This window comes from Roseateles amylovorans (assembly GCF_025398155.2).
Lineage (GTDB): Bacteria > Pseudomonadota > Gammaproteobacteria > Burkholderiales > Burkholderiaceae_C > Roseateles > Roseateles amylovorans.
Genome location: NZ_CP104562.2, coordinates 5,401,836 through 5,631,926, shown reverse-complemented (window position 1 = coordinate 5,631,926; position 230,091 = coordinate 5,401,836). Strand labels below are relative to the sequence as shown.

General features: G+C 67.6%; 186 protein-coding genes, 2 tRNA genes, 1 pseudogene and 1 riboswitch (2 of these 190 running past the window's edge). Of the genes and pseudogenes, 87 read left to right on the top strand and 102 right to left on the bottom strand.

Going from position 1 to position 230,091, the window contains the following annotated elements:
- The 6 genes from N4261_RS23345 to N4261_RS23320 all read right to left on the bottom strand — a co-directional run.
- Window positions 1-704, bottom strand: partial view of a nucleotidyltransferase domain-containing protein gene (locus tag N4261_RS23345; RefSeq protein WP_261757635.1) — the 5' portion only. Its footprint begins 88 nt before the window's first position; only the first 704 of its 792 coding nucleotides appear in the window; it begins with the start codon at window positions 702-704; its stop codon lies beyond the left edge, outside the window.
- A 165-nt stretch (window positions 705-869) separates the two neighbouring features.
- Window positions 870-2,225, bottom strand: coding sequence for an ATP-dependent protease ATPase subunit HslU (gene hslU / locus N4261_RS23340; RefSeq protein WP_261757634.1), 1,356 nt, complete (start codon window positions 2,223-2,225; stop codon window positions 870-872).
- A complete protein-coding gene (hslV, locus tag N4261_RS23335) occupies window positions 2,222-2,794 on the bottom strand; it encodes an ATP-dependent protease subunit HslV (RefSeq protein ID WP_261760832.1) in 573 nt (190 codons plus the stop codon). Before hslV ends, hslU begins: the two co-directional genes overlap by 4 nt.
- Window positions 2,795-2,968: 174 nt before the next feature.
- Entirely contained in the window at window positions 2,969-4,723 is a 1,755-nt protein-coding gene (locus N4261_RS23330; protein ID WP_261757633.1) for a hypothetical protein, read from the bottom strand.
- A 52-nt stretch (window positions 4,724-4,775) separates the two neighbouring features.
- Complete coding sequence (dksA, locus tag N4261_RS23325) at window positions 4,776-5,411, bottom strand: RNA polymerase-binding protein DksA (RefSeq protein WP_261757632.1); 636 nt, start codon at window positions 5,409-5,411, stop codon at window positions 4,776-4,778.
- Window positions 5,412-5,536: 125 nt separating this feature from the next.
- Window positions 5,537-6,643 (bottom strand): CobW family GTP-binding protein, encoded by a 1,107-nt coding sequence (locus N4261_RS23320; RefSeq protein ID WP_261757631.1) that lies wholly within the window; start codon window positions 6,641-6,643, stop codon window positions 5,537-5,539.
- 206 nt (window positions 6,644-6,849) lie between these two features.
- Here N4261_RS23320 and N4261_RS23315 point away from each other — a divergent pair, with 206 nt between their 5' ends.
- From N4261_RS23315 to N4261_RS23285, 7 genes are all read left to right on the top strand, one after another.
- Window positions 6,850-7,740 carry a CorC family transporter gene (locus N4261_RS23315; protein ID WP_261757630.1) on the top strand — a complete coding sequence of 297 codons (891 nt, stop codon included), beginning with the start codon at window positions 6,850-6,852 and terminating at the stop codon, window positions 7,738-7,740.
- Window positions 7,740-9,272, top strand: coding sequence for an apolipoprotein N-acyltransferase (gene lnt / locus N4261_RS23310; protein ID WP_261757629.1), 1,533 nt, complete (start codon window positions 7,740-7,742; stop codon window positions 9,270-9,272). The genes N4261_RS23315 and lnt overlap by 1 nt, the downstream gene beginning before the upstream one ends.
- A gap of 129 nt (window positions 9,273-9,401) precedes the next feature.
- A complete protein-coding gene (gene glyQ, locus N4261_RS23305; protein WP_261757628.1) occupies window positions 9,402-10,343 on the top strand; it encodes a glycine--tRNA ligase subunit alpha in 942 nt (313 codons plus the stop codon).
- Window positions 10,344-10,352: 9 nt separating this feature from the next.
- Window positions 10,353-12,494 (top strand): glycine--tRNA ligase subunit beta, encoded by a 2,142-nt coding sequence (gene glyS, locus N4261_RS23300; protein WP_261757627.1) that lies wholly within the window; start codon window positions 10,353-10,355, stop codon window positions 12,492-12,494.
- 39 nt (window positions 12,495-12,533) lie between these two features.
- Window positions 12,534-13,184 (top strand): D-glycero-beta-D-manno-heptose 1,7-bisphosphate 7-phosphatase, encoded by a 651-nt coding sequence (gene gmhB, locus N4261_RS23295; RefSeq protein ID WP_261757626.1) that lies wholly within the window; start codon window positions 12,534-12,536, stop codon window positions 13,182-13,184.
- Window positions 13,184-13,999, top strand: a complete 816-nt coding sequence (locus N4261_RS23290; RefSeq protein WP_261757625.1) for a lysophospholipid acyltransferase family protein — start codon at window positions 13,184-13,186, stop codon at window positions 13,997-13,999. Before gmhB ends, N4261_RS23290 begins: the two co-directional genes overlap by 1 nt.
- A 15-nt stretch (window positions 14,000-14,014) precedes the next feature.
- Entirely contained in the window at window positions 14,015-14,950 is a 936-nt protein-coding gene (locus tag N4261_RS23285) for a M48 family metallopeptidase (RefSeq protein WP_261757624.1), read from the top strand.
- Window positions 14,951-15,509: 559 nt separating this feature from the next.
- Here N4261_RS23285 and N4261_RS23280 read toward each other — a convergent pair.
- Entirely contained in the window at window positions 15,510-16,565 is a 1,056-nt protein-coding gene (locus tag N4261_RS23280; protein WP_261757622.1) for an MBL fold metallo-hydrolase, read from the bottom strand.
- A gap of 45 nt (window positions 16,566-16,610) precedes the next feature.
- Between N4261_RS23280 and N4261_RS23275 the strand changes: the two genes are divergently transcribed.
- Complete coding sequence (locus N4261_RS23275; RefSeq protein ID WP_261757621.1) at window positions 16,611-17,072, top strand: MerR family transcriptional regulator; 462 nt, start codon at window positions 16,611-16,613, stop codon at window positions 17,070-17,072.
- Window positions 17,073-17,193: 121 nt separating this feature from the next.
- Window positions 17,194-17,673, top strand: coding sequence for an S-adenosylmethionine decarboxylase family protein (locus N4261_RS23270; protein WP_261757620.1), 480 nt, complete (start codon window positions 17,194-17,196; stop codon window positions 17,671-17,673).
- Window positions 17,674-17,715: 42 nt separating this feature from the next.
- Here N4261_RS23270 and N4261_RS23265 read toward each other — a convergent pair whose 3' ends face one another.
- A complete protein-coding gene (locus N4261_RS23265) occupies window positions 17,716-21,144 on the bottom strand; it encodes a S9 family peptidase (RefSeq protein ID WP_261757619.1) in 3,429 nt (1,142 codons plus the stop codon).
- Window positions 21,145-21,343: 199 nt separating this feature from the next.
- Window positions 21,344-22,030: an alpha/beta hydrolase gene (locus N4261_RS23260; RefSeq protein WP_261757617.1), complete on the bottom strand. Its 687-nt coding sequence runs from the start codon at window positions 22,028-22,030 to the stop codon at window positions 21,344-21,346.
- Between the two features lie 223 nt (window positions 22,031-22,253).
- On the opposite strand from N4261_RS23260, the gene N4261_RS23255 reads away from it, so the two are divergent.
- The gene (locus tag N4261_RS23255) at window positions 22,254-22,673 is read left to right on the top strand and encodes a PspC domain-containing protein (protein WP_261757616.1); all 420 of its coding nucleotides are present in this window, start codon (window positions 22,254-22,256) and stop codon (window positions 22,671-22,673) included.
- A gap of 39 nt (window positions 22,674-22,712) precedes the next feature.
- Here the strand turns inward: N4261_RS23255 and N4261_RS23250 are convergent, their stop codons facing one another.
- A complete protein-coding gene (locus N4261_RS23250) occupies window positions 22,713-23,357 on the bottom strand; it encodes a class I SAM-dependent methyltransferase (RefSeq protein WP_261757615.1) in 645 nt (214 codons plus the stop codon).
- A 558-nt stretch (window positions 23,358-23,915) separates the two neighbouring features.
- Between N4261_RS23250 and N4261_RS23245 the strand changes: the two genes are divergently transcribed.
- Window positions 23,916-24,473 carry a hypothetical protein gene (locus N4261_RS23245; protein WP_261757614.1) on the top strand — a complete coding sequence of 186 codons (558 nt, stop codon included), beginning with the start codon at window positions 23,916-23,918 and terminating at the stop codon, window positions 24,471-24,473.
- A gap of 76 nt (window positions 24,474-24,549) precedes the next feature.
- Window positions 24,550-26,598 carry an alkaline phosphatase gene (locus N4261_RS23240; protein ID WP_261757613.1) on the top strand — a complete coding sequence of 683 codons (2,049 nt, stop codon included), beginning with the start codon at window positions 24,550-24,552 and terminating at the stop codon, window positions 26,596-26,598.
- 305 nt (window positions 26,599-26,903) lie between these two features.
- Here N4261_RS23240 and N4261_RS23235 read toward each other — a convergent pair whose 3' ends face one another.
- The 5 genes from N4261_RS23235 to thiC all read right to left on the bottom strand — a co-directional run bounded on the left by N4261_RS23235 (window position 26,904) and on the right by thiC (window position 33,183).
- On the bottom strand, window positions 26,904-28,532 hold the full coding sequence (locus N4261_RS23235; RefSeq protein ID WP_261757612.1) for a bifunctional hydroxymethylpyrimidine kinase/phosphomethylpyrimidine kinase: 1,629 nt from the start codon (window positions 28,530-28,532) through the stop codon (window positions 26,904-26,906).
- Between the two features lie 266 nt (window positions 28,533-28,798).
- Complete coding sequence (locus N4261_RS23230; RefSeq protein WP_261757611.1) at window positions 28,799-29,650, bottom strand: thiazole synthase; 852 nt, start codon at window positions 29,648-29,650, stop codon at window positions 28,799-28,801.
- Window position 29,651: 1 nt separating this feature from the next.
- Window positions 29,652-29,879 carry a sulfur carrier protein ThiS gene (thiS, locus tag N4261_RS23225; RefSeq protein ID WP_261757610.1) on the bottom strand — a complete coding sequence of 76 codons (228 nt, stop codon included), beginning with the start codon at window positions 29,877-29,879 and terminating at the stop codon, window positions 29,652-29,654.
- 218 nt (window positions 29,880-30,097) lie between these two features.
- On the bottom strand, window positions 30,098-31,144 hold the full coding sequence (locus N4261_RS23220) for an FAD-dependent oxidoreductase (protein ID WP_261757609.1): 1,047 nt from the start codon (window positions 31,142-31,144) through the stop codon (window positions 30,098-30,100).
- A gap of 5 nt (window positions 31,145-31,149) precedes the next feature.
- Entirely contained in the window at window positions 31,150-33,183 is a 2,034-nt protein-coding gene (gene thiC / locus N4261_RS23215) for a phosphomethylpyrimidine synthase ThiC (RefSeq protein ID WP_261757608.1), read from the bottom strand.
- A 167-nt stretch (window positions 33,184-33,350) separates the two neighbouring features.
- Window positions 33,351-33,485: riboswitch (TPP riboswitch) on the bottom strand.
- 388 nt (window positions 33,486-33,873) lie between these two features.
- Between thiC and N4261_RS23210 the strand changes: the two genes are divergently transcribed.
- Both N4261_RS23210 and N4261_RS23205 read left to right on the top strand, forming a co-directional pair.
- Window positions 33,874-34,800, top strand: coding sequence for an energy transducer TonB (locus tag N4261_RS23210; RefSeq protein WP_261757607.1), 927 nt, complete (start codon window positions 33,874-33,876; stop codon window positions 34,798-34,800).
- Window positions 34,801-34,919: 119 nt separating this feature from the next.
- Complete coding sequence (locus N4261_RS23205; RefSeq protein WP_261757606.1) at window positions 34,920-36,299, top strand: hypothetical protein; 1,380 nt, start codon at window positions 34,920-34,922, stop codon at window positions 36,297-36,299.
- A 28-nt stretch (window positions 36,300-36,327) separates the two neighbouring features.
- Here the strand turns inward: N4261_RS23205 and N4261_RS23200 are convergent, their stop codons facing one another.
- Window positions 36,328-37,269 (bottom strand): LysR family transcriptional regulator, encoded by a 942-nt coding sequence (locus N4261_RS23200; RefSeq protein WP_261757605.1) that lies wholly within the window; start codon window positions 37,267-37,269, stop codon window positions 36,328-36,330.
- Between the two features lie 195 nt (window positions 37,270-37,464).
- On the opposite strand from N4261_RS23200, the gene N4261_RS23195 reads away from it, so the two are divergent.
- The 3 genes from N4261_RS23195 (at window position 37,465) to N4261_RS23185 (ending at window position 42,542) form a co-directional block, all read left to right on the top strand.
- Window positions 37,465-38,091 (top strand): FMN-dependent NADH-azoreductase, encoded by a 627-nt coding sequence (locus tag N4261_RS23195; RefSeq protein ID WP_261757604.1) that lies wholly within the window; start codon window positions 37,465-37,467, stop codon window positions 38,089-38,091.
- 94 nt (window positions 38,092-38,185) lie between these two features.
- Window positions 38,186-39,058: a pirin family protein gene (locus N4261_RS23190; RefSeq protein ID WP_261757603.1), complete on the top strand. Its 873-nt coding sequence runs from the start codon at window positions 38,186-38,188 to the stop codon at window positions 39,056-39,058.
- Between the two features lie 187 nt (window positions 39,059-39,245).
- Window positions 39,246-42,542 (top strand): hypothetical protein, encoded by a 3,297-nt coding sequence (locus tag N4261_RS23185; protein WP_261757602.1) that lies wholly within the window; start codon window positions 39,246-39,248, stop codon window positions 42,540-42,542.
- A gap of 61 nt (window positions 42,543-42,603) precedes the next feature.
- On the opposite strand, the gene N4261_RS23180 is transcribed toward N4261_RS23185, so the two are convergent.
- From N4261_RS23180 to N4261_RS23170, 3 genes are all read right to left on the bottom strand, one after another.
- The gene (locus tag N4261_RS23180; protein WP_261757601.1) at window positions 42,604-43,530 is read right to left on the bottom strand and encodes a pirin family protein; all 927 of its coding nucleotides are present in this window, start codon (window positions 43,528-43,530) and stop codon (window positions 42,604-42,606) included.
- Window positions 43,520-43,951, bottom strand: a complete 432-nt coding sequence (gene cueR / locus N4261_RS23175) for a Cu(I)-responsive transcriptional regulator (protein WP_261757600.1) — start codon at window positions 43,949-43,951, stop codon at window positions 43,520-43,522. Before cueR ends, N4261_RS23180 begins: the two co-directional genes overlap by 11 nt.
- A gap of 215 nt (window positions 43,952-44,166) precedes the next feature.
- Window positions 44,167-46,692 (bottom strand): heavy metal translocating P-type ATPase, encoded by a 2,526-nt coding sequence (locus N4261_RS23170; RefSeq protein ID WP_261757599.1) that lies wholly within the window; start codon window positions 46,690-46,692, stop codon window positions 44,167-44,169.
- Window positions 46,693-46,870: 178 nt separating this feature from the next.
- Between N4261_RS23170 and N4261_RS23165 the strand changes: the two genes are divergently transcribed.
- Window positions 46,871-47,062 carry a heavy-metal-associated domain-containing protein gene (locus N4261_RS23165; RefSeq protein ID WP_261757598.1) on the top strand — a complete coding sequence of 64 codons (192 nt, stop codon included), beginning with the start codon at window positions 46,871-46,873 and terminating at the stop codon, window positions 47,060-47,062.
- 216 nt (window positions 47,063-47,278) lie between these two features.
- On the opposite strand, the gene N4261_RS23160 is transcribed toward N4261_RS23165, so the two are convergent.
- From N4261_RS23160 to N4261_RS23150, 3 genes are all read right to left on the bottom strand, one after another.
- On the bottom strand, window positions 47,279-49,498 hold the full coding sequence (locus N4261_RS23160; RefSeq protein WP_261757597.1) for a xanthine dehydrogenase family protein molybdopterin-binding subunit: 2,220 nt from the start codon (window positions 49,496-49,498) through the stop codon (window positions 47,279-47,281).
- Between the two features lie 2 nt (window positions 49,499-49,500).
- Complete coding sequence (locus N4261_RS23155; RefSeq protein ID WP_261757596.1) at window positions 49,501-49,971, bottom strand: (2Fe-2S)-binding protein; 471 nt, start codon at window positions 49,969-49,971, stop codon at window positions 49,501-49,503.
- Between the two features lie 393 nt (window positions 49,972-50,364).
- Window positions 50,365-51,195 carry a TetR/AcrR family transcriptional regulator gene (locus tag N4261_RS23150; protein ID WP_261757595.1) on the bottom strand — a complete coding sequence of 277 codons (831 nt, stop codon included), beginning with the start codon at window positions 51,193-51,195 and terminating at the stop codon, window positions 50,365-50,367.
- A 268-nt stretch (window positions 51,196-51,463) separates the two neighbouring features.
- On the opposite strand from N4261_RS23150, the gene N4261_RS23145 reads away from it, so the two are divergent.
- The 10 genes from N4261_RS23145 (at window position 51,464) to N4261_RS23100 (ending at window position 63,578) form a co-directional block, all read left to right on the top strand.
- Window positions 51,464-53,071 (top strand): carboxyl transferase domain-containing protein, encoded by a 1,608-nt coding sequence (locus tag N4261_RS23145; RefSeq protein ID WP_261757594.1) that lies wholly within the window; start codon window positions 51,464-51,466, stop codon window positions 53,069-53,071.
- Between the two features lie 50 nt (window positions 53,072-53,121).
- A complete protein-coding gene (locus N4261_RS23140) occupies window positions 53,122-53,661 on the top strand; it encodes a GNAT family N-acetyltransferase (protein WP_261757593.1) in 540 nt (179 codons plus the stop codon).
- A gap of 14 nt (window positions 53,662-53,675) precedes the next feature.
- Window positions 53,676-55,139: an alpha/beta hydrolase family protein gene (locus N4261_RS23135; protein ID WP_261757592.1), complete on the top strand. Its 1,464-nt coding sequence runs from the start codon at window positions 53,676-53,678 to the stop codon at window positions 55,137-55,139.
- 41 nt (window positions 55,140-55,180) lie between these two features.
- Window positions 55,181-55,969: an enoyl-CoA hydratase/isomerase family protein gene (locus N4261_RS23130; protein ID WP_261760831.1), complete on the top strand. Its 789-nt coding sequence runs from the start codon at window positions 55,181-55,183 to the stop codon at window positions 55,967-55,969.
- Window positions 55,970-56,100: 131 nt separating this feature from the next.
- Window positions 56,101-57,420 (top strand): adenosylmethionine--8-amino-7-oxononanoate transaminase, encoded by a 1,320-nt coding sequence (gene bioA, locus N4261_RS23125; protein WP_261757591.1) that lies wholly within the window; start codon window positions 56,101-56,103, stop codon window positions 57,418-57,420.
- Window positions 57,410-58,615 carry an 8-amino-7-oxononanoate synthase gene (gene bioF, locus N4261_RS23120; protein WP_261757590.1) on the top strand — a complete coding sequence of 402 codons (1,206 nt, stop codon included), beginning with the start codon at window positions 57,410-57,412 and terminating at the stop codon, window positions 58,613-58,615. The genes bioA and bioF overlap by 11 nt, the downstream gene beginning before the upstream one ends.
- 14 nt (window positions 58,616-58,629) lie before the next feature.
- A complete protein-coding gene (gene bioD, locus N4261_RS23115) occupies window positions 58,630-59,364 on the top strand; it encodes a dethiobiotin synthase (RefSeq protein WP_261757589.1) in 735 nt (244 codons plus the stop codon).
- The gene (bioB, locus tag N4261_RS23110; RefSeq protein WP_435531973.1) at window positions 59,361-60,425 is read left to right on the top strand and encodes a biotin synthase BioB; all 1,065 of its coding nucleotides are present in this window, start codon (window positions 59,361-59,363) and stop codon (window positions 60,423-60,425) included. Before bioD ends, bioB begins: the two co-directional genes overlap by 4 nt.
- Window positions 60,426-60,668: 243 nt before the next feature.
- A complete protein-coding gene (locus tag N4261_RS23105; protein WP_261757588.1) occupies window positions 60,669-62,648 on the top strand; it encodes an acetyl/propionyl/methylcrotonyl-CoA carboxylase subunit alpha in 1,980 nt (659 codons plus the stop codon).
- Window positions 62,649-62,666: 18 nt separating this feature from the next.
- Window positions 62,667-63,578 carry a hydroxymethylglutaryl-CoA lyase gene (locus tag N4261_RS23100; protein ID WP_261757587.1) on the top strand — a complete coding sequence of 304 codons (912 nt, stop codon included), beginning with the start codon at window positions 62,667-62,669 and terminating at the stop codon, window positions 63,576-63,578.
- A gap of 6 nt (window positions 63,579-63,584) precedes the next feature.
- On the opposite strand, the gene N4261_RS23095 is transcribed toward N4261_RS23100, so the two are convergent.
- Together N4261_RS23095 and N4261_RS23090 are read right to left on the bottom strand one after the other, a co-directional pair.
- Window positions 63,585-64,028, bottom strand: a complete 444-nt coding sequence (locus N4261_RS23095) for a VOC family protein (protein WP_261757586.1) — start codon at window positions 64,026-64,028, stop codon at window positions 63,585-63,587.
- Window positions 64,029-64,230: 202 nt separating this feature from the next.
- Window positions 64,231-64,725 carry a hypothetical protein gene (locus N4261_RS23090; RefSeq protein ID WP_261757585.1) on the bottom strand — a complete coding sequence of 165 codons (495 nt, stop codon included), beginning with the start codon at window positions 64,723-64,725 and terminating at the stop codon, window positions 64,231-64,233.
- A 164-nt stretch (window positions 64,726-64,889) separates the two neighbouring features.
- Here N4261_RS23090 and N4261_RS23085 point away from each other — a divergent pair, with 164 nt between their 5' ends.
- From N4261_RS23085 to N4261_RS23075, 3 genes are all read left to right on the top strand, one after another.
- Window positions 64,890-66,380, top strand: coding sequence for a C25 family cysteine peptidase (locus N4261_RS23085; protein ID WP_261757584.1), 1,491 nt, complete (start codon window positions 64,890-64,892; stop codon window positions 66,378-66,380).
- Window positions 66,370-66,738 (top strand): hypothetical protein, encoded by a 369-nt coding sequence (locus N4261_RS23080; protein WP_261757583.1) that lies wholly within the window; start codon window positions 66,370-66,372, stop codon window positions 66,736-66,738. Before N4261_RS23085 ends, N4261_RS23080 begins: the two co-directional genes overlap by 11 nt.
- A gap of 126 nt (window positions 66,739-66,864) precedes the next feature.
- Window positions 66,865-67,173 carry an ElaB/YgaM/YqjD family protein gene (locus tag N4261_RS23075; protein ID WP_261757582.1) on the top strand — a complete coding sequence of 103 codons (309 nt, stop codon included), beginning with the start codon at window positions 66,865-66,867 and terminating at the stop codon, window positions 67,171-67,173.
- A 33-nt stretch (window positions 67,174-67,206) separates the two neighbouring features.
- On the opposite strand, the gene N4261_RS23070 is transcribed toward N4261_RS23075, so the two are convergent.
- Complete coding sequence (locus N4261_RS23070; RefSeq protein ID WP_261757581.1) at window positions 67,207-69,678, bottom strand: putative bifunctional diguanylate cyclase/phosphodiesterase; 2,472 nt, start codon at window positions 69,676-69,678, stop codon at window positions 67,207-67,209.
- 159 nt (window positions 69,679-69,837) lie between these two features.
- Between N4261_RS23070 and N4261_RS23065 the strand changes: the two genes are divergently transcribed.
- The gene (locus N4261_RS23065) at window positions 69,838-70,224 is read left to right on the top strand and encodes a phage holin family protein (RefSeq protein WP_261757580.1); all 387 of its coding nucleotides are present in this window, start codon (window positions 69,838-69,840) and stop codon (window positions 70,222-70,224) included.
- Window positions 70,224-70,586, top strand: a complete 363-nt coding sequence (locus N4261_RS23060) for a hypothetical protein (RefSeq protein ID WP_261757579.1) — start codon at window positions 70,224-70,226, stop codon at window positions 70,584-70,586. Before N4261_RS23065 ends, N4261_RS23060 begins: the two co-directional genes overlap by 1 nt.
- A gap of 141 nt (window positions 70,587-70,727) precedes the next feature.
- Here N4261_RS23060 and N4261_RS23055 read toward each other — a convergent pair whose 3' ends face one another.
- Together N4261_RS23055 and N4261_RS23050 are read right to left on the bottom strand one after the other, a co-directional pair.
- Window positions 70,728-73,121, bottom strand: a complete 2,394-nt coding sequence (locus N4261_RS23055) for a YgiQ family radical SAM protein (RefSeq protein ID WP_261760829.1) — start codon at window positions 73,119-73,121, stop codon at window positions 70,728-70,730.
- A gap of 226 nt (window positions 73,122-73,347) precedes the next feature.
- A complete protein-coding gene (locus N4261_RS23050) occupies window positions 73,348-74,103 on the bottom strand; it encodes a TetR family transcriptional regulator (protein WP_261757578.1) in 756 nt (251 codons plus the stop codon).
- Window positions 74,104-74,351: 248 nt separating this feature from the next.
- Here N4261_RS23050 and N4261_RS23045 point away from each other — a divergent pair, with 248 nt between their 5' ends.
- The 4 genes from N4261_RS23045 to N4261_RS23030 all read left to right on the top strand — a co-directional run bounded on the left by N4261_RS23045 (window position 74,352) and on the right by N4261_RS23030 (window position 81,719).
- Entirely contained in the window at window positions 74,352-75,596 is a 1,245-nt protein-coding gene (locus tag N4261_RS23045) for an efflux RND transporter periplasmic adaptor subunit (RefSeq protein ID WP_261760828.1), read from the top strand.
- 29 nt (window positions 75,597-75,625) lie between these two features.
- Entirely contained in the window at window positions 75,626-78,790 is a 3,165-nt protein-coding gene (locus N4261_RS23040; protein ID WP_261757577.1) for an efflux RND transporter permease subunit, read from the top strand.
- A gap of 14 nt (window positions 78,791-78,804) precedes the next feature.
- Complete coding sequence (locus N4261_RS23035) at window positions 78,805-80,217, top strand: efflux transporter outer membrane subunit (RefSeq protein WP_261757576.1); 1,413 nt, start codon at window positions 78,805-78,807, stop codon at window positions 80,215-80,217.
- 482 nt (window positions 80,218-80,699) lie between these two features.
- Window positions 80,700-81,719, top strand: a complete 1,020-nt coding sequence (locus tag N4261_RS23030; protein WP_261757575.1) for a hypothetical protein — start codon at window positions 80,700-80,702, stop codon at window positions 81,717-81,719.
- Here the strand turns inward: N4261_RS23030 and N4261_RS23025 are convergent.
- From N4261_RS23025 to N4261_RS23010, 4 genes are all read right to left on the bottom strand, one after another.
- Window positions 81,708-84,194 (bottom strand): molybdopterin-dependent oxidoreductase, encoded by a 2,487-nt coding sequence (locus tag N4261_RS23025; RefSeq protein ID WP_261757574.1) that lies wholly within the window; start codon window positions 84,192-84,194, stop codon window positions 81,708-81,710. The two genes, N4261_RS23030 and N4261_RS23025, sit on opposite strands and share 12 nt — an antisense overlap.
- 79 nt (window positions 84,195-84,273) lie before the next feature.
- Window positions 84,274-85,086 carry a LytR/AlgR family response regulator transcription factor gene (locus tag N4261_RS23020; protein WP_261757573.1) on the bottom strand — a complete coding sequence of 271 codons (813 nt, stop codon included), beginning with the start codon at window positions 85,084-85,086 and terminating at the stop codon, window positions 84,274-84,276.
- The gene (locus N4261_RS23015) at window positions 85,083-86,213 is read right to left on the bottom strand and encodes a histidine kinase (protein ID WP_261757572.1); all 1,131 of its coding nucleotides are present in this window, start codon (window positions 86,211-86,213) and stop codon (window positions 85,083-85,085) included. The genes N4261_RS23020 and N4261_RS23015 overlap by 4 nt, the downstream gene beginning before the upstream one ends.
- Window positions 86,210-87,454 carry a sensor histidine kinase gene (locus N4261_RS23010; RefSeq protein ID WP_261757571.1) on the bottom strand — a complete coding sequence of 415 codons (1,245 nt, stop codon included), beginning with the start codon at window positions 87,452-87,454 and terminating at the stop codon, window positions 86,210-86,212. The genes N4261_RS23015 and N4261_RS23010 overlap by 4 nt, the downstream gene beginning before the upstream one ends.
- A gap of 118 nt (window positions 87,455-87,572) precedes the next feature.
- Between N4261_RS23010 and N4261_RS23005 the strand changes: the two genes are divergently transcribed.
- A complete protein-coding gene (locus tag N4261_RS23005; protein ID WP_261757570.1) occupies window positions 87,573-88,421 on the top strand; it encodes an alpha/beta fold hydrolase in 849 nt (282 codons plus the stop codon).
- 68 nt (window positions 88,422-88,489) lie between these two features.
- On the opposite strand, the gene N4261_RS23000 is transcribed toward N4261_RS23005, so the two are convergent.
- Window positions 88,490-88,870, bottom strand: a complete 381-nt coding sequence (locus tag N4261_RS23000; protein WP_261757569.1) for a PilZ domain-containing protein — start codon at window positions 88,868-88,870, stop codon at window positions 88,490-88,492.
- Between the two features lie 329 nt (window positions 88,871-89,199).
- Window positions 89,200-89,625 (bottom strand): hypothetical protein, encoded by a 426-nt coding sequence (locus N4261_RS22995; RefSeq protein ID WP_261757568.1) that lies wholly within the window; start codon window positions 89,623-89,625, stop codon window positions 89,200-89,202.
- A 253-nt stretch (window positions 89,626-89,878) separates the two neighbouring features.
- Between N4261_RS22995 and N4261_RS22990 the strand changes: the two genes are divergently transcribed.
- Window positions 89,879-90,601, top strand: a complete 723-nt coding sequence (locus N4261_RS22990) for a DUF1134 domain-containing protein (protein WP_261757567.1) — start codon at window positions 89,879-89,881, stop codon at window positions 90,599-90,601.
- A gap of 245 nt (window positions 90,602-90,846) precedes the next feature.
- On the opposite strand, the gene N4261_RS22985 is transcribed toward N4261_RS22990, so the two are convergent.
- From N4261_RS22985 to N4261_RS22970, 4 genes are all read right to left on the bottom strand, one after another.
- On the bottom strand, window positions 90,847-91,047 hold the full coding sequence (locus tag N4261_RS22985; RefSeq protein WP_261757566.1) for a hypothetical protein: 201 nt from the start codon (window positions 91,045-91,047) through the stop codon (window positions 90,847-90,849).
- 2 nt (window positions 91,048-91,049) lie between these two features.
- The gene (locus tag N4261_RS22980; protein WP_261757565.1) at window positions 91,050-91,703 is read right to left on the bottom strand and encodes a hypothetical protein; all 654 of its coding nucleotides are present in this window, start codon (window positions 91,701-91,703) and stop codon (window positions 91,050-91,052) included.
- A gap of 76 nt (window positions 91,704-91,779) precedes the next feature.
- Window positions 91,780-92,622 carry an SIR2 family NAD-dependent protein deacylase gene (locus N4261_RS22975; protein ID WP_261757564.1) on the bottom strand — a complete coding sequence of 281 codons (843 nt, stop codon included), beginning with the start codon at window positions 92,620-92,622 and terminating at the stop codon, window positions 91,780-91,782.
- 144 nt (window positions 92,623-92,766) lie between these two features.
- Entirely contained in the window at window positions 92,767-93,426 is a 660-nt protein-coding gene (locus tag N4261_RS22970; RefSeq protein ID WP_261757563.1) for a GGDEF domain-containing protein, read from the bottom strand.
- 217 nt (window positions 93,427-93,643) lie between these two features.
- Between N4261_RS22970 and N4261_RS22965 the strand changes: the two genes are divergently transcribed.
- The 4 genes from N4261_RS22965 to truD all read left to right on the top strand — a co-directional run bounded on the left by N4261_RS22965 (window position 93,644) and on the right by truD (window position 99,556).
- A complete protein-coding gene (locus N4261_RS22965) occupies window positions 93,644-96,622 on the top strand; it encodes an adenosylcobalamin-dependent ribonucleoside-diphosphate reductase (protein ID WP_261757562.1) in 2,979 nt (992 codons plus the stop codon).
- Window positions 96,623-96,855: 233 nt separating this feature from the next.
- Window positions 96,856-97,881 (top strand): hypothetical protein, encoded by a 1,026-nt coding sequence (locus N4261_RS22960; RefSeq protein WP_261757561.1) that lies wholly within the window; start codon window positions 96,856-96,858, stop codon window positions 97,879-97,881.
- Window positions 97,882-97,942: 61 nt separating this feature from the next.
- A complete protein-coding gene (locus N4261_RS22955) occupies window positions 97,943-98,401 on the top strand; it encodes a hypothetical protein (protein ID WP_261757560.1) in 459 nt (152 codons plus the stop codon).
- Window positions 98,402-98,542: 141 nt separating this feature from the next.
- Window positions 98,543-99,556, top strand: a complete 1,014-nt coding sequence (gene truD / locus N4261_RS22950) for a tRNA pseudouridine(13) synthase TruD (protein WP_261757559.1) — start codon at window positions 98,543-98,545, stop codon at window positions 99,554-99,556.
- 247 nt (window positions 99,557-99,803) lie between these two features.
- Here truD and N4261_RS22945 read toward each other — a convergent pair whose 3' ends face one another.
- The 9 genes from N4261_RS22945 to N4261_RS22905 form a co-directional block, all read right to left on the bottom strand.
- On the bottom strand, window positions 99,804-100,310 hold the full coding sequence (locus N4261_RS22945) for a hypothetical protein (protein WP_261757558.1): 507 nt from the start codon (window positions 100,308-100,310) through the stop codon (window positions 99,804-99,806).
- 147 nt (window positions 100,311-100,457) lie between these two features.
- The gene (locus N4261_RS22940; RefSeq protein WP_261757557.1) at window positions 100,458-100,955 is read right to left on the bottom strand and encodes a GyrI-like domain-containing protein; all 498 of its coding nucleotides are present in this window, start codon (window positions 100,953-100,955) and stop codon (window positions 100,458-100,460) included.
- 301 nt (window positions 100,956-101,256) lie between these two features.
- On the bottom strand, window positions 101,257-102,297 hold the full coding sequence (locus N4261_RS22935) for a Rieske 2Fe-2S domain-containing protein (protein WP_261757556.1): 1,041 nt from the start codon (window positions 102,295-102,297) through the stop codon (window positions 101,257-101,259).
- Window positions 102,294-103,397 carry a GNAT family N-acetyltransferase gene (locus N4261_RS22930; RefSeq protein ID WP_261757555.1) on the bottom strand — a complete coding sequence of 368 codons (1,104 nt, stop codon included), beginning with the start codon at window positions 103,395-103,397 and terminating at the stop codon, window positions 102,294-102,296. Before N4261_RS22930 ends, N4261_RS22935 begins: the two co-directional genes overlap by 4 nt.
- Complete coding sequence (locus N4261_RS22925; protein ID WP_261757554.1) at window positions 103,394-104,557, bottom strand: ATP-grasp domain-containing protein; 1,164 nt, start codon at window positions 104,555-104,557, stop codon at window positions 103,394-103,396. Before N4261_RS22925 ends, N4261_RS22930 begins: the two co-directional genes overlap by 4 nt.
- Window positions 104,550-105,926: a F390 synthetase-related protein gene (locus N4261_RS22920; protein ID WP_261757553.1), complete on the bottom strand. Its 1,377-nt coding sequence runs from the start codon at window positions 105,924-105,926 to the stop codon at window positions 104,550-104,552. Before N4261_RS22920 ends, N4261_RS22925 begins: the two co-directional genes overlap by 8 nt.
- The gene (locus N4261_RS22915; RefSeq protein ID WP_261757552.1) at window positions 105,913-106,767 is read right to left on the bottom strand and encodes an MBL fold metallo-hydrolase; all 855 of its coding nucleotides are present in this window, start codon (window positions 106,765-106,767) and stop codon (window positions 105,913-105,915) included. The genes N4261_RS22920 and N4261_RS22915 overlap by 14 nt, the downstream gene beginning before the upstream one ends.
- Window positions 106,764-107,792 (bottom strand): NAD-dependent epimerase/dehydratase family protein, encoded by a 1,029-nt coding sequence (locus tag N4261_RS22910; protein ID WP_261757551.1) that lies wholly within the window; start codon window positions 107,790-107,792, stop codon window positions 106,764-106,766. The genes N4261_RS22915 and N4261_RS22910 overlap by 4 nt, the downstream gene beginning before the upstream one ends.
- A 13-nt stretch (window positions 107,793-107,805) precedes the next feature.
- Window positions 107,806-108,732, bottom strand: coding sequence for a 3-oxoacyl-[acyl-carrier-protein] synthase III C-terminal domain-containing protein (locus N4261_RS22905; RefSeq protein ID WP_261757550.1), 927 nt, complete (start codon window positions 108,730-108,732; stop codon window positions 107,806-107,808).
- Between the two features lie 407 nt (window positions 108,733-109,139).
- Here N4261_RS22905 and N4261_RS22900 point away from each other — a divergent pair, with 407 nt between their 5' ends.
- Together N4261_RS22900 and N4261_RS26110 are read left to right on the top strand one after the other, a co-directional pair.
- Window positions 109,140-110,168 carry a PEP-CTERM sorting domain-containing protein gene (locus tag N4261_RS22900; RefSeq protein ID WP_261757549.1) on the top strand — a complete coding sequence of 343 codons (1,029 nt, stop codon included), beginning with the start codon at window positions 109,140-109,142 and terminating at the stop codon, window positions 110,166-110,168.
- Between the two features lie 438 nt (window positions 110,169-110,606).
- Window positions 110,607-112,463, top strand: a complete 1,857-nt coding sequence (locus N4261_RS26110) for a methyl-accepting chemotaxis protein (RefSeq protein ID WP_290428839.1) — start codon at window positions 110,607-110,609, stop codon at window positions 112,461-112,463.
- An 89-nt stretch (window positions 112,464-112,552) separates the two neighbouring features.
- On the opposite strand, the gene N4261_RS22885 is transcribed toward N4261_RS26110, so the two are convergent.
- Complete coding sequence (locus N4261_RS22885) at window positions 112,553-113,014, bottom strand: GNAT family N-acetyltransferase (RefSeq protein WP_261757548.1); 462 nt, start codon at window positions 113,012-113,014, stop codon at window positions 112,553-112,555.
- 79 nt (window positions 113,015-113,093) lie between these two features.
- Here N4261_RS22885 and N4261_RS22880 point away from each other — a divergent pair, with 79 nt between their 5' ends.
- Window positions 113,094-113,756: a class I SAM-dependent methyltransferase gene (locus N4261_RS22880; protein ID WP_261757547.1), complete on the top strand. Its 663-nt coding sequence runs from the start codon at window positions 113,094-113,096 to the stop codon at window positions 113,754-113,756.
- 42 nt (window positions 113,757-113,798) lie between these two features.
- Here N4261_RS22880 and N4261_RS22875 read toward each other — a convergent pair whose 3' ends face one another.
- Both N4261_RS22875 and N4261_RS22870 read right to left on the bottom strand, forming a co-directional pair.
- Window positions 113,799-114,203, bottom strand: coding sequence for a hypothetical protein (locus tag N4261_RS22875; RefSeq protein WP_261757546.1), 405 nt, complete (start codon window positions 114,201-114,203; stop codon window positions 113,799-113,801).
- A 115-nt stretch (window positions 114,204-114,318) separates the two neighbouring features.
- A complete protein-coding gene (locus tag N4261_RS22870) occupies window positions 114,319-115,257 on the bottom strand; it encodes a hypothetical protein (RefSeq protein ID WP_261757545.1) in 939 nt (312 codons plus the stop codon).
- Between the two features lie 348 nt (window positions 115,258-115,605).
- Between N4261_RS22870 and N4261_RS22865 the strand changes: the two genes are divergently transcribed.
- Together N4261_RS22865 and N4261_RS22860 are read left to right on the top strand one after the other, a co-directional pair.
- Entirely contained in the window at window positions 115,606-116,571 is a 966-nt protein-coding gene (locus tag N4261_RS22865; RefSeq protein ID WP_261757544.1) for a VTT domain-containing protein, read from the top strand.
- Between the two features lie 300 nt (window positions 116,572-116,871).
- Window positions 116,872-117,369, top strand: a complete 498-nt coding sequence (locus N4261_RS22860) for a 3'-5' exonuclease family protein (RefSeq protein WP_261757543.1) — start codon at window positions 116,872-116,874, stop codon at window positions 117,367-117,369.
- Here N4261_RS22860 and N4261_RS22855 read toward each other — a convergent pair.
- The 5 genes from N4261_RS22855 to N4261_RS22835 all read right to left on the bottom strand — a co-directional run bounded on the left by N4261_RS22855 (window position 117,338) and on the right by N4261_RS22835 (window position 124,570).
- A complete protein-coding gene (locus tag N4261_RS22855; protein ID WP_261757542.1) occupies window positions 117,338-120,007 on the bottom strand; it encodes a diguanylate cyclase domain-containing protein in 2,670 nt (889 codons plus the stop codon). The genes N4261_RS22860 and N4261_RS22855 overlap by 32 nt on opposite strands.
- Before the next feature lie 194 nt (window positions 120,008-120,201).
- On the bottom strand, window positions 120,202-120,441 hold the full coding sequence (locus tag N4261_RS22850) for a cysteine-rich CWC family protein (RefSeq protein WP_261757541.1): 240 nt from the start codon (window positions 120,439-120,441) through the stop codon (window positions 120,202-120,204).
- A gap of 15 nt (window positions 120,442-120,456) precedes the next feature.
- Window positions 120,457-122,031 carry a malonate--CoA ligase gene (locus N4261_RS22845; RefSeq protein WP_261760827.1) on the bottom strand — a complete coding sequence of 525 codons (1,575 nt, stop codon included), beginning with the start codon at window positions 122,029-122,031 and terminating at the stop codon, window positions 120,457-120,459.
- A 31-nt stretch (window positions 122,032-122,062) separates the two neighbouring features.
- Window positions 122,063-123,067, bottom strand: a complete 1,005-nt coding sequence (locus N4261_RS22840) for a Bug family tripartite tricarboxylate transporter substrate binding protein (RefSeq protein WP_261757540.1) — start codon at window positions 123,065-123,067, stop codon at window positions 122,063-122,065.
- A gap of 228 nt (window positions 123,068-123,295) precedes the next feature.
- Window positions 123,296-124,570: a malonyl-CoA decarboxylase gene (locus N4261_RS22835; RefSeq protein ID WP_261757539.1), complete on the bottom strand. Its 1,275-nt coding sequence runs from the start codon at window positions 124,568-124,570 to the stop codon at window positions 123,296-123,298.
- Between the two features lie 354 nt (window positions 124,571-124,924).
- Here N4261_RS22835 and N4261_RS22830 point away from each other — a divergent pair, with 354 nt between their 5' ends.
- The gene (locus tag N4261_RS22830; RefSeq protein ID WP_261757538.1) at window positions 124,925-125,155 is read left to right on the top strand and encodes a hypothetical protein; all 231 of its coding nucleotides are present in this window, start codon (window positions 124,925-124,927) and stop codon (window positions 125,153-125,155) included.
- Between the two features lie 105 nt (window positions 125,156-125,260).
- Here N4261_RS22830 and N4261_RS22825 read toward each other — a convergent pair whose 3' ends face one another.
- Window positions 125,261-125,782: a response regulator gene (locus tag N4261_RS22825; RefSeq protein ID WP_261757537.1), complete on the bottom strand. Its 522-nt coding sequence runs from the start codon at window positions 125,780-125,782 to the stop codon at window positions 125,261-125,263.
- A gap of 488 nt (window positions 125,783-126,270) precedes the next feature.
- Between N4261_RS22825 and uvrA the strand changes: the two genes are divergently transcribed.
- A complete protein-coding gene (gene uvrA, locus N4261_RS22820) occupies window positions 126,271-131,910 on the top strand; it encodes an excinuclease ABC subunit UvrA (protein ID WP_261757536.1) in 5,640 nt (1,879 codons plus the stop codon).
- A 200-nt stretch (window positions 131,911-132,110) separates the two neighbouring features.
- Here uvrA and N4261_RS22815 read toward each other — a convergent pair whose 3' ends face one another.
- Entirely contained in the window at window positions 132,111-132,434 is a 324-nt protein-coding gene (locus tag N4261_RS22815) for a hypothetical protein (protein WP_261757535.1), read from the bottom strand.
- Between the two features lie 94 nt (window positions 132,435-132,528).
- Entirely contained in the window at window positions 132,529-133,119 is a 591-nt protein-coding gene (locus N4261_RS22810; RefSeq protein ID WP_261757534.1) for a hypothetical protein, read from the bottom strand.
- Window positions 133,120-133,293: 174 nt separating this feature from the next.
- Between N4261_RS22810 and N4261_RS22805 the strand changes: the two genes are divergently transcribed.
- Window positions 133,294-135,969 carry a prolyl oligopeptidase family serine peptidase gene (locus tag N4261_RS22805; RefSeq protein WP_261757533.1) on the top strand — a complete coding sequence of 892 codons (2,676 nt, stop codon included), beginning with the start codon at window positions 133,294-133,296 and terminating at the stop codon, window positions 135,967-135,969.
- Between the two features lie 260 nt (window positions 135,970-136,229).
- Here N4261_RS22805 and N4261_RS22800 read toward each other — a convergent pair whose 3' ends face one another.
- Window positions 136,230-137,090 (bottom strand): MurR/RpiR family transcriptional regulator, encoded by an 861-nt coding sequence (locus N4261_RS22800; protein WP_261760826.1) that lies wholly within the window; start codon window positions 137,088-137,090, stop codon window positions 136,230-136,232.
- Window positions 137,091-137,505: 415 nt separating this feature from the next.
- The gene (gene zwf / locus N4261_RS22795) at window positions 137,506-138,951 is read right to left on the bottom strand and encodes a glucose-6-phosphate dehydrogenase (protein ID WP_261757532.1); all 1,446 of its coding nucleotides are present in this window, start codon (window positions 138,949-138,951) and stop codon (window positions 137,506-137,508) included.
- Window positions 138,952-139,313: 362 nt separating this feature from the next.
- On the opposite strand from zwf, the gene tal reads away from it, so the two are divergent.
- The 3 genes from tal (at window position 139,314) to N4261_RS22780 (ending at window position 142,579) form a co-directional block, all read left to right on the top strand.
- The gene (gene tal / locus N4261_RS22790; protein ID WP_290428838.1) at window positions 139,314-140,264 is read left to right on the top strand and encodes a transaldolase; all 951 of its coding nucleotides are present in this window, start codon (window positions 139,314-139,316) and stop codon (window positions 140,262-140,264) included.
- Window positions 140,261-141,889, top strand: coding sequence for a glucose-6-phosphate isomerase (gene pgi, locus N4261_RS22785; RefSeq protein WP_261757531.1), 1,629 nt, complete (start codon window positions 140,261-140,263; stop codon window positions 141,887-141,889). Before tal ends, pgi begins: the two co-directional genes overlap by 4 nt.
- 69 nt (window positions 141,890-141,958) lie before the next feature.
- Window positions 141,959-142,579, top strand: coding sequence for an HAD family hydrolase (locus N4261_RS22780; RefSeq protein ID WP_261757530.1), 621 nt, complete (start codon window positions 141,959-141,961; stop codon window positions 142,577-142,579).
- A gap of 98 nt (window positions 142,580-142,677) precedes the next feature.
- Here N4261_RS22780 and N4261_RS22775 read toward each other — a convergent pair whose 3' ends face one another.
- From N4261_RS22775 to N4261_RS22740, 8 genes are all read right to left on the bottom strand, one after another.
- Window positions 142,678-142,902, bottom strand: a complete 225-nt coding sequence (locus N4261_RS22775) for a DNA gyrase inhibitor YacG (RefSeq protein ID WP_261757529.1) — start codon at window positions 142,900-142,902, stop codon at window positions 142,678-142,680.
- Between the two features lie 53 nt (window positions 142,903-142,955).
- Window positions 142,956-143,711, bottom strand: a complete 756-nt coding sequence (gene zapD, locus N4261_RS22770) for a cell division protein ZapD (protein WP_261760824.1) — start codon at window positions 143,709-143,711, stop codon at window positions 142,956-142,958.
- A gap of 99 nt (window positions 143,712-143,810) precedes the next feature.
- Window positions 143,811-144,410 carry a dephospho-CoA kinase gene (coaE, locus tag N4261_RS22765; protein WP_261757528.1) on the bottom strand — a complete coding sequence of 200 codons (600 nt, stop codon included), beginning with the start codon at window positions 144,408-144,410 and terminating at the stop codon, window positions 143,811-143,813.
- A gap of 174 nt (window positions 144,411-144,584) precedes the next feature.
- Entirely contained in the window at window positions 144,585-145,526 is a 942-nt protein-coding gene (locus N4261_RS22760) for a prepilin peptidase (RefSeq protein ID WP_435532092.1), read from the bottom strand.
- A 3-nt stretch (window positions 145,527-145,529) separates the two neighbouring features.
- On the bottom strand, window positions 145,530-146,765 hold the full coding sequence (locus N4261_RS22755) for a type II secretion system F family protein (RefSeq protein WP_261757526.1): 1,236 nt from the start codon (window positions 146,763-146,765) through the stop codon (window positions 145,530-145,532).
- A gap of 151 nt (window positions 146,766-146,916) precedes the next feature.
- Complete coding sequence (pilB, locus tag N4261_RS22750) at window positions 146,917-148,692, bottom strand: type IV-A pilus assembly ATPase PilB (protein ID WP_261757525.1); 1,776 nt, start codon at window positions 148,690-148,692, stop codon at window positions 146,917-146,919.
- Window positions 148,693-149,241: 549 nt separating this feature from the next.
- A tRNA-Pro gene (locus N4261_RS22745) sits at window positions 149,242-149,318 on the bottom strand.
- Window positions 149,319-149,349: 31 nt separating this feature from the next.
- Window positions 149,350-150,279, bottom strand: coding sequence for a polyprenyl synthetase family protein (locus N4261_RS22740; RefSeq protein ID WP_261760823.1), 930 nt, complete (start codon window positions 150,277-150,279; stop codon window positions 149,350-149,352).
- A 574-nt stretch (window positions 150,280-150,853) separates the two neighbouring features.
- Between N4261_RS22740 and rplU the strand changes: the two genes are divergently transcribed.
- The 4 genes and pseudogenes from rplU (at window position 150,854) to proB (ending at window position 154,199) form a co-directional block, all read left to right on the top strand.
- Entirely contained in the window at window positions 150,854-151,165 is a 312-nt protein-coding gene (gene rplU / locus N4261_RS22735) for a 50S ribosomal protein L21 (protein WP_261757524.1), read from the top strand.
- Window positions 151,166-151,201: 36 nt separating this feature from the next.
- The gene (gene rpmA, locus N4261_RS22730) at window positions 151,202-151,459 is read left to right on the top strand and encodes a 50S ribosomal protein L27 (protein WP_261757523.1); all 258 of its coding nucleotides are present in this window, start codon (window positions 151,202-151,204) and stop codon (window positions 151,457-151,459) included.
- Between the two features lie 219 nt (window positions 151,460-151,678).
- Window positions 151,679-152,740 (top strand): annotated as a pseudogene (gene cgtA, locus N4261_RS22725) (Obg family GTPase CgtA); the annotation flags it as partial.
- A 325-nt stretch (window positions 152,741-153,065) separates the two neighbouring features.
- Entirely contained in the window at window positions 153,066-154,199 is a 1,134-nt protein-coding gene (gene proB, locus N4261_RS22720) for a glutamate 5-kinase (RefSeq protein ID WP_261757521.1), read from the top strand.
- Window positions 154,200-154,336: 137 nt separating this feature from the next.
- Here proB and N4261_RS22715 read toward each other — a convergent pair whose 3' ends face one another.
- Window positions 154,337-155,068: an RNA pyrophosphohydrolase gene (locus tag N4261_RS22715; RefSeq protein ID WP_261760822.1), complete on the bottom strand. Its 732-nt coding sequence runs from the start codon at window positions 155,066-155,068 to the stop codon at window positions 154,337-154,339.
- Between the two features lie 222 nt (window positions 155,069-155,290).
- Here N4261_RS22715 and N4261_RS22710 point away from each other — a divergent pair, with 222 nt between their 5' ends.
- The 3 genes from N4261_RS22710 (at window position 155,291) to N4261_RS22700 (ending at window position 158,842) form a co-directional block, all read left to right on the top strand.
- Window positions 155,291-157,033, top strand: a complete 1,743-nt coding sequence (locus N4261_RS22710; RefSeq protein ID WP_261757520.1) for a proline--tRNA ligase — start codon at window positions 155,291-155,293, stop codon at window positions 157,031-157,033.
- Window positions 157,030-158,136: a DUF418 domain-containing protein gene (locus tag N4261_RS22705; protein ID WP_261757519.1), complete on the top strand. Its 1,107-nt coding sequence runs from the start codon at window positions 157,030-157,032 to the stop codon at window positions 158,134-158,136. The genes N4261_RS22710 and N4261_RS22705 overlap by 4 nt, the downstream gene beginning before the upstream one ends.
- Window positions 158,137-158,212: 76 nt before the next feature.
- The gene (locus N4261_RS22700; protein WP_435532091.1) at window positions 158,213-158,842 is read left to right on the top strand and encodes a lytic transglycosylase domain-containing protein; all 630 of its coding nucleotides are present in this window, start codon (window positions 158,213-158,215) and stop codon (window positions 158,840-158,842) included.
- Between the two features lie 56 nt (window positions 158,843-158,898).
- Here the strand turns inward: N4261_RS22700 and N4261_RS22695 are convergent, their stop codons facing one another.
- The 6 genes from N4261_RS22695 to hemA all read right to left on the bottom strand — a co-directional run bounded on the left by N4261_RS22695 (window position 158,899) and on the right by hemA (window position 164,487).
- Window positions 158,899-159,492: a UbiX family flavin prenyltransferase gene (locus N4261_RS22695; RefSeq protein ID WP_261757518.1), complete on the bottom strand. Its 594-nt coding sequence runs from the start codon at window positions 159,490-159,492 to the stop codon at window positions 158,899-158,901.
- Window positions 159,492-159,806 (bottom strand): Grx4 family monothiol glutaredoxin, encoded by a 315-nt coding sequence (gene grxD, locus N4261_RS22690; protein ID WP_261757517.1) that lies wholly within the window; start codon window positions 159,804-159,806, stop codon window positions 159,492-159,494. Before grxD ends, N4261_RS22695 begins: the two co-directional genes overlap by 1 nt.
- 356 nt (window positions 159,807-160,162) lie before the next feature.
- Entirely contained in the window at window positions 160,163-160,774 is a 612-nt protein-coding gene (locus N4261_RS22685; protein WP_261757516.1) for a hypothetical protein, read from the bottom strand.
- 172 nt (window positions 160,775-160,946) lie between these two features.
- Window positions 160,947-161,783: a peptide chain release factor N(5)-glutamine methyltransferase gene (gene prmC / locus N4261_RS22680; protein ID WP_261757515.1), complete on the bottom strand. Its 837-nt coding sequence runs from the start codon at window positions 161,781-161,783 to the stop codon at window positions 160,947-160,949.
- Complete coding sequence (gene prfA / locus N4261_RS22675; protein WP_261757514.1) at window positions 161,780-162,868, bottom strand: peptide chain release factor 1; 1,089 nt, start codon at window positions 162,866-162,868, stop codon at window positions 161,780-161,782. Before prfA ends, prmC begins: the two co-directional genes overlap by 4 nt.
- 263 nt (window positions 162,869-163,131) lie before the next feature.
- On the bottom strand, window positions 163,132-164,487 hold the full coding sequence (hemA, locus tag N4261_RS22670) for a glutamyl-tRNA reductase (RefSeq protein WP_261757513.1): 1,356 nt from the start codon (window positions 164,485-164,487) through the stop codon (window positions 163,132-163,134).
- A 168-nt stretch (window positions 164,488-164,655) separates the two neighbouring features.
- On the opposite strand from hemA, the gene N4261_RS22665 reads away from it, so the two are divergent.
- Window positions 164,656-164,928 carry a hypothetical protein gene (locus tag N4261_RS22665; RefSeq protein WP_261757512.1) on the top strand — a complete coding sequence of 91 codons (273 nt, stop codon included), beginning with the start codon at window positions 164,656-164,658 and terminating at the stop codon, window positions 164,926-164,928.
- Between the two features lie 120 nt (window positions 164,929-165,048).
- On the opposite strand, the gene miaB is transcribed toward N4261_RS22665, so the two are convergent.
- From miaB to N4261_RS22650, 3 genes are all read right to left on the bottom strand, one after another.
- Entirely contained in the window at window positions 165,049-166,353 is a 1,305-nt protein-coding gene (miaB, locus tag N4261_RS22660) for a tRNA (N6-isopentenyl adenosine(37)-C2)-methylthiotransferase MiaB (RefSeq protein ID WP_435532090.1), read from the bottom strand.
- A 368-nt stretch (window positions 166,354-166,721) separates the two neighbouring features.
- Complete coding sequence (locus N4261_RS22655) at window positions 166,722-167,201, bottom strand: hypothetical protein (protein WP_261757510.1); 480 nt, start codon at window positions 167,199-167,201, stop codon at window positions 166,722-166,724.
- 67 nt (window positions 167,202-167,268) lie between these two features.
- Complete coding sequence (locus N4261_RS22650; RefSeq protein WP_261757509.1) at window positions 167,269-168,129, bottom strand: hypothetical protein; 861 nt, start codon at window positions 168,127-168,129, stop codon at window positions 167,269-167,271.
- 790 nt (window positions 168,130-168,919) lie between these two features.
- Here N4261_RS22650 and N4261_RS22645 point away from each other — a divergent pair.
- The 4 genes from N4261_RS22645 (at window position 168,920) to N4261_RS22630 (ending at window position 173,833) form a co-directional block, all read left to right on the top strand.
- A complete protein-coding gene (locus N4261_RS22645; protein WP_261757508.1) occupies window positions 168,920-170,347 on the top strand; it encodes a pectate lyase family protein in 1,428 nt (475 codons plus the stop codon).
- Between the two features lie 306 nt (window positions 170,348-170,653).
- The gene (locus N4261_RS22640; protein ID WP_261757507.1) at window positions 170,654-171,301 is read left to right on the top strand and encodes an antibiotic biosynthesis monooxygenase; all 648 of its coding nucleotides are present in this window, start codon (window positions 170,654-170,656) and stop codon (window positions 171,299-171,301) included.
- Between the two features lie 195 nt (window positions 171,302-171,496).
- Window positions 171,497-171,922 (top strand): response regulator, encoded by a 426-nt coding sequence (locus tag N4261_RS22635; RefSeq protein ID WP_261757506.1) that lies wholly within the window; start codon window positions 171,497-171,499, stop codon window positions 171,920-171,922.
- Window positions 171,923-171,961: 39 nt separating this feature from the next.
- Window positions 171,962-173,833: a diguanylate cyclase domain-containing protein gene (locus tag N4261_RS22630; protein WP_261757505.1), complete on the top strand. Its 1,872-nt coding sequence runs from the start codon at window positions 171,962-171,964 to the stop codon at window positions 173,831-173,833.
- Window positions 173,834-173,845: 12 nt separating this feature from the next.
- Here the strand turns inward: N4261_RS22630 and N4261_RS22625 are convergent, their stop codons facing one another.
- The gene (locus N4261_RS22625; protein WP_261757504.1) at window positions 173,846-174,244 is read right to left on the bottom strand and encodes a DUF779 domain-containing protein; all 399 of its coding nucleotides are present in this window, start codon (window positions 174,242-174,244) and stop codon (window positions 173,846-173,848) included.
- 96 nt (window positions 174,245-174,340) lie between these two features.
- Window positions 174,341-175,861, bottom strand: a complete 1,521-nt coding sequence (adh, locus tag N4261_RS22620) for an aldehyde dehydrogenase (RefSeq protein WP_261757503.1) — start codon at window positions 175,859-175,861, stop codon at window positions 174,341-174,343.
- A 274-nt stretch (window positions 175,862-176,135) separates the two neighbouring features.
- Between adh and N4261_RS22615 the strand changes: the two genes are divergently transcribed.
- Window positions 176,136-178,097, top strand: a complete 1,962-nt coding sequence (locus N4261_RS22615) for a sigma-54-dependent Fis family transcriptional regulator (protein WP_261757502.1) — start codon at window positions 176,136-176,138, stop codon at window positions 178,095-178,097.
- 227 nt (window positions 178,098-178,324) lie between these two features.
- Here N4261_RS22615 and N4261_RS22610 read toward each other — a convergent pair.
- Window positions 178,325-178,401, bottom strand: a tRNA-Met gene (locus tag N4261_RS22610).
- A gap of 90 nt (window positions 178,402-178,491) precedes the next feature.
- Here N4261_RS22610 and ftsY point away from each other — a divergent pair.
- Entirely contained in the window at window positions 178,492-179,790 is a 1,299-nt protein-coding gene (gene ftsY, locus N4261_RS22605; protein WP_261757501.1) for a signal recognition particle-docking protein FtsY, read from the top strand.
- A 107-nt stretch (window positions 179,791-179,897) separates the two neighbouring features.
- Here the strand turns inward: ftsY and ffh are convergent, their stop codons facing one another.
- The gene (gene ffh, locus N4261_RS22600; RefSeq protein ID WP_261757500.1) at window positions 179,898-181,274 is read right to left on the bottom strand and encodes a signal recognition particle protein; all 1,377 of its coding nucleotides are present in this window, start codon (window positions 181,272-181,274) and stop codon (window positions 179,898-179,900) included.
- Between the two features lie 82 nt (window positions 181,275-181,356).
- On the opposite strand from ffh, the gene N4261_RS22595 reads away from it, so the two are divergent.
- From N4261_RS22595 to N4261_RS22560, 8 genes are all read left to right on the top strand, one after another.
- The gene (locus tag N4261_RS22595) at window positions 181,357-182,151 is read left to right on the top strand and encodes a cytochrome C assembly family protein (protein ID WP_261757499.1); all 795 of its coding nucleotides are present in this window, start codon (window positions 181,357-181,359) and stop codon (window positions 182,149-182,151) included.
- A gap of 222 nt (window positions 182,152-182,373) precedes the next feature.
- Window positions 182,374-182,652: a PP0621 family protein gene (locus tag N4261_RS22590; protein ID WP_261757498.1), complete on the top strand. Its 279-nt coding sequence runs from the start codon at window positions 182,374-182,376 to the stop codon at window positions 182,650-182,652.
- A gap of 4 nt (window positions 182,653-182,656) precedes the next feature.
- Window positions 182,657-184,357 (top strand): sensor histidine kinase, encoded by a 1,701-nt coding sequence (locus N4261_RS22585; RefSeq protein WP_261757497.1) that lies wholly within the window; start codon window positions 182,657-182,659, stop codon window positions 184,355-184,357.
- Window positions 184,347-186,053, top strand: coding sequence for a sigma-54-dependent transcriptional regulator (locus N4261_RS22580; protein WP_261757496.1), 1,707 nt, complete (start codon window positions 184,347-184,349; stop codon window positions 186,051-186,053). Before N4261_RS22585 ends, N4261_RS22580 begins: the two co-directional genes overlap by 11 nt.
- Before the next feature lie 581 nt (window positions 186,054-186,634).
- Complete coding sequence (locus N4261_RS22575; RefSeq protein WP_261757495.1) at window positions 186,635-189,550, top strand: ribonucleoside-diphosphate reductase subunit alpha; 2,916 nt, start codon at window positions 186,635-186,637, stop codon at window positions 189,548-189,550.
- Window positions 189,551-189,870: 320 nt separating this feature from the next.
- A complete protein-coding gene (locus tag N4261_RS22570; RefSeq protein ID WP_261757494.1) occupies window positions 189,871-191,043 on the top strand; it encodes a ribonucleotide-diphosphate reductase subunit beta in 1,173 nt (390 codons plus the stop codon).
- Window positions 191,044-191,097: 54 nt separating this feature from the next.
- The gene (locus tag N4261_RS22565) at window positions 191,098-191,256 is read left to right on the top strand and encodes a hypothetical protein (RefSeq protein ID WP_261757493.1); all 159 of its coding nucleotides are present in this window, start codon (window positions 191,098-191,100) and stop codon (window positions 191,254-191,256) included.
- A 1-nt stretch (window position 191,257) separates the two neighbouring features.
- Entirely contained in the window at window positions 191,258-191,890 is a 633-nt protein-coding gene (locus N4261_RS22560; RefSeq protein ID WP_261757492.1) for a histone, read from the top strand.
- Window positions 191,891-192,145: 255 nt separating this feature from the next.
- Here N4261_RS22560 and N4261_RS22555 read toward each other — a convergent pair whose 3' ends face one another.
- The 11 genes from N4261_RS22555 to N4261_RS22505 form a co-directional block, all read right to left on the bottom strand.
- Window positions 192,146-193,615: a zinc-ribbon and DUF3426 domain-containing protein gene (locus N4261_RS22555; protein ID WP_261757491.1), complete on the bottom strand. Its 1,470-nt coding sequence runs from the start codon at window positions 193,613-193,615 to the stop codon at window positions 192,146-192,148.
- A 193-nt stretch (window positions 193,616-193,808) separates the two neighbouring features.
- The gene (prmA, locus tag N4261_RS22550) at window positions 193,809-194,717 is read right to left on the bottom strand and encodes a 50S ribosomal protein L11 methyltransferase (RefSeq protein WP_261757490.1); all 909 of its coding nucleotides are present in this window, start codon (window positions 194,715-194,717) and stop codon (window positions 193,809-193,811) included.
- 137 nt (window positions 194,718-194,854) lie between these two features.
- The gene (gene accC / locus N4261_RS22545; RefSeq protein WP_261757489.1) at window positions 194,855-196,204 is read right to left on the bottom strand and encodes an acetyl-CoA carboxylase biotin carboxylase subunit; all 1,350 of its coding nucleotides are present in this window, start codon (window positions 196,202-196,204) and stop codon (window positions 194,855-194,857) included.
- 110 nt (window positions 196,205-196,314) lie between these two features.
- Window positions 196,315-196,779: an acetyl-CoA carboxylase biotin carboxyl carrier protein gene (gene accB, locus N4261_RS22540; RefSeq protein WP_261757488.1), complete on the bottom strand. Its 465-nt coding sequence runs from the start codon at window positions 196,777-196,779 to the stop codon at window positions 196,315-196,317.
- Between the two features lie 91 nt (window positions 196,780-196,870).
- Complete coding sequence (gene aroQ, locus N4261_RS22535) at window positions 196,871-197,311, bottom strand: type II 3-dehydroquinate dehydratase (RefSeq protein ID WP_435531968.1); 441 nt, start codon at window positions 197,309-197,311, stop codon at window positions 196,871-196,873.
- 325 nt (window positions 197,312-197,636) lie between these two features.
- On the bottom strand, window positions 197,637-198,212 hold the full coding sequence (locus N4261_RS22530) for a TlpA family protein disulfide reductase (protein ID WP_261757487.1): 576 nt from the start codon (window positions 198,210-198,212) through the stop codon (window positions 197,637-197,639).
- Window positions 198,212-198,802: a hypothetical protein gene (locus N4261_RS22525; RefSeq protein WP_261757485.1), complete on the bottom strand. Its 591-nt coding sequence runs from the start codon at window positions 198,800-198,802 to the stop codon at window positions 198,212-198,214. Before N4261_RS22525 ends, N4261_RS22530 begins: the two co-directional genes overlap by 1 nt.
- Window positions 198,799-199,575 carry a transglycosylase domain-containing protein gene (locus N4261_RS22520; protein ID WP_261757484.1) on the bottom strand — a complete coding sequence of 259 codons (777 nt, stop codon included), beginning with the start codon at window positions 199,573-199,575 and terminating at the stop codon, window positions 198,799-198,801. Before N4261_RS22520 ends, N4261_RS22525 begins: the two co-directional genes overlap by 4 nt.
- Complete coding sequence (gene aroE, locus N4261_RS22515) at window positions 199,572-200,450, bottom strand: shikimate dehydrogenase (RefSeq protein ID WP_261757483.1); 879 nt, start codon at window positions 200,448-200,450, stop codon at window positions 199,572-199,574. Before aroE ends, N4261_RS22520 begins: the two co-directional genes overlap by 4 nt.
- Window positions 200,451-200,501: 51 nt before the next feature.
- Window positions 200,502-201,368 carry an energy transducer TonB gene (locus N4261_RS22510; protein ID WP_261757482.1) on the bottom strand — a complete coding sequence of 289 codons (867 nt, stop codon included), beginning with the start codon at window positions 201,366-201,368 and terminating at the stop codon, window positions 200,502-200,504.
- Between the two features lie 10 nt (window positions 201,369-201,378).
- Entirely contained in the window at window positions 201,379-203,427 is a 2,049-nt protein-coding gene (locus tag N4261_RS22505; protein WP_261757481.1) for a ribonuclease catalytic domain-containing protein, read from the bottom strand.
- 411 nt (window positions 203,428-203,838) lie between these two features.
- Between N4261_RS22505 and lplT the strand changes: the two genes are divergently transcribed.
- Window positions 203,839-205,074, top strand: a complete 1,236-nt coding sequence (gene lplT / locus N4261_RS22500) for a lysophospholipid transporter LplT (protein WP_261757480.1) — start codon at window positions 203,839-203,841, stop codon at window positions 205,072-205,074.
- Here lplT and N4261_RS22495 read toward each other — a convergent pair.
- Window positions 205,048-206,289 (bottom strand): glycosyltransferase family 4 protein, encoded by a 1,242-nt coding sequence (locus N4261_RS22495; RefSeq protein ID WP_261757479.1) that lies wholly within the window; start codon window positions 206,287-206,289, stop codon window positions 205,048-205,050. The genes lplT and N4261_RS22495 overlap by 27 nt on opposite strands.
- Window positions 206,290-206,575: 286 nt before the next feature.
- Here N4261_RS22495 and N4261_RS22490 point away from each other — a divergent pair, with 286 nt between their 5' ends.
- Complete coding sequence (locus N4261_RS22490) at window positions 206,576-207,217, top strand: hypothetical protein (RefSeq protein WP_261757478.1); 642 nt, start codon at window positions 206,576-206,578, stop codon at window positions 207,215-207,217.
- 179 nt (window positions 207,218-207,396) lie between these two features.
- A complete protein-coding gene (locus N4261_RS22485; protein WP_261757477.1) occupies window positions 207,397-208,473 on the top strand; it encodes an alpha/beta fold hydrolase in 1,077 nt (358 codons plus the stop codon).
- Here the strand turns inward: N4261_RS22485 and N4261_RS22480 are convergent, their stop codons facing one another.
- The gene (locus tag N4261_RS22480) at window positions 208,474-210,159 is read right to left on the bottom strand and encodes an aminotransferase class III-fold pyridoxal phosphate-dependent enzyme (RefSeq protein ID WP_261757476.1); all 1,686 of its coding nucleotides are present in this window, start codon (window positions 210,157-210,159) and stop codon (window positions 208,474-208,476) included.
- 67 nt (window positions 210,160-210,226) lie between these two features.
- On the opposite strand from N4261_RS22480, the gene asd reads away from it, so the two are divergent.
- Both asd and N4261_RS22470 read left to right on the top strand, forming a co-directional pair.
- A complete protein-coding gene (asd, locus tag N4261_RS22475; RefSeq protein WP_261757475.1) occupies window positions 210,227-211,120 on the top strand; it encodes an archaetidylserine decarboxylase in 894 nt (297 codons plus the stop codon).
- A gap of 28 nt (window positions 211,121-211,148) precedes the next feature.
- Complete coding sequence (locus N4261_RS22470; RefSeq protein ID WP_261757474.1) at window positions 211,149-212,165, top strand: transporter; 1,017 nt, start codon at window positions 211,149-211,151, stop codon at window positions 212,163-212,165.
- 163 nt (window positions 212,166-212,328) lie between these two features.
- On the opposite strand, the gene N4261_RS22465 is transcribed toward N4261_RS22470, so the two are convergent.
- Together N4261_RS22465 and N4261_RS22460 are read right to left on the bottom strand one after the other, a co-directional pair.
- Window positions 212,329-215,931: an ABC transporter permease/M1 family aminopeptidase gene (locus N4261_RS22465; RefSeq protein ID WP_261757473.1), complete on the bottom strand. Its 3,603-nt coding sequence runs from the start codon at window positions 215,929-215,931 to the stop codon at window positions 212,329-212,331.
- Window position 215,932: 1 nt separating this feature from the next.
- A complete protein-coding gene (locus N4261_RS22460; protein WP_261757472.1) occupies window positions 215,933-216,844 on the bottom strand; it encodes an ABC transporter ATP-binding protein in 912 nt (303 codons plus the stop codon).
- Between the two features lie 686 nt (window positions 216,845-217,530).
- On the opposite strand from N4261_RS22460, the gene N4261_RS22455 reads away from it, so the two are divergent.
- Both N4261_RS22455 and N4261_RS22450 read left to right on the top strand, forming a co-directional pair.
- Window positions 217,531-218,601: an ABC transporter substrate-binding protein gene (locus tag N4261_RS22455; protein WP_261757471.1), complete on the top strand. Its 1,071-nt coding sequence runs from the start codon at window positions 217,531-217,533 to the stop codon at window positions 218,599-218,601.
- A gap of 174 nt (window positions 218,602-218,775) precedes the next feature.
- Window positions 218,776-219,204 carry a CBS domain-containing protein gene (locus N4261_RS22450; RefSeq protein ID WP_261757470.1) on the top strand — a complete coding sequence of 143 codons (429 nt, stop codon included), beginning with the start codon at window positions 218,776-218,778 and terminating at the stop codon, window positions 219,202-219,204.
- Between the two features lie 43 nt (window positions 219,205-219,247).
- Here N4261_RS22450 and N4261_RS22445 read toward each other — a convergent pair whose 3' ends face one another.
- A complete protein-coding gene (locus N4261_RS22445) occupies window positions 219,248-219,910 on the bottom strand; it encodes a YqiA/YcfP family alpha/beta fold hydrolase (RefSeq protein WP_261757469.1) in 663 nt (220 codons plus the stop codon).
- 233 nt (window positions 219,911-220,143) lie between these two features.
- Here N4261_RS22445 and N4261_RS22440 point away from each other — a divergent pair, with 233 nt between their 5' ends.
- The gene (locus N4261_RS22440) at window positions 220,144-222,882 is read left to right on the top strand and encodes a zinc-dependent metalloprotease (protein WP_261757468.1); all 2,739 of its coding nucleotides are present in this window, start codon (window positions 220,144-220,146) and stop codon (window positions 222,880-222,882) included.
- A gap of 63 nt (window positions 222,883-222,945) precedes the next feature.
- On the opposite strand, the gene N4261_RS22435 is transcribed toward N4261_RS22440, so the two are convergent.
- The 5 genes from N4261_RS22435 to thiD form a co-directional block, all read right to left on the bottom strand.
- Window positions 222,946-224,025: an AI-2E family transporter gene (locus tag N4261_RS22435; RefSeq protein WP_261757467.1), complete on the bottom strand. Its 1,080-nt coding sequence runs from the start codon at window positions 224,023-224,025 to the stop codon at window positions 222,946-222,948.
- 387 nt (window positions 224,026-224,412) lie between these two features.
- Window positions 224,413-225,777: a UDP-N-acetylmuramate:L-alanyl-gamma-D-glutamyl-meso-diaminopimelate ligase gene (mpl, locus tag N4261_RS22430; protein WP_261757466.1), complete on the bottom strand. Its 1,365-nt coding sequence runs from the start codon at window positions 225,775-225,777 to the stop codon at window positions 224,413-224,415.
- Window positions 225,778-225,826: 49 nt separating this feature from the next.
- Window positions 225,827-226,564 (bottom strand): HAD family hydrolase, encoded by a 738-nt coding sequence (locus tag N4261_RS22425; RefSeq protein WP_261757465.1) that lies wholly within the window; start codon window positions 226,562-226,564, stop codon window positions 225,827-225,829.
- Between the two features lie 17 nt (window positions 226,565-226,581).
- Window positions 226,582-227,868 (bottom strand): glutamate-1-semialdehyde 2,1-aminomutase, encoded by a 1,287-nt coding sequence (hemL, locus tag N4261_RS22420; RefSeq protein ID WP_261757464.1) that lies wholly within the window; start codon window positions 227,866-227,868, stop codon window positions 226,582-226,584.
- Window positions 227,869-228,024: 156 nt separating this feature from the next.
- Window positions 228,025-228,996 (bottom strand): bifunctional hydroxymethylpyrimidine kinase/phosphomethylpyrimidine kinase, encoded by a 972-nt coding sequence (gene thiD / locus N4261_RS22415; RefSeq protein ID WP_354005382.1) that lies wholly within the window; start codon window positions 228,994-228,996, stop codon window positions 228,025-228,027.
- A 133-nt stretch (window positions 228,997-229,129) separates the two neighbouring features.
- Here thiD and N4261_RS22410 point away from each other — a divergent pair, with 133 nt between their 5' ends.
- The 3 genes from N4261_RS22410 to N4261_RS22400 all read left to right on the top strand — a co-directional run.
- Window positions 229,130-229,321, top strand: a complete 192-nt coding sequence (locus N4261_RS22410; RefSeq protein WP_084452486.1) for a rubredoxin — start codon at window positions 229,130-229,132, stop codon at window positions 229,319-229,321.
- A gap of 140 nt (window positions 229,322-229,461) precedes the next feature.
- On the top strand, window positions 229,462-229,845 hold the full coding sequence (locus N4261_RS22405; protein WP_261757463.1) for a response regulator: 384 nt from the start codon (window positions 229,462-229,464) through the stop codon (window positions 229,843-229,845).
- A gap of 124 nt (window positions 229,846-229,969) precedes the next feature.
- Window positions 229,970-230,091, top strand: the beginning of a protein-coding gene (locus tag N4261_RS22400) for a response regulator (RefSeq protein WP_261757462.1). The gene runs 244 nt beyond the window's last position; 122 of the gene's 366 nt are visible here — the first part of the coding sequence; its start codon is at window positions 229,970-229,972; its stop codon lies off the right edge, out of view.

The following is a 230,091-nucleotide window of genomic DNA, read 5'->3' as shown; positions in this document are numbered from 1 at the left end:
ACCAGTTCCAGGCGGTCCAGCTCCCGCTCGATGAAGGCCTGGATCGGCGCGATCTGGGGCGACAGGCCCAGCTCCGGCGTCGCCTGTTTCAGCCCGATCAGGTCGTTGATGGCCGAGCGCAGGCCGGGTTCCTTGTCGATCGTCTCCAGCAACCGCTGGAACTCGATCGGCGCCGGACGCTGGTAGCGCTCCAGCCACCGGACCGACAGCAGCGGGCGCAGCACGTAGAAATACTTCTTCAGCGGCACCTGGTCGGCCTGCAGATAGCCGCGGAAGTTGGTCTTGGCCATGCTGCGGTAGTGGTACATGCCGCGTTCCACCGAGTACACGGTGGGCAGCAAGGCCAGCGCCCGCCGATGGAAGCTGCTGTTCTTCTCGTAGACGATGGGCGATTGCACCCACTCGACGAAGCCGGGATTGGAGCGCCAGAACAGCCGCAGCGCCTTGCGCAGGTCCCAGCCGTTGATGTCCATCTCGTCGACGATCGGATATTCGATGACGTCGCGTTTCTCCTCCAGCCCCACCGACAAATACCAGTCGGGCGGATTCACATAGATGAAACGGGCGTCGTAATCGCTGTTGGGCGAGGCAAATCCCCAGGCACGGCTGCCGGACTCGACTGCCAGCAGAACCTTCACTTGATGCTCGGTTTCAGCCCGGCGCAGGCGGGCATGGACTTCTCGGCGGGTGGCGTCGTCAATCATGGGGACTCGGAGTCAGACAGACAGGGGAGCGGGACGTGAGCGGCGCCACTGTATGCATTTCCCAAGAAACGCCCATAGAAAAAACGCCGGGGTGAACCCCCGGCGTTGCGGTTTTAGCGACGAAATACGCGCTCCGGGTGCGCTTCAGGCGCACCCCGAATGCGCTCAGAGGATGAAACGGCTCAGGTCTTCGTTCTGCGCCAGCGCCCCCAGCTTGTCATCCACCGCCTGGCCGTCCAGGGTGATGGTCTGGCCTGCGTGCTTGTGAGCATCGAAACTGATCTCGTCCAGCAGCCGTTCCAGCACCGTCGACAGGCGCCGGGCGCCGATGTTCTCGGTGCGTTCGTTCACCTCGAAGGCGATCTGGGCCAGTCGACGAATGCCGTCGGTGCTCAGTTCCAACGTCAGCCCCTCGGTGGCCAGCAGGGCCTGGTATTGCTTGACCAGGCTGGCATGGGTGCTGGAGAGAATCGCCTCGAAATCCGCCACCGACAGCGACTTCAGCTCCACCCGGATCGGGAAGCGGCCCTGCAGCTCCGGGATCAGGTCGCTGGGCTTGCTGAGGTGGAAGGCGCCGGAGGCGATGAACAGGATGTGATCGGTCTTCACCATGCCGTACTTGGTGTTGACCGTGGTGCCTTCGACCAGCGGCAGCAGGTCGCGCTGCACGCCCTGACGCGACACATCGGCGCCGCCGTGCTCGGCGCGGCTGGCGACCTTGTCGATCTCGTCGATGAAGACGATGCCGTTCTCCTGCGCATGGGCGAGGGCGGAGGTCTTGATCTCGTCCTCATTGACCAGCTTGGCGGCTTCCTCGTCGACCAGCAGCTTCATCGCCTCGCCGATCTTGATCTTGCGCGCCTTGCGCCGGGTCTGGCCCATTTGCGAGAACAGGCCCTTGAGCTGCTCGGCCATCTCCTCCATGCCCTGCGGGCCGAGGATCTCCATCGACGGCTTGGGCTCGGCGAGTTCGAGCTCGATCTCCTTGTCGTCCATCACGCCTTCGCGCAGCCGCTTGCGCATCACCTGGCGTGCGGTGTTGTCACCGCTGGCGGCGCCCGCACTCGTGCCGGTGCTGTCGGCGGGCGTGAAGCCGGTGGTGCGCGGCGGCGGGACCAGGGCATCGAGGATGCGTTCCTCGGCGGCGTCCTCGGCGCGGGTGCGCTGCAGCCGCATCTGACGCTCGCGTTCCTGCTTCACCGCGATGTCGACCAGGTCGCGCACGATGCTGTCCACATCCTTGCCCACATAACCGACCTCGGTGAACTTGGTCGCTTCCACCTTGATGAAAGGCGCATCGGCCAGCTTGGCCAGCCGGCGGGCGATCTCGGTCTTGCCCACGCCGGTCGGGCCGATCATGAGGATGTTCTTGGGCGTGATCTCGCCGCGCAGCTTCTCATCCACCTGCTGACGGCGCCAGCGATTGCGCAGCGCAATCGCGACCGCGCGCTTGGCATCGGCCTGGCCGACGATGTGGCGGTCCAGTTCAGAGACGATTTCCTGAGGGGTCATGCTGCTCATGCGGAGGCTCCGAGGGCCGGCAGTTCCGGCTGTTCTTCCAGCGTTTCGATGGTGTGGTTGCCGTTGGTGTAGATGCAGATCTCGCCGGCAATGACCAGCGACTGCTTGACGATGTCGACGGCGCTCAGCGCACTGTGATTGAGCAGTGCCTTGGCGGCCGCCTGCGCATACGCGCCGCCGGATCCGATCGCCACGATGCCCTGTTCCGGCTCCAGCACATCGCCGTTGCCGGTGATGATCAGCGAGGCGCTGTGGTCGGCGACCGCCAGCATCGCTTCCAGCCGGCGCAGCACCCGATCGGTCCGCCAGTCACGCGTCAGCTCGACGGCCGCGCGCACCAGATGCCCCTGGTGCTTTTCCAGCTTGGACTCGAAGCGCTCGAACAGGGTGAAGGCATCGGCGGTGGCGCCGGCAAAGCCCGCCAGCACCTGGTTCTTGTAGAGCTTGCGCACCTTGCGGGCCGTCGATTTGACGACGATGGTGCCCAGCGTCACCTGACCGTCGCCCCCGATGGCGACCTGGTTGCCGCGGCGCACGCTGACGATGGTGGTGCCGTGGTACGGCGGCAAGGGGGAGGATTCGTGAGACATGGTCGTCCTGATCGTCATGAAGTCAGCACGTGGGCCCTGTGAGGCAAATCACAAGGTTTCCCAGATGCGGAAAAGTCTGAGGGTTGCACACGCCAATGCAAACGGGGCCATGCGAATGGCCCCGTTCTTCGGTAGGTCTTGATCGTCGGCGACTCAGACGTGCCGCACCTTCACCCGGGCATGCTCGTTGATGCCCATCGCGCCGAAGAACAGCGCGACCAGCCGATGCGCATCGGTGAATTGCACCGCACGGTTCTCGCTGCGACGTGCCAGCACCCAGTTCAGCAGATCGCCTGCGGCCATGAAGTCCAGCCGGATCAGCTTCGGACAGGCGATGCTCACCAAGGTCGCCGCTTCCAGCTGCTCGGTCATCAGGTTGAGTGTCTCGCTGATGTCGCCGCTCAACTGGCCGGAGAGCTCCATCTGCGCCGCGGTGCTCAGTGCGTCGGTGATGGTGGACTCGAGGAAGGCGATGCCGGTGTCCATCGCCGCCGGTTGAACCGTCGGCGTGGGGGAGCTGGTCGACAGGCCGTTGCCGCTGACGCGGACATGGCATTCGGCCTTTTCCCAGGACGGCGGTGAGACCTCGTAGGTCACGCAGTAGTCGATGGCCACCTCGTCGAACTGGTCCGGGCGATTGGCCAGACGCAGCGCTTCCAGGCGCAGCATCCAGTTCACAGGGTCGGCGTCACGGGCTCCCACGGGGGCCTGGTCGCGCAGCACCTGGAAGAAGTGGTCGCCGGCCAGCCAGCGCAGGTCCAGCGCCTGCGGTGCCCAGGCGCGGAACACCTCGCGCAGTCGTGCACAGGCTTCCGGATCGATCTGGCGCAGGTTCTGCCAGTCCATCACCCAGGGCAGCGGCTGGTTCTCGCAGCGGCTGCGCATCTGCAGCACCGCGTCGACATCCAGGTAGTCCGGGCTGCTCCAGCTCACCGTGTTGGCCTTGCCTCGCGGGGCGCGCTCCTGCTGCACGGCCTCGGCCACCAGCTTGGGCAGCGAGAACCATTGCGGCGAGGACAGGCCGAACTGCTGGGCATAGTCGTTGGCCAGGTGCTCGAACTTGCCTTGCTGGCCGGTGGCACGGTAGAGGTCGAACAGCACCAGCCAGGTTTCGGCATGCTCATGGCGCGAGCCACCCGCACGGGTCAGGTCGGCCAGGCTCCGCTCGCAGTGCTCGTAGTCGCCGTTGGCGAACGCGATGACCGCCTCGTCCAGCTCGGCGTCATGCACCACCTCGTTGACTTCCACCTGGTTCGGATCCTCGACCCGGAAGTTCAGCGTGGGAATGGCCTGCTTGAGCTCGGGAATCGCCGCGGACGGGGCCAGCGGCGCCGACGGGGCGGAGGACAGCGGGGACAGCCCGCCGCGAACCGACGCGCGAGCGGGCGCGAGATCGATGCGGTCCAGCGGCGCGGGCGAGGTGTAGTCGGTGACACGTCCGCCAACGCCGTCGGTCGGCGAAAAGTTCACCGGGCGGGTGCTGGTCTCGAAGAACGCGGGCGGATGCTGGCCCTGCACCTGGGTCGGAACGAAGCCTTCGCCGACCATCTGCTGCTCGATCTGGTCGATCTTGGCCTTGACCACGCCGCTGGCCTCGGCCCGATTGGTGCCGCTGATCTCGCTGATGCGGCCCAGCTCGTCAATGCCGGAGGTGGCGTGGCCGCCGAGCGCCGCCAGTTGCTCGGGCGTCAGGCCTTCGCGTCGGATGCGGCGCAGCATGTCGAGCTCGCGCTTGCGCACGAAGTCGTTGCGGCGCTTGCGCTCCACCATGGCGCGCAGTTCCGCCTTGGCGGCATCCGCCTCGGGATCGTCCTGGCGGGAGTTGATCTCCGCCCAGTCGGTCGTCGGGTTGGCGACGAAGCGCGCCACCTTGCGGAAGAAGCTCTCGCCGTCTTTGGGGTCGGTCATGCTGTCGATGGCGGTTCTCGCTGGCGGTTGAGGGTTGCGGGGCCGGTCGAGCTCAGTCGCCGAACATCTTCTGCTTCAACTCACGGCGCTGTTGCGCTTCGAGCGACAGCGTGGCGGTCGGACGGGCGATCAGTCGGCCCAGGCCGATCGGTTCGCCGGTTTCGTCGCAGTAGCCGTATTCGCCGGAATCCAGCCGGCCCAGCGACTGCATGATCTTCTTGAGCAGCTTGCGCTCTCGGTCGCGGGTGCGCAGCTCCAGGGCATGCTCTTCCTCGATGGTGGCGCGGTCGGCCGGATCGGGAACGATGGAGGTGTCCTCGCGCAGGTGCTCGGTGGTCTCACCGGCGTTGGACAGGATGTCTTCCTTGAGCTGCGTGAGCTTGGCGCGGAAGAACTCCACCTGCTTGTCATTCATGTACTCGGTGTCCGGCATCGCCATGACTTCGGCGTCTGTCAGTTCGGCACCGGACTTGTTTTTCCAGGCGGAGGCTAGTTTGGGATCGGGCTTCACGGCGGGGTTCGAGTTGGTTGAAGTGGGGGTGGCACGGCGGACGGGAGCGTCCAGCGTGGCGACCGTGGTGTCGGGGTGGTCCGCCGCGAGGGTTGCCTCGGGATCTGCGGCCGCGGGCTTGGCGGCTTTGCCACTCGCCTTGGGCGCAGCGGACTTGGAGGCCGGGGTCTTGCTCACGTTCACTCTCCTAGCGGCTCTTTATACCTGCTTGCGGTGCGGGACGGTGCGGCGCCCGGCGGGGTTCGAGCGCGGCGGATTGTAGCCACCTCCGTCGCGCACCGATTCGGTCAGCGAGTGTGTCACTAAGCCAGGCAGCCTTCCAGCCCCTGCATCAGGATGTCTTTGGGCAGATCGATGCCGATGAACACCATCTTGCTGATCTTCTCTTCACCGGGCATCCATTTCGGGCCCAGATCCGAGCCCATCAGCTGGTGCACACCCTGGAAGATGACCTTCTTGTCAGTGCCGTTCATGTTCAGCACGCCCTTGTAACGAAGCATCTTGGGGCCGTAGACCTGCACGATAGCGCCCAGGAAGTCTTCCAGCTTGGCCGGGTTGAACGGACGATCCGAGCGAAAGACGAAGGATTTCACATCATCGTCATGGTGATGATGATGCGGATGGTCGCAATGCTCGCCATGTTCATGGTCGTGGTCATGGCTGTGCGCGTGACCGTGGTCATGCCCATGATCGTGCCCGTGGTCGTGGCTGTGATTGTCGGCGGTCAGGAAATCGGGGTCGATTTCGAGCTTGGCGTTCAGGTTGAAGCCGCGCAGGTCGAACACGTCCTTGATCGGCACCTCACCGAAGTGCACCCGCTGCTGGGGCGCCCGCGGGTTCATGTGCTTGAGGCGGTGGGTCAGGGCCTGGACCGTGGCGTCGTCGACCAGATCGGTCTTGCTGAGGAAGATCTGATCCGCGAAACCGACCTGCCGGCGCGCTTCCTGGCGGGTGTTGAGCTGCTCGTCGGCATGCTTGACGTCCACCAGGGTGAGGATGGAATCCAGCAGGAAGGTCTCGGCGATCTCGTCGTCCATGAAGAAGGTCTGGGCGACCGGGCCCGGATCGGCCAGGCCGGTGGTTTCGATCACGACCCGCTCGAAATCCAGTTCGCCCTTGCGGCGGCGGGCTGCCAGGTCGGCCAGCGTGGTGCGCAGGTCTTCGCGGATGGTGCAGCACACACAGCCGTTGCTCAGCTGGATGATCTGTTCCTGGGTCTCGCTGACCAGGATGTCGTTGTCGATGTTCTCTTCGCCGAACTCGTTCTCGATCACCGCGATCTTCTGGCCATGGGTCTCAGTGAGCACGCGCTTGAGCAACGTGGTCTTGCCCGAGCCCAGGAAGCCGGTGAGGATGGTGGCGGGAATCAGGGTCGGGGCGCCCGGGGCGCCGGTGGAAGCGGTGGACATGTTGAAAAGCCGTTCTGTGGCGTCTGGCGTCGCACCGGGCCTGGCGGGCCGTCCGCGACATGAAAGGAAAGTGAAAACCGGGCGGGACAGTCCGCAGCCCGCGTCAAGCCGAGGGCCTGGCAGATGGGGGCGAAACACTGTGGTTCAAGCGAATTTCAATGTCAATCGGTTATTCTGGCGCCTCATCAACGACGGCACACACTGCAGTGTCTGAACCTCAGCCTAGTCGGCCCGCCAAACATGGCGGGCGTGGCCATGATCATCGCGGTCTCCTGGACCGCGTCCTGGAATTTCTACATCCCGGCCCGGATTCCACCAGCGAGCTGATCGAAACCCTGGCCGAAGCGGAAGAGCGCGAACTCATCGCGCCCGAATCGCGCCAGATGCTCGAGGGCGTCCTGCGGATGGCCGAACTCAGCGCCGGCGATGTGATGGTCGCCGCGCCGCGCATGGACCTGCTGGACATCCACGCCAGCGTCGACGAATTGCTGGCCAATGTCATCGACACCGGCCATTCGCGCTTTCCCGTCCATGACGGTCAGCGCGACAACATCATCGGCATTTTGCTGGCCAAGGACCTGCTCAAGCTCCAGCGCGCCCCGGAACTGAATGTGCGCGCCCTGTTGCGCCCGGCAGTTTTCGTGCCTGAGAGCAAGGGCCTGAACGAGTTGCTGCGGGATTTCCGCTCCAACCGCAACCATCTGGCCATCGTGATCGACGAATTCGGCAACACCGCGGGGCTGATCACCATCGAGGATGTGCTGGAGGAGATCGTCGGCGAGATCGAGGACGAATTCGACGCCGATGTCGGTGCGGGCGATGCCGGCATCTACACCCTGGCCGACGGCAGCTACCGCGTGGCCGGCGATGCGGACATCGCCGCGGTCAACGAGGTGTTCGGCATTGCGCTGTCCCAGGAGGATTTCGACACCATCGGCGGCATGGTCGCGCATGAGCATGGTCGTGTGCCCCGGCGGGGCGAGACGGTGGAGATCGGCGGCCTGCGCTTCGCGGTGATGATCAATCGCGGCGGCGCGGTGCGCTGGTTCAAGGTCACCCGGGCGCCGGCGTCCGAGGCCGACGACAGCACCGGCTGATGCGGGGGTTCAGGCGCGGTACGTCCGCAACCCCGGCGGCGGCGTCCCGGTTCGAGGGGTCGATCCTGGCGCGTGCGCTGCGGCACCCGCTGCTCGCGCTGCTCGCCGGCGTGCTGCACACCGCGGCGTTTTCGCCCAGTCCGGCCTGGTGGCTGCAGCCGTTGGCCCTGGCGTGGCTGATGGCCGCTGCCATGGCGGTGCGGCCTCGTCGCGCGGCGTTGCTGGGGGCGATGTTCGGCATCGGCTGGCTGGCGTCCGGCCTGTGGTGGCTCTACATCAGCATGCACGACTTCGGCCACCTGCCTGCGGCCGTGTCGGCGCTGGCCGTGCTGCTGCTGGCGGCCTTCCTTTCCCTGTATTACGCCCTGGGTCTCGGTCTGGCGGCGCGCCTGCAGGGGCCGCGCTGGACCCGCGCGCTGGCCTTCGCCGCCCTCTGGCTCGCGGCCGAGCTGGCGCGCGCCACCCTGCTCACCGGCTTTCCCTGGATCGCGAGCGGCTATGCGCATGCGCAAGGCCCGCTGGCCGTGTTCGCGCCCTGGATCGGCGTGTACGGCATTGCCGCGCTGGCGGCGCTGCTGGCGGCCGCGCTGGCGGCGCGCTGCTGGCCGCTCCTGGGCGGAACCGTCGCGCTGGTGCTGCTGGGGCAGTTCCTGCCGCAGGACTTCACCCGCGACGCCGGCGAGCTGAAGGTGTCGCTGGTCCAGCCCAACATCGCCCAGGACCAGAAGTTCGACCGCGACCGCTTCAATGACAACCTGGCGCAACTGACGTCGCTGATCGAGGCGTCACGCGGGCAACTGGTGATCACGCCCGAGTCGGTCCTCCCGTTGCCGCTGGCCTGGTTGGACGAGGACCATGTCGCACGGCTGCAGCGCGATGCCGAGCAGCGCCCGCTGCTGCTGGGCACCTTCCTTGGCAGTGAGTCGCAGGGATTCGTCAATTCCCTGGTGGCGCTGGGCACGGCACAACCCTATGACTACGGCAAGCGGCATCTGCTGCCCTTCGGCGAGTTCATCCCGCCGGGCTTTCACTGGTTCGTCCGGGCGATGAACATCCCGATGGACGACCAGGCCCGTGGCGCGCACCAGCGGTCGCTGGTGCTGGGCGGTCAGCGTCTGCGCCCGCTGATCTGCTATGAGGATCTGTTCGGTGAGGATGTGGTGGCCAGCGCGCTGGATGACGGCGAGGCCGCGGCGACCGTGTTCGTCAATGTCAGCAATCTGGCCTGGTTCGGGCCGCGCATGGTGCAGGACCAGCATCTGCAGTTCTCCCAGATGCGGGCGCTGGAGTTCCAGCGTCCGATCGTCCGGGCGACCAACACCGGCGCCACCGCCCATGTCGACCACCGCGGCCAGGTGCTGGCGCGTCTGCCGGCGGAACAGGCGGGCGTGCTGGAGGTGACCGTGCAGGGCCGTCGCGGCGTCACACCGTATGCCCGCTGGCTGGCTGCGGCCGGCCTGTGGCCGCTCTGGGCGCTGGTGCTGTTGGGCGTGGCACCGGCGCTGGTGGCGCGGCGCCGGCTGCGGGGCTGAGGCATCGCCCGGCCCCACGCCCCGTCGGCCCCTGTCCCGTTCATCCCGTTCGAAGGCCCCGTCAGAACGCCTTTGCCCTCTTAGAATCGGGCGTTTTCCCCCAACGCCTGACCCACGGACCGACGCCCCATGCTGACTTTCCAGCAATTGATTCTTCGCCTGCAGGACTACTGGTCTCGTCAGGGCTGCGCCTTGCTGCAGCCCTATGACATGGAGGTCGGCGCCGGCACCAGCCACACCGCCACCTTCCTGCGCGCGCTCGGTCCCGAGCCGTGGAAGGCGGCCTATGTGCAGCCCAGCCGCCGTCCCAAGGACGGCCGCTATGGCGAGAATCCCAACCGGCTGCAGCACTACTACCAGTTCCAGGTCGTGCTCAAGCCCGCGCCGGCCAACATCCTGGAGCTGTACCTGGGGTCGCTGGAGGCACTCGGCTTCGATCTGAAGAAGAACGATGTCCGCTTTGTCGAGGACGATTGGGAGAATCCCACCCTCGGCTGCTGGGGCCTGGGCTGGGAGGTCTGGCTCAACGGCATGGAGGTGACCCAGTTCACCTACTTCCAGCAGGTGGGCGGCATCGACTGCAAGCCGATCACCGGCGAGATCACCTACGGCCTGGAACGGCTGGCGATGTATCTGCAGGGCAAGGAGTCGGTGTATGACCTGGTCTATGCGGACGGCCTGACCTATGGCGATGTCTTCCATCAGAACGAGGTGGAGCAGTCGACCTACAACTTCGAGTTCAGCGACGTCGACTTCCTGCTGCAGGCCTTCGGCGCCTATGAAAAGCAGTCCAAGCTGCTGATGGAGCAGCAGCTCGCCTTGCCCGCTTATGAGCAACTGCTCAAGGCCGGTCACACCTTCAACCTGCTGGATGCCCGCGGCGCGATCAGCGTGACCGAACGGGCCGCCTACATCGGCCGCATCCGCAACCTGGCGCGCGCCGTGGCGCAGAGCTATGTCGACAGCCGTGCGCGGCTCGGCTTCCCGATGGCGCCGAAGGATTGGGCAGATGAAGTGATCGCGCAGATCGACAAGAAGAACGCCGACAAGGGCGACAAGAAGGCGGCCTGAGACATGAGCATGAGCAACCACAACCTTCTCGTTGAACTGTTTGTCGAGGAACTGCCGCCCAAGGCGCTGAAGAAGCTCGGCGAAGCCTTCGCCACCGTGTTGAGCGACAGCCTGAAGTCCCAAGGCCTGGTCGCTGCGGACGCCGCCGTGACCGCCTTCGCCACGCCGCGCCGCCTGGCGGTGCATGTGGCCGATGTGGCCGCCAAGGCCGCCGATCGCGCGGTCCAGCAAAAGCTGATGCCGGTGGCCGTGGCGCTGGACGCTGCCGGCCAGCCGACCCCCGCGCTGCTGAAGAAGCTGGCGTCGGTGGGCGCGGATGCCTCGGTCGTGCCGCAGCTCAAGCGCGCACCGGACGGCAAGGCCGAAGCGCTGTTCCTGGACACCGTCGTGGCCGGCGCCTCGCTGGCCGAAGGCCTGCAGAAGGCGTTGGACGACGCCCTGGGCAAGCTGCCGATCCCCAAGGTGATGACCTATCAACTGGCCGACGGCTGGAGCGACGTCAAGTTCGTCCGTCCCGCCCACGGTCTGGTGGCCCTGCACGGCGAGGCGGTGGTGAACCTGTCCGCCCTGGGCCTGACCGCGGGCCGCACCACCCGTGGCCATCGCTTCGAGAGCAAGGTCGACACCATCACCCTGCGGCATGCCGACACCTACGAGCAGCAGCTCCGTGAGGAAGGCGCCGTGATCGCCTCCTTCGAGCGCCGCCGCGCGGAGATCGTCCGCCAGTTGCAGGCCCAGGCCGAACCGCTGGGCCTGACGCCGATCGATGCGCCCGAGCTGCTGGACGAGGTCTGCGCGCTGGTCGAGCTGCCGAATGTGCTGTCCTGCCAATTCGAGCCCGAATTCCTGGCGGTGCCGCAGGAATGCCTGATCCTGACGATGAAGGCCAACCAGAAGTACTTCCCGCTCCTGGATGGTCACGGCAAGCTGACCCATCGCTTCCTGCTGGTCAGCAACATCCATCCGGACGATGCCGGCAAAGTGGTCGAAGGCAATGAGCGCGTGGTGCGCCCGCGCCTGGCCGACGCCAAGTTCTTCTTCGACCAGGATCGCAAGAAGCCGCTGGCCGACCGTGTCGCCGGTCTGGGCAAGGTGGTCTATCACGGCAAGCTCGGCAGCCAGGGCGAGCGCAGCGAACGGGTCCGGGCGATTGCGCACGGCATCGTCAATCAGCTGCGCATGGCCACGCTGCCCTACACCGTCGAGGCCAAGGACGAGTTCGATGTGCTGGACAGCAAGGTCAAGGAAGCGTCCACGCTGGCCAAGGCCGACCTGCTGACCGACATGGTGGGCGAGTTCCCCGAGCTGCAGGGCATCATGGGGGGCTACTACGCCCGCCATGAAGGCCTGCGCGACGGCGTGGCCATCGCCATCGAAGACCACTACAAGCCGCGCTTTGCTGGCGATGCGCTGCCGCGCAACCACACCGGCACGGTGGTCGCCCTGGCGGACAAGCTGGAAACCCTGATCGGCCTGTTCGGCATCGGCCAATTGCCCACCGGCGACAAGGACCCCTTCGCGCTGCGCCGCCACGCGCTGGGCGTGATCCGCATCCTGGTCGAGAAGCACCTGCCGCTGGACCTGCCGGCGCTGATCGAGGCCGCGCTGCCTGCCTTCGGTGAGCTGATCCAGAACCCGACGGCGGCGCTGCTGAGCTTCTTCGCCGACCGCCTGGCGGTCAGCCTGCGGGACCAGGGCTACAGCGCCCAGGAGGTCGATGCGGTGCTGGCCCTGTCGCCGACGCGGCTGGGCGATGTGCCGCGCCGTCTGGAGGCGGTGCGGGCCTTCGCCGCGCTGCCGGAGTCGGCCTCGCTGGCGGCGGCGAACAAGCGGGTCGGCAACATCCTCAAGAAGATCGAGGGCGCGCTGCCGACCGAGGTCAAGACCGAGCTGCTGGTCGAGCCCGCCGAACAGGCGCTGGCGCAGGCCCTGAAGGCGGCGAAGCCGCAGGCCGACGCCCTGTTCGAGCGGCACGACTACGCCGGTTCGCTGAAGACGCTGGCCGCGCTGAAGGCACCGGTGGATGCCTTCTTCGACGATGTGATGGTCAATGCCGACGACGCCGCGTTGCGCGCCAATCGCCAGGCGCTGCTCAAGCAGCTTCACGAGGCGATGAACCGCGTGGCCGACCTGTCCCGGCTGGCGGTTTGACCGCCACGCCCCCGATCGCTTGACCCTGGAGTCGACGACATGCCCAACCGGTCCGACCATTCGCATGGCATGAAGCTGGTGATCCTCGGCCGCGACGGCACCATCAACCGCTACCGCGACGATCACGTCAAGGCGCCCGAGGAACTCGAGCCGCTGCCCGGCGCGCTCGAAGCGGTGGCGCGTCTGAACCATGCGGGCTGGCACACGGTCATGGCGACCAACCAGCCCGGCATCGGGCGAGGCTTGTTAGACATGGCCTCGCTCAATGCGGTGCATGTCCGGCTCAACCAGTTGCTGGCGGAGAAGGGCGGTCGACTCGATGCCGCCTTCTTCTGCCCGCATGTACCCGAAGAGAACTGCAACTGCCGCAAGCCGCTGCCCGGGCTGATCGAGCAGATCGGCGAGCGCTTCGGCGTGGATCTCTCGCAGGTCCACATGGTCGGCGCCAGCGTGCGCGACCTGCAGACGGCGCGTGCCGCCGGATGCATCCCTCATCTGCTGCGTGGCGACCGGCTGGCCGGCGTGGATGAACAGCAGTTGCAGGAGCAGATTGCCCTGGTGCCCGGCTCCCGGGTGCACAACGATCTGACCGCTTTCGCCGAGGCGCTGATCCAGCAGGAGCGCCGCGCCCGCGCGGATGCCCGCGGTGAATCCCTCAAACCCGACACCGGCCCCGGAGACCTGAGCTGATGCTCATCGCCTTGCGTTCCTTCCTCTTCGTCCTCTATCTCATCATCACCGTCGTGCCCTGGGGTTCCGCCGTGGTGCTGGTTTCTCCCTTCCTGAGCAGCACCCGGCTCTACTGGATGTGTGCCGGCTGGCTGCGCATCGCGATCTGGGGCGCGCGGGTGATCTGCGGCGTCACCTGGCGGGTCCGCGGCATGGCGCATCTGCCGACCGGCGAGCACGAGTCGGTGATCCTGCTGTCCAAGCACCAGTCCACCTGGGAGACCTTCGCCTATCCGATGCTGATGCCGCGACCGCTGGGCTATGTCTTCAAGCGCGAGCTGATCTACATCCCGTTCTTCGGCTGGGCGATGGCCCGGCTGGACATGATCCACATCGACCGCAGCAAGCGCAGCGAGGCCTGGGCCAAGGTGGCCGCACAGGGCCGCCGGCTGGCCGCGCAGGGCACCTGGGTGATCATGTTCCCCGAGGGCACCCGTGTGGCGCGCGGACAGGTGGGTGAGTACAAGAGCGGCGGCACCCGCCTGGCGGTGGAAACCGGCCAGCCGGTGGTGCCGATCGCGATGAACTCGGCCCGCTGCTGGCCGCGCAAGAGCTTCCTGCTGCGCCCGGGCGTGATCGATGTGTCGATCGGACCGCAGATCCCCAGCCAGGGTCGCACGCCGACCGAGCTGATGCAGGAGGTGCGGCAATGGATCGAAGGGGAAATGCATCGCATCGACCCCGAGGCCTATCCATCGGCCGCCCCGTCGTCGCCCTCGACCCTGCCGCCGGCCCCGCCTTCGCCCCCTGCGCCGCCCGCACCGGCCTCGGTCTGATTACACTCGCAGCCCATGCTGCCATCCAAGCTGCGGAGCCTGGCCGAACTGTTGAAATTCAGCCAGCTGTCGTTGTTCGACAGCGATCCCCCGCCTGCGCCGGCACCCGCCGTGCTCCGGCCGGTGCCGTCTGCGCCCCCCGCCCCTGATTCCACGCCCCCCGCCCCGGCGCTTGAGCGTCCGGAGTCGAGCGCGGGCGGCCGTCATGTGCTGCTGCAGGGGCGCTCGATTCCCTACGACCTCAAGCGTGCGCGGCGGCGAAGCATCGGCTTCACCGTCAGCGAGGAGGGCCTGCGGGTGTCGGCCCCGAAGTGGGTGCCGGTGGCGGAGATCGAGAAGGCGCTGCAGCAAAAGGGCGAGTGGATCCTGCGCAAGCTGGTGGAGCAGCGTGAGCGCGCTCGTCGCACCCAGGCGGCCCGGGTGGACTGGGCCGACGGCTGCAGCCTGCCGTATCTGGGCGAACCGCTGATCGTCGTGCTCGACCCGGGCTTGACCGGCGCGCGGCTGGATGCCGGCACCGCGGATCCGCAGGGCACGCTCTCCGCCGTGCCCCGGCGCCTGCTCTACCTGGGTCTGCCGCAGCGCGCAGAGCCCGAACAGATTCGGGACGCGGTGCAATCCTGGCTGCAGCGACAGGCCCGGCAGTTGTTCGAGCAGCGCTGCCGCCACTTCGCCGCTCAGTTGGACGTCACCATGACCGGGCTGCGGCTGTCGTCGGCTCAGACCCGGTGGGGCAGCGCCAATGCGGATGGGGTGATCCGGCTGAACTGGCGCCTGATTCACTTCTCACCCGCGCTGATCGACTATGTCGTGGCCCATGAGTTGGCTCATCTGCGCGAAATGAACCACAGCCCGCGCTTCTGGGCCGTGGTGCGATCGGTGATGCCGGACTATGAGCATGCCCGCGACCGACTGAAACAGGCCGTCCTGCCCCTGATGGATGCGCCTTGACCGGCAAGCGCTGAGGCGGGCGATGCGCGTCGGCGCCTCCGCTTGTCGTGCAGCGTCCGCCATCAGCGAGATGTCGGTTTTCGGAAATTCAGTCCCCCCTTAGGGGGGGCTTGTAACAACTATGTGTGGCAGTGACACTGAACCTTGCTGTCATCGCCGCATCTGAGTCGGAATCGCTGTCGATTCCACTTACGGTAGCGCCAGGGTCCCATCAGCGTGTGCTGACACCGGTAGACCCGCGCTCACGACCGAAAAGTTGATGCATACAAGGCTCGGCGCCGCCGCTCCGCAAGGGGCGGCGGTGACTGAATTGGCTGAATAAGCTGAACGGGCGGTCCGCCCCGCTTCTCCCCTCGCTCACCACGACGAACCCGATCGACCCAGACCTGCTCGGGTTTGATCGTGCCGCATTCGATGCGCCGGGGGGCGTGTTCGTCTCATCGTGCGTGACCGAGCTCGTGTGCTGCCGGTGCCCGCTCTCGCCACGCGCGGGTAACCCCCACGTCTCAATTCGCTCGATCGCGACAGCTCGCGCCCGACCACCCGAGCGCGCGCCCGCTCAGGCCGTGAATCGATAGATGCCGTCGTCATCCAACTGCCGACGCAACTGCCCGCCCAGCCACAGCCGGTTCAAGTGGGCCACCGCCTCGCCCATGGCGAAGGTGGTCTGGTGCAGGTCCAGCTTGCGGCGGAACATCATCGGCAGCAGTTCAGCGGCGTGGCACGGCTTGGCGGTGCAGGCTTCCAGCACTTCCGCCAGGCGCTCCCGGTGGTGTTCCTGAAGCTGATCGATGCGGGCATGCAGCCCGCGGAACGGCTTGCCGTGGGCCGGCAGCACCAGGGTGTCCGCCGGCAAGGGCAGCAGGCGTTCCAGCGAATCCAGGTACAGCGTCAGCGGGTCCGCCTCCGGTTCCACATCCACCACCGAGACATTCGTCGAGATGCGCGGCAGCACCATGTCGCCGGCGATCATCACGCCCAGGCGCTCGCTGAACAGGCTGATGTGCTCCGGCGCATGGCCGTAGCCGACGAGGCAGCGCCAATCGTGATCGCCGATGCGCAGCACCATGCCGTCCATCAGGCGGCGGAAGGCTGTGGGAATGGCCGGCACCATGCTCGGGTAATAGCTGGCCCGGCCGCGGATCTTCTCGATCGATTCCGGATCGGTCAGCCCGTGGCTGCCGAAGAAGGCCGCTGCCGCTTCGCCACCCATGCCGACGGTGGACGACGACGCGACCTTGGCCAGTTGGTAATCGGTGGCGCTGATCCACAGGCGGCATTGCCATCGTGTGGTCAGCCAGTCGGCCAGGCCCATGTGGTCGGGATGGAAATGGGTGACGATGACCCGCAGCACCGGCAGCCCGTCGAGGTGGCGGTCGAAGACCTGCTGCCACTGGGCCTGGGTGGCCTCGTTGTGGATGCCGCAGTCGACGATGCTCCAGCCGGCGCGGCCATCGATCTCGTCCCGCAGCAGCCACAGATTGATGTGGTCCAGCGCAAAGGGCAGGCCCATCCGCACCCAGCGCACGCCGGGCAGAACGTCCAGCGCTTCGCCCGCTGCGGGCAGGGCATCGCCCAGAGGGTAGGAGAGTTCGGATTCGCGGGGATTGGCCATGGCGATAGACTTACGTTTACGTCAACGTCATCCTTCAGTGTATCCATGAGCATCGCTTCCCGCCCGAGCCCGGCCGACGACCTGTCCGAGGACGCGCTGCCGGACGCCAGCGACACCGCGGGCCCGCTGTTCACCATCACCGAACTCGCCGCCGAGTTCGACATCACCCCGCGTGCGATCCGCTTCTATGAGGACATGGGCCTGCTCACGCCCGCGCGCGCCGGCCGCAACCGTGTCTACACCCAGCGCGACCGCACCCGGCTCAAGCTCACCCTGCGCGGCAAGCGGCTGGGTCTGTCGCTGCAGGATGTGAAGCAACTCGTCGACATGTACGACAGCCAGGCCGACACCGTGCCGCAGCTGCGCGCCTTCCTCGGCGTGCTGGAGCAGCATCGCAGCCAATTGCGGCAGCAGCTCAGCGACATCGAAGTCACCTTGGCCGAGATCGCCCAGCACGAGGAGCGCTGCCATGCGTTGCTGGCCGAGGCCGGCCAGCCGGTCGGCTGAGCTGGGCTGACCTCGGGCATGCAGGGGGCCGCGACGCGTTCGGTCCGAAGCGGTTCAATCTGACGCGCTCCCTCTTCGGACGGAACCCTGTGCGGTCGTCTCACGCCTACACTTCGCGGCCATGAACGGCCTGCACATCACCGCCGACCTCTCCGGCTGCGCCCCTGCGGCCCTGATGATCGACATCACCGCGCTGGCGCAGGCCAGCCGCGCCGCGACCGAGGCCGCCGGGCTGACCGTGGTCGGCGACCACTGGCATCGGTTCCCGGATGCCGCCGACGGTCAACCGGGCGGCGTCACCGGGATGCTGCTGCTGGCCGAATCGCATGTGGCGCTGCACACCTGGCCGGAGCTCGGTGCGGTGACGCTGGATGTCTATGTCTGCAATTACGGCGGCGACAACGCACCCAAGGCCGAAGCGTTGATGGCCCATCTCACGGCACTGTTCCAGCCCACCGAGACACTGGCGCAACGGCTGGTGCGCGGACGGCTCGGTGCGACCGGAACGACCAACGCGCACGCGGCGCACACCGTCGACGCCGCAGAGCTGGCGCCGGCCGGCGACGCGCTTGCGCGCATCGAGGCGCGCGACCGCGCTTGAGCGCGACACCAGCGCCGCTCAGCGCGGCGCTGGCGGGCTCACTTACTTCGCCCCACCGCTGCCCGTGCTGGCGGCCGGTTGCCCCTTGGCCACGGCGGTTTCAGGCGAGGGGCTCACCGGCTTGAACAGGCCCATCACATCGCGCTTGCCGCGGTCCAGGTACGGAACCGGCTGATCCATCCACGCCGGGCGTGGGCTGCCCAGCAGGTAGTGGTCGAAGAACTCGGCCATGTGGACGGTGTAGTGCTTGGTGTTGTCGCGATCCCGGAGCCCGTGCTTCTCGCCGTTGTAGTTGAACCAGTAGGCCTCCTTGCCCAGCCGGCGCAAGGCGGTGAAGAACTCGATGCCCTGGTACCAGGGCACCGCATCGTCGTCATCGTTGTGGATGGTCAGGTAGGGCGTGGTGACCTTGTTGACCTGGAAGATGGGCGAGTTCTCCAGGTAGAGATCCGGCCGCTCCCAGGGCGCCGCACCGATCCGGCTTTGGCCGTGTTCGTACTGGAAGGCCCGACTGATGCCAGCCCCCCAGCGGATGCCGCCGTAGCCGCTGACCATGTTGGCCATCGAGGCGCCGGCCTCGGCCGCGCGGAACATCGAGGTGCGGGTGATCAGGTAATTGATTTGGTAGGCGCCCCAGCTGTGACCCTGGATGCCGACCCGCTTGGGATCGATGTAGCCCTTGGCGATCTGCTGCCGGACCGCCGGCAGCACCGTGTTCATCGCACTGCGACCCGGATGGCCGGTCGTATAGACGATGTCGGGCCGCAGCACGACATAGCCGTTGCTCACATAGCGGGCGACGTTGATGTTCTGGCTCGGAGCGGGCGGAATGTAGCGGTACCGGTTGTCCGTCATCTTCTCGTAGATGTAGACCATCATCGGGTACTGCTTCTTCGGATCGAAGTCCGCCGGCTTGGCCAGCAGCGCGCGCAGCTTCTTGCCGTCCGCCGTGGTGTAGTCGATCAGCTCCTGCGTGCCCCAGGCATAGCGCGCCTGCTGCGGATTGGCCTCGCTGATCTTCTGCGGCGACTGCAGCGTCAGGGTGGACGTCCACAGGTTCGGGAATTCGCTGAAGGTCTGCTGGGTGAAGACGATGCGGTCGGCGTCCTTGGCCTTGATCAGGCCGCCGATCATCTTGTCGTCCTGGATCAGCACCTGCGGTGTGCCGCCCGCCGCGTCGACGCGGTAGTAGCCGCTCGCCCGGGTGATGTCATGCGTGCCCGCCAGCATCAGGGTGTCGATGGGCAAGGGCTTCTGGTCGGCATCTTCCGGATCCAGCGGCACCACCCGCAGTTCCCGTTGCTGCTTCGCGCCCCAGCCTTGCGTCAGGTTGCGGCTCTTGCCGGTGGCCGGTTGCACCGACCAGAGATCGAACTTGTCGTAAAGCACCACGCTGTCATCGTCGCGGGTCCAGCCGGCGGCGCCGTAAGGCGAGGGCAGGTCGGGCACGTCGCGGTCGTCGTTGTCGAAACGCGCCTTGATGCGGCCGGTCAGATTGATCACCTCGCCGGTGTCGGTGCGCCAGGCCAGCCAGCGCACCGCCGGCGCATCGAAGCCCAGCACGTACTTGCCGGTCGGCGACAGGGTCGGCGGATGGCGCAGCTTGCGGCCCAGCGCCTTCGCGGCGCCGGTCTGCAGATCGACCGCATAGGCATCCATGTAGCGGCCTTCCCAGGACATCAGCGGACGGTAGGGCAGGTCGCTCAGCCCCAGCGCCACCGTGGCGTTCTCATTGACCTGGATGACGGGCAGCGACTTGTTGGCCAACTGCACGAACCGTGGTGCCGGTCCAGACGATCCCGATGCATCCGACGATGCGGCCGGCGCCTGCCCGAGGCTGCCGAGATGAACCACGGCGCGATAGCTTCGCACCCGTTCCCTCTCCGCCTTCACCTTCTGCGCCGACTGCAGCTCCGGATCCTTCCAGTGCCAGAGGTCGACCTTCATCGGCTCCGGTGCGTCCTTGGCTTCGGGCGCCGGCAGCTCGGTGGTGCTGAGGAACAGCCGCTGGCCGTCCTTGCTGAAGTTCAGCGGCGCATGCTCGCTGGGGGTCCAACCGGCGGGCATGCCCGCGGTGTCGCCGCTGACGAGCACCGAGGCCGTCTCCGCCCTGGCCCGCCACAGGAACAGCTTGAACGGCGTGGGATCGGGCTTGGCGTCCTTGCTGTCCTTGGCCGCGTCTTTCGATTCCGATCGGGCTTCGGACCTGGTTTCAGCCTTGGCTTCCAACTCGGCCTCGGCTGCCTTGTCCGGCCTCGCTGCAGCCGCGGCAGCCGACTTGCCCTTGGAGGCCGCCTGAAGCGCCAGATGGTCGCGGTTGCTGACAAACGCCAACTGCCGGCCCTGCTCGTCGAAGCGCAGCTGCTTGTAGCTGCCGGCGCCGGCCAGCAGCACCCGCGGCTTGCCCGGCTCGGCCGGATCGATCAGGTAGACGCCTTCTCTCAAGCTGTCGTCGGTGGTCGGCTTCGCGTCGGCAGTAGGTGTTGATGCGGCACCGGACGTGCTGGCCACGGTGGCGCTGGCACCTGAGGCCGCTGCGGTCGCCGGTGCTGCGCTCTTGCCCTTGGGCGCCTCCTTGACCGAGACGCTGTAGGCCAATTGATCGCCCTTGAGCGACCAGGCGAAATCGGCGACGTCCTTGATCGAATGGCGCTGCCCCGTGGCCGCGTCGATGAGGATCAACTCGGTCCCCGGGGCCTTCTTCGGTGAGGGGCCGGTCAAGCCATCGAACGCCGCTTCCTGGTCGCTGCCAACGCCGGCGATGCCGGGCAGCGTGTCGTCGGCCTCGCGGTACGCCGACAGGTCGGGCGCCTCATCGGCTTTCGCGGCGGACTCGGCCTTGGCGTCGCCCTTGGCGCCATCCTTCTTGATCGGCGGCTCCAACAACATCGCCAGGTGGACGCCGCCGTCCTTGCCCCAGGCAAAGCGCTTCACCCGTTCCACCACCTCGACCTTGCCGGTCGACAGATCCATCCAGGCGGCGCCGGCCTTGGGCGCGTCGTCGCCTTTCTTCTTGTCCGTCTTCGCCTTGTCGAGCTCGGCGCGTGTGGGTTGCACGGCGAAGGCCACGAAGCGACCGTCCGCGCTGAACACCGGCGCGGTGCCGCGTTCGGCCCGCCATTCATGGCCGTCGGCGAATCGACGCAGCACGAGTTCGCCGTCGGCCTCCTGGGCCACCAGCGCATAGGCCAACCATTGGCCGTTCCGGCTCAACTGCGTGCCCTGGATGCTGCGCCAGGTGGCGTAGACATCGTGGGTGATCGGCAGCTTGGCACTGACCGGCGCGGTGGCTGCTGCGGCTGCTGCGGCGACCGGCTTGAGCGCGGTCGCGGGGGCGGCGTTCAGCCCCTGGATCGGCATCAGGCCGATCGCCAGCGCCGACAGCGCGGGTAGGGACTTGGTGATGACGCGAGCGGCGCGACCGGCGCGACCGGCGCGAGTGGCGGGGGTAGCAGTGAGGGCGAAGGGCATGGACCGTGTGTCAAGCGTGCCCAGTCGGGCGACGATGGCGCCGGTTATAGCAAGCGCGCTGCAGTCCGGAACGAAGACATTCCCGCAATCCGGGCCTGAATCCGGCCGGCGCGGCGGTCAACCCCGATCAGGTGTGCGTTTGTCGCCAATTCCACAACCCAGGGTTGGCGGTCCCCAACCAGCGGTATCGATCGGCCATTCAGCCCGCGGCCGCCGTCAGGGTGCGGATCAGCCACGTCTGCAGATCCTGGATCTCCGCCATGCTCACCTCGTGGCCCATCGGATAGGTCTGCCACTGCACGTCGTAGCCCAACCGCTGCAGCTCCGCCAGGCTGGCCTGGGCGCGGGCCGGCGCGACCACGGCGTCACCCGTGCCGTGCGCCAGGAAGATCGGCGTCCGGGCATTGGCCTCATGCCGTTCGGCCTCGGTCTGCGGCAACAGCGGCAGATAACCGGAGAGCCCGACCAGCCCGGCCAGCCGCTTCGGAAAACGCAGGCCGGTCATCAGCGTCATCGCGCAGCCTTGCGAGAAGCCCGCCAGCACGATGCGCTCCGGCGGGATCTGATGCTCGCTTTCCTCCCGCGCGATGAGTGCCTCGATCAGCGCCTGGGACTGGCGCAGCCCGACCGCATCTTCGCGTTGGCTCAGGTCGCCGTGGCGGATGTCGTACCAGGCGGGCATGCGCATGCCGTTGTTGATCGTGACCGGAATCTCCGGCGCGTTGGGCAGCACGAAGCGCAGACCGCCGTGGGCCAGCACCGGGCTCAGGTCCAAGGTCTGGCAGACCGGCACGAAGTCGTTGCCGTCCGCGCCCAGACCGTGCAGCACGATGATGGTGAAGCGCGGGGTCTCGCGGGTCTGCAGTTCGATGGATTCAAGCGTCATGACGAGCCTTGGCAAGGATTGCGCGAAGAAGGGAAGGGCCCGATGCTAGCGGCAGCAGGATCGGCCGCGGGAACGATGAGGCCGCCAGCGGTCCAGCCCGCCTCCGTGGCCTTGCGTCGGGCGACGCTGCAGCTGATCGCAAAGCCCTCGTCACCGTGGTGGCGGTCGCTACGCTGTGAACCATCGATCCCCTCAGGATCTTTGAATCGACAAGGAGCCCATCATGTCTGACAGCGAAGAACTCCAACGCCTGGCCGAGCTGCATCAACGCGGACTGCTGAGCGACGACGAGTTCATGCGGGCCAAGGCCCGTGTGCTCGGCGGCGCGCAGGGTGCGCAGGGTGCGGGGACGTCGTCGGCATCCGGCGGCACGACATCAGGCGCCTCGACGTATGCCTTCCACGGCGCGGGCGCTCAGGCGGGGTCGGCCAGTGCACCGCGGGCGCCGGCGGTCGAGGCGATCAATCGCCTTCGGCGTGCGCGCATGGACCGCTGGATCGGCGGTGTCTGCGGCGGCATCGCGCAGCTCACCGGCATCACGTCCTGGTTCTGGCGCATCGTGTTCCTGCTGCTGGTCACCTGCGCGGGCAGCGGTCTGATGCTGTATTTGCTGCTGTGGATCTTCGTGCCGCAGGAGGACTGAGCGGCGAGGCCGGCGCCGACCGATTCGGCGCCGACCTGTTCAGCGCCGGCCGGTCAGCACATAGGCCGATTCCAGCCAGCGCCGTTCCACCTCCCAGGCGGACAAGCGCGGCGTGAGGTCGTGCCAGGGGCAATCGAGCCGCTCCGCGCAGACGATGGAATGCATCGCCGCCCCGAGCACGAAGAGATTGCTCATCGGCCACCACGGCGAGGCCCACACCAGTCCGGCGGCCACCACGCGGGCGCCCGGTTTCAAGGCACGCATGGCCTGGGCCAGGGCCTGCGGCTGCTGCAGCACATCGTGGGTGAAGAAGAACAGCGCGGCGTCTGCGCTGGCGGGCGGCAGCCAGGTGTCCAGGCTCGCGGATTCGGCGGGCGTCTCGATCCAGTGCATGCGGGGCGCGTGCTGCAGTTCGGCCACCCGTCGACGTGCGCGCGCCATCATGGCGTCACAGGGCTCGATCGCCACGATGCGACCCTGTGGGCCCACGCCCTGCGCCAGGTCCGGCAGGCTCAATCCGGTGCCGCAGCCCACATCCAGCACCGTTTGCCCCGGTTCCAACGCGAGCGCGGCAATCGCCTCGCGCCGCAGCGGCGCCACGGGCAGCAGCTCCAGGTCGTAGATCGGCGCGCGGCGCGCATAGAGCGCGCTGAGCGCCTGAAGGCGTTCGCTGGGGTGGGTCATGCGGATCGGCAGGTTGGGGGCGATGGTGGGCTGGCTCTCGGTCTGGGGTTCGAGCCCTCACGGACTCTGCGAGGCTGCGAGTCTGTGGGGCTGGGGACCTTGCAGCTTCGCGGTGCTGTCACCTGAATGTCAAGCGGCTTCGAGCGTGGTTCCCCATTCGGAAATGATGGCGTACAGCGGTTCGCTACTGCTACCGCTCCCATCGCCATCGCCATCGCCATCGCCATCGCCAACGCCAACGCCAACGCCAACGCCAACGGCAACGGCAACGGCAACGGCAACGCTGCCGAGACCGATCGAGACCGAGACAGCCCCGGGCCAGTCACTAGGCAACGACGAGACCCACAGACCGCCAACGCCCCCTCGCCGTGGCTCCAACGGGCCAGGTGGCCGCCACGTCACACGGAGGCGATGAAGACCAGCCTAGCGGCGTGAAGGCGGCGGCGGGTGGCGACCGCTGGTGCGGAGGGGCCGCTTGGATGGGCCTTCGCACACGCCGGACGCGCATCGATGCGGGTGTCACGCAATCGTCATCAGCGATCGAAAGAATCGCCGCCCATGGTCCACCCTCGAAACCCTGGCATGTCGATGGCCAAACTGCGCCGCGCCGCCTTGGCTGTGGCGGCTTCCCTGCTGAGCGCCACCGCATTCGGTCAATCGATCGCCCCGCCGGCGTCGGCCGCGCCGCAAGACCTCAAGTTCGCCCAGTTCTTCCGCCAGCCGGTGGGCGACCGCGGGCTGCAGCTGTCCGAGACGCTGCTGTCGGCGCAGGGACAGCAGGTTCGCTTGGTGGGCTACATGGTGGCGCAGGAACAGCCTCAGCCCGGCCGCTTCTGGCTGACGCCCCGACCGGTGCGGATGAGCGAGCACGCCGATGGCGAGGCCGATGACCTGCCCGCCTCCACCGTCACCGTGCTGCTCGATCCGGCGCAGCGGGAGCGCCTGATCGCGCACCGCAACGGCCTGGTGGTGTTGACCGGCCAATTGCAGGTGGGACGGCAGGAGGATGGCTCGGGACGGGTGTCCTGGGTCCGTCTGCAACTGCCCCCTCAGGCGCTGGAAGACGCGCCCTCTGCCGGCGGCGCTGCGGGTGCCGCCGGCGCCCATGCGCACTGAGTTCGTCGACCCCGCGGCCGCCAGCCGGCGGCGCGGTGAGACCGTGTCCCTTCCGATCCTCCCAAGCGCCTTCGTCATGAAAAAACTGTCCCCGATGCTGGTCACCGCCGGCGCCCTGATGGGCCTGGCCGCCACCGCGCAGGCCGCGCCCACGGTCACTCGCCTGACGCCGCCCAGCGAGATGTTCGCCAGCGGCCGCCCCGACCCGGTGATCGCCCGCTTCCTGCCCGGTCAACGCTTCGACCTGCAGGCCACGATCAAGCCTGACGCCGGGCAGCGCATCAGCGCCGCGCGCTTCTTCATCGACGGCCAGGCGGTGGACGCCGCAGTGGCCCTGCGCGACTGCGCCAGCGGCTGCGTCAAGGGCGTGAGCGCCGAGACCGCGATCGCCACCGTCCGCGCGGTGAGCCTGGAGAAGGCCGGTCGCCACGAGTTCAGCATCGAGGCCACCCAGGCCGACGGCCAAAAGGTCACCGCCCGCGGCAACCTGGAGGTGGTGCCGTTCACCGCCGCCATGGGCCCCAAGGTCAAGAACATCATCATCTTGCTGGGTGATGGCATGGGCGCGGCCCAGCGCACGGCGGCACGGATCGTCAAGGGCGGCTATGCGCAGGGCAAGGTGATTGCGCCGCTGGCGATGGACACCTTCCCCGCCACCGCGCTGGTGAAGACCGCGTCGCTGAACTCGGTGGTGACCGACTCGTCGCCCGGCATGACCGCCTATGTCTCCGGCAACAAGAACAACAACAATGAAGAGGGCGTGTTCCCCGACGACACCGTCGACGCCTTCGACAATCCACGCATCGAATACCTGTCCGAGTATCTGCACCGCACCCAGGGCAAGGCGCTGGGCATCGTGACCACGGCGGACGTCTTCGACGCCACCCCGGCCGGCAATGCGGTGCACACCAGCAACCGGGGCGCGGGCACCGGCATCGTCGATCAGTTCTTCGACGATCGCAGCCGCACCGGCCTGACCGTGCTGCTGGGCGGCGGCCGCAAGTGGTTCCTGCCTGCGGGCACGCCCGGCTCCGAGCGGGCCGAGGGCAACGACTATGCGTTCTCCGCCACCGATCCCCATACCGCTGAGATCGTGAAGCGCTGGGGCGCCGCGCCCGGCGCGAAGGACAAGGACCGCGACCTGATCCAGGCCTTCCAGTCCGCCGGCTACCGCTATGCGCCAACCCGCACCGCACTGCAGGCCGCCACCGATGGCGCGGGCGCGGACAAGCTGCTGGGCCTGTTCGCCTTCTCCAACATGAACGTCGCGCTGGACAAGATCGACGGCCGTCGAGGCGCAGCCAAGGGCATCACCGGCACGGTGGTGGACGACTACGGTTTCCCCGACCAGCCAATGCTCGACGAGATGGCCCGTGCGGCGCTGTCCACGCTGAAGAAGCAGCCCAAGGGCTTCGTGCTGATGATCGAAGGCGCGTCGATCGACAAGCAGGCCCACAACATGGACACCGAACGCTGGATGCTCGACACCCTCGAGTTCGATCGGGCGGTGCAGGTGGCGCAGGAATTCGCCCGCGAGAACGGCGACACGCTGGTGATCGTCACTGCGGACCATGAATGCTCGGGCGCGGCGCTGATCGGCGGCTCGATGCTGACCGACCAGGCCCTGCAGGAGGCCGCCCAGAAGAAGGGCGTGGCCCATCTGCGCGACAAGGTGGTGGGCGTCTACGAGAAGGCCGGTTTCCCGCGTTATCGCATCGCCGCTGACGGCTACCCCGAAGCCACCGACATCGACTATCGCCTGTTGGTGGGATACGGCGCCAACGCCGATCGCTATGAAGACTGGCGCACCAACACCACACCGCTGCGTGATTCGCAACAGCCGCTGGCCAAGAGCGAGCCGCTGAAGTGGTATCCCCCGGTGCCGATGGAGCGCGACGATGCGTTTGGTGAGTACCTGGTCACCGGCCAGGTGCCCGGCGAATCGGCGGTGCACACCGCGACGGACATTCCGCTGTCGGCCTTCGGCCCGGGCGCGCTGGCCTTCACCGGCGTGATCGACAACACGGACGTGTTCTTCAAGCTGGCGCAGGCCGCCGTCAAGGGCACCACCGCACCGGCGGATGCCACGGGCGCGAAGCGACCGGCAAAGGCGACCGCGCGCTGAACGTCCTGTACGGTGAGATGCGGCGTGGTGCCCGACCGGCCGCGCGCCTTTGCTGATCAATGCGGCCGGGGCGGTCGACGCGGCGGCAGCTCCTCCGGATCGGAGCGATCGGTCTCCTCATCCGGACGTCGACGTGAGTACGGGGTGGGGGACGGTCTGCGCAGCGGACGCGGGTCGGGGATCGGGAGCGGGAGCATGGGACCTCGTCGGGGAAAAGGGGAAGCGCGAAGGGAACGCCGAAGGCGCTGGACCCAGTGCGGGTCAAGGCTGCGAATTCTTCCCAGGCCCGGCGGCGAGGTAAATCGTCAAGAGGTGGGTGGCTCCGATGGGGGAGCGATCCACTGCTCGGCGGCGCGCACGAGGCAGACGGCCGCCACCCCCGTTCCGCGGGCATCCGCCACCTGCCGGTCGGACAGGATCCCCCCGATGGCGACCACCGGATAGCCGGCCATGCGTGCCCACCAGCGCAATTGCGCCAGGCCTTGCGGCAACCAGGGCATGCGCTTGGTGGTCGTCGGCCAGACGGGGCCGCAGGCGATGTAGCTGGGCGTCAGGCCGCGCGCCCGACACAGCTCCCACAGGCTGTGGCTGGACAGGCCCAGGCCCAGCCGCCGGTGTCGACGCAGCTGGAGCAGTTCCTCGCGCTCCTGGGCCGTCAGCGCGCCCCAGTCCTCCTGGCCCAGATGCAGCGCCTGCGCACCCGCATCGACCGCCAGCCGCCAGTGGTCATTGATCCACAGGGTGGTGCCGCGGCCGACGTCGCCCGCCGTGGCGGTGACCGTCTCGCGGATCGCGGCGGTCAGGTCGGCATCGCTGGTGTCCTCGGCCCGCTTGATGCGCAGTTGCACATGCGCGAATCGACCGCTGGCGGCCAGCGCCGCCACCCGCGACGGTTGGTCGGCAATCGCATAGAGGCCGGGTTCGAATCGACGTCGATCCGGTTGGGTCAGCGCGCGCTCCCAGCGGGCCAGGGTGGTGGCGTCGGGCGATGTCTCGTCCTCAAAGCCCATCACCGGCATGGCGGTGGGATCGTCCACGAACCCGGCCGAGGGCCGCAGCGGCCCGGCGCCGGCGCCGGCCGCGTGACCGTCGCGCAGCGCGGCCCAGGTGAGCATCTTGGCCAGCACCACCGCATCCGGCACCGCGAAGCCGCGCGCCAGCGCCGCAGCAGCAGCCGTGGCGAAGGTGCAGCCGCTGCCGTGGTGGTGCAGCGGACGGTCTGGCGTCGCGGTCAAACGCGGCAGCGCCAGCCAGCCGCTCGCCAGCGGGCTGTCCAGCCAGTCCAGCGCCAGCGCCGCGTCGGTCGACGGCTCATCTCCACCGGTGATGCAGACCGCCTGGGCGCCCAGTTGCCGCAGGCCCCGCGCCAGCTCGGGGACCGATTGCTGTCCCGCCGCCACGCCCAGCAGTCGCTCGGCCTCGCGGCGATTCGGCGTGAGCAGCGCGGCCTGGGGGATCAGTTGATGTCGATAGGCCGAGAGGAGCGCATCGTCGCAAAAGGCGGCGCCGCCGGCCGTGGCCCCCAGCACCGGGTCGACCACGAGCGCGGCGTCCCCCCGCTGGGCCAGCAGCGCGTCGATCGCCGGGGCGCTGGCCAGCAGGCCGGTCTTGATGACGCGCGCGGGCATGTCCTGCCGCAGCGCCGTCAGTTGGGCGCGCAATTGATCCGCCGGCAGCGGGAAGACCGCCTGGACGCCTTGCGAATGTTGGGCCGTCACGGCGGCCACCACGGGGCACAGATGCACGCCCATCGCTGCGGCCGCCCGGGTGTCGGCACTCAGGCCGGCGCCGCCACCGCTGTCGGTGCCCGCCACGCTCCAGATGACCGGGGGCACCGGATCCTCGGTCCAGGCCATCAGCAGGGCCAGGTCCGGGTCGACCTCCGGCGCCCAGGGCGAGGCCAGGCTGGGGTGGGGATAAATCAGACCTTCCATCGGTCACTCCTCGATGTCCTGCGGGTTCGGCGCCGCCGCACGGCGCCGCCTCGCGATTCGTTGTTGTGGCCCACCGCCGACCTGCGGCGCGTCATGGATGGACTGTGCCCCCTCCACACGCGCCCGGTCGGCACCGGGGCAATTGACCCGCCCGGTGGCGGATCCTCCCCCCATCATGGTCGATTGAGCGCTGGACCGCCTGATCGCACGTCTCGTGCCATGCCATGCCGGACCGTCCTGCGCCGCTCAGCCCCGCATGGTGCCACTCACGGCGATCCCAGCAGGAAGGCATGGCCGCTGACCGGCGTGCTGGCCACCGCCACCTCCTGCGGGGCCATCAAACCGGCGCGGAACGCCGTGCGGCCGGCGGTGACCGCATCGCGGAAGGCGCCCGCCATCGCCACCGGGTCGCGGGCCTGGGCCACGGCGCTGTTGAGCAGCACCGCATCGAAGCCCAGCTCCATCGCCCGTGCGGCCTGGGAGGGGGCGCCCAGGCCCGCATCGATGACCAGCACGGTGTCGGGTAGCCGCTCGCGCAGGGTGCGCAGGCCGTGCAGGTTCAGCAGGCCCTGGCCAGAGCCGATCGGCGCGCCCCAGGGCATCAGCAGCGGGCAGCCGGCGTCGAGCAGGCGGCGGCAGAGGATCAGGTCCTCGGTGCAGTAGGGGAAGACGGTGAAGCCGTCGCGCGCCAGTTCCGCCGCAGCGCTCAGCAGTTCGAAGGGGTCGGGCTGCAGCGTGTGGTCGTCGCCAATGACCTCCAGCTTGATCCAGGCGGTGCGGTAGAGCTCGCGCGCCATCTGCGCGATCTGCACCGCTTCGCGCGCGCTGCGGCAGCCGGCGGTGTTGGGCAGCAGGTGGGCGCCCTGGGCGCGGGCGGTGGCCAGGGCCTGTGCGATCGCACCGTTGTCCCCGGCGAGCAGGGTGCGCTTGAGGCCGACGGTCAGCACCTGGGTGCCGGATGCGCGAATCGCCTCGTCCAGCCGTTGCGGGCTGGGATAGCCGGCACTGCCGAGGAAGAAGCGGCTGACCAGCGTCCGGCCGTCGATCTGCAGGGCGTCGGCCTTTGGCGGTGCCTCGCGGGGGGCGCCCGTTGGCGTTGCAGCGGGGGTGGTCGTCATTTCAGCCTCCGACGATGGGTTGGAAGAACAGCACCTGGTCGCCCTCCTGCAGCCGTGTCGCGGCGCGGCGGTCACGGGCCACGAAGCGTCCATTGACCGCGGTGGCCACTGAGTCGGGCGCGCGCTGCGCGTGGGTCAACAGGTCCGACAGGGAGCTGCCTGCGCGCAGCACGATGTCGCGGTCATCAAGCCGCACGGTGATCGACGTGGGCGTGGGGTCCGAGTCCATGGGCGAGGAAGGGCCTGCACGGCTGTCCCAATGGGCAGGCGCCATGTGGCCTGGACCGGCGGCCGACCTGACCGGCGGATCGGCCACCGGATCGGGAACCGAATGAGACAAGGATCGGGGCGTCGAATGCGACAACGGATCCGGGCTGACGGAGGGGGGGGACGCACCGGTCGCCTTGTCGGTGTGGGTCGACAGCGATTGGGAAGAAGCGGGAGAAGTCATGTGGAGGAGTCCATGTCGTCGCCAAGGTGGGCCAGGCCGCTGTCGCGCAGCAGGCGGTACACCAGGGCGGGTGCGAGCAGCCAGCCGTGGCGGTACAGGCCGTTGAGTCGGAGCAGGCCGGGTTCGAATGTGGCCGAGGGCAGGTTGTCGGGCAGGGCAGGGCGCAGATGCCGATCCAGTCGGACGATGCGGGCTTCGCTCAGGGCGGGCAGCACGCTGTGGGCGGCCGCCATCAGCTCCACGGCGGACCGCAATGACACCGGACTGCGGTCCTCGCTCTCGATCTCGCTGGCGCCAACCACCACCTCGTTCGTCGACCGTGGCACCAGGTACACCCGATGACGCGGATGCAGCAGCCGCAGCGGCCGGGTCAGGCCATGGCCCGGCAGGTCCAGGGTGACGATCTCGCCCCGCACCCCGCGCAGCGGCAAGGGCGGGCGTGCGCCGAGACCGCGCGCATCGATGGCCCAGTCGCTGTCCCAGCGCTCGCCGTCGGCCAGGTGAAGCGCATGCGGCAGCACCTGGTCCACCGCGCGGCCCCAATGCCAGTGCGCACCGGTGGCACCGGCCATCAGCGCCGCCATGGCGGGTACCGGCGCGATCAGGCCTTCGCCGGGCAGGCGCCAGCCGCGCAGCCCGGCGGCCAGGGCGGGCTCCAATGCGCGCAGCGTCGGACCGTCCAGGGCCTCGGCGCCCGGCATGTGGTTCAGCGCGCGCTGGGCGGCGCCCAGGTCGCTGCCGTGCGCCAGCAGCAGGCTGTCGCGCTGTTCCAGCGGCACCGGCAGCGGCAGCGCCGCGACGATGCGCGGCCACAGCGCCAACGACCGCCATCCCAGCGCCGCCACTGCGGCACCGCCCTGTTCCTGCTCGGCCAGCGGACTCAGCATGCCGGCCGCACTGAAGGCGGCCGCCCCGGTGGCGTCGAACGACGGCAGCGGACCCGGCGCGGCCTCCGCGATCGACACCCGATGGCCGGCGGACGTCAGCGCCCAGGCGAAGAGCCGGCCCGCCAGTCCGGCGCCGGCAATGGCAATGGAGGCCATCGCGCTCAGGCCTGGCGGATCGGGATGTAGAGCTCGCCGCCCTGGGCGCGGAACTCCGCACTCTTCTCGCGCATGCCGGCCAGGGCCTGCGCATCCGCGCTGCCGCCCAGGGCCTGCGCATCCGCGCTGCCGCCGGAGGCCTCCGCGCCGTCGAGCGGGGGCTGACCGCCTTGCGCCTCGAGGTTCGCGCTGTACTCCCGCACGTCCTGGGTGATCTTCATCGAGCAGAACTTGGGGCCGCACATCGAGCAGAAGTGGGCCACCTTGGCGCTGTCCTTGGGCAGGGTCTCGTCGTGGAATTCGCGGGCCGTCTCCGGATCCAGCCCGAGGTTGAACTGGTCCTCCCAGCGGAACTCGAAGCGCGCCTTGGACAGGGCATCGTCCCGCGACCGCGCGGCCGGATGGCCCTTGGCGATGTCGGCCGCATGGGCGGCAATCTTGTAGGCCATCAACCCCTGCTTGACGTCCTCGCGGTCCGGCAGGCCCAGATGCTCCTTCGGCGTCACATAGCAGAGCATGGCGCATCCGAACCAGCCGATCATCGCGGCGCCGATGCCGCTGGTGATGTGGTCGTAGCCCGGGGCGATGTCGGTGGTCAGCGGCCCCAGCGTGTAGAACGGCGCTTCGTCGCAATGCTTGAGCTGCTCGGTCATGTTGGCCTGGATCATGTGCATCGGCACATGGCCGGGGCCTTCGATCATGGTCTGCACGTCGTGCTTCCAGGCGATCTTGGTCAGCTCGCCCAGCGTGCGCAGTTCGGCGAACTGCGCTTCGTCATTGGCATCGGCGAGCGAGCCTGGACGCAGGCCGTCGCCCAGCGAGAAGCTCACGTCATACGCCTTCATGATTTCGCAGATCTCTTCGAAGTGGGTGTAGAGGAAGTTCTCGCGGTGATGCGCAATGCACCACTTGGCGAGGATGGATCCACCCCGGGAGACGATGCCGGTGCGACGCTTGACCGTCATCGGCACGAAGGGCAGACGCACGCCGGCATGGATGGTGAAGTAGTCGACGCCCTGTTCCGCCTGCTCGATGAGGGTGTCGCGGAACAGCGGCCAGCTCAGTTCCTCTGCGACGCCGCCGACCTTCTCCAGCGCCTGGTAGATCGGCACGGTGCCGATGGGCACGGGGCTGTTGCGGAGGATCCAGTCGCGCGTGGTGTGGATGTTGCGGCCGGTGGAGAGATCCATCACCGTGTCTGCGCCCCATCGGGTCGCCCAGACCAGCTTCTCGACCTCTTCCTCGATGCCGGAGCTGACGGCCGAGTTGCCGATGTTGGCATTGACCTTCACCAGGAAGTTGCGGCCGATGGCCATCGGCTCGACCTCCGGATGGTTGATGTTGGCCGGGATGATGGCGCGGCCGCGGGCCACTTCGTCGCGCACGAACTCCGGCGTGATGAAGCCCGGGATGCGGGCGCCCAGGCCCTGTCCGGCCAGGCGCTGCTCGCGTTCGGTATCTGCCATGTACTCATGCATCCAGGCCCGACGGCCGTTTTCGCGGATGGCGACGTACTCCATTTCTGCGGTGACGATGCCCCGCCGCGCATAGTGCATCTGCGACACATTGGCGCCGGCCCGTGCCCGACGCGGCGTGCGCGACAGCGACTCGCTCTGGGCCCGCAGCGCCTGTTGCTGCGCCGCTTCCCGCAGGCCGTCGTCATGCAGCTGGATCGGCCGTCCGGTGTAGGTCTCGGTGTCGCCGCGCGCGGCGATCCAGTCGGCGCGCGGCGTGGGCAGCCCGTGGCGCACATCGGTGGCCACGGCCGGATCGGTGTAGGGACCGGAGGTGTCGTAGACGGCAATGCGCTCGCCGTTGGTGAGCGCGATCTCGCGCAGCGGCACCCGCAGCGTCGGATGCAGCACGCCCGGTTCGTGCACCTTCACCGAGGCGGGCAGGGGCGCGCGGCTGGCGGCCAGGCGTTGGTGGAAATCGGTGGCGGCCTGCTCGGCCGCGCGGGCTGAGAGGGCCGTGTCGGCCGTGTCGGCAGACGATGCGCGGTGGAAAGAGGCGGGCGTGGGGGTCAGGTCGTGTGTCATCAGGCGTCTCCGGGGTGGGGCACCGGAGGCTTGGCCTGAGCGGGACGGAACGACGATCGGAACAGGGCCCGGGTCGGGAGACCGGTGCGCCCGGCCCTGTGGACCGCGCTGACGCTGCGGTCTGTGCCGACTGCGCCAGGTAGACGCAGGGCTGCAGGGAGGAGGCGCCCCAAAGGGCTGGCTCTTCTTACGCCGGTACGAACCGGATCAAGTTCAGCGGGTCCGCGGCTTCATCGCCGTGTCTCAGCCCGTGTCGCGCCAGCCGTCGGCTGTCGTGACCCAGGGCACCCCGGAGCAGGCGGCCAGTATAGGGCGCGACACGGGGGCGGCGCCGAGGGTCGCCTTGAGGCCTGCTCCAGGCGGTTTGAACACCGCATGAGCGCGACCCGGTCATGGTCCCAATCGGTGCATGTCGCCCGATCGCGGTGCGCCGCGCACCGGCGGTCGGCATGGGCCGCGGCAAGGCCTGGCCAGGGGCCGGACGATTTGTGAAATCTGCGACAACGTGAACGGCGTTACGCGTCGCTGCGGGCAAACCCCGAGGGGGAGTCGCCCCCGTGACTTCTTACACTTTGTCGCTCTTGCCGTGGCGTTGCTTACAAACAGAAACCGGCGTTTGCCTCAGAGGGTGGATTCATGAACAGCCGTCGTCCCCGGTCCCGTTGGTCCCTTGGCTCCTCGTTGTCGTCGTTGTCTTCCTTGACCTCGATGCCGTCCTGGCCGCGTGGCCTGACCTTGTGTCTGGCGCTGGCCGGCGGCGCAGCGCATGCGCAGTCAGCCAGTGCGCCGTCTGCGCCGTCGTCGGGATCGGCGGCCAGTGGCAGTGCCACCGCAGGCGCGGGCGGCAATGCCGCGACCGCTGCGGCTGCCAACGCCAATGCGGCCGCTGCCGCTGCGGCGCTCAGCGACGCTGAACGTGCGCGTCGGGATGCCGACAAGGTCTTCCAGTGGATCAAGTTCCACGCGGAAAAGGCCGAGCCGAAGAAGCCGGAAAAGCATGAGGCCCGCGCTGAATCGAAGCCTGAGCCCAAGGCGGTGGCCAAGGCAACGCCGACAGCGGTGACGGCCTCCAGAAAGCCCGATGCGGATGTGGATGGCCGCAGCGTGGCGGCTGCATCGGCGACACCGCCCGCGTCCGTCGGCGGCACCTCCTCGATGGCCGCTGCTGTGCCGGGACCTGCCAACGTGGGCGTCACCGCGTCCTCGGGATCGGTCCCGTCGTTGGCCTCGGGTGCGTCCAACGCCGTGCCCTCGCTGGCCGCCGAGAATCGCGGGCAGGACCTGGCCCCCATGGGCGCGGCCGGCGCCACGCCGGCTGCCGCGCTGGCCTCGCCGGCGCCCGCCGCCGCAGCCGTGCAGGATGACGATGCGCCGCTGAAGCTGCTCAAGAAGGTGGAACCGGAATATCCACGCGCCCTGCTCGCGCAGCAGCGCAACGGGGCGGTCGTAGTGCGCTTCATGGTGCAGCCGGACGGCACGGTGGAATATGTCGAGGCGCTGCGGTCGCCGGACCGCAAGCTCAGCACGGCAGCGGTGACGGCCGTCAAGCAGTGGCGCTTCGCGCCGATCCCGAAGGCCCGCCAGGTGAGCGTGGAGATCGGCTTCCAGGTCGAGTGATCGACTGAGCGGCGCAGGCGCCGTCGGCGCCCGTGGGTGAGCGTCGGAGGGGTGGCTGGAACAAGTGGTCAGAGCGAAGGACTCATCACGAGTGCTTCGCTTCGGAAACGCTTGTCGCCATGATTCCTTCCCTCGCCGCCACCTCGTCCGGTGCCCTTCCTCCCATCGACGAAGAGGGTGCGCCGTCATCGGTCTCGATCGACGCCACCCGGGGCGTCGGCATCGCGCGCCATCCGGATGCGCTCACGCCTTCCCATTCCTACACCGGCCTGACCGACGCCGGCGAGCATCAAAGCTTTGACGCGTTTTGTCGCAGTGACGCATTCCTGCTCGCACAGGCGGAGCTCCGGCAGGCGTGGGCGGAGCTGACCGAATGGGCCGTACGCCGCCACGAGCCTGGCTTGGCCCGCCTCGCGCAGTGGCGCCGTGACCTGGTAGACGCGCCACCCGATCGGAGGGATACGCCCGAGCGCGGCTATCTCTTCGGCTTCGGCAAGCGCTGGCTGGAGGACTTGCTGGCGGCGTTGCGCCATCCGGGCCTGGATGTTTCCACGAAAGCGCGGTGTCTGGACCGACTGTTTCCGGATGTGGCGTCGAGGGAGAGTGCCTCGGCATGTTTCACTCGGGCCCTGACCTACCTGCACTATGCACATCTCGGCCCGCCGGAGCGTGCGGCCAGCGAGGTGCGGGGGGAACTGCAGTCGACGGCTGTGTATGCCTTCATGCGTCAATTGCACTCGCATGACCGTGCGCCCGCTGCGATTCGCCATCGCCACACCGTGACCGATGCCGACCAGATGCTGCAGCTGTTGGGTGTGATCCAGTCTGACGACCCCGCGCGTCTGCCCGCGAGTTTCGACAGCAGCCCGGAAACGGTCAATCGATGCGAGAGCGCCATGCGTGCCGCAGCGTCGCCGGCCGCCGTGGCCGCCGCCTTGGCACGAGGGGCCCTGGTTGAAGCGAAGGCCCGATTGAACCAGGCCCCTCAAGGCTTGACCTGGCAGACCTACGACGGTCAGCGCAAGGGGGATGTCGAAGCCCTCGAGGCGGCACTCGCGCCGTTGCGAGCGCGCCTGGGCCCGCTCAGTGCACTGGATGTGGTCGCGACACGTTCTCCCTCGGCCGGCCGACGTCTGCTCGATGACTCGAACCGCCTGGCCATGCGGATCCTGGAGCACATGGCTGAAGGGGGGATGGTGGCGCCTCCCCAGCCGCAGCGCATCGGCGCCTGTGGGAATGCCCACCAGCGTCTGTCGCTGTATCACGTCGGTGAGCAGATCGTGTTTGTGCAGGAGGACGGCGCGCCGAGGCCTGGGATGCGCCATGCCGTTCAGATCGATGACCTGGCGCATCTGGATCGTCCGGCAGGCTTCGACGAAGCGCACCGACCGGATTCGTCGATGTCGTCACGATGGAGGCCACTGCTGGCGGAGGCGGCCTTGCGCAATGAGCCGGAAGACTCCGACCGGCGCCTGCCGACAGGGTGGACCGAGTGGTGAGGCATGGCCGACGGCGGGAGGCCCGTCGTCAGCGGCCGAACATCTCCGACTGGTCGAGCGGCGCCAGGGCCGTGGCCATCGCCTCCAGAAACAGGCGCGTGCGCAGCGGCATCAGACGCCGCTGCGGAAACACCGCCCAGCAGGTCGAGGGCTCGGCGCACCACTGCGGCAGCACCCGGACCAACTCCTGACGCTCGACGAAGGCCTGCGCATAGTGGTTGCCGACCCAGGTGATGCCTAGTCCGGCGCGAGCAAACTGCAGCAGCATGTCCGGCGCGTTGGCCAGGGTGCGGCGCTCGGGTACGCCGACCCATTCGCGTTGTTCATCGGCGCGCCCGTCGTGAATGCCGAACAGCCGCCACGGCAGGGCGTCGCCACTGCGGCCGAGGATCATCAGGCCATGCATGCTGGTCAGCGCTTCCGGCAACTGCGGTTCGCCATGGCGCCGCAGATAGTCCGGTGAGGCATACAGGCCGCTGCCGAACATGGCCAGGCGCCGTGCGGCGAGTTGGCTGTCCGCCGGCAGTTCACCCATGCGGACCGCGATGTCAAAGCCTTCGGCAATCAGGTCCACCCGCCGCGGCGACAGGTCCAGCTCCAGTTGAACCTCGGGATAGAGGCCGACGAATTCGCTCAAGGTGGCGGTGAGCATCTGGTGAGCGAAGTCGGCGGGCATGGACACTCGCAGCCGGCCGGTCGGCCGCTGCTGACGGTGCAGCGCCAGGGCCAGCGCACCATCGACCTCGCCCGCCAAGGCGCGCGCATGCTCCAGCACCCCTTGGCCGAACTCGGTCAGGGTGAGGCGCCTGGTGGAGCGCTGCAGCAGTTTCTCGCCCAGGCGCTCTTCCAGCGCCGCAATGCGCCGCGAGACGGTGGACTTCGGCAGTTGCATCCGCTCCGCGGCGCGGCTGAAGCTGCCGGATTCCATCACGCGGGCGAACACCAGCAGGTCATCGGCATCCAGGCTCATGAGATCGCTTTCATTCGAGGGCGGGCCGCCGGCGTCTGTACCAACTCCCCACCGGTGTGGGTCGACACAGGCAGGCGGTGAAGAAGATTGTTCGTGTAATGGAACAATCTTATCCAGTCTGAGGGCTTCTGGTGCGTAGGGTGGATGAATACAGTGAGCTCCATTCCCTCACACCACCGTTCCACGGAGATCGCCATGAACATTCTGCAAATCAACTCCAGCGCCCGCCGCCTGCAAGACGGCCAAGGTTCGGTCTCGACCCTGCTGGCCAATGAAGTCGTGCAGGCACTGACCGCCCGCAATGCCGGAGCCAAGACCGTTGTGCACGACCTGTCGACCCAGCCGCTGCCGCCGATGGACGAAGCCGCCCTGGGCGCGCTGTTCACCCCGGCCGATCAGCGCACCGAGGCGCAGCAGGCCCGCGTCGCCGTGAGCGATCAGTTGATCGCCGAACTGATGGCGGCGGACGTCGTCGTGCTGGCCGCACCGATGATCAACTTCGGCGTCAGCTCGCAGCTGAAGAACTGGATCGACGGCGTGGCGCGTGCTGGCGTGACCTTCCGCTACGGTGCCAATGGTCCGGAAGGCCTGGTGACCGGCAAGAAGGTCATCGTGGTGTCGTCGCGCGGCGGTGTGCATCGGGGTCAGCCGTCGGACAACGTCGTGCCTTACCTGAAGGTCACGCTGGCATTCCTGGGCATGACGGATGTGGAATTCGTCTACGCCGAGGGCCTGAACATGGGTCCGGAGGCGGCCGCCGCCGGCCTGGCCAGCGCCCGCGCCGAGATCGCCGCCCTGCTGGGCGAAGCGCAAGCCGCCTGAGCGCGCGCGGCGGCTTCGGGCCGCCGCCCTGTCAGCCTCTGTCGGCCCCTGTCTGCATTTCTCATCACGCAAAGTCAACGAAAGGACTTCCGCCATGACCGCCGCCCTCCATGCCACCACGATCGCGACGCCCCGCCAGGTCGAGCGCCTGATCCAGGGCGTGGCCACCAGCGACGGTGCCGGCGTCAAGCTGACCCGGGTGCTGACCCGGGACCTGCAGCGTCGGCTGGATCCTTTCCTGATGCTGGATGCCTTCGGCTCGGACAGCGCCGACGACTACATCGCCGGCTTTCCCGACCATCCGCACCGCGGCTTCGAGACCGTCACCTACATGCTGGAGGGGCGCATGCGCCATCGCGACTCTGCCGGCAACGAGGGCCTGCTCGGCACCGGCGGCGTGCAATGGATGACGGCGGGCCGCGGTCTGGTCCATTCCGAGCTGCCGGAGCAGCAGGAGGGCCGGATGGAAGGCTTCCAGCTGTGGCTGAACCTGCCGGGCCGCGACAAGATGCGGGACCCGTGGTACCGCGACATTCCAAGCGGCGAGATTCCCGAGGTCGAACTGCCGGGCGCGCGGGTGCGCGTCATCGCCGGTGAAAGCCACGGCGTGGTCGGCGCGATGCAACGCGAGGCGACGCAGCCCCTCTATCTGGATGTGCACCTCGAGCCAGGCACCCGCTTTGAACAGGCCATCCCGGCCGCACACAACGCGTTCCTCTACGTCTATCGCGGCGGTCTGCGGTTCGACACCGGTTGCCTGGTTCCCAGCGGACGCATGGCCCTCCTGGCCAACACGCCGGGCTCGGACGGTGTTCGCTTCACCGCGGCAGAGGAGGGCACGCAGGCCATCCTGGTGGCCGGCCGGCCGCTGAATGAACCGATCGCCCAGTACGGCCCCTTCGTGATGAACACCGAGGGTGAATTGCTGCAGGCGGTGCGGGACTTCCAGGCCGGCAAGTTCGCCTGAAGCTCGCGGCTTTCCGCGGCTTTCCGCGGCGTTCTGGGGTGACCCGGCGCGCCTCGGCGCTTGCCTCGATCAAGGGGGGGCTCCTTCATAAAAGGCATCGGCACGGCGAAACGCATGTGGGCTGAGGATTCCTCGTGAACGGCTTGGGCTCGGAGACTGTGCCCCAGTTTTTTGCGGAGCCTGCCCGATGAGCTTTCCCATGCCCTTGCCGAGTTCGACGGCCGCGCGCCCCGAGGTCGATGCCGGTTTCCGTCGCTCGCTGGATGAGTCCTTGGTGCGGCCGTCCTCCAGGCCGACGACCGAAGCGGGGCGCATCTACTACGACGGTCGCCTGGACGGCAGTCAACAGGCCTTCCTACGCTTCCAGCAAGGTCCGACGTTTGATCAGGCCCGCGCCGAGCTGACCCAGGCCATCGCTCGGATCCATCAGGCTGTGCTGGCGCTCCCGATGCGCAATCCTGGCCGCGCCGATCAGCAGATGACGAACCTGCAGGTCGATATCAATCACCGCGACGGGCGTCTGGCGACAAGCAATTACCTGCCCCAGATCTACGGCAGCGGCAAACGGGATCTGGAGCGGATCGCCGATCTGGTGACGGATGCCTCCCTCCCGGAGGCACTCCGGGCCGCTGAAATGGAGGAATTCATCCAGGGCCTTGAACACTGCGCCACGCGCGTGCTCCAGGTGATCCAGGACACGCGGCACGCACTCCAACGCGCGGGCGGCGGCGTCTGCAGCCTGGCAGCGCAGACGCGCGCCGACATGCAACGCGCGGTCGTGACCGATCACGTTCGCCGCAATGTCCAGCGCAACCTGCACGATCGGTATTCGCCGGCCCATTACGAGATGCACTATGTCGCGCTGCTGGCCAAATGGCTGGGCCTTCCCGGCGCGGACGAGATGGGCGCCGACACCTATTTGAAGAACCCCATCCTGACCCTCCAGGATGTCCGGGCCTGCCGGGACGACCTGGTGGAGCGGGTGACGCCGGTGAGCGTGGCCCGCCTGATGGCCACCCAGGCGCTGGAGACGGTTCGGGATCGGCTGCATGAGCTGCTCGGGAGTGTGCCGCTGGATCTCAATCTGGACGCGCATCGGGGTCTGCTGTCGATCGTCACCGCCGAGCTGGAACTGAAGCTCGGGAAATTCTCCGACCAATGCGTGGTGCGATCGGACATCCTGACCGGGCAGACCCTCGGCCTGATGCAGGACAACACGTTGCTGACCGCTGCCATCCTGCGCAATCTGGAGCAGGCGAAGGGACTGGATCCGGTGGCGCCGGAGAAGCTGATCGGCTGGGTGGACGGGTCAGAGCATCGGGTGCTGCTTGGCCTGCGCGACGGGCTGCTGGTGGTGCGAACTGACGACGAGCCCGCGTTCGACACACCGCCCACCTGGCACGCACTGACGCTGCTCGATGATCCACGGACCGCTTGCCCGTCGGGCGTGCGCCGTCCCCCGGTGCGCACAGTGGCCACGCGAGAGGCGATCGCGCTGTCCGCCATCCCGACGGCGAGCGACACGGCGCTCGCCACCCTGCAGCCCCACTGGGTGGCGTCGGCGGAGGTGGCCGGCCTGCTGCTGCGGCGCCTGGGCGCCGATCGCCTGGTCGAATGGATCCGTCAGCACAAGGGTGCCGGGCTGCCGCCGGTGCGAGACCATCTGGCGATGGCCGCTGCGAGCGAGCGCGAAGTGGCCGTGCTGGACGCGCTGCCGTGGAAACAGGCGCCCGCAGCGGCCCGGGAGAGCTGGCGTCGAACCGATGCCCATGCGCACCTTCACGCCGCGCTGTCCCGCGCCAAATTCGCCGAGATGCGCCCCTGGCTTGAACTGTTGATCAACGCCTCGTCGGCGATGTCACCGGATGAACTGCTGGCCGCGCAAATCGGCCGGCACAGCTCGAATGAACCGCTGCAACTGGTCGCGATGAGAGAGGGCGACTCCCTGCAAACGCGTGCTCGCGCGAACTTCTTCATCACGTTGTGCCAGCGCGGCGCGATGTCGGAGGAAAACCTGGTGGCCTCGATGATGGGCGCCAACACCACCGCCAACGTCATGAACACCGGGGTGTCGCATGCGCTGAGCTCGGGCCATACCAAGGTGATTCTCGCGTATGTGAGCGCCCTCCACCGGGCGATGCAACAGGGGGTGCTGAAGACGCCGGCGTTGGTGGCCGCCATGTTGGATGACCGCGTGTTCACGAAGAAGGCGGGTGCCGAGTCCGCGCTCGCCCAGGCGATGGCCCAGCGTCGCGACGACACGATCGAGCTCTGGCTGAAAACGATCATGAATGCCGCGGCCCAAGGGTGGCTCGCCCCCAAGGAGGTGTGGAGGTCCTTGTCGAGCAGCAACCGCTATGGGCGCTATGCCGCGCGTGCCGCTGTGCTGGCGGCTCCGAATGCATCGCTGAGCCGCTATCTGTCCCATGCGGAAACGGCCTACCGCGACGGTTGGCTGACCGACTATCAACTGATGCAGTTGGTCCAGGGCAGCAGCAAGCACTGGAACGCGGTGCTGAGCGTCCTGATGGGAAAGGCCGACGACGCGTCGCTGGGCGAGTACCTGGAGGCGGTGATGAACATGGGCCGGCGAGGTTCGCTGCGACCCGAGCAGGTGGCGAGCTTGCTGGGGGCCGCCGACAGCGCGGGTGTTCGGCCGCTGGCGCACGCGATGGAACAAGGGCATGCGTCGAAGGTGAAGCGCTACCTGGATGTGGTGACGCACGCCCATCGGTCGGGGTGGTTGTCGCACACGGAGTTGCTGTTGCTGCTCGCGTCGACCTCCGATAAAAACCAGCCGGCCGCCCACCTCGCCCTGGCGCACCCGGGGGCGCTGCGCGCCTGGGTCTCCGCCGTGACCGCAGCGGCGGCCAGCGAGGCCGTGACGCCGGCGGAATTGCGGCGCCTGTTCAAGGCCAGGGACGGCGATCGGCAGGACTTGCTGCAGGCCTCCACGCAGGCGCCGGCCGAATCGATGGAGATCCTGCTCGACGGCATGCTGTCAGCCGCCCGCAGAGGCCTGCTGTCCAACAAGGATCTGTTTGAATTGTTCACCCGCCAGGATCCCAAGGGCGGCTTTGCCCTGCGGTCCGCGCTTCAACGCAATGCAGACGCGCATGTCAGCGAATTGTGGGAGGCCACGCGGCGAGCCTATCGCGAGCTTCGCTTCCAAAAAAAGGAGGTGAGGGCGGTGCTGTCTCAAGGGTTTCGCGGCAATGCCATTGATTTGGGCGACTTGATGCAGGACCACAGTCCGGTCGAGAAGGGGCTGAACCGTTATGCCAGCGTCCTCTTCGAGGCCGTCGGGGCTGGCATGCTCAGCACGGCGGAGGCGGCCGGTCTGCTGGGGCCCGCCTTCAACGGCGATCTGCCCTCCAACCTGCGAGCGACGGTGAATGTGGCGCTGCGTGATGCGCTTCACTACGGCATGCTCGGCGCGGTGCAAGCCAACGAGATTCGTCGCTTCGCCGGTGGGGTCTTGTGATGGAAAGGCAGGAGACGCCCGACGTGTCGGCTCATCCCGGCGCGTCCTGGCCCATCCCGGCTCATCCCGGCGTCTTCAGCGGCGGCACCACCGGCGCCATCAGCCGGGGCCCCTCGTAGCCGCGCACCTGTCCGAAGACACCGCCGTCTTCGCGACCGTTCCATTCGGCGGCATAGCCATCCATCTCCGCCCTCGACCGGCCGACGAAGTTCCACCACAGCAACACGTTCTCCGGGAACGGCGGCCCGCCCAACAGCAGCGCCCGGCTCTTTCCCCCGCCGGACATCAGTTGCAGCGACTGCGCGCCGGGCGCCACATACAGCAGTTGCCCCGGCTCGCTCAGGCCGGTGGATTCTTCATTCACGGCCACCGAGAGGCTGCCCTCCAGCACCATCAGGCCATATTCGAAGCCCGGCTCCAGCAACAGCGTGGCCTGCGCGGCCGAGGTGGCGCTGAGGTCCATGCCCAGCAGCGGCGTGTGGCTCGGCACCGGCGAGCGCTGGCCGTCGAAGTCGCCCACCAGCAAGGTGGCGTCGAATTCACCCACGCGCAGCGCGGGCAGCGAGGGAAAGTGCTCGAAGGCGGGCGGGCCATGGCGGCGGTCGTCGGGCAGCGCGATCCACAGTTGGGCCAGTTGCAGCCGGTCAGAGCGCGACTCCTCGGAATGGCTGATGCCGCGACCGGCCGTCATCAGATTGACCTGACCCGGGCGAAGCATCTGCTCGGTGCCCAGGCTGTCGCGGTGCAGGATTTCGCCTTCGATCATCCAGCTGAAGGTCTGCAGGCCGGTGTGGGGGTGGGGCCCGACCCGCATCGCAGTTTGCGGCGTGAGATCGGCCGGACCGGCATGGTCCAGAAAGCACCAGGCACCCACCATGCGGCGCTTGGCCGTGGGCAGAGCCCGGCGGATGGTCAGCCCGCCGACGTTGCCCAGATGGGCGTCGAGCCGCTCCCAGCGGGCGGGCGAGTGGTCGGGATCAAAGCTCATCAGGCGCTCCTTGTGCGAGGTCATCGAGGATGGGGCAATCGGGTCGGTCGTCGCCATGGCAGCCCTCGGCCAATTCGGCCAGGCTGCGGCGCATGGCCTGCAGGTCGGCCAGCCGGCGGTCCAGGTCGGCGAGGTGGGCTTCGGCAATGCGCTTGACCTGCGCACTGGCGCGGCCGCGGTTCTGCCAGAGCTTGAGCAGTTCGGCGATCTCGGCCATGGAGAAGCCGAGATCACGCGATCGGCGGATGAAGCGCAGCGTGTGCACCTCGCGCGCGCCGTACAGCCGATAGCCGGACTCGGTGCGGGCCACGGGCGGCAGCAGCCCCAGCGACTCATAGTGGCGCAGCATCTTGGGCGACACACCGGAGCGCTCCGCCGCCTGGCCGATGGTCAGCGAGGGTGAGTCCGGTGGCGGTGGCATGACCGGCACCATGCAGGAACTCGCGCGGGCCCTCACGCCGGATGAGGCGCACGACGTGCCTGTCGACTCGGCGACCGGTTCGACCGTTGATGCCGGCTCGGCGGCACGTGCGGATCGCGTTGGCCGCGCAGGCCGTGTTGATCCTGTGGATCCCTTGGAGGCCGGAGCCTTGGATCGTGTCGACCCCGTTGTTCCCATGGATCGAGCAGCGGCCATCAGCGCACTCCCTTCCACCGTCGCAGCAGCAACGCATTGCCCAGCACCGACACGCTCGACAGCGCCATCGCCGCACCGGCGATCACCGGGCTCAACAGGCCCATGGCCGCCAGGGGCAGGCCCAGCAGGTTGTAGATGAAGGCCCAGAACAGGTTCTGATGGATCTTGGCCACGGTGGCGCGAGACAGGCCGATCGCCTGGGCCACCAGCCGTGGATCGCCTCGCATCAGGGTGATGCCGGCGGTTTCCATGGCCACGTCCGTGCCGCCGCCCATGGCCATGCCGACATCGGCAGCGGCCAGCGCCGGCGCATCGTTGATGCCGTCGCCCACCATGGCCACCCGTGCGCCGGTCTGGCGCAGTTCGGTGACGATGCGGGCCTTGTCCTGCGGCAGCAATTCGCCGCGGACCTCGTCCAGGCCGAGCTGCGCGCCCACCGCCGCAGCCGCCCCGGCGTTGTCGCCACTCAGCATCAGGGTTCTGACGCCCATGGCTTGGAGTTGCCGGATGGCCTCGGCGGCGGTCTCCTTGATCCGGTCGCCGAAAGTCAGCAGGGCCAGCGGCACCAGATGGCCATCGCGACGCTCCACCAGCCAGGACAAGGTCTGGCCGTGGCGCAGCGCAGCCTCGGCCGCCGCGCTCAGCGCGCCCTCGTTGACCGCCAGATCCACGCCTTGGGCCTGCATCCAGCGCGCACTGCCCAGCTGCAGCAGGCGGCCGCCCCATTCACCGGTCACGCCCCGCCCCGGCACCGCGGTCAGCGAGGTCGCCGTGGCGGCCGGAAGGCCGCGCTGTGCGGCCTCGTCCCGGACGGCGCGTGCGAGCGGGTGCTCGCTGCCCTGCTGCAGCGCGGCGGCGCAGGCCAAGGCATCAGCCGCTTCCACGCCGGCCGCCGGGTGCAGCGCCAGCAATCGCGCCTTGCCTTCGGTCAGGGTGCCGGTCTTGTCGAACACCACATGGTCCACGCGGCGTGCCTGCTCCAGCGCCTGGGCATCCTTGATCAACAGACCGCGCCGGGCCGCGACGCCGGTGCCCACCATGATCGCGGCCGGCGTGGCCAGCCCCAGGGCGCAGGGGCAAGCAATCACCAGCACCGCCACCGCGTGGATCACCGCACGTTCCCAATCACCGTCCCACAGTCCCCAACCGACCAGGGTGATCGCTGCGATCGCCAGCACCGCCGGCACGAACACTGCACTGACCCGATCGACGGTGCGCTGGATCGGTGCCTTGCCCGCCTGGGCCGATTCCACCATCCGAACGATGCGCGACAGGGTGGACTCCGCGCCGAGGGCCGTCACGGCCACCAGCAGCAGGCCCTCGCCGTTGACGGCGCCGCCGATCACGGCATCGCCGACGCGTTTCTCCACGGGCAGACTCTCCCCGCTGATCAGCGACTCATCCACCTGGCTGGCGCCGTCCTGCACCCGGCCGTCGGCCGGAATGCGCTCGCCCGGGCGCACCACCAGCAGGTCGCGCAGCCGCAGTTGGGCCACCGGCAGATCCAGGTCGACGCCGTCGCGCCGCACCCGGGCCGTCTCCGGGCGTAATTCCTTGAGCGCGAACAGGGCGCTCAAGGTCTGCCGCTTGGCGCGCGCCTCCAGGAACTTGCCGAGCAACACCAAGGTGATGACGACGGCGGCGGATTCGAAATACAGCCCGTGACTCATCGGGCCATGACGCCACAGCTCCTGGACGCTCAGCCCATAGGCGGCGCTGGTGCCCAGGGCGACCAGCAGGTCCATGTTGCCGCTGCCGTCCTTCAAGGCCGACCAGCCCGCCCGATAGAAGCGCGCGCCCAGCCAGAACTGCACCGGCGTTGCCAAGGCCCATTGCAGCCAGCCGTCCAGCATCCAGTGCCGACCGATGAGCAGGCCCAGCATGGGCAGCGCCAGCGGGGCCGACAGCAGCGCGGCGACCAGCACCGGTCCCCCGCCGGCGGACCACGGGCGTTTTACCGACGCGCTGCGGCCGTCTGTCGCCGAAGGCGCGCCTGCGGCGTCCGTGTCGCTGTTGCGGGTGCCGTCGCCGTCGCCGTCTCCGTCGTCGTGGGCGAAGCGGGCCTCATAACCGGCCTTCACGACCGAAGCGATCAGGGCAGCCGGGTCGACCCCCGCGAGCGTGCGCACGCTCGCGGTCTCGGTCGCCAGATTCACGGTCGCCTCTTCGACGCCCGACACCTTGCGCAGCGCCCTTTCGACCCGGTTGACGCAGCTGGCGCAGGTCATGCCGCTCACGGCCAGTCGATGGGTTGTGGTCGGCACCCGGTAGCCCGCGCGTTCGACGGTGGCTTTGAGCGCGCTCAGCCCCAAGGTGGCGTCGGTGCGCACGGTGGCTTGCTCGGTCGCCAGGTTGACGTCCGCAGACAGCACCCCGGGCAGCGCCCGCAGCCGCTTTTCGATGCGGCCCACGCAGCTCGCGCAGGTCATGCCCTCGATCGGCAACTGCCAGTCGAGGGCGGAGCCTGATGCGGGCGTGGTCGGAGCGGTCGTCAGGGGGACGGGCGAAGCGAGCTCGGGTTTCATGGTGTGCAGTCTGAAGCTTGCCATGATGGGAAGGTCAAGGCCATGCCCCGTTTGGGGTCTGTCGAGGGCGCGGGGCGGTGACCGTGCGTCGCGGCAGGCGGCAGGCGACCGCGACAGGCTTGACCTTGCCACGGTGGAAAGGTTTAGGCTTGGCGCATTGTCGTGACCGAGAACCCCCATGCATGAATTCAAACTGCCCGACATGAGCTGCGGCCACTGCCTGAAGGCGGTGACCGAGGCGCTGAAGGGCGCGGACGAGCGCGCCGAAGTCCAGGTTCGCCTGGAGCAGAAGACGGTGCAGGTCGAGAGCCAGCTGTCCCGCGACCAACTGGCCGAGGTGTTGACCGAAGCCGGCTATCCGCCGGCCTGAGCGCGGGACTGCAGCCGCCGCAACGCAAAAAAGCCCGGACCAGAAGACCTCGGTCTTCCGGTTCGGGCTTTCTTTCGAGCGTTCTTTCGAACTTTCTTTCGAGCGTTCGTTCGGGCGTCCTATGGCCTGGCGCCGTGGGCCGCCTCGTCGCTCACGCCACAGATGCCGGCGCGGGTGACGGAGAGACGCGCCGGGCGCTGCGCATCAGCTTCGGGCTCAGGCCCGCTTCAGCGACGCCGTATCGAACGGGAGCTGACGCAGACGCTTGCCGGTGGCGGCGAAGATCGCATTCGCCACCGCCGGAGCGATCGGCGGCGTGCCGGGCTCGCCGATGCCGCCAGGGGCTTCGTCGCTGGCGACGATGTGCACCTCCACCTTGGGCATCTCGTTCATCCGCAGCACCGGGTAGTCGTGGAAGTTGCTCTGCTCGACCTTCCCGTCCTTGAAGCTGATGCGACCGTACAGCGCCGCCGACAGGCCGTAGACCACCGCGCCTTCGATCTGGCGGGCGATGGTCTGCGGATTCACCGTCTGACCGCAGTCCACCGCGGCCGTCACCTTGTGCACCCGGATCGCCCCATCCTCACCCACCGAGACCTCCGCCACCTCGGCGACGAAGGTGCCGAAGCTCTCCGCCACGGCCAGTCCGTGGTGGTGGCCCTTGGGCAGGGGCTTGCCCCAGCCCGCCTTGCTGGCGGCCAGTTCCAGCACCTGTCGGGCGCGGGGCTGCTTGTCCAGCAGGGCGACCCGGTATTTCAGCGGATCGGCCTTGGCCGTCTGGGCCAGTTCGTCGATGAAGCTCTCGATGAAGAACGCATTCTGGGAATGGCCCACCGAGCGCCAGAACCACACCTGCGGGCCCGGCTCGGCACGCCCATAGGCCACGCGCTGGTTCGGAATCGCATAGGGATGATCGGCCAGGCCTTCCACGGCCATGCTGTCGACGCCGTTCTCCGGAATCTTCATGAAGCCGGAGGCCGCCATGATCGACGGGCCCGCGACCTCGGCGCGCAGCGCCATGGGGCGACCGCGCTCGTCCAGGCCGGCTTCGAAGCGCACGCGCGAGGCAGGGCGGTAGTAGCCGGCCGCCATGTCGTCTTCACGGGTGTAGATCAGCTTCACCGGACTGCCGCTGAGCTTGGACAGCAGCGTGGCGTCGATGGTGAAGTCCGGCGCGAACCGGCGGCCGAAGCCACCGCCCAGCAGCAGGGTGTTGACCTTGACCTTGGCCGGCGTCACCTGCGCGACCTGGCCGAGGATGCCCTGCGCCGGTCCCTGGCTCTGCGTCCCCGCCCAGATGGTGACTTCGTCGCCGCGCACCCAGGCCAGGCAGTTCATCGGCTCCATGCAGGCATGCGCCAGATAGGGCACGTCGTATTGCGCGCTGATCTGTCGGGCCGACGTGGTGGCGAGGTCCTTCACCGAGCCCTCGTCGCGGGCGACGGCATTGGCGCTCTGGAGGCCCTGGTCCAGCAAGGCGGACACCTTCTCCACGGACAGATCGGCCTGCGTGCCCAGATCCCATTCGATGCCCAGGGCATCGCGGCCCTGCTTGGCGGCCCAGTAGCCGTCCGCCAGCACGGCAACACCGCTGGGAATGGCGATCACCTTGCGCACGCCGGTCACTGCCTTGGCCTTGGCCTCATCGAAGGCCTTGGGCTTGGCACCCGCGATCGGCGCGCGCGCCATCACGGCCACCAGCATGCCGTCGACCTGGGCATCGATGCCGAACTTGGCGGTGCCGTTGATCTTGGCGGCGCTGTCCAACCGGCGAGTGGGCTTGCCCATGATGCGGAAGTCCTTGCGGGCCTTCAGCGTGGGCTTCTCGGGCACCGGCAGCTTTGCGGCGTCCGCCACCAGCGAGCCGTAGGTGGCCTTCTTGCCGTTCGGTCCGATGACCTGGCCGCGCTCGGTGCGCAGCGTGGTCGCCGCCACACCCCAGCGTTGGGCCGCCGCGGTGACCAGCATCTGGCGGGCGGCCGCACCGGCCTTGCGCACCGGCTCCCAGTGCGCGCGCACCGTGGTGCTGCCGCCGGTGGCCTGCATGCCGAACATCGGGTTGTTGTAGGCCTGGTCGACGGGGGCTTGTTCGACGCTGACCAGCGCCCAATCCGCATCCAGCTCTTCGGCCACCATCATCGGGATGGCGGTCAGCACGCCCTGACCCATTTCGGCCGAGCCGCAGAGCACGGTGACGCGGTTGTCCGGCGTGATCCGCAGCCAGGCATTGGGCGCGAAGGTGTTGGTCGCGGCGGCGGGCTGGGCGGCCGCCAGTCGCGCACCGCCGAGCGGCAGGACGAACGACAGGCTCAGCGCCGCGCCGCCCTTGAGCAACGAGCGGCGCGAGGCGGAGGCGACGGCGGGCGTGATGTCGGACGTGACGTCGGATGGGGTGTCGGGTGTCGCGGCAAGGCCGCCGGCTTCGAGCGTGCGCATGATCAGCCTCCCTTGGTCAGCGTGGCCGAGGCGTCATGGATGGCGGCCCGGATCTGGTTGTAGGTGCCGCAGCGACAGAGGTTGCCGCTCATGGCGTTGTCGATGTCGGTGTCGCTGGGCTTGCGGTTGCTGGCCAGCAGCGCGCAGGCGCTCATGATCTGGCCGCTCTGGCAGTAGCCGCACTGCGGCACGTCGATCTTCAGCCAGGCGTGCTGCACTGCGCGTCCGGTGGGCGTGGCGCCCACGCCTTCAATGGTGGTGACCTTCTTGCCGGCCGCCGCCTCGATCGGCGTCTGGCAGGCGCGCACCGGCTGGCCGTCCAGGTGCACCGTGCAGGCGCCACACAGCGCCATGCCGCAACCGAATTTGGTGCCGGTCAACTGGAGTTGCTCGCGCAACGCCCACAACAGCGGCATCTGCGGGTCGGCTTGCACCGCCATCGTCTGGCCGTTGACGTTCAGTTGGATGCTCATGGCTCTCCTCCGTGGGAACTGCCGCGGTCGCACCGCCCGGAATGGGCGACGGCGCCGGGCAAAAAAAAGTGGCGCAAGGGTAGCGCGTCTGCCTGTCGCGCGCAGGACGCGGCATGGCGCCGGGCTCAGTGCGGACATCCAGGGCGGCGTTCGCACGCCGCAAGGCCGCCATCCGGATTCTTGGGCCGATGCAAGTGATCGGCAAGCGTTCAGAAAGCGACGCGGAAGTGGCTCGCCATCGACCTTTCGCGACCCGCCAGCGTGATCCGCCCCCGCGAACAAGGGCCGCCGCCAACGACATCCGGGGCCATCAACCGGTCCCGGGCCAGCGGAAGCGACCTCAAGCGATCAACCCATCACCGATCGGACGAACATGCAACCATCGGCAACACGTCAGTCCGCCGAGGTCCCTTCCAGTGCGGCCACCATCCGCTGGCGCATCGCGCGCAAGGCGCGCAGCTCCTGGTCCGGTGCCTGCAGCGCCGGCCACAGCAGCGCCACCAGATCGCGCGCGGCCTGATCCACCTGAATCTGGCGGCCCGCAATGATGACCTCCCACAGCATGTGCTCCATCGGCCCGAAGACCAGCGAGCGCAGCAATCGCAGCGGGATGTCCTGTCGCACTTCGCCGCTGGCCTGGCCGCGTGAGAGCAGGTCCATCAGCGGCGCGGTGTAGCGCCGCTGCAGGTCGACGAAGGCCGCGCCGAAGTCCTGGCCGTGGCCGTCGCCGCGGGTGATGGGGGCCTCGCGTTTGCGCCCCTCCGACAGCACCAGCTCACACAGCCCGGTGCCCTGGATCAGGAACAGACGCAGATGGGTGTGGACGACGAACTCCAATTGCTCCCGGATCGGTCGCTCACGCGGCAGGCCCGATTCGATGGCGTCGATGATTTCGTCATACCAGTCCCCGATCACCCGCATGCAGAGTTCGCGCTTGCCGCGGAAGTAGGTGAACACCGTGGCTTCCGAAATGCCGAGCCGGAGCGCGATCTCCGTCGTGGTCGTGCGTTCATAGCCGCGTTCGGCAAAGACGGCGCGGCTTTCGCGCAGGATGTCGCGCACCCGTTGCTCGGACTTGGCGCTCACCGGGGCGCGCCGCTGCGCCGGCCGCGCGGCGGCGGACTGGGGCGGTCGGGCGGTGCGGGAGACCCCGCCGGTTGCGCTGTCGGTCGGGGCGGTCGCGGCGGTGGGGGAGGGCCGGGGATGCCGGGCGGGAGCGCTCATGAGGGCGCATTCTGTCTGCTTATTGAGTCGGGCTCAAGTCGCCTTGGCGCGGGCCGGCTTCTGACTTATGCTTCGCGCCTTGCGGCTTGCTGGTGATCCCGGCGGGCTGCCTGCATCGGTGGGGGTCGGGCCGAATTGAGCGGGGCTCATGCGGCACGAACGCAGCGGGGAGCGGTTGCAAACCGCCGTCGTCTGTCGCCACCGGTGGTGAACGGCCGTCAACAGCGCCGAACCGTAGAACAGAAGCCAGAAGCCTTCAGGAGACCGCATGCCCGCCCTGTCCACCCAGCTCAATGCCCGCTCGGCCGATTTCAGATCGAATGCCCAGGCCATGCGGGCGTTGCTCGACGACCTCAACGCCCGGCTGGCGAAGATCGCCGAAGGCGGCGGCGAGGCCGCCCGCGCCAAGCATGTGGCACGCGGCAAGCTGCTCCCGCGCGACCGGGTGGAACTGTTGCTGGACCCGGGAACGCCCTTCCTGGAGATCGCTCCCCTGGCGGGCCTGGACATGTATGACAACGCGGCGCCGGGTGGCGGTGTGATCGCGGGCATCGGCCGGGTGTCGGGGGTGGAGTGCGTGATCGTCTGCAATGACGCGACGGTCAAGGGCGGCACCTACTACCCGATCACCGTCAAGAAGCATCTGCGCGCGCAGGAGATCGCCGACCAGAACCGGCTGCCCTGCCTCTACCTGGTCGACAGCGGCGGCGCCAACCTGCCCAATCAGGACGAGGTCTTCCCCGATCGCGATCACTTCGGTCGCATCTTCTTCAATCAGGCCAATCTGTCGGCCAAGGGCATTCCGCAGATCGCGGTGGTCATGGGCTCCTGCACCGCCGGCGGCGCCTATGTGCCGGCGATGAGCGATGAGACCGTGATCGTGCGCAACCAGGGCACCATCTTCCTCGGCGGCCCCCCGTTGGTGAAGGCGGCGACCGGCGAGGTGGTCACGGCCGAGGACCTCGGCGGCGGCGATGTGCACACCCGGCTCTCCGGCGTGGCCGATCACCTGGCGGAGAACGACACCCATGCGCTGGCCATCGCCCGTCAGTCGGTGGCCCGGCTGAACTGGCGCAAGGCCGGTGAACTGCGCACCCAGCCGCCGCGCGCGCCGCTCTACGACAGCGGCGAACTGCACGGGGTCATTCCCACCGACACCCGCAAGCCGTTCGATGTGCGGGAGGTGATTGCCCGCATCGTCGACGGCAGCGAGTTCGATGAATTCAAGGCGCGATATGGCAACACCCTGGTCTGCGGTTTTGCGCACATCGAAGGCATGCCGGTGGGGATCATCGCCAACAACGGCATCCTGTTTGCGGAAAGCGCGAACAAGGGCGCCCACTTCATCGAGCTGTGCTGCCAGCGCAAGATCCCGCTGGTGTTCCTGCAGAACATCACCGGCTTCATGGTCGGCCGCAAGTATGAGAACGAGGGCATTGCCCGCGCCGGCGCCAAGATGGTCACCGCCGTGGCCTGCGCCCAGGTGCCGAAGTTCACCGTGATCATCGGCGGCAGCTTTGGTGCCGGCAATTACGGCATGTGCGGTCGCGCCTACTCGCCGCGTTTCCTGTGGATGTGGCCGAATGCCCGGATCTCTGTGATGGGCGGCGAACAGGCGGCTTCGGTGCTCGCCACGATCAAGCGCGACGGCCTCGAGGCCAAGGGCGGCCAATGGTCGAGCGAGGAGGAGGAGGCCTTCAAGGCACCGATCCGTCGCCAATACGAAGACCAGGGCCATCCCTACTACGCCAGCGCGCGGCTTTGGGACGACGGTGTGATCGACCCTGCCGACACCCGCCGCGTGCTTGCACTTGGCCTGTCCGCGTCGCTGAATGCCGCCATCCCCGAGACGACCTTCGGCGTCTTCCGGATGTAATCCTGATCACGGCCACCACCACCGCAGCTCCCTGACCTTTCCGCTCTGCGATGAACGACATCACCCTGCGTCCGTTGTCACTCGAGGACTCCCTGCACGATCTGACGGCGTTGCTGCATCAGTCGTATGCGTCCCTCGCGAAGCAGGGGTGGAACTTCACCGCTGTCGACCAGAGCGTGGAGACCACCCGGGAACGCGTGGCGCAGGGGCAGGCCTTTGTTGCCACCTGCGGCGGACAAATGGTCGGCACGGTGACGGTCTCGCCGCCCAAGCCGGCCGATGGGGTCTACCTGCGTGATGCGGTGCCTGACCTCTACACCCGGCCGGACACCGCCATCCTGGCGCAACTGGCCGTGCATCCTGAACAGCGCGGCCTGGGGTTGGGCGAACGCTTGCTGGACATGGCGGAGCACTGGGCCCTCGCGCAGGGTTATGCCCATGTCGCGCTCGACACCGCCTGGCCCGCAGAGGCGCTTCGCCAGCGGTATGAGCGCCGCGGCTATGTGACCGTGGGCGAGGTGCAATGGCAGGACAAGACCTACCGCAGTGTGCTGATGCGCAAGGCGCTGCGCGCCGGCATGCCCGCATGATGGCGAACCCGGTGATGAGCGCGCCGCCAGCGGAGCGACCGGTCCGGCGGGCCTTGGCGGCCGTCGGGCGTCGCTCGGCCGGCGCGGTGTGGCTGGGGCTGTCGATCGCTGGCCATGCCGGTGCCGCGGGCCCGCAGCCGGTGTCAGCCTCCCCATCGCCCATGGCCGCGCCGGCGCCTCGCTTGGTGTCCCCCTGGGCGCCAGACATCCGCGAAGCGGTCATCCAGGTGCCGGTCACCGTGCGTGATGCTGACGGCCGCACGCTGCGCGGCGAGCTGCCCGTCACCACCTTCCGTCCCGCCGGCTCGGGGCCGTTCCCGCTCGTGGTCATCAATCATGGCCGTGACCTGCGCCACCGCCTGAACTACGAGCGCCAGCGCTATGAATCGGCCGCGCGCTTCTTCATCCGCAAGGGGTTCGCGGTGGCCGTGCCTTTGCGGCTCGGTTATGGGGAACTGGCCCGCGTCGGCGACCCGGAATCGAGCCTCAGTTGCCAGCAGCCGCGTTTTGCCGCCGCGATGGAGGTGGCGGGCGCTCAGGTCGCCGCCGTGGTGCGCAGCCTTGCCCTGGCGCCCGACATCGACCCGCGCCGCATCGTGCTGGTCGGCCAATCGGTGGGCGGACTGGCGGTGCTGTCGGCCTTGCCGATGCTTCAGGAGGCCGACGTGGGCGTGATCGCTGCGATCAACTTCGCCGGCGGACATGGGGCCAATCCGCAAGCAAGCCCCGGGCAGCCCTGCCGGCCGGATCTGCTGCAACAGGAGATTGCGCGGATGGGCAGCGCCCTGGGCCGACCGCTGGCCGTGGCCTCCCGCGAGCGCGACCCCACCTCGAGCGTCGGGGCGAACCGCAACCCCAGCGACGGCACCGACGGCGATGCCCACGAAGCCCGCGATGCCCCGTCCTGGCAGGGCCGGTCGCCCGATGGGCGGCCCTCCCGTCGCGGATCGATGCCGATGGATGGCGCAACCACGGGCGCAGCGCTGCCGGTACCCACGCTGTGGCTGTATGCGGAGAACGATCGATCCTTCGCCCCGGCGCGGGCCCACGCGTGGGCACAAGCCTATCGGCAGGCCGGTGGGGCGGCGACCCTGCAGCTCCTGCCGCCGTTCGGCGAGGACGGCCACCGCCTGTTCACCGACGGCAACGACCGCTGGCAGCCGTGGGTGGATGATTTCCTGCGCCCGCTGGGCGTGGACCTGCCGGGCGCGCTGCCGTTTCCCACGGGGGGCCGCGTGGCGGTGGAGGATGAAGGCGCGCTCCCGCCGTCCCCGCGGGAGCTGCATCAGCTTTACCGTCAGTTCCTCGCGGCGCGCACGCCCCGTGCGTTCGCGATGAATGGCCAATCCCGATCCGCCTTCGCCACCGGTGACGACGCGCAATCCCGCGCCCTGGCAGCCTGCGAGCAAGGCGCGCAGGCGGAAGAACCCTGCCGCCTCTATGCGGTGAATCACACTGTTGTCTGGAGCTTCCCATGACCGCCCCGATCGCCCCGACCCCCGCCGTCACAGCGTCCGGCCTGCCCGCCACCGAGAGTCTGCGCATCGAGCGCGAGGGTGCGATCGTGCGCGTGACGCTGAATCGGCCCGAGGTGCGCAATGCCTTCAACGACACGGTGGTCGCCGAGCTCACAGCCACCTTTGAGGCGCTGAGCCGGGACGACACGCTGCGGGCGGTGGTGCTGGCCGCGGAGGGCAAGGCCTTCTGTGCCGGCGCCGACCTGAACTGGATGAAGGCGATGGCCGGCTACAGCTGGGACGAGAACCATGCCGACGCCGCGCGCCTGGCGCAGATGCTGTGGACCCTCTACCGCTGCCCGGTGCCGGTGATTGCGAGGGTGCAGGGCGATGTGTATGCGGGCGGCGTGGGGCTGGTGGCGGCCTGTGACATCGTGGTCGCGGTGGACATGGCCGGCTTCTGCCTGTCGGAGGCCAAGCTCGGGTTGCTGCCCGCCACCATCGGTCCGTATGTGGTGCGGGCGCTGGGCGAGCAGGCATCGCGGCGATACTTCGTCACCGCCGAACGGTTCTCCGCGGCCCAGGCCCACCGGCTGGGCCTGGTGCATGAACTGGCCACCGCCGAGTCCCTGGATGAGACCGTGAACGCGTTGACCGCCAGCCTGTTGGCCAATGGCCCGATGGCGGTGCGTGCATGCAAGCGCCTGGTCCAGGACGTGGCCCACAGCGCGATCGACGCGACGCTTCGGGACGAAACGGCCCGTCGCATCGCCGATATCCGGGCCAGTCCCGAAGGCCGCGACGGGGTGCAGAGTTTCCTGAACAAGGGCAAGCCGGGTTGGGTGGCCTGAGGGCCTTCCGAGATCGGTCCGGTCAGCCTTCGTTCAGTCCCCACGCCGTCGCCGTTTCTGAATTCCGGTCCGCTTCTCTCTCCGCTTCTCTTTCCGCTCCTCTTTTCGCATCGATTAGGTCCCTTTCCTCCATGTCTGAAGCAGTACAACAAGACTGGCAACGTCGCAGCCTTGCGGCGGTCTGGCACCCCTGTACCCAGATGGCCCGCGCGCAGAATGTCCCGCCGCTGCCCATCGCACGCGGGCAGGGCCCCTGGTTGTTCGATCACCAGGGCCGGCGTTATTTCGATGCCAACAGCTCCTGGTGGGTGAATCTGTTCGGTCATGCCGACCCCGGCCTCAACGACGCGATCAAGCAGCAGCTCGACACACTGCCGCATGTGATGCTGGCGGGATGCACCCATGAGCCTGCGGTGCGACTGGCCGAGCGTCTGTCCGCGCGCACTGGCGGTGCCCTCGGGCATCTGTTCTTCGGCAGCGATGGCGCTTCTGCGGTCGAGATCGCGCTCAAGCAGAGCTTTCACAGCTGGCGCAACCTCGGTCTGACGGACAAGCGCGAGTTCGTCTGTCTGAAGAACGGCTATCACGGTGAGACCATCGGCGCGTTGGCGGTCACTGATGTGGCCATCTTCCGTGACGCCTATGACCCGCTGTTGATGCGTGCGCACATCGTGGCCTCGCCCGATCAGCGACTTGGCAATGAAGCGCAGGCGCTGGATGCGATGCGGGCCCTGCTGTCGGCGCGCCAGGCGCAGATCGCGGCGGTGATCGTCGAGCCGCTGGTACAGGGCGCGGCGGGCATGGTGATGCATTCGCCGTCCTACCTGCGTGCGCTGCGGGCGCTGTGCACCGAGTTCAATGTCCACCTGATCGCCGACGAGATCGCCGTCGGTTGCGGCCGCACCGGCACCTTCTTCGCCTGGGAGCAGACGGTGCCGACACAGCCCTCGGCATGGCCGGATTTCCTGCTGCTGTCCAAGGGCATCACCGGCGGCACGATGCCGCTGTCGCTGGTGCTGACCACCGAGGCGGTGTTCCAGGCCTTCTGGTCGCAGGACGTGACGCGCGGCTTCCTGCATTCGCACAGCTACACCGGCAATCCGCTCGCATGCGCGGCTGCGAATGCGGTGCTGGACCGTTTCGAGGCCGGTCAATTGGCGGCGAACCAGCAGCAAGCTGCCCGTCTGACCGAGGCCTTCGCCCCGCTGGCCGACGACGACCGCGTTGAGCACCTTCGCCAGCGCGGCATGATCCTGGCCTTCGATGTGAAGCGTCCGATCGAGCGCTTCTCCGAGAAATTCCACCTGGCGGCGCGGCGGCACGAGTTGCTGATTCGTCCGATCGGACAGACCGTCTACCTGATGCCGCCCTATCTCATCGATCCGGACACCGCAGCCTTCCTGGCCCGGTCGGTGCGTCAGACGCTGGACGAGGTGCTGCATGCTGCTTGATCACCTTCAAGGCAAGCTCGCGGCCATCGAGGCGCAGTCGCTGACCCGCTTCACCCGGATCGCCGAGACCGGCACCGCGCCGCACCAGACCGTGCGGGGTGCGGATGGGGTGACCCGTGAGCTGCTGATGTTCTGCAGCAATGACTACCTCGGTCTGGCGGCGCATCCGGCCGTGGCGCAAGCCCTGATCGACGGCGCGCACCGCTACGGCGGTGGCTCGGGGGCCTCGCCGCTGGTGAGCGGGCATTCCCGCGCGCATCATGAGGTGGAGGCCGAGCTGGCGCGGTGGTTCGCGCCGCACATTCCCTCAGCCCGGGCGATTGGCTTCTGCACCGGCTACATGGCGAACCTGGCGGTCATCACCGCGCTGGGAGATGCCGAGGCGGAGATCTTCAGCGAGGCGCTCAACCATGCCTCGCTGATCGACGGCACCCGTCTGGCCAAGGCCCCGGTCAAGCGTTACGGGCACTGCGATGTCGAGGGGCTCCGTGCGCTGCTGGCCGCCAGCACGGCGCGCATCAAGCTGATCGTGACCGATGCCGTGTTCAGCATGGACGGCGACATCGCGCCGCTGCCCGCGCTGCTGGCGGCGGCGGAGGACTTCGATGCGTGGTTGATCGTCGATGATGCCCATGGCCTGGGGGTTCTCGGCGAGCAGGGGGTCGGTTCGCTGGAGCACTTCGGCCTGTGCAGCGAGCGCTTGATCGTGATGGGCACGCTGGGCAAGTCGGCGGGGCTGGCCGGTGCGTTCGTGGTCGCGCATGAGACGGTGACCGGCTACCTGCTGCAGGCGGCGCGCAACTACATCTTTTCCACCGCCTCGCCGCCGGCGGTCGAGCATGCGCTGCTGACCAGCCTGCAGCTGATGCGTGGCGATCTGGGGCGCGAGCGCCGGGTGCATCTGCGGTCGCTGCAGGCGCAACTGCGCGAGGGCATCACCGCGCTGCTGTCGCGCCATCCGTCGCTCACCTGGCGTCTGGCGGCATCCGAGACGCCCATCCAGCCGCTGATCATTGGCGGCAATGCCGAGGTGATGGCCCTGGCCGCGACGCTGGAGCGCGAAGGCCTGCGGGTGCCGGGCATTCGACCGCCCACCGTGCCCCAGGGCGAAGCGCGGCTGCGGATCACGCTGTGTGCGACGCACACCGCCGCGGATGTTGATTGCCTGGTCGCTGCCCTGGAGCGTTGTGTGTGACTGCGAGACTGACCATGACTCCCCTGCTCAGCCCGTCGTCGGGCTTCTTCATCACCGGCACCGACACCGAGATCGGCAAGACCAGCATCACCGCCGGCCTGACCCATGCCTTCCAGCAACTCGGCCGGCGTGTGGCGCCGATCAAGTCGTTGGCGGCCGGACAAGTCCAGCTGGCCGATGGCCGCTGGGTGAACGACGACGTCGCCCAATTGCACGCCGCCCAGAAACTGGGCCTGACCGTCGATGAAGTCGGGCCCTTGCAGTTCCGCGAACCCTGCGCGCCTCACATCGCCGCACGGCTGGAGGGACGCTCGATCGACCGCGACGCGTTGCTGGCCGCCATCCGGGCCACCGCGGGCAAGGCCGACGTCACGCTGGTCGAAGGCGTCGGCGGTTTCCGCGTGCCGATCACCGCGCAGTGGGACACCGCCGATCTCGCGGTCGATCTGGGCCTGCCGGTGGTGCTGGTCGTCGGCCTGCGGCTGGGATGCATCAACCATGCGCTGCTGACGGTCGAAGCCGTGCTGGCCCGTGGATTGACGCTCGCCGGCTGGGTAGCGAACACCGCCGACCCCCACCAGCCCCATGTGGCGGACAATCTGAGCGCCTTGCGCGCGCGCATCGACGATGCCGTCGGCGCACCTTGCTGGGGCCATGTGCCCCGGCTCCCCGATCCCTCTCCCGCGGCCGTGGCCGCGCACCTGCAGCAGCAAGCGCTGCTGAATGCCTTGAAGGCCTTGAAAGCATGACGATGAAGCAGACCGTCAACCAGATCCAGACGCTGACGCCCACCACCGACGAGCAGCGTCGCAACGCCAAGCCGTGGACCGTGAACGAGATCGCCGCGCTGTTCGAGCTGCCGTTCAACGACCTGCTGTTCCGTGCCCAACAGGTGCACCGCGAGCATTTCGATCCGAACGCGGTGCAACTGTCCACCCTGCTGTCGATCAAGACCGGCGGCTGCGAGGAGGACTGCAAGTACTGCCCGCAGTCGGCCCACTTCGACACCGGCCTGAAAGCCGAAAAGCTGATCCCGCTGGAAGAAGTGATGGAAGCCGCCCGCGCCGCCAAGGCCAACGGCGCGACCCGCTTCTGCATGGGCGCGGCCTGGCGCTCGCCGAAGGAGCGTCATCTGGAGGCCATCGGCGAGATGATCACCGAGGTCAAGGCCCTGGGCCTGGAGACCTGTCTGACCGCGGGCATGCTGGGTGACGGCCAGGCCGAACAGCTGCGTGAAGCCGGGCTGGACTACTACAACCACAACCTCGACACCTCGCCCGAGTTCTACGGCCAGATCATCACCACCCGCACCTACCAGGATCGGCTGGATACCCTGGACCGGGTGCGCGGCGTCGGCCTGAAGGTGTGCTCCGGCGGGATCGTCGGCATGGGCGAAACCCGTCGCCAGCGTGCCGGCCTGATCGCGCAACTCGCCAACCTGGATCCCTATCCGGAGTCGGTGCCCATCAACAACCTGGTGCAGGTCGAGGGCACCCCGTTGGCCGGCACCGAAGCGCTGGATCCGTTCGAGTTCATCCGCACCATCGCGGTGGCCCGGATCACCATGCCGCGCGCCATGGTGCGCTTGTCCGCCGGTCGCGAGGAAATGCCCGAGACCATGCAGTCGCTGTGCTTCCTGGCCGGCGCCAACAGCATGTTCTACGGCGACAAGCTGCTGACCACCAGCAACCCGCAGGCCGAGAAGGACCGCAAGCTGATCGATCGCCTGGGCATGCATTGCGCCACCGAGGCCGAATTGAGCGGCCAGGCGCAGGCCGAGGCGGCGGAGTCCTGCGGCCATCGGCACTGAGCCGGACGGAGCCGCGCGCAGTCGCTCGCAGCCGCGCTGAGTCTCAGGGAGGCTGAGGGCAGCTGATTGCGGAGGTTTGCGGCTCATTGCGGCTCATTGCGTCGAACCGAGGCCCACTGATCCGCGGTGAGGGCGTCTGATGTCGCCGTCACCGCCTCCAGCCCACAAAAAAACCTGCTGGAGCGTCCAGCGCCCGCGGCCATAAGCGGCGGGCGTCCGGAAACGAATCTTGAGGAGACAACCGTGTTCAAGAAGATCCTGATCGCCAACCGTGGCGAGATTGCCTGCCGTGTGGCGGCCACCGCCAAGCGCCTGGGCGTGAAGACCGTGGCGGTGTATTCCGATGCCGATGCGCAGGCGCGGCATGTGCAGGCCTGCGATGAGGCGGTGCGCATCGGCGGCCCGGCCCCGCGGGACAGCTACCTGCAATGGCAGCGCATTCTGGAGGCCGCCCAGGCCACCGGCGCGCAGGCGGTCCATCCCGGCTACGGCTTCCTCAGCGAAAACGAGGAATTCGCCCAGGCGTGCGCGGAGGCGGGCCTGGTGTTCATCGGCCCGCCGCCGTCGGCCATCCAGGCCATGGGGCTGAAGGCCGAATCCAAACGCTTGATGGGCCAGGCCGGCGTGCCGCTGGTGCCGGGCTATCACGGCGTCGATCAGGATCCGGCGTTGCTGCGTCGCGAGGCCCAGCGCATCGGCTATCCGGTGCTGATCAAGGCCAGCGCCGGTGGCGGCGGCAAGGGCATGCGCGCGGTGCAGTCGGATGACGAGTTCGACGCTGCGCTGGCGTCCTGCAAGCGCGAAGCGATCAACAGCTTCGGCGATGACGCGGTGTTGATCGAACGTTATGTGCAGCGGCCGCGCCATATCGAGATCCAGGTCTTCGGCGACAGCCACGGCGATTGCGTCTACCTGTTCGAACGCGACTGCTCGGTGCAGCGGCGTCATCAGAAGGTGCTGGAAGAAGCCCCGGCGCCGGGCATGACCGCCGAGCGCCGCGCCGAGATGGGCGCAGCCGCCGTGGCGGCGGCCAAGGCGGTGGGTTATCAGGGCGCCGGTACGGTGGAGTTCATCGCGGAGCAGGACGGACGGTTCTACTTCATGGAGATGAACACCCGGCTGCAGGTCGAGCATCCGGTCACCGAGGCCATCACCGGTCTGGACCTGGTGGAATGGCAACTGCGGGTGGCGGCTGGCGAGCCGCTGCCGCTGAAGCAGCATGAGCTGCGCATGACCGGTCATGCGATCGAAGCCCGGATCTGCGCTGAGAACCCGGAGGCCGGATTCCTGCCGGCGACCGGCCGGCTGGCGGTGGCCCGCTGGCCGTCCCATGCGAGCTTCCGCACGGCGGAGGTGCGGATCGATTCTGGCGTGGGCGAGGGCGATGAGATCAGCCCGTTCTACGACTCGATGATCGCCAAGCTGATCGTCTGGGGCGAGACCCGCGAGCAGGCGTTGGCCCGGCTGGACGCTGCGCTGCGCGACACCCACATCGTCGGTCTGCAGACCAATGTGGCCTTCCTGCGCCGCTGTGCCGCGACCGCGTCCTTCACCCTGGCCGATCTGGACACCGCGCTGATCGAGCGCGAGAAGGCCGCGCTGTTCGGCCAGCCGGGTCTGCCCCTGGCCGAGGCGGCCGCCGCCGTGGTCGCTCACACCCTGGCGGCCGAAGCGCTGACCGAGTCCACCGACCCCTGGAGCCGACGCGACGGCTGGCGCCTGTTCGGCGCCGCCCAGCGACGCTTCGAGCTGGAGGTGGACGGCGAGCACCACCAGGTGCTGCTGGCGCGCCATCACCAGGGCAGCCTGTCGTTGACGGTGCAGGGCCGCACCTGGCCGCTGGCGCTGAGCACCGAGGGGCGCGACACCCATGAGCTGTTTCTGGACGATCGTCGCCTCCGGGTGCGGACCTACAAGGTCGGCGAACAGGTGGCGGTCTTCGGTGCCGAGGGCTCGGCGCTGGTGACCGAGGTGGACGTGATTGCCCATGCCGGCGAAGGCGGCGCGGAGACGGGTCGTCTGACCGCGCCGATGCCGGGCAAGCTGGTCGCCTTCCTGGCGCAGGCCGGCGAGAGCGTCGCCAAGGGACAGCCGCTGGCCGTCATGGAGGCGATGAAGATGGAGCACACCATCACTGCGCCACGGGATGGTGTCGTGGCGGAACTGCTGTTTGCGGTCGGCGATCAGGTCGGCGATGGCGCCGAACTGCTGCGCATGGCCTGAATCCACCGGAGCGCTGAGATGACTTCACTCCCCACCCATGTGACGCTGGTCGATGTCGGCCCGCGCGACGGTCTTCAGAACGAGAAGGAACTGGTCAGCACCGCGGACAAGGCCAGCCTCGTGACGCGCCTGCAGGACGCAGGCCTGAAGGAGATCGAGGTCACCAGCTTCGTCTCGCCGAAGTGGGTGCCGCAGATGGCGGACAACACGGCGGTGATGGCGGCGATCGAGCGTCGTCCCGGGGTGCGCCACAGCGTGCTGGTGCCCAACATGAAGGGCCTGGAGGGTGCGCTGCCGACGCGTCCGGACGAGGTGGTGGTCTTCGCGGCGGCTTCCGAGGCCTTCTCGCAGAAGAACATCAACTGTTCCATCGAGGAAAGCATCGAGCGCTTCGCCCCGGTGGTGGCGGCGGCGCACGAGGCCGGCCTGAAGGTGCGCGGCGCGCTCTCCTGTGCGGTGGGCTGCCCGTATCAGGGCGAGGTGTCGGCGGACGAGGTGGAGCGGGTGGTGCGTCTGCTCAAGGCCATCGGCGTCGATCACCTCGGTGTGGCCGACACCATCGGCGTCGGCACGCCGCGCCAGGTCCAGGCGGCGATGGCGCGGGCGCTGAAGCACTATCCGCTGGTTGAGGTCAGCGGCCACTTCCACGACACCTATGGCCAGGCGCTGACCAACATCTACGCCTGTCTGGAAATGGGCATCCACACCTTCGACGCGAGTGTGGCCGGCCTGGGCGGCTGCCCGTATGCCAAGGGCGCCACCGGCAATGTGGCGACCGAGGACGTGGTGTTCATGCTCAACGGCCTGGGCATCGAGACCGGCATCGACCTGGATCGCCTGGTGGATGCCGGGGCGTTCATCGCCGACGTGCTGGGCCGCCCGCCCGCCTCGCGGGTGGCGCGAGCGGTGTTGGCCAAGCGCAAGGGCTGAGCGGATTCAACCCCGCACCCGCTCCACAAACCACCACAGGTGCCCCTCCAGGTCCAGCGCACCGTAGCTCTTGTCGGCCCAGTAGCCGGCGCCGTAGTCCTCGACCTTGGGCTCATGGACGATCCTGGCGCCGGCCTGGCGGGCCCGTTGGCAATGGGCGTCCGCATCGTCGACATAGATCATCACGCTCTGGGTGTTGGCGCCGCCCAGGGCCTGCGGGCTGCGCAGCGGGACGCCAAAGCGCTGGGGTCGACCCTCACCGCCCTCGCTCACCATGACCAGCGCCTCACCGAACACCAACTGGCTGTGGGCGATGTCGCCGTGCTCGCCGTCCACCCGCAATTGCACCTCGAAGCCGAAGGCCTCGCACAGCCATGGAATCGCCAGGGCCGCGCGGTTGTAGAAGATGGCGCTGGACAGTCGGGGCCAACCGGCCGGTGGGGGCTTCATCGAAAGTCTCCTTGATCCAAGGGCCACAACGGCGCGGTCGGCCAGCGATCACCGCGCCCACGGGAGCAACCCGTTCGCCGCAATCGACCTGATCGACCCGACCGGCCGGATCGACCTGATCCACCTTCCCGTTGTCGGGCGCCGAGGTCGACTGTTCAGCATAGGCGCGGGCCGACGCGCTCACAAGCCGACGCCCCCCGATTCAGGCGGCGCTGCGGTCAGCGCCTTTGAGTGAACCGTCTACCCGCGATCGGAACATCGCGGCCCGCTCCGCGTCGGCATGTTCCTCGATGCGCTCGCAGCACAGCTCGACCCATTCCATGAACCGGCTTTCGGTGTCGACATCCCGCGCGCGGTTGCGCAGATCCGCCTCGCGACCGGCCAGCATGCGGGTCACCAGGTCCAGGGCAAAGAACTTGGCGGCGACCAGCTTGCGGGCCCGCTCCTGGGCGTTCTGGCGCTCCTGTGTCAGCCGCCGGGGATCGGGCGGCGGCGCCGGCAGGTCGACCAGGCCCTGGTCGATCAGCGCGCGCAACCCATCCTGCCCCAGGCCCAGCCCCTGGCCGAGGCGGCGGAGTTCGGCGGCGTCGCGCTTGCCGTCCACGGTGATCAGCAGCGCGCGCAGGGCCGGCGGCAGTTGACGCAGGCCCTGGGTGAGCATCTGTCTGGCGAGTTCGGTCTTGTGGGGGACTTGCATGGCCTGCGCATGTTGGTCATTGGTCATTGACGCTTGATGACAGGACGGTGTCGCCTTCCCGAACTGCGCATTGCGGCACGACGCAACGGTGAACACAATCGGCCCCTACCGAACCTCAACCCAATGAGGCAGGCCGCTGGACGGCATTCACAGGGAGGGCATTCATGGACAAGCTGGTCATCCTTCATCGCGGCGCGCTCCGCGACAAATACGGCAGCGCCGGGCTCCAGAAGATCGAGGCCGCGCTGCGCCAGCTGATCACCGCGGACAAGCGACGGGGCGTAGACACCACGCTGGTGCCGATCGACCTGGCATCGACGATGAAGCCCTACGGCGTCGCCGCGGTGCCGCCACGGGCCGACGCACGGGCATTGAAGGTCGCCATCGATGCGCTGGTGCAGGCGCGGGCGCCGCACTATTTGCTGCTGCTGGGCGGCCCCGACCTGCTGCCGATGGTGCCGCTGCGCAATCCGGCCCACGGCGGCGAGCTCGGTGATGAGGACAAGGTCGTGCCCAGCGATCTTCCCTATGCCTGCGAGGCGGCCTACAGCCTCGATCCCAACCGCTTCCTCGGCCCGACCCGGGTGGTGGGCCGCCTGCCCGATCTGCCGGGTGCGACGAAACCGGACCTGCTGCTGCAACTGATCCGGGCCTCTGCCCGCGCCAAGCCCTTGCCGCGCGAGGCCTACCTGGACAGCTTCGGGCTGTCCGCCGAGGTCTGGCAGGCCTCGACCCGACTCAGCCTGACCAACACCTTCGGCCATGCGGACCAGCTCCGGCTGTCGCCGCCGGACGGTCCGCGCTGGACGAAGGCGGATCTCGCGCCGCGCATGCACTTCATCAACTGTCACGGCATGGAGGACATGCCCGAGTTCTACGGCCAGCGCGACGAGGACTATCCGGTGGCCCATCGGTCCGCGCTGCTGCACGACCGCATCACCGCAGGCACGGTGGTGGCCGCGGAATGCTGCTACGGGGCGCAGCTGTTCGATCCGGCGCTGGCGGACGGCCAATGGCCCATCGCGCTGCGCTATCTGGCCGATGGCGCGACCGGCTTTCTCGGCAGCACCACGGTGGCCTACGGGCCGAGCGAGGGCAATGGATCGGCCGATCTGCTGTGCCAGTATTTCCTGCAGCGGGTCCTGGCGGGCGCCTCGATGGGGCGTGCCTTGCTGGAAGCCCGTCAAAAGTTCGCCGGTGAGCGCACCCATCTGGACCCGATGGACCTGAAAACACTGGGCCAGTTCTATCTGCTGGGCGATCCGTCCTTGCAGCCGGTGGGCGTGACCGGCCATGCCCTGAGCAAGACGGCGGCCTTCCGCAAGGCGTTCGCGGCGGTGCAGGATCGCGGCGTGCGGGGCCTGCGTCGCGAGCGCCTGATCCGCGAGGGCCAGAACCTGGCACGCTCCTTGCCCCGTCTGAAGCCCAGCGAGGCGCCGCCCGCCAAGGCGGTCCTCGATGCCATCCTGCCGATGCTGCGCGAATCCGGCCTGAAGCTGGCGGCGTGCAGCCGCATCAGTTACCTGATCGTCGGTGCGCCGGACGATCGGCGGGTGCATGTCTACAAAGGATGGGTCGATCGGCAGTTGCTGGCGCTGATCGCCACCGAACAGGAGGGACGACTTTTGCATGTGAGGCGCATGCATGCACGATGAATCTGATCAGGGCAGCACGCCCGGCGCTGCGGCAGGCGGTGCGGCAGGCAACAGCCCGCCGGACACACCCGGCGCGAGCCCGACCGACGCCGCAGGCACCGGGGAAGCCCAATGCCTGACCGGCCGGCTGGAACGGGCGAAGGTGGACATCGGCTCCAAGAGTGAGCGGATGGCCCTTCGCCTGGCACTGGGCGAGGGCCGCTGGGTGGTGTTGCGGCGTGCCGGCCAATCGCCCTATCAAGACCTGGAACTCGAATCCCTTCAGGGACAGGTCTTGCGGGTGGAGGGTCGGATGCGCGGCAGTTATTTCCTGGTTCAGCACTTCCAGGTGACGGACGACGCACCGCCCCAGGCCTGATCAGAGGCATCGGTCCAACCCGAGATGACCGCGCGTGACGGTCGGGAACCACGCAGGACTTGCCCCCGATTGCACGACAGACGTACAACCACCATCATCCACCCACCGACGAACAGGAGAAATCCGATGGCCAAGACCCCTTCCGACCGCTTGCTGGCTGACCTGCATCAGGTCGTGACCGATGCCGAATCGCTGCTTCGCGCCACGGCGGACCAGACCAGTGCCGGCGCGTCCGAACTGCGTGCCCGTGTTCAGTCCACGCTGGACCGCGCCAAGCACAGCCTGGGTGAATTCCAGAGCGCCGCCGTGGAGCGCGCCAAGGCCGCCAGCAAGGCCACCGATGAGTATGTGCATGACAACCCCTGGCAGTCCATCGGCGTTGCTGCCGGTGTCGGCCTGCTGCTGGGCCTGCTGATCAGCGGCGGACGTCGCTGAGCGGCCACCCGATCACCCCGTGCGTCGGGGTGATCACTCGGCGCTGATGGCCTTGGCCTGAGGCGCCGTATCCACCTCCGTGGACGATGCGCATGGCGCCCCGGCGATCGCGCCGGCGGCCGCGGTGACCGCTGCCGGCACTTGGGTGGCAGGCACCGCGTTGCCGGCCGTCTCCGGCATGGACGCCGTCGCCGGTGCGGTCGCGCCGGTGTCCGGCCCGGGCAGGCGCTCGGCCTGTCCGTGCTGCCACGCATGGGGCATGCGCAGCCATCGTTCCAGGTCTTCCGCGGGCATCGGGCGGGCGAACAGCCAGCCCTGTCCCTCATGGCAGCCCAGCGCCAGCAAATGCTGCCGCTGCTCTTCCGTTTCAATGCCTTCGGCGACCACCCGCATGCCCAGGCTGCGGCCCAGGTTCACCACCAGCTGGGCGATGGTGGCGCCGGCCGCTGAACTTTGGGCCTCGCTCACAAAGACGCGGTCGATCTTGAGCCGCTCCACGTCCAGACGACGCAACTGGCTCAGCGATGAGAACCCGGTGCCGAAGTCATCGATCGCGACCGTCGCCCCGGTGCTGCGGATTTCCTCCAGCACGCGCAGGACCGCCGAGACCTCTTCCATCGCCATCGATTCGGTGATCTCCAGCTCCAACAGGTCGCCGGGCACTTCGGCATCGGCCAGGGCCTGACGCAGCGTGTCGATGAATGCGGGTTGGCGAAATTGCGCCAGCGAAATGTTCACCGCGATGCGGAAGTCGGCGAAGCCGCTGTCGCGCAGCTGACGGATCTGGTAGCAGGCGGTCCGCAGCACGAATTCGCCGATCGGCACGATCAGCCCGGATTGCTCGGCCAGCGGGATGAACTGGTCGGGCGGGACGAAATTGCCTTCGGAGGTGCGCCAGCGCAGCAAGGCTTCCGCCCCGATCACCCGTTCGGTGATCAGGTCCACCTGCGGTTGATAGACGACGAACAGACGACGCTCTTCAAAGCTGGCGCGCAGCCCCTTGAGCAGCTTGAAGCGCTCCCGGGCGTCGATGCCCATTTCGGAAGAGAAATACTGCGACGCACCGCGGTGCTGCGACTTGGCCCGCTTGAGCGCGATCTGCGCATCAAGCAACAGTTCCGAGCCGAGCATGCGGGACTGAGCCAATCGCACCAGGCCGGTGGTGGCCGAGAGCTGCAGCCGTTCGCCGTCGACGGTGAAGGGATCGGTGAACAGCTGCGCAATGCGTTCGCCGTTGACCAGTTCATCCGGTCCCAGCAGGCCGAAGGCATTGGACGAGATCCGCGCCATCGCCGTGTTGAAGCCCAGTTGCTGCGCCAGTCGCTGGGCGACCGCCTGCAGCACCTGATCGCCGAAGCGGTGACCGAAGGCATCGTTCACATCGGCAAAGTCGTCCAGGTCGATCAGCGCCAGGGTGATGCCGTCAGGCGACTTGAGGTTCTGTTCGAGCAGCTCGATGAAGCGGGTGCGGTTGGGCAGCGGCAGCAGCGGGTCGTTGTAGGCCTGGTCGCTGAGCTGGCTGTAGAGGAAGACGTTTTCCAGACCCACCGAGATGTTGGAGCAGAAGGCCCGCAGCAGTTGGTGGTCCAGCTCGTCCAGCCCGCGCTGGGCTTCCACCAGCGCGGCCATCGCCCGTCCGCTGGGCAGGCCGAAGAACAGCACCGTGCGGCCGTCTTCATATTGGGTTTCCCGGCGCAGCAGGCAGCGGGCCAGCAGGTCACGCACCGGCGGGACCGGTACGGCCCCGAGCGTCTGGTTGAGCAATGAGCTGTACTGCCCGGCCGCCGCAACGATGCGCGACTGGCCGCTGGTGTCTCTCGGTCCCTGCACGCAGACCAGACCTTCTGGCAAGGTGCCCAGCAGCGTACACAGCTGTCGAAGCACGCCTTCGGCGAAGCGGTTCAGTCCGTGCTGACGACCCAGCTCGGTGCTGGCCTCGACGATCATCTGCAAGCCCTGGCGGTTGGCCTCCAGCGCGCGGATCTGCCGATAGGAGCGGATCGCGGCGGTCAGCACCGTATAGAGCCGGGTGCGGGTGAGTTCCGACTTGGTCTTGTAGTCGTTGATGTCGTAGGCCTGGACCGTCTCGATCTCCGGCGCATAGCCGGGCTGTCCGGTCCGCAGCACGATGCGCACGGCGCGTTGCTGCAGTTCGTCGCGGATGTGCCGCACCAGTTGCAGGCCGGCATCTTCGGATTCCATCACCACATCCAGCAGGACGACGGCGATGTCGGATTGCTCTGCCAGTTGGCGACGGGCCTCGGCCGCCGACTTGGCATGCAGGAAGAGCAGTGGCTGCCCCTCTACCAGCAGGCCTTGCATCGCGAGTTCGGTGGCGCGGTGGACGTCGGTGTCGTCGTCGACGATCAGCACCCGCCACGGGCGGTGCAGGTCCGCCGAAGCGGCTGCCGCCGCCGGATCGGGATCCTCGAGGAAGTGCAGCAAGTCGTCGTCCGCGACGTCGGGGACGACGTCGGGATGCGGCGTTTGCTGGCGATCGGACATGGACGGACCTTGCGTGTGTCGGCGGCGTATCCATGCGCAACCAGACGTTACGCTGCACTGTAGCCCAAGGGGTCGCGCGGGGGCAGTCGGAACGGCTTTGTTTCCCGCGTTTCAGTGGTAGCGTTCACGAGACGGAGCGAGAGACGAGGAGAACTTCACATGAATTCGCAGGATTTGGGCCTGGCCGATCGGCTCCGGCGTGTCGTCGAACGAACGCTGGAATTGGCCCGGGTGCGCCTGGAATTGCTGGGCGTGGAGCTGCAGGCGGAGCTGCTGCGGCTGTTCGCCGCCTTGACCGGGCTGCTGCTGGCCCTGCTGCTGGGCGCCACGGCGTTGCTGATGCTGTTGTTTGCCGCACTGATGTGGGTACCGGACGCGTGGCGCGCACCGCTGGGTCTGGGGCTGGGCGTGCTGTGCCTGCTCGCGGCCTTGCTCAGCTGGCGCTGGGCGCGCCAGCAGCTCTCGCAAGGCATGCCGTTCGCTGCCAGCGTGGCCGAGCTGAACCGCGACCGTCGGGCGCTCGACAGCGAATGGGGTGCCCGCTGATGTGGCGCGAAGCTCAACAGCGGCTGAGGTTGCGGCAGCTCGAGCTGCAACTGCGCAGCGCCGAATTGCGGCTGGGCGTGGCGAGTGATGTCCGCGCCTTGAAGGAACCGATGCACTGGGCCGAGCGCGGCTATTCGATCTGGCAACTGCTGCGAAGCCTGCCGCGCGGTTGGCACGCCGCCGGCGCGCTGGGCGGGCTCAGCGGGCTGGTCGGGTTGCTGATGATGTTCCGGCGGCCGGGCCGCCTGGCCCGGTGGTGGGCGTGGCTGAGCCTGGGGCGGCGGATCTGGCGCTGGATGCGTCCGGCGTCCCGCCCGACCGGGAAGGGCAGCGAAGCGTCCGGGCCGTCTCCCTCGCCCTGACGGGCTCCTGCTCGCCCGTGCTTGATCCCACCTGGGGATCGACGATCGAATCGGGATGGACGCTTGACCGTGGAGCGATCGCCGGCTGACCGCTGCAGGACCACCCGTCGGCGCTTCAGCGCGGCGACGGGCGGCTGACCGTCACCGGCGGCCGCGTTTGGCGGCCGACCTCGGACCCACCGTGGCGGCGCTGCCCGAGGCCGTGTTGGGACGGGCCGGGCGTGCCGAGGTGCCGCGCGACGCGCTGGTCGACCCTGAGGACGACCCGCCGCCAGCGGCCGACCGCACGCCCGCGCCCGAGGGGCGCTGCGGCGCGCGGGCCGCGCCGGTTTCCCGAGGCGGCAAGCCGGTGTGCTGAGTCAGGATCTGACCGGCGCGCGGCTTGTTCGGCGCCGTCTTCGTGCCGGCTTCGGTCGAGTTCTTGCGCCGCGCCGATTGATAGGTGCCGTCGGTCGTCGGCTGGAAGGTCGGGATCAGGTGGTGCTTGCCGTTGCCGATCAGGTCGGCGCGGCCCATGTCCTTGAGCGCTTCGCGCAGCAGCGGCCAGTTGTTGGGATCGTGATAGCGCAGGAAGGCCTTGTGCAGGCGGCGACGGCGCTCGCCCTTGACGATGTCCACCGCCTCGCTGTCGCGGGTCACCTTCTTCAGCGGGTTCTTGCCGGAGTGGTACATCGCGGTCGCGGTCGCCATCGGGCTGGGATAGAAGGTCTGCACCTGGTCGGCCCGGAAGCCGTTGCGCTTGAGCCAGAGCGCCAGGTTCATCATGTCCTCGTCCGCGGTGCCCGGATGCGCGGCGATGAAGTAAGGGATCAGGTACTGCTTCTTGCCGGCGGCGGCGCTGGCCTGCTCGAACAGCTGCTTGAACCGGTCGTAGGTGCCGATGCCCGGTTTCATCATCTTGGACAGCGGGCCGCCCTCGGTGTGCTCCGGCGCAATCTTCAGATAGCCGCCCACATGGTGGGTCACCAGCTCCTGGATGTATTCCGGCGATTCGATCGCCAGGTCATAGCGCAGGCCCGAGCCGATCAGGATCTTCTTGACGCCGCGCAGCGCGCGGGCGCGCCGGTACAGCTTGATCAGCGGACCGTGGTCGGTGTGCAGGTTGGGGCAGATGCCGGGATAGACGCAGCTGGGCTTGCGGCAGGCGGCCTCGATTTCCGGGCTCTTGCAGCCGATGTGCCACATGTTGGCAGTGGGTCCGCCCAGGTCCGAGATGATGCCGGTGAAGCCCTTGACCTTGTCGCGGATGTCCTCAATCTCGCGGATGACCGAATCCTCGCTGCGGCTCTGGATCACCCGGCCCTCATGCTCGGTGATCGAGCAGAAGGTGCAGCCGCCGAAGCAGCCGCGCATGATGTTCACCGAGAACCGGATCATTTCCCACGCGGGTATCTTGGTGCTGTGGTCGTGGCTGCCGTCCTTGTCCGCATAGATGGGATGCGGGCTGCGGGCATAGGGCAGGTCGAAGACATGGTCCATCTCCGACGTCGACAGCGGAATCGGCGGCGGATTGAGCCAGACGTCCCGGTCCACGCCGCCGGAGGAGTGCCGTTGCACCAGCGCGCGCGCATTGCCCGGATTGGTCTCCAGGTGCAGCACGCGGTTGGCATGGGCGTAGAGCACCGGGTCGCTGCGGACCTGCTCGAAGGCCGGCAGCCGGATGACGGTGCGGTCGCGCGGGGTGGTCAGCGCACGGCCATCGCCACCGGTGCGGGCCATGGTCTTGCGGATGATCTGGATCGGCTTGACCACCGGCATGCCAGGTTCGGCGGGGGTGACGGCCGCGCCGGCCGCCTCGCCCTGCTGCTTGGCGCAGTCGGTGCCCTGGTCGGCGGCGGCCTCCTCGGTGGTCATGTAAGGGCTGAGCAGCGCATCGACCTTGCCGGGCGCGTCGACATCGGTGGAGTCGATCTCGAACCAGCCGTCCAGCGACGCGTCATCCGGGCGCCGCATGAAGGCGGTGCCGCGCACGTCGGTGATGGATTCGATTGGCTTTTTCTGTGCGAGCCGATGGGCGATCTCGATGATTGCGCGCTCGGCGTTGCCGTAGACCAGCAGGTCGGCCTTCGAGTCCACCAGGATCGACCGACGGACCTTGTCCTGCCAGTAGTCGTAGTGGGCGATGCGCCGCAGCGACGCCTCGATGCCGCCGATGATCACCGGCACGTCCTTGAAGGCTTCCTTGCAGCGCTGGGTGTAGACCAGCGTGGCCCGGTCCGGACGCTTGCCCGCTTCGCCGCCCGGCGTGTAGGCGTCGTCGGAGCGGATTTTTCGATCAGCCGTGTAATGGTTGATCATCGAATCCATGTTGCCGGCCGCCACGCCGAAGAACAGGTTGGGCTTGCCCAGGGCCTGGAAGGCCTCCGCCGATTGCCAATCCGGCTGCGCAATGATGCCGACGCGGAATCCCTGGGCCTCCAGTGTGCGGCCGATCACCGCCATGCCGAAGCTGGGATGGTCCACATAGGCGTCGCCGCTGACGATGATGATGTCGCAGCTGTCCCAGCCCAGCTGGATCATCTCGGCCCGGCTCATCGGCAGGAACGGCGCGGGGCCGAAACGCTTCGCCCAGAACGGACGGTAGGCGGTCAGCGTCTTCTGGCCGATCTTCTTCAGATCGGCGGTCGGACGGGTCGGCGGTGGGGAAGTGGAGACGGACACGGCGGCGGCTGAGGCGTGGGCAACCGGGTATTGTCGCCGCAGCATCCCTTCTAGCCCAGCAGCGCCCTGCTAATCCAGGGGCTTTCCACCGGTTATGTGCTTATTCCTCGGGATGGACGGCGTCGGGGAGGCCGGTGTGGGCGACGCTGTCGGTCTTCGACGGCTTGGTGGCTTCGCAGATCGCCTGCCGGCCCAGGGTGCGGCGCTCGGCGTCGGTCAGCGGGGCGAAGCGGTTGGTGACCGGGTGGGCCAGGCTGGACAGGAAGTGCTCCAGGCGATGCTGGCCGACGTCGATCAGGTCGAAGGCGTCCGGATCCAGGATCCAGTGATGCAGCAAGCCGCCCACCAGCGCCATCAGGCCGACGGCCGCTTCCTGGGTGTCCAGCCCGTCGGGCAGTTGCTTCAGGCTGATCGCGCGTTCGAAGGCTTCCCGGTTGTGGGCGGTCCATTCCCGGTGGGCGGCCACCTTGCGGTCGCGGATGGTGGCCATCTCCCCCACGAACTCCACCCGCAGGTTGGCGATCTCGAAGGCGCGGCGGGTGCGGGCGTTGTGGACGGTGCAGTGGAAGACATTCATCAGCCCCAGCCGCAGGTCCTCCAGCGGCCGGTCCGGCGACGGCGAGGTGGCGGCCTCGATGCCTTCCTCCAGCGGCATGGTGGCCCGTTCCATCATGGCGTTGAACAGCTGCACCTTGTCTTCGAAGTGCCAGTACACCGCCCCGCGGGTGACCCCGGCGGCCTGGGCGATGTCCTGCAGCGAGGTTCGGGAGACCCCGCGCTCATGAAAGAGCAGCTCCGCTGCATCAAGCAGGCGGCTGCGGGTCTCCTGGGCTTCTTGTTTGGTTCGGCGTGCCATAAGTCAGGAGTTTAGGTGAAGAAACATACATGCACGAATGTATGTATATACTCCGGGCCTTCTCACCTGTTGTTTGCCCCCTCCGACGTCGTTTCCTGATGGATTCGATGTCGATCCGCAAGGCCGCCTGCCGTCGTTGCGGAAGGTCCGTGTCTTGCCGAAGAGGCGCCGTCGCCCCGGGCGAGTCCGTGAAAACACCAAGAATTTCACCCAATCTGTCTTTCGAGAGGAATCCCATCGTGACGTCTTTGCCTCTGTCTCACGAATCGTCGGGGTCGACGCCGCGCCTGAAGGCCGGTGCGCGCATGTTGTATCTGCTGCCCCTGGTGGTGTCGCTGGCAGCGGTGCTGACCGCTTGCAGCAAGGAAGAAAAGGCCGCGGGCGCACCCGGTGGCGGCATGCCGCCGGCCAATGTCGGCGTGGTGACCGTGGGCACCCAGGCGGTGGCGCTGCAAAGCGAGCTGCCGGGCCGTGTGGAAGCGCTGCGCACCGCCCAGGTTCGCGCCCGGGTGAACGGCGTCGTGCTCAAGCGGCTGTTCACCGAAGGCTCGGAAGTGAAGGCCGGCCAGGCGCTGTTCCTGATCGATCCCGCGCCCTACCAGGCTGCCCTGGACAGCGCCAACGCCACCCTGGCCAAGGCCCAGGCCAACCTGGCGCAGGCCTCGGCCCAGGCGGAGCGCAACAAGCCGCTGGCCGATGCCAAGGCGATCAGCCAGCAGGAATACATCACCTCGGTGGCCACCGCCAAGTCGGCCGAGGCCGACGTGGCCGCCGCCAAGGCTTCGGTGGTGCAGGCCAAGCTGAGCCTCGATTACGCCCATGTCTATGCGCCGATCTCCGGCCGCATCGGCCGGGCGCTGGTGACCGAAGGCGCGCTGGTCGGCGCCTCCGACGCCACCCAGCTGGCCCTGATCCAGCAGGTCAGCAGCGTCTATGTGAACTTCACCCAGTCCGCCAACGAGGTGCAGAACATGCGCCGCGCCCTGGCCGCGGGTCAGTTGCGCAGCGCCGGCAGCAATGCCGCGCAGGTCGAGATCGTGCTGGATGACGGCAGTGTCTACGGCCGCCCCGGCAAGCTGTTGTTCACCGACCTGACGGTGGACCCGACCTCCGGCCAGGTGACCCTGCGCGCCGAAGTGCCCAACGGCGACGGCCTGCTGCTGCCCGGCCAGTATGTGCGGGTGCGGGTGGCGCAGGCGGAACTGCCGTCGGCCATCATGCTGCCGCAGCAGGCGGTGACCCGCGGCTCCACCGGTGACACGGTGCTGGTCGTCGGCGCCGACAACAAGCCCGCACCGCGCAAGATCAAGGTCGGCAATGCCATCGGCAACCAATGGGTGGTGCTGGACGGCCTGAAGGCCGGCGAGCGCGTCATCGCCGACGGCTTCCAAAAGATGATGGTCCCCGGCGCCCCGGTCAATCCGGTCCCGTTCTCGCCCGCCAGCGCAGCCTCCGGCGCGGCCCCGGCGGCCTCCGCTGCGGCCAGCCACTGAGCGACTGACGCTCGGGAAGGATCCAAGACATGGCACGTTTCTTCATTGATCGCCCCATCTTTGCGTGGGTGATCGCCCTCTTCATCCTGGTCTTCGGCGGCGTGGCGATCACGCAGTTGCCGATTGCCCAGTACCCGACCGTGGCCCCGCCGTCGCTGTCGATCAACGTCGCCTATCCGGGCGCGTCGGCCAAGACGCTGGACGAGGCGGTGGTTTCCGTCATCGAACAGGAGCTCAACGGCGCCCCCGGACTGGCCTACATGGAGTCCGTCAGCCAGGCCAACGGCACCGGCGCGATCACGGTGACCTTTGAATCGGGCACCAACATCGACCTGGCGCAGGTGGAAGTCCAGAACCGGCTGTCGCGCGCCACGCCCCGCCTGCCGGCGGCGGTGACGCAGCAGGGCGTGCGGGTGGACAAGGCCCGCTCCAACTTCCTGCTGTTCGTGACGATGTCGTCCAAGGACGGCTCGATGGACCCGATCGCGCTGGGCGACTATGCCGCCCGCAACGTCGTGCCGGAAATCCAGCGGATCGCCGGCGTCGGCCAGGCGCAGCTGTTCGGTACCGAGCAGGCCATGCGCATCTGGCTGGATCCGGCCAAGATGCAGTCGTTCAACCTCAGCCCCGCCGAGGTGAATGCCGCGATCACCGCGCAGAACGCGCTGGTGCCCGCGGGCGTGCTGGGCGACCGTCCCAACACCAGCAGCCAGACGATGTCCGCGACCATCGTGGTCAAGGGCCAGCTCGAAAACAAGGAGCAGTTCGGCAACATCGTCCTGCGCGCCAACACCGACGGCTCCACCGTCCGGCTCAAGGACGTGGCCCGCATCGAGCTCGGCGGCCAGAGCTACAGCACCTACGCCCGCCTGAACGGCAAGCCGTCCACCGGCGTGGGCGTGCAGCTCTCGCCGACCGGCAATGCGCTGGGCACCGCCAAGGCCGTCAAGGCCCGGATGGAGGAACTCAAGAAGTTCTTCCCCGCCGGCGTGGAATACAACGTTCCCTACGACTCGTCCAAGTTCGTCAGCATCTCCATCGAGCAGGTGGTCCACACCCTGATCGAGGCCATCGTCCTCGTGTTCCTGGTGATGTTCCTCTTCCTGCAGGACTGGCGCTACACCCTGATCCCCACGCTGGTGGTGCCGGTGGCGCTGCTGGGCACCTTCGGGATCATGTTGGCCCTCGGTTTCTCGATCAACGTGCTGACCCTGTTCGGCATGGTGCTGGCGATCGGTATCCTGGTCGACGATGCGATCGTCGTCGTGGAGAACGTCGAGCGCATCATGAGCGAGGAGGGCCTGTCCCCGCGTGAGGCGACCAAGAAGGCGATGAGCCAGATCTCGGGCGCCATCATCGGCATCACCACGGTGCTGATCGCGGTGTTCATCCCGATGGCCTTCTTCGCCGGCTCGGTGGGCAACATCTACCGCCAGTTCTCGCTGGCGATGGTGGCGTCGATGGCGCTGTCCGCGCTGATGGCGCTGTCGCTGACCCCGGCGCTGTGCGCCACGCTGCTCAAGCCGGTCGACGCCGGTCACCACCATGAGAAGCGCGGCTTCTTCGGCTGGTTCAACCGCGGCTTCTCGCGCACGGCCAAGGGTTACGAAGGCTGGGTCGCGCGACTGCTCAAGCGCAGCGGCTCGATGATGGTCGCCTTCGTGGCGGTGGTGGCGGTAGTCGGCTGGCTGTATGTGCGCATGCCCACCAGCTTCCTGCCCAACGAAGACCAGGGTTACCTGATCGTCAATGTGCAGTTGCCCCCGGGCGCCACGTCCAACCGGACCGAAGCCGCCGTGGCCACCGTCGAGGAATTCCTGCACAAGCAGCCGGAAGTCGCCGACACCATCGGCGTGATCGGTTTCTCGTTCTCCGGCCAGGGCCAGAACGCGGCGCTGATCTTCGTGCCGCTCAAGCCGTGGGACGAGCGCAAGGGCGCCGAGCATTCGGCGTCGGCGGTGGCCGGTCGGGTGATGGGCGCGATGATGATGGGCGTGCGTGACGCGTTCATCTTCCCGCTCTCGCCCCCGCCGATCCAGGAACTGGGCAATGCCACCGGCTTCGCGCTGCGACTGCAGGACCGCGGCGGCCTCGGCCACGAGGCCCTGCTGAATGCACGCAACCAGCTGATGGGCATGGCGTCCAAGAGCAAGCTGATCGCCACCATCCGTCCGGACGGCCTGGAAGATGCGCCGCAGCTGCAGATCGACATCGACCGCGCCAAGGCGCAGGCGCTGGGCGTGGGCTTCGACACCATCGCCCGGGTGCTGGGCACGCAGCTGGGCTCCAGCTATGTGAACGACTTCCCGAGCAGCGGCCGCATGCAGCGTGTCGTGGTGCAGGCGGATGCGGCTCGTCGCTCGACGCCTGAAGACGTGCTCAAGCTTAACGTGACCAACGCCTCGGGCGCCGATGTGCCGGTCTCGGCCTTCGCCACCAGCCGCTGGATCACCGGCCAGATGCAGGCCACCCGCTACAACGGCTATCCCGCGATGCGGCTGGCCGGCGATCCGGCCCCGGGCGCCTCGTCCGGTCAGGCGATGAAGGAACTCGAGAACATGATCTCGCAGCTCCCGCCCGGCATCGGTTTCGAGTGGACCGGCCTGTCGCGCGAAGAGCGGCTGTCGGGATCGCAAGCAGGCATCCTGCTGGCGTTCTCGCTGCTGGCGGTGTTCCTGTGCCTGGCCGCGCTGTATGAGAGCTGGTCGATCCCGCTGTCGGTGATCCTGGTGGTGCCGCTGGGCCTGCTCGGCGCACTGGCCGGCGCGACCCTGCGCGGCATGCCCAATGACGTGTATTTCAAGGTCGGCCTGATCACCATCATCGGCCTGTCGGCGAAGAACGCGATCCTGATCATCGAGTTCGCCAAGGACTTGCAGGCGCAAGGCAAGGGCCTGATCGAGTCGATCCTGGAGGCGGCGCACCTGCGCTTCCGCCCGATCATCATGACCTCGATGGCCTTCATCCTGGGCGTGACCCCGCTGTTCTTTGCCAGCGGCGCCGGTGCGGCCAGCCAGCGCGCGATCGGTACCGGCGTGCTGTCGGGGATGATCACTGCGACGGTGCTGGCGGTCGTGTTCGTGCCGGTGTTCTTCCTGGTGGTGCGTCGTTTCTTCAAGGGCAGCGAACGCCAGCGCAGGATGCATGCGCATGAACTCGAAGGCACGTCTGCCAAGCATGCGGACGGCATCTGATGCGGAGCAATGAGATGAAGAAGAGCAAATTGACCGCGCTGTCGGCGGCGGCCCTGGCCGTGCTGCTGACCGGCTGCATGAACCTCGCGCCGTCGCATCAGCGGCCGGAGGCCCCGGTGTCGCCGCAGTGGCCGCAAGGCCCCGGTGCGGAAGCGCCGGGTGCGCAGGCGGCCGCCCAACTGCAGTGGCAGCAGTTCTTTGGCGATGCGCGGCTTCGCGAGCTGATCGCGCTGGCGCTGAAGAACAACCGCGACATGCGCATCGCGATGCTGAACGTCGATGTGGCGCGCGCCCAGGCCGGCGTCGCGGCGGCGAATCGCTGGCCCACGGTGAACCTCGGCGCGAATGCGTCCCGCGGTCCGACGACCACCAGCTCCGGCGATGTCCGCATCGTCAACAGCTACCAGGCCGGTCTGCAGATCAGCGCCTACGAGCTGGACCTGTTCGGCCGCCTGCGCAACAGCAGCGAGTCGGCCTTCGCCAGCTACCTGGCCAGTGCCGAAGCCGCACGCACCGCGCAGATCACGCTGGTGGCCGGCGTGGCGACGTCCTACCTGGCGGTGCAGGCGGATGAAGAGCTGCTGGCGCTGACTCGCCAGACCCTGGCCACCCGCGAAGACAGCCTCAAGCTGATGCAGCTGAAGTTCGACAACGGTGCCGCGTCCAACCTGGACCTGAGCACCGCCAAGTCGTCCTACGAAGCTGCTCGCGCCACGCTGGCGCAGTTGGAGCGCACCCGTCAGCAGGATCTGAACTCGTTGACGCTGCTGGTCGGACAGACGCTGCCGCAGGACCTCACCGCCGCGCAGCCGCTGGGGTCGCAGACCATGGGCGCGCTGCTCGCGGGACTGCCGTCGGAGGTGCTGGTGCAGCGTCCGGACGTCCGTCAGGCGGAGCAGCAGCTGGCGGCGGCGGAAGCCAACATCGGTGTGGCCCGTGCGGCGTTCTTCCCGAGCATTTCGCTGACCACCAGCGTGGGCACGGCCAGCAGCGCCTTGTCGGACCTGTTCAGTCGCACCGCCTGGAGCATCGCCGGATCGGCCCTCATGCCGATCTTCGATGCGGGCCGCAACCGCTCCAACCTCGAGGCCGCCAAGGCCAACCGGGAGATCGCGGTGGCGCAGTACGAGAAGGTGGTGCAGACCGCCTTCAAGGAAGTGGCCGATGCCCTGGCCGGCCGCGCCACGCTGGATGAGCAACTGCGCGCCCAGGACGCCCAGGCCGAGGCCGAGGCCACCCGGCTGCAACTGGTTGAGCTGACCTACCGCAACGGCGCGGCCTCCAGCCTCGACCTGCTGGACGCCCAACGCGCGACCTTCGCAGCACAGCAAAGCGCGTTGCAGGTGCGTCTGGCTCAACTCCAGAACCAGGTGCAGCTCTACAAGGTGCTGGGCGGCGGCGTGGATCCTGCGCAACGCCCGTCCTGACCCTGATGCCCATGTGGGCGGCGAATTCGATGCCTGACGGGGCCACCTCACGCTCCGTCATCTGACATCTCGAATGGCAAGGGCCACCCAGGCACCGACACGCGAAAGCGGTCGGTGCTTTTTTCATGGCGCAGCATCCCTCATGGATGAAGGTGGGGGGGCTGACTTTGGATAAGGGGTTTGCCCACTCGTTGATGTGGGTTCGACGGCGCTGACGTGCTGCCGCGCGCGAATGACGCGCAGTCCGGCGTGGGCACGCCGCGCGAGCGAGCCGGGCGCGCCTGACCTCCGCGGCGGCGGCGCAGCGATTACGGCGCCCCACGCGCGGGGCTCCACTACCGAAGCTGGTGGACTTTTGCCTCATTGATGTGTGGCGCCCTCCCAATTGATCTAGCTCAGACGGTGAGGCGATGCCTCTGACGTGGAAGAGACAACTTTGCATCATCGACGGCCTCACACCCACAGGCCAACGGCTCGACGCGATGTACTTTCCTTATCTCCACGGCATGCAGAAGGAGATCCTGGCCCTGCGCCAACTTGGTCCCACCTTGGCCCGGGAGGGCCAGGTGCAGCCGGTGATCGAGCCGGTTCGCCATGTGCTCGCTTCCTTGCGCCAGACCCTGCAGACCTGCGAATCCGCCGGCTTGCCGACCTGGCTGGTGGTGAACCCGATGAGCCAGGACTTCGACGATGTGGCGCCCTCGGTCGCCCTGGACTGGGGACGGCATCTGCTGGCCTCGCTGGGGCCGCGTCGGGCGCTGCGGCCGACCCTGTTGCTGCATCGGCGCATGACGCCCGAACTGGTTCGGCTGTTCGCTCAGTCCTTCGCTGGCCAGGCGGTGGGCGTGGTCATCGTGCCGGGCGCCTTGCCGATCGAGCCCATGCTGGAGCTGCTGCGTGCTGCGCAGCTCGAGCGGGTCTTCTTCAAGAACGAGCCGCCGTCTCATGCCACCCTCGGCATGATCGGGCCGGCCCGTTGCATCTGGGTGGAGAACCGCCCGGTGTCGATGCCCACGGAGCTGCGACGGGGATCGACCGATCCGCGCGTGGGTCGCCAGTTCTTCAGCGATTCGCTGGCCCACTTCCTGACGGCCGGCGGGCCGGGTTTTTCGGATCACACCAGCCTGCCGTCCCGGCCATCGGCCAGCGGGCCGTCGGGGGCCGACCATTTCCATCTGAGCTATTGCCAACGCCACGGTGCGGAGGCGGGCACGATGCGCATCGAATACTTTCTTGCCGATCGCACCAACGACCCGCCGGCGGAGGGCGAGCAGGAGCCGGTCGAGGCCGAGCCCCGCTTCTTCGGCGCCCTGCGCAAGCTGCGCCTGGCGGTGGAGCGCGAGGATGACTGCTTCGGCCCCACCCTCGGGCTTCAGCGCTTCCTGGCATGCCGGTGCGAGCCGCCGGCCCCGTCACCGGCGCTGATGCGGCAATGGCAGCTGATGCATCACCTGGAGCTGGTCAGCGGCGTGCTTTCCGGGCGCTATCCGCTACGCGGGTGATCCGGCGTCCCGCTCGGTGGGCGTCGCCGCCACTGCGGGAGCGGCGCTCAGGCGCACCGGCACGCCGCTCAGCACGGAGGTGCCGGACACCGGGTCGCGGGACTCCTCGTCCAGCAGCAGGTTCATGTTGACGCCGGGCTGGCGCGCGGCCACCTGCAACTGCGCTCCGGCCAGGTCATGGCCCCAGCCGTGCGGCAGGCTGACCACGCCCACCCGCAGGTCCGCACTGAGCTCCACCGGCGCCAGCAGACTGCCGCGCGCATTGCTCAATCGGGCGACCTGTCCGTCGGCCAAGCCGACGCGGGCCGCATCATCGGGATGGACCATCAGCGTGCAGCGTGCCTTGCCCTTGGCCAGCACCGGCAGGTTGTGCATCCAGCTGTTGTTGCTGCGGGTCTCGCGTCGACCGATCAGCAGCAGCTCATCGCCCAGGGGCCGCTGCAGCGCGGCGTCCACGTCGGCGAGATCGTCCAGCATCGGCTGCGGCGCCAGCTCGATGCGGCCGGACGCGGTGCGCAGCAGCTCGGGGATGCGCGGCGTCAGCTCGCCGAGGTCGATGCCGTGCGGTGCCGCTTTCACCCGCGCCAGGCTCAGCCCGTCGGGGCGGGCGCCGAAGCCGTCGCCATACGGTCCGCTGCGCAAGGCCAGGTCCAACCAGCGCGCCGGGCCGGCGCCGCCGTCGATGCGCTCGAACAGTGCCTCGGCCTGATCGCCGGCGTTGCGGCGCAGCTCGCTCATCAGTGCGGCGTCGTCCAGCGCTTGCAGGGCGGCGTCGCTGTCATGGGGTTGGCCCGCAACGATCGCCGTCAGTCGCAGCAGCGTGCGCCATTCCGCCTGCGGGCTGTCCTGGCCCGCCGGACCGGCCGGGTCGCCTTCATCGGGTGGCAGGACGGGGCCTGACCACCGCGCATGGTTGCGCCACGACAGTTGCGAGAACACCAGGTCGTAATGCCAGTCCTGCAGCGGCGATGGCGGCGGCAGGATCAGATGCGCATGGCGACTGGTTTCGTTGAGGTAGGGATCCAGGCTGATCATGAAGTCCAGCCCTTCCAGCGCCCGGGCGAGTCGCCCGCCGTTGGGAGCGGACAGCACGGGGTTGCAAGCGACGGTGATCAACGCGCGGACCTGGGCGTCGCCAGGCGTTTCGATCTCCTCGGCCAGGCAACTGAGGGGCAACTCGCCCATGATCTCCGGGGCTCGGCTGACGCGGCTGTGACGCCGTCCGATCGTCACCCCCTTGCCTTGTCCAGACCGTCCCATCGTGTTGGCGGCGAAGGCGGCGGCCTTCGGGAACATCAGGCCGCCGGGCGCATCGAGATGACCGGTCAGGATGTTCAGTACATCCACCAGCCAGCTGTTGAGCGTGCCGAAGCGCTGCGTGCAAGTACCGACCCGGCCGTAGAGCGCCGCACGTTCGGTGCCGGCCAGATCGCGGGCGAGTTGGCGCAGGGTGTCGGCACCGAGGCCGCAGTGCGAGGCGACACGTTCGGGCGGGTAGTCCCGTGCCAATGCCTGCAGCGTTTCCAGGCCCTGAAGGTGTTCGGCCAGTCGCCCCGGCTTCACCAAGCCTTCATCGAACAGGGTGTGGAGCATTCCCAGCAGCAGGAACACATCGCCGCCGGGCCGGATCGCATGGTGGGCGTCCGCGGCCTGCGCGGTCTCGGTGCGGCGCGGATCGATCACGATGATGCGCCCGCCGCGCGCGCGCATCGCCTTGGCCTTGCCACGGTAGTCGGGCACCGTCCACAGGCTGCCGTTGCTCACCATCGGATTGGCGCCGAGGATGATCAGCAGGTCGCTGCGCGGCAGGTCGGGCACCGGCACGCTGAGCCAGTGGCCGTACATCAGCCCGCAGGCGAGCTGCTTGGGCATCTGGTCCAGGGTGGAGGCGGAGAAGATGTTGCGGGTGCCCAGCGCCCGCACCAGGCCGGGGAAGTAGCTGAACAGCCCGATCTTGTGCGAGGCCGGATTACCGATGCTCACGGCCACCGCGTCCGCGCCATGGCGCTCGCGCAGCGCCGGCAAGCGCTGCTGGACCTCGGCAAAGGCGTCGTCCCAGCTGATCGGCGTGAAGCGGCCGTCCGCCTGCTTGCGCATGGGTTGACGCAGGCGGTCGGGATCCTCGTGCAGGTTCTTCAGCGCCACCCCCTTGGGGCAAAGGTAGCCTTGGCTGAACGGGTCCTGCGCCGCACCGCGGATGGCCACGACCTTGGGCCCCTGCGCGCTGCTGACGGTGTGGATCTCCAGGCCGCAGCAGGCTTCACAGAGGGGGCAGATGCGGTAGTGGACACGGTCGCCCTTGGCGCCAGCGTCCGCGCCGACGTCCGTTCCGATGTCGGCCTCGACGTTGGCCTCGGCAAGGGTGTCGCCGTTGGTGTGGGTGGTCATGCCGGTCTCCACGTCGTTCGTGATGTTGTGCGAACGATTGTGGGACGGCGGCGGATCGGCGGTCGTCATGTCGGCGACAGGCTGCATCAGCGGGGAGGCTAGAACCGACCGGCGCAGACCGCCGCTCCTGCGACATCGCGCCATCGAAGGCGCCGAGCCCATGCTGCTACATCTGCCGGAACAGATGGGTGTAGCTTTCGGCGACGATCAGGGCGTCGTCGCTTTCCTTGAGCTTGACCTGCATGCGCCCACGGAAATCGCGCGACACCCCGGCCACGGCGGCGGCGTTCACCAGCGTCGAGCGGTGGATCTGCCAGAACTGCTGCGGATCCAGCTCATCGACCAGCTCTTTCAGCGGCTTGCGGATCAGCGCCTCGCCCTGGCGGGTGGCGACGCGGGTGTATTTGCTGTCGGACTGGAAGTAGAGCACCTCGTCGACGGTGATGAGCTTGAGCGTCTGTCCGACCGAGGCATTGATCCAGCGCAGGAACTGCCGCGCCGGCGTGGCCGGTCCGCGCGCGCCCCACTGCGACAGCACCGCGCCCAGATCGACCGGCGGCCCGGCCAGCCGCTGCTTGACCCGGTTGATGGCGGTGAACAGGCGGGCCGGTTCCAGAGGTTTGAGGAGATAGTCGACCGCGCCTTCGTCGAAGGCGGAGACGGCGTAATGGTCATAGGCGGTAACGAACACCACATGGCTGCGGCCCTGCACCTGACGGGCGACGTCCAGGCCGGTTGCGCCGGGCATCTGGATGTCGAGGAACAGCACATCCGGTCGGCAGTCGTCGAGCAGCCGAAGCGCTTGAACGCCGTCCGCCGCCTCGCCGACGATGCTCAGTTCCGGCCAGAGCTGCTCCAGCCGTTCGATCAGTTCATGCCGCAGCGTGGCCTCGTCTTCGGCGACCACGGCGGTCGGCGCGGCACGTCCGGTCGAGGTGAGGGCGCCGGCGGACGGGGGCAGGGATCCAGGACCGTTCATGACGGCAACTCCAGCGTGAATTCGGTTTCGTCGGCTTGGCTGCGGCAATGCAAGCGCGCCGGACCGCCGGCCAGGCTGTCCAGCCGGTCCGACAGTGCCCGCAGCGCCTCGTCTTCGCGACAGAGTCCGCCGCGATCAAAGGCCAGCCGCAGCCGCAGACGGCGCGTGGCGTCGCGCTCCGCACTCAGCCGGGCGTGGCCTGGCAGGGGATGGGCATGGCGGAGCATCAGCTGCGCCAGCGGCAACAGCACCATCGGCGGGAGCGGCGCGCTGGACAGCTCCGGCGGCCAATGGAGTTCCAGCGTCAGCGCGCGCCGCTGACGTCCGGCGACCACGGCGAGGTAGCTGTCCAGCAGCATGGCTTCGGACTCCAGCGTGCCGCCCTGGTCACGCAGCCGCGGCAGCGCGACCCTGAGATGACGGATCAGCCGCTCCATCTGGCTCGACGCATCGGGCTCTGCGTTGGCATAAGCGTGTTCGATGTCGACCAGCGTGTCGAACAGGAACTGCGGCTCCACCTGCGCCTGTAATGCGGCCAGGCGCGAGGCCATGGCATGGCGCTGCAGCGCGCTCTGCGCCTGCAGCAGCTGCTGCAGTTGGGCCCGGGTCCGCCGCTGACGCAGCACCAGCTCGTACAAAGACACCGACAGCAGCGACGGCACGAACACCGACAGGCACTCGCCGATGAACACGGCCAGTTGTCCGCTCTCATAGCCGGCCTCACCCTTGCGGGCGCGGGCCAGGTCGGCCACGGAGGGCAGGTTCACCAGTGGCACCAATTGGACATACAGCCAGATGCCCAGGAACGAGCCGATCAGCGTGGCAGCCGCGAGCCGGGCCTGCCGCCACGGATGGTCCGGCGCGCTGCGGTTGGCCGGCAGCCAGGCCAGCATCAGCACCATGCCCACCAGCAGCGGTGTGAGCAACTGACGGGCGAGTGCCTGAGGCCAGCGCGGATCATCGAGCACATAGGCGATGGCGCCGAGGTCGATCAGGCCGTAGAACACCGCCATCAGCGCGAACCAGGTCAGTTCCTCGGCCCGCAGCGATCGCCATGATCGCCAGAGATGGCTCAGCGCGCCCTGCGGGGTGGGCAGCGCGGCGAGGTCGCCCACGGCGGCGCTCATGCGGCGATCTCCGGGGCGTGGGCGGGGCCTGCCGCGGCGGCCGCCGAGGCAGGCGCGCCGACCCGGCCCATCGTGCCGGGCGTCGCCTCCAACGGCGTCGGCATCCCTTGCGGGGCGATGGCGGGAATCCGCAGCCGCGCCACCACACCGCGCGGCTGGGCGGCCTCCAGCTCCAGCGCCGCCTGCGGGCCGTACATCGCGGCCAGTCGCGCGCGGGTATTGGCCAGGCCGACCCCGCTCCCCCCGCTGCCCACGAAGCCCTGGCCGTTGTCGCGCACCTCGATGCTGAGGGCGCCGTCCGGTTGGCGATCCACCTGGATGTCAATCCGACCGCCCTCCGGCAGCGGACCCAGCCCATGCTTGATCGCGTTCTCCACCAGCGTGGGCAGCACCATCGGGGGCAGGGGCGTGGCGTGCAGGTCGGCGTCGGCCGAGAGTTCGAACTGCAGCCGGTCGCCCATGCGCATCTGCAGGATGGTGAGGTAGCTGCGGGCGAGGTCCATCTCCTGGCCGAGGGTGGACACGCCTTGACGCATGCTGGGCAGGGCCGCGCGCAGGTAGGCGATCAGGCTCACCAGCATGTTCCGGCCGCGCTCGGGCGTCGTCTCATAGAGCCGCTTCACATTGGCCAGGGTGTTGAACAGGAAATGCGGCTCGATCTGCGCATTCAGGGCGGAGAGCTGGGCTTCGAGCTGCTGCGCCTGCAACTGGTCATGCTGGCGGGACAGGGCGACCAGCTCCGCCTGGGCGCGGCGCTCGGCCCGCATGGTCTGCATCACGCCGCTGGCGGTGGCGCCCAGCAGCAGCCAGAGCAGGGTGGTGGAGAGCATCCAGTCGCCATGCAGCGGCGCGGTCGGATCGCCGAGATTGGCCACCCAGTACCGCAGCAACGCGCCGATCAGCGCGCCCAGGGCGATCGCGCCGCCGCGAACGGCGATCGGCCACCGTGAGGTGGGCGAGGGCGCATGCCCGGGCCGCGCCAGCCAGGCCTCCGCCAGGGCGAGCAGCGCCAGCACGCTCAGGGCGGTGAGCATCGTCTGCCGGGTGAACTGCAGCCAGGACAGCAGCCAGCCGCCCAGGCTGTCGTCGTGGGTCATCCAGGTGAGGGAGCGGGCGCCGGCCATGGCCAGGCAGAAATAGAAGATCGCCGCGATCATGCGCAGGTTGAACAGCTGCAGCGCCGCCTCGCGCGGCGTGGGCGGGCGTGCGGGGACGACCGGAGGAGGCATGACCGAAGACATGGGCGGATTCTGTCGGCCCGCAGGCGGGTCTGCCAGGGGGAATGCGACGAAGTCGGGCGTGCGCGGACGAGTGCGGTCGGCGAGGGGCCGGCGGTGCGTCGCGGCATACTTCGATCCCATGAAGATCGACATCGGTGGCGGCGTTCGCCTGTTCGTGGATGTGGAAGGTCCGGGCCTGGTGCCCGACGGCCCGCGCATGCGGGAGAAGCCCACATTGATTTGCATGCATGGCGGCCCGGGTTTCGACCATTCCGCCTTCAAGCCGGCGTTCAGCCAGCTGGGCGATCTGGCGCAGATCGTCTATTACGACCACCGCGGACACGGCCGCAGCGATGCGCGCCCCTCCGACGAATGGACCCTGGACCACTGGGCGGACGACATCGTGCGGCTGTGTGATGCGCTGGGCATCGAGAAGCCCATCGTGCTGGGCCAGTCCTTCGGCGGCTTCGTGGCCCAACGCTACATTGCGCGGCATCCGGCGCATGCGTCCAAGGTCGTGCTGTCCAGCACCTCGCACCACATGGGCCTGGATCGCAAGCTGGCCGCCTTCGAGCGACGTGGCGGACCGCAGGCGCGTGCGCTGGCGGAGGCTTTCTGGAGCCGTCCGTCCAAGGCCACCTTCGAGGCCTACTGGGCGGGGGTGCGCCACCTCTACAACACCAAGCCGGCGGCGGACCCCGAGGCGGGCTCGCGCACGCTGATGAACCTGGACATCCTGCTGCACTTCGTGGCCGGCGAGAAACAGGACCTTGGCCTGCTGCAGGGCCTGGCCAAGGCGCAATGCCCGGTGTTGGTGATGGTGGGTGAGGACGACCCGGTCTGCCCGCTGGAAGATGCGCTGGACATCCACGCCGCCATTCCGGCGCAGTGGCGCCAGCTGGCGCGTTTCCCTGGCGTGGGCCACGGCGCCTGGCGGGACGATCCGGCGGCCGCCTTCCCGGTGCTGAGACGCTTCATCGCCGAGTAGGCGCGGCGCGTCGGCGGCAACAAGGGCTCGGGCGGTCAGGCGGTCAAGCGGTCAAGCCGCCATGCCGCTCAGGGTGTGGCGACGAGGGCCTTGAGGTCGCGTTCGGCGAGGGTGGCATCGCCGAGGTTGAGTTCGATCATCCGCCGCAGATGGGTGATGCTTTCGATGTCGATCCCGAGGCAGAGCAGTCCGGCGCGATCGCCGTGAACGTGGGCGATCTGAGCGGCCATGGTGATGCGGCCGTCGTGGGGTTGGAGCGGGAGATCGAGGAGGCAGAGGGCGCCGGCTTCGACGGCCTGGGGCGAGGGCAGCAGGAGCAGGGCGCCCTTGAGCGACAGGTCGAGCACCTGGACGGCGACGCGGGCGTCGACGGTCACGAGCTGGGCCTGCCCCGCAAATGCGATGCGGGAGAAGTGGCGGCGCTCATCGTTTCCGGAATCCGTCTTCATCACAACTTCCTTGCGTCGACGCCGATGAGTTCGGCCTCGTGACGATACCGCCGCCGACCGCCAAAAGGCGCGCCGTGCGCAGAAATCCCGCGAAACCGCGCCATAAATCCACCCCAAGCAGGGAATGAGCGCCCTCCCAACATGGCGGGTGAGGAAATGGGGCCGCCGGGCATCAGGCCCTGACATGCAGACAGCGCCCATCCCCAAAGCGCACGCAAGAAACAGAGGCCCCCAAGGGCCGACCTATCCAGCGGAGCAAGGAGATCCGGCTCTGCCGGGCTCCCTGCTCGCCCCCTGGGGGGCGCGCGTCAGCGCGTAGGGGGGGTCCTTTACAGCTCTGCGTAGATGGTGCTTTTTTCGATGGCCTGGTGCAGGCGCGAGGGCGCCAGCGGTTCCAGGCCCATCGTTTCCAGCAAGTACCACGAGGCCCGCAGCAAGGCGGAGGTGGCCTGTCGCAGGGCGGTGGATTCAGGTGAATCCTGGCGCGACAGCATGGCCTGCAGCTGTTTGGACTGCGCATGGCTGGGCACTTCGGGCACCGGCGGATTGGGATGGTGCTGGGCCACCCGGGCCAGCAACTGCTGAACCTCGGGGCCATGCTCGGGTGACTGGATCAGCCGGGCCAGGTCACCGAGCAGGCGCTCACCGGCGGCGGCCAGCAGTTGCGCGGAATGATCCGCGCCACCGGCCAGGTACAGGGCGGACGCCATGTCCAGATATTCCAGCGCTCGGGCCAGTCGGGGCAGATCACTCACTGCATGTCCTCCTTGACACACTCCACTCGTGCACTTGTGCGATGACGCCTGCCGGCATCGGGTGCCGGTCTATGGGTCGCTCCGGAGATCGCCCGGGCGGCGGCGTTTGCGCAGTGTATCGGGACGGCGCACCGCCCGGCGCGCCGTTTATCACGGCGCCGGCGTAGCATCGAGTTTGTCGCCCTGGCGCCGGCGCTGCCGATCATCGAGAGCCGATCGGCGCCCCGCTGCGGGCTGTCCCTTCAATCCGGAGATGAGCACGATGAGCATGAACCGCGACGACCACGGTCACCCCCACGACCGCCAGCGCCTGAGCGCGATGGCCGATCTGCCGTGCACCGAGGCCGCGACTGATCCGCTCGCCCGGCGTGCCGCGCTGGGACAGCTGGGCCGTTTCGCTGCCGCCGGCCTGGCGCTGCCGGTCGGCCTGGGCGCTGCCTGGCCGGCGCTGGCGCAGGATCCCAAGGAATCCAAGGAGCCGAAGGACGACGACGACACCTATGACCAGGATTCCGTCCTTCACGCGGCCACCGACTTTTTCGGCCAGACCACCGAGGGGCTGGCCAAGGTGATTGAGAAGGCGTTCAAGGAACAGGGCCGCCCGAATGCTTACATCAAGGGCCAGGAAGCCGGCGCGGCCATCACGATCGGCCTGCGCTACGGCGAGGGCAGTCTGGTCATGAAGCATGGCGGCACGGCCCAGGTGTTCTGGGCGGGACCGTCGGTGGGCTTCGACCTGGGGGCCAACGCGTCCAAGGTGTTCACCCTGGTCTACAAGCTGCCCAAGGCGTCGGCGATCTACCGCCGGTTCCCTGGCGTGGATGGCAGTCTCTATTACGTCGGCGGCGCCGGCATCAATTACCAGCGGGTGGACGGCATCACGCTGGCACCGATCCGGCTGGGCGTGGGTTTGCGCGCGGGTGCGAGCGTGGGCTATATCCACTACCGGCGGGAGAAGACGATCAATCCGTTCTGAGCTGGGTGGGAATCGTCCTGCTCGATGCGGGGGGGCAGGTCGTCGGTCCAGCGATTCGACGCGTTGGCCGGCGTCAGCCTCGAACGGCTGGTGAACGCGCGGCAGGGCGCTCCACGAGATCCGCAGGTCTGCCGTCTTTCGTCTGAGCTGAAGCCGTTGATCTCGGTCGAGGGGCCGTCTGGAACGTCATCAACAAGAAAAAGCCCAGCAATGCTGGGCTTTGGGCGCTTTCAGTAGAGGGGGTCTCAGGCACACATGCGCGGATCTCCGGCACGTTGCGTTGCCCTTGAGGACAGCTCGGAGACCTCTTCATCAAACTCACATTCGACGGTCACGAACCGGACGTCCCCCTCACACGGCGCCACGAGCGCAGCCAGGTTGGCACGCGATTCGTCCGCTGAGATCGGCTGAACCGAGGCTTTGAAAGCTTGCTTGTCGAAGCGCATGATCAGATTCTGATGTGGCGTTGCTGACAGTATGCCAGCAGCAGGTCCCATGACTTGCTGCCCGGCGCCACGTCAAATCGGGCGTCGTTGAGCGTGTCGCCGTGTATGAACCAGTCATCTTGGCCTTCCTGGCTGGCCATCAGATCAGAAATGCGAGCGCAACCCTTGTACTTTTGGGGCAAGCGACGCAACGTGGATGGGGGGATGTTTGTGTCAAATCCAAGCCTTGGCCAGACGTAATAGCCGGAATGTCGGTCCCGTGGGTGGCCTGTGGTCGCCATGACGTAATTGCCAGTCGCATCGAGTTCGATGGCATCAAATCCAAGCGCTTGGGCCGCACGTGCCTGAACCGTCAATGCTCGGGCACCGAAGCGGCGACCTCGGTAGTCGGGATTCACCTGGAAGACTTGGTTCCGGATGATCGTCTCGTCGCCACGTCGTTCGATGTGTCGAACCATGGCCATCACCACGTCGTTCTGCACGGTGATGGCGATGCCTCGAGGCGTCTTTGTCGCGATCAGTCTGCTCCAGGACGGGGCGCCGCTCAAGCGAATCAGAGCTTCTTCATCCAGGAACTCAAGCACCGCCTCGTCCGCTTGCACATGCACGAGGCTGGGGTCGAACCAAGTGCGAGATGTGTCATCGCGGTCATCCATAGACGAGCAGGCAGGGGAACAGCAAGGGCCAAATGGTAATTGGCCGCATGCACCGACCCGCTCTTAGAGATCGCGCTTAGTTGCGATAAATCTCATCGCGCAACGACGCCAGCGCGCTCAGCGCGTTCAGAGCCACGCCCACCCCAACTGCAGGCGAGACGCTGTATTCATCGGGGTTGATTCGAACAAGCTTCGCGCCATACAGACGGGCGATCGATTCGCTGAAGTTTCTGACCGTAGGAACGGCGCTCCCTGCCCCCAGCTCAATCACCACTGGATTGCGTGCTGCGCCTAACCAGTTCTGCAACTGCGTCATTTGCGACCGAGTACGGCGATCGATCCAGGCGCCATCGCTGAACATCAGGATGTTCGGGCGCGCCATCGAGCCGCATCGCGGGCATCGTGGCAATGGGCCATTCCAGCGGCAAGCTACTGGATCAATGTCAATTTCCAGTCCGTCGGCTGTCCAGATTTCATCTGAGCAGGGGATCGCGCACTGAAGGTGGTGAATAGAGCCGTGACACTCGACCAGGTGGTCTGGGGTGAAGCCGGCCTTTTGGAACTGCCCATCGACGTTGCTGGTAAATACGAACACACCCGAGTGCTTGGCTGCACCGAGGTTCAACAAGATGTGGAAGCCAGGATGAGGGGTGGTGCTGCGGTACAACTGCAGCCGGTGTCCGTAGAACCCCCAGGCGAGCGCTGGGTCTCGTTGGAACAACTCAGGATTTGCAGCGTCGGCAAAGTTGAGGCGCGCCCCGCGCATCGCCGGATAGGCATTCCAGAAGCCGTCCCGGCCACGGAAATCGGGAAGTCCGGAGTCGACGCCCATGCCAGCTCCGGCAGCGATCAGGAGCGCATCGGCCGCTGTGATCCACTCGCCCGCTGCTCTCAGTTCTGGCGCAGGCGTGCTGCTCATTGATTCCTCTCAGGCAAGCCTATCCCTGCATCGGCGAACTCGCTTGAGGTCGACAGACGGCCTGAACGTGAAGTCGTCTGCCGTGCCATTGGCGCATCTGTCTTGGGGCTGATGAGCGAGAAGACCTCGCGCCGACAGCCGGAATCAACCCGTCCGCAGCGGCCCACCCTCGCGCTGGCTGCGATCGAGGGCTCCTTCCGCGCGGTTGAGGAAGGCGCTGCCGGTGTCGCCCGGACCGCGCCAGGCGGTCAGGCCCATGCTCACCGGACCGGCGCCGAGATGCTGCTGGAACCAGACGGTGCGGATGCGCTCGCAGACCTTGCGGCCGGTGGGCAGGTCGACGTCATGCAGCAACATCAGCATCGCTTCGCCCTTGCCGAGCGCCAGCACGTCATGCGCCCGGCATTGCTGGCGAAGCATCTGGGGCAGCGCACCGGCCGGCGCCTTGGCCGCGCTCAGCGCCACCAGGCACCAGGCCATGTCCGGCGTGTTCTGGTTCTCGACCAGCTTGGCCAGCAGTTGATCCCGCGACGCCAGCGGCGAGGTCCCGGCCTGCATCGCCAGCGCATGGAAGCGCTTGTAGTGACGCAGGGCCGTCGGCCAGTCGTCATGCGCCTCCGCCAGCACACTGAGCAGCTCCTGCAGCGGCGCATGGGCTTCCCCATGGGCGTGCTGCAGCGCGTCCAGTCGATGGCGGGCCACGTCGAGCTGGCCGTCCTGGATGAGACGGCGCGTGTCGGCGCATTCGAGTTCCAGGTCACCCAGGGTGCCGGGGCTGGATCGCAAGACCTTGTCGGGGTTCATGGAAAACAAGAATAGTTCGCTGATTGTGATAGGCACATTGGGGCTTCCCAGCGGAGTGGGGCCTCTCGAGACACAAGTTGCATCTCGCTTACCAGATCCGGGGCCGATCGGAAGCCGCCCGGCCGATGCGCCGAGGGACGTGCCGGACGTGTGCAGACAAGGCCTCGGCGCTACGATGGACCGGTCCCCCCCTGCGGATCTTCAGCGGAGTCTGTCCATGAGCCCGTCCTCTGTGCCGTCGTCCTCGGCGCCCTCGTCCTCCAGCGCGACGTCATCCCCCTCGACGCCGTCCCCACGCACCACCGCCGCAGCTGACACGCTGCCGTCCCAGGACATCAGCGCCGAGGTGCTGCTCGAGAAATACGCAAAGGGCGGTGAGCGCACATTGGATGATGTTCGACGACGGGTGGCCCATGCGCTGGCTCAGGCCGAATCGCCGGAGCACCGAGCGGACTGGGAGGCGCGCTTCCTGGAGGCGCAGCGGCGCGGATTCGTTCCGGCGGGACGGATCGCGTCCGCCGCCGGCACCGAGCTGTCGGCCACGCTGATCAACTGCTTCGTCCAGCCGGTGGGGGATGCCATCGCCGAGGAAGAAGACGGCGTGCCCGGCATCTACACCGCACTGACCGAAGCGGCGGAGACCATGCGGCGCGGCGGCGGCGTGGGCTACGACTTCTCCCGCATCCGGCCCAAGGGCGCGGCGGTGAAGTCCACCCAGTCCAGCGCGTCCGGCCCCATCAGCTACATGCGGGTGTTCGACCGCAGCTGTGAAACCGTCGAGTCCGCAGGCTCCCGGCGCGGCGCCCAGATGGGCGTGCTGCGTTGCGACCATCCGGACATCGAAGACTTCATCCATGCCAAGGACCAGGGCGACCTGCGCAACTTCAACATCTCGGTCGCGGTGACCGATGCCTTCATGCAGGCGGTGGAGGCGGACGCCGAGATCGAGCTCATCCACCGCGCGGCGCCCGGTGCGAAGCTGCGGGCGGCGGGGGCGGTGCAGCGGGCCGACGGCATGTGGGTCTACCGACGCCTGCGCGCCCGCAAGCTGTGGGACCAGGTGATGCGGTCCACCTACGACCATGCGGAACCGGGCGTGCTGTTCCTGGACCGCATCAATGCCGACAACAACCTGCACTACTGCGAGACGATCAGCGCGACCAACCCCTGTGCCGAGCAGCCGCTGCCGGCCTATGGCTGCTGCTGCCTGGGCTCGGTCAACCTGACCACCTTCGTGGCGGATCCGTTCACGCCCCAGGCGCGCTTTGACGATGCGGCCTTCACCGAGGTCTGCAAGGTCGCGACCCGGATGCTGGACAACGTGCTGGATGTCACCCTCTGGCCGCTGCCGGCCCAGGCCCAGGAGGCGGCCAACAAACGGCGCGTCGGACTGGGCTTCACCGGCCTGGGCGATGCGCTGGTCATGCTCGGCCTGCGCTACGACACCGAGCCCGCCCGGGCGATGGCGCGTCGCATCAGCGAGGCCATGCGCGACGCCGCCTATGAGGCCAGCGCGGACCTGGCCATCGAGCGAGGCGCCTTCCCGCTGTTCAATGCCGACCTGTACCTTTCGGGCGGCAACTTCGCGTCTCGCCTGCCGCCGTGGCTGAAGGACAAGATCCGCGCCCAGGGCCTGCGCAACTCGCATCTGTTGTCGATCGCGCCGACGGGCACCATCAGCCTCGCGTTTGCAGACAACGCCAGCAACGGCATCGAGCCGGCCTTCTCCTGGCGCTACACCCGCAAGAAGCGGATGCCGGACAACAGCTTCAAGGAATACGCGGTGGAGGACCATGCCTGGCGGCTGTTCCGTCACCTGCATGGGGCGGATGCGCCGCTGACCGAGGCCTTCGTCACCGCGCTGGAGCTGCAGGCGGCGGACCATGAAGCGATGGTGGCGGCGGTTGCGCCCTACATCGACACCTCCATCTCGAAGACGGTCAATGTGCCGGCCGACTATCCCTATCCGGACTTCCAGGATCTCTACGCCCTGGCCTGGAAGAGCGGCCTGAAGGGGTTGGCCACCTACCGGCCCAACAGCGTGCTGGGCGCGGTGCTGAGCGTGGAGCCGGTGGCGCAGCCGGAACCGCTGAAGCCGGAGATCGGCCCCAACCAGCGCCTGCGCGTGGAGCGCCTGCCCAAGCCGGTGCTGGCCTCCCTGCGCTGGCCGAGTCGCCCGGAGCTGCCGGGCGGCAATCCGGCGTGGTCGACCATGATCCGTCACCCGCATGGCGACTTCGCGCTGTTCGTCGGCGAACTGCCGGCCGAGGGACCGGACGCCGGCCTGTTCGGCCGAACGCTGCCGTTCGAGGTCTGGGTCAACGGCGCGGAGCAGCCGCGGGGCCTGTCGGCGATGGCCAAGACGCTGTCGATGGATCTTCGCACCAACGATGCGGCCTGGCTGCGGCTGAAACTGGACGCGCTGGCAACGGTCGCCGAGGAACGTGCCTTCGAGATGCCGATGCCGCCGCTGGGCGAGCCGCGCCTGTTCCCGGGCGTGGTCGCGGCGACGGCGGCGGTGATCCGCTGGCGCTGCGAGCAGCTCGGTGCGCTGCAGGAGGGCGGTCCGACGCCGGTGCTGGATGCAATGTTCTCCCGCGAGGAACCACGCACCGGCACGGCCGGCACGCTGGCCTGGGCGGTGGATGTGGACAACCCTGCCACCGGTGAGCTGTTCACCCTCACGCTGAAGGAGGTGAGCCTGCCGACGCCGGATGGCGGCACGGTGACGCGGCCGTGCGCAATGGGGTTCTCCGGCAACTATCCGAAGGCCCTGGACGGCCTGGCGCGTCTGCTCTCGCTGGACATGCGGGTGCTGGACCCGGGCTGGATCGGCATGAAGCTGCGCAAGCTGCTGAACGTGGGCGAGCCGCTGGGCCATTTCATGGCGCCGGTGCCGACGCTCTTCGGCGAGCGCCGCCAGCAGGTGTGGCCGTCGACGGTCGCCTACGTGGCGCGATTGGTCATTCACCGCTACGCGATGCTGGGGGTGCTGGATGAGCAGGGGTATCCGCTGGTCGACATGGGATTGCTGCAGCAGGCCCCCGTGACCTCGGCGAACCGCAGCGCAGCCCTGGCCGCAGGTGTGCCGGCGATGGCCGGGAAGAAATGCCCGGAGTGCGGGAACTCGACCTTGATTCAGCGGGATGGGTGTGAGTTTTGTACGGCGTGTGGGTTTGTGGGGCAGTGTGGGTGAGGTACCCCCTGCGTTCAGGCTGCCCCGTGCGAGGCGCTGCCCGAAGCGCCGAAGCGTGCGCCCGCCAGTACGGTGCACCTGCCCCCGACCATTCGCGCCTCCCAGGTCCTTTGCATGAACTCGCAGGCGTGAACTCAGCATTTTGCTGATGGTCGAACGTCATCCGGCGCTCTAACGTTCGCTGCTGATGGCCGCAAGCGAAGGCCTCCCCTCGGCAGGCTGGAGTCGACCCAATGACCAAGGACACCCCACGGCAGCGCCGCCCCCAGCCCATGGAGCGGGCGAGCGCCCCGGCGCGGGCGGGTGCCCCGCCCGCACTGGGGGCGCGTTCGGTCGCGCAGTCCGCGGGGGCTGCGTCGGTGCAGGCCGCCGTCGAGCACAGCCCGCAGGTGGCGTCGCTCGCGCAACTCCAGCGCATGGTGGAAGCCAGCCCGCGCATGCATGCCCAGGCCCACTTGCAACGCGCGCTGCAGGACAGCTCGCGCGTGATGCAGCGCGTCGCGCACGGCAGCGGTGTGGTGCAGCGCGACAAGACGCTCGCACTCGGCTTCAGCGAACTGAAGAACGACGTCTATGGCGCCGACTTCCAGAACAACCAGCCGCACTCCACGGACAACCATCTCTCGACCTTCCGCACGAAGACCGGCGCCGTCGGGCCCGAGGCGCTCGGGTTCAACCAACAGGCCGACCCTGGCGGGCAGATCCAGCCGCAGTTCACGGCCGGCATCAAAGCCGCCATGGCCTCGGCCACGAAGATCTGCCAGAACCTGGCTGGCTTCACGCAGGACCAGATCAATTTCGCCTACCAACACAAGCCCGAACTCACCGGCCCCGAGATTGCGTTGCTGCAGAGCCATTGGGACGGCGCCCAGCGGATGATCGGCGGCCACATCGTGAACACGAACATCACCGGTCAGGACGGCAACGAGTGGTTCGCGATGAAAGACCTCAAGACGCGCCCGGCCTGGGACCCCGCCGGACACGACCCGACCCCGCACCCCCAGGCTTGGCCTGTCTCCAGGGCGCTGATCTCGGTATGGGAGCTCTCGCACCACCTGCACAACCAGGACCTGTTCAACAAGACCGAGTTCTTCTATTTCGACGGCAAGGTCAACACGCAGTTGGATAAAGCGAACCTGGTCAACTACAGCATCCAGCTCAACGTGCTCGAGCTGATGACCAACGACCAATTGGGCGTGGTGCCACCCGAGACCGGCCTGGGCAAGATGGTCAAGTTCTTCAAGAGCCTCTTCGAGTGATGGGCGGCCGTGACCCCGCCCGTCGCCGCGTCCTCGTCATCATCGATGGAGCCTCGTCGTCATGAATGTGGATCGCAACGCGGTCAGCGGACTGAACCTGCAACTGTCGATCGACGGCGTGCTGAGCTTCCAACTCCTCGCGACCGAGGACGGGGCACTGAGCCGTTTGGGTCCGCTGGCGGGCCAGGGCCGCGCGCAGGTCGAGGTGAACGACGACAACGTCCTCGTCACCGGCCGCGCCGATCCGGCCCTTTTCGCTGCACTGCGCGATGCGCTGCCCTCGGTGCTGCTTGAGCATGTCGGCACCTGGGTGCATCCCGACATCCGCGGCCACGCCTGCGACCTGAGCGTGCTGCTGCAGACGCCGGGGGCCACCGTTGGCATCCATTACCGGTACGGGTCCGATTCCCAGGGGCCGCCGGCCGACATCATGGACTTTGTGCGCCGGTGCGTGGTGTCGACCGAGGACTGGGCGGCGGCGCGCGCCGCAGCGAGTCCGGAGCCGGGGCCGCAGGGCTGACGCGAGCAGCATTCCCCAATGGTCGCCGCGCCGTCTGCCGCCCGGCAGGGCCACCGGCCCGGGCGAGAATCACCCCCTGCACGGCCCCTGATCGAATGGAGAGCCTTTTCTCCATCCACAGCTGGTGCCGTCAGCCCCTTCATGACCGACGCTCAATACACGACCTTGCCTCAGTGGCCCCACGCTTATCCGGCCAGCGGCGCCAGCGCCACGCTGAAAAGCCTCAACGAGGATTTCATCGTGACCGAACTGCCGCTGCAGCTGCCCTCCGGTGCGGGCGAGCACCTCTGGCTGGACATCGAGAAGAACGGCGCCAACACCGCCTTCGTCGCCCAGCAACTGGCCGAGGCCGCTGGCGTGAACGAATGGGACGTGGGCTACGCCGGCCTGAAAGACCGCTACGCCATCACCCGGCAGTGGTTCAGCCTCTATCTGCCCAAGGGCGAGACGCCTGACCTGACCCTGCTTCAGCATCCCGAATTCAAGGTGCTGAGCCAGAGCCGCCATATGAAGAAGCTGCGTCCCGGTGACCTGCAGGGCAATCGGTTCCGCATCGTGCTGCGCGAGGTGACTGGCGACCGCCATGCCATCGAGGCCAATCTGAAAGCCGTGGCGTCCCATGGCGTGCCCAACTACTTCGGTGCGCAGCGATTCGGCCACGACGGCGGCAACGTGGAGCAGGGCCGGGCCATGCTGGCGCGCGAGATCCGCGTGCGCAACCCGAAGAAGAAGGGCATCTACCTGTCGGCGGTGCGCTCCTTCGTCTTCAATGAAGTGCTGGGGCTGCGAATCCAGCAGGGACTCTGGGGCAAGACCCTCCCCGGTGACGTGATGGACGAGGCAGGCCAGCCCACCGGCCCGCTCTGGGGACGGGGCCGGGTGTCCACCACCGATCAGGCGCAGGCCCTGGAAAACGGCGTGGCTGAACGTCACGCCACCTTGTGCGATGGCATGGAGCACGCCGGCCTGGACCAGGAGCGCCGCGCCCTGGTGGCGAGCCCCGGCGACATGACTTGGGAATGGCTGCAAGCCGATGAGCTGGTGCTGACCTTCTCGTTGCCCGCGGGCAACTACGCCACGTCCGTGCTGAACGAAATCCTCCACACCACGGAGCCGGACCGGCACACGGAGAACGAACCGGCACCGGTGGAGTGACGAGGCTCCCCGTTCGGGTGGACGGGGCCTGACGCGGTTCCTGGCGCATCGTTGCTCGTCCGGCTGATTCCCTCAGGGGAATGGTCTGAACCGGGGCGGCAGATCGCCTCCAGCGGCCGGTCGACAGCCTTCATCGCAGCTCGGCGGTCGTGACGTTTGCCGGCGCCGCCGCGCGTGTACCGCCCATCGGTACAGGTCGGCGCCGAGGTGCGTCATTTCGAGGCAACGGAAGCAATCGTCATATGAATCAACACGTTGCCACTGCCACCCAAGGCCTGCCAACAGAGTTGTCCACAGATGACGGGGACAGCGTCCCGGAGCAAGAACGGTCAGGACAGGCCGACGCCCCCCCGGGTGATGATGCCGACATGGACCACCGCTTTGCCCTCACCGCCGATCCGTTCACGCAGGGCTCGATTGCGGTTTCGATTCCCAGGAAGCGTTCACTCGGGCTTTCAAGCGGCTGATCGGCGTGTCGCAGCGCAGGCCCGATGGCCGGCAAGCTCGCCCCCTGGTAGAGACCGAGGTTCACATGGCCCGGGTGCATGGCGATGAACGCATAGTGCTCGGACATCTTCTTGGGACCGAAACCGACGCTGATGATCTTGTGAGCCGGCCATGCCAGGTTGGTGGCGTTCGGGTGAGCTCGCAGAAGCTCATCTCGCAGCGCCAGCGCGACGTCCTGTAAATCCGCAGCGGCGAGGGCGATGACCTGGCGCTCGGTGTCGGAAAGCGGCGGGGCGGTTGGCTTCATGAATGCGGGCCAGGTTGTCGGCGAACGGTTGTGCTGCACGCGACCGGATTCTGGCGCCATCACATCAGACGCCACGCCGGTACCCCTTCGTTCTTGGCGGGGATTACGCGTCGCCGAGCGTGTCGCCGCGATGGTACGGGTGATTGCCTAGTCCTTGAGCTTGAATGCGAGCTCGGTCACCCACTGTGTCATGTCCGGTTGCTCGTCGGGATCCGTCACATAGAACTCGAGCCGGCAGGCGAAATGATCCCCGTCCGCTCGCTCGTCGACGTCGAGTGGCTGATCGGTCAGCCGAACCCAACCGATCAGCATGGCGGTGGCCGCCTCGAGCTTGTCAGGGTGTCCGTGCCAACTGAGCGTCACGAACCGTCCCGCCGGCAGCGTCCCGAAATCGACGCGTTCCGTCGCTGCACCGTGCCGCTCGACCGCAATGCCGGCCTCCACGTCCAGGGTCTCGGCCATGTTGATGCGTCGATAGTTGTAGAAGGGCGCACCGATCGTTGGGATGCCTTGTTCGGCCAGGGCCTTGAGGACGACCGGGAATCCCTCGTCGGCAGGCTTTTGCATCTCGTCCATTCGGACGGTGAAGCGCGCAAAGGCATAGCGCTGGGGTGGTCGCGCAATGATCTGGGGCAAGGTCAGCATGGCGTCTCCTTTTCCAATCAATCAGTCGATCTGGCGGCTGGCGGTGACCGGGGTGAACGTCGCGGTCATCGCCGCGGGTCACCACAGTCACCTTGTCCTCGAGCAGCTTGGCGCACTTCTGCGCACACCTCAGACGACGGGCGACGGTCGGCCTTCTCGACAGGCATCAGAAAAAAACGTTGACGGAGTTGAGCGCGCCACACGCTGAGTGACCACCGTCAAACGTCACTGCTGATCGGCGATCTCGATGATCGCAATGATCCCGACGTTCATCGCGTCGGCGGGCGGGCGACCGCCGGATTCAAAGCATCAAGACAATCGGCTGGACCGGACTCGCGGTCACCGCCGGGACTGGCTGCTCGTGCCAGATGCCTCGCAGATAGGTGGACACGATGTCCAACTCGGTCGAGGCGTCATGCCTTGGCCGGAAGCGCTGTCTGTTGCGGGCCTGCCGCTCGACCGCCTCCTGGTCCTGTCGCGCGACACGTCGCAGGAACGGCCAGGCGAAGAGACGAACCGCCCAGGCCGGTGCCCATCGGCCTTCGACGTGCAGGCTCGCGTGCACCAGCGTCTTCCACGCTTCCAGTGGCGTGAAGTGCAGCGTGAAGAACAAGGCGCTGCCGTTGCGGTAGCGGTATTCGATGCAGGCGCTGCCCGGCGCGGCCACACCGTGATGGGCCCGCTCCAGAAGCCGTGGCGATTCGAACAGGCGGTAGAGCAGGCCGTTCTGTTCCTCGCCGCCTTCGTAGGTGACGGTCATGCCGTGTTCATCCCAGCTCGGCGTGGCGGTGACGGCCCGACGACCGCCATCTCGCCGCACCAGCCCCGGATGGGTGAGGTGGGTGTGCAGCGGGTCCATGAAATTCTCCAGCGCGTCCAGCGCGTCTCCCTGCCATTGCATCCGCTGCATGAAACGCAGAGTGCCTGCCGGCCTGCTGCGGATGAAGTCGGGAAGTGGCGCCGGCGCCAGCAGCGGCGCGTCGGCGTGGCGTGACCGCAGCCAGATCAGGCCGTCATGCTCCATGACATCAACGGTGGGCACACCGACCGCAGGCGGGCAGCGCCCCTCGGGCAGGCCGGGCTGCCGGGTGCACCGGCCGTCGGCGCCGAAGGTCCAGCCGTGATAGCCGCATTGCAGGCCGGCCTCGGTGATGCGGCCGGCCGACAGGGGATATTGACGATGCGGGCACCGGTCCTCCAGCGCGGTCAGTCCACCGGACGGAAGACGGGCCAGGACGACCGGTTGCCCCATCAGCATGACGGGCCATGGCTTGGCCCGCACCTGGCCGCTTTGCGCGACGACAAACCAGCCCTGCAGGCGCTTGGAAGGCCATGCGTTCACAGCTTCATCCATTTCATCAGTGGAACGCCGAAGCCCCTGGTGACCGCTTGCAAGGTCCCGAGGAATCGGCGGCTCCGCAACGGAAGGTGACGTGCATAGACCGCGCTGTATTCGATCGCCGGCACGCCGCCGCGGAGCCGCTTGAAGCTGCCGGCGCCGGCGCTCAGGTTGAGCACGGTGCGGCTTTGGATCGCATGGCGGAATGCCTGGGCCATGAGCAGGCGATACAAGCCCAAGGTCGGGGACAGGTCCGTGTTGTAGCCGACGATCGGCGCGGTCGAGACATCGCCTTGGGTGAACAGGCCCAGGACCGCCTGCAGTTGGCCGTTGGCGTCGCGCCAGCCGGCCATGTGCAGCAAGCCGGCGTGGTGCCAGGTGCGCAGGAACTCGGCGGTATAGGCCGGGTTCAACGTCGAATATTTCTCGAGGTAGAGCTGGGCGTACAGCCGTTCGCTGCGCACGAAATCCGCAGGCTGGAATTCCGGGTGGGCAACGGGCCGCAGGGCCGTCTTTCGCATCAAGGCCAGGTCGCGCTTCAGGTTGCTGCTGCGGTTGGCATTCAGGTCCGGGAACAGGTAGACCTGCCGCGTGGGGATCAGCTGGAATCCCGCGGCCACCAGGGCGTCCAGCCACGGGCCGTGCTGAACCCGGTTGAGCGAGCGGAACCAGATGGCGCTGTTGGGCCAACGCGCGATGCAGCAGTCGCGCAGGGCGTCGACCACGGGTGCGTCCATCGGTGGATAGAGATTGGTGCTCACCAGCCAGTTGTTGACCGAGACCGCACGGCCCAGCCCCGTCGCCTGCATCTCACGGGTCGCCCAGTCGGTCGCGGCCCGCAGCGGCGGCCGTGCCCATGCGGGTGCCAGGCGCTCGGACTCTTCGACCGCGTAGCGACCATAGGTCGTCGCGGGCGACACCACCCAGGCGTTGCGCTCGGCGGGCGACGCCAGGGTGGTGGGGAATGCATACGGCCCGGCGTCCACTCGGTCGACCGCAGCGTCCAGGTTGGCGACGAACGGGCGCGTGGGCTGGCCTTGGTGGAGCAGGGCGAACGCGCGAGCCTGCTCGCCCAACGGCGTGCTGGCGAGGTTCGCCGTCATCCGGCGACGTCCAGGAGTGCCTGGCCGTCCCATTCGATGTCCTGGGTGGAGGCCTCGCGCAGGCTGCTGCGTCGGCGAAGCGCCAGGGCGGCGTAGGCCCCCATGTCGAGCGCCGCACCGATCAGCGGCCAGCGGTCCCCCGGCGCAACGATGACATCCTCTGCGGCCTGAAAGTCGCGCCGCCATTCGGCCAGGCGGCCGTCTCTGACGGCCGCTGCCAAGCCCGCCGACAGCATCACCGGTCCGAGCATCCGGGGACGCGCCGTGGAGGGTTCCAACAAGGCGCTGGATATCCCGGCGAGGGCGTCCGGCAACGGGTCGGCGAGCGCGAAGAGATGGCAGCCGCTGGTGGCGCGGGGATTGCATTCCAGGACGCTGAGCGTGCCCTCGGCGTCGAGCATCCAGTCAAAGGAAATCTGGCCGGTGAAGCCGGTCTTCCGCACCAGCGCCTCGACAAACGTCCGACTCGCCTCGATGCGGGCCGCTTCGAAATAGAAGCTTGCACTGGCCGCCAGTCGATACGCCGGTCGATAGAGACTGTGCGCCAGCAGGCGGCCACGATCCGCCACGCTGTACGAGGAGAACTCCTGACCGGCGATGAACTGCTGCACGACCCATCGGCCCATCGGCGGCAAGGGCGGAGCGTCGGCCGGGATGCCGTCGGGATACAGACGGACATGCACGCCGAAACGCGAGAACTCCGGCTTGAGCACCACCGCCCGTCCACCGGCCCAGTCCCGGGCCTGCGGCAATGAGTCGACGGTGGCCGCCTCCGGCACGCCGGCCCCGCAACCCTGCGCCAATTGCAGGAAATGCCACTTGCTGTGCAGCGCACGGAGCAACTCGAAATCATCCGCCAGCACCCGAACCGATGCCGGGAGCAGGTGGCGGTAGCGCGACAGGAAGAACACCTCCTCGCAGGTCGGCACGATCAGCGCGATGTCCCAGCGGGTGATGGCCTCCCGCAGGCCCCGCACGAACTCGGCGGGCGCATGCCGGGGCGACGCCAGGCGGACCGAGCCGCTGACGGCCCGGGAAGAAGTGCTCAGACGGCAGGAGATGCTGTCGGCGACATGAACCCGCCAGCCATGGTGGGCGAAGCGGCGGGCATGGTCGAGGGTGACGGGGGCGCGGCCTCCGAGCAGCAGGACATCAGGCATGGCGGGCCACCTCGCTGGATCGATGCGGCATGACGGGCTTGGCGACGCAGCGGATGCGCCGGCGCTTGGCCATGCCGGAGGCCGCAGGCATGGGCACCTGGCGCCATGAGGGGGTGGCCATGCCCAGGCGTTGGATCGTCTCGTTCACCGCGTCGACGATGGCCTCGTAGGCGGCGGCTTCTCCACCCTCGACCGCCAGCTCCAGGGTGTCGCCCTGCTGGCTCAGGCGGTAGTCCGGGTGCGCCTCGTGCCTGCGCACGATGGCATGGCGGACGATGTCCGGGAACAGCGCCACCAGCCGCGTGCCGTCCCGGTGGGGCAGCCACAGCACGTCATCCATCCGCCCGGCGATGCTGGCCAGCCGGCGGGTCGGTCGGCCGCAGCCGCACTCGCCTGGCAAGACCGTCAGGACATCGGTCAGACGGTGCCGCACAAAGAGCTGCGCGCTGCGGGTGAAGTCGGTCACGAGGGGTTGAAAGCGCGTGCGTTCGGCGTCGAGCCATTCCGGCTCCACATAAACGAACTCTTCGTTGAGATGCAGGGCGCCGTGCTCGCAGGTGTAGCCCAGGAAGCCCTCGGTGCATTGATAGAGCTGGTGCACCGGCAGGCCGAAGGCTTGCGTGATGCGCCGCTCGTCGTCGGGCTCCAGCACCTCGGCGACCGAGATGACCTTGCGCGGCGTCGGCATGGCGCCGGCGTTGTCGGCGAGCCAGGCCAGCACACTGGCCGGTGCCACCAGCACCTCGGGTGCGAACCCGCGAAGCGCGGCCAGGTGCGCCTCCACGCCGGCGTGCAGGTCGAAGAAGCGGAAGTCCAGCCGCCGGCTGCCCAGCGTGCCGTAGAGCTTGCTGTTGGCACGCAGGAAAAACGCCACGCGCAATGGGGTGCGCCGGAGAACCAGGTCGTGCAGCAACGGACCGTCGAGGGTGCGCGCCAGCAGGATGCCGGCCCACAGCGTACGCTCCCGTGACGACGCCAGGAACACGCCCCGTGTTCCCTGCGTGCCACTGGACAGGCCCACGGTCAGGTCGGCCAGACCGGCATCGCCGCCGGAGTGCGGGAGGGCATGGGAAAAGTCGCGCGACGCCTCGGCGGCCAGGGCAAACGCCGTGGCCTGCGCCAGCGTGACGCCCTGGGTGTTCAGGTCGGCGAATCGGGCCAGCAAGGTCGCTTTGTCGACGATGGGCAGCGCCGCCAGCGGCGCGTTCCGGTAGTCCCGATAGAAGGGCGCGCGCGGCAGTTGCCGAGACAGGAAGCGCGCCACCTGCCTGCGCTGCCAGGCTTCGAGTTGGTCCCGGTCGGCGAACCGGTAACCCCAGCGGGCCCGAGCGAACGCGGACAGCAAGGTCAGGGCCTCAGAGGCTCTCATGGCGAATGGCCTCCCAGCTTGGGCCGCAGTGCGAGGGCAGCATCAACAGGTCGCGGTCGGATTGTCGGAGTGCCTGCAGTTGGTGGAAGGTGTCGCGGTAGGCGCGGCGGTCGGCGAAGATGCCGGTGGCAAGCCAGGTGGGGGGCTGGTCCAGGTCCAGCGCCTGCAGGGACCAACAGGCGTCGGCCACGAGCAGGACGCGGCGGCCGCCCAGCGTCTCGAAGGCCAGCCCCATCTGTCCGGCGGTGTGGCCGGGCAGGGGGATGCCCAGCATGCTGCCGTCCCCGAGAAGGTCAAAGCCCGCTTGCATGCCGGGGCCGTCACCCAGTGCGCCGTGCAGGTCGATCCGCGCCGAATCTTCGGCAAACTGCAGCCTCGGCTCCATGTCCGCCGGCATCAGTGCGCGAAGGAAGCCATGGCGGAGCGCCCCGATGCGGCCACGGCGTTTCATGTCGTCCCATTCGGCCCGCATGGCGTGCAGCCGCGCTTTGGGAAAGTCGCGCAGGCCGGCGATATGGTCGGCATGCAGATGCGACACGAAGACGTGCCCGATGTCGTGGGCGCCGATGCCGTGGTCGGCCAGTTGTTGGCGCAGGGGGGCGTCGTCCAGTCCCACCGGGGTCACCCAGCGGTACAAGCGCTCAGGGAACGGCTGCGTCGCCTCCAGAAACCGCTCGTGATGTCCGGTGTCGAACAGCATCGGCCCGCGCGTGGGGTGGTGCAGCAGGCCGACCAGCGAGGGGTAGTCCACCACGCGGCAGCGGCCGCCCCGTTGGACGATGCATTCCGGATGGCGACAATGTCCCGCACGCAGCCATCGAAAACCGATGCGCGTGCTCATCGGACCGAACCCGCCTGCTCGCGGAACCATTGGGCGGTGCGCGCCATGCCTTCGCGCAGCGGAATGCGCGGCGCGTAGCCGAGATGGTCGCGCGCGCGGGTCAGGTCCAATGTCTGGGAAAACGCGAGCAAACCGGCGGAATAGCGTGTCAGAGGAGGCTCCCAGCCCGGGCGCAGCCGGGCGATGCATTCCATGGCACGGGCCATGGCGTCCACGAAGAGGTAGGGCACTTGCCGCTGTCGAGTCGGCAGGTCGAAAGACGAGGCCACCACCTGGAACAGTTGGCTCACCTGCAGGGGCTCACCGTTGCTGATGTTGAAGGTCGCGGCCGTCGGGTGTGGCCTGGAGGGGGTGAGCGCCAGCTCGATGGCATCGACCACGTTGTCGACATAGGTCAGGTCGAGCCAGGCCCGGCCGCCCCGCATCAATGGCAGCGCGCCTCGGCGGGCCACACGGAGCAGACGGGGAAGCAAGGTGTTGTCGTGAGGACCGAAGATCGCGCGCGGCCGCAGGATGACGGCCGAGCCCAGGTGATCGGCCTCGCGCACGAGGACTTCGGCCGCGCCCTTGGTCGCCGCGTAGAGGTTGGCCGGCATCGGAAGGGGCTGGTCCTCGCGGATGTTGAGCCGGTCGCTGAAGTCGAAGTACAGCCCCGGGGTCGAGATATGCACCAAGTGACCGATCGCTCTGCTTTTGCACACCGCCAACACCTCGCGCGTGGCAGCCACGTTGGCCTGTTCAAAAGCGTGGCGAGGTCCCCAGGGCGACGAGCGTGCTGCGCAATGCACCACGGCGTCCACGGCGCAGGCGGCGTCATGCAGCACATGCTCGGCGCCGGCTTGACCGTGTTCGATGCGCACGAAGTCCGCTCTCGCGCCCGACGCGCCTGACACGGCCGACGGTCGCGCGTGGCGCAGCACCGTGTCGGCAGCCGCCGCATTCCGGCCGGTGAAGATCACGTGATGGCCAGCGTCCCGCAGTCGCCAGACCACATGGCGCCCCAGGAACCCGGTGCCTCCTGTCACCAAGACTCTCATCTCAGTAGACCAGTGCGGCGCCGCCAAGCGTCATGCCGGCGCCGGAGCCGATCAGCAGCACCCGTTGACCGCGCTGCACCTGTCCGCCGCTGATCGCCTCGTGAAGCGCCGTCGGAAGCGAGGCGCCCACCTGGTTGCCGAATCGCTCGAACACATCCACCAGGCGGTCTTTCTCGATGTGGAGCCGCTGGCGCAGATGGTCGATGGCGAGCCGGCTGGCCTGGTGCGGCACCACCACGTCGAAGTCCGACAGGGTGAGTCCGGCGGCATCCAGCAGACGCTGGGTGAACCGGGGCAATTCACGCGCTGCCAGCTTGAAGATCTTCAAGCCGTCCATGTGGAACATGGCCAGTTCCCTGATGCTCTGGGTGGTCCGGTCCGGGTGGTAACGCGATCCGCCCGCCAGGATGCGACAGTGGTCGGCACCTTCTGCAAAGGTCTGCAGATGGGACGCCAGCAAGGTGGACGATTCGTCGGGCTCGCTGCGCCGGATGATCGCGGCCGCCGCACCATCGCCGAAGATGGCGGACAGATGCAGGTGGCGCCAATCCAGAGAGAAGGTGGCAATGTCGGCCGAGACCAGCATCACGTGTTGGTAGCGGCCGGCCTCCACCAGATAACTGATGGTGTCGAGCCCGGTCAGGAACGACAGGCAACTGGCGCCGACATCGAAGGCGGCGATCGGTCGTGACCGAGCGCCCGCCTGGGCCAGGATCATCGCGGCGTTGAAGGGAATGGCCTGGTCCATCGTGGCGGAGGTCGCCACGAGGCAATCAATGTCGTCCCAGACCAGTCCGGCATGGTTCAGCGCCTGCTCACAGGCGCGCACGGCCAATTCGGCTGCCGATTCGTCGGTGCTGCTGTAGCGGGTCGAGACGCCACTGCGGGCGAAGACCGTGCCGGGCGGCAGACCCAGGCGTTGGTCCATGGCTTCGCTGCTGACCTGGGTCGCGGGCGTGGCCGCGCCGGTGCCGCAAATTCGGATTCGTCGGTCAGTGCCAGTCACCGGGACGCCTCCGCAGTGGCCGACCTGCGGTCGTGCCATTCGAGGACAAGCGGCTTGTTCACGGCCGCGACAAGGGGCTCCCCGCCGGGTGGGCGGGCATGACTGAATGGGCTGATCATCTCTTCATCATCTACGTTGGAGACTGCGGCGACGCACGCCGGTTTCTGCAATTTCTTTCGAATCAAGGCCCAAGAGCCGATGCCGCATCCCAGCGGTTGCACACGCTTTCAATCTGCCATGCTGCAATGCAACACGTCACCTCTTCCGGGGATCGCCAGCCCGCTCGAGCGGGCCTACGTTCGGGGCGACCATTTTCAGGGAGTCAGGTCATGAAATCACCTTTTGTCATCGCCGCCGGCTGGGCGCTCGCGCTGTCCGCCGCCGGCACCTCACCCAGCGTGCTCGCCGCCACGTTCGAAGCCACGTCGACCGCCACGGCCGCCGGCACCCTCAGCTCGACCCAGCGCGACGGGACGACGCAGCACACCAACGGCGCGTTGTCCTCCACCTCGGCACTGCTCACCGAATCCAGCGCGGCGGGCAACCTCAGCCACATGCAGACCTCCGCCTGGAGCCAGGCCGGCTATGGCTATGTGCAGGCCTTCTCCCAGAGCTCGACCCTCGGATGGACCAACGGCTCGGGCCTTCAGGCCGAGGCGTATGCCTCCGCCACCGCCTCCAGCCAGGACGCCTTCACCATCCAGTGCGCTGCCTGCACGGTCGGTTCGTATGGCTGGGCCGTGGCCCGCGTGCTGGTCTCGGGATCGGCGTCGCTGGATGGCCGCATCAATCAGCAGGCTTTCAATTCGGTCAACAGCGGCAGCACCAATCAGACCCTCAGCCTGACGGTGACCGCTGACGGCGTTGACAACGACCCGTCCAATCCCACACCGCCCACCTCGTTGCAGCGGGTGGATTCGCAGAACCATTTCGGCGCCAGCCTCATCGGTTACGGATGGGGGGCCGCCCCCGGTTATCACGACATCGTGTTCAAGTTCGTCTTCGGTCAGGCGGTGCATCTGGATCTGCAGGCCGCCACCTTCTCAAGCGCGCGTGTGTCGCTGGAGAGCGATGCCCCGGGCCTGGCCGGATGGGAGACCACCCAGAGCGACCTCACCAGCGGCCTCACCTGGGCCGGCCTGGCCGCCGTGACGACCGTCGATGGTCAGGCCATCAATGCCTTCTCCGCACTGAACAGCTTCGGCACCAACTACGCGCGGTCGTTCGTCGCCGGCGCCGTGCCCGAACCGTCCAGCTGGGCGTTGATGGCCGCCGGATTGCTGGCCATCCTGGGCTTCGGGAGAAGCCGCCAGGCGACGCGCACTCGCGAACTTGCGGACGCGCGTCTCGCTGGCTGAACCTCGTTTGACTGCGCCGAATCCGGTATCAATGATGCCGGTTCGTTGATCGGTCAAAAATCACGATGTCCCAGGCGAGTCACCGGCACGAAGCCCTCCGGTGATGCAAGCTGGACGGCAGTTTCTCTCTCGCTACCTGCGTGAATACCCCTACGCGCCACAGGCGTCGGGGCTGCGGATCTTTCAATCCGTGATTTGCATCACAGCGCCATTCCCCCCGTCCCAGGGAGTTGAAGGGCAAATGCCGACACAACTTCACGGCAACGCCCTTCAGCGATGTCAGGCATTCCATTTCCGAAAGTAGCATTTCGTTTGCTGACGACCAGCGGACCGATGGCGTACGACTCGCATTTGTAGCGATTTGACGGCTCATCAAAGGACCGCGACGCGGCGCCACGATCGCCCACAAGGTCCCCCTCCCTTTCGTCTGGACAAACCATGACCGCTCTTTCCGTCAAAAAGCAACTCTCACTCGCCTTCGGGGCCTTGGTCGGCGCTGTCGTGCTGATCAGCCTGCTCGCGCTCTACCAACTGAGCGCAGCCAACAACCGGTTTGCCGGTTATGTCGATGGCGTGAAGGAACGCGAGACCATCGCCACCGATCTGCGCATTGCAGCCAACCGCCGCGCCATCGGGGTGCGGGACATGGTCATCGTCAAATCGGCCGCCGATCAGGCCTCCGCCAAGGCCATGGCGCTGGAGGCGCATGCCAAGCTGGGCGATCGGCTCACCGCGTTGAAGCAGCGGATCGAGCAGGCGCCGGATGTGACGACGAAAGAGCGCGAACTGCTGGCCCGCATCGCCGAGGTCGAAGCCAAGTACGGTCCGGTGGCCGCTGGCATCGTCGACCTGGCCGCGGCCGGCAAGATCGACGCCGCGAGCGAGGCGATGATCCGCGACTGCCGGCCCCTGCTGGCCCAGCTGTTGGCCGCGTCGCGCGAATACCTCGACTACACCCGTGCAAAGGGGGCCGAGCGTGTGGCGGACTCGTTCGAGCAGTACGGGTCGCAGCGCGCCTGGTTGATCGGGATCAGCCTGGCTGCGGTGTTCGTGGCCGTCGGACTGGGCGGATTGATCATCCGCCGCCTGATGGCCTCCCTGGGCACCGAGCCCTCGCTGCTGGCCGCTGCGGCCCATCGCGTCGCCGAAGGGGACCTGCGCCCGGTGCAGGGTGCCGCCCAGGCGCCCCAGGACAGCGTGCTGGCGTCGATGGGTCAGATGCAGAAGCAACTGGTCAGCCTGATCGGTCAGGTGCGCCAATCCGCTGAAACCATTGCCACCGCCAGCACCGAAATCGCGCAAGGCAACACCGATCTGTCGACCCGTACCGAGCAGCAAGCCTCGACGCTGGAGGAGACGGCCGCCTCGATGGAGACCCTGAATACCACCGTGCGCCAGAACGCCGACAGCGCCCGACAGGCCAACCAGCTGGCGAGCAGCGCCAGCGAAGTCGCGATCAAAGGCGGTTCGGTGGTGGGCGAGGTGGTGGAGACGATGCGCGAGATCAACGAGAGCAGCCGCCGCATCTCCGACATCATCGGCGTGATCGACAGCATCGCCTTCCAGACCAACATCCTGGCGCTGAACGCGGCCGTCGAAGCCGCACGTGCCGGCGAGCAGGGCCGGGGCTTCGCCGTCGTGGCGTCCGAAGTGCGCAGCCTGGCGGGTCGGTCCGCCGGCGCGGCCAAGGAAATCAAGCAGCTGATCGGTGAAAGCGTGGCGCGCGTGGAGCAGGGCACTGCCCTGGTCGACCAGGCCGGCGCCACCATGGATGAAGTGGTCGGCTCCATTCGCCGCGTGAGTGACATCGTGGCCGAGATCAGCGCCGCCAGCGTCGAGCAGAGCGCGGGCGTGGCGCAGATGGGCGAGGCCGTCAGCCAGATGGACCGCGCCACCCAGCAGAATGCCGCCCTGGTGGAGCAAAGCGCCGCCGCCGCGGAGAGCATGCGACGTCAGGCGACCGAAATGGTCACGGCCGTCTCGGTCTTCCGGGTCGACGACCAGCCGCAGCGGGCCACCGTGGCGCCGCGTACGGACGTGGTGGTCGCGGCATCGGCCGTGATGGCCAAAGCCAAAGCCAAGCCGATGGCCGCCGCCGCGCCAATGGCCCGGCCTGCCGTTGCCCCGGCAGCCAAGCCCGCCGTTGCGACCTTGAAGCCGCCGGTCGAGCGCCGCGCACCGGTCAAGTCGACACCGGCCACTGCGCCGAAGCTTCAGGTGGTGCGCACCGAGAAGGCCGCCGCCAACGCCGCTCAGCCGGTCATGGCCGGGGACGACGACTGGACCTCGTTCTGATCGGTTGACGCCGGTCTGATGCCACACAGGGCGCTTCGGCGCCCTGTTTGCTTTGTGCGTTCAGATGGCACACGCCGAGCGCCCGGTGCTCACGCGGGGTCTGCCCCCACCCACTCCAGCATCTCGTCGCCGAGGCCATCCCGCTGCCCGGTCGGCCGCCAGCCCAGGTGTCGATAGAACCCGTGCGACCGATGCGCCGGATCATCCGAGCAGCCCAGGAACAGCCGCCGATGCCCGCGGTCATGCAACAGTGCCATGGTCATCGTCAGCAACGCCCGCCCGATGCCTCGTCCTTCCGCTGACGGCAGCAGGGCCAGCACCACGATTTCACCGGTGCCGGCATCGCCGAAGCAGTAGCCGACGATCCGGCCCGCCTGCTCGGCCACAAAGCCCGGCAGCGCATCGGCCCGCACCTGCGTCGACCACGACGCCTCGGTGATGCCCAGCTGCGCCAGGCGCTCGGCAGACACGGCGTTCTCCCGCGTGCGACCGCGGATCTCGATGCAGGCGGCGATGTCATCCGGCGTGGCGGCGCGGTAGGCGAGGGTCATGGTGATCTAGGGGTGTGTCGGCCCGGCGTGGCGCGCTATTCTCGGCGCACCGCCACGGTGCCGTCTTCGGAGCTTGTGCATGTCGGCTGCCGTCAGTCCGCTGACACGGACGTCCTATCCGCATCTGTCGCGCCACGAGATGCTCGCCTTCGTGCCGACCGACTGCCGCCGGGTGCTCGACGTCGGCTGCAACACCGGTGCCTTCGGTGAGGCCCTCAAGCGCGAGCGGGCCGGGATCGAGGTCTGGGGCGTGGAGCCGGATCATGCCTCCGCCGTGCGCGCCCGCCAACTGCTGGACCATGTCGACGAGGGCTTTTTCGGCCCCGACCTGTCGCTGCCGGCGCATCACTTCGACGCCATCATCTTCAACGATGTGCTGGAGCACATGGCCGATCCCTGGGCCGCGCTGCACCTGTGCCGTCGCTGGCTGGCCCCCGGCGGCGTGGTGCTGGCCTCGCTGCCCAACCTGCTGCATCAGGGCACGCTCTGGCCGCTGCTGCATGACCGCGACTTCCGCTATGAAGACACCGGCGTGCGCGACCGCACCCATCTGCGTTTCTTCACCCGCCGCAGTGCCGTGCGCATGTTCGAGGAGTGCCGCTACGACGTGCTCCGCGCGGAGGGCATCAACGAGAACTGGTGGACACCGTCACTGCGTCGGCGACTGCTCTACCGCCTGTTGGCCGGGCCGCTGCAGGAGACCAAGTACGTCCAGTTCGCCTTCGTCGCCCGCCCGGTCTGAGGGCGAGCGTGCGCATTCACCGCCTCAGCCTCAGCCTCCGCCTCAGCCCAGGTCGTTGCGCAGCTCTTTCAAGGTGGGCGTGACCAGGCTCCATTTGCGCAGCCAGATCACCGTGGACAGCAACAGCACATCGCTGACGATCTCCACCACCTGCTCGATCTTGGCGAGCGTGCCCACTGCCGCCTGTGCCGCCTGCGTGGCCTCCAGGATCGCGGCCAGCGGCTCGGCCGTTTGCGTCAGATGGTCTTCCACCGCCATGAGGATCAGGTTGCTCGCGGCGCCGCCGAGCGATTGCGCCCAGCGCATCGCTTCCAGGCCGTCCGGCCCCGGGGCATCCACGGGCAGGGCCGCCGCCAGGTCGTTGAGTTGAGCGGCCAGGCGCTGCAGGCCGTCGGCGGTGTAGGTCTGTGGGTCCGCGCTCAGCACGGGGGTGTCATTGGGTGGCATGGTCGTGGGCCGTGGTGACGGCGGGTGGAAGTCGATGAGCGGGCGGGAGGCGATGAGCAGCGCGATCGCGGCGATGGCGGTACCGGATGCGATGCAGCGGTCTTGGCGGTGTGTCTCATCGCGCGGCGATGGCATCGCGGGCGCGGTCCAGATCCCGGGCGGTGCGCGCGATGGCCTTGAGACTGCGGGTCATGCTGTCGCGGTCCATGTTCAGCGCGTCGCGGATCCGGGCATGGTCGGCAGCCAACTGGCGGAGCGCCAACTGGTAGCGGCTCAGGGCGGCCTGAGCCGCTTCGTAATGCTGACGCACCCGCTGCAGCTCGCGGCGCCCCAGGTATTTGTCCGACAAGTCCGACTGGCCGATCTCGCAACGCACGAAGCCCACGGCCTGGATGCCTTCGCCGCGCAGGTCTTGCGCATAGGCTTGCGCCAGTCGATCCATCAGCGCGAGCACCTGGGCGACGTCCTCCTGCGAGCCGTTCATCACGGCGCGCAACTGGCGTTCGCGGTACAGGGTCTCCAGGCTGTCGACGAGGGACAGCAGGGCCTTCACCGCCCGCTCATCCCGCTCCGACACCTCGACCCCTGACGCCTGCAGCGCTTCCAGTGAGCCGATCGCGCTGCGGTTGGCGGGGCCGCTGCGTGGGGGCACCTGATCACCGGCCAGCGCCGCCAGCGTGGTGAAGTAGCGCCCCATCGCTTGATGCACCTGGGCGATCTGCTCAAAGGCCTGGTCAAAGCGCGCCTGCGGCAAGCGGCCGGTGCGACCGATCGGGCAGACATCGCCCTCCAGTCGCCAGGCACCCAGGTGCGTCTCCGAATCTCGCCAGCGTTGAGCGGCCTCGGTGGCGCTGGTGAGCTCAGCGGCCGACTCGGCATAGGTCTCGATCGCCTGCAGGTTGGCGCAGGCCGTCAGCAGGAACGGGAACAGCAGGGCGGCGCCCAGACGAAGCGCGGCCAGCGCCAGGCGTGGCGTTGGCAGCGATCGATGCGGACCATGCGGTCGAGGTGGTCGTGGGGGTCGCGGGAGGGCGGCAAGGTCGATGAGCGGCATGACGAGTGTCCTGATGGCCTCTGCAGCAAGGAGGGGAGGGCAAGGGGAGGGGCGCCGATGTGCCCACGGGCTTGGGGCACCGAATCGGTGCTCTGTGGGGAGGCCGTCGGTGTGGCGCGGTGCGGCGGGCTGCAATCACCGGTGCGATCCCGCATTCCACCTGCCGGATGGGGGGACGGGCAATCCACCCAATGAGGGACACGCCACGCCGGGAATCCCCGCTGGCGTGGCGCCGGGGAGGGCCGCGATCGACCCGCGACGGTCGGCGGCGGTGGCGGCGGTGTCGTGACGCCGCCACCAATTGCCCCACGGTCGATGGGCCGGTGAGAGTCCCGCCACAATGGCGCCATGCGCGCCCTGATCGAACTGCTGATCCAGCATGATTTCCTGCTTGTGTTCCTCGTGACCTTGGCCGCGCGGATTGGTGCGCCGCTGCCTGCTGCGCCCTTGCTGGTGGTGGCGGGCGGTCTGGCCGCGGCGGGGCGGCTGTCCGGCTTCAGCCTGGTGAGTGCGGCGGTGCTGGCGAATGTGTTGGGCGATGCGATCTGGTTCATCGCCGGCCGCACCCACGGCCATCGGGTGCTGCGCACGTTGTGCCGGGTGTCGCTGTCGCCGGATGTGTGCGTGCGGCAGAGCGAGAGCCTGATTGCCCGTTGGGGCGGCAGTTCCCTGCTGGCCGCGAAGTTCCTGCCGGGCATCTCGGTGGTGGCCGCACCGATGGCCGGCGCCCTGGGCATGGGCTGGCGCCGCTTCATCGCCTATGACGCGATGGCGGGGCTGGTCTGGACCTTGTGCTTCCTCGGCCTGGGCCTGGTCTTCAGCGACCAGATCCAGGAGGTGCTGGATGCGCTCGCCAACGCCGGCAAGCTGGCGATCGGGACGCTCGGCGTGGCGTTGATGATGGTGGTGGCCTGGCGCTTCTGGCGCCGCCGCCGGATGGCGCGGCTGCAAGGCGGGATCGAGCGCATCAGCGTCGAGGACGCCGCCGCGCTGATGGACCAGGACATGGCCCCGCAATTCATCGATGTGCGCAGCGAGACCGGCCGGCTGGCTGATCCGCGCCTCCTGCCGGGCGCGCTCACCATCCCGCTGCCGAAGTTGGCGGCCGCCGCGTCCGAGCTTCCCCAGGATCGATTGCTGGTCCTCTACTGCAATTGCCCGAACGAGATCAGCGCCGTCACTGGTGCGCGCCAACTGCTCGACCGCGGCTTGCCGCGGGTGCTGGCGCTGGAAGGCGGCCTGGACGCCTGGGATGCGCTGCAGGCGCGCCGCCAAGCCATGGCACCGCCGCCCACGGCCGATTCGATCGCCTGATCCATCGATCGACCGTCGGACCTCCCGCGCATCGACCCCCTGAGCGCCGGATCGCTGGCTCGCCTGAGCGCCTGAGCGCCTGAGCGCCGGATCGATGGGCCGGACGCTCGACCCCCAGCCCGACCGACCCGCCGCCACGCCGACCCTGCCACGGGCGGGCCTGGCAATCGCCGGACCTGTCCCCTTCGCCGCCGTGCGGCATGGCGCAGGTGGCCGATCGCCAGGCGCGGCGTCCCTGTTATCGGGAGCCCAGATACGCGGTGCTGGCCCGGCCCTTGCATACACTCGGTCATGCTCGCCATGCCCACCATCCTGGACCTGGAAGCCTCCGGTTTCGGCCGTGGCAGTTATCCCATCGAGATCGGGTTTGTCGAAGCCTGCGGCCTGCCGTTCTGTTCCCTGATCCAGCCCGCGCCCGACTGGCAGCATTGGGACGACGGGGCCGAGGCGCTGCACGGCATCTCGCGCGATCTGCTGAAGCGTCATGGGCGCCCGCGGGCCTGGGTGGTGAACGAGATCAACACCCGACTGGCGGGGCAGACGGTCTATTGCGACAGCTGGGCCCACGACTACAGCTGGCTGTCCAAGCTGTTCGACAGCGTCGATGCGCAACCGCGCTTTCGCCTGGACGATCTGCGCCTGCTGCTCAGTGAAGACGAAGCCCGCCGTTTCGGGCCGCTCAAGCAGCAGATCCGCGCCGAGGCCCATCTGCATCGTCACCGGGCCAGTGCCGATGCCAAGCTGCTGCAACTGGCCTTGCTGAGGGTCAAGCAGCCGGCGTCAGCGGCGCCGGATTGAGGTCGCCTTCGCTGGGTTCCGGGTCTGGGCCTGGGTCTGGGCTTGGGCCTGGGCCTGGACTTTCGCAGACGCTGCCTTCGGCGCGTCCGCGACCGCCGCGCTTGGCGCGGTAGAGCTGCGCATCGGCCTGGGTGACCAGATCATCGACCGTGGCCTGGGCGGCCCATTGCACGCAGAAGCCGACGCTGGTGCCGATGTGCAGCTCCAGCGCGCCGATCCGGAAGGGCATGGACAGCGTGTTCACCAGCTTGTCGCCCACGCTCTGCGCGTCTTCCGGCTTGGCGACCTGGTGCAGGAAGACGGCGAACTCGTCACCGCCCAGTCGCGCCACCAGGTCCTGCGGTCGCAGGGCATGCCGCAGTCGGCCGGCCACCGCCTTCAGCAGCGCATCGCCGACCGGATGACCGTGGTCATCGTTGACCGGCTTGAAGCGGTCCAGATCCAGGTAGAGCAGGGCAACCAGTTCCTGTCGGTCCCGCGCCCGTTGCAGCCCGGTATGCACATGGGCGGCGAAGCCGGAGCGGTTGAGCAGCTCGGTGAGCGGATCGGTGTTGGACGCCTTCAGCAGCCGCAACTGCTCCTGCTTCACCTCGGTCACATCCCGCACCACGCCGAAGGCGCCGATGATCGCGCCGGTCTCCCCGCGCAAGGGCGCATAGCTCAGTTCGAGGTAGCGGGGCTCGATGCGGTCATCACGCACCGTGTCCGGTCCGTCGTCTCGCAGTTCGGCCAGGGTGCTTTCGCCGGCCAGCGCCCGCGCGATCAGCGGCTGGGTGTCGGCATAGCGGGCGTGGCCCAGCAGGTCGCGGGCCGTCTGGCCTTCCCAGGACCGGGGTGAAATGCCGAGCTGCTGTTCGAAGGCGCGATTGCAGAACAGCACCTGCTCCTCGGAGTCCACCGCCAGCATCATCACCGAGACGCTTTGGGCCAGCGCGTTCATGACGGCCTGGCTGCGCTCGCGTTCGCGCTCGATGGCGAGTTCGACGCTGATGTCGCGCAGGATCCAGGACACCGTCCTGACCTGCGTCGACGTCTCGTCGCGGTGCAGGATCAGGGTGCAGTCCACCGGCAGGGACTGTCCGGTGCGGGTGCGGGCCAGCCAGCGGCCGCTCCAGTGCCCGTCGCGCGCGGCGGCAGGCAGGATCTCGTCGTGGAAGCGCGCTTCGCCGCCGTCGACGAAGAACTGGCGCCGATGCAGTCCGTCCAGCGGTGCGTCGGGCGCCAGGCCCAGGCGACGCCGCAGGGCGGGGTTGAGGTAGAGGATGTCGCCGTCCATCGTCGTCTGGGCGATGTAGTCCGGCGCCAGATCGATGATCGCGCTGAGCATGCGCGCCGTCTCCTGCTGACGCGCCGGCTCGGTGATGTCGAGCACGGTGCCGGCAAAGGCGACGATGCGATCGTTGACCCGCATCGGGCGGGTGCGCACTGCCAGCACCAGGTCGCTGCCGTCGCTGCGGACCATCCGACGCACCCGGTCCATGGATTCACCCCGCTGGGCGCGCGCCAGCCAGTCGGCGCGGACTGCGTCGCGCTCCGCCGGGGGCAATCGGTCCAGCCACCCCCAGGCCAATTGCGACTCGTCGAGCTCCAGCAGGGCGAGGTAGGTCTCGTTGGCATAGACGGTGCGGCCCTCGAGGTCCGCACGGAACAGACCCATCGGCGAGGCATCGGCGGTGGCTTCACGCTCGGCCTCGGCCAGTCGGGTGCGGTGCTGCAGGCGGGTCAACCAGACGGTCAGCCCCAGGGCGATCACCGTCACGAGGAAGGAGAAGCCCAGCACGGCCCGGCGTTGAGACAGATAGCCGGCGAGCACGCGCTCACGCTCCAGCGACACGAAGATGCGCAGCGGATAACCGTCCAGGGTCCGATAGGCGACCACGCGCTCGCGGCCATCCAGTCCTTCGAGCAGGGTGAACTGCCCGTTCGTAGGCGCGCTGGCAGGCAGCGCTTGCGCGGGGTGGTTCTTCGGGATATTGGTCCCTTCCAGGCCGGTTACGCCAGGCTGACGCAGCAGCGCGAGGCCGTCGCTGCGCTCCAGGAAGACCGCCAGACCGGGACGCAGCATGCGGGCGCGATAGACACGCTGCAGATGGTCGAGATCCAGGAAGGCGATGGCCGCGTTCTGTTCGCTGCTGTCGACGCTCAATCGCGTGGCCATGGGCAAGACTTCGTGCGCCCCCGGACGCAGCCGGATCGGGGCGCCGATCACCACATGGCGTGCGCCCGGCACGGTCAGCTCGTGCAGCACGCTGTCGGGCCCCAGCTCGGCATAGGCCGCGCGGCTGTTGGACGGAATGCGCCAGACCCGCCCGTCGGTGTGGGCCAGCATCACATCGGTGATGCCGCGCGCGCTCTCGCGCAGCGTGTCGACCAACTGGCTGACGGTGGCGTCCTGACCGGTTTGATCGGTGCGTCGCGTCAGCAGCATCAGATCCAGGGTGCGCAGCTGGGTCTCGGCCTCGCGCAGCAGCGCATCGGTTTCCTGGCTGGCCGCCGCGGCGGTATTGGCCAGGTCGTCCTGAACCTCCTGCACCAGCGAGGCCGGATAGATCACGGCGAACCAGCCCACCAGCGTCCACAGCACCACCAGCACCAGTCCCAGCGAGAGGAACGGGCCCAGCACCAACAGGCGCTTCATTCCGTTGCGCCGTCGGAGGGCTGGTTGGAATTGGGCGGTTGGCATACCGCTGATTGTCGCGAGCGTGGCCCGTACGGCAAGCGTCAATCAAGCCGGGGTGGCGCCCACTGTTCAGCGCATGTGCGCCGAATTACCGGGATCTGCGGACGGTGCAGCGCCCGGCGCACTGCGGTCGCGGTTGCGGTTGCCGGCGCTCAGTCGCCGCCCAGGGCGCGCCGGAGCGCGGCCTCGCTGGCCGCGGCCGCCCCGCTCAGCGCCGCCAGGCAATCGAGGCACAGGCACTGCTCGGGATAGCGCGCCGCCAACGCCTGCTGGAGTGCCGGCGTCAGCGTCAGGCCGAAGCAGGCGCAATGGCCATCGCTCACGCCGCAGCGGAAGTCACCGCCGCAGCGTGGGCAGGCGGTGTTGGGGGGCAGGGCGGTGGCGGCGGTCATCAGCGGATCCGGCGCTCAGCCGAACAGCTGGCGATGTCGCTCGCGCAGCAGGTTCTTCTGCACCTTGCCCATCGCATTGCGCGGCAGTTCGGACTCGATGAAGACCTGCTTGGGCACCTTGAAGTTGGCGATCCGGTCCTTCAGCGCCGCAATCAGCGCCGGCCCTTCCAGCGAGGCCCCTGGTCGCGGCACGACGACGGCGATCACGCCCTCGCCGAAGTCCGGATGCGGCACGCCCACCACCGCCGATTCCGCCACGCCGGGCAGCTCGTTGAGCCAGCCCTCGATCTCCGCCGGATAGACATTGAAGCCGCCGGAAATGATCAGGTCCTTGCTGCGACCCACGATGGTGACGTAGCCGCGGCCATCGCGCCGACCCACATCGCCGGTCTTGAACCAGCCATCGGCGGTGAACTCTTCGCGGGTCTTTTCCGGCATGCGCCAGTAGCCGCCGAAGACATTGGGGCCGCGCACCTGGAGGTGACCGATCTCGTCGGCCGGGCAGGGCTGGCCGGCGTCGTCCACCACCCGCAGGCCCACGCCTGGCAGCGGCAGGCCGACGGTGCCGCCCACGCGCTCTCCATCCTCGCTGCGGTAAGGATTGGAGGTCAGCATGACGGTCTCGCTCATGCCGTAACGCTCCAGGATGGTGTGGCCGGTGCGGTGCTGCCAGTCCTGGAAGGTCTCGATCAGCAGCGGTGCGGAACCGCTGATGAACAGGCGCATCCGGGCGCAGGTCTCGCGGGTCAGCGTGGCTTGTTCGAGCAGACGGACATAGAGCGTGGGCACGCCCATGAAGACGGTGGCCTGCGGGAGGCGTGCGATCACGCCGCGCGGCTCGAACTTGCTGAACCAGATCATCCGCGCACCGGCCAGCAGCGCCCCATGCGAGGCGACGAACAGGCCGTGCACATGGAAGATGGGCAGCGCATGGATCAGCACGTCATCGGGCTGCCAGCCCCAGACGTCCTTGAGCACCTGCGCGTTGGACAGCAGGTTGCCATGGCTGAGCATGGCGCCCTTGCTTCGGCCGGTGGTGCCGCTGGTGTAGAGGATGGCGGCCAGGTCCTCGGCCGCGCGGCGTGCGGGCGTGTGCTGGTCGCTCATCTGCACCGCGCGGTCCAGCAGCGTGCCGGTGCGGTCCTCGTTGAGCGTGAACACCCACGGCACCTTGGCCTGGAAGGCGAGCTTGCTGACCCATCCGAAATGCTTGCCGGCGCACACCACCACCGCTGGCTCGGCATTGCCGATGAAGTAATCCAGCTCCGCCGCCTGATAGGCGGTGTTGAGCGGCAGATAGACATGACCGGCGCGCAGCACCGCCAGGTACAGCAGCAGCGCTTCGACGCTCTTCTCGGTCTGGGCGGCGATGCGGCTGCCGGCGGGGAGGTCCAGCGAGTCCAGCAGGTTGGCGATCATCGCCGTGGCGCGGTCCAGGTCGCGCCAGCTGTAGCGCTTGCCGGTGTCGGGACCGTCGGCGACCTCGATCGCGCAGGCGTCCAGGTCCGCCGGGAAGGCGCCGCGCAGGGCGGTGAACAGGTTGCCGTCGGCCGCCGTGGCGCCGGATGCAGGAGAGTGGGACAGGCTCATGGATGACAGGCTCATGGGTGACGCATTGTCCTCAGTCCAGCTTGGCGCCGCTGCTCTTGACGACTTCGGCCCAACGCAGGATTTCGCTGTGGACGAACTTGCCGAAGGCGTCGCCGTAGAGGTTGGGCATGTCGGTGCCCAGGTTGGTCCAGGCGGTGCGCAGTTCGTCGGACGCGAACGCCTTGCGCATCTCCGCCTGCATGGCGGCGATGGCTTCCTTCGGCGTGCCGCGCGGTGCCCACAGGCCGTACCAGGTGGCGACCTGGTAGCTCGGGACGCCGGCCTCGACCGTGCTCGGGATGTCCGGGAAGCCCGGCGCGCGCTTGGAGGACGCCACGGCCAGCGCCTTGACCCGGCCGCCCTTGATGTGGGTGGCGGAGGAGCCCAGGCCATCGAACATCAGGTCCACCTGGCCGGCGATCAGGTCCTGCAGCGCCGGACCGGCGCCGCGGTAGGGAATGTGGGTGATGAAGGTCTTGGTCTGCAGCTTGAACAGCTCGCCGGCCAGATGGTGCGAAGTGCCGTTGCCGGCCGATCCGTAGTTCAGCTTGCCAGGGTTCTTGCGCAGTTGCTCCAGCAGGCCCTTCAGGTCGGTGGCCTGCACCTTAGCCGGGTTGATGATGATCACCTGCGGCACGCTGGAGATCAGGCCGACCGGAACGAAGTCCTCTTCCAGCCGGTATTCCAGCTTCGGATACATCGCCGGGGCGATCGCGTGATGCACCGCGCCCATGAAGAAGGTGTAGCCGTCCGGCGCGGCCTTGGAGGCCAGCGTGGCGCCGACGGTGCCGCCCGCGCCGCCCTTGTTGTCGATGATGAACTGCTTGCCGGTCTGCTTGGTGAGCTGCGCACTCAGCGGGCGGGCAAAGGCATCGGTGCCGCCGCCGGCCGGGAAGGGCACGAGGATGGTGACCGGCCGGCTCGGCCAGGCGCTCTGTGCCAGTGCGCTGAGCGGAAAGCCGCCGGCCATCGTCAGGGAAGCGGCGGCCGCGCCGCCAAGCACGCGTCGGCGCGAGGGCGCTGGGTTCGAACTCATGGTGTTGTCTCCGGGTTGGATCAGGGATCGTTGTCGTTGTTTGAGCCGTGGATCCTGTCGATCGCCCTGCGCAGCGCTGACGAGGCGGTGCGGCGCGGCAGGCGGGCTCAGTCTTCTTTCGGGGCGGTCGACCTCAGCGTCGGCCGGCCGCGCGGCCGGGCAGGCGGCCGTTCCGGGAACGGGCCGTGCTGTCACCGGCTGGCGGCGGTGGCGTGGTGAGGCCGGGGGCTACAGCAGCCCGCTGACGGCGCGGGCGCTGGCGATCTCTCCTTGGGTGAAGGCTTCGTGGTGACGCTCGATGCGGTCGAGGTCGTAGAGGTAATTCACCATCAGACCATGCGACTGCTTCAATCCTTTGACGGACCGGTCCGCGGCGATGTTGAGCCGTTCCAGCCGCGCGCCGTTGTCCAGATGGAAGCGGGCCACCGGATCGCCGCCGGGCTGGGTGGTCTGCCCCACCAGGTAGACGGCGGCCAGGCGGCGCAGGTCCTCCTGCAGGGCCTGGTTGCTGAGCGCCGCCGGGCTGGCGAGCTCGGCGCTGCTGTGCTGTTTCACCCGCGCCAACGCTTCCCCGGCGCGCTCGATCTGCACTGGCTTGAGACCGGGCAGGCCGTCCAGCGTGGTCACGCCGTGCAACCAGGCGGCGAAGCCGGGAATCGGCGAGAGGGTGCAGAACAGCTTGAGTTTGGGCAGCTCATGCTGCAGGTGCTCGGCCACGGTCTTGATCAGGAAGTTGCCCAGCGAGACGCCGCGCAGACCGGGCTCGCAGTTGCTGATCGAATAGAACACCGCGCTGCGGTAGCTGTTCGGCGGCATCGGCTCGCTGCGCTTTTCGATCAGCGGCGCAATCGCGTCCGGCATTTCCGGCAGCAGCGCCACCTCGACGAAGATCAGCGGCTCGCGCGGCAGTTGCGGATGGAAGAAGGCGAACAGACGGCGGTCGGGCAGCAGGCGCCGGCGCAGGTCGTCCCAGCCGTCGATGGCATGCACCGCCTCGTGGTGAATGATCTGCTCCAGCAGTTGCGCGGGCGAGTTCCAGTCCACCTGCCGCATCTCCAGGAAGCCCGGGTTGAACCAGGAGGAGAGCAGATGCAGCAGGTCCGCATCGACCATGCGCCAGGTGGGATGGGCCTTGAGGCCGTCCAGCAACCGGCGTCGCATGCGCACCAGCAGCGCGGTGCCGCCAGGTGCGCGGTTGAGCCGGCGAAACAGCTCCTGGCGCGGCGGCTCGGTCACCCGGGTGAGGGTGTGCAGCTCGTCGACGCCGGGTGACACCGCATACGCGTGGGCGGCCTGCAATACCGCTTCGGCCTCGGGATTGAAGTCGGCGGCCAGCCGGTCGAACACCGCGGGCCAGGCCTCGGCCGGCAGGGCGCTCATCTTGCCGATGAGGTCTCGGGCATGTCCGAGGCTGTTGGCCTGTCCGCGTTCGGACAGCAGTTTGCGCGCCAGCGTCAGGACCTGCTTTGCTGCGCGCGCCGAGCTCCAGGATTCAACCATCATGAGCCGGTTTATAGAGGGTTTTTCACAGGGCGCCACTCCGCCTTAACCCGGGGGCGAGACCCGGTGCAGGCGCCAGCATCGCCTCTTCGACTTGAGCGGCCACTGTCGAATCGGGCGGATGCGGCATATCGTCACGAAAGCAGGCGCCGCGGAGGACTGGCACGGGCTCGCGGGTTGGTCTCGCCGCCTGGCGGTGTGTGCGCCTATGGGGCCATTGCAGCAGCGGCTCGGCGCTCACCTTGTCTGCCCTTCCATCGGCCACGATGCGGCGGAGATCGGCCGAGGCGCTGATCAATGAGGCCGTGTCGCGGGAGGGATGCGGGGAGCGCGCAGGTCGGTCAAGCCGCGCAGGCGATGGGTGAGATCCTGCAATCGGTGCAGCAGGTGTCGGGCACCGTCGGCGAGATCAGCGAATCCAGCACCGGCCAATCCGACGGTCTGGCGCCGATCAATCAGGCGGTCCGCCACCTGGATGACACGACCCAGCAGAACGCGGCCGTGGTCGACGAAACGGAGGTCGCCGCCGACTCGCTGCAGCAGCAGGCGAGGCTGCTGAACGACCAATTGGCGACCTTCCGGACTTGATGTCGACGGACGCCGGGGCAGGCGGTCGGCTGGTCAGCGAGACGGCCGTGAAGGCCGTGAAGGCCGTTCGCCGTCCCGGTACGACGAACCGGGGTCAGTCGTTGGTCAGTCGTTGAGTTGGGGCAGGTCCAGCCAGCGCGCCAGGCGGCGGCGCAGGGTCAGGAAATCGAGCGGCTTGGTCAGGTGCTCGTCCATGCCGGCCTTCAGGCTGTCGGCCACATCGCTGTCCAGCGCATGCGCGGTGAGCGCCAGGATCGGGAACCGCGGCAGGCGGCCCTGGGCCTGCTGCTCACGCAGCCGGCGGGCGCATTCCAGGCCGTCCATGCCCGGCATCTGGATGTCCATCAGCACCAGGCTGGGGGCGTCGCGCTCGCACAGCTCCAGGGCTTCCTGGCCGTTGCGGGCGAGTTGGGTCTTCAGGCCCATCAGCGCCAGGAACTCCAGCGCCACGACCTGATTGATCGGGTTGTCCTCCACCAGCAGCACGAACGATTCGCCCGGTGCGGGCCGTTCGCCGCAAGCTTCTGCCTCCGGTGACGATGCCGACGACGACGGATGCGCCGGAGCGTCCGACGACATCAGCACCAGGTGGGGCTCGGAGAGGGGATGACCGTCGTATCTGTCCATGTGTTGCTGTCTCCCGCGCTCTGTCGGAGTGGCGGGTAAACCCTTGGTTGAATCGCCTGGAAATGCCAAATGCTGCACTGCGGCGACCGGGCTCCATTGTTGCCGCAGCGTCGCAAGACTAGCAAGTCTGAGTCGGTCTTCGTTCCCAAGCCTTGACAAGAGGTACAGGAAGCCAGCCTGAGCGGTCAGGGGTTTGCCAATACTGAACAAACCTCTGCCGATCTGGCGATCCGGACGTTTTCAGGGGACATGGAAGCGGGTCAACCGTGTCTCGAACCCAGCGGGGGGTGTCACCAGCGCTTACCTCCGCGCCAATCATTTTGCTTCTTTTGTCTGCAGATCGCCCAGGTGGTGTGTGCTTTTTGCTGTCACCTGGATGGGGGTGTCTTCGGGGGAAGGGCCTCCCCCGCTGCTGCCAGTGAATGGCAGCAGCTCTCCCTAGAATGTTTGCCCACTGCCCCTTCTGAGCCTCTGAGCTACCCAACAGCATGTCCGACGCCGATATCCGCATCCGGGGTGCCCGCCAACACAACCTCAAGAACCTCGACCTGGACATCCGTACCGGTGAGCTGACGGTGGTGACGGGCCCCAGCGGCTCGGGCAAATCCAGCCTGGTGTTCGACACCCTCTACGCCGAGGGCCAGCGCCGCTATGTGGAGACCTTCTCCGCCTATGCCCGGCAGTTCCTGGACCGCATGGACCGCCCGGCGGTCGACAAGGTGGACGGCGTGCCGCCGGCCATCGCCATCGACCAGACGAACCCGGTGCGCACCAGCCGTTCCACCGTCGGGACGATGACCGAGCTCAACGACCACCTGAAGCTGCTGTTCGCGCGTGGTGCCGAGCTGTTCGATCGGGAGACCGCGCTGCCGGTGCGCCACGACACTTCGCAGACCATCTATGCCGAACTGATGCAGCGCACCCAGGCCGACGACCCGCGCCTGGTGCTGACCTTTCCGGTCGAGCTGCCGGAGACAGTGAGCGCGGACGAGGTCCAGCAATGGCTGTCCGCCTCCGGATTCACCCGGGTGCAGTCCGAGCGGGTGGTCAACGGCCGCAAGATCCTCGATGTGGTGGCGGACCGCTTCCGCATCCAGGGCGTGGAGCAGGCGCGGGCGATGGAGGCCATCGAGCTGGGCCTCAAGCGCGGCAGCGGTCGGCTCACCGTCTATGTGGTGAGCGCCGACGAGGGCGCGGCGCCGACGCTGTGGCGCTACTCGACCGGCTTGCATTGCCCGGAGAGCGACATCCGTTATGCGGATCCGCAGCCGCCGCTGTTCTCCTTCAATTCCGCGATGGGCGCCTGCGAGACCTGCCGAGGCTTCGGCCGGGTCATCGGGGTGGACCTGGGGCTGGTGATCCCGGACGAGCGCAAGACGCTGCGCACCGGCGCGATCAAGCCGATGCAGACGCCGGCCTGGAAGGAGTGTCAGGACGACCTGCTGAAGTACGCCGGTGATGCGGGCATCCCGCGCGACACCGCCTGGAACCAGATGACCCAGGCCCAGCGTGACTGGGTGATCGAGGGCAGCCCCAATTGGAACGGCAACTGGAACAAGCAGTGGTACGGCGTGCGGCGCTTCTTCGACTACCTGGAGAGCAAGGCCTACAAGATGCACATCCGGGTGCTCTTGTCCAAGTACCGCAGCTACACCGAATGCCCCACCTGCCGCGGCGCACGCCTGAAGACCGAAGCGCTGCTGTGGCGCATCGGCTCCAAGCCGCTGGCCGACGCCGCGCTGCCGGCGGCGCAACGCTTCCTTCCCGAGGGCGTGCGCTGGAGCCGCGAGCAGCTGGAGGCCCTGCCGGGCCTGTCGGTGCATGACCTGATGCAGTTGCCGATCCATCGGCTGCGCCGCTTCATGGATGAGCTGCAACTGCCCGGCACCTTGCTGGACGAGGCGCTGAAGCTGCTGATGGACGAGATCCGCAACCGGTTGAAGTACCTGGTCGATGTGGGCATCGGCTATCTGACCCTGGATCGCCAGAGCCGCACGCTCTCCGGCGGCGAGGTGCAGCGGATCAACCTGACGACCGCACTGGGAACCTCGCTGGTCAACACGCTGTTCGTGCTGGACGAGCCCAGCATCGGCCTGCATCCGCGCGACATGAACCGCATCGTGCAGGCCATGCAGCGCCTGCGGGACGCGGGCAACACGCTGGTGGTGGTGGAGCATGACCCGGCGGTGATGCTGGCGGCGGACCGCCTGATCGACATGGGCCCGGGACCGGGCCAGCAGGGCGGTCAGATCGTCTTCGACGGCACACCGGAGCAGATCCGCTCGGCCGATACGCTGACCGGCGCCTACCTGGGCGCCCGCAAGCATGTGGGCATGGGCCTGAAGCGGATCGTGGAAGAGAGCACCCCGCGGCTGATCCTGGAGGGCGCGCGCGAGCACAACCTGCGCAATGTCAGCGTGGAGTTCCCGCTGCAGCGGATGGTGGCGGTGACCGGTGTGTCCGGTTCCGGCAAGAGCACGCTGATGCAGGATGTGCTGTATCCCGCGCTGGCGCGCTGGTTCGGCCAGGCCACCGAAACGCCGGGCGCGCATGACCGCCTGCTGGGCGCGGATTGGCTGTCCGATGCGGTGTTTGTCGACCAATCGCCGATCGGCAAGACGGCGCGGTCGAATCCAGCCAGCTATGTGGGCGTGTTCGACGAGATCCGCAAGCGCTTCGCCGAAGCCCCGGTCGCCAAGGAGCGCAGCTACGGCGCCGGCATGTTCAGCTTCAATGCCGGCGACGGCCGCTGCCCGACCTGCGGCGGCTCGGGCTTCGAGCATGTGGAGATGCAGTTCCTCTCCGACGTCTACCTGCGTTGCCCGGACTGCGACGGCAAGCGGTTCCGCGCCGAGATCCTGGAAGTGAAGCTCGAACGCGGCGGGCGCCTGCTCAGCGTGTCGGACGTGCTGGAGCTCACCGTCGCCGAGGCCCTGACGCTATTCAAGGACGACCGCGAGGTGCTGAACAAGCTGCAGCCGCTGTCCGATGTGGGCCTGGACTATCTGACGCTGGGCCAGCCGGTGCCGACGCTGTCGGGCGGCGAAGCGCAGCGTCTGAAGCTGGCCGGCTACCTGGCCGAGGCGGCATCCAAGCCGCGCCAGGCCACGGCGACCAAGGGCACGCTGTTCCTGTTCGACGAGCCGACCACCGGGCTGCACTTCGACGACATCGCCAAGCTGATGCGCGCGATGCGCAAGCTGCTGTCGGCCGGTCATTCGCTGATCCTGATCGAGCACAACCTGGATGTGATCCGCGCCTCGGACTGGGTGATCGACCTGGGCCCCGAAGGTGGCGAGGACGGCGGCCTGGTCGTGGCCGTCGGCACGCCGGAGCATCTGAAGGAGCACCCCACCTCCCACACCGCGCAGGCGCTGCGCGAGTACGCGCTGGAGATGGACCGCGCACCGGTGAAGGTGGCCGAAGGCCGACCGTTGCAGTCGCTGATACGTCGCCGGCGCCCGGCGGATGAGGCCATCCGCATCGTCAATGCGCGCGAGCACAACCTGAAGTCGGTCGACGTCAGCATCCCGCGCGGCAAGTTCAATGTGGTCACCGGCGTGTCCGGCTCCGGCAAGAGCACGCTCGCCTTCGACATCCTGTTCAACGAGGGCCAGCGCCGCTATCTGGAATCGCTGAACGCCTATGCGCGCTCGATCGTGCAACCGGCCGGCCGGCCCGAGGTCGATGCGGTCTGGGGCATCCCGCCGACGGTGGCGATCGAACAGCGGCTGTCGCGCGGCGGTCGCAAGAGCACGGTGGCGACCACGACCGAGGTCTGGCACTTCCTGCGTCTGCTCTATGTGAAGCTCGGCGTGCAGCATTGCCCGAAGGACGGCACACCGGTGCGTCCGCAAAGCATCGAGGCGATCGCGGCCCAACTGATGCGCGACTACCGGGGCCAGCATCTGGGCCTGCTGGCGCCGCTGGTGGTGAATCGCAAGGGCATCTACACCGACCTGGCCAAATGGGCCAAGGCCCGGGGTCACACCCACCTGCGGGTGGATGGCGAGTTCCTGCCCACCAGCCCCTGGCCGCGCCTGGATCGGTTCAAGGAGCACAGCATCGAGCTGCCGGTCGGCGACATGATCGTCACGCCCGAAACCGAGGGCGACCTCCGCGAGCTGCTGGCCAAGGCGCTGGATCACGGCAAGGGCGTGGTGCATGTGCTGGCGCCGCTGGACGGCCTGCAGGACGCCTTGCGGCTGGCCAAGCCCACCCGGGGCATCGGCAACTTGCGGGTGTTCTCCACCAAGCGCGCCTGCCCGCATTGCGGCACCAGCTATCCCGAACTGGACCCGCGCCTGTTCAGCTACAACTCCAAGCACGGCTGGTGCACCACCTGCGTCGGCACCGGCCTGGCGCTGACCCGTGAGCAGCGCAAGGCGCTGGACGACACGGTGCAGGACAAGGACGGCAATCGCGGCCGCGAGCAGAGCTTCCCGTCCGAGGAGGCCGAGATCGAGGGCCTGACCGACCAGCCCTGCCCGGACTGCCATGGCTCGCGCCTGAATCCGGTGGCGCGCTCGGTGACCTTCGAGGACGAGACCATCGCCACCGTCGCCGCCTGGAGCGTGACCGAGGCCCGTGAATGGGTCGCCGGCCTGAGCCTGACCGGCCGGGATGCCGAGATCGCCCGCGATGTGGTGAGCGAGATCCGCGGCCGTCTGGAATTCCTGGAGGAAGTGGGCCTGGGCTACCTCACCCTGGACCGTGCCGCTCCGACGCTCTCCGGCGGCGAGGCGCAACGCATCCGGCTGGCCGCCCAGTTGGGCAGCAACCTGCAGGGCGTCTGCTATGTGCTGGATGAGCCGACCATCGGCCTGCATCCGCGCGACAACCAGATCCTGCTGAAGGCCTTGTCCACGCTGGGCGACAAGGGCAACACGCTGGTGGTGGTGGAGCATGACGAGGACACCATTCGCCGCGCCGATCACATCATCGACATCGGTCCGGGCGCGGGCAAACGAGGCGGTCGGGTGATTGCGGAGGGCACGGCGGCGCAACTGGCGGCGAATCCGGAATCCCTGACCGGACGCTTCCTGTCGCATCCGCTGATCCATCCACTGCAGGCGCGTCGAGAGATCGCCGCCGACGCGCCGAAGCTGACGGTGCTCAACGCCACCCTGCACAACCTGCGCGGGGTGACGGTGGACGTGCCGCTGCATCGCCTGGTGGCCATCACCGGCGTGTCGGGTTCGGGCAAGAGCACCCTGGCGCGCGACGTGTTGCTGGCCAACATGGCCGCGGCGGTGCCGCTGCGCCGGGCGCCGTCGACCTGGCAAGGCTGCGAGGGCATCGAGGGCCATCAGCAGGTGGACCGGGTGCTGGAGGTTGATCAGACGCCGATCGGCAAGACCCCGCGCAGCTGCCCGGCGACCTACATCGGCTTCTGGGATGCGATCCGCCGCCTGTTTGCGGAAACGCTGGAGGCCAAGGCCCGCGGTTATGGTCCGGGTCGTTTCAGCTTCAATACGGGCGAAGGGCGCTGCCCCGGCTGCGAAGGCCAGGGCATGCGCACCATCGCGATGAGCTTCCTGCCGGATGTGAAGGTGCTCTGCGACCAGTGCCACGGCCAGCGCTTCAATCCCGAGACGCTGGCGGTGAGCTGGCGCGGCAAGAGCATCGGCGAAGTGCTGCAGATGGAGGTGGACGAAGCGGTGGAGTTCTTCTCGGTGATGAACAACATCGCGCATCCGCTCAAGCTGTTGCAGGACGTCGGCCTGGGCTATCTGACGCTGGGGCAACCAAGCCCCACGCTGTCCGGCGGCGAAGCGCAGCGGATCAAGCTGGTGTCGGAACTGGTGAAGGTGCGGGACGACGTCACCCGCCGCGGCCAGAAAGCGCCCCACACGCTGTATGTGCTGGACGAACCGACGGTGGGCCTGCACATGGCCGACGTGGAAAAGCTGATCCGGGTGCTGCACCGTCTGGTGGATGGTGGCCACAGCGTGGTGGTGATCGAGCATGACCTCGACGTCATTGCCGAAGCCGACTGGGTGCTGGACCTCGGCCCCGAGGGGGGCTCGGCCGGTGGCCGTGTGGTGGCGCAAGGCCGGCCGGAGACGCTGGTGATCCAGGACACCCACACCGGTCGGGCGCTGGCACCGGTGCTGGCCCGCCACTGAGCGTGCGCCGCTGGCGCTTGCCGGCCGAGGTGGATGCGGTCGCGCAGCGGCGAGTCAGTGACTGATGCGGGTCGCAGCCGTTGACCCCAAAGCAAAGGCGCCTGCCCTGAGAAGGGGAGGCGCCTTTTTCATGTCATGCCGTCACAGGGTTGAGGTCACCGGCGGTGCGGTGTGGTGGGTCCCGCTCGACGGCGGGGGGCTCAGTGTGGTTTGCGACGCTGGTCGAACTCGTCGCCGTGATAGACATTGCCATCCCAGTTGTTCGATCGATGCTTGGCGCGGGCGATCGCATCTTGGGCGGCGTCGTGCGCGGCGCGGCGGCGTTCGCGGGAGCTGAAGCGGTGGCCGAGGCCGGAGAAGGGGGATCGAGCGAAGCGGCTGAAACCGCCGGACCCGCCGGATCCGCCCATGGGACGCCGGATCCAGGCTCGCCAGGCCCGTTGATGTCGGGCGGGCAGGCACATGTCCACGGCCAGCAGCACGCAGATCAGGAGACCCAGGGCGGCAATGACTTTGGCGAACATGGCTCGGCGCGGTTGGGCATGTCACAACGATGTCAGACATGCGGGATGCACCGACTATACGCGAGGGCCGCTGAAATCAATGGCCCTGACGCCCTCAATGGTCGTGTCGGCCGCGGTGTTCGCCTCTTTCTCCACGGTCGCCCCGGTCACCGCGTCGATCGTCCCAGTCGCGGCGCTCATGGCCGCCGCGCCGATCATCCCAGCCGCGACGGTCGTCCCCGCCGCGGCGGTCGTCCCAACTGCGACGGTCTTCCCAGCCCCGGCGGTCATCCCAGCCGCGACGGTCCCACTCCCGGCGTTCCCAATGCGGCGCCGGACCGTAGACCGGGTAGGGCCGGGCGACCGGGCGGCCATAGTAGGCCGGTGCATAGGTGCGGGCATACCAGTCCTCGCGGACGAAATAGACCCGACGGCCGCAGGCACCGTAGTAGCCGCAGTGGCGCGACCAGGCGTGGAGATGGTTCGGCGGCACCCGGAGATAGACGGGCGGGGCGGGGGCATAGACCCGCTCCACCATCACCGGCTCGGCGTAGACGACGGCGGGCGGCGGCTGGTTGCCGACGTTGATCTGGCCGTAGAAGCCAGGCTGGCCGATGCTGACCGAGATGCCCACGTCACCCGCCAAAGCGGGGCCGGCGAACAGGGCGGTCAGGGCCAGGGAGGCAGAGATCAGCAGTTTTTTCATGTCCGGGTCCTCGGCAAAGCGCGCAGAACAGGCTGTTTGCGCGCCAACTCAGGGAAAGCCTGGGTGTCTAACGCGCGCTAGCCGTTCCCGGTGGACGTCGATGGGGTAAGCAGGTGTAGCGGAGGTTCCTAGAATTCCGCGTCCCCGACACAAGCCGGGGCGTGGAGAGGCACTTTGAAGCAATGGATCTTGAATTCCCTGGCGCTGGCGACCCTGGCGACCGGGCTCGGACTGAGCGACGGCAGCCAGGCGCAAACCACGCCGGCCGCCGTGCCGGTCGCGGTGGCCAATCGTCCGCTGACCCTGGAGCAGCTGTTCCGCGCCGAACCCTATCGGGGCGAGGCGGCCAAGGACCTGCGGTTCAGCGCCAGCGGCCGTTATCTGGCCTATCTGTGGAACCCGTTCGGCGAGCCGGGCAGCGATCTGTATGTGCATGACATCCAGACCGGCAAGACGCTGCGGGTGAGTTCGCCGACGCAGATGGCGGTGGTGGAGACCCCGGAATCGCTGGAGCGTTACGCCGCCAAGCTCAAGCAAAAGCGCAACGAACTGGCCGAGCGCCAGTCCCGCGAAGAGGCGCAGGCGGCCTATCTGCGTGGCGAGACGGTCGACCTGGAGCAATGGGAGCGCCAGGCGCTGGCCGAACTGAAGGTGGAACTGGCCGCGCGCAAGCAGCGCGAGGAGGCTCGCAAGGCCGCCGAGAAGGCCACCTGGGGCGATGCCCCCGCTGCGGCCGCCGAACCGGCCTCGGGCGCTTCGGCGCCGGAGGCGAAGAAGCCGGCCAAGGATCCCAAGGACATGGCGCTGTGGGAACTGCGCGATGAGCTGAAGAAGAAGCGCGAGAAGGAAAAGCTCAAGCCGGAGGACCTCTATCCCGGCATCTCGCAATTCGTCTGGGCGACCCAGCGCGATGAGCTGGTGTTCAGCTACCGCGGCCAACTGCTGCGCTGGAAGGCCGGCACCGAGCGCGCCGAGCCACTGCTGTCGACTGGCCGCAGTCTCAAGCCGGTGGCCTATTCGCCGGACGACCAGCATCTGATCGTGCAGGACGATACCCGCGTGCTGCGGGTGCGACTGTCGACGGCCGGCATCGAGGTGATCAACCGTGAGCTGTTCAATCCGGACGATGAGGACCGCAAGTTCCGCATCGCCCAGACCACGATCAGCGAGGACGGCCGCTGGATGGCGCTGGCCGCTCAGGCGCCGCTGGTGGGGGCGGACGGCAAGCCCGCACCCAAGCCCGGCCGCCAGGTCGAGATCATGAATTACGGCGAGCGATTCGCCACCGCCAAGAAGGTGAACCGCGAGGTCTCCGACGACAAGCGCGGCATTGAATCGCTGGCGATCTACATCCGTCCGGTGCCGGCGGTCGGTCAGGTGCCGACCCGTCAGCCGGCGCCGGTCTTCACTCATCCGGGGGGCGACTACTGGTTCGAGATCTCGCCGGTGGTGTGGGCCCGAGACGGCAGCCACTATGTGTTCACCACCTTCGAGCGTGAGAAGGACCTGTTCCGCGTCTACCTGGGCAAGCCCGACGCCGGCGCCAAACCGGAGATGGTGCTGGAGCGCCGCGCGCCCATCCACCACGAGCTGGTGAATGTGATGACGCCCAGCTTCACGCCCGACAGCAAGCAGCTGGTGCTGATCCTGGCCGACAACGGCTGGCGCCAGCCGTATGCGATGAGCCTGGCGGCCGGCGCGGATCGCTCGGTCCGTCCGCTGGTGACCGGCGAGTTCGAGGCCTATCAGGTGCTGGGTTTCACGCCCGATGTGAAGACGATGTTCATCGTCGCCAACAAGGACGACTACGCGTCGATGAACCTGTGGCGCGTGGAGCTCAAGGACGGCCGCATGACCGCGCTGGGCCGCGCGCCGGACTATCACCGGGCGGCGACGGTGGCCAAGGGCGGCCAGTGGCTGGCCTCGGTGGCGGGCCACTGGGCCGAGCGCCCGGAACTGAAGCTGATCAAGGGCCAGTCGGCGGCATCGGGTCCTGAGGCCGGCCGGGTGCTGACCCAGAGCCATGATCCGGCATGGGCGCAGGTGGATGTGCTGCGTCCGGAGCGGTTCAGCTTCAAGAACCGGCATGGCGACACGATTCCCGCCTATGTCTTCAAGCCGCTGGGCTGGGCGCCGACCGACAAGCGCGCAGCGATCGTCTACACCTACGGCGGCCCGCTGAACGACCGCCACTCGGTGGAGACCGACAGCTTCCAGCCGACCGGTTATGTCTTCGCGATGTACATGGCGGCCAAGCATGGCTACCTGACGGTCACGGTGGATCCGCGCGGGCATTCCAACTACGGCGAGAAATTCGCCGACGCCAACTGGGAGAAGCCGGGCGCACCGCAGGCGGAAGACCTGGAAGACCTGGTCGCCTACATGAAGGCCAACCTGGGCGTGGACGGGGCGCGCATTGGCCTTAACGGCTGGAGCTTCGGCGGCTTCCAGACGCAGTACACGATGTACACCAAGCCCGACCTGTTCGCGGCGGGCATTGCCGGTGCGGGGCCGACCGAATGGGAGAACTACAACAGCTGGTACAGCGGCCGCACCATCGGCAAGGTGGACCGCAGCAAGCCGGTGCTGCGCAAATACTCGCTGCTGCCGCTGGCCAAGAACCTGAAGAAGCCGCTGATGCTCGTGCACGGCATGCAGGATCCGAACGTCCTCTACCAGGACACGGTGAATGTCTACCGCGCGCTGTTGGAATCGGGCAAGGAGGGGCTGGTCGAGTTGTTCCTGGACCCGGACGGCGAGCACGGCCTGGGCGGTGCGGTCAAGCCGGTGGGCTGGCACCGCAAGTACGAAGCCTTCTGGCTGCGCCAGTTTGGCGCCGCGCAGAAGTGAGTCGTCGCTGAGCGATCCGGTCGCTGCGTGAGCGGCCGGGAGGTTGATGACGAGGGCCCTCGGTTGAGAGACCGAGGGCTTTTTTCATGGCGTGGCGTAGGCGTCGGTGCGACGCCAACCGGGGCCTGAGCCTCGACGATGGCGCTTGCCGCCTCGCGGATGTTGCGGTGCGATCAGGTGGCCCGAGGGCGGTCCATCATCGACACACGGCGGGACGACACGATCGCGGCAGGCGCCCCACGGGAGCCGCCGCGCTGACTTCAGCTCGCGTAGCGCTTGCTGCGCAGGTTGCGCTTGATCTCCTGCAGCATGGGGCGGAGGTTTTCGCCCAGGCGCAGGGCGACGCCGGTGGTCAGTACGTCCACCACGATCAGATGCAGCAGGCGCGACACCATGGGGCTGTAGCGGTCGTAGTCTTCGGGGTGGTCGACGGCGAGCAGCACCTGGCCGGGCAGCTGGCCCATCTGCGCGAGGGGCGATCCGCTGGCGGTGATGATGATGGTGGTGGCGCCTTTTTTGCGGGCGATTTCGGCGGCGTCCATCAGATCGCGGCTGCGGCCTGAGTTGGAGATGATCACGGCGCAGTCGCCGGGGCCGAGCATCGTGGCGCTCATCAGCTGAATGTGGCCGTCGCTGCAGGCGAAGGTGTTCACGCCGAGGCGGAAGAACTTGTGCTGGGCGTCCAGGGCCACGATGCCGGAGTTGCCGACGCCGTAGAACTCGATGCGTTTCTGATGCCGACCGGCTTCGGACAGCGCGCCGATGGCGCGTTCGAAGGCATGGCTGGCGGCGTCATTGCGATAGTGCAGCAGGGCGGCGACGGCGTTGTCGACCACCTTCACGATCAGATCGGACGGTTTGTCGTCTTCGTCGACGGCGCGGTGGACGAAGGGCACGCCTTCATTCACGCTGCCGGCCAGCTTCAGCTTGAAGTCGGCGAGCCCGTCATAGCCCACGCTGCGGCAGAAGCGGACCACGGTGGGTTTGCTCACGTGAGACCGATCCGCCAGCTCACTGACTGGCAGGCTCGCAAACGCGCGCGGATCGGCCAGCAACAGCTTGGCCACCCGTTGCTCGGCCGGCGGCAATGCCGGCAATGCGGCCTTGACCCGTTCCAGCATGCTCATACCGAAGCCCTATCGAAAACCAAGAATGTCCTGCCCACCGCCGCGCCCCATCCAGCCATCCACGACCTATCCCGAGACGCCTCAATCTCATGGCTCATCAAGCCGCGCAAGCCAATAGAGCCCGGCACAGCCAGGGCGCCCCTCAAGCGGAGCGCGGGGATCCGGCTTTGCCGGGCTCCCGCTCGCCCCCTGGGGGGCTGGCGCAGCCAGTAGGGGGGATCCCCATCCACCCGGGCTCCCACTCGCCCCCTGGGGGGCTGGCGAAGCCAGTAGGGCGGATCCCCATCCACCAAGCGAGTCGAGCCCGGCGCAGCCAGGGCGCCCGTCAAGCGGAGCGCGGAGATCCGGCTTTGCCGGGCTCCCGCTCGCCCCCTGGGGGGCTGGCGAAGCCAGTAGGGGGGTACCTTATTCAGCACTCTTCGATCCAGGCGTGCCCGTCGCGGGCGACGAGCGCGCTGGCGGCGGGCGGGCCCCAGCTGCCGGCCACATACGTCCGCGGCCCGGTGCTGTCGGTCTTCCAGAAGTTGAGGATGGGCTCCACCCACTTCCAGGCCTGTTCCTGCTCATCGCTGCGCACAAACAGGTTGAGCCGGCCCGCGATCGCATCCAGCAGCAGGCGCTCATAAGCCCCCACGCGGTTGGACGCAAACGCCTTGTCGAAGTCCAGATCCAGCGAGACCGGCGTCAGCATCTCATTGCTGGCCCCGCCCTTGGCCGCCATCAACTGCAGCTCAAGCCCGTCTTCCGGTTGCAGCTTGATGATCAACCGGTTCGGGCAACTGCTGCCCGGGAAGATCGGATGCGGCACCGGACGGAAATTGATGACGATCTGCGCATCCCGCGCCGCCAGCCGCTTGCCGGTCCGCAGGTAGAAGGGCACGCCGGCCCAGCGCCAGTTCTGCACCTCGGTGCGCAGGGCCACGAAGGTCTCGGTGTGGCTGTCGGCAGGGATCTTGGATTCGTCCAGATAGCCGGGTACCGACTTGCCCTCGACCGTCCCCGCACGGTACTGGCCGCGCACCACATCGCGCGACACCGTCTCCGGCGTGAAGGGCTTGAGGGAGCGCAGCACCTTGAGCTTCTCGTCGCGGATTGCATCGGCATCGTTGCTCGACGGCGCTTCCATCGCGATCATCGTCAGCAGCTGCAGCGCATGGTTCTGGATCATGTCGCGCAGTGCGCCGGTGCCGTCGTAGAACGGCCCGCGGGTGCCCACGCCCAGACCTTCGGCCAGCGTGATCTGGATGTTGGCAATGCTCTCGCGGCGCCACAGCGGCTCGAACAGCGCATTGCCGAAGCGCAGCGCCATCAGGTTCTGCACCGACGGCTTGCCCAGGTAGTGATCGATGCGGAAGGCTTGCGTCTCGTCGAAGACCGAGCGCACCACCTTGTTGATCTCCTGCGCGCTGGCCAGGTCATGGCCCAGCGGTTTCTCCAGCACCACCCGCACCCGCGGGCCGTTCAGGCCGGCAGCGCCGAGTTGCTGGCAGATCTGGGTGAAGAGGTGGGGGCTGGTGGCCAGGTAGAGCACCACCGTGTCCGCATTGCGCTCGCCCAGCCATTCCTTGAGCCGGGCATAGTGGTCCGGCTGCGACAGGTCCATGCGGCGGTAATGCACCAGCGAGGCGAAGCGCTCGAACTCCTCGTCGGTCGGGCGCTTGCCTTCCTCGACTTCGCGGAAGCGCTCTTTCAGCCATTCGCGGTAACGCTCGTCCGGCATCTCGTCGCGGGCGACGGCCAGGATGCGGCCGCCCTCAGGCAGCTTGCCGTGGCGGAAGGCCTGGAACAGGGCGGGCATCAGCTTTCGCCAGGTCAGGTCACCAGTGCCACCAAAGAAGACGAGATCGAAGGACATGTGCGTGGCGCTCCGGCCAGGGAGCGAAAGTTGGCTGACGTCTTGATGTAACGAAGTTACCGGAATTATGATGCCCCAGTTTCTTCAGACGGTCAATGAGCGCCCTGAAGGCGCGGATGCGGGCGCGGACCTGGGTGCGGCGCTTGCCCACAGCGGGGTCCACCGACGGTCACCATCGGTATCGGAGCCACGAGTGGGCGGCCATTCCATCCGGGTTCTAATACGGGCCGGCGCGTCGTCGGTGGCGGCTGGATGTGGCAAGTGCCATGCCTCGGTCACCGCCCGTGGCCGGTTTTCCCGACGGTCCGCCCTCACTGACTTCTCCGACCTTTCTGACCGCCGAACCTCACGGCGTCCTCATCATGAATCAGCTCGAACAACTGAAGGCCTTCACCACCGTGGTGGCCGATACCGGCAACTTCAAGCAGCTCGCGCAGTTCACGCCGCGCGACGCGACGACCAATCCGTCGCTGATCCTGAAGGCGGTGCAGTCGCCTGATTACGCTCATCTGCTGGAGGACACCGTCGCGGCCCACAAGGGCGAGGCGCTGGACCTCATCGTGGACAAGGTGCTGGTCGCCTTCGGCCTGGAGATTTTGAAGGTCGTGCCGGGTCGTGTGTCGACCGAAGTCGATGCCCGGCTGAGCTTTGACACCGTGGGCTCGCTGGCCCGCGCGCGTCGCATCATGAAGCTGTACGAGGACGCCGGCATCGGCCGCGACCGCGTGCTGATCAAGGTGGCCTCGACCTGGGAAGGCATCCAGGCCGCCCGCGAGCTCGAGCGTGAGGGCATCCACACCAACCTGACGCTGCTGTTCTCCTTCTGCCAGGCGGTGGCCTGCGGCGAGAACGGCATCCAGCTGATTTCCCCGTTCGTCGGTCGCATCTACGACTGGTACAAGAAGGCCGCCGGCCCGAACTGGGACGAGGCCGCGAATGCGGGTGTCAACGACCCCGGTGTGAAGTCGGTGGCGGCGATCTACAACTACTTCAAGAAGCACGGCATCGCCACCGAGGTGATGGGCGCGAGCTTCCGCAATGTGGGCCAGATCCAGGCCCTGGCCGGTTGCGATCTGCTGACCATCAGCCCGGACCTGCTGGCCCAGTTGCAAGGCAACGAGGCGCCTCTGGCACGCGCGCTCGACGCCGCCGCCGCTCAGGCGCTGGACCTGCCGAAGGTCTCCTACAACGAGGCGGCCTTCCGCTTCGCCCTCAACCAGGATGCGATGGCCACCGAGAAGCTGGCTGAAGGCATCCGCCTGTTCGCCGTCGACGCCGGCAAACTGGACCAGATGATCGAAAGCCTCCGATGAGCGACTACCCGCGTTGCGACCGCGGCCCGAGCTGGGCTGCCCTGCAGAGCCATTTCCAACAGTCGGGTGCGGCCTTTGACGTGCGCCGCGCCTTCGACGCCGAGCCCGGCCGCTTCGCGCGCTGGTCGCTGCAGGCGCCGGAGGTGTTCGCCGATCTGTCGAAGAACCGCATCGACGAGCGAACCCTGGAACTGCTGCTGGATCTGGCCGCCGAGGTGCGGCTGGAATCGCAACGCGAGGCGCTGTTCACCGGCGCACCGATCAACCTCACCGAAGGCCGCGCGGTGCTCCACACCGCCTTGCGCGCCCCCGCCGGCCAGGGGCCGTTCAGCGACGAGGTCCAGGCCTCGCTGGACCGGATGCTGGCCTTTGCGGACAGCGTGCGCGACCAGGCCCGCAGCGGCATCACCGATGTGGTCCATATCGGCATCGGCGGATCGGACCTCGGGCCGGCCATGGTGGTGCAGGCGTTGCAGGCCTTTGTGCCGGCCACGCTGAAGCTGCATTTCGTCTCCAACGTGGACGGGCACGACCTGGCCCCGGTGCTGCGGGGGCTGCGTCCCGAGACGACGCAGTTCATCATCGCGTCCAAGACCTTCACCACGCAGGAAACGCTGGCCAACGCGCTGGCCGCCAAGGCCTGGTTCCTGCAGCAAGGCGGCACCGACATCGCCCGGCATTTCGCGGCGACCACCAGCAATGCGAAGGCGGCCGCCGAATTCGGCATCAGCACCACCTTCGGTTTCTGGGATTGGGTGGGCGGTCGTTATTCGCTGTGGTCGGTGATCGGCCTGCCGATTGCGATCGCGGTGGGATCGGCCCAGTTCCGGGCGCTGCTGGCCGGCGCCCATGCGATGGACCAACATTTCCGCACGGCGCCGCTGGCCAGGAACCTGCCGGTGCTGCTGGGTCTGCTGGATGTCTGGTATCGCAACTTCCATGGCTTCACCAGCCGCTCGGTGGCGCCGTATCACCAGGGACTGCGCCGGCTGCCGGCCTACCTTCAGCAGTTGGAGATGGAGAGCAACGGCAAGGGCGTGGACCGGGATGGCGCGTCGCTGCCCTACGGCACCAGCCCGGTGGTCTGGGGCGAGGCCGGCACCAACGGCCAGCATGCCTACTTCCAGATGCTGCACCAGGGCACCGATGTGATCCCGGTGGAATTCATCGCGGTGAAGCGGCCGCAATATGGCGAGCATGTGCAGGGCGAGCTGCTGGCGCGGCTGAGCGATCAGCACACCAAGCTGCTGGCCAACTGCCTGGCCCAGTCGCAGGCGCTGATGCAAGGCAAGACCGCCGACGCGGCGCGTGCCGAATCCGCGCCGACGGCCTCGAAGGATCTGGCGCCGGACGTGCTGGCGCGGCATCGCAGCTTCCCTGGCAATCGACCCAGCACCACCTTGTTGCTGGAGGCGCTGACGCCGTCGTCGCTGGGCGCCTTGATCGCGCTGTATGAGCAGCGGGTGTTCGTCAGCGGCGCGGTGTGGGGCATCAACAGCTTCGATCAGTGGGGCGTGGAGCTGGGCAAGGCGCTGTGCAACAGCCTGCTGCCGCGGCTGTCGACCGGTGACGCCTCGGGCCTGGATGGGTCCACCGCCGGGCTGCTGGCCAAGCTGCGCGATTGAGTCTGCGGCCTCGCCGGCGGGCGCGAGTCCCGCATCACTTCTGTTTCATCAGCTGTAGGTAGGCTACGAATGAAGATCGTGTTCGACTTTGGCGGCGTGCTGTTCCGTTGGCATCCGCCCAGTTTCCTGGCCCGCGTCTGGCCGCATCGTGCGCCCGACGAGGACGCAGGTGCGGCCATCGCCAAGGACTTTTTCCAGGCCTACACCGGCGATTGGGGCGCATTCGACCAGGGACTGGCCGATGCCGACACCACCGCCACCCGCATTGCCGAGCGCACCGGTTGGCCGCGCGACGAGATCGTCGCGGTGATGAACGCGGTGCCGCAAGAACTGCAGTTGATCGAAGGCACGGCGGCGCTGATCGCCGAGCTCAAGCAGGCCGGGCACACGCTGCACTTCCTGTCCAACATGCCGGTCCCTTATGCCGAGTATCTGGAGTCCAGTCACCCGCTGGACGAGTGGTTCGAGTCCGGCGTGTTCTCCGGACGCGTGAAGCAGTCGAAGCCGGCACAGGAGATCTTCGATCTGGCCCGCTCGGCCTTCGGCGTGGACGCGTCGGAACTGCTGTTCCTGGATGACCATCCAGCCAACATCGAAGCGGCTCAGGCGCTGGGTTGGCAGGCGTGGTTGTTCACCACGCCGGAGACCGCGCGCGAGGAACTGGTACGGCGAGGACTGCTGGCGGCCTGATTCGCGGCTGCCGGCGGGTCCGCCGGCGGTGGATCATCGGCAGGGCGTGCCGTCAGAGCGCCCGCGGGGCGCGCGTGAGGCGCGGCCCCGCGTGGGAATCATTTCTCGGCGTCGTTCTCATCCGCCGTGGACGGCGGCGCGGCGACCCGGAACGATTCGTCGGCCCAGTGGCCCAGGTCGATCTGTCGGCAGCGTTCGCCGCAGAACGGGCGCCACTTGTTGCTGGGCGCGAAGATGCTGTCGCCGCCGCAGGTGGGGCAGGGAACAATGCGCGGCGCGGCGGCCGGCGCAGTCGATGAAGGGGTCGGGCGCGGGTCAGTCATGACGAGGTCGGGCGATGTCGGGGATCAACAGGCTGCGGTGGCGCGGGACGCGCTCAGGAGCACAAGGTGAGTTCGAAGGTGGCGTCCACCGGCGCAGGTTTCAAGCGGCCATCCTCATCCTGGCGCATCAGCCGGATCGACACCATCAGCCGGTGACCGCTGATTTCAGGCACCAGTCCCAGGCTCGGATCGATGCGCATGCGCAGCAACTGGAAGCTGCGGCCTTGCGGCAGGCTTTGCTGGTACTGGCCTGCGTGGGCGGCGACCTTGTGCGGTGAGCCGCTGTCGCGGATGAGGTTGAGCAGCACGTTCAGCGCTTCAGCCAGCGGCATCAAGGTCTGGGACCACTGCATCAGGTCGTTGCGGCGCCGCACCGGCAGCAACTGCTGCCAGGCGTAGTAGGCCGGCAGGTCGAATTCGCAGGTGCCGCCCGGGATGGAGATGCGGCTGCGGATGCTCATCAGCCATTCGTTGCCGGTGAGCGTCTGGCCAGCCTTGCCCGGCAGCTGGTTGAGCTTGGTGAAGGCTTGGTCAATGCGGCCGATGAACTCGTCCAGGATCGACTCGGCGATTGCCGGGTTGCCCCGGTAACTGTTGAGCTGGGCACGGTGGCGCTCCAGCTCCTTGAGCAGGTCGGATTTCAGGTCGGCACGCGAGGCGACATCCATCACTTCGAAGATGGTGGACAGCGCGTAGTGATGGTCCATCGCGGTGTCGCGCGCCATCAGCTGACCCAACCGATCGAACAGATGCTCCAGCCTGAGCATCGTGCGAATGCTCTCGTTGAACGGGTATTCGTAGAGGATCAAATCGACCATCCCTTTGCGGCAAGGGGCCATTGTTCCACACGCGTGGAACCGGTGACCCGGACCGGGCAAGGGGGCAAGAATGAGTCCCTCAGGACAGGGTCATCGGCGAAAGAGCGGACCCTGTAGCAGCGAGGCCACCTCGGCCTGGAGGGAAGCCAGGTCGATGCCTTCGTTGTAGATCACCGCATCCGCGGCCGCGCGACGCTGGGCTCGGGTGGCCTGCTGCGCGATGATGGCCCGCACCGCCGCTTCGCTCAGTGCGGAGCGCTGGATCACCCGGGCGATCTGGGTGGTTTCCTCGCAGTCGACCACCAGCACGCGTTGCAGCTTCTGGCGCCATCGTCCCGATTCCACCAGCAGCGGCACATCGAACACCACCAGTTGGTCGGCCTGCGCCAGCAGGGCCTGGCGCTCGGTCTCGGCGCCGATCATCGGATGGAGGATGGCCTCGAGCGCGCGTTTGGCGTCGGGTTGGTGGAAGGCCAGTTCGCGCATCGCGGCGCGGTCGAGCGCACCGTCCGGGGTGACGAAACTGGCGCCGAATCGCTCGGCGATGGCTGGCATCGCCGCGCCGCCGGGTTGGGTGAGTGCGCGCGAAATCGCGTCGGTGTCCACCAGATGCGCCCCGCCCAGCGCCACCAGGGCTTGCGCCACGGTGCTCTTGCCGCTGCCAATGCCACCGGTGAGGCCGATTCGCATCGTTGTGACTCCGTCGTGTGCGGGGTGCTTGGGGTGGTGGGAGGTGTCCTGAACGACTGGAGACGATCGGGCGAGCGGCCGATGACTCATCGGGCTCATCGGCCGGCCGAACAGCCGATCGGTCGAACAGCCGATCAATCGATCAGCCAATCAGCCAATCAGCCAATCATTGTGTCAGGTGCCGGACCAGCCCAGCCAGCCCATCACCTGTGACTTGCCGATCACCAGCAGCACCAGGGCCGCACCCGCGAGGAAGGGGCCGAAGGGCACATAGCGGCCCTCCCGCAGGCTGCTGCGCAGCTTCATGATGATGCCCACCACCGCGCCGATCAGCGAGGCGCCGAGCGCGATCGGCAACACCATTTGCCAGCCCATCCAGGCCCCCAAGCCAGCCAACAGCTTGAAGTCGCCGTAGCCCATGCCTTCCTTGCCGGTAACCAGCTTGAAGACCCAGTACACCGACCACAGCGACAGGTAGCCCACCAGCGCGCCGATCATGGCGTCGTTGAAGGTCACCGGAATGAAACCGGCCCAGGCGGCGGTCAAGCCAGCCCAGAGCAGGGGCTGGGTGATGCTGTCGGGCAGCAGGGTGGTGTCCCAATCGATGCCCGCCAACGCCACCAGCGCAGCGGCGAAACCGCAGTACAGCAGCGTGTGGAATTCGGGGCCGAAGTGCCAGGCGATCAGCGCGAAGAGGGCGCCGGTCACCGCTTCGATGATCGGATAGCGCGGCGAAATCGGCGCCTTGCAGGAGGCGCAACGTCCCCGCAGGCGCAGCCAGCCGATCAGCGGCAGGTTCTCATGCCAGCGCAGCGCATGACCGCAATGCGGGCAGCGCGAGCGCGGCTTGATCAGACCCAGCGGTGCCTGTGCTTCCATGGCGGCCTGCAGCGGGCGCACGGCCTCGCTCAGGACGTCGGCCTGCGGCTTTGCCAGGCCGGCGTTGGCGCTCACCACCTCAGGGTCGGAGAGCTCCTCGGCGCAATCGGACAGCCACTGTCGTTGCATCATCACCGGCAGGCGGTAGATGACCACGTTCAGAAAGCTGCCGATGCACAGTCCGATCAGACCGAGATACCACGGGGACAGCAGCAGGGAAAAGAACTCCCGATCCAGCAATCAAACCACCGCGCCGAGCTTGAAGATGGGCAGGTACATGGCGACCACGATGCCGCCGATCAAGGTACCCAGGAACACGATGATCAAAGGCTCCATCAGGCTGGACAGCGCCTTGACGGCCTCGTCGACCTCTTCTTCATAGAAGTCGGCGGCCTTGCCCAGCATGTGGTCCAGCGAGCCGGATTCTTCACCGATGGACGACATCTGCAGCACCATGACCGGGAAGATCCCGGTGGTCTGCATCGAGGTGGTCAGCGAGGCGCCGGTGGAGACATCACGCTGGATCTTCTCGGTGGCCTCTTGGAAGACGGCATTGCCCGAGGCACCGCCCACCGAGTCCAGCGCTTCGACCAGCGGCACACCGGCGGCGAACATCGTCGACAAGGTGCGGGTCCAGCGGGCGACCGCGGACTTGTAGATCAGCGGGCCGAAGATCGGCACTTTCAGCAGCAGCCGGTCCATGAACTTCTGCATCCGCTCCGAGCGCTTCCAGCTCTCGAAGAAGAAGTACACCCCGCCACCCACGGCCGCGAAGATGATGTACCAGTAGTTGACGAAGATTTCCGACAGCCAGATCACGAACAGCGTTGGTGCCGGCAGGTCGGCGCCGAACGACTTGAACACGTCGCGGAAGGTCGGGACCACGAAGATCATGATGATCGCGGTCACGACGAAGGCGGCCACCATCACCGCGATCGGGTAGGTCAGCGCGCTCTTGATCTTGCCCTTCAGGGCGACTGTCTTTTCCTGGTAGATCGCCAGACGATCCAGCAAGGCTTCCAGGATACCGCCCGACTCGCCGGCTTCGACGAGGTTGCAGTACAGCGCATCGAAGTGCATCGGATGCTTGCGGAAGGCCACCGACAGGCTGGTACCGGTCTCGACATCCTGACGGATGTCGTTGAGCAGCTTGGTCATGCGCGGGTTGGTGCTGCCGCGGGCGACGATGTCGAACGCCTGCAGCAGCGGCACGCCGGCGCGCATCATGGTGGCGAGCTGGCGGGTGAAGACGGAGATGTCCTTCTGCTTGATGGACTTCCCGCCGCCGGTGCGGCGCTTCTTGACCTTGCTGACCAGGATGCCCTGGCGACGCAGCGAGGCGCTGACCACGGCTTCACCTCCGGCGCGCATCTCGCCCCGGACCATCTTGCCGTTGCGGTCCTTGCCTTCCCACTCGTAGATGAATTCCTTGATGCCCTGCTTGCTGTTGCGGGCACCTGCGGTGGTCGTCGCCATATCACCTCCAGCCATCGCGCCAGGCGATTGGCGCTCCCAATTGTTCGTTCGCCGCCGGGCAGCCAGCCCGGATTGGCGTGGATTGTCGTCCCGCGCCCGCCCGAAGGCAGTACGCCGGACGACTTATTCGTTCCGGAGCAACACTGCCAGCTTACTCATTGGTCGCTGCCAGCACTTCTTCCAGGGTGGTCACACCTGCTCGAACCTTGACCAGTCCGGACTGTCGCAGATCCCGCACGCCGTCTTTGCGTGCCTGGTCGGCGATGTCCAGGGCGGTTCCCTCGGACAGGATGATGCGCTGAATTGCTTCACTAATCGGCATCACTTGGTAAAGGCCGACCCGGCCCCGATAACCATTGTTGCAATTCGCGCAACCCACGGCGCGGTAGGGCTTCCACGAACCGTCGAGGTCGGTTTCGAGATAGCCGGCGCGCAGCAGGGCCTCGCGTGGGTACTCCGCGGGGGCCTTGCAGTTCTCACACAGGCGTCGCGCCAGCCGCTGAGCGGTGATCAGCAGCACGCTGGAAGCGATGTTGAACGGCGCCACGCCCATGTTGAGCAGACGGGTCAGGGTGGTTGGCGCGTCATTGGTGTGCAGCGTGGACATCACCATGTGGCCGGTCTGCGCGGCCTTGATGGCGATGTCGGCGGTTTCCAGGTCCCGGATCTCACCGACCATGATGATGTCGGGATCCTGACGCAGGAAGGCCTTGAGCGCGGCCGAGAAGGTCAGGCCGGCCTTGTCGTTGACGTTGACCTGGTTGATGCCGGGCAGGTTGATTTCCGCCGGGTCTTCCACCGTCGAGATGTTGGTGCCGGGCTGGTTCAGGATGTTCAGGCAGGTGTAGAGCGACACCGTCTTGCCGGAACCGGTCGGGCCGGTGACCAGCACCATGCCGTACGGCCGCACGATGCAGGCCAGCAGGCGTTCCTTTTCCATCTTCTCGTAGCCCAGCGCCTCGATGCCGAGCTTGGCGGAGGACGGGTCGAGAATCCGGATCACGATCTTCTCGCCGAACAGGGTCGGCAGGGTCGAGACCCGGAAGTCGATCGCCTTGCTGCCGAACTTGAGCTTCATCCGGCCGTCTTGCGGGACGCGGCGCTCGGCGATGTCCATCCGGGAGATGACCTTGATCCGCGAGGACAGCTTGTCCTTGATCGCGATCGGCGGCTGGGTGATTTCCCGCAGTTCGCCGTCCACCCGGAAGCGGACGCGGTAGTGGTATTCGTAGGGCTCGAAGTGGAGGTCGGACGCCCGCATGTTGATGGCGTCCACCAGCATCTTCTGCAGGAAGCGCACCACCGGGGCGTCTTCGACGTCGCCGATTTCCTGCGATTCTTCCTGGGGGGCCGATTCTTCCTCGGCGATGTCGAAGTCGAAGTCCTCGCCGGCGATCGCTTCCAGCGCTTCAGCCGCCGAAGCGCCGGTGGCGCTGAGCAGCTTGCCGAGCTTGTCATGCTCGACGATCACCCATTCCGGCGTGAGCTGGGTGGCGAACTTGATGCGCTCGACGACTTCCTGCTCGGTCGGATCGGCGCCGCCGACGAACAACCGGTTGCCGCGACGCGCCAGCACCACCACGTGGTACTGGGCGGCCAGCTTGTTGTCGATGATGTTCTGGGGCAGCTTGTGCGCGTCGACCGCATTCAGGTCGAGCAGCGGCATGGCCAGTGCCTTGGACAGCGTGTGCGCCAGATCGGCGGAGGACACGGTGCCGGCGGCGATCAGCGCATTGACGAAGCTGGTCTTTTTCTCCCGCGCCTGACGGACCAGGTCCTCGGCCGCCTTGGGCTGAAGCTTGCCGGCGTGCACGAGCACGCGGGCGACGCCCGAAAGGGCGGACTGAGGTGGTTCGGCCAGTGTGGTGTCCACGGATGAGGAGTGCTTTGTTAGTACGTGGCGGCGGCGCGCTGCCGGGCGGCACATCCGTTGCCGGATGCGGCCAACGCAAGCCGAAGGCGGGTGCAGCCGACGGAATCGACTCGCACTGTACCCCCGGCCACTCTGGCCGAACGTGACCGTTGCCCCGGTGTTTCACCGAAGTCAGACGCTTCGAACAGTGTCGTCCTTTGTCATTGGAAATGGCGTTTCAATCAGGGGCGGAAGGTGATGAAGTGCCCGGGAATGCCGGCCAGATCACGCCTGGCGGACCTTCGGTCCCGTTTTCGCAGTCATCCCCGAGGCGATCGAGTCCGCAGTGCAGCCAGTGTCGCGCGAAGGAAATGGTCGCTCTGCTCGCGTAATCCCTGACACATGCCGACACAAAAATGTCGGGCCTGTGTGCGGTGCGATCAACGCATCGATCGCAAGGCCGTGTGCTGTGTGTCCTGCGCCGAGTGTTGTGCGGGCGAGTGGAGTGCGGGCGAGTGGAGTGCGGGCGAGTGGAGTGCGGGTAAGCGATGGGGGGATTGTGTGAGACGCGATCAGACGAAAAAAAGCCCAAGTGCTGAGTGCACTTGGGCTTTTTAATTTGTCTGGTCGGGGTGAGAGGATTCGAACCTCCGGCCTCTACGTCCCGAACGTAGCGCTCTACCAGGCTAAGCTACACCCCGATTTTTTTGCCAACCGCTTGAGAGCTCCTGTTCAGGAATGTCTCTCAACCGACTGAGCCGCAAATTCTAGCAGGCTTTCTCGCCACTTGGAAAGAGGCAGTTGGTTCAGGCACAACTTTGCCTGTTCGACCTCGGCGCGAGCTGCCTCCCGAGTGGCTTCCAACGCGCCGGTGCGTTGCACGATCTGGACGATATCCTTGAGACGCTCCACCTCGCCGTGCTCGATGGCGTGACGGATCAGCGCCCGCTCTTCCGACGTGCCGCGCTCCATCGCGATCAGCAGTGGCAGCGTGGGCTTGCCTTCGCGCAGGTCATCACCCACGTTTTTGCCGAGCGATTCACTGGTGCCTTCGTAATCGAGCGCGTCATCGATCAGTTGGAATGCCGTGCCCAGTGCGCGGCCATAGCCGGCGCAGGCGTCTTCCAGGGCGGCCGGCGCATCGGCCAGCACCGCGCCGAGGCGTGCGCTGGCTTCAAAGAGCTTGGCCGTCTTGTAGCGGATGACGCGCAGGTAGTTGTCGACGGCGATGTCGGGGTCATGCATGTTCATCAACTGCAGAACCTCGCCCTCGGCGATGACGTTGGTGGCGTCCGCCAGGACTTCCAGCACCCGCATCCGGTTCACCGACACCATCATCTGGAAGGCGCGGGAATAGAGGAAGTCGCCAACCAGCACGCTGGCGGCATTGCCAAACAAGGCATTGGCCGTCTGCTTGCCGCGGCGCAGCGCGGACTCGTCCACCACGTCGTCATGGAGCAGGGTGGCGGTGTGGATGAATTCGACCACCGCCGCCAGCTCGCGGCTGGCCGGGCTGTCTGCACCCAACGCATTGGCAAACATCAGCACCAGCTTGGGCCGCATGCGCTTGCCGCCCGCATGAATGATGTAGGCGGAGATCTGGTTGATCAATGCAACATCGGACGAGAGGCGGCGCGCAATGACGGCATCGACTTCTTCCATCTGCGCATTCAACGCCGCCAGGACCTCGGCAACAGGGGTAGAGGCAATAGGCTGCACTCTTGGCTCTCTATGAGGGGAAGCGCGGATTATAGGAAGGGCAACCGCGGTGCCGCTGCAGGCTTCGCTTCCCTCGCACAATGCGTTGTCCGCACGCCTCCCTTGCCTGGGATCGATGGGTCGGGCGGCGAGGCGGGTGAATGTCGTCGCATGGTGCGACTTGCGCCGTGCGGAGTTCACGGGATCTGGCGGCCTGCGGCCGGTCTCAACCGCCTGAGATGCCGATGGATACGGGCTTGCCTTGCTTGCGGGCAAAGCCCTGTGCTAGTATCGCGGGCTCCGCATCTTTTGCGGTGTACTGACTTGGGTGACAGTTTTTGCCTGGTCCGACCGGAGTCCGAGAGACGGAACGGCGCTTTCTGGAGGTTCAGAACGCTGGAGGTTCTCAAGGTTCCAGGGTGTCTTCAATGACGGCTTCAGGGATGAAGGCGTCCGGCTCGCGTTCTGAACGTCGATGCCAGGAAGGCCGTGCGGACGAGGTGGACGGGATCACCCGGGTGTTATTGAAAGGGCTGATATGTACGCGGTCATAAAAACCGGTGGCAAGCAATACAAAGTTGCTGCTGGCGAAAAGATCAAGGTAGAACAGATTGCTGCGGAAGTTGGCCAAGAGATCGTGATCGACCAGGTTCTGGCAGTCGGAAACGGCGCTGAACTGAAGGTTGGCACTCCCTTGGTTGCGGGCGCTAGCGTCAAGGCCACTGTGGTGGCACAGGGCAAGCACGACAAGGTGCGCATCTTCAAGCTGCGTCGTCGCAAGCATTACAAGAAGAGCCAGGGCCATCGCCAGACCTACACCGAGCTGGAAATCAGCGCGGTCAACGGCTGAGCGGCTCTCTCTCCAGCAACCATTCAGGAGTAATCCATGGCACAGAAAAAAGGCGGCGGCTCAACCCGCAACGGCCGCGACTCGAAGCCCAAGATGCTGGGCGTGAAGGCCTTCGGTGGCCAGACCGTGTCGGCAGGCTCGATCATCGTTCGTCAGCGTGGCACGAAGTTCCACGCCGGTACCAACGTGGGCATGGGCAAGGACCACACGCTGTTCGCGCTGATCGACGGCCAGGTGTCCTTCACCATCAAGGGCGAAAACAGCCGCTCGACCGTCGTCATCACGCCGGTCTGAGTCTGTTGACGTTCTGACGCGCAAACCGCCGGCCTCTGGCTGGCCGTTTGCGCGGCACCATAGCCCCGGCTTTGTCCGGGGCTTTGTTTTTTCGGGGCCTGAAGTCCATGGGCCTCCGTGTTTCGCGAGCCCTGGCTCGCACCGATTCAAAGCATGCATCTGCGCGGGAGCGCCGGGGCATGAATTACGATTGCCCCGCTCCGGGACTGAAGGCCATCCATGAAGTTCGTTGACGAAGCCACCATCGATATCGCCGCCGGCAACGGCGGTGCGGGCTGTGCCAGTTTCCGGCGGGAAAAGTTCATCCCGTTCGGCGGGCCGGACGGCGGTGACGGCGGCCGTGGCGGCAGCGTGTTTGCGGTCGCGGACCGCAACCTGAATACCCTGATCGATTACCGCTATGCCCGTCGCCACGAAGCGCGCAACGGCGAAGCGGGTCGGGGCTCCGACCAGTTCGGCGCCGCGGCAGAGGACATCACCCTGCGGGTGCCGGTGGGCACCATCGTCCGCGACCTGGAGACGGACGAGGTCATCGCCGAGCTGCTCGAGCCGGACGTGCCGGTGATGCTCGCCAAAGGCGGCGACGGCGGCTTCGGCAACCTCCATTTCAAGACCAGCACCAACCGCGCCCCGCGTCAGAAGACGCCCGGCTGGCCCGGCGAGGTCAAGAAGGTGAAGCTGGAGCTGCGCGTGCTGGCCGATGTCGGCCTGCTGGGCCAGCCCAATGCCGGCAAGTCCACGCTGATCGCCGCAGTGTCGAATGCGCGTCCCAAGATCGCCGACTATCCCTTCACCACGCTGTATCCGAATCTGGGCGTCGTGCGCGTCGCGCCGGAAAAGAGCTTCGTGATCGCCGACATCCCCGGTCTGATTGAAGGCGCTGCCGAAGGCGCCGGCCTGGGCCACCAATTCCTCCGCCATCTGCAGCGCACCCGGGTGCTGCTGCATGTGGTGGACCTGGCCCCGTTCAATCCGGAGGTCGATCCGGTCGCGGAAGCCAAGGCGATCGTCAAGGAACTCAAGAAGTACGACGAGGCCCTGCATGCCAAGCCCCGCTGGCTGGTGCTGAACAAGCTCGACATGGTGCCGGCAGAAGAGCGCGAAGCCCGCGTCAAGGACTTCGTCAAGCGCTACAAGTGGAAGGGTCCGGTCTTTGAGATCTCGGCCCTGACTCGCGAGGGGTGCGAGCCGCTGATTCGCGCCATCTATGAGCATGTGGCCGCGATTCAGGCCCCGCCGGTCGAAGATCCGGATGTGCGCTTCGACGAGCCGGTCATCGAGCCGCCGAAGGCCTTCCAGGAAACCCGTGCCACCCGGGCCGCCAAGGCCAAGCTGATCAAGGCCGCCAAGGAAGAGGCGGCTGTGGCATCGGCCGAGCCGCCAGCGGAGGCGGACGAGGTCCGCCCGGCGGCGGTCGCGAAGAAGCCGGCCGCGAAAAAACCGGCGGCCAAGAAGGCAGGCAAGGCCGACAAGGCCGAGAAGCCGCCCGAGCGCGACCCGCGCTTCGATCCGCTGCCCTGAGCGGCCGCTGCGCCCGAGCCTTGCGACGACATCGCGTTGCGCCCTGACTTCTGACCTTCCGCCTTAAACAGAGTCCACTGACCCTATGAGCATCGGCGAACTGAAAGGTGTCTTGAAAGACGCGCGGCGCATCGTCGTCAAGGTCGGCTCCAGTCTGGTGACCGACGAGGGACGCGGGGTGGACGCCCAAGCCATCGGCAACTGGTGTCGCCAGTTGGCCGAACTGGCCCGCGAGGGGCGCGAAGTGGTGATGGTCTCCAGCGGGGCCATCGCCGAGGGCATGAAGCGGCTGGGCTGGGTCTCACGCCCGAAGGAGCTGCATGAGCTGCAAGCCGCAGCCGCCGTCGGACAGATGGGATTGGCCCAGATGTACGAGACCAAGCTGCGCGAGCAAGGCCTGACCAGTGCGCAGGTATTGCTCACCCATGCCGACCTGGCCGACCGCGAGCGCTACCTGAATGCGCGTTCCACGCTGCTGGCGCTGCTGCAGCACCGGGTTGTGCCCGTGATCAACGAAAACGACACCGTCGTCAACGACGAGATCAAGTTCGGCGACAACGACACCCTGGGGGCTCTGGTCGCCAACCTGGTGGAGGCCGACGCGCTGGTGATCCTCACCGATCAGAAGGGTCTGTATTCCGCCGACCCGCGCAAGGATCCGCAAGCGCGCTTCATCGATCAGGCGATCGCCGGCAAGCCCGAGCTGGAAGAGATGGCCGGCGGTGCCGGTTCCAGCCTGGGGCGCGGAGGGATGATCACCAAGATCCTGGCCGCCAAGCGGGCCGCCAGCAGCGGGGCCTCCACCGTGATCGCCTGGGGTCGCGAGCCGGACGTGCTGCTGCGATTGGCTCACGGCGAGGCCATCGGCACCGCGCTGCTGGCGTCGACCGCCAAGTTGGCGGCGCGCAAGCAATGGATGGTCGACCATCTGCAACTGCGCGGCTCGGTGCGTGTGGATGCCGGCGCGGCCATCAAGCTGCGCGAGGAAGGCAAGAGCCTGTTGCCGATCGGCGTGCAGGACGTCGCCGGAGAGTTCCACCGCGGCGACGTCATCGCGGTGCTGGACGCCGCCGGCCAGGAGCTGGCGCGCGGCCTGACCAACTACTCCAGCGCCGAGGCGCGGCTCATCGCTCGCAAACCGTCGTTCGACATCGAACGGATGATCGGCTACGCCGCCGAGCCGGAACTGATTCACCGCGACAACCTGGTGCTGCGCTGAGCGTCAGGCTGAAGATCGGGCACCACGCATCAGGCATGCGGCACCAAGCACCAGGCAGCGACTGCGTCGCTTCTGATTTCTGACCTCTGACGTCTGACCTCTGATTCCTGATCCCTGGATAGCTGCTCCCAGGTCGCTCACACCGCCTTGCCAAGTCCCAGGCTCAAATCCGGGTCGGCCGTCACCTCAGGACCCGCTGGAGAACCGCCGACGGCACCGGTCGCCGTCACCGGTTCGGGGAGCGCGGCCGGCGGATGCTCATGCGGGTCGCCTTGGCGAGTCTCCTGCCGCAGGTCATGACGGTGGTCGCTGCGATGGTCGTGGTCGTGGCGATCCTGTCGATCGCCTCGTGGCGGCGGTCGCATGCCGGCACGCAGGTAGCGGTTGTGATGGTTGAGCCGAGGCAGGAATCGCGCGAGTTCCGTCAGCGCCATCTGATAGACGCCGCGCTTGAACTCGATCACGGCTTCCAGCGGCACCCAGTATTCATTCCAGCGCCAGGCGTCGAACTCGGGGTGATCGGTGGCGCGCAGGTTCATGTCGCTGTCGCGACCGGTCAGTTGCAGCAGGAACCAGATCTGCTTTTGGCCGCGGTAATGGCCACGGGCGTCGCGCCGGATGAAGTGATCAGGCACCTCGTAGCGCAGCCAGTCTCGCGTGCGCGCAATGATGCGCACATGGTCTGCAACGAGGCCCACCTCCTCATGCAGCTCTCTGAACATCGCCTGCTCGGGCGTTTCGCCATGCTTGATGCCCCCTTGGGGGAACTGCCAAGAATGGGTGCGTATGCGCTTGCCCCAGAACACCTCGTTCTTGTGGTTGAGCAGGATGATGCCGACGTTGGGCCGGAAGCCTTCACGGTCGAGCATAATCAACCTCAAATCATTCGTTGGATTGATTATTGCACCGGGCTTGCAAGCCGGCGCGATCATCGCTAACCCTCGGTCGCCATCGGTGTCGCCGCCCCGTGCGCCAGGGTGCCGCCACGTGCGGCGGGCGGGGCCCGATCCCGTCATCCAACGCATGGCCTGCCCGATTCCCTGCTCGTGCCGTGGCCGCCTCGCTGGCTGCGCACTCTTATTTTTGCGCCCATGAAAGCCTCCCAGTTCTTCATCTCCACGCTCAAGGAAGCGCCCGCCGATGCGGAAATCGTCAGCCACAAGCTGATGATGCGGGCCGGCATGATCAAGCGCCTGGGCGCCGGTCTCTACAACTACATGCCGATGGGCCTGCGGGTGATCCGAAAGGTCGAGCACATCATTCGCAGCGAGATGGACCGCGCCGGTGCGGTGGAACTGCTCATGCCCGTGGTGCAGCCCGCCGAGCTTTGGCAGGAGACCGGTCGCTTCGAGAAGATGGGGCCGGAGCTGCTGCGGGTGAAGGATCGCCACGGTCGCGACTTCATCATCCAGCCCACTTCCGAGGAAGTCGTCACCGACATCGCTCGCCAGGAACTGCGCAGCTATAAGCAGCTGCCCAAGAATTTCTATCACATCCAGACGAAGTTCCGGGATGAGCGCCGTCCGCGCTTCGGCGTGATGCGCGGCCGCGAGTTCACGATGAAGGATGCCTATTCCTTCGATCGCGATGTCGCCAGCGCCGGCCGCAGCTACGAGAACATGTACGGCGCCTACTGCAAGATCTTCGACCGGCTCGGTCTGCAGTACCGCGCGGTGGCGGCCGACACCGGCGCCATCGGCGGCGACCGCTCGCATGAGTTCCAGGTCATCGCCGACACCGGTGAAGACGCGATCATCTACTGCCCCACCAGCGACTACGCCGCCAACATCGAACTGGCGGAAGCGCTGGCGCTGCTGCCGTCGCGCGGCGCTGCGACCCAGCCGCTGACCAAGACCCCGACGCCCGGCAAGTCGACCTGCGCCGACGTGGCCGAGCTGCTCAAGCTGGACCTGACCCAGACCGTCAAGTCGCTGGTGCTGGCCACCGACGAACTGAACGAGCAAGGCGAGGTGGTGAAGAGCCAGGTCTGGCTGCTGCTGGTGCGGGGCGACCATGACCTCAATGAAGTGAAGGCCGGCAAGCTCGACGGATTGAAGGGCGGCTTCCGCTTCGCCACCGTCGGCGAGATCGAGGCCCACTTCGGCTGCAAGCCTGGCTACCTGGGCCCCATCGGACTGAAGGCCCCGCTGAAGATCGTGGCCGATCGCACGGTGGCGAACATGGCCGACTTCGTCTGCGGCGCCAACGAGCCGGACTTCCATTTCACCGGCGTGAACTGGGGCCGCGATCTGCCCGAGCCCGACCTGGTGGCCGACATCCGCAATGTGGTCGCCGGCGATCCCTCGCCGGACGGCAAGGGCGTGCTGGCGATCCAGCGCGGCATCGAGGTGGGCCATGTGTTCTATCTGGGCACCAAGTATTCCGCCGCGATGAACGCCACCTACCTGGACGAAACCGGCAAGCCGCAACTCATGGAGATGGGTTGCTACGGCATCGGCGTGACCCGCATCCTGGGCGCGGCGATCGAGCAGAACCATGATGAGCGCGGCATCATCTGGCCCGATTCGATTGCGCCGTTCACCGTGGTGGTCTGCCCGATCGGCATGGACCGCAGCGAGGCGGTGAAAGATGCCGCCACCCAACTGCATCAGGACCTGCAGGCCCTGGGCATCGACGTCCTGCTGGATGACCGCGGCGAGCGGCCGGGCGCGATGTTCGCCGACTGGGAGCTGGTCGGCGTGCCGCATCGCGTGGTGATCTCCGACCGTGGCCTCAAGGAAGGCCAGGTCGAATACCAGGGTCGTCGCGACACCGAAGCAACCAAGCTGGCCTTGGCCGACGTGGTGGCACACCTGAAGCAACGCCTGAAGTGACCGACCATCGTCCACCGCATCGCGTCGCGGTGGTGGACGCGCTGCGCGCGCTGGCCCTGCTGCCGGTGATCGCGGTGAACTGGGTGGGCTACCCGGCGCTGCCCGACATGGGGCCGCTGGCCCCGCCCACACCCACCGGCTCGGCATCGGCGCAGGCCGTGTCCTGGCTGTTGTATGCATTGGTGGCCGGCAAGGGCATCAGCCTGCTGGCGTTTCTGTTCGGCTACAGCCAGGCGCTGTCGCAGTCCTCGCGCACCGAGGCCTCGCAGGATCGTCGGCGGCACCGGATGAAGAAGATGCTGGCGCTGGGTCTGCTGCACGGTTGCCTGATCTACATGGGCGACATCCTCACGACTTATGCGGTGTGCGGCTTGCTGATGCTGAACTGGGCGGGACGCTCGATGGCCCAGTTGCGGCGTCGCGCCTGGGTGCTGGTCGCGCTGAACATGGTGATCATCGGCATCACCGTGGTCCTGTCGCAGATGTCGATGGCGCCCGGGGAACCTTCGGTGCCGATGACCCAGCCGGTGTCCTGGCTCGAGTGGACCGCGCACAACGCCTCGCACTACCTGGTCGCGACGCTCTTCTTCCTGCTGCTGGGCCTGCCCCTGCCGATGCTGTTGATGACGCTCGGACTGATGGCGGGGCGGCTGCGGCTGTTTTCGCATCCGCGCTGGCGCCCGCGGTTGCAGCGGTGGTCCCGCCGCTGGCTGTGGCCGGCCGTGGCCTTGAACATCGTGTGGGCCAGTCTGCTCTGGCCGGGCCTTCGTGACGGCGATGTCTTCACCACCAGCCGGTTCGCCATCTACTACCTGTATCCGACGATGCTGCTGCTGAGCGCCGCGGTGCCCGCCGTGGTCTTGGCGATGGCACGGCATCCCCAGTGGCTGCGCGTCCTGGCGCCGTTGGGCCGACACACCCTGACGCTTTATCTGACCAGCTCTGTGCTGAGCTTGCTGCTCTTCAGCGGCGCCGGGCTGGCCTGGCCAGCCGGCACCGTGCTGACCTTTGTGCTGGCCCTCGCCTATTGGGGCGGCGGCCTGATACTGGCGCCTTCGCTGGGATCGCGGCGTCTGCCGCTGGAAACCTGGCTGTCTCGTTGAGCCGATGAATCGCCTGTTTCGCACCTGGGCCGCTGATGTGGTCCCTTCTTCATCTGAGAACGCCCCTGCGGCGGCGATGCCCACCGGCCTTGGTCGTCGCAGGCTGATGCTGGCGGGCCTGGCGGCCGGCTGTGGCCTGGCGCCTCGCCGCGCCTGGGCCGGTGCGCAGGTGGAAGAGCCGCTGGCAGATTCGGTGCGGTCCGCGCTCTCCGCCGCGATTGCCTACGGCGCTCCGCCCAAGCCGACGTTCAGTGGCATTGAAGCGCGGCTGGCCTATCTGCGCTGGCTGGGCGAAATGAGCGAGCGGCTGAAGCGCCAGAAGAGCGAAACCCAGACCCGCATCGAGTTCCTGGAAGCCGTTTGGTATGAAAGCGCGCGATCCGGTCTGGAGCCTGCCTTGGTGATGGGCCTGATCCAGGTGGAAAGCGGCTTCCGCAAATACGTGATCAGCAGCGCGGGCGCGCGTGGCTACATGCAGGTGATGCCGTTCTGGGCGCGGCTGATTGGGGACGGACAAGCCTCACGGCTGTTCCACATGCAGACCAATCTGCGCTTCGGCTGCGTGATCATGCGGCACTACCTGGACATCGAGAAGGGCAACCTCTACCTCGCCCTCGGTCGCTACAACGGCAGCCGGGGTCGACCGGAGTATCCCAATGCGGTCATGGGGGCACGCAAACGCTGGTTGATGCCCGGCGAGACCTGAACGATGGAGGGGCGACCGCTCAACGGCCGCCCGCTGTCACGCCGGCGCTCCCGCGTTCAGGACGTGGACGAGGGCCGCAAGCCTTGCCAGGACTGGGGCTCCGCGCCCGGCAACTGCGCCATCTCCAGCACCCGCTCGACGGTCTCCGCGACCATCTCATCGATCGATTGCGGCTTCAGATAGAGCGCCGGCAGCGGCGGGAAGATGATGCCGCCCATCTCGGTCACCGACGTCATGTTGCGCAGGTGGGCCAGGTTGAACGGCGTCTCGCGCACCATCAGGATCAAGCGCCGACGCTCCTTGAGCGTCACATCGGCGGCCCGGGTCATCAAGTTGTCCGACAGTCCGTTCGCGATCGCGGCCAGGGTGCGCATGGAGCAGGGGGCGACCACCATGGCGGCGGTGCGGAAACTGCCGCTGGCCACGCAGGCACCGACATCGCCGGGAGCGTAGGAGCGATCCGCCTCCCGCTCCAGCGCGTCGCGCCCCATGCCTAGCTCATGGTGGGCATTGAGCACGCCGGCCGGGCTGAGGATCAGGTGGGTCTCGGCGCCGAGCATGCGGGCGCGCCGAATCAACTGCACGCCGTAGGCCGCACCGGTTGCGCCGGTGATGCCGACCACCAGGCGAGGACGCGCCCCGCTGGTCATCAGGACTTGGTCAGCAGCTGTTGCAGCTCGCCGCTCTCATACATCTCCATCATGATGTCGGAGCCGCCGACGAATTCGCCGTCGACATAAAGCTGCGGGATGGTGGGCCAGTTGGCGTAATCCTTGATGCCCTGGCGCACGCCTTCGTCTTCCAGCACATTGAAGGTTTTCACATCGGACGCGCCGCTGGCCTTCAGGATCTGGATGGCGCGGCCGGAAAAGCCGCACATCGGAAACTGGGCGGTGCCCTTCATGAAGAGCATCACGCGGTTGTTCTTGACCAGGTCGTCGATGCGTTGCTGAACGTCGCTCATGGCGGTGATCCTTGTCTTGTGTTGAATGCGTCAGGGGCGCGAACGGCAGGCGACTGCCGCGGTGCGCCGGACATGCCGCGATTATCAGACAGTCGCCAAGGCCGTGCGCAGGCAGGCAGATTCCCTCAGAAAACCGGCCCACCGGATGAAGTCACTCGCTGGGGCGCGAGGTCAGTGGTGGGTGCGGCCCGAAAGATTCGCGTGCGTGGCCGATGGCGTCTCTCACGCGTGTGCGTAGGCGCTCACGTTGGCGGTCAGCCGCATGGATGCGATGCCATCCAAGCCCAGTCCAGGCCAGCCCAGCCCAGCCCAGCTCAGCCGGCAGGCCGACGCCGAGCAGGCAGGCAGGACGCCGTTCAGAAGCTGTAGCTGACGCCGAATTGCAGCACCGGCTTGAAGCGCATGTCGCGGCTGGTGTCGTCCTGCGGCAGGCTGTTGCCCAGGCGCAGGGCGGGGGTGTTGTTGGCCAGCACGCCCAGGTCGGCGCTGAAACCCCAGCCGCCCCGCAGCGAATAGCTGGTGTAGCCGACGCCGACATAGGACGACATCGGCAGGCTGTTCTCGCGCTCCGGCGCGGCCAGCAGGCTCAGGCCGCGCTGGCCGACAGAAAAGTAGGAGGTCAGCGTCGACCCGCGACCCAGCGCCAGGCCGGAGCTGCTCTGCACCAGCGACATCGGACCGAGCATCAACCCGCCGGTGGCGCGCAGGCCACCGCGGGTGTCGCGGCCGAGGCCGGAACCGGTCAGGTAATAGTCGCCCAGCAGATTGGCGCTGAGCACGCGGCTGCCGCGGCGGGCGTCGTAGCTGGCGTTGACATCGTCCAGGCTCTGGCTGAGCTGCAGCCGGGCTTGCCAGCTGCTGAACGCTTTCGATTTGAGCTGCAGCCCCTGCTCGGCCCACGCCGATCCGGCCAAGGTGATACCGGCCAGGACCACGGCCAGGCGCAGGGGCAGATGTGCGGCGCGCATTGCAGGTCTCCCAGTCGAGGGCTGATGCGAATCATCGGCCCGATCGAATCATGCTACGCGGGACCCTGGGGCTTGGGTAGCCCGAAGTCGACGGGTGTGCGGCTGCTGTTGCGGTTTTACCGAAGCGATATGGAACGGGTGTAAATCACCCGCCGAGAAGGTATCCAGTCGTTCAGCCGGGCCAGCATCCGCCCGTCGTGCGGAGCTGTCCGCCCAGGTCGCGGCGGCTGGACACCGCCTGGAAACCCCGTTGACAGAGCCGTTCGGCGACCGTCTCTGCCTGATCCCAGCCGTGCTCCAGCAGCAACCAGCCGCCGGGCCGCAGCCAGTCCGGTGCGGTTGCGACCAGGTGGTGCAGGTCGGACAGACCGTCGCCTTCCGGCGTGAGGGCCGAGCGCGGTTCGTGCCGAAGTGCCGCCAGGTGGTCGTCGTTTCCGGCGACATAAGGGGGATTGCTGACGATCAGGTCGAACCGGCCCAACCCGGCCAGCGGTTCGAACCAACTGCCCAGATGGCCGTCGACCTCCAGGCCCAACCGGGCGGCATTGTCCAGGGCCACGGCCAGCGCCCCGGCGCTGGCGTCGACCATCCGCACCTCGGCGTCCGGCCGCCGCGAACGGATCGCCAGGGCAATCGCGCCGCTGCCGGTGCCCAGGTCCACCACCCGTGGCGCCTGCAGGTCGGCCAGTCGCTCCAGGGCCCATTCCACCAGGAGCTCGGTGTCGGGGCGGGGCACCAGGGTGTCCGGCGTGACCCGCAGGCGAAGTCCGAAGAACTCCTTCTCACCCACCAGGTAGGCCAGCGGGACCTGGTCCAGCCGGCGGGCCAGCCAGTCGTGGAAGCGGGCAGCCTGTGCGGGGGACAGCAGATCGTCGTCATGGCTGATCAGCCAGGCGCGGGAGCAGTCCAGCAAGGCCTGCACCAGGTACTGGGATTCGGCGCGCGGCAGGCCGGCGGTGGCGGCGGCCCGCAGGGCACCGGCGATGGTCAAGGGGGCGGGCACGCTCATGCGCGGCCTTCCAGCGCTGCCAGTTGCTCGGCGGCCTGGGCCTGCTGCAGGCCTTGCAGCACGTCGGCGAGGTCGCCGTCCATGATCGCGCCCAGCTTGTACAGGGTGAGGTTGATCCGGTGATCGGTCAGGCGGCCCTGGGGGAAGTTGTAGGTGCGGATGCGGTCGCTGCGGTCGCCGCTGCCGATCAGGCTCTTGCGCTGGGCGGCCTCCTTGGCGGCGCGTTCAGTGCGGTCCTTGTCCCGCAGCCGGGCGGCCAGCACCGCCATGGCGCGTGCCTTGTTGCGATGCTGGCTGCGGTCGTCCTGGCATTCGGCCACGATCCCGGTCGGGAGATGGGTGATGCGGATGGCGCTGTCGGTCTTGTTGACGTGCTGGCCGCCGGCGCCGCTGGCGCGGAAGGTATCGATGCGCAGCTCGGCCGGATTGAGCTGGATCTCTTCCGCCTCGTCCGGTTCGGGCATGACGGCCACGGTGCAGGCACTGGTGTGGATCCGCCCCTGGGATTCGGTGGCCGGCACCCGCTGCACCCGATGACCGCCGGATTCGAACTTCAGTCGGCCATACACCCCGTCGCCGTCGAGCCGCAGCACGATTTCCTTGTAGCCGCCGAGGTCCGATTCATTGGACGACAGCACCTCGCAGCGCCAGCCCTGGGTCTCGGCGAACCGGGTGTACATCCGCGTCAGGTCGCCGGCGAACAGGGCGGACTCATCGCCGCCGGTGCCCGCACGGATTTCCAGGAAGGCGGGGCGCTCGTCGTCCGGATCCTTCGGAATCAGCGCGAGCTGCAATTCCTGGTCGAGCCGGAGGAGGTCGGCTTCGGCGCCAGCGATTTCCTCGCGGGCCATGGCCACCATGTCGGCGTCGCCGCTGTCCAGCAGTTCCTGCGCGGCCATCAGGTCGCGTTCGCGCTGTTGATAGAGCTGGTAGCGGGTCACCAACGACGACACCTCGGACTGTTCCTTGGTCAGCGCCCGGTAGCGCTTCATGTCGGCGGCGACGCTGCCGTCAGCCAGGGTGTTGTCGAGCTCGACCAGACGGAAGCCCAGGCGGTCGAACTGTTGGCGCAAAGACTCATTCATGGGTGAACGTGCCGGGGAGCGGCAGAAGGACGGGACGGGCGGCGCCGCGGTGGCGGATCGCTGCAGTCGGTGTCGGGGGGCTATGGAGCCGAGGAGGCGCGGGACGATCGAGCGAAATGCCGACTTATCCCGGTCAGTGTCGCCCTCATCGCGGAGATCGGCCAGGTGGGAATCGGCTCAAGTTCGGTCCCTCCGGCGTCCGACCCGCGCAGCCCGCGGCGGCTCAGGCGCGCCGGGGTGAGGCGGTCATGACGACCGCGTCGCTAAGAATCCGTCAGGTCGGTGGAGCGATCGCGACCGGAGCCGCTGCGAGGATGCGCCTCGCCGTCGGCGGCCGTCGGCGTTCCGGTGTTGCGCAGAAAGAGCCGCGAGACGGTCTGTGCCAGCACCAGGCGTTGTTCGCCGTCGCTGCCGTTGAGCTCGGCCATGGCGCCGTGCATCATCTTCTGGGTCAGGCCGCGCGCCAGCGCTTCCAGCACCGTGTCGACATCCGCGCCCTTGGCCAGCAGTTTGCGGGCGCGTTGGATCTCGGTCTGCCGCCAGCTGTCGGCCTGCTGGTGCAGGGCCTGGATCAGCGGGACAGTGTGCCGCTGGTCCAGCCAGTGCACGAAGTTCTGCACGCCGGTTTCGATGATCGCCTCGGCTTGCTGAACCGCCGCCTGGCGCTTCTCGCCGGCGGTCTGGACCAGTTGGGAGAGGTCGTCGACGGTGTAGAGATAGACGTCGTCCAACTGGGCGACCTCTTGTTCGATGTCGCGCGGGACCGCCAGGTCGACCATGAACATCGGCTTGTGCTTGCGGCGCTTGAGCGCCCGTTCGACCGCACCCAGGCCGATCAGCGGCAGGCTGGAGGCGGTGCAGGAGATCACCGCGTCGAACTCATGCAGGCGGTCGGGGAGGTCGGCCAGCTTGATCGCGTCCGCACCGAGCTGGGCCGCCAGCTTCTCGCCACGCTCCAGGGTGCGGTTGGCCACGGCCATCGCCCTTGGGGACTTCGCGGCGAAATGGGTGGCGACCAGCTCGATCATCTCGCCGGCGCCGACCAGCAGCACCTTGATGTCGGCCAGGTTCTCGAACAGCTGCGCGGCCAGGCGGACCGACGCAGCCGCCATGCTGATCGAGTGGCTGCCGATCTCGGTCGAGCTGCGGACTTCCTTGGCCACCGAGAAGCTGCGCTGGAACAGCTGATGCAGCGTGGTGCCGAGGGTGCCGGCCTGGTCGGCTTCTCGCACGGCCTGCTTGAGCTGCCCCAAGATCTGCGGTTCGCCCAGCACCATGGAGTCCAGACCGCTGGCGACCCGGAAGGCGTGCCGGGCGGCCGCGCCACCCTCCACCACATACGAATGGTCCATCAGCGTGGCGCTGCCCACGCCGCCCACCTGCGCCAGCCAGTCCATGGCCGGACGGACCATTTCGCCATCGCCCGCCACGTAGAGCTCGGTGCGGTTGCAGGTGGAGAGGATGGCCGCCTCGGCCAGGGTGGCGCGTTGACGCGCGGTGGTGACCTGTTCGCGGAAGCCGAGCAGCGTCGGCGCCAGCTGTTCCAGGCCGAAAGCAAACCGGCCGCGGAGGTCCAGCGGCGCGGAGTTGTGATTCAAGCCCAGGGCGAACACCGTCATGATGGCGGCGATTATAAAATTCTGCCCCGACTCTCGCACGCCCTCAGGGATTTCCTCGACCTGTTCCGTCAAGGAAGGCTCGGTCCTCCTGGGGGCGATCCGCTGCCGTGTCGTGACCGGACCACGGTCCGGCGACCGGTTTCATCTCCTTACCGACACAGGCCGCGCTTGAACTTCCTCGACGCCTTCTGGCATTTCGGCAACCTCTTCCTGCCCGCCTGGGTGGTCGCCGCCCTGATGGCGGTGTCGATCAAGGCGCTGTGGCGCCAGGATTCCAACGGCCTGACCTGGCGCCAACTGGCTTGGTGGGGCGGGTTGGGCGGCTCGATGGGGACCCTCGCCGCGCTGCTGCTGCTCGGGCGGGACGGCAGCATGGCCGGTTACGGCCTCATGCTGGTCGGGGTGACGCTGCCGCAGTGGGGGCTCAGCTTCAAGCGCTGACGGCCGCCGCGCGGATGCCGGTCGAACAGACCGCGGCCGCACGGACCTGGGCAGCACGAAACAGGGCCGCCCTGCGTTCGCAGGGCAGGGCCCCGATGCGCGGTCCAGCTCGTCCGTCTCTCAGGCGGTGGTCGGCTCTTCGCTGACCGGTACTTCGCCTCGCAGCGAATGCGGGTAGGCCTCGGTGATGCGCATCGGGATGATCTGGTGCATCAGCCGCTCCTGGCCCTTGAAGTTGACGATGCGATTGCACTCGGTGCGGCCCATCAGTTCGGTGGCGTCCTTGCGGGCGTGGCCGCTGACCAGCACCGGCACCGTCTTGCCGACCAGTTCCTGGTTGTAGCGCATGGCGGTGGCCTCGATCTCGGCCTGCAGTTCCTGCAGCCGGCGGACCTTCACCTCATGCGGCGTGTCGTCCGCCAGGTTGGCGGCCGGCGTGCCGGGGCGCGGGCTGAAGATGAAGCTGAAGGAGGCGTCGAAGCCGATGTCGCGCACCAACTGCATCGTCTTGGCATGGTCCTCCTCGGTCTCGCCGGGGAAGCCCACGATGAAGTCGCTGGCGATGCGGATGTCCGGCCGCACCGCGCGCAGCTTGCGGATGGTGCTCTTGAACTGCAGCACGGTGTAGCCGCGCTTCATCGCCATCAGGATGCGGTCGCTGCCATGCTGCACCGGCAGGTGGACATGGTTGACCAGCTGCGGAATCTTGCCGTAGGCCTCGATCAGGCGCTGGCTGAATTCGTTCGGATGGCTGGTCGTGTAACGGATGCGCTGGATGCCGGGGATCTCGGCCACATACTCCAGCAGCAGGGCGAAGTCGGCGATCTCGTCGCTGTCGCCCATCCGGCCGCGGTAGGCATTGACGTTCTGGCCCAGCAGCGTCACTTCCTTGACGCCCTGGTCGGCCAGGCCGGCCACCTCTTCCAGCACATCCTCGAAGGGGCGGCTCACCTCCTCGCCGCGGGTGTAGGGCACCACGCAGTAGGAGCAGTACTTCGAGCAGCCTTCCATGATCGACACGAAGGCCGACGCCCCGTCCACCTTGGCCGGCGGCAGGTTGTCGAACTTCTCGATCTCGGGGAAGCTGATGTCGACCTGCGGCCGCAACTGCTGCTGGCGCTGGGCCAGCATCTGCGGCAGCCGGTGCAGGGTCTGCGGACCGAACACCACATCCACATACGGCGCGCGCTCGATGATGGCCGCGCCCTCCTGGCTTGCCACGCAGCCGCCGACGCCGATCAGCGTGCCCTTGGCCTTGAGGTGCTTGATGCGGCCCAGGTCGGAGAACACCTTTTCCTGAGCCTTTTCCCGCACCGAGCAGGTGTTGAACAGGATCAGGTCGGCCTGCTCGACGTCGTTGGTCGGTTCATAACCGTCCGCCGCGCGCAGCACGTCGGCCATCTTGTCCGAGTCGTATTCATTCATCTGGCAGCCGAAGGTCTTGATGTAGACCTTCTTGCCCGTGCCGGCTGGACCGGCAGCGCCGGCCACAGACGAGGCGGAGGCGTCCGTCGCGCGGGCGGCTGCCGTCGGCGGGACCAGGGTTTCAGGCGTGTCGGCGGGGGCGCCGGAGAGATCGGTGAACTGCGTCATGGCAGAGGCTCCAGGACCCGTGGCCACCTCGGCGGGCGGCGCGGATCGAACATGAGGGCAACAACTGAGCGGCGCTGGCAGCGGCCAGGGCTTGAGAAACAGGATGACGTCGGCGTCGGCGTCGGCGTCGACCGGCAGCCGGACCGGGCGGCGCTCAGGCGCCCCGCCGGTCTCCGGCTCTCCCGGTCTTCATGCGCGGATCAGGACTTGGTCCAGGTCTGCGTGTCGCGGTTGAAGATCCAGGTCGAGGCTTCGGTCGTCGTGCGCGGCCAGGGCTTGTTGGCCAGCTCGACCTTGTTCAGGATCCAGACGTTGATCAGCAGGCCGTTGATGTCGCGGTTGTATTGCACCGTGGCCTTCTGGCCGATCAGCGTGCCGGGCAGGGCCAGCATGTCGGCGGTGTCGCGGATGCGGACGCCAGGGGCCAGACGGTCGGACTTGCCGTTCAGCGTCACGTCCGGCGCATAGCCGAAGACGATCTCACCGCGCAGGGCGTCCGATGGGAAGAGGCGGTGACCGGTGGCCACTTGCGCCTGGGCAGGCGCGGGCAGTGCGGCAACCCCCAGGGTCGCGGCGGCAACGGTCATCAGGGCAATGCGGGCGGCCAGGGACTTGACGGTCGAGCGCAGACGGCTGACGCGATGAAGGCCGGGCCCGGCGGGCATGGCACAGCGGTACATGGTGTAGATCCAGTGGCTGCGAAAAGCGGCAAGTGTAGCGGGACCGCCGCTTCTCGAGGCCGACCGCTCAGATCCGGCCGTTGGGCGACGTCAGTCGGACGGCGGCCCCAGCAGACCCGGAATGGCCGGGGACGGTGGACGGGGTCGCACCGAGGAGCGCGCTCCGTCCCACCTCGTTCATGGCCACGGCCCCTTCTCCGGCTTCGATCGGTTCCGGCAACACATAGACCACGGCAGCGCCTTGGCCCAAGACTGGTCGGACCACCCGATCGAAGAAGTCCCCGGTGACGATGACGCAGCCCAACGAGATCCGGTTGTCGTCGGGCGATGCCGAGGCCAGTCGCTCGGCGCGGCGCTCCACGGCCGGGCTGGGCCGCAGGCGATGGATGGCGAACGCCGCGTCGTAATCCACCCAGATCACCGCCTCGCCCTTCAAGTTGACACCGGGCTGGGTGTCATAGCGGCCGGACGGCGTGGTGCGCAGCGCCGGCGGAATGCCGGTCGCGACCATGCGGCCGACGTCCGGTGCGACGTCGTCGCCGCGAGCCAGGCCCAGCAGGGCGGGGGTGCCGCCCACCAGGCGGCCGTCGGCGCTGAAGACCAGCAGTCGCGCTTCCTTCTTGTCGACGACGGCGAACGGCAGGTTTTTCGCATCGCCCGACTCGAATGCCCTCTGCGCCATCTGGCGCGCCGATTCCGACACGGTCACGCCACGGAAGTCGACCTGGCGCATGCCCGGGGCGGGCGCGGTGTGGGCCACGCCGTCGGCACGCACCTGCAAGTGGGCGGGGTGCCGAGCGGTCGGCAGCGATGACGGCAACGGGGCGCGCATCGGCGCCGGCAGTGCATCGCCGCTCGGCGCGGCGACGTCACGGTCGGCCGCACACGCGGCGCCGGCCAAGCCCAAGGTTGCGACGACGGCCCACACGCCTGCTGACGCCTGCGCGAAACCTCGCTCCCAGGCGCTCGATCGAACGCCCTTCATCCGCCACCGTACCCGCACCACCATGCTGCTGTCTTCCTTCCGGAAGACGAAACGGCTGTCTTCCCGGGGGCGGATATTAAGGAGCGGGGCCGCATGGCCCTGGGAAATCTGACCGGTAAACCGTCCGTAATTTCCCTGAAATTTGTAAAGCGTGCGGGCAGCGGAAAAAGTACCGGCTCGATCGGCTGCTGAGCGTACGTGGCGGTCGCGATACGTACCGAACGGAGCAGACGCGTCGATGGGCTCCTCAGTAGATCGCCTATTTTTCTAGCAAGACCTGACCCCGAGATCGCTCCACACGCGCCCTCGCAACTGGTGTTGCGCTGGTAGGGTCTTTTCGGGGGATTGGTTCGCATCCGGTCGTGTCGCGGAAAGCGGCGACGGTGGTGCGGCGCGCCCCTCTGAAGTGCCTTCAGAACCAGTCTGTAAAACCTGGATCAGTCTCGATACAAATGCTGTTCCGGCGCGGATCTCGTCGATAGTCTGCGCGTCGATGTCGGAAAGGGCCACGCCTGCGCGTGGCATGACCGGATCGCAGCCTCTGCCCGAGGCCAGTGTCACCACCCGAATCCTGCAGGTACGGGGGCGTTGACTGACTGGAGCGGCACGGGGCTTTCCTCGAACACGTTCAAGGCGCTGCGCAAGCGGTGCCGGGTTCGCCTGCGCGCGGTGTGCAGGCGGGCGCGCGTTCGACCTTTCATCGTGAACGATAGCAATGACTGGGAGTGACCCCATGAACAACTTGAACACGCGGTATCGTTTGGCCGCCATTGCAGTGGCCTGCGGCGCGATCGCGCCGATCTCCTCGGCCCTGGCGGCCGACTGGCCCTCTGGCTTCTCCAAGTGCGCGGACGAAGGCGAGACCTGCAAGCTCGACAGCAAGACCCGTCAGGTCTCCTTCGGTTTGAAGGACAAGTGGGTGATCAAGAGCTTCAGCGGCGCCACCGTGGCCTGCACCAGCGCCAATTTCGGCGGTGCCGATCCCAACAAGGGCAAGGCTGAGAAGTGCGCCGTCGGACCGGCCGCTGCGCCCGCACCGGCTCCCGCACCTGCACCTGCTCCCGCGCCAGCGCCCGCACCGGCCCCTGCACCGGCGCCCGCACCGGCACCTGCTCCCGCACCCGCACCCGCACCCGCACCCGCTGGCCACAGCGGTGGCTTCGCCGGTCAGGTGACCGGTGGCGGCTCGGTGACGGCCGTGACCGTCAGCACCGCCGCGCAGATGCAGACCGCCATCAACAACTACACCGGCACGGGCGGCCTGGTGGTGCGCTACAACGGCACCTTCGACTTCGGCACCATCCCCGATCCCTGCACCCAGTGGAAGAAGGATGCCGGCGCGATCGTCGAGATCAAGGGCAAGAAGAACATCACCATCGAAGGCGTGAACGGCTCGGCAGCCAACTTCGGCCTGGCGATCAAGGCGGACTCGTCCAACATCATCATCCGCAACATGACCATCGGCCTGCTGCCGGGCTCGATCGATGCCATCGGCATCGAAGGCCAGAGCGGCAAGTTCCCGGGCTACATCTGGATCGACCACAACACCCTGTTCAGCTCCCTGGCCGAGTGCTCGGGCGCAGGCGACCTGGAGTTCGACGGTCTGGTGGACAACAAGGCGGGTGCGCACCACATCACCTATTCCTACAACTACATCCATGACCACCACAAGGTGGGCCTGATCGGATCGAGCGACAGCGACGCCAGCGACCGCAACATCACCTTCCACCACAACTACTACTACAACGTGGGCTCGCGCATTCCGCTGCAACGCGGCGGCTACACCCACATCTACAACAACCTGTTCTCCAAGGTGATCACCTCGGGCGCGAACATCCGCATGGGTGGCTATTCGCTGATCGAGAGCAATTACTTCGAGAACTCGCAGAACCCGGTGACCTCGCGCGACAGCTCGGCGATCGGCTACTGGGAACTTCGCAACAACAACATCAAGACGACGGCCGACTTCGCCACCTACGGCATCAAGTGGGTGGCCAGCGAGTCCAAGCCGACGCGCGATGCGACCGATTGGAAAACGACGGCCAACTTCCCCGTGGGCATTCCCTACAACTACACGCCGCATGATCCGGCGTGCGTGAAGGCGAAGCTGCCCTCCGTGGTTGGCGCCGGCAAGAACCTGGCCACGCTGAGCTGCAACTGATCGACGGCTGATCCCGGGCCCATCCCGGGATGAGCCTCGACACGCCCCGCTCACCCTCACGGGTGGCGGGGCGTGCTGGTTTGTGGCCTTTGATCGGAACCGGACGAGCTTGACCGGATTGACGGCATGGACGGCCTGGACGGCATGGACAACCGCGCTGGCCCTGTCGAACCGGCGTGGTCGATTTGGTGCCGAGGCCATCGTGCCGTCGTCCCGGCGCTGCTGACCTGGCGCTGTCGACAGGAGCCGTGCACGGCCTCCCAAACAGGGGAGGCGTTTTGCCCCGCTCCGGCGCAGCATCCCGGCATGGATACGCCGCCGCCCCAGGATGCCACCCACCGCGCCACCGACGACCGCCAACCGACGCTGAGTTCGGCCCAACTGCCGGACGTGGAGGCGCTGGATCTGCCGCGTCCCGACATGGTCACCGCCGTGATCCGCCAGCAGGTGCGCCCGGACCATTGGCAAGCCTACGAGGACTGGCTGCATCGCATCATCCCGATCGCCGCGCGCTTTCCGGGACACCGCGGTGCGCAGGTGATCAAGCCCCCGGCCGGCAGCTTCCTCTACACCGTGACGCTGCACTTCGACACCATCGCCCATGCGGACGACTGGTTCCGCTCGGAGGCGCGTCAGGCCCTGCTGCGCGAGGTGGCGCCCCTGCTCGCCTCGCCGGAGGAGGTCAAGACGGTGACCGGACTGGAGTTCTGGTTCGAGCCGCCGGCCGCTCATCCCGCACCGCGACGGTTCAAGCAGGCGCTGGCGACCTGGTCGGTGATCTTTCCGCTGACCTCGCTGCTGGGGATGACGCTCGGCCCCTGGCTGCATGCCTGGTTGGGCGGTTGGGGGCGGCTGGCCGCCAATCTGGCGGTCTCCGGCATCACCGTCGTGTTGATGACCTACGTGATCATGCCGCGCTACACCCGATGGCTGGCGCGCTGGTTATCGCGCTGACGAGGCGAGGAACACGCGCAGAACAGTCGCTGAACAGTCGCTGAACAGTCGCGGAAGGGGCGCTGACGTCGCGCCGATCGGACGCTTGTAGGCGGCTGTAGGGCATCGCCCGACAACGGCTCCGGTGAAGGGCTTTCAGCAGGAGCGGGCGAAGCGTGCTGGCGACGACGGGGGCGGGAGACGACCATAGATCCCATGAAGATCGTTGTCGTCGAAGATTGCCTGCCGGTGCGCCGCCTTCTGGTCGGACGCGTCGAATGCGAGGCGGGTGTCAGCGTCGTGGCGCAAGCCTCCGGCGAGGACGAGGCCGTTCAAGCCGTGATGGCCACGACGCCCGACGTCGTGCTGCTGGATCTGCAGCTGTCCCCGGGCTCCGGGTTGGCGGTGCTGTCCCGATTGCGACGGCAATCGTTCGCCGGCAAGGTGTTCGTGCTGAGCTCGGAGGACCGCGCCATCTACGCGCCGCTGTGCACCCAGCGCGGCGCCAACGGGTTCTACGACAAGGCCTTCGACGTCGATCGGCTGATGGGCGACCTGCACGACCTGTGCTGCGAGGGGGCGCCGCGGCTTCGCCGCTGTGGTGCGCCGGGTCCGCGTCCGCCGATGCACCTCGGCGGCTGAGCGCCTGCATCGCCATTCGAGTCGCCAAGGGAGATCCCCATGATCCCACTGACCTGGACGCGTCCCGGCCGCATGGCCACCTGGCTGATCCTGGGCAACCTGCTGCTGATCGCCACCCTGGTCGTGATGACCGGACTGAGCCTGAACAACCACCGGCTGAGCGAAGAGAAGCGCGCGCGTGACGTGGTGGACAACCTCGCCCAGAGCCTGTCGGTGGAGGTGGGCGCGGAGCTGCGCAATGCGGACAACGCGCTCTCGACCATCGGCTTGCGTTACCGCAGCGCCCGACTCACGGCCGATCACCAGGACGCGCTGGTGCGGATGCTCGAAGAGCAGCGCGACCTGCTGCCGCAGGTGTCGGTGCTGCGGATTGCCGATGTGCGGGGTCAGGTGGTGGCAGGGCTCTCTGCCGATGAACGCAGCTTCAATGTGGCCGACCGCGCTTATTTCACCGAAGCGATGATGAGCACCGACATGGTGATTTCAGAGCCGCTGCAAGGGCGTGTCAACGGCGAATGGAGCTTGATCCTGGCCCGCCGGCTGATCAACCACGACGGGCAGTTCGCGGGCGTTGTCTTCGCGGTGGTGACCGCGCGGCATTTCCTGGCCCGCTTCAGCCAAGTGGCGCTTGGCCCCTCCGGCGCCGTGTCGCTGCGCTCGGAGAGCATGAACCTGATTGCCCGCTACTCGGCGGGTGAACCCAGGTCGACCAAAGGATTCGGCGGACGCCAGCTCTCGGCGCAACTGCAGCGCAGCCTCGCCCAGAACCGCGACCATGGCGTCTACCTGACGCCCACCGTGATCGACCAGGTCGAGCGCATCACCGCCTACCGCAAGGTGCCCGGCTATTCGTTGACCCTGTTCACCGGCATGGGCAGCGGCGACTTCCTGGCGTCCTGGCGCAAGCAGGCCTGGCAGCAGGCGATGCTGACCGCACTGGTGGCACTGGCGGTGGCAGGCGCCTCCGCGATGATCCATCGCACGCATCAGGGGGAGCGTCGCTCCCGCAAGGCGCTGGCGCGTCTGGCCGGCGAGCAGGATGCGATGCTGCAGAACGACCTGGTCGGCATGGTGCGGGTTTTCGAGGGGCGCGCCCTTTGGTGCAATCCGGCGCTGGAGCAGATGTTCGGCTATGAGCCCGGCGAGCTGACACAAAGCGAGACGCGGGTGCTCTTCATGGACGATGCCGACCATGCCCACATCAGCCACGTCGGCTCGTCGACGATCCGTGCGGGCGAGCGCTTCCGCACGCAACTGCGCATGCGCCGCAAGGACGGCAGTGCCTTCTGGGTGGATGTCAGCGGCATGGTGCTCTCCGACACCGACTCGCTGTGGACGCTGGCCGACATCGACGGCCTCAAGCAGAGCGAGGCCCGTGCCCAGGACCTGGCGCTGCGGGATGCGCTGACCCAGTTGCCCAACCGCCGCTTCTTTGAGGAGCGGGTCGGCGATGCGATTCATCAGGCGCGTCGCACTGGACAGGACTTCGCCGTCTGTTATCTGGACCTGGATGGATTCAAGCCGGTCAACGACCAGTACGGTCACAACGCCGGCGACGAGGTGCTGGTGCAGATCGCGCAGCGGCTGCAAGGCCTGGTGCGCGCCAACGACGTGGTGGCGCGGTTGGGCGGCGACGAATTCGCGATCCTGCTGTCGGGTGTGTCGCGGGCGACGGATGTGGAGCAGCTGCTGCAGCGCTTCCTGTTCTCGATCCAGCGGCGCATCACGCTCGACGCGGGCGAGCGGGTGTCGGTCAATGCCAGCATGGGCGCCGTCATCGGGGGCGGGGACGATGTGTGCGCTGAATTGCTCCGCCTCGCCGATGAGGCGATGTACGGCGTCAAGCGCACCGGCAAGGGCCGGCTGCAGGTGGTCTCGGTCGACGATCCGGCCTGGGCCGTGGCCGCTTGACGGCCACCGAGCTCAGCGTGAACCGGCGTGTGGCGCCGCGTGCGCCGTCGCGGCCAGCCAAGCCGACTCCTCATCGGTGAACAGCCGGGAGCGCGTCAAGAAGCGCTGCCCGCTGCGGCCCTCCAGCGAGAACATGCCGCCGCGACCCGGCACCACATCGATGATCAGCTGGGTGTGCTGCCAATACTCGAATTGCGGACCGCTGATGTAGAACGGCACGCCGCCGATCTCGCCGAGCAGTCGGTCATAGTCGCCGATGATGAATTCGCCCTGCGGGAAGCACATCGGTGCGCTCCCGTCGCAGCAGCCACCGGACTGGTGGAACATCAAGGGCCCATGCTCCCGACGCAGATCGTCGATCAGCGCGAGCGCCTGGTCGGTGGCCGTGACCCGCAACACCGGTTCAGTCATGCCGACTCCTCGGGGGCGACGCACCCCCTGTGATCGTCCGACACCGCGCGCCCCCGGCGAGGGACGCGCGGACGGATGAATGGACGCGCTCGGCGCTCAGAAGAAGCCGAGCTTGTTCTCGCTGTAGCTGACCAGCAGGTTCTTGGTCTGCTGGTAATGGTCCAGCATCATCTTGTGGTTCTCCCGACCGATGCCGGAGTTCTTGTAGCCGCCGAACGCGGCATGGGCCGGATAGTGGTGATAGCAGTTCGTCCACACCCGCCCGGCCTGGATGCCCCGGCCCATGCGGAAGGCGGTGTTCATGTCGCGGCTCCAGACGCCGGCGCCCAGTCCGTACAACGTGTCGTTGGCGATCTCCAGCGCCTCGTCCTCGGTCTTGAAGGTGGTGACCGAGACCACCGGGCCGAAGATCTCTTCCTGGAAGATGCGCATCTTGTTGTGGCCCTTGAAGACGGTCGGCTTGACGTAATAGCCGCCTTCCAGATCGCCGCCCAGCCGGTTGCGCTCACCGCCGATCAACACCTGCGCGCCTTCCTGCCGGCCGATGTCCAGATAGGACAGGATCTTCTCCAGCTGCTCGCTGGATGCCTGCGCGCCGACCATCGTGGCCATGTCCAGCGGACTGCCCTGGGTGATCGCGCCCACGCGCTGGATCGCGCGTTCGATGAAGCGGTCGTAGATCGATTCCTGGACCAGCACGCGCGACGGGCAGGTGCAGACCTCACCCTGATTGAGCGCGAACATGGCGAAGCCTTCGAGCGCCTTGTCGAAGAAGGCATCGTCCTTGTCCATCACATCGGCAAAGAAGATGTTGGGCGACTTGCCGCCCAGCTCCAGGGTCACCGGGATCAGGTTCTGGCTGGCGTACTGCGAGATCAGCCGGCCGGTGGTGGTCTCGCCGGTGAAGGCGATCTTGCCGATCCGGTTGCTGGACGCCAGCGGCTTGCCGGCCTCCAGCCCGAAGCCGTTGACCACATTCACCACGCCCGGCGGCAGCAGGTCGCCGATCAATTCCATCATCACCAGGATGGACACCGGGGTTTGCTCGGCAGGCTTGATGACCACGCAATTGCCGGCGGCCAGTGCCGGCGCGAGCTTCCAGACCGCCATCAGGATCGGGAAGTTCCACGGGATGATCTGACCCACCACGCCGATGGGTTCATGGAAGTGATAGGCGTAGGTGTCGTTGTCGATCTGGCTGATGCCGCCTTCCTGCGCACGGATGCAGGCCGCGAAATAACGGAAGTGATCGACCGCCAGCGGCAGGTCGGCCAAGGTGGTTTCGCGGATCGGCTTGCCGTTGTCCCAGGTCTCTGCGGCGGCCAGCATCGGCAGGTTCTGCTCGATGCGATCGGCGATCTTGTTCAGGATGTTGGCCCGCTCGGTCGGCGAGGTCTTGCCCCAGGCGGCCTTGGCCTTGTGGGCGGCGTCCAGGGCGCGGTCGATGTCGGCCGCAGTGGAGCGCGGAATCTCGCAGAAGGCCCGGCCGGTCACCGGTGTGATGTTGTCGAAATACTGATGGCCTTCCGGCGCCACCCACTCGCCGCCGATGTAGTTGCCGTAGCGCTTCTTGAAAGGCACGGCGGTGCCGAATTTTCCGGGTTCAAGCATGTCCATGGGTTGTCTCCATTGCGGGGTTGGCGCGGCTCCATCGCCGCGCTCTGACCGTTGAGTTGCAAGGGATGGGCCAGTGGCCGTCCGGGCTTTCCCGCAAGGTCCTGAAATCGCCTGCAGGGCCGACGCCGACGGGGTTTCCCAAGGGGCCGCTGCAGGTTCTGACTGCGGCAACCGGGGATTCTTCGCAGTGCTTGTCGCATTCGGCGACGGATGCCGCAGAATGTGTCGCAGACCCGGTCGCAACTTGCGACACACCGTGGCACTGGAGACAAGCATGAGCGACCGCGCGCTGGCATCGTCCGTTGTCGAACGGGCGAGGCAGAGGTTCTTCATCGATGGCACCGATCCCGGCGCCAGCATTCCGGCGCATGTCAGCCGCTCGTGGCGACGTTGCGATGCCTTGAGCCCGGCGCTGCAGCGGCCAGCGGTCGCCGAGCCGGTCTTGCGTGGAGAGCTGTCCGTCCGACGCGAGGCCTCCGCGTGGCTGCGCCAGTGCGCGCAGCCGGAGCTGGATGGCCTGGCCGAGCATGTGCTGGGGCAGGGCTGTGTGGTGATCCTGTCCGATGCCAGCGGGCTGATCCTGGATGAGGTCGGCAGCCCGGACTTCCTGCCCAAGGCACAGCGGATTGCGCTGACGCCCGGTGTGGACTGGTCGGAATCGCAGCGCGGCACCAATGCGATCGGCACGGCGCTGCATGAGCGCGAAGGTCTGATGGTGCTGGGGGGCGAACACTTCCTGGCCCAGAACGGCGCGCTGGGTTGCGCGGCGGCGCCGATCTTCAATGCGCGCGGCGAGCTGGTCGGTGTGCTGGACATCTCGGGCGAGGACATCCATGTGGATGTGCATGCGCTGGGGCTGGTGCGGATGGCGGCGTCGCAGGTCGAGCATCGGATGATGAGCAACGGCCGACGGGATGGACAGTTGGTGCGGTTCCATCGACGCCCGGGGCTGCTGGGCACGCCGCGCGAGGGCTTGCTGTCGGTGCTCGACGGCCAGATCGTCGGCGCGAATCGCACCGCGCTGTCGCTGCTGGGCATGGTGTGGGAGGAGGCGCTGGGCGCGCCTGCCGAGCGCCTGCTGGGTGCACGCTGGCAGCGACTTCAGTCGGGATCGGGGCTGCTGGTGAATCCGGACGGCCGACAACTGGCGGTGAGCATCGAGGCGCCACAGCGGGCCGACACGCCGATCCGTCGCGCATCGACGGGCCCTTTGGAGCGCGTGTCCCACGCCGATCCGCGCGCTCAATCCGGTCATACAACCGATCCGCCCGATGTACTGGCGCCGCTGCTGGCCAATGCGATGCGGATTGCTGCTGCGGGCCTTCCCATCCTGGTCAGCGGCGAAACCGGCAGCGGCAAGGACGTGTTTGTTCGCCGCCTGCATCGCGCCAGCCACCGCGCGAGCGGCCCGCTGGTGGCGGTGAACTGCGCCGCGCTGCCGGAGAGCCTGATCGAAGCGGAGCTCTTCGGCTATGAGGACGGCGCCTTCACCGGCGCACGACGGCGCGGCTTACCCGGGCGCTTGCGTGAAGCCCACGGCGGGATGCTGTTCCTGGACGAGATCGGTGACATGCCGCTGAGCATGCAGACGCGATTGCTGCGCGTGTTGGAAGCGCGCGTGGTGCGGCCGTTGGGTGGGTCGCAGGACATCGCCGTGGACTTCGATCTGGTGTGCGCCACCCATCGGGACCTGGCGGCGCTGGTGGGACAGGGGCTGTTCCGGCAGGACCTGCTGTATCGGCTGCAGGGCCATGTGGTGTGCATCCCGCCGTTGCGGTCACGGGCGGACCGACGGGCGTTGATGTCGCGCTTGATGGATGAGGCGGGCGGCGCGGCGAAAGGTCTGCGATTGACGCCGGCTGCGCTGGACGCGTTGGAGCGTCAGCCGTGGCCGGGCAATGTTCGCGAGCTGTTGAGCCTGTTGCGCAGCGTCGTGGCGTTGGCTGAGCCGGGCGCGACGCTGGATGTGAGCGATCTGGGATTGCCCGATGCGGTGGCTGCGGCGCCGCGTGAGACCGCGCAGGTGATGGGCGCCGTCGATGGTGCTGGCCAGCGAGCGCAGTCAGGGCTGTTGGCGTCATTGACCGACGAGGCCATCCGCCGCGCACTGGCGGAATGCGGTGGCAATGTCGCGGGCGCGGCCAGGCGATTGGGGCTGCATCGGAGTACGTTGTATCGGTACTTGGCGAGGCGGCGGGGGGAGGGGGAACGGGGATTCGAGGGGGTGTCCGGCTGATGGTGTCTCACTGATCCGCTTCGATTCTTCGAGCAACCCGAAGCGCTAGTCCCGGCCAGTTTCGTCATCGGATGGAAAATCGACGAAGGTTGGTGACCCATGCGATGGGACCGGTTGGACATGCGGCCGGTCGCTCCTTCGCCTGCCTCATGACGAACTTGACCAAATGTGGAGCCCAAATGAACAAAGCCCGCAAGACTTGCGTCTTGCGGGCTTTGCCATTTATTTGGTGGCGCTTCAGGGATTCGAACCCCGGACCTGCGGATTATGATTCCGTCGCTCTAACCGGCTGAGCTAAAGCGCCTCAGAGAAAACGCGACTATAGCAAGCTTTTCCATGACAATGCAAGCCCCCGCCGCAAGAGGCGAAAAAATTCGGCGAGCGAGTCTTCTCCATGTTCAGCTTCCTCAAGAAAAAACTCGGCTTCGGCGCCGACACCCCACCGGCCCCCGAGCCCAGTCCAGCGCCTTCGCCCGCGCCCGCGCTGCCCCACTCGACGCCCCCCGGCCCCCCGGTCACGGCCCGCGCGCCCGTCACTTTCGAACCCGCCGCCAAGCCTGCGCCTGCGGCCGCCTCGGAGCCTGCACCGGCGCCCGTGATCAGCGCCCCACCGTCCGCACCTGTCGTGGCACCGGCACCCTCCATTGCGGCACCCGTGCCGGCGCCGGTCGCGAAGGTGCCCGCACCCGCGCCCACGCCCACGCCCACGCCGGTGCCAGTGCCGGTGCCAGTGCTTGCCCCCAAGCCAGCCCCGGCGCCCAGCCCGGCCGTCGAGACCGCGCCCGAGCCCGCACCGCGCAAGAGCTGGATGGACAAGCTGCGCCAGGGCCTGCGCAAGACCGGCTCCAGCATCGCGCAGGTGTTCACCGGCACCCAGATCGACGATGCGCTGTATGAAGAGCTCGAAGCCGCGCTGCTGATGGCTGACGCCGGCGTGCGGGCCACGGAGTTCCTGCTGGAAGACCTGAAGCGTCGCGTCAAGGAATCGAAGGCGACCGATCCTGCCGCCGTGCGCCATCTGCTGGTCGACGCGCTGAGCGAGCTGCTCAAGCCGTTGCAGCGATCGCTCGTCATCGGCGAACACACGCCGACGGTGATCATGGTGGTCGGCGTCAACGGCGCCGGCAAGACAACAAGCATCGGCAAGTTGACCCGCCATCTGGCCGACGCCGAAGCCAATGTGCTGCTGGCCGCCGCGGACACCTTCCGCGCCGCCGCGCGCGAGCAGCTGTCGGTCTGGGCCGATCGCAACCGCGTGCAGATCATCAGCCAGGAGGGCGGGGATCCGTCCGCCGTGACCTTCGACGCCGTCACCGCCGGCAAGGCGCGTGGCTGCGACGTGGTGTTGGCCGACACCGCCGGCCGCCTGCCCACCCAGCTCCACCTGATGGAGGAGCTCAAGAAGATCAAGCGCGTGATCGGCAAGGCGCAGGACGGCGCACCGCATGAGGTGCTGCTGGTCGTGGATGGCAATACCGGCCAGAACGCCTTGGCGCAGGTGAAGTCGTTCGACGACGCGCTGGGCCTCACCGGCCTCATCGTCACCAAGCTCGACGGCACCGCCAAGGGCGGCGTGCTGGCCGCCATCGCCCGCGAGCGGCCGATCCCGGTCTACTTCATCGGCGTCGGCGAGAAGCTGGAAGACCTGCAGACCTTCGACCCTCGCGAGTTCGCGCAGGCCTTGCTGGAATGACCTCGGCCTACTGAGCCATCCCGAAACGACAAAGAGCCCTTTCGGGCTCTTTGTTTTTTGCGCACAGCGCGCGTGATGAGGGGCGCCGCTGAGGGGCGGGGCAGGGCTTACATCATGCCCTTGAGGCCCTTCATGCCGCCCATGCGCTTCATCATCTTCATCAGGCCGCCGCCCTTCATCTTCTTCATCATGCCCTGCATCTGGTCGAACTGATTCAGCAGGCGGTTCACCTCCTGGATCTGCACGCCGGCGCCGGCGGCGATGCGGCGCTTGCGGCTGGCCTTGCTCTTGCCGTCCATCAGCAGCGCGGGCTGGCGGCGCTCCTTGGCGGTCATCGCGTTGAGGATGCCTTCCATGCGCTTCATGTCGCGCTCGGCCTTGTCCATGTCGGCCGCGCCGGCCTTGGCGGTCATCTGCGTGGGCAGCTTGTCCATCAGTCCGGACAGCCCCCCCATCTTTTTCATCTGCGAGATCTGGGCCAGGAAGTCGTTCAGATCGAAGCCATCGCCGGACTTGAGCTTCTCGGCCAGCTTCTGCGCCGCCTCGACGTCCACCCCCTTCTGGACTTCCTCGACCAGCGCGACGATGTCGCCCATGCCGAGCACTCGGCCGGCGTGGCGGTCGGCGTCGAACACTTCCAGCCCGTCGATCTTTTCAGAGACACCGGCGAACTTGATCGGCGCCCCTGTGATCTGACGGACCGACAGCGCCGCACCACCGCGCGAATCGCCGTCCAGCTTGGTCAGCACGATGCCGGTCAGCGGCAGCGCTTCCTTGAAGGCCTTGGCGGTGTTGACCGCATCCTGACCCTGCATCGCGTCGACGACGAACAGCGTCTCGATCGGGTTGAGCGTGGCGTGCAGGTCCCGGATCTCGGCCATCAGCGCTTCGTCGATCGCCAGACGGCCGGCGGTGTCCACCAGCAGCACGTCGAAGAAATGACGCCGGGCATGATCCAGCGCGGCCAGCGCGATGTCGTGCGGCTTCTGGTCCGGGGCGGAGGGGAACCACTCGGCGCCGGCCTGGCGGGTGACCGTCTTCAGCTGCTCGATGGCGGCGGGGCGGTAGACGTCAGCAGAGACCGTCAGCACCTTCTTCTTGCGCCGCTCGATCAGGTGCTTGGCCAGCTTGGCGGTCGTCGTGGTCTTGCCCGCGCCTTGGAGGCCGGCCATCAGGATGATGGCGGGCGGCTGGGCCGCCAGGTTGAGGTCGGCCACGCCGGCGCCCATGGTGGCGGCCAGCTCCTTGTGGACGACCGACACCAGCACCTGGCCCGGGTTCAGTGATCCGACGACCTCCTGGCCGAGGGCCTTTTCCTTCACGCGGGCGATGAAGTCGCGCACGACTGGAAGCGCAACGTCGGCCTCCAGCAGCGCCATACGCACCTCGCGCAACATGTCTTGCACATTGCTCTCGGTGATGCGGGCCTGGCCGCGCATCGTCTTCACGAGGCGGCTCAGTCGATCGGTCAGGGTGGAGGCCATCTTTGAAGCACCGGCGGGGGCGGGCGCGCGTCATTACACTTTGGGGATGATTTTATCGTTCGCATCCGGAGAACAGAGCGGCATGTTTCTGGCCGTCCTCAGCGTGGCTGGCGCGTTGGCCTATGCGGCGGCCGCCGCCTGGGCCCATCAGCGGCCCCGCACCTGGCGTCTGGTGCTGGTGCTGGCCTGGTGCCTTCACCTCGCCGCGCTGGTGGTGGACATCGCCGGGATCGGCAGCCCGTCGGGCTTTGACGGCCATGCGGCGCGCTTCGGTTTCGCGCCGTCGCTGTCGATGACGCTCTGGCTGGTGCTGGGGGTCTATCTGATTGAAAGCCGTTTCCTGCCGTTGCCGGCGGCCCAGCGGCTATTGAGCCTGCTGGGCGTGGCGGTGATGCTGGTGGCCTGGGCCTTTCCCGGCGAATACCGGCCGCAGGCCGGCTCGCCGCTGGCGCCGCTGCACTGGGCGATGGGGCTGGCCTCCTACGGTCTGTGCGGCGTGGCGGTGATGCATGCGGTGATGCTCAACCGCGCCGAACGCCAGATGCGATCGCAGAAAGGACAGGGCGCCCCGGCCTTCGGCACCCCGCTGCTGCGGCTGGAGCGGCTGACCTTCCAGTTTGTCGGGGCGGGGGTGGTGGTGCTGTCGCTGGCCCTGCTGCTGGGTTGGGCCTTCACCCCGCAATGGCGCTGGGACCACAAGACGCTGTTCGCCGTGCTGGGCTGGATCGTGCTGACCGGTCTGCTCACCGGCCGCCGCGTCTTCGGCTGGCGTGGCCGCAAGGCCACACGCTGGCTGTACTTCGGCGCCGGGCTGTTGCTGCTGTCTTATGCGGGATCGCGGTTTGTGCTGGAAGTCGTGTTGCAGCGGGCGCACTGAATCGGTGGCGGCTTGGATGCGGTGCGGCCAGGATGGCGCCGGTGCGCGCCCACTTGGCCACCAGCGTGCCGCGCCCGCAACGCATTCGAACAAGTTCACGAACGGGGTGGAGCCGATTCACGCGGTCGGCCCGATGATCTGGGTCGTTGCAGAATTTTCCCGTTCTCCGTTCTCCGTTCTCCGTTCTCCGTTCTCTGATTCCTTCCTGATCGAACCGTCGTGATGAAGCTGCTCTTCTGGGTCTTGGTGCTGGCCGTGTTCTTCTTCCTGCTCGGCTTCAAGCGGGCGCGCCCGAAGCGCCCGCCGGCGCCGCAGGCACCGGCGCCCACGCCAGCGCCAGCGCTGCCGGAGGACATGGTCAGTTGCGCCGAATGCGGCATGCACCTGCCTGCCAGCGAGGCCCTGCCCGGACGCGGCGGCCAGTTCTGCAGCGCGGCCCATCGCACCAGCCACGAGGCGCGACTGTCACAGACGCCCGATCGCACCGGTGGCCGGAACTGACCGCATGCCGGATTCGTCCCATCCCCGCAGCGCCCTGGGCGTGAGCACCGTCCAGCGTTTGTACCGCGCCTTCATGAGCGCGCGGGCGGCATTGGGCCTGGCCCTGCTGGTCACCCAATCGCTCGCCAGCCTGATGGGCGCGCGGCCGAGTTCCTGGGCCGCCTGGCTGTCGCTGCTGTACGGCGTGCAGGCTGTGCTGGCCTGGATGCTGCCCCGCTGGTTCGGTGGCGGGGCCTGGCCGCCGCCCAAGGACCGGCTGAACCTGAGCGTGCGTCAGATTCTTATCAGCATCGGCGTCGACCTGGTGCTGTTCAGCCTGCTGCAATTGCTGGACCCGGGCGGTCTGAGCTATTCCGCGCTGTTCTTCATGCCGGCGTTGATGGCTGGCGCGCTGCTGCCGCGCTTGCGGGCCCTGGCCAGTGCGGCGCTGTGCAGCCTGGTGCTGCTGGGCGTGGCGATGTGGTCGGTGATGCTCGGGCTGGAGGGCGGTCTTCGGATCAGCCAGGCGGGGCTGGTCGGTGTCGGCCTGTTTGTGGTGACCCTGCTGGCCAATGAGCTGTCCAGCCGGCTGGCCCGCGAAGAGCGCGCCGCCCGCGGCAGCCTGGAATACGCACGTCAGCAGACCGACCTGAACCGCCTGGTCATCGAGGAAATGGATGAAGGCGTGATGGTGGCCGACCGACGCGGCCTGGTGCGCACCGCCAATCCGGCGGCGCGCGGGCTGCTGGCCGAGGGCGCCACCCTGCGGCCGGGACCGTTCCGGCTGGACACCACACCGGCCTGGGCGCCGCTTCTGCGCGCTCTGGAGCAGGCCTTTGCCGAGCAGCACTGGCCCGATGCCGGCCGCGACCTGCTGCTGGACTTCGGCCGCGGCTCGCAACGCTCGCTGCGGGTGCGCATGCGCTTCACCATGCGGCCGCTCGACGGGGACGACCTGTGCGTGCTGTTCATGGAAGACAACCGCCACCTCGAGGCCCGCAATCGGCAGGAGAAGCTGGCGGCAATGGGGCGGGTGTCCGCCGGCATCGCGCATGAGATCCGCAATCCGCTGACCGCCATTTCGCAAGCCAATGCGTTGCTGGCAGAAGACTGCGCCGATCAGCCGCGGCTGGAGCAGTTGACCCGCATGGTGGCCTCCAATGTGGAGCGGCTCAAACGCATCGTCGACGATGTCATGGAGGTCGCCCCCGGCATTGCGCCGGTGCCGCTGGCCCTGGCGGTCGCGCCGCTGGTGCGCGAATACTGTGCCGACTGGGCATCCACCCAGCGCCTGCCCGTGGGTGATGCCAGTCCGCTGCGCATCGAGATCGATCGCGACCATGATCAGGCGGTCATCGGCTTCGATCCCGAACATCTGCGGCGGGTGCTGATCAATCTGCTGGACAACGGCCTGCGCCATTCGAAGCCCGGTCCCGGCAGTTTGCGGGTCCAACTGGTGGAGCGTGGCACCGACTGGGTCCGGTTGTCGGTGCTGAGCCACGGCGATCCGATTCCGGCCGAGGTGGAGCGCCATCTTTTCGAGCCCTTCTTCTCGACCCGCAGCCGGGGCACCGGTCTCGGCCTGTACATTTGCCGTGAGCTTTGCGAGCGTTACGGCGGACGGATCGACTACCGCCGTCATGATCCCGACGCGCTGAACGAATTCCGCCTGCTGCTGCCCCGCCTCGCCTCCTCACCCGTCCACGAAGTTGCCCATGAGCGCTGATCCCCGATTGCTGGTCGTCGACGACGAGCCCGACCTGCGCACCCTGTATGAGATGACGCTGCTGCGCGAGGGCTACACCCTGGACAGCGCCGGCACCGTGGAAGATGCGCTGGAGCTGCTGGGCTCGCGTCGCTACGACGCGGTCATCACCGACATGCGCCTGCCCGACGGCAACGGCCTGGACCTGCTGCGCTGGCTGGAACAGCATGGTCGGACCGAGCGTGCGGTCGTGATCACCGCTTACGGCTCGCCGGAGAACGCGGTGGAAGCGCTGAAGGCCGGCGCCTTTGATTACCTGACCAAGCCGGTGGACCTGCGCCAGTTCCGGATGGTGGTGGCTTCGGCGCTGGGCCGCGTCACCCGTGCCGAAGAAATGGCCGTCCGACCGTCCGGCAGTGCCGCCAGTGCGGCGGCGAACGTCGCGCGCGAGCAGGCCAAGGCGGCCCCACCGGTCTCCATGCCCGGAACGGGCGCGGTGAAGGATGCCTTTCGCGATGGCGCCTCCGATGCCGACGGTCCCGCCTCGCTGCGCGATCCGGTGATGCCGCCGCTGACGCAGACCTCGCCGCCGCCGGCGAGCGCGCCGACCGCCACCGAGCCTTCCGCAGCCGCCGTGCGCAAGCCAGCGGCTACGCGGGCGAAGCCGCCGCTGACCGGTTCGACCTCCGCGCTGGAGCGGCTGGTCGGTGACTCGGTGGCGATGCGCCAAGTGCGCGAACTGATCGAGAAGGTGGCGCGCAGCATGGCGCCGGTGCTGCTCAATGGCGAGTCGGGCACCGGCAAGGAACTGGTGGCGCGCGCCATCCATGATGTGAGCGCGCGCCGGCCGCAGCCGTTCGTCGCGGTGAACTGCGGTGCCATCCCGGAGCAGTTGCTGGAAGCCGAGTTCTTCGGTTATCGCAAGGGCGCTTTCACCGGCGCCACCGAAGACCGCGAGGGCTTCTTCCAAGCCGCGCACGGCGGCACCCTGTTCCTGGATGAAATCGGTGACCTGCCGCTGGCCATGCAGTCCAAGCTGCTGCGCGCGCTGCAGGAACGCTCGGTGCGGCCGGTCGGCGCGGTCGCTGAAATGCCGGTGAATGTGCGGCTGCTCAGCGCCACCCACAAGGATCTGGCGGCTGAAGTCGCGGCCGGACGTTTCCGCCAGGACTTGTATTACCGGCTCAATGTCATCCAGATCCGTGTGCCGCCGCTGCGCGAGCGCATGGAGGACCTGGTACCGATCAGCGCCCGTGTACTGTCGCGCATCGCCGGCGACGCGGGCGTGGAGCCGGTGCCGCAACTGACGCCCGCCGCGTTGGCCGCGCTGGCGCGCTACAGCTTCCCCGGCAATGTGCGCGAGCTGGAGAACCTGCTCCATCGCGCGCTGGCGCTGTCCGGCGGCGACGGCATCGACGTGGCTGACCTCGGCCTGCCCGACAGCCTGTTGGGCGGCCCGGAAGGGGTGGACATCCCCTTCGATGTCGCCGATGCGGTCGAGGTGGTGGCCATGCCGCCCGAGGTCACCGGCTCCGCGCCGCTGCCCACCGATCTGGCGGTCTATCTGGACGATGTGGAGCGCCGCATCCTCCTGCGTGCGCTGGAACAGCATCGCAACAACCGCACCGCCGCCGGCGCCAGCCTGGGTCTGTCGCTGCGGCAGATGCGCTACCGCATGGCCCGGCTGGAGATTTCGCTGGGTGGCGAAGAGGCCTGACGGGCGACGTTCGCACCGTCATCGGTCTTTCTTTTTTCTTTTTGTGCGCGCATAGCGGCCGCTGCGGCGCCCCATCTCCGCACCCGTTGTAGGCCCTCACTTGGGGGTTGTCCTGATCTCCAGCGACACCGCCGTCTTTCGTCATCAAATCGACGCCGTTGAAAGCGCAGCAACGGCGGGCATTTCGCGCGGGTTCGGGGCGCCAGCCCGCGCCAATCCTGGGCTGGCGAAGGCGATATGCGAATCCATCAGGGATGCCGGGGACAGGCCTTGCAGCTAGCGCTGGGATTGATGGGAGTCAAGAGGGTCTGACGCTAGCGGTAGTTGCTTGAAGGTGCTGCGACCCCTAGATATAGTGTTCTGCATGCTATCCTGATGGCTTCGCAAAACGGCGATGAATGCTTCCCTCGCAGCTCCGCACAGCCCCTTGGCGCCCCCGCGCGAAGCTGTGTGGCAGCTTGTTCGTCAGGCCTCCAGGAAGCGCCGTCCAAGCACCCCAAATCAAACACGCCGGACCCGGTGAACTCACCGGGCTAGGCGTCGCTTTTTGTTTTTTCGAACCAGAACATCACGAGGATCCCATGCAGACAGTCGCCGTCACACCGACCGCTGAAGCGGGCTTGGCTCAGGCTCATCGCGAGTCCGCCGCTCCCGTTTCGGGCAGCTATCCGTCGCACCAGATCATTCGCCGCAATGGCGCGGTGGTGCACTTCGAGCCCAGCAAGGTCGCCGTGGCGATGATGAAAGCCTTCCTCGCGGTGCACGGCACCAGCGGCGCGGCCTCGGCCAGCGTGCGGGAGACGGTGGATGCCCTGACCGACTCGGTGGTGCGTGCGCTGCTGCGCTCGCGTCCGGGTGGCGGCACCTTCCACATCGAGGACGTGCAAGACCATGTCGAGCTGGCGCTGATGCGCGGCGGTCACCATGAAGTGGCGCGCGCCTATGTGCTGTACCGCGAGCGTCGGGCACAGGAGCGCCATCGCCAGGGCGAGGTGGAGCAGGCGGCGGTGCTGGAGTCCGGCATCTCGGTGATCGAGAACGGCGTGCGCGTGCCGCTGGACCTGGCCAAGTTGTCGGCCCTGATCGTCTCCAGCTGCGAAGGCCTGGGCGCCGACGTCAAGCCGGACCCGATCCTGTCCGAGACCAAGCGCAACCTGTATGACGGCGTGCCGATCGACGAGGTCTACAAGGCCGCCATCCTGGCCGCCCGCACGCTGATCGAAAAGGATCCCGGCTACACCCGCGCCACCGCTCGCCTGCTGATGCACACCATCCGCCGCGAGATCCTGGGCGAAGAAGTCACCCAGGCCGACATGGTCACGCGTTATGCCGAGTACTTCCCCGGCTTCATCAAGAAGGGTGTGCAGGCTGAGCTGCTGGACGAAAAGCTGCAGCAGTACGACCTGGCCCGCCTGGGCGCCGCCCTGAAGGCCGACCGCGACTTCCAGTTCGACTACCTCGGCCTGCAGACCCTGTTCGACCGCTACTTCCTGCATGTGGACGGCACCCGCATCGAGCTGCCGCAAGCCTTCTTCATGCGCGTGGCCATGGGCCTGGCGCTGAACGAGATCGACCGCGAAGCCCGCGCGATCGAGTTCTACGAAGTCCTGTCGAGCTTCGACTTCATGAGCTCCACCCCGACCCTTTTCAACGCCGGGACCCGCCGTTCGCAGCTGTCGAGCTGCTACCTGACGACGGTGGCCGACGACCTGGACGGTATTTATGAAGCGCTGAAGGAAAACGCGCTGCTGTCGAAGTTCGCCGGCGGCCTGGGCAATGACTGGACCCCTGTCCGCGCGCTGGGCTCGCACATCAAGGGCACCAACGGCAAGAGCCAGGGTGTGGTGCCTTTCCTGAAGGTGGTCAACGACACCGCCGTCGCGGTGAACCAGGGCGGCAAGCGCAAGGGCGCCGTCTGCGCCTATCTGGAAACGTGGCACCTGGACATCGAAGAGTTCCTGGAGCTGCGCAAGAACACCGGTGACGACCGTCGCCGCACCCACGACATGAACACGGCGAACTGGATTCCCGACCTGTTCATGCGCCGAGTGATCGACGGTGGCGACTGGACCCTGTTCAGCCCGTCCACCTGCCCGGACCTGCACGACCTGTTCGGCAAGCCGTTCGAAGTGGCCTACACCGCCTACGAGGCCAAGGCCGACCGCGGCGAAATCAAGCTCTACAAGCGCATGCCGGCCCGCGACCTGTGGCGCAAGATGCTGACCATGCTGTTCGAGACCGGCCATCCCTGGATCACGTTCAAGGACGCCTGCAATGTGCGTTCGCCGCAGCAGCATGTGGGCGTGGTGCACTCGTCCAACCTGTGCACCGAGATCACGCTCAACACCAACGACAACGAAATCGCGGTCTGCAACCTGGGCTCGGTGAACCTGTCGCGCCATCTGAAGGACGGCGCCATCGACCAGGAGAAGCTGAAGAAGACGGTGTCGACGGCGATGCGCATGCTCGACAACGTCATCGACATCAACTACTACGCCGTCAAGAAGGCCCGTGACTCCAACCTGCGCCACCGTCCGGTCGGCCTGGGCATCATGGGCTTCCAGGACGCGCTGTACCAGCTGCGGGTGCCGTACGCCTCCGACGCGGCGGTCCAATTCGCCGACCGTTCGATGGAAGCGGTCTGCTACCACGCCTACTGGGCCTCGACCGACCTGGCCGCCGAGCGCGGACGCTACAGCAGCTATCGTGGCTCGCTGTGGGACCGCGGCATCCTGCCGATCGACTCCCTGGACCTGCTGGCCGAAGCCCGCGGTGGTTATGTGGATGTGGACCGCTCGTCGACGCTGGACTGGGATTCGCTGCGCGCCAAGATCGCCCGCGACGGCATGCGCAACAGCAACTGCGTGGCCATCGCGCCGACCGCGACCATCTCCAACATCATCGGCGTGGATGCCTCGATCGAACCCTGCTTCGGCAACCTGTCGGTCAAGTCCAACCTGTCGGGCGAGTTCACCGTGGTGAATGAATGCCTGGTCCGCGACCTGAAGGCGCTGGGCCTGTGGGACGACGTGATGGTCATGGACCTGAAGCACTTCGACGGCTCGCTGCGCCGCATCGACCGGGTGCCCGAAGAGCTCAAGCAGCTCTATGCGACTGCCTTCGAGATCGATCCGGTCTGGCTGGTGGAAGCCGCGGCCCGTCGCCAGAAGTGGATCGACCAGGCCCAGAGCCTGAACATCTACATGGCCGGTGCCTCGGGCAAGCGCCTGGACGAGACCTACAAGCTGGCGTGGCAGCGTGGCCTGAAGACCACCTACTACCTCCGCACGATGGGTGCGACGCATGCCGAGAAGAGCACGGTGCAGAACGCCGGTCAGCTCAACTCGGTGAGCAGCTCCGCGGGTGGCAGCTACCAGGCCGCCGCCGCGCCGATCGCGGCTGCCGCAGCCGCCGACGTGGCGGTGAACGACGACACGCCGGCCACCGATGTGAAGTTCTGCGCCATCGACGACCCGGGCTGCGAAGCCTGCCAGTGAGGATGTGAACCCCGCAAGGCGCGCGGCGGCATTCGCTGCCGCAAGCCTTGCGGAACGACCGGTGCATCGCACGTGTCAACGTGTGTCGGCGCACCGGTCGAATCCTCGCGATGCGAGTGTTCATCGATGTTCTCGGCCGTTGCATGACGGCGGTGAATGATCGATGAACGCTTGATCAGGGGGTGAGCGAACGCAGTTGGCGAGGGGTCGTCGCATCGATATTCGATGCGGACCAGCAACAGCGAAGCGGCGCCGAAGTCAAGAAGTCCTTTGTGTTTGAACACAACACTCCGATAATCCGCGACCATAGGAAGACCACCATGTTGGTTTGGGAAGAAGACCGTAAACCCACGAGCAGCGCGCTGAATGCCGGCGCATCGATCAACGCAGCGACCGCATCGGTTGCGCGTGAAGGCGTCGCCACCGCTGCCGCATCCGCCACTGCCGCTGACCCCAGCGCGCAAGCACCGAGCGCGCGTCGTGTGAACGTCGCGGACAAACGCATCATCAACGGCCAGACCGACGTCAACCAGCTCGTCCCCTTCAAGTACAAGTGGGCCTGGGAAAAGTATCTGGCCACCTGCGCGAATCACTGGATGCCGCAGGAAGTGAACATGTCCCGCGACATCGCGCTGTGGAAGGACCCGAACGGTCTGACCGAGGATGAGCGCCGCGTCATCAAGCGCAACCTCGGCTTCTTCGTCACCGCGGATTCGCTGGCGGCCAACAACATCGTGCTGGGCACCTACCGCCACATCACCGCGCCCGAAGCCCGCCAGTTCCTGCTGCGCCAGGCTTTCGAAGAAGCGATCCACACCCACGCCTACCAATACATCGTCGAGTCGCTGGGTTTGGACGAGAGCGAAATCTTCAACGCCTATCACGAGGTGAAGTCGATCCGCGACAAGGACGAATTCCTGATCCCGTTCATCGACGCGATCATGGACCCCAACTTCGTCACGGGCACGCCGGAGAACGACCAGACGCTGCTGAAGTCGCTGATCGTCTTCGCCTGCCTGATGGAAGGTTTGTTCTTCTACGTCGGCTTCACCCAGATCCTGGCGCTGGGTCGTCAGAACAAGATGACCGGCGCGGCCGAGCAGTACCAGTACATCCTGCGCGACGAGTCGATGCACTGCAATTTCGGCATCGACCTGATCAACCAGATCAAGCTGGAGAATCCTCATCTCTGGACGCCGGAATTCCGCGTCGAGATCAAGGACCTGTTCCAGCAAGCGGTCGAACTCGAATATCGCTATGCCGAAGACACCATGCCGCGCGGCGTGCTGGGTCTGAATGCGGCGATGTTCAAGGGCTATCTGCGTTACATCGCGAACCGTCGCGCCACCCAGATCGGTCTGGAGGCGCTGTTCCCGAACGAAGAGAACCCCTTCCCCTGGATGAGCGAAATGATCGACTTGAAGAAGGAACGCAACTTCTTCGAGACGCGAGTCATCGAATACCAATCGGGCGGCGCCCTGTCCTGGGATTGACCAGGACCGGAGCGACCCTCGGAGTGTTGTTTGCTGATGAGATCAAGCTTGGCGATGCATCCACCGACCGACGCAGAAGCGGCGGCGATGCATCGCACCCTGATTCACCGCACCGCGGCGCAACTCCCGCGACTCGTGGGTGGTGAATACCTGCACTGTCATCAACCGGTTGATGTCGGGCAGGGATTTTTCTACTTGATCAAGGAGAACTGAAATGGCAACTGCGAAGAAGGCCGCTCCGGCCAAGAAGGCCCCGGCCAAGAAGGCCGCCGCTGTGAAGAAGGCCGCTCCGGCCAAGAAGGTCGCCGCCGCGAAGAAGCCGGCCGCCAAGAAGGCCGCTCCGGCCAAGAAGGCTGCTCCGGCGAAGAAGGTTGTGGCCGCCAAGAAGGCTGCTCCGGCCAAGAAGGCTGCGGCTGCGAAGAAGGCTGCTCCGGCGAAGAAGGTTGTGGCCGCCAAGAAGGCTGTTCCGGCCAAGAAGGTCGCTGCTGCGAAGAAGGCTGCTCCGGCGAAGAAGGTTGTGGCCGCCAAGAAGGCCGCTCCGGCCAAGAAGGCTGCTGCGCCTGCGAAGAAGGCCTCTGCCGCCAAGAAGCCGCCCGTCAAGGCTGTTGCCAAGGCTGCGAAGCCCGCTGCTGCCAAGAAGGCTGCAGCCAAGCCTGCCGCTGCCGCCAAGCCCGCTGCGAAGCCGGCCGCCAAGAAGGCCGCCCCGAAGAAGGCTGCCGCCAAGCCTGCGCCTGCTGCCAAGCCTGCGCCTGCCGCCAAGCCTGCTGCTGCAGCGCCTGCCCCGGCTGCCAAGACCGCGCTGAGCCCGCAAGCCGCCTGGCCGTTCCCGACGGGCAACAAGCCCTGAGCGATGTGATCCAGGAGCCGGGTGCGCTGCATCCGGCTCTGCGGATCGAGCTTGCATCCGGCCTCGGCCAGATGCCTCAAACCCGGCGAAAGCCGGGTTTTTTCTTGGGCGCGTGATCGGTGACGTCGACCCTCCTGTCGACGGGGGACGGATCTCCGAGAATCTTCGAGGATCTCCTCTGAGGGCTTCTTCTGAGGGGCTCTTCTGAGAATGTCTGCCGATCTCTCTGGGGCCGCCGTGATCGGCCCGGGACGATCAGGGGTAGAACAGCTCGACGGTATAGCCGCTGATCTTCAGGGCGCCGCTGTCGAAGACGACTTGCGCCTGCTGGTCGGTGCCGGCGGACATGGCCGGCTTGGTGGCCTGCAACTCGGCCGGCGAGAGCATGCGCCGCACGACCAACTGGCCCGCCGCATCGGTCAGGCTGAGGTCCACCCACGGTTGCGCCACATCCCAGTTGCTGCGATTGCGCAGGCTCAGGCTCAGCCGGTAGTGGTTGTCGCCGCCGCCGGCGGGATTGAGGCTGCTGCTCTCGACGCTCAAGGCTTCGATGTGCTGCCAGGGCCGCAGCTCCTGACCCATGGCGCGGGCGACCGTGACCAGGGTGGGTCGCACGCCCGGATACTGCGCCGCGATCGCCTCGCGCGAGTGCCAGACGCCTTGCCCGACCAGGCTAAGTCCCAGCAGCGTCGCGACCGTGCCCAGCGCAATGCGCACGGCCGGTCGATGCCAGCGCTGTGCCGATTCGGCCTGGCGCAGGAAGTTGGGCATGGCCGCTGGCGTGGCCATGGGCGCGTCGGCTTGCGCCTCCTCGGTCCGTTTCGCCTTCTTGCGCGCCTTCTTGGCGGCCTTGGTGTCTTCTGCCGGTGGCTCAGCAGGTGCTGGTACCGGCTCTGCCGCCGCGGGTGAGGGATCGAAGCTCGGCTCCTGCGAATGCAGTTGAGCCGCTGTGGCCGGGCTCAGCGCCAGCAGCACATCGGGCCGCTCATCGTCGGGGATCGGCGGCGGCAGTTCGTCTTCCTCGAAGCGCATGCCCTTGGGTTCGGGCAGATGCGATCGCGGATCGGGTGCCGGCGCTGGCGTTGGGGTGTCGAAGAAGGGCTCCCGCCGCGCTTCGAAGACCTCGGGCGTGGGCAGCTCCGAGTCATCCTCGTGGCTGTAATGGCGAGGCGGCGCGAAGGGGTTCAGCTCATCGTCGTCATTGGCCAGCCAGGAGCTCTCGAAGGCAGGCGGCTGCGTGTCGGGCGCGGCCGGCATGAAGGACGACGGACTGAAGGTCGAGGCCCGCGGTGCCATCGCCGGTGGTGACATCGGCGGCGCGAAGCGCTCGGTCGGCGCCACCGGCTTCGGTGCGGCCGGGCGAGGCACCGGGGCGTCCGCTTCCCGCGCCGTCAAGGCGCCGGCCTGGCTGGGCCGGAAGTCGCCCTGGTACGGCTGATAGGGCGGGGCCGGCACGGCGGCGCGCGCAGGCGCCGCCTGCGGTGGCGGCTGGGGTGTGGGCGGTGGGGGAACGGTCTGGGTCGGGCGGGCCGCTGCGGCGGTCGGGGCCGCGCTTTGCGGGGGCCAGGGCGGCGGGCTGTCCCGCTCGAGATCGAACAGCTGTTCGCGTGCGTCGAACACTTCTGCGCAGCGACCGCAGCGCACCCAGCCTTCGGACACGCGCAGCTGGTCCTGCACCACCCGGAAGATGGTGCCGCAGGTGGTGCAGCGGGTCGCGAGATTCATGGCCGGAATGATGCCAGAAACAGGGTCAGTCCTTGCCGCGCGGGAGGCGATGTTGACACTCGGTCACCACCGGGCAGCGGAGCGCAAGATGCTGGGAACCGCCCTGTTCATCGGCATGAAAGTCCCCATCCTACGGGAACGTGTCGGAAGCGCCACTCGAACGCGGGGGCGCACGAGTGATCGCGGCGGGGCATCAGGCGCGGCGTGCGGTCATCAGGATCCAGCCGTCTTCGGCATCTGCCACCTCGAGAGCGACATGCGGTGCGTAGGCGGCCTTGAGTTCGTCCGCCTGGCGTTCCAGGATGCCGGCGAGCACCAGGTGACCGCCCGGGGCGAGGTGGCTGCACAGCAGCGGCGCAAGGAGCTTCAGCGGCGTCGCCAGGATGTTGGCCAGCACGACCGGGTACTCGCCTTGGGCGGCATCGGGCAGCGCGGGGCTGAGCGTCACGCCGTTGTCCTTGGCGTTCTGTGCCGTGGCCTGCACGGCGGCGGGATCGATGTCGACCGCGTCAATGCCGGTGGCGCCGAACAAGCCGGTGGCGATGGCCAGGATGCCGGAGCCGCAACCGTAGTCCAGGACGCGCTGCCAGCCCGCCGCCTCCGTCCCATGATGGGCGATCCAGCGCAGGCACATCCGGGTGGTGGGATGGGTGCCGGTGCCGAAGGCCAGGCCGGGATCCAGACGCATGACCTGGGTCGCCTGGGGCGGCGCTTCATGCCAGGACGGCACGATCCAGAACGACGGCGTGATCTGCACCGGCGTGAACTGCGATTGGGTCAGGCGCACCCAGTCCTGCTCGGCCACGGTCTGGATGGTCTGCACATGCACATCGGCCGCCCAGTCCTGGGCGAGCAGCAGCGTGGCCGCCTCGGTGGCGTCGGCTTCGGTTGCGAAGAGCGCCTTCACCACCGAGCGCTCCCAACCCGGCTTCGGCGCCGGCATGCCGGGTTCGCCGAACAGGGCGTGTTCCGCCGGCGTGTCGGCATCCGCATCCTCGACGGACACGGCCAGCGACTCCATCTCCATCAGCGCATCGCTGACGGTCTCGACGGCTTCCTCGCGACAGATCAGCACCAGTTCGTGAAGCAAGGCGTCGGACATTTCTACTACCTGTTTAAAAGACAAAAGGACCAAGCTGCGCCGTGGAAGGGGCGCCGCTTGGCCGCTGGGCGCGCACGCCGGGCGGGGCGTGTGCGATGGGGGTCGAGTCTCGACCCGTGCGTGAGGTCTCGCGCCCGTCAGCGCTTATGGGCCGCCATCCACTGCTCGAGGTAATGGATGTCGGTGCCGCCTTCGATGAACTTGGCGTCGGCCATCAGCTCGCGGTGCAGCGGGATGTTGGTCTGGATGCCTTCGACCACCGTTTCCGACAGCGCGATCCGCATGCGGGCCAAGGCCTGCTCACGGGTGTCGCCGTGCACGATGATCTTGCCGATCATCGAGTCGTAGTTGGGCGGCACGAAGTAGTTGGTGTAGGCATGCGAGTCCACCCGCACGCCGGGGCCGCCGGGCGGGTGCCACATCGTGATGCGGCCCGGGGACGGGATGAACTTGACCGGATCTTCCGCATTGATGCGGCATTCGATCGAGTGCCCACGCATCGTGATGTTGCGCTGGGTGAAGGGCAGCTTCTCGCCGGCGGCGATGCGGATCTGCATCTGCACGATGTCGATGCCGGTCACCATCTCGGTCACCGGATGCTCCACCTGCACGCGGGTGTTCATCTCGATGAAGTAGAACTCGCCGTTCTCGTAGAGGAACTCGAAGGTGCCCGCGCCGCGGTAGCCCATTTTCTTGCAGGCGGCGGCGCAGCGGTCGCCAACCCGCTCGATCAGGCGCCGCGGAATGCCCGGCGCCGGTGCTTCCTCGATGATCTTCTGGTGGCGGCGCTGCATGGAGCAGTCGCGCTCGCCCAGCCAGACGGCGTTCTTCTGGCCATCGGCCAGCACCTGGATCTCCACATGGCGCGGATGCTCCAGGAACTTCTCCATGTAGACCTGCGGATTGCCGAAGGCTGCCGCGGCTTCGGCCTTGGTGGTCTGCACCGCGTTGACCAGCGCGGCCTCGGTGTGCACCACGCGCATGCCGCGACCGCCGCCGCCACCGGCGGCCTTGATGATCACCGGATAGCCCACTGCGCGGGCGATGCGGACGATCTCCTTCGGGTCGTCGGGCAACGCGCCCTCGGAGCCGGGCACGCACGGCACGCCCGCCTTGATCATGGCCTGCTTGGCGGCGACCTTGTCGCCCATGGTCCGGATGTTTTCCGGGGTCGGGCCGATGAAGGTGAATCCGCTGCGCTCCACCCGCTCGGCGAAGTCGGCGTTCTCGCTCAGGAAACCGTAGCCGGGGTGAATCGCCTCGGCATCGGTCACCTCGGCGGTGGCGATGATCGCCGGCATGCTGAGGTAGCTCTGTGCGGAAGGTGCCGGCCCGATGCAGACGGCTTCATCGGCCAACTTCACATATTTGGCGTCGCGGTCTGCCTCGGAGTAGACGACCACCGACTTCACGCCCAGCTCGCGACAGGCGCGCTGGATGCGAAGGGCGATTTCGCCTCGATTGGCAATTAGGATCTTTTTGAACATGGTGTCTCGGCTCAATCGCCCTGACGGGCCGCGCACGGCGGCGCCAGCGCAGGGCCTGCGGCCCTGTGGCTTCGGCCGGCCGTCAGGAGGGTTCTGAACATCGCGGCGACTTACTCGATGACGATCAGCGGCTGGCCGAATTCCACCGGTTGGCCGTTCTCGGCCAGCACCTTGACGATGGTGCCGGTCTTGTCGGCTTCGATCTCGTTCATGATCTTCATCGCTTCGATGATGCAGATCGCGTCGCCTTCCTTGACCTGTTGGCCGACTTCGGCGAACGGCTTGGCGTTGGGGCTGGAGGCGCGGTAGAAGGTGCCGACCATCGGGGACTTCACGATGTGGCCGGTTTCGGCTGCCGGAGCCGGGGCGGCGGCCGGCGCGGCGGCGGCCACCGGGGCAGCCGCTTGAGCGGCGACCTGCGGTTGCGGCTGCTGCATCAGCGGCATGGCGGCCACGACGGGCTGACCATCGGACTTGACGATGCGCACCTTGCCATCGGCTTCGGTGATTTCAAGTTCAGAAATGTTCGACTCGGACACGAGGTCGATCAGGGTCTTGAGCTTGCGCAAATCCATAAGGGTTCTCCAACGGGGAAGTTTGTATGGCCGTCCGGTGTCCGGCGGACCGCTATCGGGATCTATCTGCGTCGATCGGATGGACAGAGAGCTAGAGCACGTCGCGGCGGCTCAGCGCGTACTGCAAGGCCAGCGTGTAGCCCAAGGGGCCCAGGCCGCAGATCACGCCCACGGCGAGTTCCGACATGTAGCTGTGATGCCGGAAGGACTCTCGTCGATGGATATTGGACAGATGCACCTCAACAAAAGGCAGCGCCACCGCCGCCAGCGCATCGCGGATCGCGACGCTGGTGTGGGTGTAGGCCGCCGGATTGATGATGATGAAGCGAGTACCGTCGCGACCTGCCGCCTGAATGCGGTCGACCAGCGCACCTTCATGGTTGCTCTGGAAGCTTTCGAGCTGAGCGCCGGCATCACGCGCCTTCTGGCTGAGATCGGCATCGATCTGCGCCAAAGTGTGCGCACCATAGACCTCAGGTTCTCGGGAACCGAGGAGGTTGAGGTTGGGGCCGTGAACAACAAGAATCTGCATCAGCGACCGGTCCTGGCCAATTAGAGCGAAGACACTAGAAGCGTAAAAGGCTGAACTTTACGCCCTTTGTCCCCAGATCCCGGCAGCTATCCAAAAATAAAAGGCTTGACCGGCCGGGACCGGCTCGCTAAGACAAGCCACCGGCGGCATGGCTAATTGTCAGCCTATTTGGGGTAGCAAGCGTAGGGGCGGACCCGGACCGAGCCACCGAGTCGGGCTCGAATCAAACCGCCTGAATCCGCAGACGGTGACATTCAGGGAGGGGCGGATGAGGTCGACGACGGTCGATGCGCGCTCCGGCGCGCATCCGCTCGGAAACAAGGCGTCAGGTCTTGGCGCCAGCGGCCATCTGACGAAGTTCTTCCAGATGGGTGGCGCCCAGTTTTCGCCAGATCGGTTCGCCTTGCGCATTGAAGGCGACGGTAAAGGGAAGTCCGCCCTTCTGATTGCCGAGCTGCTTGGACAGGTCGGTGCCCGTCAAACCAGCCAGGGCCACCGGGAACTTCAGCGGCAGCTTGGCCAGGAAGCCCTTGACCGGCGTCGGCGCGTCCACCGCCAAACCGAGTACTTGCCAGCCTTTGGCACTGAACTCGTCGTGAAACTGATTGATCTCCGGCAATTCCTTGATGCAGGGGGCGCACCAAGTCGCCCAGAAATTGAGCAGCAGCGGGCGGCCCCGGAGGGCGGCCGCAGGATAGGGCTGCTGATCCAGCGCATCGAAACTGGCGCGCCAGAACAGCTGCGCTTCAGCGGACAACTGATCCAGCGGCGGCAACTGGGCGGCGCCGCCACCGGCCCTCTCCGCAGTTCCATCGCCATGGTGGCGGAGTGACAGATAGGCGCCTCCAGCGGCGGCGACGCCGCCCGCCGCTGCCAGGGTGAGCAGTTGTCTGCGTTGCATCAGGCTTCCTTCATCAATTGACGCAGCGCGGCCAGATCGCCGCGCTCGGTGCGTCCGCGGGCGTCCGGTTTGAGAGCACCGCGTTGGTCGTCGTAGTCCAGGATGGTCAGCGCCACGGTGACCCGCTCGTTCAGCGGCTTGCACACCGCGTCGATCAGCAGTTGGTCGACCGTCTCGCCGCGCGCATTGCGGGCTTGGCTCACGTCGTAATCCACTTGTTGGTTGAGCAGCGCAATCTCCGCGGATTTGCTGTCATCGCAATACAACTGCAGGTGAATGTTGGACAGCCGCGTGGCCGTGCCTCGCCAGACCGCGCCGGTCAGATGGGGGCGGAACTCCGCCAGCCGCTCCATCCAGGTGGCCGCCAGTTCGCGCAAGGCCTGCAATTCCGCCGGTTGGGTGTCGGCGCAGAAGATCGCGAGGTATTCGCGGACCTGGTCTTCCAATTCGTCATTGCCGGGCAGCTGGGTGCGGCCGGGCAGACCCAGCACCTTGAGCGCGCGGTGCTTGGCCGGTCCGTATTCCAGCCCTTCTTCGACGATCAGCCGGGCCGCAGTGGCGGCGATCTCGGTGCTCAGTTCGGAATTCATGGCAACTCCACCCCGCCCATGCGGGCCTCGATGGTGCCCGCTCTGCCATTCACGTAGGCGGAGCGGGGGAGTTTCTCGAAGCGCTTGGGCGCCGGCAGCATCACCGCCAGGCGCGCGGCCTGATTGGGGCTGAGCCGCGAGGCGTCCACCCGGAAGTAGTGCCGGGCCGACGCCTGGGCGCCGAAGATGCCTTCGCCCCACTCGACGTTGTTGAGATAGATCTCCAGGATCCGGCGCTTGTCCAGCAGCGCTTCCAGCATGAAGGTCAGCACGAACTCCTGGGCCTTGCGGACCATGGTGCGTTCCGAGCTGAGAAACAGGTTCTTGGCCAGTTGCTGGGTGATGGTGGATCCGCCGACGATCTTGGCGACCGGCGGCGGCTTGGTCGAGGCGACCTGCGCCGGCCGTGCGGCGCGTTTTTCGCCTTGCGCCAGTCGCAGGATGCGTTTCTCGACCCGCTCCTGCTCCTTCTGATTGCGCTCCCAGGCCTTTTCCAGCGCATCCCAATCGACGCCGTTGTGCTCGTTGAAGCTGGCGTCTTCACTGGCGATCACCGCGCGCTTGAGGTGCACGCTGATCTGGTCGTCATCGACCCAATGCTGCGCCCACAGGATCTCGCCCTTCTCGCGCAGCAGGCGCATCGCCTCGCTGCGCTGGAAACTGGTGGACTGCGGCGGCAGGGCCCCCATCAGCGCGATGCGCGCCGCAAAGAAGATCTGCAGACAGACCACGCTGACGACCAGCATCAGCACCAGACGCAGAGCCTGTCTCATGCATCGGCCTCTCGGCCCGCCCGCAGGTTGGCCAGCACCCGGGCGCTGTCGGGGCGCACCCCGCGCCACAGGAAGAAGGCTTCCGCCGCCTGCTCGACCAGCATGCCCAGCCCGTCGCGCATCTCGCCGCCGTCGCCGGCCTGAGCGCGTGCCCAGTCCAGAAAAGCCGCCGCGGCGGGGCCGTACATCATGTCGACCGCGATCCCGCCGCGCGCCAGCACCGGGGCGTCGCGCGGGGGCAGTGGCACGCCCGCGCCGCTGAGCGACGCGCTGGTGCCATTGATCACCACATCATGGGCGTCACCCACCTCGTCCAATCCGGCGGCGGACAGCCGCACGCCGTGCTGGGCGGCCCAGTCGCGATGGGTGTCGATCAGGGCGATGGCCTTGTCCGCGCTGCGATTGACGACTCGCACCTCCGCCGGGCGACCGACGATCAGGCTGCCCAGCACCCCGGCCGATGCGCCACCGGCGCCGATCAGCAGCACCCGCCGGTCTCGCAGCGGGCGGTTGGCATTGCGTTCGATGTCGGCCACCAGGCCGGCGCCGTCGGTGTTGTCACCCAGCCAGGCGCCTTCGTCGAAGCGCATGGTGTTGACCGCGCCGGCCAGCAACGCGCGCGGCGTGTGACGGGCGGCGAGGCGGAAAGCCTCGAACTTGAACGGTACGGTGATGTTGCAGCCGCGACCGCCGCCGGCCACAAAGGCGCGCAGCGAGGCCTCGAAGCCGTCCAGCGGGCAGAGCAGCCGGTCATAGTGGAGCGACTGGCCGGTCTGCTTGGCGAAGGCGGCGTGGATTTCGGGCGATCGGCTGTGGCCGACCGGATTGCCAGCGACCACATACAGGTCGATGGGGGACGGATTCGCGGCGGTCATGGTCTCGTGCTGCCTCCAGATGACAGGGCGACGGCGGCGCGGGGCCGCGCGTCAGGACGGTTGCGCGCTCAGTGTGGTCTCGAGGCCGTCCTCGCGGGTGAAGCGGAATCGCGAGGTGATGACCAGCACTTCCGCGCCCTTGCGCATCGCCTGGGTGAAGTTGCCGAACGGCGCACTGGCCTGGACGATGGCGATTGCACGGCGGTCCAGCACCTTGTTGCCGGAGCTCTGCACGATGTCGGTTTCCACCACCCGGCCGCGCATGTCGACATGGATGTTCATCGTCAGCTCGCCGTAGAGCTTGCGACCTTGGTAGGTGGGGAAGTCGCGGGTGCCACGCGATTCGATGCGCCGGCGCAGCGCGTCGTAATACTGCGCATAGACCACTTCCCGGGTCGCGGGGCTGACATAGCGCTTGCGCGGGCGCGCATTCTCTTCATTGACCCGCTTCTCGATCTCGGCGAGCAACTGCACCAGCTGGCGGCGGCGCTCGGCCTGCTGACGCGCTTCGGGCGTGCCCTTGTCGCGCTGCGGATCGGGTGTGGGCAGCAGCGCCAGTTCGCGGCGCACCTGGGTCAGCAGGTCTTCCTGCGCCTGCTGCAGGTTCTGGATCTGGCTGTGCTGCACCTCGGTGCTGTCGCCCGCTTCCAGCTTGGGCGAGGGCGGCAGCGGCGAGGTGGCGCGCACCTTGGCCTCCTGCTCGCCGCCGCCGGCCAGGTTGGCCTGGGCCAGCGCCCGGGCCTGCGTCGGTGCCTCATGCCCGCGGGCATTGACCAGCACCACCTCCAGGGCGTTGTCCTGGAACAGCCGGTCGAACTGTTCCGGCGCGACGATCTTCAACGCGCCCAGGCCCAGGTGCAACCCGGCCGAGACGATCAGCGCGTAATGCAGCGGGCGCAGTGGGCTGAGCTTGAACATGTGTGAAGAGTCAGGAAGCGCTCGCGGGGGCGGCGGCGGTGTCGGTGGGAGCGCTGTCGTCGGCGTTGAGGTCGATGGCCAGCGTCAGCACGCCGCTGGGTTCTTCGTCCTCCTCGGATTCGGCACCTTCGGACTCGGCGGCCGGGGCGGCTTCGTCCAGGCGCTCGATCAGCGAGGCATGCACATCCAGCGTCAGCTCGTCCAGGCCGGTGATGCGCACCCGCACATGCGCATTGCGCGGCAGGTTCTCGCAGCCCAGTGCCCGGAAGACCAGCGGCAACTCGTCGGCGCGCACCAGGCCGTCCTTCATGACCGAGGCAGTCAGTTCGGTCAGGCCCTGCTGCTGCAGATGACGCAGGGTCCAGTAGCGTTCGATGCCGGACTGGAAGCCGTTGTAGGCGCTGTAGGCGGCCTCGAAGCCGGAGATGACCGAGAACAGCTGCGCATCCTTGGGCTTGAACGGCGCCACCAGCGCGGCGGTGCGTCCGTGGCGGGCGCAGGCAATGATCTGCCACTGGTTCACCAGGTCCACATAGCGCCGCAGCGGCGAGGTGGCCCAGGTGTACTGCGCCACACCCATGCCAGCGTGCGGCGCCGGCTTGGTGCCCATGCGCACCTTGATGCCGGGCGCCAGGCTGGCCTGGCTGCGGTAGATGCCGGGCACGCCGGATTCGGCCAGGATCGCGCCCCAGTGGCTGTTGGCCAGGATCATGGCCTCGGCCACGATCAGGTCCAGCGCGGTGCCGCGCGCGCGGATCGAGATCCGCACCTGTTCGCTGCCATCGGGCTCGCCGTCGGCATTGCCTTCGAGGCGGAAGTTGTAGTCGGGCCGGTTGAAGTTCTCCGGCTTGCCGCGCACCACCTCGCGCTTGGCCTTGAGGTCCTTGGCCAGCCGGTAGGCAAAGGCCAGTTCGTCGGCGAAGGCGTAGTCGGCCGGTGCGGCGCCGCTCAGCGTCGCATCGGTGATGACATGGTCGAGCTTGTCATGCCGCAGGTTGACGGCAATGGGCACCCGCTCGAGCTTGGTCTCGCGGGACTGGAGCTCCAGGGTCGCTTCATCGAAGGTCAGGTAGATGCTGACGGCCGGGCAGTCCCGGCCTTCGATCAGGGTGTAGGCCTGGACCACCTCGTCCGGCAGCATGGTGAGCTTCCAGCCCGGCATGTAGACGGTGGAGTAGCGGTCGCGTGCCACCTTGTCGACCGGGGAATCCGGCTGGATGGCCAGCCCCGGGGCCGCGATGTGCACCCCGAAGATCACCGTGCCGCTGCCCAGGCCCTGGACCGACAGCGCATCGTCGATCTCGGTGGTGGCGGAATCGTCGATCGAGAAGGCCCGCACCGGTGCCAGCGGCAGCTCGTCCTTGATCTCGGGCGCGGAGAGCGCCGGGAAGCCGGTGCCCTTGGGGAAGTGCTCGAACAGGAAGCGCTTCCAGTGGAATTGATAGGGGCTGTTGATCGCGCCCGCGTCCTTGAGCAGGTCCAGCGGCGCCTTCTGGCTGCGCTTGGCCGCCTCGACCAGCGCCTTGTATTCCGGGCCGTTCTTGTCAGGGCGGAACAAGATCTTGTAGATCTGGTCGGCGATCGGCGCCGGGCAACGGCCCTGGGCCAGTTCCTCGGTCCATTGCTCGATCTGCGCGGCGACCTGCTTCTTGCGTTCGATGCCCAGCAGCGCGGCCTTGACGATGTCGGCCGGCGCCTTCTTGAACGCGCCCTTGCCCATGCGGCGGAAATAGTGCGGCGCCTCGAACAGGCGGAACAGCGCTCCGGCCTGCTGGGCCAGGGTGGCTTTGGCGTCGAAATAGTCGCGCGCCAGGTCGCCGAACGTGAATTCGGTCTCGGGGGCGAACTCCCAGGCCAGATCCAGATCGATCTCCTGGGCCAGCCGCTGGCCGTCTGCGATCAGTTCGGCCGGGGAGGGCTTGTCGAACTTGATCAGGACATTGGCGGCTTTTACTTTCACGCGCTTGCCCGACTCGAGCTCGATCTGCATCGAGGATTCGGCTTCGGACAGGATGCGGCCGGCGAAGAATTTTCCGGCGTCTTCGAAGAGGGCAAACATAGCGGCGGCATTGTCGCTGATCGCCGGGACCCCCGGCCGGCGTGTCGCCCGGCCCGCGTGTCAATTCGTTCCGGACGTGGCTGAGCCCCGACGGAGCGGAGCCGGGCGGGTGTCAGTGGCTTGTCAGTGGGTGCTAGTGGTCGGTCATGGTCGGTCATGGTCCGCGACGGTCGGAGGCGGCCGGAAGCGGGCTTCGGCGGCCCTCAGCAGTTTTTAGCGGTCGGTCACAGCCGGCCATGGGCCCGCTTTCCGTCGGTCATTGGCCGTTATCGACCCGTCATAGGCCCGTCAGTGGCGGCTCATTGGCCAGTCACTGGCCGGTCAGCCGTCGGTCAGTGGCCTGTCAACGCGCTGTCAAGGCGCGGTCACGCATGACGGTCAGACTGCGGCGGCCCCCCGTCCGCCACATCGATGCCGCCACGCTTCTTCACCCTCATCGCAGCCCAATTCTTCTCCGCACTCGCCGACAACGCGTTGCTGATCGTCGGCATTGCGCTGTTGCGGGAGATGGGCGAGCCGATCTGGTGGGCGCCTCTGCTCAAGCTGTGTTTCACCGTCGCCTACGTGGCCCTGGCGCCGGCGGTGGGCCTGGTGGCGGACGCCTGGCCCAAGGTGGCGCTGATGACCTGGATGAATGCGCTCAAGGCCGCGGGCGTCGGCGCGATGGCCCTCGGGCTGAGTCCGTTGGCGGCGTTCGCGGTGGTCGGCATCGCGGCGTCCTGCTATGCGCCGGCCAAGTACGGCTTGATCACCGAGATCGTGCCCTCGCACCGCCTGGTGGCGGCCAACGGATGGATCGAGGTGTCGGTGGTGTGCTCGGTGCTGCTGGGCACGCTGCTGGGTGGGCTGCTGGTGAGTCCCTGGTGGATGACCTGGGTCGGCGCCCTTGGCACCGTCACGCCGCTGACCGCCTCCTTGCTGGCGCTGCTGGGTGTCTACGCGCTCGCTGCCTTGCTGCAGCTGCGGGTGCCGGAGAGTGGCGTGATCTACGACCGCGGTCCCAGCCGGCCCCGCGCCGTGCTGGCGGACTTCCTGCGCGCCAATGCGGCCCTGTGGCGCGATCGGCAGGGCGGACGGCTGTCGCTGTCGATGACCACGCTGTTCTGGGGGGCTGGCGCCACACTGCAACTCGCGGTGCTGCAGTGGGCCCAGGAGGCGCTGGGCCTGCGGCTGAACCAGGGCGCCTATCTGCAGGCGACGGTGGCCATCGGGGTGGTGGTCGGTGCTGGGCTGTCCGGACGTTGGATCGCGCTGCACCATTCCCTGCGGGTGATGCCGCTGGGCCTGATGCTGGGTCTGCTGATGCTGGCCACGCCGTGGGTGACGTCGCTGGGCTGGGCCCTGCCGGCGATGGTGATGGTGGGCGCGGTGGGCGGCGCGATGGTGGTGCCGATGAATGCGCTGCTGCAGCACCGCGGCGTGCAACTGCTCAGCGCCGGTCGATCGATCGCGGTGCAGGGCTTCAATGAAAACTGCAGCATCTTGCTGATGCTGGGCACCTATGCGGCCCTGCAGGCGGCCGGTGTGCCGCTGGTGTGGCTGATGAGCGGCCTGGGCCTGTTCGTCTGCCTGTGCGTGCTGATGCTGATGTGGCGCCGCCGCGGTCAGGACGTGCTGACCTCAGAGTGCGCCGGCGGTCATGCCTGAAAGCTGGGAACCGGCGCGCAGTGCGACGCTGGTGCCATCGATGGCGGCCGCATACACCTGCTCGATGCCCTGAACAATGCCGTCCCAGTCCAGCGATTCCGCGCTGGCCCGCGCCGCCTCGCGCATGCCGCTCAGACCTTGGGGCGTGTCGAGCAAGGCCAGCAGGCGTTGCCGGAAGGCCGCCGCCTCGTTGAACGGGGCCAAGCCGCCGTTGATGCCGTCGCGCACCAGCAACCCGGCCGCCGCATAGCCGTAGGCCATCACCGGCAACCCGCTGGCCAGGGCCTCAGGCGTGACATTGCCGTAGGTCTCGGTCACGCTGGGGAAGACGAACAGATCGCCGCTGGCATAGCAGGCCGCCAACGCCTCACCGTGGCGCATGCCGGCGAAGATCGCATCGGGCAGTTGCTGCTGCAGCTCGGCCCGCGCGGGGCCGTCGCCCACCAGCACCAATCGCGCGCGGGGATGGCGCTCGCGCACCGCCGGCCACACGTCGGCCAGCAGCTGCAGGTTCTTCTCTGCGGCCAGCCGTCCCACATGCAGCAGCACCGGATCCCCCGGCGCCACGCCCCATTGCGCGCGCAGCGTCTGGCTGCGGCGAAGCGGATGGAAGAGCTGCGTGTCCACACCGCGGGCGATCACGCTGACGTGGCGGAAGCCCTGGGCCATCAGCTCACCGGCCAGGGCGGCATTCGGCACCATGGTGTTGTGGCACCGGTTGTGAAACTTGCGCAGGTAGGCCAGCAGCGGACGGCGCAGCCAGCCGATGCCGTAATGCTGCGCATAGGCATGGAAGTTGGTGCGGAACTCCGACACCACCGGCAGTTTGAGATGGCGCGCCGCCTGCAACGCGGACCAGCCCATCGGGCCTTCTGTGGCGATGTGCACCACGTCCGGACGACGGCTGGCCCACAGGCTGACCAGCGTGCGCTTGGACACCACACCCATGCGCAGATGCGGATAGCGCGGCACCGGCAGGCCGCGCATCAGCACCTCGTTGATCGACGGCACCGCACCGCGGTCGACCTCGGCCTGGCGGGGACGCAGCAGCTGCACCGCATGGTCCCGGGCCTGCAGGCCCTGCACCACGCAGGCGATGCTGCGGGCCACGCCGTTGACCTCCGGGGGATAGGTCTCGGTCACCACCGCAACGCGGAAGTGGCGTTGGCGGGTGGGCAATTCATCCACCTCGAGTTCGATCGGCGCGGTCGTCATGGCGCGGATCATGGGCGGCCAACGCAACAGTTCTGTGACGGTGCGGCTCGTCATGCGGCTGACACGCCGGATTGACACAGTCGCCACGCCGCCGTCACCGCGGCGCCATCGATGCCGCACCGCCAGGGTGCCGACGCCGCATGGGTCTCCGGCATCCTGCCGCGCAGATCGGTCATGCGAGGGTCGGCAGGCGCCACCGCATCGGGGGTGCCGACGCCGCCCGCAGCCGGTTGTTCGACCGGGCGCGTGCCGTGACGCCACCGCTCACCACCTCCACGAGGCCCGCATGAACGACTTTCTGCATCTGCTCAAGGAACAGCGCTGGGACGACCATCGCTACTACCACCACTGCCGCATCAACCAGTCGCTGCACCTGCTCAGCGCCTGCTGCTTCGTGGTGGCCTACGGGCTGCTGCTGGTCGATCCCGCCTGGGCCGCGCTGCTGGCCTGGGGGGTGTCGATGACCAGCCGCCAGGCCGGTCACTTCTTCTTCGAGCCCAAGGGCTATGACGAGGTCAACCAGGCCACCCATGCCCACAAGGAGGCGATCAAGGTCGGCTACAACCTGCGCCGCAAGGTCGTGCTGATGGCCCTGTGGGCGGCGCTGCCGATCGTGCTCTGGCTCCAGCCGGGGCTGTGGGGGGTGTTCACGCCCGCCAGCGGCTTTGTCGAGTTTCTGCATCAGCTGGGCCTGCTGTGGTTCTGGCTGGGCGTGGGCGGGCTGGTGTTCCGCGTGCTGCAGCTGACCGTGCTCCAGGATCTGCGCACCGGCCTGGCCTGGGCGACCAAGATCATCACCGACCCGTTCCACGACATTCAGCTCTATCACCGGGCGCCGTTGCACTTGTTGCGCGGCGAACGCATGGATCCGATGCACGAGGCCGCCGCCCAACGGCAGAATGCGGGTCACGGCGAACAGGCGGCCTGATCGCTGAAAGGGGAATAGCTGGGGCGTACGCCAGGCGCGTGCGACACGGTCCCCCCGTCAGAGCCCGGGCAACCCGATCGGACCCCTGAGGCACAGGCCGCTGCACCGACACGTCGCACGCCCTCTGGACGGGGTCGTGGCAAGGTCGGCCAGTTCGCCCACCCACAGGAGTTCTCTGAATGACGGTTGTGTCGCGGCGCCTACGGGCGCTGGCCTGTTTCCTGGTTCGTTTCCCGGTGCCTTCCCGCACCCTTCAAGGATCTCGCCCCGGTCCTGGTCGCCCAGTGGTCGGCTTCACCGCCGTGGCGGCCGCAGCCGTCGTGCTCGCGGGTTGCGGCGGCATGCCCACCACCGGCAGCATGCGCGGCATCAACGGCCCCATCGTCTACACCAAGGTCGGCGAGGGCGAGCCCACCGTGGTGCTGCAGTCGGGCCTGGGCGATGGCCGCGAACCCTGGGCCGCGGTGATGCAGCAGCTGCGCGAGCGTCACTCGGTGTTCGCCTACGACCGCCCCGGCTATGGCGACAGCACCGGTTTCACGCCGGTGCCGCGCAATCCCTGCGGAATCGCCACCGAGCTGCATGAGCTGCTGAAATCCGCCGGCGTGAAGCCGCCGTATCTGCTGGTCGGCCATTCGATTGGCGGGCTCTACCAGTATGCGTACGCGCGGCAATATCCGGACGAGGTGGCCGGCATCGTGCTGGTGGATGCCACCCACCCGCTGCATCTGCGCCGCATGCAGGTCGAGGTGCCGGTGATGGCCAGCATGCTGGAGAACATGAGCAAGCGCGTGTTCAGCGGCATGATGCAGACCGAATTCAACATGCAGACCGAATGTGTCGATGCGCTGCTGCAAAAGCCGCGCCCCGACGTGCCGGTGCGGGTGCTGACCCGCACCGTGTATTCGCCGGTCGAGCAGGCCAGCGGCTTCGAGGCCATGGTGCATGCGCTGGAACCGAACTGGCTGCCCCTGGTGGGCGGCCGCGAGATCGAGCCGGTGACCGGCGCCGGCCACTACATCCAGCGTGACAAGCCCGGTCGTGTGGTGCAGGCGGTCGATGCGGTGGCCGACGAGATCAAGATCCGCGCGGCCGCACGTGTGGCCGCGGCGTCGGCGGCGTCGGGTGCCGCGTCCACGCCTGCTGCCGCCGTGGCACCGACGCGCACCACCGGTGTCGCGCCCGCCACACCGACGGCCACCGGATCGGTCAGCGCAGCGGCTGCGGCCAGCGCCGCCTCCGCGCCGACCCGCTGATCAGCCCGCCCAGCCCAGCGTCTCCATCAGCATCCGGCGCTTGATGGCGCGGTTGCTCGGCAGCGCCGCGTTGTGCCACCAGCCGCCGTCGCGCATGGCGCGGGCGGCGATCAGCAGCCGGCGCTGGATCTCGGCGAAGTCCTCATCGCTGACCTCGGTGCTGAAGATCATCCGACCGGTCCCGACCCAGCTCAGCGCCAGGCCCTGCGCCCGCATGAAGTACTGCAGCATCCAGTTGTAGCGCGAAGGCGCGAGGTAGTAGAGCGTCCAGACCGAGGACATGTGGGCCGCACGAAGCGGCAGGTCCTCGGCTTCCAGTGCCGCGTTCAGCTGCGCGCAGCGGGCGTCCTGGATCTGGTCCTGCATCGCCAGCCGCTCCTGCCACTGCGGCTCCTCCAGCGCATCCAGGAAGACCGACATCGCCCCCATCACATACGGATGGGTGTTGAAGGTGCCGCGGGCAAAGCAGATGTCGGCCGGACGTTCCTCGCGGTAGCGCTTCATCCAGGCCGAGCGGCCGCACACCACCCCCACCGGCAGGCCGCCGCCCAGGGTCTTGCCATAGGTGACCAGGTCGGCCCGCACGCCGAAATAGGCCTGCGCGCCACCGGCGCCCAGCCGGAAGCCCATGAACACCTCATCGAAGATCAGGGCGATGCCGCGCTCGGTGCAGACCTCGCGCAGTTCACGCAACCAGGCGGCATAGGCCTGGCGGTCGAAGCCGGCCCGGCGCGAGCTGTCCACCAGCGAGCCGTCGCCCGGGGCGGGTCGGTTCGGATGCAGCGCCTGCAGCGGATTGACCAGCACGCAGGCGATGTCGCGCCGGGTGCGCAGCACCTGCAGGCTGCGGGCATGCATGTCGCGCAGGGTGTAGGTGCGCTCGGCCGGCAGCGGATTGCCGGGGCCGGGCTGGGCTTCGTCCCACCAGCCGTGATAGGCGCCGCAAAAGCGCACCAGATGGGTCTTGCCGGTGTGATAACGCGCCAGTCGCACCGCCTGCATCACCGCCTCGGTGCCGGACATGTGGAACGAGAGCTGGTCCATGCCCGCATGCGCCAGGATGCGTTGGCTGTTGCGCTCGACCAGCGGGTGATAGACCCCCAGCACCGGCCCCAAGGCGGCCACCCGCGCTGCGCCTTCGTCGATGCAACGGCGGTAGAAGTCATAGCCGAACAGGTTGACGCCGTAGCTGCCGGCCAGATCGATGAAGCGTTCGCCGTCCAGGTCGGTCAGCCAATGGCCGTCGCTGGCCGTCATCACCGCACCCAGCGGCAGGCTGCGCTGCACCACGGCGCTGAAGGCCGGTGGCACCCGGTAGCTGCTGGTGAACTGCAGGTCGGGCAGGCCCGGCTTGAGGGCCTGGGTCGCGGCAATGCTCTTGGGATGGCGCTCGGTCAAGGTGCGCGACAGCGCTTCGAAGCTGGCGCGACGGCGGGCGCTGACCTCCAGCGGCGCATCGTCGGCGCGGAAGAAGCGGTCGTCACCGAAACTGCGGCGGGGCATCAGCCGGGCCAGTCGCACCGCCATGCGCGAATGGCCGGCGAGCGACGGATGTTTGGCGCGAGAAAGCTGCAGGCGTCGCCATCCCGCCGGCAACAGGGCCAGGGCGGTCAGCAGTCCCGCGGCGCCCAGCGCCGCAGCGAGGGTCGCCGAGGTGGCGGAGGCAGCAAAAAGGTCGTTCGTCATGGTCGGGGCCTCGTCGAGCTGTCACACAGAATTGGCAAATTCCTGACATGTACCCGACGCAATTGACATGGCCATGAAACTGGCGAGCTGGCGTGACCGTCTGACGCAGCAGGAAGACCTCAACTTTCTCCTCACCAACCGCGTGCCCCGGCTCGCGCTGACCCGGTTCATGGGCTGGTACAGCCGCCTGCAGAGCAAGCAGCTGACGCGGCTGTCGGTGGCGATCTGGCGGCTCTTCACCGATCTGGACCTGAGCGAGGCCGAGCCGCCTGAGCAGGGCTATCGTTCCTTGCGCGATGTCTTCACCCGGCGGCTGAAACCGGGGCGCCGGCCGATCGATGCGGACGAGGCCACCCTGGTGAGCCCGTGCGACGGCATCGTCGGCGCCTTCGGCCCGGTCACGCGCGGCATGGCGTTGCAGGCCAAGGGCATGGACTACCGCATCGCCGACCTGTTCGGTGACGCCAACCGCGCCGCGCCTTATCTGAACGGCAGCTACCTGACCTTGCGGCTGACCTCGGCCATGTATCACCGCTTCCATGCGCCGGCGGACCTGCGCATCGAGCGGGTGACTCACCTCGCTGGCGACACCTGGAATGTCAATCCGATCGCCCTGAAGCGGGTGGAGCGGCTGTTCTGCCGCAATGTGCGGGCGGCGATCGAATGCCGCCTGCCCGACGGCACGCCGATGGCCCTGGTGCCGGTGGCTGCGATCCTGGTGGCCAGCCTGCGGCTGCATGCGCTGGACCTGACGCTGCGGCCGGACCATCCCGGTCCGCATCGCTTCGATCTGCGCCATGACCACCGGCGGGGCGAAGAGATGGGCTGGTTCGAGCAGGGCTCGACCATCATCGTCTTCCTGCCCCCCGGCGTGGCGCTGCTGTCCGCGTTGCAGCCGGGTCAGCGCGTGCGCATGGGCGAGGCCATCGCCCGTCTACCATCCGCGGATGGCGATGAATGACACGACCCACGTCCCGCAATCCGCGACCTTGAGCGGCCTTTCCGGAACGTCCTATGGCGCCGATGAACACGGCTTGATCTGCGGCTTCTGGATCCATCCGGACCAACCCACTGAATCCCTGCCCACGCTGGCCCAGGCGCAGGCGCGCCTGGCGGATCCGGCGGGGGGCTTCGTCTGGCTGCACCTGAACCTGACGCATGCGGGTGCGCAGCCGTGGCTGGCGCGGCATGCGGCGCTGGCGGAGAGCTTTCTGGAAGCGCAGCAGGCGGGCTCGCGCTCGTCGCGCATCGAGCGGGTTGGCGATGAGCTGTTCGCGGTGCTCAACGATGTGACCTTCGATTTCGCCTTCGATGTGGGCGATGTCTCCACCCTGTGGATGCAGGTCAGCGAGCATCTGGTGCTCAGCGCGCGCCGGGCGCCGCTGAGATCGGTCGATCGCCTGCGCATGGCGGTCAAGCGCGGTGACCGCCCGCGGTCCAGCGTCGCGTTGCTGGATCACCTGCTGCGGGATCAGGCGGATGAGCTTCAGCGCATCGTCCGCCAGGCCACCGAGCGGGTCGACGACATCGAGGACGCCCTGCTGGCCGGACGCCATGCCGGCCATGAATCGGAAGTCGCCGCATTGCGCCGACTGATGGTGCGGCTGCAGCGCCTGCTCGCGCCGGAACCCAGCGCGCTGCTGCGCATGCTGTCGAATCCGCCGCATTGGGTGGCCGAGGACGACCAGCAGCAACTGCAGCAGGCCAGCGAAGAATTCGCGCTGGTCCTGCGCGACATCCAGGCGCTGCAGGAACGCATCCGCGCGGTGCAGGACGAGACCTCCGCCCGGGTGGCGCAGGAGAACAATCGCACCCTGTATGTGCTGACCATGGTCACCGTGCTGGCGTTGCCGATCAACCTCATCAGCGGCCTGTTCGGGATGAATGTGGGCGGGCTGCCGTTCCTGCAGCATCCGCACGGGTTCTGGGTCGTGGTCGGCCTCATCCTGCTGCTGACCGGGCTGGTCACGATGCTGTTGCTGAAGGCGACCGGGCGCCGGCAGTAGGCGCCGCCGCCGTCCTCCGAAGAAGGCGTCACCACCGTCGCCGGACCAGCGCCAGCGGCGCGTTTCCGGCGACCCTCTGACCAACTGACCAACTGACCCTCTGACCAGTTGATCATCAGACTCTCGGCCAATTGGGCCCATTGGGTCCGTGGGCCCGATCCGATCAGGGATTGGCAGGGCCGTCGATGCGGCTCAGGTTGTCCTCCGAGTTGCGGTCGATGCGCTTGTTGTACGGATCCACGCCCACCCAGCTCGGTGGTCGATCCACCACCAGCCGCAGCGTCTGCGTACCGGTCCGGATCTGCTGCTGGGTGAAGGACAGGACCGACGCGGCGGTGTAGCCCGGCCGCCCCGGCTCGGCGCTGAAGACGCCGAGGTCGAACGGCTCGGCCAGCGGCGCTTCGGTTTCCTTGCCCTTGCCGTCGGCGTAGAACTTCTTCGCCTCGACGACCAGGCTCACCTCGTACTTGCCGTCGGCCCGCTTCACCGCCTTGGCTTGCGAGACCTTCACATCCAGCAGCGTGATCTTCTCGAACAGGTCGGTGATCAGGGCCTGGTGCTGCGGGCCGGCTTCGGCGCGCAGGATGCGCAGGAAGTCCTGTGTGTTGGCATATGGCGCAGCCTTGAAGGCGTACTGCTGAAGCAGCTTGGCCATGGAGCGATTCACCACGTCCTCGCCGACCACCTCCTTCAGCCAATACAGCACCAGCGATCCCTTCTGATAGTGGATGTAGGACTGGTTCTCCACGCGGGCCAGCGGCAGTTCCTCGACCACCTCGCCGCCGCGGGCGCGCAGGTATCGGTCCAGTTCGTACTTCAGGAACCGGCGCATCTGCTCCTTGCCGTAGAGCCGCTCCATCACCAGCAATGCCGAGTACTGGGCGAAGCTCTCGATCAGCATCGTCGCGCCCTGCTGGTGGCTGGGCACCAGTTGGTGGCCCCACCACTGGTGCGCAATCTCATGGGCGGTGACATAGGTGACGACGTCGATCTTGTCCGGATCGCCGAGCTGGGTCAGGAACCCCAGGTTCTCGGAGTACGGAATCGTATTGGCAAAGCTCTGGGCAAAGTCGGCATAGCTCGGGAACTCCAGAATGCGGGCCTGGCGGAACTGATAGGGCGAGAACTGTTCGCTGAACAACGCCAGCGACTGCTTCATCGCCGCCATCATGCGTGGCACGTTCTGCTCATGGCCCGCATGGTGATAGACCGCCAGATCGATCGGCTTGCCCGCCACCGTCACCTGGTCGCGGGCGATGGTGTAGCGGCCCGACTGGATCGAGAAGAAGTGATTGATCGGCGCATCGGGCTTGAAATGCACGGTGCGGCGGCCGTTGGCGGTGGTGTCGCTGACGGTGTAGCCGGGCGCGATCGGCACCTGATCGGCGTCGGTGGTGAGGGTGATGTCGGCATCGACCCAGTCGCTGTCGGCGCGCAGGACGGAGCGGTCGCGGCCGTGCTCGTCCTCCAGCGCGGGCGGGCGCAGATCGGCCGGCAGGCCGTACTTGCGCCGCTTGGCTCGGTCCTTCAGGAAGCCGTCCCGGCTGATGCCGATGCCCGGTGAGATCGAGCTGTTGTCGATGAAGCTGCCGTTGTCCACCAGGCGGTTGAACGGGGCGCTGTTGGGGAAGCCGCGTTCCTGCAGCGTCGTCTTGAAGGACAGGATCCGCACCTCCCCCGGCTGCATCGCGGGCTGCAGGCGGTAGCTGCGATAGCGCCAGGGGCTGTAGTCCTTCAGCAGGCTCGCGCCGGCCAGGGTGACCTCATCGAGCTGCATGTGTTCATTCCAGTTCAGATGCAGTTCGCTGATCACCCGGCCACTGCGATTCTCGAGGCGGTAGCTGCCCTGGGTGACGGCCTTGACCTCCTTGGGATAGAGCTGCACGGCCAGGGTGACCGCAGTGATGCGCGGCATCGGCAGCGTCTCGAAGGGCAGCAACTCGCGTTCTGCGTCCGCCAGTCTGGCCTCGCGCTGGGCGGTCGGCAGATAGTCGTTGAGCAGGTTGGTGTTCCAGAAGATGAACCCGCCACTGCCCAGCACCGTGGCCAGCGCGACGCCGCCGATGATCAGCGCACCGCCGCGCAGCCGCCGGCGTGCGCCGGGCAGTCGCAACCGCAGCGGGGACACCACCCCACGGCGCCAGAAGGCGTAGGCTCCGACGGCCAGCAGGGTGGCGAAGGCGCTCCAATACAGGTGGAACCAGCTCTGGCCGATCCAGAAGCGGGCCATGCCGTTCATGTCCGACAGCGGCACCGGCGGCGTGCCGCCGTAGTTGTAGAGGTTGTGCTCGAAGCCGGCCGAGCTCAGCGCGACGCTGGCCACCAGGTAGAGCAGCATCAGGCCCCAGCCGATGAACTTCTGCGGCACCATCACCTGAACGAAGACCGAGAGCACGGCCAGTTGAACGGCCACCACCACCGTCGGCCAGGCAAACCACAGCAGGTAGGCGCCGAGCTGGAACTGGGTGTAGCCCTTGAGCACCTGCACCAGCATGCCGGTGAGCACCGCCACCAGCGACGAAGCCACCAGCACCAGGGTGATCGCGGCGATCTTGGGCACCAGATGCGCCCAATCGGGCGCCGCAGTGGCGTCGACGATCTCATGCATGCGGCGTTCGCGGTCACGCCACACCAGCTCCCCGCCGTAGTAGATGGCGATGATGATGGGCATCAGCGTGAAGGCGCCTTGCAGCGCCTGCACCATCAGCCGGGTGACCGGGATGTTGCTGGCGCCATACCAGTCGCCGGTGTACCAGGCGGAGCCGCCGGCATTGATGACCCCGATGATGAGCAGCACGAAGAAGGTCGGGCTGCGGAAGACGAAGGCCATGTCGAAGCGCGCCAGCGCCATGAACTGCGCGCGGCGCGCCGCCGCATCGCTGCGAGGCATCGGCAAGGTCTCACGGCGAGCCGTCGGTGCCGATCGCGGCGCAGCGGCTTTGGGGCTCGCACGGCTGCCGCGCACCTCGAAGCGGAATCGCCACCAGGCCGTGGCGAAGAGCGCCAGCGCCACGCCGGTCCAGAGCACGCGATTGGCCAGCAACAGGCCGGTGATCTCGGGCATCCGGGTGTTGCGATCGGCGGCGGTCCAGTATTTGGTGGCGATCCGCAGCGCGGTCAGGCCGAAGGGATCGGTCAAGGCCGCGACGGTGTCGTGCTGCACATCTCGCAGCAGACCCCGGGTGATGAAGAACAGCACCAGCAAGCCCACGGCGCCGACATAAGTCCACATCATCGACCGCGTCGCGGTGGCCAGGGCAAAGAAGCTGGCGCCGGTGATGAGCAGGGTCGGCAGGCCGAAAACGACGAGTGCGTACAGATAGTGGGACGGCACGAACGGCCCGATCTTCTCGGGGTCCAGCCAGGGCATGGCCGAGCCGATGGCAATGGCCAGGGGCACTGAGGCCAACACCAGCCAGGCGGCGGCGATGGCGCCGGTGAACCGCCCGGTGAGGTAGGCGCCCTTGCCGACACGGGTGCTGCGCAGGATGGGCGCGAAGCCGGTCTCATCGTCCCGCAGCACCGTGCCGGCCACCATCGCCACGACGATGAAGACCGCGAACACCCCCATGATGCCGAGCGTTTGCAGGATCGCGTAGGGCGAGTTGATGTGGACGTTGCCGCGGCTGCCGATCTGGATCTGGTCGATCGTGGTGGCACCGAAGGTCAGCAGGAAGAAGATCAGGCAGCCCACCCAGAAGACGGGACTCTTGAGCTGATAGCGCCATTCGAAGGCGGCAACGGGGCCGAACATGCGTGCCGACATCTCAAGCCACCTTCTCTGCAGACGCACCGGTGGCAGGACCGGCCGCGCGATGGCGATAGAGGGTGGCGAAGTAGACGTCTTCCAGGCCCGGCTCGGCGGGCGCGAAACCCACGCCCGGCGACGCCGCCGCCAGCACCCGGATCACGGTGCGTCCGCCGCGCAGCCGGGTGGCGATCACCTCGTGGCGGGCCTTGGCGGCATCGACCTCCTGCCTGTCGATGCTGGCTTGCCAGATGTGGCCCTGCAACGCGGCAATCAGCTCGGTGGGTGTACCCGCCAGCACGATGCGTCCGCTGACGAGAATCGCCATGCGCGGGCAGAGGTCGGTGACGTCGTCGACGATGTGGGTGGACAGGATCACCACCACGCTCTCGCCGATCTCGGCCAGCAGGTTGTTGAAGCGGTTGCGTTCCTCGGGGTCGAGGCCCGCGGTCGGCTCGTCGACGATGATCAGCTTGGGATTGCCGATCAGCGCCTGCGCAATGCCGAAGCGTTGCCGCATGCCGCCCGAGAAACCGGCGATGGCAGCCTTGCGGACGTCCCACAGATTCACCTGCCGCAGCAGGGCCTCGACGGTGTCGCGTCGCTCGCCGCGACTGGCGATGCCCTTGAGCACGGCCAGGTGATCCAGCATGTCGGCGGCGGACACCCGGGGATAGACACCGAAATCCTGCGGCAGATACCCCAGCGTGGCGCGCAGGGCGTCGGGGCGGGCGAGGACATCGATATCGCCGAAGCGGATCGCGCCGGCGCTGGGCACCTGCAGGGTCGCCAGGCAGCGCATCAGGCTGCTCTTGCCGGCGCCGTTCGGACCCAGCAGACCGAACATGCCCGCAGGGATCTCCAGTGAGACGTCGTCCAGGGCGCGTACGCCGTTGGGATAGGTGTGAGTGAGTTGGCTGATCGAAAGCATGCGGCGCACCATCGAGCGTCGCCGACGGGCCACGCAACGAGATGCACTCTAGCCAGCCACCGCTGGCGCGGGGCACGCTGCGATGAACGGGCGGCGCGCGTGGACAGGCTGCATCCTCGGCGGATTGGTGGCGTCTGTGGTTCGCCCCCTTCAACGGTCCTGGCGCGTCCGTCGATGCATTCTCCAGAATGGTGCTTGGTGCTTGGTGACCGGTGGCCGGTGGCCGGTGGCCGCCGCGCACTGGGGCAATGCGCGCCACGCTGCATCGCGGCGCACCAAGCCGGGCGATTGCGCAACAGGAAGCAACTGGCATGGCCCGTCTCTGCGTGCGAAAACCCTCGCGGGTTGCGCGGCGTTCGCCCAATGCATCGGCGCGAGGGCCGTGTTCATCGGCACTGTGGCGTGTTTACCTCACCCACGACGCCGCCGGCCAACCCGCAGAAATCACGGGATGTCGGTGTTTTCTCACCACAGTGCGCAGTGGGGCATCGCTGTCGCCTTCGAGACGTTTATCCTGCACCACACCCTGGTATCGGCCCGCTCCGTGGGGCTACAGGTCGCCCAATCGTTACAGCCAAGTTCACGCCATTGATAACAATGGCGGACCCTGGACGCACGCATTTTCCGAGACCATGATCCACGCCATTCCCCGCCGCGCCCGTCGCCTGCTTGCCCTTTTGTGCCTCGTGGCTGCTCCGGCGGCCTATGCCGACATCGTCGTGGGCCAGGTGGCGCCCTTCAGTGGCCCGCAGGCAGTGACCGGCCGCGCCATGCGCGCCGGTGCGAAGTTGTGGATCGATGACGTCAATGCACGCGGCGGCATTCGCGGCCAGCGCATCAAGCTCGTGACCCGCGACGACGGGCAGAAGCCGGAAGAAACCGTTCGCCTGGTCAAGGAACTGATCGAGCAGGAATCGCCGATCGCCCTGATCGGCACGGTCGGCACCTCCAACCTGGAAGCCCTCAAGCAGGACGGCGTGCTGGAGAAGACCCGCGTGTCCATCATGGGAGCCGTCTCCGGTGCCACCAGTGTCATCACCGCACGGGGCATCTACCCGGTCAAGGCCAGCTACCGCGAGGAAGTCGACCGCCTCTTCAAGCAACTGAGCGAAACCGGCCGGCTGCGCGTGGGCGTGGTCTTCCAGGATGACGGCCTCGGACGTGACGCCATCGCCGGCGCCCAGGCGTCGGCCAAGACTTACGGCATTACCTTGGTGGCGCAGTCCGGTTATGCCCGCAACACCACCGAAGTGACCAAGGCGGTGGAGGACATGGTCAAGGCGGCGCCGGATGTGATCTTCCTGGCTGCCACCACCGCCGCCGCCATCGAATTCACCAGCCGGTACCAGACGGCCGGCGGCCATGCCGGTCTGTACGGCATGTCCATCATTGACGTGCAGGCGCTGCTCGCCAAGCTGGGACCGGAGCGCGCACGCGGCTTCGCCTTCTCGGTGGTGCTGCCGACCGACGACCGTCAAGACCGCGAAGTGGTGCGCGAATACCAGCGCCTGCGCCAGAGCGCCAAGGACACGTCGGAGCTGTCGTCGCGTTCCATCGAAGGCTTCATTGCCGCCCGTGCGCTGACCAAGGCACTGGAACGCACAACCGCCTCCGGTCCTCAGGCCCTGAGCGACACGCTCGAGCGTGGCTTCGACACCGACGTTGGCGGCCACCGCCTGACCTTCGGCAAGGGGCAGACGCCGTCGCGCTATGTGGATTTCGCGGTCCTGGGCACCGGCGGCCGATTGGTTCGCTGATTCGCCTGGTTCGCCTGGTTCGCTGGGGCGCTGAAAGGCCTGATTCACAGGCAGCGCCTCGGCGCCTGCGCGTGAGCGCGGGGGGCGTACCATCCTGGCGGAGCGACGGATGACGCGACCGCGTGGGTCGACGGTGCATCCGTCCGCCGGTCCCTCTGCTGATCGGAGCCAGCGATGAAAGTTCAGGACATCATGTCGACGCGGGTGGTGACGGTCGAACTCGACGACCGTCTGCACGTGGTCAAGAAGATCTTCGACTCGACCCACTTCCATCACCTGCTGGCGGTCGAGACCGACGGCACACTCTACGGGGTGGTCTCCGACCGGGATCTGCTGCGGGCGCTCAGCCCTTTCATCGGCAGCACGGTGGAGACCCATCGGGATGCGGCCACGCTCAACAAGGCGGTGCATCAGGTCATGTCGCGCGCGCCGATCACCCTGCCGGCCGACGCCACTGTCGCTCAGGCAATCCAGGTGTTCCTGGACCATCCGGTGTCGTGCATTCCGATCGTGGATGCCCACTTCAAGCCGATCGGCATCGTCAGTTGGCGGGATGTGCTGAAGTCGTTTGCCGACAACGAGGCGACGGCGAGCCCCGGCTGAGTTCAACGCCTTGCTGCGGCGGCGTACCGCCTCGCCGTCCTTCTTAGAGCCCCAGAAACGCCGTCAGCTCGTCCAGGTAGTCCTCAAAATCCGCCAGGCCGTGATCGCTGCCTTCCAGCAGCTTGATCCGGCAATCGGCGTAGCGGGCGGCCATCTCCCGCCAGTCCAGCACCTCATCGCCTTTGGCGACCACCGCCATCAGCCGGTCCGGGTGTGCGATCTCGCCCACTGCCAGCTCGCGCAGCTCGCCGACGAACTCGGGTCGAAAGTAGAAGTGCTCGGACGGGTCCTGCCAGCAGGTCTGCTCGCCGATGTAGTTCGACAGGTCCCGCGCAGGATCCACCGCCGGGTTCAGCAGCACCGTCCGCGCGCCAGTGAGCTGCGCGACCTGGGTCGCATAGAAGCCGCCCAGCGAGCTGCCCATCACCGCCATGGTGTCGACCGGCCAGTCCTGGATCAGCGCCCGCACCAGCGTCAAGGCGTCGCGCGGGGAGGGCGGCAATTGCGGGCTGGCGAAATGCAGGTCCGGCCGATGGTCCTGCACCCAGCGCGCCATCCGCCGGGCCTTGGCCGAGCGAGGCGAGGAGCGGAATCCATGCAGGTACAACAGATGGGTGCGGCGCGCCGGCGCATCGGGGGATGCGGGCGTGGAGACGGTCGTTGGCGCGCTGGCCGCAGCCGGCATCGGAGAGGCGGGCGAAGTCATGCGCGGCAGTGTAGGTTGCCGTCGGGAGGGTCACTTTCGGCATGGGGGCTTGGGCCGGCTATCGTTCTGCGGGGCCTCTCTGCGAGGGCATCTGGGCGATGCACGGAAATCGAAGATTCCACTCGCTCGTTAGTGCGCATTGACGGGGCACCGACGTCCCCCGCACAGTCTTTGTTTTTCCACCCACGGGTGCGGACGGTTGATCCCGCCGACCCTGTCTGACTCAGCCGCTTATGACCACCACGGAGTCGATCAAGCTGTCGGCGATTGCCGTCGCTTCCCTGTTGCTGTGCGCCTGCGCCGCGCCGCCCACCGCCGGCACCGCGCCCGCGGGAGCTTCGCCGGCCGCCGCCGCCGCGCCGGCCAGCGCCGCGTCCGGCGCACCGGGCGCGCCGGGTGCCGCATCGCCGATGACCGCCGCGCGTCCGCCCGCCGATCCGACCGCCCCCAAGCCCTTCGCTGACGTCGCGCGCGACACCAAGCGCCAGGACGGCCTGTTCCCCATCCTGCGCAAGGACGAGAAGGTCTGGCTGGAAATCCCGCGCGCGATGTTGAACAAGCCCTTCCTGTTCACCATCAACATCTCCAGCTCCATCGGCGAGCGCGGCTTCTACGCCAGCCAGATGGGCCCGGACGTGATGGCCGAATGGCGCCGCGTGGGCAACACCCTCCAGCTGGTCGCGCTCAACACCCGATTCCGTGCCGAAGGCGGCGGCAAGCGCGCTGCCGAAGAGGCGTTCTCGCCCAGCCTGCTGGCGGCCGGCCCGGTGGCCAGCGCCGATCATCCGGAGCGCAAGTCCTTCCTGGTGGACGCCGGAATGCTGCTGAGCGACATCCCCGGCATGTCCACCCGTCTGGAAGCGGCCTTCCGCCTGCCTTACTCGGTGGACCGCGGCAATTCCTACTTCGAGGCCACCCGTGCCGATGGGACCCTCAGCACCCTGAACGCGCGCCTGCACTACTTCACGCCGCGCATCCCGGCGCCGCCGCTGGTGGCCCCGCCGGTGCCGGTCCCCACGCCGCCGCAAGCGACGCCGGATCCGCGCTCGATGTTCATGGGCTTCGTCTTCAACTTCCGTGCACTGCCGGCCAACGCGATGGACACCCGTCGCGCCGATGGCCGCCTGGGTCATTTCACCGAGTCGTTCACCGACCTGAGCGATGACGTGAAGGCCAATCCGCGGGTGCACTTCGTCAATCGCTGGCGTCTGGAGAAGAAGGATCCCGCCGCCGAGCTGTCCGAGCCGGTGCAGCCGATCGTCTACTGGATGGACAAGAACATCCCGGCGAAATATCGCCCCGCAGTGGAAGCCGGCATCCTGGAATGGAACAAGGCCTTCGAGAAGATCGGCTTCAAGAACGCGGTCGTGGCCAAGCAGCAGCCCGACGACGCGGACTGGGACAACATGGACGCTTCGCATGCGTCGATCCGCTGGTTCGTCGGCTCCGACGTCGGCTTCGCGATCGGACCGAGCCATGTGGACCCGCGCAGCGGTGAGATCCTGGATGCCGACATCGGCATGAGCGACGTGTTCTCCCGCGGCGGCCGCGCCTTCATCAGCGAAGACGTGCCGCGCATCGGCTCGCTGGGCGAAGAGGCCTCGGCGCTGGCCCAGATGAACCAGGGTTGGCGCGAGGGCCGCAACGCGGCCTACTGCACCTATGCCCATGATGCGTCCGACGAGATGGACTTCGCGCTGGACATCCTCGAGGCCCGCGGCGACATCGCGCCGGACAGCCCCGAGGCCGACGCCTTCATCCAGGCGCGCATCAAGGACGTGATCATGCATGAGGTCGGTCACACGCTGGGTCTGAAGCACAACTTCAAGGCCTCGCTGGCGGTGACCCAGACCCAGCTCAAGGACAAGGCCTTCACCGATGCGAAGGGCATCTCCGCCTCGGTGATGGACTACAACGCCTACAACATCCCGTTGGAAGGCGAAGCGCAGACCACCTACAACAACACCACGCTGGGCGCCTACGACTACTGGGCGATCGAGTACGCCTACAAGACCCTGCCCAAGGAGCAGGAGGCGGCGGAGCTGTCGCGCATTGCGTCGCGCAACACCGAGCCCGGCCTGGCCTATGCGGATGATGCCGACGCGGGCGGCTTCGGTCCGTTCGATGGCATGGACCCGACCGCCAACCGCTTCGACCTGGGCGACGACCCGCTGGCCTACTACAAGAAGCGTCTGAAGCTGTCGCAGGAACTCTGGGCCCGGGTGCAGGCCCGCAAGCCGGAGGCGGGCGAGGATCCGCTGCGTCAGCGTCGGTCGCTGCTGAACGGCTTCTCGCAGTTGGCGCGCTCGTCCGAGCTGGTCGGCAAGTATGTGGGCGGCATGTACAGCGTGCGTGATGTGCCGGGTGCGGCCCATCCGGCCCTGCGGCCGGTGGAGCCCGCCAAGCAGCGCGATGCCTTGCGCTTCCTGTCGACCGGCTTGTTCAGTGCGGACAGCTTCCGCTTCAAGCCGGAGTTCCTGAGCTCGCTGACCACCGATTACGTGGAGTTCGCCCGCAGCGAGTGGGTGAGCATTCCGACGGCGGTGTCGCGGGTGCAACTGGTGGCGCTGGACCGCTTGCTGAGCGCCAACACGGCGATCCGCCTGATGGAGCTGCCCAACTATGTGCCGGAGTCGCAGCGCAAGGGCGTGATCTCGCTCAACGAGGTCTACGGCACGCTGCAGTCCTCGATCTTCAGCGAACTCAAGACCGGTGCCGAGATCGATCGCCTGCGTCGCAATCTGCAGCGCGAGTACCTGCGCCGTCTGCAGGCCAACCTGACCCGCGGCAGCGCGGCCACCGGCCAGTTCGCCGATGCCTACGCAATGCTGCGTCTGCATGCGACCCAGCTGCAGTCCGAGCTGCGCAGCGCGCAGGCCAAGGGCGGTCAGTCGGTCGAGACCCGTGCGCACATTGCCGAAAGCCTGGACATGCTCAGCAGCGTGCTCAAGGCGACGATGTCGCGCACCTGATCGGACCTGCGGTCCTGAGGTGAAGGCCGGCAGTGATGCCGGCCTTTTTCTTTGGCTGTCGGATCAACCGGTCCGATCATCCGGATACCGCCGCTCCGCTGCGACGATGTCCCACACCGCGATGAACATCGCCGCGATCAGCGGGCCGATGACGAAGCCGTTGATGCCGAACACCGCCATGCCGCCCAGGGTGGACAGCAGCACCACATAGTCCGGCATCTTGGTGTCCTTGCCCACCAGCAGCGGGCGCAGCACGTTGTCCACCAGGCCGATCACCAGGGTGCCGTAGACCAGCAGGCCGATGCCGGCGCCCAGGTTGCCCGTGGCCAGAAGATAAATGGCCACCGGACCCCAGACCAGCGCCGCACCCACCGCCGGCAGCAGCGACAGGAAGCCCATCAGCACCGCCCACAGCACCGGCGCATGGATGCCCAGCACCCAGAAGGCCAGGCCACCCAGCGCGCCCTGCAGTGCGGCCACAACGATGTTGCCCTTCACCGTCGCACGGATGACGGTGCGGAACTTCTCGCCCAGCTGGCGCTTGTAGGCCTCCTGCAGCGGCAGGGCGTCCCGGATGCGGTGCGACAGCGCTTCGCCGTCGCGCAGCAGGAAGAACAGCAAATACAGCATCACGACGAAGCTGACCAGGAAGTCGAACGTGTCCTGCCCGAAGCCCACCACCTTGGTCGCTGCGAACTGGCTGCCCTGGTTCAGCGCGCCGGCCAGCTTCTCCTGCAGCGAGCTGAGGTCGTGCAGGCCCACCCGCTCCAGCAGGTCCATCAGCCAGCTCGGCGTGGCGGCATAGACCTGCTGCACATAGGTGGTGAAGTCGAAGCGCCCGGACTTCGCCAGCTCGAACAACACCGTGGCCTCGCGCACCAGCGCGCCCATGACATAGGTCATCGGCAGCACCACCAGCAACACGATCAGCAGGATGGTCGACAGGCCGGCCAGGTTGGGGCGCTTGAGCTTCTTCAGCAAGCGGCGGTAGACGGGCTGGAACACGATCGCCAGCGCGACGCCCCACAGCACCGCGCTCATCATCGGCCACAGGATCCAGGCGAAGGCCAGGGTGACCAGCGCCAGCAGGCACAGGAAAGATCGGTTCTGCAGGGCGGGGACCAGCTTGCCGGGAGAGCTCATCGTGTCGGTGCTCCAGAAAGAAGAGAGTGGCGTGCGCCGCGGCACCGATCTGCGATCCCGCGAAGGACATCGCAGAACGCGTTCGGCCGCCGCCGGCCACGCAAAGCCCGGGCCGAAATGCCGTGCGCGGGCGATGGATGGTATCGGCAGATTGGCCCGGTGCTGCGTCGGTGCAGGGCGCTTGCGCGTGTCAGCGGACAGGCGGTGTGAGTGGGGCCGGCGCGGTCTGTGTCGGTCACAGCGGAGGCGAGACCCTCGCCGACGCGGTCAGTCTCACCGCCATTGGCCGCTGTCGACGCCGTCGATGCGTGTTCAATCAAGCGACGCCCTCGCCAGCCACGAGCGGCCGACGTCGCGCCGACGTCGCGCCGACGCACCGCGTCATGGCTATTTCAGCGCGTCGAGCAGCTTCTCGTGGATGCCGCCGAAGCCGCCGTTGCTCATGCACAGCAGATGATCGCCGGGCCGCGCGGCCTTCTTCACCAGCGCGACCAGCTCGTCCACATCAGCGCCCACGAGCGCCTGCTCGCCCAGCGGCGCCAGCGCCTCGCGGGCATCCCAGCTCAGGCCGCCCTGGTTGCAGAAGCTCAGGTCGGCTTCCTCCAGGGCCCAGGGAAGCTGCGCCTTCATGGTGCCCAGCTTCATCGTGTTGGAACGGGGCTCGAAGATCGCCAGGATCCGCTCCGCCGGCGCGATGCGGCGGCGCAGCCCGTTGATGGTGGTGTGGATGGCGGTGGGATGGTGGGCGAAGTCGTCATAGACCTTGATGCCGCGCACCTCGCCGCGCAGCTCCAGCCGGCGCCGCACATTCTTGAAGCCGTTCAGGGCCTGGGCCGCCGGTTCGGACTCGATGCCCACATGCTCCGCCGCAGCGATGGCGGCCAGCGCATTGAGCTGGTTGTGCTCACCCAGCAGGTCCCAATTCACATGGCCGACCTTCAGGCTGCCGCGCAGCACGTCGAACGACTGCGGCTCGCCGCGTGCGCGCAGAGCGCCGGGCTCCTCCTTGCGGGCGCCGAAGCGTTGCACCTCGCTCCAGCAGCCGCGCGCCAGCACCCGCTGCAGCGCGTCCTCCCGCGCATTGACGATCAGCCGACCGGACGCCGGCACGGTGCGCACCAGGTGATGAAACTGGGTCTCGATGGCGGCCAGGTCCGGGAAGATGTCGGCGTGGTCGTGTTCCAGGTTGTTGAGGATCGCGGTGCGTGGCCGGTAATGGACGAACTTGCTGCGCTTGTCGAAGAAGGCGGTGTCGTATTCGTCCGCCTCGATCACGAAGTACCGACCGCCCCCCAGCCGGGCCGACACGCCGAAGTTCTGCGGCACGCCGCCGATCAGGAAGCCGGGGGCCAGGCCGCAGGACTCCAGGATCCAGGCCAGCATCGAGGTGGTGCTGGTCTTGCCGTGGGTGCCGGCCACCGCCAGCACATGCCGACCCTGCAGCACATGCTCGGCCAGCCACTGCGGCCCGCTGGTGTAGGGCAGGCCGCCATCCAGAATGGCTTCCATCAACGGAAACCGGCCCTCCGACGACCGTGTCACCACATTGCCCACGACGAACAGGTCGGGTTGGAGCGCCAGCTGGTCCTCGCCGAAACCCTCGATCAGCTCGATGCCCAGGGCTTCGAGCTGGGTGGACATCGGCGGATAGACATTCGCATCGCAGCCGGTCACCCGATGGCCGGCTTCGCGCGCCAATGCGGCGAGGCCACCCATGAAGGTGCCGCAGATGCCGAGGATATGGATATGCATGGCGAGTCTCTTCCGCAGCGCGGCCTTCAGGAATTCCGCGCTAATTGCATCAATGGCTGTACCAATTGGTAAGCAAGGGTAATGCCTGTCTCAAAGTTGTGAGCACGAGACAGTGAGGCGCGACCTCCGGATCGGGCGCTTTGAGGTCGGGCACGAGCACCACGCCCATGCCGGCGGACAGCGCCGCCTGAGCACCATAGCTCGAATCTTCGAAGGCCAGGCAGTCGACGGGCGCCTGTTTCAACGAACGGGCGGCAAGCTCGAACAGGTCGGGAAACGGCTTGCCGCGCGCCACCTGGTCGCCGCCGTGCACGGCATCGAAGAACTCGAGCAGGCCGGCCGTCTTCAGACGATGGACGACCTTCTCATGGCGGGTGGACGAAGCCAGCGCCAGCGGCACGCCGCGGGCCTTCAGGGCCGACAGCAGCTCCGGCACGCCCGGCATCGGTGCGAATCCGCGCTCTCCGATCGAGTCGGCCAGACGGCGGTCGACCGCTTCATAGGCGGCCTCTGCGGCGCTCAGGCTGCCGAAGTGGGGCGTCATCAGCGCCAGGCAATCCTGCCGGTTGCGGCCCACGGTGAGTAGGTATTGCTCCGGCGTGAACGACAGGCCCAGCTCGGCCGCATGGGCCAGCCAGGCGTCCCGGATGGGTCGCTCGGAGTCCAGCAGCAGGCCGTCCATGTCGAACACCGCAGCGCGATAACGACGGCTCGCGGCCGCAGCCGTTCCGCTTGCATCCATGCCCATGCCCACCCCTGCGCCGGTGCCGCCGAAACGGTCGGTCATCGTGCTGCCGGACGGGCTCAGCGCAGGGCGCGGCGGGCCGCGTCCAGCGTGGCGTCGATGTCGGCGTCGCTGTGGGCGGCGGACACGAAGCCGGCTTCGTACAGCGCCGGTGCCAGATAGACGCCATCGTCCAGCATGGCGTGGAAGAAGCGGTTGAAGCGTTCCTTGTCGGTGCGCATCACCTCGGTGTAGGTGGCGGGCAGCGAGGGCAGCAGGAAGAAGCCGAACATGCCGCCTTCGCTGTCGGCGCTGAAGGGCACGCCGTTGTCGGCGGCCACTTGGGTCAGGCCGTCGACCAGCCGACGGGTCCTGGCGCTCAGGGCTTCGAAGAAGCCGGGCTTGGCGATCTCGCGCAGCGTGGCCAGGCCGCAGGCGGTGGCCACCGGATTGCCCGACAGGGTGCCAGCCTGGTAGACCCCGCCCAGCGGGGCGAGGTGCTTCATGATGTCGCGGCTGGCGCCGAAGGCGGCCAGCGGCATGCCGCCGCCGATCACCTTGCCGAAGACGCTGATGTCCGGCTTGAAGCCCGGGATCAGGTCCGCATAGTGGCCCTGGGCGCTGCGCAGGCCGACGCGGAAGCCGGTCATCACCTCATCCAGCACCAGCAGCGCGCCGTGGGCGCTGCACAGCTCCCGCAGGCGGGTCATGAAGGGCACGCTGGCGCGCACGAAGTTCATGTTGCCGGCGATCGGCTCGACGATCACGCAGGCCAGTTCGGCCCCATGCAGGGCGAACGCCTCTTCGAGCTGCTCGACGTTGTTGTATTCCAGGACCAGCGTGTGCTGCGCGGTGGCCTCCGGCACGCCGGCGCTGGTGGGATGACCGAAGGTCGCCAGGCCGGAGCCGGCCTTCACCAGCAGGGCGTCGGTGTGGCCGTGGTAGCAGCCTTCGAACTTGATGAACTTGTTGCGGCCGGTCGCGCCGCGGGCGAGCCGGATGGCGCTCATCGTGGCTTCGGTGCCGGAGCTGACCAGGCGAATCTGCTCGCAGCTGGGCACCAGGCGCAGGATCTCCTCGGCCAGCTCGATCTCACGCTCGGTCGGCGCACCGAACGACAGGCCCTCGACCACGGCACGCTGCACCGCGTCGATCACGGCCGGATGGCCATGGCCCAGGATCATCGGGCCCCAGGAGCCGATGTAGTCGATGTAGCGCTTGCCGTCGGCGTCCACGATGTAGGCGCCTTCGCCGCGGGCGATGAAGCGCGGCGTGCCGCCCACGGCACGGAAGGCCCGCACCGGCGAATTCACGCCGCCGGGGATGACGCGCTGTGCGCGGGTGAACAGGGTGTCGTTCTGGCTCATGGCTTCAGGGGGCCGGGGACGGCTCGGTGGAAACGGACGGGGCGGCGGGGCTCGCGCCGGACGAGGCGCGGCAGCACCCGGGCGCCGGAAGGCTGCTCCCCGGTCCGGCCACCGCAGGCGGACGGCCCCGAGGATCAATGACAGGTCGTTCGGGCTTCAGTGGATGCGGCGCGGGCCGCGGCTGGGCGGTTCATCCATCGACAGCTCCTCGGTCGGTCCGACCGGCTTGGGCTCGGCGCCTTCGGCACCTTCCTCCTCGCCTTCCTCGCCGGGCGGCAGCGCCCAGAAGAAGCGGTCGGGGACCACATTGCCCATGCCGGGGCGGAAGCCCGCCTCCAGCGACTGATCCAGGAAGGCCAGCGCCTCGCCCACCGCATCGTGCGGTTCGGACCCGACCGACAGCAAGGCCGCCAGGGCCGCGGACAGGGTGTCGCCGGCGCCGACGAAGGTCGCTTCGAAGCGCTCGAACTTCTCGCCGGTGATGGCGCCCTGAGGGCCGGCCAGCACATTGTCCAGATACTGGTTGGGCAGGCCGATGCCGGTCACCAGCACATGCGCGGCGCCGTGCTGGTGGGCGGCCACCGCGAGTTCACGCGGGGAGGCGGGGCGGTCGGCGTCCCAGTCGGGCAGCAGGCAGTCGCACAGCGTCTTGTGGTTGCCCACCAGCACCAGCGTCTGCGGCAGCACCAGCTCCCGGAAGGCGTCCAGGTAACTTTGCTGCTGCTCCTCGTCCAGCCAGGAAATGCTGGGCAGGTAGGCGACCAGCGGCACGTCGGGATAATCCGACAGCACCTCCGCCACCGAGGCGATGCCCTCTGCGCTGCCCAGGAAGCCGACCTTCCAGGCGGCGACCGGGACATCCTCGAGGATGGAGCGGGCCTGCTCGACGATGCAGTCGCCGTCCAGGGTGTGGTGGTCGAACACCTCGGCGGTGTCGCGCATGAGGATGGCGGTGATCACCGGCAGGGCGTGGGCGCCCATCGCGGCGATGGTCGCCACGTCGCCGGCGCTGCCGCCGGCGCCGCTGGGATCGCTCGCGTTGAAGCTCATCACGCAGGCCGGCGGCGGCGATTCCTGGTCGTCCACGGCGGGCGACGCATCGGGGGAGGCTTGGTCTTGACGGCTCATGGATGGACGGCGGAAAGCCGTGAACTGATGCGCGGAATGTGACGAAGGACCGGTTTTAACTGTTGTTTCATCGGTACTTCTGCCCACCGGGGAACCCAGGGGGGATGGCTACAATCTTTCGATCATTGTAGTGATGCAAAGTCAACCCATCGTGAGCGAAGCAAGGACCTGGATGTGCCTGATCTGCGGCTGGATTTATGACGAGGCCGCGGGAGATCCCGAACACGGCATCGCCGCCGGTACGCGTTGGGAGGACGTCGACATGAACTGGACCTGTCCAGAATGCGGCGCCCGCAAGGAAGATTTCGAAATGGTCCAGATCTGATCGTCGGCGGCTGAACCGGGCTTGCCCGGGCGGGCCGGGATGCGGCCGCCGCAGGGCGGCGGGGTGACATCCGGCCGGCGGAACCGACATCGAATCGCCACAACCCTGACAACCAGGGCTTGAAGAATACGGAGTACAGCTTGGAATCCAAGACGGCCACCAAAGTCCTGGTCATCGACGACAGCAACACCATCCGCCGCAGCGCCGAGATCTTCCTGAAGCAGGGCGGCCATGAGGTGGTGCTGGCCGAAGACGGCTTCGACGCCCTCGCCAAGCTGAGCGACTATCAGCCCGACCTGGTGTTCTGCGACATCCTCATGCCGCGGCTGGACGGTTACCAAACCTGCGCCATCATCAAGCGCAACCCGCAGTTCTCGGCCGTGCCGGTGATCATGCTGTCGTCCAAGGACGGCTTGTTCGACAAGGCGCGGGGCCGGATGGTGGGTTCGCAGGACTATCTGACCAAGCCGTTCACCAAGGACCAGCTGTTGCAGGCGGTTCAACAACATCGCCGCGAGGCCTGAAGCCGAATAAGTCACACCACCGCGAAGTCGCGGTGTCCGATCACCCGCAGTTACTGCCAATCTCACCCCCGGCGAAAGGCCGCCGCGGTTTCGTCAGTACGAACCGCGCTACCAGGGAGTACCCATGTCCATCCAAAAGATTCTGCTGGTTGATGACTCGAAGACCGAGCTTCATCACCTCAGCGACCTGCTCAGCAAACGCGGTTATGCCGTGCGCACTGCGGAAAACGGCGAAGAAGCCATGAA

Excerpts from the sequence above, each read along its gene's own strand:
- hslU (WP_261757634.1), bottom strand. The coding sequence starts at position 2,225 with ATGAGCAGCATGACCCCTCAGGAAATCGTCTCTGAACTGGACCGCCAC.
- N4261_RS23330 (WP_261757633.1), bottom strand. The coding sequence starts at position 4,723 with ATGACCGACCCCAAAGACGGCGAGAGCTTCTTCCGCAAGGTGGCGCGC.
- N4261_RS23320 (WP_261757631.1), bottom strand. The coding sequence starts at position 6,643 with ATGTCCACCGCTTCCACCGGCGCCCCGGGCGCCCCGACCCTGATTCCC.
- lnt (WP_261757629.1), top strand. The coding sequence starts at position 7,740 with ATGCGGGGGTTCAGGCGCGGTACGTCCGCAACCCCGGCGGCGGCGTCC.
- glyQ (WP_261757628.1), top strand. The coding sequence starts at position 9,402 with ATGCTGACTTTCCAGCAATTGATTCTTCGCCTGCAGGACTACTGGTCT.
- glyS (WP_261757627.1), top strand. The coding sequence starts at position 10,353 with ATGAGCAACCACAACCTTCTCGTTGAACTGTTTGTCGAGGAACTGCCG.
- gmhB (WP_261757626.1), top strand. The coding sequence starts at position 12,534 with ATGCCCAACCGGTCCGACCATTCGCATGGCATGAAGCTGGTGATCCTC.
- N4261_RS23290 (WP_261757625.1), top strand. The coding sequence starts at position 13,184 with ATGCTCATCGCCTTGCGTTCCTTCCTCTTCGTCCTCTATCTCATCATC.
- N4261_RS23285 (WP_261757624.1), top strand. The coding sequence starts at position 14,015 with ATGCTGCCATCCAAGCTGCGGAGCCTGGCCGAACTGTTGAAATTCAGC.
- N4261_RS23280 (WP_261757622.1), bottom strand. The coding sequence starts at position 16,565 with ATGGCCAATCCCCGCGAATCCGAACTCTCCTACCCTCTGGGCGATGCC.
- N4261_RS23275 (WP_261757621.1), top strand. The coding sequence starts at position 16,611 with ATGAGCATCGCTTCCCGCCCGAGCCCGGCCGACGACCTGTCCGAGGAC.
- N4261_RS23270 (WP_261757620.1), top strand. The coding sequence starts at position 17,194 with ATGAACGGCCTGCACATCACCGCCGACCTCTCCGGCTGCGCCCCTGCG.
- N4261_RS23265 (WP_261757619.1), bottom strand. The coding sequence starts at position 21,144 with ATGCCCTTCGCCCTCACTGCTACCCCCGCCACTCGCGCCGGTCGCGCC.
- N4261_RS23260 (WP_261757617.1), bottom strand. The coding sequence starts at position 22,030 with ATGACGCTTGAATCCATCGAACTGCAGACCCGCGAGACCCCGCGCTTC.
- N4261_RS23255 (WP_261757616.1), top strand. The coding sequence starts at position 22,254 with ATGTCTGACAGCGAAGAACTCCAACGCCTGGCCGAGCTGCATCAACGC.
- N4261_RS23250 (WP_261757615.1), bottom strand. The coding sequence starts at position 23,357 with ATGACCCACCCCAGCGAACGCCTTCAGGCGCTCAGCGCGCTCTATGCG.
- N4261_RS23245 (WP_261757614.1), top strand. The coding sequence starts at position 23,916 with ATGGTCCACCCTCGAAACCCTGGCATGTCGATGGCCAAACTGCGCCGC.
- N4261_RS23240 (WP_261757613.1), top strand. The coding sequence starts at position 24,550 with ATGAAAAAACTGTCCCCGATGCTGGTCACCGCCGGCGCCCTGATGGGC.
- N4261_RS23235 (WP_261757612.1), bottom strand. The coding sequence starts at position 28,532 with ATGGAAGGTCTGATTTATCCCCACCCCAGCCTGGCCTCGCCCTGGGCG.
- N4261_RS23230 (WP_261757611.1), bottom strand. The coding sequence starts at position 29,650 with ATGACGACCACCCCCGCTGCAACGCCAACGGGCGCCCCCCGCGAGGCA.
- thiS (WP_261757610.1), bottom strand. The coding sequence starts at position 29,879 with ATGGACTCGGACCCCACGCCCACGTCGATCACCGTGCGGCTTGATGAC.
- N4261_RS23220 (WP_261757609.1), bottom strand. The coding sequence starts at position 31,144 with ATGGCCTCCATTGCCATTGCCGGCGCCGGACTGGCGGGCCGGCTCTTC.
- thiC (WP_261757608.1), bottom strand. The coding sequence starts at position 33,183 with ATGACACACGACCTGACCCCCACGCCCGCCTCTTTCCACCGCGCATCG.
- N4261_RS23205 (WP_261757606.1), top strand. The coding sequence starts at position 34,920 with ATGATTCCTTCCCTCGCCGCCACCTCGTCCGGTGCCCTTCCTCCCATC.
- N4261_RS23200 (WP_261757605.1), bottom strand. The coding sequence starts at position 37,269 with ATGAGCCTGGATGCCGATGACCTGCTGGTGTTCGCCCGCGTGATGGAA.
- N4261_RS23195 (WP_261757604.1), top strand. The coding sequence starts at position 37,465 with ATGAACATTCTGCAAATCAACTCCAGCGCCCGCCGCCTGCAAGACGGC.
- N4261_RS23190 (WP_261757603.1), top strand. The coding sequence starts at position 38,186 with ATGACCGCCGCCCTCCATGCCACCACGATCGCGACGCCCCGCCAGGTC.
- N4261_RS23185 (WP_261757602.1), top strand. The coding sequence starts at position 39,246 with ATGAGCTTTCCCATGCCCTTGCCGAGTTCGACGGCCGCGCGCCCCGAG.
- N4261_RS23180 (WP_261757601.1), bottom strand. The coding sequence starts at position 43,530 with ATGAGCTTTGATCCCGACCACTCGCCCGCCCGCTGGGAGCGGCTCGAC.
- cueR (WP_261757600.1), bottom strand. The coding sequence starts at position 43,951 with ATGCCACCGCCACCGGACTCACCCTCGCTGACCATCGGCCAGGCGGCG.
- N4261_RS23170 (WP_261757599.1), bottom strand. The coding sequence starts at position 46,692 with ATGAAACCCGAGCTCGCTTCGCCCGTCCCCCTGACGACCGCTCCGACC.
- N4261_RS23165 (WP_261757598.1), top strand. The coding sequence starts at position 46,871 with ATGCATGAATTCAAACTGCCCGACATGAGCTGCGGCCACTGCCTGAAG.
- N4261_RS23160 (WP_261757597.1), bottom strand. The coding sequence starts at position 49,498 with ATGCGCACGCTCGAAGCCGGCGGCCTTGCCGCGACACCCGACACCCCA.
- N4261_RS23155 (WP_261757596.1), bottom strand. The coding sequence starts at position 49,971 with ATGAGCATCCAACTGAACGTCAACGGCCAGACGATGGCGGTGCAAGCC.
- N4261_RS23150 (WP_261757595.1), bottom strand. The coding sequence starts at position 51,195 with ATGAGCGCTCCCGCCCGGCATCCCCGGCCCTCCCCCACCGCCGCGACC.
- N4261_RS23145 (WP_261757594.1), top strand. The coding sequence starts at position 51,464 with ATGCCCGCCCTGTCCACCCAGCTCAATGCCCGCTCGGCCGATTTCAGA.
- N4261_RS23140 (WP_261757593.1), top strand. The coding sequence starts at position 53,122 with ATGAACGACATCACCCTGCGTCCGTTGTCACTCGAGGACTCCCTGCAC.
- N4261_RS23135 (WP_261757592.1), top strand. The coding sequence starts at position 53,676 with ATGAGCGCGCCGCCAGCGGAGCGACCGGTCCGGCGGGCCTTGGCGGCC.
- bioA (WP_261757591.1), top strand. The coding sequence starts at position 56,101 with ATGTCTGAAGCAGTACAACAAGACTGGCAACGTCGCAGCCTTGCGGCG.
- bioF (WP_261757590.1), top strand. The coding sequence starts at position 57,410 with ATGCTGCTTGATCACCTTCAAGGCAAGCTCGCGGCCATCGAGGCGCAG.
- bioD (WP_261757589.1), top strand. The coding sequence starts at position 58,630 with ATGACTCCCCTGCTCAGCCCGTCGTCGGGCTTCTTCATCACCGGCACC.
- bioB (WP_435531973.1), top strand. The coding sequence starts at position 59,361 with ATGACGATGAAGCAGACCGTCAACCAGATCCAGACGCTGACGCCCACC.
- N4261_RS23100 (WP_261757587.1), top strand. The coding sequence starts at position 62,667 with ATGACTTCACTCCCCACCCATGTGACGCTGGTCGATGTCGGCCCGCGC.
- N4261_RS23095 (WP_261757586.1), bottom strand. The coding sequence starts at position 64,028 with ATGAAGCCCCCACCGGCCGGTTGGCCCCGACTGTCCAGCGCCATCTTC.
- N4261_RS23090 (WP_261757585.1), bottom strand. The coding sequence starts at position 64,725 with ATGCAAGTCCCCCACAAGACCGAACTCGCCAGACAGATGCTCACCCAG.
- N4261_RS23085 (WP_261757584.1), top strand. The coding sequence starts at position 64,890 with ATGGACAAGCTGGTCATCCTTCATCGCGGCGCGCTCCGCGACAAATAC.
- N4261_RS23080 (WP_261757583.1), top strand. The coding sequence starts at position 66,370 with ATGCACGATGAATCTGATCAGGGCAGCACGCCCGGCGCTGCGGCAGGC.
- N4261_RS23075 (WP_261757582.1), top strand. The coding sequence starts at position 66,865 with ATGGCCAAGACCCCTTCCGACCGCTTGCTGGCTGACCTGCATCAGGTC.
- N4261_RS23070 (WP_261757581.1), bottom strand. The coding sequence starts at position 69,678 with ATGTCCGATCGCCAGCAAACGCCGCATCCCGACGTCGTCCCCGACGTC.
- N4261_RS23065 (WP_261757580.1), top strand. The coding sequence starts at position 69,838 with ATGAATTCGCAGGATTTGGGCCTGGCCGATCGGCTCCGGCGTGTCGTC.
- N4261_RS23060 (WP_261757579.1), top strand. The coding sequence starts at position 70,224 with ATGTGGCGCGAAGCTCAACAGCGGCTGAGGTTGCGGCAGCTCGAGCTG.
- N4261_RS23055 (WP_261760829.1), bottom strand. The coding sequence starts at position 73,121 with ATGAGCCGGGCCGAGATGATCCAGCTGGGCTGGGACAGCTGCGACATC.
- N4261_RS23050 (WP_261757578.1), bottom strand. The coding sequence starts at position 74,103 with ATGGCACGCCGAACCAAACAAGAAGCCCAGGAGACCCGCAGCCGCCTG.
- N4261_RS23040 (WP_261757577.1), top strand. The coding sequence starts at position 75,626 with ATGGCACGTTTCTTCATTGATCGCCCCATCTTTGCGTGGGTGATCGCC.
- N4261_RS23035 (WP_261757576.1), top strand. The coding sequence starts at position 78,805 with ATGAAGAAGAGCAAATTGACCGCGCTGTCGGCGGCGGCCCTGGCCGTG.
- N4261_RS23030 (WP_261757575.1), top strand. The coding sequence starts at position 80,700 with ATGTACTTTCCTTATCTCCACGGCATGCAGAAGGAGATCCTGGCCCTG.
- N4261_RS23025 (WP_261757574.1), bottom strand. The coding sequence starts at position 84,194 with ATGCAGCCTGTCGCCGACATGACGACCGCCGATCCGCCGCCGTCCCAC.
- N4261_RS23020 (WP_261757573.1), bottom strand. The coding sequence starts at position 85,086 with ATGAACGGTCCTGGATCCCTGCCCCCGTCCGCCGGCGCCCTCACCTCG.
- N4261_RS23015 (WP_261757572.1), bottom strand. The coding sequence starts at position 86,213 with ATGAGCGCCGCCGTGGGCGACCTCGCCGCGCTGCCCACCCCGCAGGGC.
- N4261_RS23010 (WP_261757571.1), bottom strand. The coding sequence starts at position 87,454 with ATGTCTTCGGTCATGCCTCCTCCGGTCGTCCCCGCACGCCCGCCCACG.
- N4261_RS23005 (WP_261757570.1), top strand. The coding sequence starts at position 87,573 with ATGAAGATCGACATCGGTGGCGGCGTTCGCCTGTTCGTGGATGTGGAA.
- N4261_RS23000 (WP_261757569.1), bottom strand. The coding sequence starts at position 88,870 with ATGAAGACGGATTCCGGAAACGATGAGCGCCGCCACTTCTCCCGCATC.
- N4261_RS22990 (WP_261757567.1), top strand. The coding sequence starts at position 89,879 with ATGAGCACGATGAGCATGAACCGCGACGACCACGGTCACCCCCACGAC.
- N4261_RS22985 (WP_261757566.1), bottom strand. The coding sequence starts at position 91,047 with ATGCGCTTCGACAAGCAAGCTTTCAAAGCCTCGGTTCAGCCGATCTCA.
- N4261_RS22980 (WP_261757565.1), bottom strand. The coding sequence starts at position 91,703 with ATGGATGACCGCGATGACACATCTCGCACTTGGTTCGACCCCAGCCTC.
- N4261_RS22975 (WP_261757564.1), bottom strand. The coding sequence starts at position 92,622 with ATGAGCAGCACGCCTGCGCCAGAACTGAGAGCAGCGGGCGAGTGGATC.
- N4261_RS22970 (WP_261757563.1), bottom strand. The coding sequence starts at position 93,426 with ATGAACCCCGACAAGGTCTTGCGATCCAGCCCCGGCACCCTGGGTGAC.
- N4261_RS22965 (WP_261757562.1), top strand. The coding sequence starts at position 93,644 with ATGAGCCCGTCCTCTGTGCCGTCGTCCTCGGCGCCCTCGTCCTCCAGC.
- N4261_RS22960 (WP_261757561.1), top strand. The coding sequence starts at position 96,856 with ATGACCAAGGACACCCCACGGCAGCGCCGCCCCCAGCCCATGGAGCGG.
- N4261_RS22955 (WP_261757560.1), top strand. The coding sequence starts at position 97,943 with ATGAATGTGGATCGCAACGCGGTCAGCGGACTGAACCTGCAACTGTCG.
- truD (WP_261757559.1), top strand. The coding sequence starts at position 98,543 with ATGACCGACGCTCAATACACGACCTTGCCTCAGTGGCCCCACGCTTAT.
- N4261_RS22945 (WP_261757558.1), bottom strand. The coding sequence starts at position 100,310 with ATGAAGCCAACCGCCCCGCCGCTTTCCGACACCGAGCGCCAGGTCATC.
- N4261_RS22940 (WP_261757557.1), bottom strand. The coding sequence starts at position 100,955 with ATGCTGACCTTGCCCCAGATCATTGCGCGACCACCCCAGCGCTATGCC.
- N4261_RS22930 (WP_261757555.1), bottom strand. The coding sequence starts at position 103,397 with ATGACGGCGAACCTCGCCAGCACGCCGTTGGGCGAGCAGGCTCGCGCG.
- N4261_RS22925 (WP_261757554.1), bottom strand. The coding sequence starts at position 104,557 with ATGCCTGATGTCCTGCTGCTCGGAGGCCGCGCCCCCGTCACCCTCGAC.
- N4261_RS22920 (WP_261757553.1), bottom strand. The coding sequence starts at position 105,926 with ATGAGAGCCTCTGAGGCCCTGACCTTGCTGTCCGCGTTCGCTCGGGCC.
- N4261_RS22915 (WP_261757552.1), bottom strand. The coding sequence starts at position 106,767 with ATGAGCACGCGCATCGGTTTTCGATGGCTGCGTGCGGGACATTGTCGC.
- N4261_RS22905 (WP_261757550.1), bottom strand. The coding sequence starts at position 108,732 with ATGGACCAACGCCTGGGTCTGCCGCCCGGCACGGTCTTCGCCCGCAGT.
- N4261_RS22900 (WP_261757549.1), top strand. The coding sequence starts at position 109,140 with ATGAAATCACCTTTTGTCATCGCCGCCGGCTGGGCGCTCGCGCTGTCC.
- N4261_RS26110 (WP_290428839.1), top strand. The coding sequence starts at position 110,607 with ATGACCGCTCTTTCCGTCAAAAAGCAACTCTCACTCGCCTTCGGGGCC.
- N4261_RS22885 (WP_261757548.1), bottom strand. The coding sequence starts at position 113,014 with ATGACCCTCGCCTACCGCGCCGCCACGCCGGATGACATCGCCGCCTGC.
- N4261_RS22880 (WP_261757547.1), top strand. The coding sequence starts at position 113,094 with ATGTCGGCTGCCGTCAGTCCGCTGACACGGACGTCCTATCCGCATCTG.
- N4261_RS22875 (WP_261757546.1), bottom strand. The coding sequence starts at position 114,203 with ATGCCACCCAATGACACCCCCGTGCTGAGCGCGGACCCACAGACCTAC.
- N4261_RS22870 (WP_261757545.1), bottom strand. The coding sequence starts at position 115,257 with ATGCCGCTCATCGACCTTGCCGCCCTCCCGCGACCCCCACGACCACCT.
- N4261_RS22865 (WP_261757544.1), top strand. The coding sequence starts at position 115,606 with ATGCGCGCCCTGATCGAACTGCTGATCCAGCATGATTTCCTGCTTGTG.
- N4261_RS22860 (WP_261757543.1), top strand. The coding sequence starts at position 116,872 with ATGCCCACCATCCTGGACCTGGAAGCCTCCGGTTTCGGCCGTGGCAGT.
- N4261_RS22855 (WP_261757542.1), bottom strand. The coding sequence starts at position 120,007 with ATGAAGCGCCTGTTGGTGCTGGGCCCGTTCCTCTCGCTGGGACTGGTG.
- N4261_RS22850 (WP_261757541.1), bottom strand. The coding sequence starts at position 120,441 with ATGACCGCCGCCACCGCCCTGCCCCCCAACACCGCCTGCCCACGCTGC.
- N4261_RS22845 (WP_261760827.1), bottom strand. The coding sequence starts at position 122,031 with ATGAGCCTGTCCCACTCTCCTGCATCCGGCGCCACGGCGGCCGACGGC.
- N4261_RS22840 (WP_261757540.1), bottom strand. The coding sequence starts at position 123,067 with ATGAGTTCGAACCCAGCGCCCTCGCGCCGACGCGTGCTTGGCGGCGCG.
- N4261_RS22835 (WP_261757539.1), bottom strand. The coding sequence starts at position 124,570 with ATGATGGTTGAATCCTGGAGCTCGGCGCGCGCAGCAAAGCAGGTCCTG.
- N4261_RS22830 (WP_261757538.1), top strand. The coding sequence starts at position 124,925 with ATGGGTGAGATCCTGCAATCGGTGCAGCAGGTGTCGGGCACCGTCGGC.
- N4261_RS22825 (WP_261757537.1), bottom strand. The coding sequence starts at position 125,782 with ATGGACAGATACGACGGTCATCCCCTCTCCGAGCCCCACCTGGTGCTG.
- uvrA (WP_261757536.1), top strand. The coding sequence starts at position 126,271 with ATGTCCGACGCCGATATCCGCATCCGGGGTGCCCGCCAACACAACCTC.
- N4261_RS22815 (WP_261757535.1), bottom strand. The coding sequence starts at position 132,434 with ATGTTCGCCAAAGTCATTGCCGCCCTGGGTCTCCTGATCTGCGTGCTG.
- N4261_RS22810 (WP_261757534.1), bottom strand. The coding sequence starts at position 133,119 with ATGAAAAAACTGCTGATCTCTGCCTCCCTGGCCCTGACCGCCCTGTTC.
- N4261_RS22800 (WP_261760826.1), bottom strand. The coding sequence starts at position 137,090 with ATGCTGGAACGGGTCAAGGCCGCATTGCCGGCATTGCCGCCGGCCGAG.
- zwf (WP_261757532.1), bottom strand. The coding sequence starts at position 138,951 with ATGTCCTTCGATCTCGTCTTCTTTGGTGGCACTGGTGACCTGACCTGG.
- tal (WP_290428838.1), top strand. The coding sequence starts at position 139,314 with ATGAATCAGCTCGAACAACTGAAGGCCTTCACCACCGTGGTGGCCGAT.
- pgi (WP_261757531.1), top strand. The coding sequence starts at position 140,261 with ATGAGCGACTACCCGCGTTGCGACCGCGGCCCGAGCTGGGCTGCCCTG.
- N4261_RS22780 (WP_261757530.1), top strand. The coding sequence starts at position 141,959 with ATGAAGATCGTGTTCGACTTTGGCGGCGTGCTGTTCCGTTGGCATCCG.
- N4261_RS22775 (WP_261757529.1), bottom strand. The coding sequence starts at position 142,902 with ATGACTGACCCGCGCCCGACCCCTTCATCGACTGCGCCGGCCGCCGCG.
- coaE (WP_261757528.1), bottom strand. The coding sequence starts at position 144,410 with ATGCGAATCGGCCTCACCGGTGGCATTGGCAGCGGCAAGAGCACCGTG.
- N4261_RS22755 (WP_261757526.1), bottom strand. The coding sequence starts at position 146,765 with ATGGCGACGACCACCGCAGGTGCCCGCAACAGCAAGCAGGGCATCAAG.
- pilB (WP_261757525.1), bottom strand. The coding sequence starts at position 148,692 with ATGTGCCGCCCGGCAGCGCGCCGCCGCCACGTACTAACAAAGCACTCC.
- N4261_RS22740 (WP_261760823.1), bottom strand. The coding sequence starts at position 150,279 with ATGGAAGAAGTCGATGCCGTCATTGCGCGCCGCCTCTCGTCCGATGTT.
- rplU (WP_261757524.1), top strand. The coding sequence starts at position 150,854 with ATGTACGCGGTCATAAAAACCGGTGGCAAGCAATACAAAGTTGCTGCT.
- rpmA (WP_261757523.1), top strand. The coding sequence starts at position 151,202 with ATGGCACAGAAAAAAGGCGGCGGCTCAACCCGCAACGGCCGCGACTCG.
- proB (WP_261757521.1), top strand. The coding sequence starts at position 153,066 with ATGAGCATCGGCGAACTGAAAGGTGTCTTGAAAGACGCGCGGCGCATC.
- N4261_RS22715 (WP_261760822.1), bottom strand. The coding sequence starts at position 155,068 with ATGCTCGACCGTGAAGGCTTCCGGCCCAACGTCGGCATCATCCTGCTC.
- N4261_RS22710 (WP_261757520.1), top strand. The coding sequence starts at position 155,291 with ATGAAAGCCTCCCAGTTCTTCATCTCCACGCTCAAGGAAGCGCCCGCC.
- N4261_RS22700 (WP_435532091.1), top strand. The coding sequence starts at position 158,213 with ATGCCCACCGGCCTTGGTCGTCGCAGGCTGATGCTGGCGGGCCTGGCG.
- N4261_RS22695 (WP_261757518.1), bottom strand. The coding sequence starts at position 159,492 with ATGACCAGCGGGGCGCGTCCTCGCCTGGTGGTCGGCATCACCGGCGCA.
- grxD (WP_261757517.1), bottom strand. The coding sequence starts at position 159,806 with ATGAGCGACGTTCAGCAACGCATCGACGACCTGGTCAAGAACAACCGC.
- N4261_RS22685 (WP_261757516.1), bottom strand. The coding sequence starts at position 160,774 with ATGCGCGCCGCACATCTGCCCCTGCGCCTGGCCGTGGTCCTGGCCGGT.
- prmC (WP_261757515.1), bottom strand. The coding sequence starts at position 161,783 with ATGAGCGTGCCCGCCCCCTTGACCATCGCCGGTGCCCTGCGGGCCGCC.
- prfA (WP_261757514.1), bottom strand. The coding sequence starts at position 162,868 with ATGAATGAGTCTTTGCGCCAACAGTTCGACCGCCTGGGCTTCCGTCTG.
- hemA (WP_261757513.1), bottom strand. The coding sequence starts at position 164,487 with ATGACGGTGTTCGCCCTGGGCTTGAATCACAACTCCGCGCCGCTGGAC.
- miaB (WP_435532090.1), bottom strand. The coding sequence starts at position 166,353 with ATGAATGAATACGACTCGGACAAGATGGCCGACGTGCTGCGCGCGGCG.
- N4261_RS22655 (WP_261757510.1), bottom strand. The coding sequence starts at position 167,201 with ATGTACCGCTGTGCCATGCCCGCCGGGCCCGGCCTTCATCGCGTCAGC.
- N4261_RS22645 (WP_261757508.1), top strand. The coding sequence starts at position 168,920 with ATGAACAACTTGAACACGCGGTATCGTTTGGCCGCCATTGCAGTGGCC.
- N4261_RS22640 (WP_261757507.1), top strand. The coding sequence starts at position 170,654 with ATGGATACGCCGCCGCCCCAGGATGCCACCCACCGCGCCACCGACGAC.
- N4261_RS22635 (WP_261757506.1), top strand. The coding sequence starts at position 171,497 with ATGAAGATCGTTGTCGTCGAAGATTGCCTGCCGGTGCGCCGCCTTCTG.
- N4261_RS22630 (WP_261757505.1), top strand. The coding sequence starts at position 171,962 with ATGATCCCACTGACCTGGACGCGTCCCGGCCGCATGGCCACCTGGCTG.
- N4261_RS22625 (WP_261757504.1), bottom strand. The coding sequence starts at position 174,244 with ATGACTGAACCGGTGTTGCGGGTCACGGCCACCGACCAGGCGCTCGCG.
- adh (WP_261757503.1), bottom strand. The coding sequence starts at position 175,861 with ATGGACATGCTTGAACCCGGAAAATTCGGCACCGCCGTGCCTTTCAAG.
- N4261_RS22615 (WP_261757502.1), top strand. The coding sequence starts at position 176,136 with ATGAGCGACCGCGCGCTGGCATCGTCCGTTGTCGAACGGGCGAGGCAG.
- ftsY (WP_261757501.1), top strand. The coding sequence starts at position 178,492 with ATGTTCAGCTTCCTCAAGAAAAAACTCGGCTTCGGCGCCGACACCCCA.
- ffh (WP_261757500.1), bottom strand. The coding sequence starts at position 181,274 with ATGGCCTCCACCCTGACCGATCGACTGAGCCGCCTCGTGAAGACGATG.
- N4261_RS22595 (WP_261757499.1), top strand. The coding sequence starts at position 181,357 with ATGTTTCTGGCCGTCCTCAGCGTGGCTGGCGCGTTGGCCTATGCGGCG.
- N4261_RS22590 (WP_261757498.1), top strand. The coding sequence starts at position 182,374 with ATGAAGCTGCTCTTCTGGGTCTTGGTGCTGGCCGTGTTCTTCTTCCTG.
- N4261_RS22585 (WP_261757497.1), top strand. The coding sequence starts at position 182,657 with ATGCCGGATTCGTCCCATCCCCGCAGCGCCCTGGGCGTGAGCACCGTC.
- N4261_RS22580 (WP_261757496.1), top strand. The coding sequence starts at position 184,347 with ATGAGCGCTGATCCCCGATTGCTGGTCGTCGACGACGAGCCCGACCTG.
- N4261_RS22575 (WP_261757495.1), top strand. The coding sequence starts at position 186,635 with ATGCAGACAGTCGCCGTCACACCGACCGCTGAAGCGGGCTTGGCTCAG.
- N4261_RS22570 (WP_261757494.1), top strand. The coding sequence starts at position 189,871 with ATGTTGGTTTGGGAAGAAGACCGTAAACCCACGAGCAGCGCGCTGAAT.
- N4261_RS22565 (WP_261757493.1), top strand. The coding sequence starts at position 191,098 with ATGCATCCACCGACCGACGCAGAAGCGGCGGCGATGCATCGCACCCTG.
- N4261_RS22560 (WP_261757492.1), top strand. The coding sequence starts at position 191,258 with ATGGCAACTGCGAAGAAGGCCGCTCCGGCCAAGAAGGCCCCGGCCAAG.
- N4261_RS22555 (WP_261757491.1), bottom strand. The coding sequence starts at position 193,615 with ATGAATCTCGCGACCCGCTGCACCACCTGCGGCACCATCTTCCGGGTG.
- prmA (WP_261757490.1), bottom strand. The coding sequence starts at position 194,717 with ATGTCCGACGCCTTGCTTCACGAACTGGTGCTGATCTGTCGCGAGGAA.
- accC (WP_261757489.1), bottom strand. The coding sequence starts at position 196,204 with ATGTTCAAAAAGATCCTAATTGCCAATCGAGGCGAAATCGCCCTTCGC.
- accB (WP_261757488.1), bottom strand. The coding sequence starts at position 196,779 with ATGGATTTGCGCAAGCTCAAGACCCTGATCGACCTCGTGTCCGAGTCG.
- aroQ (WP_435531968.1), bottom strand. The coding sequence starts at position 197,311 with ATGCAGATTCTTGTTGTTCACGGCCCCAACCTCAACCTCCTCGGTTCC.
- N4261_RS22530 (WP_261757487.1), bottom strand. The coding sequence starts at position 198,212 with ATGCAACGCAGACAACTGCTCACCCTGGCAGCGGCGGGCGGCGTCGCC.
- N4261_RS22525 (WP_261757485.1), bottom strand. The coding sequence starts at position 198,802 with ATGAATTCCGAACTGAGCACCGAGATCGCCGCCACTGCGGCCCGGCTG.
- N4261_RS22520 (WP_261757484.1), bottom strand. The coding sequence starts at position 199,575 with ATGAGACAGGCTCTGCGTCTGGTGCTGATGCTGGTCGTCAGCGTGGTC.
- aroE (WP_261757483.1), bottom strand. The coding sequence starts at position 200,450 with ATGACCGCCGCGAATCCGTCCCCCATCGACCTGTATGTGGTCGCTGGC.
- N4261_RS22510 (WP_261757482.1), bottom strand. The coding sequence starts at position 201,368 with ATGTTCAAGCTCAGCCCACTGCGCCCGCTGCATTACGCGCTGATCGTC.
- N4261_RS22505 (WP_261757481.1), bottom strand. The coding sequence starts at position 203,427 with ATGTTTGCCCTCTTCGAAGACGCCGGAAAATTCTTCGCCGGCCGCATC.
- lplT (WP_261757480.1), top strand. The coding sequence starts at position 203,839 with ATGCCGCCACGCTTCTTCACCCTCATCGCAGCCCAATTCTTCTCCGCA.
- N4261_RS22495 (WP_261757479.1), bottom strand. The coding sequence starts at position 206,289 with ATGACGACCGCGCCGATCGAACTCGAGGTGGATGAATTGCCCACCCGC.
- N4261_RS22490 (WP_261757478.1), top strand. The coding sequence starts at position 206,576 with ATGAACGACTTTCTGCATCTGCTCAAGGAACAGCGCTGGGACGACCAT.
- N4261_RS22485 (WP_261757477.1), top strand. The coding sequence starts at position 207,397 with ATGACGGTTGTGTCGCGGCGCCTACGGGCGCTGGCCTGTTTCCTGGTT.
- N4261_RS22480 (WP_261757476.1), bottom strand. The coding sequence starts at position 210,159 with ATGACGAACGACCTTTTTGCTGCCTCCGCCACCTCGGCGACCCTCGCT.
- asd (WP_261757475.1), top strand. The coding sequence starts at position 210,227 with ATGGCCATGAAACTGGCGAGCTGGCGTGACCGTCTGACGCAGCAGGAA.
- N4261_RS22465 (WP_261757473.1), bottom strand. The coding sequence starts at position 215,931 with ATGTCGGCACGCATGTTCGGCCCCGTTGCCGCCTTCGAATGGCGCTAT.
- N4261_RS22460 (WP_261757472.1), bottom strand. The coding sequence starts at position 216,844 with ATGCTTTCGATCAGCCAACTCACTCACACCTATCCCAACGGCGTACGC.
- N4261_RS22450 (WP_261757470.1), top strand. The coding sequence starts at position 218,776 with ATGAAAGTTCAGGACATCATGTCGACGCGGGTGGTGACGGTCGAACTC.
- N4261_RS22445 (WP_261757469.1), bottom strand. The coding sequence starts at position 219,910 with ATGACTTCGCCCGCCTCTCCGATGCCGGCTGCGGCCAGCGCGCCAACG.
- N4261_RS22440 (WP_261757468.1), top strand. The coding sequence starts at position 220,144 with ATGACCACCACGGAGTCGATCAAGCTGTCGGCGATTGCCGTCGCTTCC.
- N4261_RS22435 (WP_261757467.1), bottom strand. The coding sequence starts at position 224,025 with ATGAGCTCTCCCGGCAAGCTGGTCCCCGCCCTGCAGAACCGATCTTTC.
- mpl (WP_261757466.1), bottom strand. The coding sequence starts at position 225,777 with ATGCATATCCATATCCTCGGCATCTGCGGCACCTTCATGGGTGGCCTC.
- N4261_RS22425 (WP_261757465.1), bottom strand. The coding sequence starts at position 226,564 with ATGACCGACCGTTTCGGCGGCACCGGCGCAGGGGTGGGCATGGGCATG.
- hemL (WP_261757464.1), bottom strand. The coding sequence starts at position 227,868 with ATGAGCCAGAACGACACCCTGTTCACCCGCGCACAGCGCGTCATCCCC.
- thiD (WP_354005382.1), bottom strand. The coding sequence starts at position 228,996 with ATGAGCCGTCAAGACCAAGCCTCCCCCGATGCGTCGCCCGCCGTGGAC.
- N4261_RS22410 (WP_084452486.1), top strand. The coding sequence starts at position 229,130 with ATGCAAAGTCAACCCATCGTGAGCGAAGCAAGGACCTGGATGTGCCTG.